The sequence below is a fragment of the Pseudalkalibacillus sp. R45 genome (assembly GCF_052246725.1).
Taxonomy (GTDB): domain Bacteria; phylum Bacillota; class Bacilli; order Bacillales; family Fictibacillaceae; genus Pseudalkalibacillus.
Genome location: NZ_JBQQCL010000001.1, coordinates 402,463 through 633,148, shown reverse-complemented (window position 1 = coordinate 633,148; position 230,686 = coordinate 402,463). Strand labels below are relative to the sequence as shown.

The following is a 230,686-nucleotide window of genomic DNA, read 5'->3' as shown; positions in this document are numbered from 1 at the left end:
TATCATGACGGCATCTGCGGTCAAGGTAGCGGAAGAGTTGGCGAAGAATCGGCTCGTCCAGAATGCGTAGGAAAGGAGAAGTGCGATGACAAAACGGGATGTAACGATAGTGGAAGTGGCTTTGAGGGATGGAAGTCATGCGATCGGCCATCAGTTTACGGTTGATCAAGTGACAGCAGTCGCCAGAAAGCTTGACGAGGCGAATGTTCCGTATATCGAGGTTTCACACGGGGATGGCATTGGAGGTTCCTCGCTGCAATACGGCCGATCTGCAACGAATGAGATGGAGTTGATCGAAGCGGCTGTCTCTGTTTGCAATCAGGCGAAAATCGGAGTTCTTCTTTTACCAGGGATTGGAACCGTCACTGAACTGAAAGAAGCGGCGAACTTAGGTGCGCGAATGGTACGGGTTGCGACACATGTGACCGAAGCGGATGTATCACGCCAGCATATCAAGCTTGCAAAAGAGCTCGGGTTGGAGACTGTAGGGTTTCTGATGATGGCGCATATGGTTCCGGTCGAAAAACTCGTCGAGCAAGCACAACTGATGGAAAGCTATGGTGCGGACACGGTGTATGTCGTCGATTCAGCAGGGGCGTTGCTTCCACACCAGGTCAAGGAGCGGATTCGTGCGTTGAAGGACCGATTATCCATCAACATCGGGTTCCATGGGCACAACAATCTTTCCTTAGCGATGGCGAATTCGATCGTCGCGATTGAAGAAGGCGCAACCTGGATCGACGGCAGTGTCCGATGTCTTGGGGCAGGCGCTGGAAACACGCAGACGGAAGTGCTCGCGGCTGTGCTCAATCGACTTGGAATTGAAACCGGGATCCATTTATATAAAATGATGGACCTAGCAGAAGATACAGTGGCTCCGATTTTACCGCAACCACAGGAAATTACGAAAGGCAGCCTCGTCCTAGGCTATGCAGGTGTCTATTCGAGTTTCCTTTTACATGCGAACCGGGCTGCAGAAAAGTTCGGAATCGATGCGCGTGATATCCTCATCGAACTCGGGAATCGCCGTGTTGTTGGCGGGCAAGAGGATATGATCATTGATGTAGCGAGTGAACTAGCGAAGAAACGAGCACCTGTCTTATAAGGAGGAGATTCAAATGGAAGTGAAACAAGTAGATTTGAAACATCTGGCTGAAAAAATCGAGTCTCATCAGACGACTGGTCAGGATATGGATAAGGTGACGATCGACAACCCATCTCTGACTGTAGAAGAGGCGTATGAAATCCAAAAAATGTGCATCGATTACAAGGAAGAGCGCGGGGATCAGATGGTCGGCTGGAAAATGGGGCTTACAAGCAAGGCGAAGCAGGTTTCAGTCGGTGTGGATGAACCGATTTATGGTCGATTGACGCAATCGATGGAGTTAGCCGATCCGGTGCTGCCTCTTGAAAACTTGATCCACCCCCGTGTTGAACCGGAAATTGCGTTCGTTTTGAAAAAAGAATTAAGCGGCGAAGACGTTACTCCGAGAGATGTATGGATGGCGACGGAATGCATCTTTCCAGCAATCGAAGTGATCGACAGCCGCTATAAGAACTTTTCGTTCACGCTAGTGGATGTGATTGCGGATAACGCATCGTCGACGAAGTTCATTCTTGGTGACCAGGCTTTTTCACCGTATCACACAGCCTGGGATGAAATGGGGGTCGCGATGTTCCGGAATGGCGAATTGCTCCACTCGGGAACGGGTGCAGCGGTACTCGGGCATCCAGTTAGGTCTGTCGCGATGCTAGCGAAAATGCTCAGCCGCGAAGGCCAGACGATCAAACCTGGTCAGGTCATCCTTGTGGGAGGTTTTACAGAAGCGGTTGATGTCAGTGATGGCGACCATATCGAAGTACGTTACGATCAGCTCGGGTCATTGAATCTGCGTGTCGAAGGATGAGGTGGAGGAGGAAAGGTACATGCCGATCGCACAAATACACATCATTGAAGGGCGCACCAAGGAACAGAAACGTTCGCTGATAAAAGAAGTGACAGATGCGATCCACCGCAGCACCGGGGCGGATCATGACCGCATCCGGGTTCTCCTTTACGAAATCCCGGATGAAAACTGGGCTGCCGGCGGTATATCGAAAGCGGATGAAAGGCTCAAAAACAGATGACTGCTCCTTAGATATACATAAGTTGTGTTGGTAATGGCTTTTGACTTTTAAAAATGGAGGGGTATCAATGAGGAAGTTTATGAAAGGTATCTCGTTTTTTGCAATGGCGGTATTGCTGATTTTCACAGCTGCATGTAATAAGGGGAGCGACGGGACTGCAAACTCGGCTAGCGGAGAATCCGACGAAACGTACCAGTTCAAGCTGGCACACATTACACCGCCAAGTCACATGTGGCACAAAGCTGCTGAAAAGTTCGCGGAAGAATTGGACAAGCGGTCTGATGGCAGGATGCAACTTGAAATCTATCCATCCAGTCAGTTAGGGACGGAAGCGGATATGGTCGAACAAATCTCTGCAGGGTCGGTTGATTTCGGATTCATTACAGCTGCTTATATGAGTTCGCGCTCTCCATCGTTTGCAGCATGGTTCACTCCGTATGCGTTTGAAGATCTGCACGAAGCGAATGATGCACGTGAAAGTGAAGTCGCCAAGAAAATCCTCGGGACATTAGATGAGCAAGGAATGGTCGGACTGGATTATTTCTTTGCGGGACAACGCGTTATGTTGTTCAAAGACAAAAAGGTAGAAAAGCCTGAGGACATGAAGGGTCTCAAGCTTCGAGTGACACCAAGTCCTCCGATGCAGGATTTCTATACGTCAACTGGGGCTTCAACCGAAGGTCTTCCTCTTCCTGAAGTTTATTCTGCGGCGCAAACGGGTGTCATCGATGGAATGGACATGGACCTCGATGCAACAATCACAAACAAATACTATGAAGTCGTCGACTATGGCCTCGTATCGAATCACATGGTCTGGCCTGCGGTTGCTATCGTAAACAAGAAGACGTTAGAAGGAATGCCTGAAGCGGACCAGAAAATCATCCGTGAAGCGATTGCTGCAGCTGCTGAATATTCTGCGATGACAAGAGCGGATCAGGAAGAAGAGTTCAAACAGACCCTTAAAGATGAAGGCATGGATATATATGAAATCGATCCGGCGCTCTTTGATCCGTATAAACAACAATTTGATGAAAAGTACGGAAATCAAGACCCTCTCATTCAAGAATTCATCGACACCTTCCGTGACTGATTAATCTAAAGGGGGTTTCACACATGAAAGCTTTGAGCAATGGCATCTCGACGATTGAAAAATATATATCCATTGTTCTGATGTTTTCGATGGCAGTGATCGTCACGCTGGCTGTCGCATTCAGATATCTATTCAATTCACCATTATCATGGGCTGGTGAAGTCTCTATCTTTCTATTGATCTGGGTAAGTTTCATTGGCGGCAGTCTGGGGCTGAAGTATCGGTCCCAGGCCGCTGTTTCGATTGTGCTTGAGTATTTGCCTCCTAAGGTGAAAAAAGTAGTCCTCGTGATCGGGCACGTGTTCATGCTCATCTTTTTAGGGCTCATCCTTTTTTACAGTTATCAATGGATTCTTTCACCGAGTGTCGCGTTTCAAAAATCAACGTCGCTTTTACTGCCGATGTGGATCCCTTATTTGGCTGTACCCCTGGGACTGACGTTCGCGGCCATCCATCTGATTGCTAACATGCTTGAGGAGATAAGAGAGGATGTTGCGCAATGACGGTTCTTGTTATCCTGATGTTTTTCCTGTTTCTTTTCATGGGGATTCCGATTTCACTGGTCCTTGGTATGACAACGATCCTTTACTTTTTCACGGTTGGGAACACGATGCTTCTGGAATCCACCCCGATGCGGCTTTTTTCCGGGCTCGATAATTTCGGTTTGCTGGCAATTCCGTTGTTCATGTTCGCAGGTGAGCTGATGAACGGCGGTGGAATTACCTCGCGTCTCGTTCGGTTTGCAAAAGTGCTGTTCGGACATGTCAGAGGCGGCCTCGCTTACGTAACCGTCGTCGCGAACATGTTTTTGGCGTCAATACTCGGTTCTGCAAACGCCCAGGCTGCAATGATGAGCAAGGTCATGGTTCCGGAAATGGAGCGAGAGGGGTATAAGAAGGAGTTTTCTTCTGCCTTAACCTTGGCTTCTTCAATCGTAGCGCCGATCATTCCGCCGAGTATGATCTTCATCATCTACGGTACCTTGTCGGGGACGTCGATCGGTGGATTGTTCATGGCCGGCATCATCCCAGGAATTTTATATGGAATTGGGTTCATCTCACTTATTGCGTTCCTTGGCTTTAAATACAATTTTCCAAAGCACGAAAGAGCGTCCGGTGCAGATATTTTAAAAAATACGTTGAACGTTCTGCCTGCATTGCTCGTTCCGTTCATCATCATTTTCGGGATATTGAGCGGGGCGTTCACGGCAACAGAATCAGCTGCGGTCGCTTGCTTGATTGCCTACCTTGTCGGGGCATTTTTCTACAAGGAGCTGAAGGTGAAAAAGCTACCGAAAATCCTTTTGAACACGGTGATCAGTACTGCGACAGTTACGTTCTTGATTGCGATGGCGAACATCTTCGGCTGGATGATCGCATTCGAGCAGATCCCGCAGCTGCTATTGAATTCGATGCTCTCATTGTCTGATAGCCCAATCGTGTTCTTGCTCCTCGTCAATCTTTTCCTGTTATTGTTGGGGGCAGTGCTGGATGGAATTGCAGCATTGATCATACTGGTGCCGGTTTTCATGCCGCTCTTGACCGCGTTTCAAATCGATCCGATCCATTTCGGGGTGATCATCTGTATCAACCTGACGATCGGCTTGTTGACACCGCCGGTAGGCACTGGGCTATTCATCGTATCCTCGATTGCTGAAGTGAAATTCGAGCGATTAGTAAAATCGACCATGCCGTTCCTCGTGATGGGGATTCTGATTTTATTCGTGATTACCTTTTGGGAAGACGCGGTGTTGTGGATTCCGAACCTGTTCGACTTATAAAGGTAGATGGAAAAACTCATTTTTAGAATGAGTTTTTTCTTTTTGAGCGGAAGACTTTTATGTTGTTAGCAGGGGATGGAGTTTTGATAGCGAAATAGGTAAAGGAGATTTTAAAGGGGGCGGTTTTTATGATGATGATTAAAAATGAACGTTTATATAGTAGGAATAGTGCTGGATTTTAATTAAAAAGGAGTGCTGTGATTGAAGCAAGCTTTGCTGGTAATTGATGCGCAACAAGAACTGATTGATGGTAATGAAAAAGAGGACAGTGTTTTTAAAAAGGAAGAATTGTTAGCGAATATCAATATTGTGATCAACAAAGCAAAAGAGTCCGATTCGTTGATCGTTTTTGTGAGAGACCTTGATGTCGCTGAAGGTAAAGGAACTGGTTTTCAAATCCATGATAAAATCAATGTTCCAACTGATACGGAAATCTTTGATAAGGCTGCAACTAATTCCTTTCATGGAACACCACTACTGAGTTATTTGAAGGAAAAGAAAGTTGGACACCTAGTCATAATGGGATGTAAAACGGAACACTGTATCGACACAGCTGTTCGAATGGCGACTGTCAACGATTTTGATGTGACATTGGTACAGGATGGGCATTCAACAACCGATTCGGATGTCTTATCTGCAGAACAAATAATAAACCATCATAACGTAATCCTTGATGGTCATTACAATGTAGAAAATTTTTCAGATGTAAGGAATACGGAGGAAGATTTGTTTCAACCGAGGCACAACAATTATCGATGAACGATACAAAAAATTTACAAGGAGGCTGCCGAGTTGGCAGTCTTTTTGTATGAGTTAGGAAAACTATTAGGAACGTTAAAAAAGCTGATCCTTTGGGACCAGCTTTTCTCACGATACCGATTCTTTATGTCTTCGTTGCATCAAGTCTTTGGTGAACTTTCCGAGCAGGACGATCATATAGAGTCCTAATACGGAAATTCCGGCGATATCGAGATTGAACAGTTCGAACAGGATGCTGACGAGTGTCGTGATGTAGAGAAGCCCGAAGTATTTCTTGATCTGATCGTTCGAGTAAAACGAAGTCAGTTTTGCTCCGACCTGGCTACCGAATAATGCTCCAGCAACCAATATTAATCCGAGTATATAGTCGATTTCAATTGTGACCGCATATGAGATGAACCCTGCGGTGACGATCATCAAGACGCTGACAAGACTTGTGCCGACTGCTTTCCTTGATTCGAATTTCATGATGGAGATCATAAGCGGTACCATGACAAATCCGCCGCCTACTCCTAAGGTTGCCGACATCAATCCGCCGATGAAACCGATGATCAAAGTCATGATGAGACCAGGTTTCTCTATTTTGACCGCTTTTGCCTTGTTTGTCTTCTTCAAAAGTGAATACGCAAAATAACCGATGATCACTGCGTATAGGATCGGAATGACTGTTACGTCGTATCCGTTCTTGTCCAACCAGAGTACGAAAGGCTTGGCGAATTGGGTCGCAGCGACACCGCTCATCCCAAGTAATAGAGCGGTCTTCCAAATGACGTTATTCATTTTAAAGTGTGCCCAGACGCCTGAGATCGAAGAGCCGATCGCGTATAAGAGACTGGTTGTGATCGCGACAACCGGGGCATAACCGATCAACATCAGGACAGGGGTCAAGATGAAGCCGCCGCCAATTCCGAAATAACCTGACAAGATGCCAATCGTAAAACCAAGTATGATATATAGTAATTCCATAAGTTCTCCTTCTTAATAAAACAATTTCCACTCTGTCTATGTTACAGTATACCACTTAAGAGTTCCACCTCATTTGAGGAATATGAAAATAACGGACATACAGGACGCTATTTATGTAAAAAAGCGGGGTTTCTAAAAATTAGAGGACAGGAGAGACTTTATCTGTGACAAATTCAGTTGATTTCAAATAAAATCCGGTAAATAACGTCTCTGGTGTCCGTTAAAAATGTAAGGCTGTATCGCAAACTTTGTTGCTCTTGAAAGTCGTTGATTTCCGCTCCAGGATGCTCGCTTTCCGCGGGGCGTGCGGTGAGCCCACTCGTCGCCTTGCGACATTGAATGGTCTCACCTGTCCCGCTGATCCCGCAGGAGTCTCGCACCTTGCTCTCCAATCAACTTGCACAAGGTGATTTTTTAAAAATAACACAAAAGCAACACTGTTTTTCACCATAATAAGGTCTCTCATGTCCGCTAAATTTATTTCAATAAAGTAAACTTGGCAAATCCAAGCCTTAGCGCAGGCTGAGCTTGGTTGCATATTGAAGAAAGTATTTATACTTTCTTTAAAGCAATGAAAAAAAACGGCACTAGGCCGTTTTTCTGTTCAGGATTGACTTTGCTGCATATAGATTTCTTCGTAGGGTTGTACGACAACTAATCCGCTGCCTTCGAACCGCATCTGGATGGATTCTCCGCTTCCTCTTCCGAAGAAGGTTTTTAAAGATACATCAGTCTGGAAGTCTGGCGAGAGCGAGCCTGACCAGGCGACGGTCGCATTCGGATCTGTGAACACTGGACGGCCCGGCGTTACCTGAATTGTCAATGGTTCATAGTGGGAGGTGATCGCAATCATCCCAGTTCCCTGACAATGGACGTTGAATAGTCCGCCAGCCATCATTCCGGTGATCCGCTTCATCAATTTTATGTCCCAGTCAATGGTCGGTTCGAATGCGAGCAGGTCATTCCCGTTCACATAGATCGAATCGTTCTGTAGCTGGAGTATCGTGATTTTCTTACCTTGATCTGCAAGGTAGAGCTTCCCTGATCCGTTTGCCTTCATAAGGGCTGCACCTTCACCGGTCAACGCTTTTTTGAACATTTTACCGATGCCGTGTTCGAGGATCCCTTCACGGACAAATTTGATGTTCCCATGGTAAGTAACCATCGCCCCCATCTTCGCCCAGACGTTTCCGTCCAAGTTGATTTCAAGAATCCGCGGCGTTTCAAGCTCGAACAGCCCTTCGCCTTTATCCTCCTGGGATGTTTGTCTGACAAACTCTTCAATTGAATATTTCGACATTCCTATCACCTGCATTTTTCATAGTCTATCAGTTCAATTCGCCATCCCGGTCCCGAGTTCCTTTTAATCTGTATCTTCTAAAATATTGATTTTTCCAGCCGTTCCTTGAGCAGGGTACGATTCAGCGATTGCGCCTTTGGGCCAGACCTCGACCTTTTGCCCAATTTTATAAGTATCGACAGAATCAACCTTGAACCAGTAAGCACCGCTGCTCGGGTACTCATGGATATTTTTCGGGTCGAAGCCCTCGAGTTCTTCTTTTTCAATTCCTTCTAAAACAAGAATGCGTTCATTTTCTTTATCAACAATATATCCAGTGATCGATTGCTCCCATAGATCTTCTTCAGGCATGGCGCCGTTCCCGGATTGATCAGGGATACTGCTGGCGTTGCCTGGCAGGTTCGGGATGATGACAAGATATGCAAAAAGAAACATGCAGACAATCGATATAGCTCCATAGAACCATCTTTTCATCGTGTTAACCTCCAAAACATCAAAACAAGAATTCAAGTTTCCTTAAATGTATAGACGGGAAAAGCATGTCTACTGTTTCATTATTTATGAAAATAGATGAGAAAAAATTACCAGTGACAAAAAAGGCGAATGTAAGTTCGTTTTTCTTGTTATTTTTTCCTAATCCTGTGCTATAATGTTTGATAGTGAGATTTAAGAAACGGAGGGGTTCGTCGCATGAGTGAGAAGCAGTTCGAATTAGTGTCGAAATACCAGCCTGAAGGGGATCAGCCCAACGCGGTCAAGAAATTGGTCGAAGGCATCAACGCTGGTAAAAGACATCAGACTTTGCTCGGAGCTACAGGTACCGGGAAGACATTTACGATGTCGAATGTCATCCAGCAGGTCAATAAACCCACGCTTGTAATTGCCCACAACAAGACGCTGGCTGGTCAGCTGTACAGTGAATTCAAGGAACTCTTCCCGAATAATGCGGTTGAGTATTTCGTCAGCTACTACGACTATTATCAACCTGAGGCGTACATACCTCAATCCGATACTTTCATAGAAAAAGATGCGAGCATCAATGATGAAATCGATAAGCTGCGCCACTCAGCGACATCCGCTCTATTTGAACGGAATGATGTCATCATCGTCGCCAGCGTATCGTGCATATATGGTTTGGGTAATCCTGAAGAATATCGGGAACTCGTCGTTTCGTTGCGAACAGATATGGAAAAGGATCGCGATCAATTGCTTCGTGACCTTGTCGATATCCAATACGCGCGGAATGATATGAACTTCACACGTGGTACGTTCCGTGTCCGCGGAGATGTTGTCGAGATTTTCCCGGCATCACGTGATGAACACTGTATCCGGGTGGAATTTTTTGGGGATGAGATCGATCGGATCACCGAGGTGGATGCGCTCACAGGTGAGATTCTTGGGGAACGCAGTCATGTTGCGATTTTCCCGGCTTCCCACTTCGTAACCCGTGAAGAGAAGATGAAGGTCGCGATCGAACGGATCCAGGTTGAACTTGAGGAACGACTCAAAGAGCTGAAGGAACAAGACAAGCTTCTAGAAGCGCAGCGGATTGAACAGCGAACGCGCTATGATATCGAAATGATGCAGGAAATGGGTTTCTGTTCAGGGATCGAGAACTACTCGCGTCATCTGACGTTGAGACCAGCGGGTTCAACGCCTTATACGTTGATGGATTACTTCCCGAAGGATTTTCTCTTGATGGTCGATGAGTCGCATGTATCGCTTCCACAGGTCCGTGGCATGTATAACGGGGATCAGGCGAGGAAACAAGTCCTTGTCGAGCATGGTTTCCGTCTGCCGTCAGCGAAAGACAACCGGCCGCTCATGTTCGAGGAGTTCGAAAAGAAAGTAAGTCAGGCTGTCTATGTATCCGCGACACCTGGACCATATGAACTTGAGCACTCGCCAGAAATGGTCGAACAGATCATCCGTCCAACAGGTCTTCTTGATCCTACAATTGGGGTAAAACCGATCGAAGGGCAGATCGATGACTTGATGGATCAGATCCAGGAAAGGGTGAAAAAGAAAGAGCGTGTGCTCGTCACGACATTGACGAAGAAGATGTCAGAAGACCTGACCGATTACTTACATGAAAACGGCGTGAAAGTCCGCTATCTGCACTCTGAAATCAAGACGCTTGAGCGGATCGAAATCATCCGGGATCTTCGAAGAGGTGTATTCGATGTTCTTGTCGGGATCAACCTGCTTCGTGAAGGACTTGATATTCCTGAAGTATCGCTCGTTGCGATTCTGGATGCGGATAAGGAAGGCTTCTTGAGAGCCGAACGTTCCTTGATCCAGACGATTGGACGTGCGGCTCGTAATTCGAATGGACACGTCATCATGTATGCGGATAAAATTACAAACTCGATGCGGATTGCGATCGATGAGACAGACCGTCGTCGTACGAAGCAGATTGCCTATAATGAGGAACACGGTATAACACCGCAGACGATCCAAAAGGCGATTCCAAACTTGATCCGTGCGACTGTCTCTTCTGAGGATGAAGCGTCAGCTGGACAAGCGAAAGCTGTTCGGAAGATGGATAAGAAGGAACGTGAGAAAGTGGTCGAGCGGATGGAAAAAGAAATGAAGCAAGCTGCAAAAGATCTCGATTTCGAGCGTGCAGCAGAGCTTCGTGACATGGTATTAGAGCTTAAAGCGGAAGGATGACTCCAATGGCAAATGAACATATAACGATAAAAGGAGCGAGGGAACATAACCTGAAAGGGATCGACGTCACGATTCCAAGAAATAAGCTAGTCGTGATGACTGGCTTATCCGGTTCAGGTAAGTCCTCCTTAGCTTTCGATACGATTTATGCAGAAGGTCAGCGCCGTTACGTAGAGTCACTTTCTGCGTATGCGCGCCAATTTTTAGGACAGATGGACAAGCCGGATGTCGATTCGATCGAGGGGCTTTCACCAGCGATTTCGATTGATCAGAAGACGACGAGTAAAAACCCGCGTTCGACGGTGGGGACTGTGACGGAAATCTATGACTACTTACGACTTTTGTTTGCGCGGATCGGAGTACCGATCTGTCCAAATCACGACGTGCCGATCACTTCACAAACGATTCAGCAGATGGTCGACCGGATCATCGAATATCCAGAACGGACGAAGCTGCAAATCCTTGCTCCAGTCGTATCAGGACGTAAAGGGGAGCACGTGAAGGTCCTTGAGGACATCAAAAAGGAAGGTTACGTACGTGTCCGGGTAGATGGCGAGATTACTGACGTAAGTGAAGAAATCAAGCTTGAAAAGAACAAGAAGCATTCGATTGAAATCGTCGTTGACCGGATCGTCGTCAAAGACGGGGTGGAAACACGTCTGGCAGATTCACTTGAAACGGCTCTGAACATCGCAGATGGTAAGGTGATCGTCGAGGTCATTGGTGAGGAAGAGCTGTTGTTCAGTCAGCATCATGCGTGTCCATACTGCGGTTTTTCAATCGGCGAATTAGAACCCCGGCTTTTCTCGTTCAACAGTCCATTTGGGGCTTGCTCCTCATGTGATGGTCTGGGTACGAAACTTGAAGTCGATCTTGACCTGATCATTCCAGATTGGGACCGGACATTGCGGGACAACGCGATCGCACCATGGGAACCTCAGAGCTCCCAATACTACCCGCAGCTTTTAAAGAGTATATGTGACCATTACGGTATCGATATGGATGTGCCGGTTAAGAAACTAAACAAGGCGCAACTGGACAAAGTCTTGTACGGCAGCGGCAGGGATAAAATCTATTTCCGCTATGAAAATGATTTCGGCCAGGTGAGAGAAAACAAGATTCTCTTCGAAGGTGTCGTGAACAACATTAAGCGCCGTTATCATGAAACAAGTTCCGATTATATCCGGGAACAGATGGAAGGCTATATGGCGCAAAAACCTTGTCCAAGCTGTGATGGTCACCGGTTGAAGCCGGAGGCACGTGCGGTCCAGATCCGGGATCGCCACATCGGAAACATCACCGATATGTCAGTAAAGGATGCGGATAAGTTTTTCCGTGAACTTGAACTGACGAAAAAAGAAGAACAGATCGGGCGCTTGATTTTACGCGAAATCAATGACCGGTTAGGGTTCCTTGTCAATGTTGGCCTCGATTACCTGACGCTGAGCCGTTCTGCCGGAACCTTATCAGGTGGGGAAGCACAGCGGATCCGTCTCGCAACTCAGGTTGGTTCTCGTTTGACGGGTGTCCTATATATCCTGGATGAACCGTCGATCGGGTTGCATCAACGTGATAACGACAGGTTGATCAATACGCTTGAAGAGATGCGTGCTCTTGGGAATACGTTGATTGTCGTCGAGCATGATGAGGATACGATGCTTGCAGCCGATTACATCATCGATATCGGACCTGGCGCAGGGGCGCATGGCGGAAAGATCACCGCTCAAGGCTCGCCACAGGAAATCATGGATGATGCGAGTTCATTGACTGGTAACTACTTGTCTGGTAAAAAATTCATTCCTCTTCCAAAGAAGAGAAGGAAGTCGAACGGGCGGAAGCTGACGATCAAAGAGGCAACCGAAAACAATCTGCAGAAGGTGAACGTAGATATTCCTCTGGGCGTATTCACTGGTGTGACAGGTGTGTCTGGATCCGGTAAAAGTACGCTGATCAATGAGATCCTTTATAAATCCTTAGCGCAAAAGCTCCATCGTGCAAAACAGAAGCCGGGTGAACACAAGAAGATCGATGGGCTTGATCATATCGATAAAGTCATCGATATCGACCAGTCACCAATCGGACGTACGCCACGCTCGAACCCAGCGACATACATCGGGGTTTTTGATGATATCCGTGACGTATTCGCACAGACAAATGAAGCGAAGGTGAGAGGATACAAAAAAGGCAGGTTCTCGTTCAACGTCAAAGGAGGTCGTTGTGAAGCATGCCGCGGCGACGGAATCATCAAAATCGAAATGCATTTCCTTCCGGATGTGTATGTACCGTGTGAGGTGTGCCACGGGAAGCGTTATAACCGGGAAACGCTCGAAGTGAAATACAAAGGGAAGAATATTGCAGACATTCTTGACATGACGGTTGAGGAAGCTGTCGAGTTTTTCGCAAACATCCCTAAGATCAAACGGAAGGTGCAGACGATGATGGATGTCGGTCTCGGCTACATCAGGCTTGGTCAGTCCTCAACGACGATTTCCGGAGGGGAAGCGCAGCGTGTGAAGCTGGCATCCCAGCTGCATAAGCGTTCGACTGGGAAGACGCTTTATATTTTAGATGAGCCGACGACAGGGCTTCATGTCCATGATATTTCGCGCCTGTTAACAGTGCTCCAACGTCTCGTCGATAACGGGGATTCGGTTCTGGTGATCGAGCACAACCTCGATGTCATCAAGACGGTCGACCATATCATCGACCTTGGACCTGAAGGCGGAGACAAAGGCGGTATGATTGTCGGCACGGGGACACCTGAGGAAATTGCTGAAAACGAGGCATCCTATACAGGTAAGTACCTGGCGCCGATTTTGAAGCGGGACCGGAAACGGATGGATTCAAAAATCAAGAAAACTGAAACCTTAGCAAAATAGAACACGTAAAGTCTTCTAAGATGGTTCATCTTAGGAGGCTTTTTCTTTTTTGTGTCGAATCATATAGAGTGCCGCATGAGACCTGGGCGGGTCACATACATATAATAAGTGCTCGAAAAATTTTATAGTCTTATTGAATGGAGGAGAACGGGGTTGTCTTCATCGGGTAAGTTGATCAAATCATTAAGCTACATGAGTGTGTTTTTCGCACCTTTTATCGTACCAGCAGTCATTTTTCTACTCATTGACGATCGGGATGTCAGGCAGCATGCACGTCTTGCCTACATTTCTCATTTAATTCCTGTCCTCGCCCTGGCAATCTTATCAATCTTATTTTTCGAATCAGGGCAGATCGTAAACTATTTCACGGTCATCAGCATGATTTTTTTCGGGGGTGCTGCAGTGACCGCTGCTATATGGAACATCATGAAGGGTATACATGTATTACAGGAGAAATAGGTTTCGAACAATCGGCGTAGCCTGCTTTATGTTTAAAAAACTGAAGGGGGATTTTTAGAATGGAAGAGCGGAAGATGATTTTGAAAATGCTAGATGAGGGGAAAATTTCATCGGCAGAAGCGGTTGAACTTTTAAAAGCAGTTGGAGAAAACGATCTTGACGAAGAAAAGCAGCCTGTCAGAACAGCGACAGTTAATTATTCGGGGCAAAAGCAACAATCGAATGAACAGAAAACCGGAAGCGCAAATCAGCAGCACAAAACCCACAACACCCATACGTATGAGAAAAAGTCAGAACAATCGACGATCAGTAAGTTTTCGAGCTTGATCGACCGGGTAGTGACGAAATTGAAGGATACTGATTTTGATTTCAACTTCGGTCAGGCAATTGAAATCGATCATGTTTTTCAGGAAAACGATGTTGATTTTAACCGTCTGAAGATCCATGTAACCAATGGGGGAATCCAGTTGCATCCGTGGGAGGAGCAGAGTGTTCGGGTCGAGTGCCATGTTTCGGTGTACCGGACCCAGTCGACTGAAGAAGCGAAAGCGTACTTTTTGAAAAATGCACATTTTGCGACGGAATCAGGTGAGCTCCAATTCCTAGTCGATGAAAACCGCCTGAAAGTGCAAGCGCACATGTACGTGCCGACGAAAATGTACGAGGAGATCCAGCTTCGCACAGCGAACGGTGCCATCACCCTCGATGAATTGAAGACGAACCGGATGATCGTTCGTACATCGAACGGAGCAGTAACGTTGAACCGTGTAGATGGTGGTTCATTGAATGCCTCGACCTCGAATGGGAAGATCAGATTGGATCAGAGTAACTGGAAAAAACTTGACCTTGAGACGCTGAACGGGGCGATCCGTTTGAATGGCAAGTATGAAGACGTCGAGGCAGAAACTTTGAATGGCTCGATCAACTTCACATTAGAAGATGCCATGCCTGGAAAAGCTTCTTTTAAAACGGTCGCTGGAAAAATTGAAATCCTAGTGCCTGACAGTTTGCGGGTTGATGGAAACATGAAAGCTACGATTGGCAGTCTGAATTGTTTTCTTGATAAAGTTGATATTAAGAAAGAGACAAAAGATGTGGTGCTAAAACGGATGGAATTCATCGCGAATGAAGATGCACCGACGACCTATGAAATTGAGGCGGTGGCGAAGACCGGTTCGATTTCAATTGCAAAGCGGTAAGGAGGAAGTGTTTTGAGAGGATGGATTGTTTCTTTAATTGTCAATACGATCGTGTTGATGGTCGTCTCCGGATTTTTCAGTGAATCCTTCTATTTGTCTGGAATCGGAGCAGCGATCATCGCGAGTATTTTGTTAGCAATCATGAATGTAATTGTCAAACCGATTTTGGTGATTTTGACCTTGCCTGTCACGATTTTGAGCCTTGGACTGTTCTTGTTCGTGATCAATGCAATCACCCTGATGCTCACACAAGCATTGATGGGGGACTCATTCATGATTTCGGGATTTGGCATGGCGCTGGTCGCGGCGATCATCATCTCGGTTTTGAACCTGTTGATCAACAACCTGATCGTCAAACCGTTTAAAGATCGATAAAAATTGAAGGACTGACCTGGAGAAAGATGAAATCCAGGTCAGTTTTTTTTTGGTGGGTTTTCTGTCCAGTGCTGATTTGGGAGGTAATCCGGCAGGTTCATAGGATAATCCGGCGGCTTTGCAACTTATTCCGGCGGGTTTATGTAGGAATCCGGCCAAATTGAACCGGAATTCGGCCAAAATCTCACTTAATCCGGCCACTCGGTACTTTTTTACTATACTAAACTGTAGGGCTGATCTTCATTGAGCTGTTGCAGAGTTGGTTACCTTCGCACATGTAAGCGATTACCTGTCAAGTTATTCTCCCAACTAATATCCGTTGAAGGTTTCTCCACAATTTTTGAGCGTTTGGATGGATTCTTTTAAAGGCGGAATGTCGTAAAATTGAATGAGTTACGCTTTAGAAATCACCCTCGGACCTATATCGGTGCAAACACAAATTTTATCGGAGCAAACTTCAAATTTACCGGTGCAAAACCGAAATATATCGTTGATTTACCCGATAGTCACTCATAATTTACAACCTTTTTCTGGAAAACTAGGTGTAGAGTCGGCATGATATGAAAAAGAATGCTAAAATATAGGGTGGTAGAAACGCTAGAAAGTGGGAGTGACCTTCAAAATGGCGAACATACATATAAAAGATCTGATCGATGAGTTCCAGCTGGAGCTTGTACATGGCGAGAGCGGCATCGATCGGACGATTACGACAAGTGATATTTCACGTCCTGGCCTTGAAATGGCGGGTTATTTTGCGTATTACCCGGCAGAGCGCCTGCAACTGTTGGGTAAGACGGAGCTTTCGTTTGTCAACGGACTGGATGACCGGATCCGCAGGGAACGTCTCCGCAAGCTTTGCAGGGACGAGACTCCAGGCATTGTGATCTCGAGAGGATGGGACGTGCCCCCGGAATTAGGTGAGGCTGCAGAAGAAAAGGGCATCCCGATTTTACGGTCACAATTGACGACGACACGTCTCAGCAGCCGGCTGACGAACTTTTTAGAGAGTAAATTGGCACCGACGACAGCGGTACACGGTGTGCTCGTTGATATTTACGGAATCGGTGTCCTTATTACAGGGTCTAGTGGCGTCGGGAAAAGTGAAAGTGCACTCGAGCTTGTAAAAAGGGGCCACAGATTGGTTGCCGATGATTCGGTGGAAATCCGTCAGGAAGACGAAAAAACACTTGTCGGAAGTTCACCTGAGCTGATTCAGCATCTGTTGGAAATCCGTGGGCTCGGGATCATCAATGTCATGACCCTGTTCGGTGCAGGTGCGATCCGTAATTTTAAGAAGATCGCTTTGGTGATCAACCTCGAAACATGGGATCAGAAAAAAAACTATGACAGGCTCGGTCTTGATGAAGAATCGATGAAAATCATCGATGTCGAACTGCCGAGGTTGACGGTACCGGTCCGTCCTGGACGAAACCTTGCTGTCATTATCGAGGTCGCTGCTATGAACTTCCGTCTGAAGAGGATGGGGGTCAATGCGGCACAACAGTTTTCGGAGAAGCTGAACAATGTCATCGATACACCAGATTACGATGACTTTTAGGAGGTAAGAGGATATGGTTGCAAACATCCAGCCATTGGACCGGGTTGCACTTGAAATCGGTCCATTGACCATATACTGGTATGGCATTATCATAGGATTTGGAGCTTTGCTCGGACTCTATATCGCGGTCCGTGAGTCAAAGCGTTTAGGCATCAATTCGGAAACGTTCGTCGATCTCGTCATGATCGCTGTTCCGGTAGCGATCATTTGCGCACGGATCTATTATGTCGCGTTCGAGTGGCATTATTATAAAGATAACGTGGGTGAAATCATCAAGATCTGGGAAGGCGGCATCGCGATCCATGGTGCGCTGATCGGTTCGTTTTTGACAGCTTACGTGTTTTCAAAAGTGAAAGATTTGTCCTTCTGGAAGCTTGTAGATATTGCGGCGCCAAGCATCATCCTCGGGCAAGCGATCGGCCGCTGGGGCAACTTCATGAATCAGGAGGCCCATGGCGGCGAGGTTACGCGTGAATTTTTAGAAGGCTTATATCTTCCGGATTGGATCATCAATCAGATGTACATAGAAGGGGCGTACTATCATCCGACGTTCCTGTATGAATCGATTTGGAATCTCATCGGATTCGCACTGTTGATCGGTTTGCGGCGTGTCAACTTACGGCGCGGTGAGCTGTTCTTGACCTATGTCATCTATTACTCAATCGGCCGGTTCTTTGTCGAGGGGTTACGGACGGACAGCCTGATGCTGACGGACTCATTGCGGATCGCCCAGGTGATTTCGATTGTGCTGATCGTCATTAGTATCGGTATCATCATCTATCGCAGGAAAACTGGGTTAGCAGATAAACGGTATAACGAATTGTAGCAGCGAGAGAAAGGGGAAGCAGAAAATGATGAACACATTGAAAAACGGCCTGAAGGTTGGCCTGAATACAACATGGGCACTAGGTAAAATCATCTTCCCAATTACTCTGATCGTTACAATTCTTGGACAAACACCTCTGATGGATTGGCTCGTCAAGCTTGCGGAGCCTTTGATGAAATGGATCGGTCTTTCAGGCGAAGCTGCTCTGCCGCTCGTCATCGGTAACTTTTTAAACTTGTATGCGGGTATCGGCGCAATCCTCAGCCTTGATCTGACGGTGAAGGAAGTGTTCATCCTTGCTGTCATGCTCTCGTTTTCACACAATCTACTGATCGAATCGTCGGTTGCGACAAAGGTCGGAATCAAGATGTGGATCGTGATGGTTGTGCGGATCGGGCTTGCGTTGATTTCTGCATTCTTCATCTCGCTCGTGTGGAAAGGCGGTTCAGAACAAGCCGTCTATGGGTTCATTTCAGGCACAGAAGAACAGGTCAACGGTTTTTGGAACATTTTATGGCACGGGTTGGAAAAAGGGTTCGTCGGTATTCTCCAGCTGGCGGCGATCGTCATCCCGCTTATGATCTTCATCCAGGTGATGAAAGACTTGAATTGGTTGACGGTGTTTTCGCGTTGGATGGCGCCGATTACAAGATCGCTAGGCATGAAAGCGAACACGTCTACGACTCTAGCAGCAGGTATCTTTTTCGGCCTCGCATACGGTGCTGGCGTAATGATGCAGGCTGTCAAAGAGGATGGCGTGGAAAAGAAAGACCTTTATCTAGCATTCATTTTTCTCGTATCCTGTCATGCTGTCATTGAAGATACCTTGATTTTCATCCCGCTCGGAATACCGGTGTGGCCATTGCTCATCATCCGGCTTGTTGTCGCGATCATTTTAACGATGGTAGTAGCATTCGTCTGGAACCGGGTGGAAGCAAAAAACGTATACAGACATCGAAAGGAAGCCAACTATGAAAATTGATACGATTCTGTTTGATTTAGATGGTACGTTGATCAATACGAACGATTTGATCATCTCTTCTTTTACACATACATTGGAGCAGTTCAAGCCGCAGCAATACTCTCGTGATGACATCATTTCCTTCATCGGGGAGCCTTTGGTGGATTCTTTTAAGAGAGTTGATGAAACGTCCGTTGCCGATATGGTGTGTACGTATAAAGAACATAATCTTGCCCATCATGAAGAGTATGTGCATGCTTTCGAAGGGGTTGCCTATACGGTAAAAACCCTGCATGAGAAAGGGTTCAAGCTTGGCATCGTAACGACGAAGATGCGGGATGCGGTTGAGCTTGGTCTTGAAATCACGGGCTTAGGCGAGTATTTCACGACGATTGTCACGCTGGATGACGTTGAGCGTGCGAAACCTGACCCGCAGCCTGTGATCCGTGCGTTGGACAAGCTTCAATCCGATATAACCTCTGCGATCATGGTCGGGGACAGCCGTTATGATATCGAAGCAGGTAAAAATGCCGGTACGTTGACGGCCGCTGTCTCCTGGACAATCAAGGGGAGAGAAAACCTCGAACGATCTGAACCGGATTACATGCTTGAAGAAATGCCGGATCTATTAAAAGTCTTAGAGGTGAATGTATAATGCGGAAGACTGAGCGTCATCCTGTTAAGGGAAGCAATGCGCTCTGGCAGATCTACAAGACAGTGCCATTCTTCAAGGTGCTGAAAAACTTCGTAGTCATCCAGCTTGCGAGATATACCCCGATCATTCCAGTGAAAAACTGGCTGTACCGCACATTTCTACGTATGAAAGTAGGCGAACAGACAGCCTTTGCTTTGATGGTCATGGTCGATATCATGTTTCCTGAACGGATTTCGGTCGGTCGAAACACCATAATCGGATATAATACGACAATTTTGACGCATGAATATTTGATAAAAGAGTATCGTCTTGGTAATGTAAATATTGGAGATGAAGTGATGATCGGGGCCAACAGTACGATTCTGCCCGGTGTGACGATCGGTGACGGAGCTGTCGTTTCAGCAGGCACATTGGTACATAGGGATGTTGAACCCGGTTCATTCGTAGGCGGAAATCCGATGCGGCTCATCTATACGGAAGAAGAGATGGCCAAACATAAACAAATGTCGGATATTGACGATATATAGATTAAAGGTGGGTGTCACATGGAGCAAAAGAAGAGAATGTCGTTGATCTACATGAATGGTGAGTTCCAAATAAGCGATGCTTGGGTTCGCCCGGCAGTTGAGAAGAAACCGAAAAAAGAAACAGAGCAACAGGACCGGTTCTTCTTTTTGTCAGCCGTATCCCGACTAAGAGGCAGCGATTATATCCGTGATGCTTATTGGAATGGGAACGAAGCAGTCATCCGTTTTGAAAACAGCGATCACGTGAGTCCTGAATATCTGGATGATTATGATCATTATTTTTCCACTAAATTAAAGATAGGAAAACTGCTTCTTGATAACCTTGTTTATCTGTTCAAGGAGCTTCCATATATATCGATGTTGAAAATTGCGGTACCTTTCCAGTCAAGTGAGCTGGTGGTCCATATTCATCGAAAACAATTGGAAAAGTATCTGCAGACCGACTTCAGTTATTTCAAGAATGCACATAGATGCCAGTTCCATTTTCAAGTACAGGAACGGGATGTACGCCGTTTCGTCCATCGTTATGTGAACCACGTCTATAAGTAAGCTGAAATTGGATCGTGCGAGCCTCATTCTGAGTGAATCCCGAACCCGACATGGTGTTTGGAGAGATTCCTTCAGAATGGGGCTCTTTTTGTGTTGTTAATGGTAAGGGGGGGCCGAAATCGTTAGCCGTGGGAGCTAACGGACAGGAGAGCCGTTATTTGTGTCGAAAAGGGGTGTTTCAGAAATTTAGCGGACACCAGGGCCGTTATTTGAGGTAAAACCAGCTGATTACGATCGGATTTCTTGAAATAAGGTCTCTGGTGTCCGTTAGGTTCGAAAAACGAAGGGGTTTTGTGCAAATAAGGTCTCCTGTGTCCGTTAAGGTCCTACCGTCTTTTTCAAAAGGAAAAACCACTGGTGAACCAGTGGTTTCATTATTTTAACATTTAAAGAAAGTATAAATACTTTCTTCAATATAAGGGCAACTAACAGCCTGCGCTAAAGCTTGGCTTTGCCAAGTTTACTTTGTTTTTTCGAAATGTGCTCCGTTTATTAAAGAAGGTAGAAGCCGACGCCCATGATGAAGTAGGCAGCTAGCAGGGTGGCGCCTTCGAACCAATTCGTGTCTCCGTCGTTTGCGATTGTATTCGTCAACAGGACGGCAAGAACCATGGCGACGAGTTCTGGAACCGTAAAGACGAGAGCCATCGGTGTCGGGAAAATCAGTGAGAGCAGCACGAGTACCGGTGCGACGAACATCGCGATTTGAAGCGTTGAACCAACCGCGATTTCGACCGCTATGTCCATCTTGTCCTTGTAAGCCATGATAATGGCTGACGCGTGTTCGGCGGCATTACCGACAATCGCTACGATGATGACCCCGATGAATACTTCGCTCCATCCGAATTGCTCTCCGACCGTTTCGAACGTGTGGACGAGTGCTTCACTCACATACGCGACAGCAGCAGTCGCCAACGCCAGGATGATCAAAGCTTTCTTTCCGGTCCATTCTGCTTCTTCCTCATGCGCTTCCTCATCTCCGCCCTCACTGCTGTACACACCGCGGTGTGTCACCAATTTAAAGAAGAGCGCGGCCAGGTATAGGCCGATCAATATGCATGAAACCCAAATGCTTAACGTCAGTGCTTCGCCTTCATTCAAATCCATCGCAAAAATTTCAGGGAAAACGAATGCGACGACCACCCCGAACATGAGCAGGGCTGAATTATGCCTTGCATCATGGACGTTGAATTTTTGCCTTTTAAAACGTAAGCCACCGATGAAAAACGAAAGTCCTCCGACAAGCAGCAGGTTTCCAAGGACAGAACCTGTCAAAGAGGCAAGCACGATTGAAACGTAACCAGCTTTCAAGGCGAAAATCGAAATGATGAGCTCGACAGCATTCCCGAAGGTGGCGTTCAACAGCCCGCCTATCCTCGGACCTGAGTGGATCGCAAGACTTTCAGTCGCACGCCCCATGTAGGCCGCAAGAGCAACGATGGTGAGACAGTAGACGATGAACATGATCGCTTCCGGCCAGTGAAGCAAGTTACCGGCCACAGATAAAGGAACACCAATTATGATTGCAAGGAAAAAGAGTTTGTTGAACATAAGAAACCTTCTTTCATTATCGTATTTTCGTTGTGGGCTAGCAGGGTGCCTTCGGTAAGTGAGTATTTTTCCAAAGGGGTAGAATTCAACAATCGGTTTGAAAACAACCTTATGTAATTTGTGAGAAGTTGGGGTATAGCTAAAGTAACTTTTAAGCTATATTGTATTCATTTTATCTTATGTTACTCCCGAATATAAGAAGCACTTTAAGTAAGAGTCAAGTTATTGGACTACGACTATTTAAGAAGGAATAAATAGGGTAAAGATAAAACGTCAGAAGATAAAATTTTCGGTTGACGAGTTTTTGTAAGAAAGTTAGACTACTTACTATACCTTTATCTTGTTAGTTAATTAGCGAACTAAAGGATTTGAATGAAACCACATTTGCCCCCTTTACGCTGTCTCATTGAAAAAGAGTCTTGTTTGCGTGGCAGAACGCCTTCGTGGATAACCTGTTGAAATTAGAGGACATCTGTTCCGTTATCTGTGACAAAAAGGGTTGATTTCAAAAATTAGAGGACAACTGTTCCGCTATTTGCGGAAATCGATCGTGATTTCCTCTGGTTTTAGGCGAATAAGGTCCCTGGTGTCCACTAATATGAGTAGGTGAGTTATTTAATTTCAACCTCAGTACTATTGGTGCAACAAAGGTTGAACCATCCGTAAAGACGTTGCAAGAAAAACATAGCCTAATTAAAAAATCCATTTTAATTAAAATAGATCGATTCGGAGAGTGAGTGTTGTGACGAAACCATTAGTGTTTGAAAAACCTTTAGGCATGCGGGATACGTTGCCAAACCTGTATGAGATCAAATCAGCGAGCCGGGCAGCAATGGAACAGGCTGTCCAGAAATGGGGATACCGATTCATGCAGACGCCGACCGTCGAATATTACGATACCGTAGGGGAAGCTTCTGCAACTTTGGAGCAGCAGCTTTTCAAATTGCTCGATCAAGAAGGGAAGACCCTTGTGTTGAGGCCGGATATGACGGCACCGATCGCACGGGTGGCATCGTCAACGCTTCAAAATGAATCGCAACCGATGCGTATCGCTTATTCGGCAAATGTATTCCGTGCCCAGCAGCAGGAGGGAGGACGTCCTGCAGAGTTTGAGCAATTCGGTATTGAATTGATCGGGGATGGCTCAACAAGTGCCGATGGAGAAGTGATTGCGTTGATGATCGAGACGCTCGAACATGTCGGTCTTGAAAACTTTCAGGTCGCTGTCGGTCACCTTGGTTATGTGGATGCGTTATTCAAGGAGATTCTTGGAACGGACGAGCGTGTCGAAACGCTGAAACGTTTTTTATATGAGAAAAATTACGTAGGATACAAACAGCATGTGAAGAAGCTTCCGTTGTCATCAATCGATCAGAAGCGTCTTCTCGACTTCCTTCATCTGAGAGGGGAAAACAAGCTGGAAGATGCGGAAAAGCTGATCACATCCACACGAGGCTATGAGGCAATTGAAGAACTCCATGCATTGCGTGATTGTCTGAAAGCTTATGGAGTCAATGACATTGCCACGCTTGATCTTACTTTGGTCAGCCACATGACTTACTACACGGGTGTGGTTTTTGAAGGATATGCCCCTGAACTTGGTTCTCCGATCAGTAACGGGGGACGTTATGATGCGCTCCTCGCGAAATTCGAGAAAGAAGCGAAAGCGACCGGGTTCGGAATCCATCTTGATTACTTGATGGAAGCGATTCGATTGGTAGAAACGAAAGCTTTCACGCATTGCGTCGTATTTTCAGAGGGCCAGCGGAAGGAAGCGTATGCGTTCGGAAAGAAGCTGAGAGACAAGGGTGAAACCGTCGTGGTCCAGGACATCAAAGGCATCGAGAGTCTTGATGCGTTTACCGGACAATTTTCAAATGTCACCTATTATCTCGGAAAAGAAGAGGGGGGAGAGCAGTGAGTTCATCTACATTGACGATTGCGATGCCAAAAGGGCGGATCTTTGAAGAAGCTGTCCAGTTGCTTCGGGAAGCCGACTACACTCTTCCACCTGAGTTCGAAGATTCACGCAAACTTATTCTTGAGATCGAAGAGGCTGATTTGCGTTTTATTTTGGCGAAACCGATGGATGTTCCAACCTATGTGGAGCATGGTGTCGCAGATGTCGGGATCGCAGGGAAGGACGTCATGCTTGAAGAAAAGCGGGACGTTTATGAAGTGCTGGATTTAGGGATTTCCCGTTGTCATATGGCGGTAGCAGGACTTCCGGGTACAGAACTGGATACCGTCGCCCCAAAAATTGCAACGAAATATCCGAATGTCGCTTCGAATTTTTTCAGAAGCCAGGGGAAGCAGGTCGAGATCATCAAGCTGAACGGGTCGATTGAATTGGCTCCGTTGATCGGGCTGGCAGATCGGATTGTCGATATCGTCTCGACCGGCCGGACATTGATAGAGAATGGACTTGTTGAAACAGAATGGATCCTCGATATAACATCGCGGTTCATCGTTAACCCAGTCAGTTACCGAATCAAAGCAGATGCGATCGATGAGATGGTAAGTCGGTTGGAGAAGGTCATTGAAGGGGAGGAGATCACGCGATGAAAATCCAGCAATTGAAGGGGACTGTGCCTCGAAAGCAGCTGAATCAAGGGACTGAAGAACAAAGGAAGGCTGTACTTGGGATCCTTGAACAGGTGCAAGCAGAAGGGGACCAGGCTCTTTTCGAATTGACGAAGAAATTTGATGGAGCTGACCTTGAATCGTTGAAGGTGACGAAGGTCGAAATCGAAAAAGCGTACGAATCCCTGGATGAAGAAGTGATCGAAATCATCCAGGAGGCTGCGCGGAACATTAAGGTCTATCATAAAAAACAGGTCCGTGAATCGTGGATGATGACGAACGATGACGGCTCGGTTCTTGGACAGAAGATCACACCGCTGGATTCTGTTGGTGTCTATGTTCCAGGTGGTACGGCCGAATATCCTTCATCCGTCCTTATGGGTGCGATTCCGGCGAAGGTAGCAGGTGTCGAGAGAATTGCGATGACGACACCTCCTCGACCGGATGGGACGTTACCAGCAAGTGTATTGGTAGCTGCAAATGAGAGTGGCGTCAACGAGATTTATAAAGTAGGAGGCGCCCAGGCGATCGGAGCGTTGGCGTTCGGAACAGAAGTGGTTGTCCCTGTTGATAAAATCGTCGGGCCAGGGAATATTTATGTTGCTTTGGCGAAGCGGGAAGTATTCGGCCACGTCGGCATCGATATGATTGCAGGACCGAGTGAAATCCTCATCTACGCGGATGATACGGCGAACCCGATCCATCTGGCGGCGGATCTTCTGTCCCAGGCAGAGCATGATCAGATGGCGTCTGCGATTCTTGTGACGACGTCGGTCGAAGTGGCGGAAGAGACGTCGAGGGAAGTGATCCGCCAACTTGAAAGCCTTCCGCGTAAAGCGATTGCAGAAGCGTCTGTGATCAGCAATGGCGTCATTTATGTGGCGAATACAGAGGAAGAAGCGATCGCGGCGGTCAACGAGCTCGCCCCAGAACATCTTGAGATTGTCGCCCATGACCCGTTCGAGCTGCTCGGTCAGATCAGGCATGCGGGAGCGATTTTTCTTGGTAAAAACAGTGCGGAGCCGATCGGGGACTATTTCGCAGGACCGAATCACGTGCTCCCGACAAGCGGAACAGCACGTTTTTCAAGCCCGTTGAGTGTTGATGATTTTACGAAAAAATCAAGCATCATTTCGTATGGGACCGACGCTTTATTCGAAAACGGCCGAAAGATTAGTAAACTAGCTCGTATTGAGGGGTTGGAAGCCCATGCGCGAGCGATCGATTACCGATTGGAGGAAGAGTGAGAAATGACTGAACGGAAAGCGGAAATTTCACGGAAGACGAATGAAACGAACATCAGGCTGAGCCTCCAGATCGATGGAGACGGGCAATCGGACATCCAGTCTCCGGTCCCGTTTTTGAATCATATGCTCGATCTTTGGACCCGTCATGGGTTATTTGATCTGAAGGTCGAGGCGGAAGGCGATACGGAGATTGACGATCATCACACGACAGAGGACATCGGCATCTGTTTAGGACAGGCACTGATCGAAGCGCTTGGCGATAAAAAAGGGATCCGCAGGTACGGAAATGCAATTATACCAATGGATGAAGCGTTAGCGCAGGTTGTCATCGACTTGAGCAACAGGCCTCATCTGGAGTTGAAAGCGGACCTTCCATCTGCAAAACTTGGCACCTTCGATACGGAGCTTGTACACGAGTTTTTATCGAAGCTTGCGATTGAAGCGCGAATGAACCTGCATGTAATCGTCCATCACGGAAAGAACACGCACCATATCGTCGAAGCGATCTTCAAGGCACTGGGACGGGCGCTGGATGAAGCGACTCAGATCGATCCAAGGGTAAAAGGCGTGCCCTCAACGAAAGGAATGCTGTAAATGATCGGGATTGTCGATTACGGAATGGGAAACCTCCACTCGGTACAAAATGCGCTCAAACGGCTGGAAATCGATCATTTCATCTCAGAGTGTAAAGAAGAGCTGGCTAAGGCGGATGCGTTGCTGCTGCCGGGCGTCGGCGCTTTTAAAGACGCGATGCTTGCGTTGAAAAAAGACGGGATGGCACAGTTCATCGTTGACGAGGTGGAAGCCGGGAAGCCGCTTTTCGGAATTTGTCTCGGCATGCAGCTTTTGTTCGAGGAAAGTGAAGAGAACGGATTGACGGATGGGCTCGGTCTTTTACCTGGCCGTGTTGTTCGATTTCCGGGGATTACGGCAGATGGGACTACATATAAAGTGCCGCACATGGGCTGGAATCGGATGATAATTCAACAGCAGGACACGCCTTTATTGCAGAATCTCAGCACGGACTTCGTTTATTTCGTGCATTCGTTTCTGGTGCAGACGGAGGACAGGGACGTGTTGCTTGCGACGGCTGATTATTTTGAAGAAGTTCCAGCAGTTGTCGGCCGCGATCATATTTTCGGAGCGCAATTCCACCCGGAAAAGAGCAGCGATGCTGGCATGGAAATCCTGAAAAACTTCGGTGACTATGTGGAGAGGAGGCAGAAGGATGAAGCGATTTGAACTGTATCCGGCAATCGATATGCGCGGAGGTAAATGCGTACGGCTTTTTCAAGGGGATTATGATCAGGAGACCGTCTATGGCGATTCTCCCTTCGAAATGGCGAAGCATTTTGCAGAGCAGGGTGCAAGCTGGATCCATATGGTTGATCTGGACGGTGCGAAGACTGCAGAAAAAGTGAATCACAAACATGTCCTTCAGGTGGCCTCCGATCTTGATGTAAAGGTACAGGTCGGCGGAGGGATCCGGTCAGAAGAGGATATTGATTTTTACTTGAAAAACGGTGCGGACCGGGTCATTTTAGGGAGTGTTGCGGTTAAAAATCCAGCATTTACGAAGGCGATGCTGCAGAAATACGGGGAGCGGATCGCGATCGGACTCGATGCCCGCGATGGTTATGTGGCCACTGAAGGCTGGCTCGACAACTCCGAAGTGAAGGCTGTCGAACTAGCGAAGGAGCTTACTGCGGCTGGAGCGCGGCACTTCATTTTTACCGATATTTCACGTGATGGAACGCTCGAAGGCCCGAATGTCGAAGCGATTGCCGAGCTTGCAAAGGAATCAGGCGCTGAGGTAATTGCTTCGGGAGGCGTCAGTTCTCTGGACGACCTTCAGATTTTGGCTGGACGGCAGAAGGATGGAATCGAAGGTGCGATTGTAGGTAAGGCGCTGTATACGGAGCGTTTCACTCTATCGGAAGCACTAGAAAAGGTAGGTCAATAGATGTTAACGAAACGGATTGTACCCTGTCTGGACGTGAAGGATGGACGGGTCGTAAAAGGCATACAGTTTGTCAATATCATAGATGCGGGGGACCCCGTAGAACTTGCAAAGGCGTACGATGAGCAAGGCGCGGATGAGCTGGTGTTCCTCGATATTTCAGCTTCCAACGAACGCCGGAACGTGATCATCGACCTGGTCGAACAGGTTGCGGCGACACTTGCGATCCCTTTTACAGTGGGAGGCGGCATCAATTCTTTGGAAGATATCAAGAGTGTGCTTCGGGCTGGAGCTGACAAGGTTTCTTTGAATACTGCAGCTGTCAAAAATCCAGACCTGATCACGCTCGGATCGGAGTACTTCGGCTCGCAATGCATCGTCGTCGCGATCGATGCTCGTTATGATGAAGAGCTCGGTTCATGGCGTGTGTACACGAATGGAGGCCAACGCTCAACGGATTGGGAAGTCATCGACTGGGCGAAGGAAGCTGTGAAACGAGGCGCCGGGGAGTTGCTGCTCACAAGTATGGACCGTGATGGTGAAAAATCCGGCTTCCATATCGAGTTGACGAAGGCTGTCCGGGATGCGGTGACAGTTCCCGTGATCGCGTCAGGTGGAGCGGGATCTGCTGAGCATTTTCATGAGGTTTTTATTGAAGCTGATGCGGACGCAGCTTTAGCGGCTTCGATTTTCCACTATAAAGAAACATCAATCGCAGCAGTAAAAGATCATTTGAGACAGCAAGGGGTGAATGTCCGATGAAGATCAGTGAATTACGTTTTGATGAAAAAGGCTTGATTCCGGCAGTCGTCCAGGATGTCGTGAGCAAGGAAGTACTTACGCTCGCTTATATGAACGAGGAATCGTTGAAAAAATCGCTTGAAACGAAGGGAACCTGGTTCTTTAGCCGTTCAAGGCAGGAGCTGTGGCATAAAGGGGAGACTTCGGGGAACACACAGACGATCACCGATATCCGTTACGATTGTGATCAGGATGCACTCGTCGTGCTGGTGAATCCGAAAGGCCCTGCCTGTCACAAAGGGACGTTCAGTTGCTTTGACGACTCGCTTTTTGAAGGAGATGCGGGGCGAGGTGATTCGTCAGCAAATTCTTTGGATTTTGCTGGTACTGAAAAGCTTGCGATTCTTTCAGATCTTGAGAAGTTGATCGCTGAACGGGAGCGCACTCGTCCGGAAGGTTCCTACACCACATACCTGTTTGAAGAAGGCGTCGATAAAATCCTTAAAAAAGTCGGAGAGGAAGCGTCAGAAGTGATCATCGCGGCGAAAAACCGTGACAAGGAAGAGCTTTCCTGGGAGTCGGCGGATTTGCTTTATCATCTGATGGTGCTGCTCCGTGAGCAGGAATTGCCTTTCGATGAGGTTTTATCGGTTCTCGAACAACGGCATACGAAGAAGAACGACGAAAAGGAATAACCTCCTTTTCGTTTTTTGTGCACTGTAAACGTGGGTTTTGGATAGATCGATACATTTAGCGGACATGAGAGACCTTATTTAGCTGAAACGCCTATGTTTCATAAAATTAGCGGACACCAGAGACCTTATTGGGTGAAAATCAATAAAAATCAGCCGTGTTTTAGCGATAGCGGAACAGTTGTCCTCTAATTTTTATTGATAGCGATTTTCCATATTTATGATCGAATTACCGAGAAGTTAAAGCTATTCATCTATATGTTGGGGTTTATTGCTGGAAAGTGTGGAATCGTAAGTAAAACACAAGCGATTCCTGTAATTTTCCGTTTATTGAAAACTCTTGATTTGCTGTGTTCGACAGAGTAAGGGTGTGTTATACTTTCGATGGAAAGTTTCAGAGAACGGGTGATTGAATTAAATGAAGGTTAACCAGAACACTCCACAAAAGGCGAGGGGTAATGTCATTCCTTTTGCTAGAAGTGGAGAGTATTATTTCCAACGTGGTCTAAAGGCATATCAGAAGAAAGACTTGATCAAAGCGAAACAGCTATTTGAGAAAGCAGTCGAGGTCGAGCCGGAGGAACCGACTTACTTGTGTCAGCTTGCAGCAACATTAGCTGAACTTGGCGATTTCATCGAATCAAACGACTTGCTTGAATATATCGTGAGCGAAATCGACGCAGACATATCGGAATGCTACTACTTCATGGCGAATAACTACGCACATCTCGGCATGTTCCGGGAGGCTGAAAGTGAAGCGGTACGCTATATGGAGAATGATCCGAACGGTGAATTCTACGAGGATTCTGAGGAATTACTTGATCTGATACATACCGAGTTTGGGGAAGATTTAGAAAAGCATTCGTCCGAAGAAAAGCTGATCGTAAAACATGAAAAAGCACGTCGAAGCCTTGAAAAAGGTGATTTTTCTGGTGCGCGGAATCTGTTGAAAGAGATGGTCGATGCACACCAGGAATTTTGGGCGGCCTATAACAACCTGGCCCTCGCTCATTTTTATCTTGGTGAATATGACGAAGCGTTTTCGGTGCTTGATGATGTTCTCGGTAAAAATCCCGGGAATCTTCATGCACTTTGTAATGCTGCTCTTTTTTACAAACAACTATACCAGCAGAAAGAACTTGACCGGTTCCTCGGTTGCTTGAAGGTAATCCATCCGATCATTCCGGAACATCGTTATAAGCTTGGTAGCACGTTCGCGCTTTTAGAAGAGGACGAGCTTGCTTTCGCATGGCTGAATTCAGTTCGGTCCCATGGTTACGCATGGAATGTGACTTTTTTCCATTGGCTTGCTGTCGCTTCATTCAAAACAGGACGGGTTCAATCGGCTGATAAAGCGTGGGAGAAAGTTCTTGATCTGGATGCGGACAGTACAGTCGCCACATATTATTTAGAAAAGTTGCGGGATAACACTCTCGATTCTGAGGAAGCTGAATACCAATATACTATACCCTTGAATAATTTACAGGATCCAAATGAGCTGTCAGAACGGATTAAGAAGCTCAGAAGTACGATCCATAAAAATAAGCTGTCTCATTTGTTGTTGATCCGTAATTGGGACGATGAAGACACGACGGCGACGCTGGAGGCATTCTGTGCGGAAGAGAATGAGCCAGCGATTATGAAAGAGCTTGCTGCGACAATCTTGTTTGAACGTGGATATGAATCTGTGCAAATTCATAAGGATAGCGGCATCGAGCAGCTCGATCAACCATCGGAGGATATGGAAAAAGGCTTAGCGATTCTTGAAAATGTTTTGGGAATACGAGAGGAACTTGACCCGGATACGGCATTTCTGTGGCATCTCTTGATCAATGAAGCTAGGGATGGCTCCCTGTCGATCGCCAATCCGACAGCCTGGGCAGCAGCAGTGACATATTTGGTTGATCAGCTTCAAGAGAAGCCCACAACGCAGAAAAGTCTCGCTGAGAAATTCGGGATATCAGCTTCCACCCTTCAAAAATACGTCAAAACACTGAAAATCCTCCACCACCGCCAAACCATGAAACCATAATGATGACCGACATTTGAGGCGGTGCCGATGGCGGTGCCAGGCACCATCTGGGATCCCCTTGGGAGAGTAGGACTCAATTTCGGTGCCAGGCACCATCTGAGATCCCTTGGGAGAGTAGGACTCAATTTCGGTGCCAGGCACCATCTGAGACTCCTTGGGAGAGTAGGACTCAATTTCGGTGCCAGGCACCATCTGGGACCCCTTGAGGGAGTAGTGCTCAATTTCGGTGCCAGGCACCATCTGAGACCCCTTGAGAGAGTAATGCTCAATTTCGGTGCCAGGCACGGTCTCCGGAACGGTCTCCCTTTCTGAGCATTATATTAGACGTAGAGGCGTTGCTTTAATACGATAACTAATAAGAAGGCGAATATTCGTTTAAACTAACTGCAAATTGGTTTTCGGAAAAGGAGTGGAGAGCATGTCTGAGGAAAAAATTTATGACGTAATCATTGCAGGTGCAGGTCCTGCTGGACTTACAGCTGCTGTATATACTTCACGTGCGAATTTGAGCACATTGATGATTGAACGCGGAATTCCAGGCGGTCAAATGGCTAACACAGAAGATGTTGAGAACTATCCTGGATACGATCATATTCTAGGACCGGATCTATCGAATAAGATGTTCGAGCACGCAAAAAAATTCGGTGCTGAATATGCATATGGCGATGTAAAGGAAATCATCGACGGAGAAGAATACAAGACGGTCAAGGCCGGCGGCGGTAAGGAATATAAAGCCCGTTCGATTATCATCGGTACAGGTGCAGAATATAAAAAATTAGGCATCCCTGGTGAAAAAGAACTGAGCGGACGCGGTGTATCATACTGTGCAGTCTGTGACGGTGCATTCTTCAAAAACAAAGAACTTGTCGTCGTAGGTGGCGGGGACTCCGCGGTTGAAGAGGGTGTCTATCTGACGCGTTTTGCTTCAAAAGTTACCATCGTACACCGTCGCGATAAGTTGCGTGCACAGAAAATTTTACAAGACCGTGCGTTCGATAATGAGAAAATCGATTTCATCTGGAACCATACTGTAAAAGAGATAAACGCTGATAATAACAAAGTCGGCAGTGTCACACTAGTGAACACTGAAGACGGTGAAGAGCGCGAATTCAAAACGGATGGCGTCTTCATCTATATCGGAATGATTCCATTGAATGTAGCAGTCAAAGACCTTGGAATTACGAACGAAAATGGTTATGTTGAAACGAATTCAGAAATGGAAACGAAAATTCCAGGAATCTTTGCAGCTGGAGACATCCGTGAAAAAACGCTGCGTCAGATCGTTACAGCAACTGGCGACGGTAGTATTGCTGCACAAAGTGCCCAGCATTATGTTGAAGAACTCATGGAAAAATTGAGTGTAAGTTCGTAAAAAACAAGCTGAATTTTTCTTTATCCAGAAAAAGTAATTCGGTTTTAACCATTTTGTAACAACCGTGAAATATTGGTAGGTTATTATACAATTAAGAAATTGACCCCCTTTTAATAAATTTCTTATTTTTGTGCACGGGACTTTTGGTTCCGTGCTCTTTTTTTGTTTTCAACAGCTTGAAGGTGATCAGGAGAAAACGTTATTTTAAAAGGGATTCGGATGGCTCTCATCGAAAAACTAAAGAGGTCAAGCAATTTAAGCTATTCCTGCCTGATCCAATCAATTGTTTAATAAACCTGAGTGATTACATAAACTAGAATTGTTGGCTTGCTTGAAAACGTAGTATAATTGAGGAAAGAGGTGAATCATGTGCAACGAGTGACGAATTGTGTACTCGAAAAAGATAATCAAATCTTAGTGCTTCAAAAACCTCGTCGCGGATGGTGGGTAGCCCCCGGTGGAAAAATGGAGTCTGAAGAGACCATCAAGGATGCGGTTATCCGAGAGTACCGTGAAGAAACAGGTCTTTATCTATTGAATCCTAAGTTAAAAGGTGTTTTCAACTTTATCATTAAAGAAGATGAGCAGATTGTAGAAGAGTGGATGATGTTCACTTTCTATGCGACTGATTATGAAGGTGAAGTGCTCTCTGAATCGGAGGAAGGGAAATTAGCCTGGAAACCGAAAGAAGAGATATCAGACTTACCGATGGCTCCCGGCGATCATCATATCCATGATTACATGATGACAGGCAACGGGATGATCATCGGAACGTTTACGTATACACCAGATTTCAAACTGCTCAGTTATCGATTAGATCCATCTTAAAAAGGTTGTCCACGACATACAAGGCATTGATCAGCACACAGGGCTGGATCATACCTTTGGGCACAGATTAATGGAAAGGCGGGGTATAGATGGAACAACAAGAATTTAAAATGGTCATCATCACAGGTATGTCTGGTGCTGGAAAAACTGTAGCGATGCAAAGCTTCGAGGACCTTGGCTATTTCTGTGTCGATAACCTGCCTCCTGCGCTGCTGCCAAAATTCGTCGAGCTGATGGAAGATTCCACAGGAAAGCTGACGAAAGTAGCGCTCGTCATGGATTTACGAGGACGGGAATTTTTCGATCAATTATTTGAGACAATCGATGAGATGTCCGATTCCTCAGTCATAAAGCCGCATATTCTGTTTTTGGATGCAGCAGATGCGACACTAGTCCAGCGATATAAAGAGACAAGACGCTCACATCCGCTTGCGCCGGACGGATTGCCGCTCGACGGAATCAAAAACGAAAGAGAATTGCTAGAAGAGCTTAAAGGCAGAGCTCAGAAGATTTTAGATACGACTGATATGAAGCCGAAACAGCTTCGGGAAAATATCATTGAACGATACAAAACAAATGAATCACATCCGTTCACGATCAATGTTTTGTCGTTCGGTTTCAAATACGGAATGCCTATCGATGCGGACCTTGTGTTCGATGTGCGTTTTTTGCCGAACCCTCATTATATTGAGCATATGCGACCAAAAACAGGATTGGAAGAAGAGGTATCTTCCTATGTACTGAAATGGTCCGAAACTCAGAAATTCATCGAAAAGCTGACAGGATTGCTGGACTTCATCATTCCGCATTACAAACGGGAAGGGAAAAGCCAGCTTGTGATCGCAGTCGGATGTACTGGCGGAAAGCATCGTTCAGTCACCCTTGCTGAACACCTGAAGGATTATTTGAGCAAAGAATATCACGTCCATAGCAGCCATCGTGATATCAAGAAAGATAAAAAGGTACCTGAAGTTGAATCAAAGGCCTAAAATAGTCGTTTTCGGCGGGGGAACGGGATTGTCAGTCCTGTTGAGAGGGTTAAAGAAGTTCCCCGTCGATATAACAGCGATCGTAACGGTTGCTGACGATGGCGGGAGTTCAGGGAGATTAAGGGAAGAGCTTGATATCATACCTCCAGGGGACATCCGGAATGTGCTAGCCGCGCTTTCGGAAGTGGAGCCTCTTGTCGAGCAATTGTTCCAGCATCGGTTCACAAACGGAAATGGCTTGTCTGGACACTCGTTAGGAAATCTTTTGTTGGCTGCAATGTCAGATATCACCGGAAACTTCGTAACAGGGATCCGGGAGTTATCCAAGGTTTTGAACGTACGAGGAAAGGTACTGCCGGCATCCGATCATCGTGTCATTTTAAATGCAGAGATGAACGATGGAACGATCGTGTCAGGTGAGTCGAAAATACCGCATACAGGGAAAAAGATTGTGCGTGTCTTTTTGACGCCAGATACAGTGAAACCGCTGGATGAGAGTTTACGAGCGATTCATGATGCGGACCTCATCTTGATCGGTCCGGGAAGCCTCTACACGAGCATCCTGCCGAGCTTGCTCGTACCAGGGATTACAGAAGAGATCAAGAAATCGAAAGCGAAAAGTGTCTATATATGCAACGTGATGACGCAGCCAGGCGAGACAGATCACTTTACCGCCTCTGATCACGTGAATATTCTCGTTGCCCACATCGGTCAGCAGATAATTGATACGATAATTGTCAATAATGATAATGTACCGGCTGATGTGTTGACGAAATATGAAGAAGAAGGTGGAGAGCCTGTCGAATATGATGAGGCGAGGTTGAAATCCTTTGGCTTTGATGTGATCAGTGATAAAATAGTGCAATACAATGATTCGCTGATCAGGCATGATGCAAAACGCGTTTCAGAAATCATTTTAGATGTCGTTTCAAAATAGAACCCCAAAACAGGAAAACTAGAGGGGGTGTACATGGTGTCCTTTGCGTCAGATACAAAGAAAGAATTGACGAAGCTAGAACTGAAAAAGTGCTGTTCGAAAGCTGAGCTCTCGGCATTGATCCGGATGAACGGGTCGCTCTCGTTAGCGAATAAAGAAATCATCCTGGATATACCGACTGAAAATGCAGCGATAGCACGTAGGATTTATACATTGATTAAACAGTTATATGGCTATCCAGCCGAGTTGCTTGTCCGTAAAAAAATGAGATTGAAGAAAAATAACGTCTACATCGTTCGGATCAAACAAGATTCGAGAGCGTTATTGAATGAACTGGATATCATGGGAGAAGGGTTTTCCTTCAAGCGGGACGTTTCGAAAGATATCACGAAAAAAAGCTGCTGCAAGCGGTCTTATTTAAGAGGTACTTTCCTTGCAGGGGGATCCTTGAACCACCCAGAGACCTCCTACCATTTAGAAATTTTCTCAATGTATGAAGAACATACACAATCTTTACTTGAATTGATGAATTCTTTCGAATTGAATGCTAAAATGTTAGAACGGAAAAAAGGATTCATCATCTACTTGAAAGAAGGAGAAAAGATCTCCGAATTCCTCACCTTGATCGGCGCTCATAATGCATTGTTGTATTTTGAAGATGTCCGGATCATGAAAGATATGCGGAATTCAGTCAACCGTCTTGTGAACTGTGAAACAGCGAATCTGAATAAAACCGTCGGGGCATCAATGCGTCAAGTGGAGAATATCCGTTTGATCGAGCGGGAAGTCGGGTTGGAGAAACTGCCGGACAAACTTCGCGAAATCGCTGAGCTTCGGGTAAAATATCAGGATGTGACGTTACAAGAGCTTGGAGATCTCGTCACCTCTGGTCCAATCAGTAAATCGGGAATCAATCACCGTTTACGGAAGCTGGATGAAATGGCCAATAAAATACGCCAGGGACAATTGTAAGTCCGGCGTTTTTCTTTTAGAGTCTTAAGAGAACGCTTTCAAAAATTTCTTACATTTATTCTTGGGTGTGGATATATAAATCTATATAGGGAATGTACAAGGAGGAATGATCCATTGTTAGAAAAAGAATTGACGGTTGAATTGAAAACCGGCTTGCAGGCCCGTCCTGCCGCATTGTTTGTCCAAGAAGCAAATCGTTTTGCCTCAGATGTATTTTTAGAAAAAGACGGGAAGAAAGTGAATGCGAAAAGCATCATGGGCATCATGAGCTTAGCTGTCGGATCAGGTTCTAAGGTGACGATCGTTACAGACGGAAGAGATGAAGAAGAAGCACTGAATGCATTAGGAAGATACATCACAACATCTGAATAGGTTCTACATAAAAACACTGTCTCAACAAAAGGGATGGTGTTTTTTTTTGTGTGATTGAACTAAATTTACTTATTGTAAGTTGTAAAAAAGTCTGATATAGTATAGTTAATAACTTACAAAAAGTAAGTGAAATGTACTAAAGGAGGAAGCTGTTATGGAATTTCATCGCAATTCAAACATTTACGTCGGGCTTGTCCATTTGGCTGTTTCAGATTTACAGCAGTCAATCGACTTTTATACAGATCTCATAGGATTTTCAGTTTTAGAGGAAAAGGACGGATTCGTCTCATTGACAGCTGATGGTAAACTTCCGCTCGTTACACTTGAAGAGAAAAAGGACGCCGAGCCGAAGCAGAGAAGGACGACAGGGCTTTACCATTTTGCAATCCTGGTGCCAACAAGAGAAGATCTCGGTGCATCCTTAAAAAGACTCGTGGACAAACAGTATCCATTGCACGGTGGTTCCGATCACCTGTTCAGCGAAGCCCTTTATTTGGCTGATCCAGATGGAAATGGGATTGAAATCTATACAGACCGTCCTGCCGATCAATGGATATGGAATGATGGGGAACTGCCGTTTGTCAGTGATCCTCTAGATATGGAAGACCTGCTAAAGTCGGCTGATACAAAATCGTGGGATGGATTGCCTGCTGACACTGTTATCGGACATATCCACCTCCATGTCAACGATCTCGAACAAGCGAAGCGATTTTATGTGACTGGTCTCGGTTTCGATATCACCGTCCCATTCCGTCATCAGGCTTTATTTGTTGCTTCAGGTGGATATCATCACCATGTGGGCCTTAACACATGGAATGGAACAAGTGCACCGCGGCCCCAAGAAAAAGAAGCAGGATTGAAATGGTACACGATCGTTTTTCCAAATGAACGACAACTGATGGAGACCGCTGCACGATTACACGCTTTAGGTTACAAGGCTGACAAAGAGGAGCAGCACGTTTTTACAGAAGATCCTTCTGGAAACTGTATAAAGCTTGTCGTATCATGAACATCAGCTATCGGGCTGATGTTTTTTATTCGTGTAGTTCGATGCAATTATTCGGACAGTAGGAGAGGCGTGATACTGTTAGGAAACAGGGCGATACGGGACAGGGACAGGGACAGGTAAAAAACACGAGCAGATGTCCCGAAACAGGGCGATACGGGACAGGAGTAGGTAAAAAACACGAGCAGCTGTCCCGAACAAGGCGATACGGGACAGGAGCAGGTAAAAAACACGAACAGCTGTCCCGAATCAACTTTTATTACTCTTTTTATAGACGCATCATCTAGCAAGCTGTCAGATTTTCCCGATCATGGCTGGATTCCGTTTTATACCTGGCTGGCCGGGCAACCAGTTGGCTGGGACTCCTTCTCCTGTACTTCTCCCGTATTGGATCCCTTGAAGCAATCTTAAAATTTCATAGACATTTCGTCCCACTTCAAGTGGATTGATGAGCCTTGAAACGATCACGCTGTCTGGATCAACGAACACGGTAGCCCGAAGCGCGGCGCCTGTCTTTTCATTCAACACACGATAAGCGCGACTGATCACCTGTGTCCGATCACTGACAAGCGGGAAATTGACTTTTGCAGCTGAAGGAGATGTTTCTGTAAATACTTTGTGAGCGTACACACTGTCCGTGCTGATTGCCAAAACCTCAGCATTCAACGTACGGAGCTTAGGATAAATGGCAGCGACCGCCGCCAGTTCCGTCGGTCAAACAAACGTGAAGTCACTTCCATAGAAAAAAAGAATCACCCATTTCCCTTTATAATTTTCAAGCGAAACCTCGGTTATTTTTTTCTCCGTGTTACTGTATGCTTCAGCGGTGAAAAGGGGTGCTTCGTTGTTTGTTTGTGCACAAAAGGGCAGTTCACATGTTTCCAACTCTTCGACAGTGATTCGAGTTTCAAAGCCTTCCAAGTCCTCACCTCGATAGTTATGTCTTCGCTTTATTCCTATTTCTGGTATCCTTGAAATATACATGTGTGCGAGTCAAGATAAAAAACGAGGAGGGGTTTAGGTTGGTTACGTTTGCATGGGTGATTTTCTTTTTGATTCTTGGGCTGTTGTTCTATTTTCGGATCCGGATGGGGCGTGCTTATCATGGTCGCTTGTATTGCCAGGTACGTGGCAAAGCTTCGAGACCGTCTGGATTTAAACTTAGTCGTTCACCGAAGCATTGTCCTCATTGCCAGTCCATGCTTCGGTAAACATCACTCGGTTTTCAAAGGAATTTCTAAAACGTTAATTTCTGACCCGTCCTTTGCGCTAGATACGAAGATTTTTAAAATCAATTTCGAATCGATAGTGTCAGGAACGGTGATGACTCGTTCGAACTCGCCCCAGCCAGGTGCCCCTTCAGAAGCTGTTATGAAATCATTCTCGAGAACCGTTTCACCATCCTTCAGTTCATATTGGAAATTGGCCTCGAAAACTCTAGCTTTGCCTTTGAACACGAACTCTTCATTCACCGTTTGATCCGGAAGAGGTGAGGCGATTTTAAAAACCTTATTTTCGATAAGATCCTCTGAATTATTTTCATCTGATGCGTCAGTCGAGCCATCTGAGTGATCAGGGTTCCGAATAACATCATCATTGACTGCGTAGCTTCCTAGTCCTAACATCGCTATGAAAAACAGGATAAGGAACACCTTCATTTGTCTTCCTCCTTTTTCTTCGTACGTTACCAAATCTTCTATATCAGTTTATGAGCATGATAGGAGAAAGCCTACTGTTGGAAATAAAAAAACTGACCCCGAAATGATTCGGAGCCAGTCTCATAAAATACTTATTTGTTATCCACATTCACTGGTTTTTCAATAACGTCGTCGATCAGACCGTATTCTTTTGCACGGTGTGCGCTCATGAAGTTATCACGATCCGTATCGCGTTCTACAACTTCAACCGGTTGACCAGAGCGGTCTGCAATAATCTTGTTGATCTTCTCGCGCATTTCAATGATGCGGCGAGCATGGATTTCAATGTCAGCAGCCTGACCTTGTGTACCGCCAAGCGGCTGGTGGATCATGACTTCACTGTTCGGCAGTGCGAAACGTTTTCCAGGTTCCCCTGCTGTAAGTAAGAATGCACCCATAGATGCTGCCATACCGATACAGATTGTGCTGACTTTCGGCTTGATGAATTGCATCGTATCATAGATCGCCATACCTGCTGTGATGGATCCTCCAGGACTGTTGATGTAAAGCGAAATGTCTTTTTCAGGATCTTCTGCAGCTAAGAATAATAATTGTGCGACGATCGAGTTAGCAACATTGTCATCAATTGCGCTCCCTAGCATGATGATGCGATCTTTTAGAAGGCGGGAGTAGATATCATAGGCACGTTCCCCGCGGTTCGTTTGTTCAATAACTGTTGGGATTAAGTTCATATTCAGAAATCCTCCTCTTTCCATAAGTATCTTTATGGCTTTAATTTCATCTTACTCAATAGGTCAATATAGGTCAAACTATTAGGCTCTTACTAGCGGATTTTTCGTTCGACGTTTTTTTCTCTTTTCAAAAAGCTTTGTTTTCCGAGGACGATCCGTAAGCCTGGGTCTCGCCTGGCTCGCTGTTCCCGCAGGAGTGTTGTGGCTTTTGTTTGAAACAACATTCGTATATTACAAAGCTTTAGAAAAGAACTTATGACCGTTATGTAAGAAGCTATGTATACATCATATCATTTTTCCCTTTCTTAACCGATTTAAACGTCCAATTCTTCAAAAGAAATCGCGAAGGACCCTGATTCCGTTGATGGGTGAGGTGTTTTCGTATTAATGAAAGGTGGTTTATACCAAGTTTGAAAGGGAAACAATGTACTAGATAGGGAACTTTTCAAATTCATATAAGGGAGCAGTGGATTTCTATGAAGCTTGCTCCTTTCCATTATGGGAGTAAAAGAGGAGGTTCAATCGTGTCTGATGAAATGATTCGAGTCAATGTCAATGGTGAGGAGTACCAGACGTCGGCAGGTCAGAATGTACTTCAATTCCTGAAAGCGGAAGATGTCGATGTACCGGCAATCTGTTTTCACGAAAGCCTTGGCCCGATCGAGAGCTGTGATACGTGTATCGTTGAGGTAAATGGGGAGCTGCAGCGTGCTTGTGGGATGAAGCTTGAAGCGGATATGGAAATCAATACGCAGCATGAAGATGTACATAAAGCACAGGATTACGCGATGGATAAGATTCTGCACAAGCATGAATTGTATTGTACGGTGTGTGACTATAATAACGGTCGCTGCGATATCCATAACACAGTGGCTGAGATGCAGAAGGAACATCAGAATATTCCTTTCCAATCGAAGGGGTATGACATCGATGATTCAGGGTCCTTTTATCGATATGATCCGAACCAATGTATATTGTGCGGCCGGTGCGTGGAGGTTTGTCAGGATATCGAAGTCAATGAAACCCTTACGATTGATTGGGAGCGTGAACAGCCACGTGTCCTCTGGGATAATGATGTTCCGATTGATGAATCCTCCTGTGTCAACTGCGGACAGTGTGTAACCGTGTGTCCGTGTAATGCTTTGATGGAAAAATCAATGATCAAGGAAGCGGGCTACCTTTCGAACGTCGAACAGGGAACGCTGCGGTCGATGATCGATTTTACGAAAAATGTTGAATCCGGTTTCGGTCCATTGTTCGCGATATCGGATACCGAAGCGGAAATGCGTGAGGATCGCATCCGGAAAACAAAAACGGTCTGTACGTATTGCGGAGTCGGCTGCAGTTTCGATGTGTGGACGAAAGACCGGCATATTTTAAAAATCCAGCCGCAGCCTGAAGCGCCAGCCAATGGAATCTCGACTTGTGTGAAAGGAAAGTTCGGCTGGGATTATGTGAATAGTGAAGAGAGACTGACGAAGCCTCTTATCCGAGAAGGGGATACATTCAAGGAAGTGGAATGGGCCGAGGCAATCTCGTATGTCGCAAAAAGATTGAAAGAAATCCACGCGGAAAGCGGCCCTGAAGCACTCGGTTTCATTGCTTCTTCCAAAGCGACGAATGAAGAATCCTATTTGATGCAGAAGCTAGCGCGTCAAATCTTCGGGACCAACAACGTGGATAACTGTTCGAGGTATTGCCAGTCTCCTGCTACAAAAGGATTGTTCCGGACAGTAGGTTATGGCGGGGACGCTGGTTCACTCAAGGATATTGAAACAGCCAGTCTTGTCATCACGATCGGCTCGAACACGGCAGAGTCCCACCCGGTTTTGGCTTCTAAAATCAAGCGGTCTCAAAAGCTGTTCGGCCAGAAAATGATCGTCGCAGATATCCGTGAGCATGAGATGGCTGAACGTGCGGATATGTTCATCCAGCCGAAACCAGGTTCGGATCTCGTCTGGCTTTCTGCAGTAACGAACTACATTGTTGAACAAGGTTGGCATGACAAGGAATTTTTGAAGAACCGTGTTATAAATGTCGAGGAGTACCTTGAAAAGATCCAGAAATTCACACTGGATTATGCTGAAAAAGAGACGGGACTTTCGAAAGACACGATGATTAAAATTGCTGAAGCGATTCATGAGTCAGATTCAACTGTTATCTGCTGGGCAATGGGCGTTACGCAACAAAAGGGCGGAAGCGACACCAGTACGGCGATCTCCAATTTGCTGATCGTAACCGGGAACTATGGTCGTCATGGAACGGGTGCCTATCCGCTCAGAGGGCACAACAACGTCCAGGGGTGCAGTGATTTCGGAAGCATGCCAAACACTTTTTCAGGCTATCAAGATGTCCAGAATGATGAGATCCGTAAAAAGTTTGAAGAGGCATGGGGCGTGAATTTGAACGGCGAACCAGGGTTGACGAATCATGGTATGGTCGATGCGATCCATGATGGAACGTTACGCGCCCTTTATCTCCAGGGTGAGGATATGGGGATCGTGGATGCAAATGCGAATTACGTCCAGCGCGGTTTTGAAAAGCTTGATTTCTTTGTGGTCCAGGATCTGTTTTTATCACGAACGTCCGAATTTGCGGATGTGATTTTACCGGCTGTACCTAGCCTTGAAAAAGAGGGGACATTTACGAATACGGAAAGACGGATCCAGCGCATCTATCCCGCTCTTCCGACGTTGGGTGATGCTAAGCCAGACTGGGAAATCACGCAGATGCTCGCAAATGAACTTGGAGCCGGATGGAAGTACGAGGGACCTGCCCAGGTCATGGATGAAATCGCGAAGCTGACCCCAATGTTCGCAGGTGTTTCTTATGAACGGATGGAAGGATATAAAAGTCTGATTTGGCCAGTCGATGAAGAGGGAATTGATATGCCGATGCTTTATGAAGAAAAATTCCATTTCGATGATGGTCGGGCAAGGTTGTTTTTCGTCGATTGGACAGAACCGACAGGAACAGACGAGGAGTACGACTTGCACGTCAATAGCGGCCGTTTGCTTGAACATTTCCATGAAGGGAATATGACATACAAGTCACACGGAATTACCCGAAAAACGCCACATGCGTTCATCGAAGTATCCCATGAACTTGCGAAAGATCGAGGATTGAAAGACGGCTCGATGGTACGGCTGACGTCACGGACGGGGTCAGTTAAAGGCAGGGTTGTGGTCACAGAGCGAGTGAAAGGGAAAGAGCTCTATATTCCGTTGAATGACAATGGTGATCTCGCTGTCAACAAGTTGACCTCAAGTGAAGTCGACAAGGATACGGATACACCGGCTTACAAAGATACAGCGGTGAAGATGGAATTGCTTGATTTCGAAGGAGAGAGACCGCTACCGCATAACAACCATCGATTCGGTAACCGTCAGCCTCAAATCGGTATCAAAGTCGAGGAAAAATGGGAGAGAGATGATTATGTGTTTCCTGGCAATGTCGTGCGTAAGAAGGAAGTGAAAAAGTAATGGCAAAACCTACTCGGAAAGTCGAACCACTTGTTCCTTCCAAAGAAGAGGTCCGTGAAAAAGGCATGGAGGAGATCGAACAAGCGCTGGCAGAACGAAAGGATGCGATACTGGATCTGATCGTGCTGGTTGACAGACTTCATGAAAGCGACATGCTGCCGTTGCTAAGTGCAATGGTGAATCATCGGGAGCAAGCAACGTCCGCATTCTTCAGGGAGATCAATCGTCCGCATAACGCGAAGTTCGCTCGGAATGTCGTCGATTTCATCGGATTCTTAGGAACGATCGAATTCTCGAAAATGCAGCCATTCATGGAAAAGATCAACCATGGCGTACTGGAAGCCACCGAAGAGGAAGAAAAAGATGAAATGATCAGCATGTTTCAGCTGATCAAAACCTTGAAGGATCCCGAAGTCAACCGCTCCATCCGCATGATCCTCGCCTTCCTCAAAGGCATGGGCAAAGAAGAATAAACCCGGTGCTTTTGCCTCGGTGCCAGGCACCCTTTCAGAACCCTTGCCGCGCAAGGGTTCTTTCTGCGTGCCAGGTACACTTTGAAAAGCGTTGGGGGACAAGGGATTGCAAAATGTACCTGGCACCGATTAAGAATGCAGTGATACCAAGGGGTTTCAATCGGTGCCTGGTACACCCCGAAGTGCTTGGTACCGCAGTCAATAAGAAAAGCTGCCCATTGTGACATCTTTTTGATGTCAGTGGGCAGCTTTTTTGCATTTAAAGAAAGGATAAAACTTTTTTCAATATAAGCGCAACTTTAGCTCAGCCTGCGCCAAAGGCTTGGCTTTGCTAAGTTTTCTTTAAACTTTTCATTATTACGATTCGGGTTCTTCGTCTTCGTTTTTGGTTGTCATGTTGGTTGAATTTTCATCCATTCCAAGGAACTCTTTCAAGGCCTGTCTGTTTTGTTCTATATCCATTTCAAGCACTTGGCCGACACCCTGGTAAGTCGGATCATTCCAAGAGTTATCGATCGGAATTTTCATCGTTTCGATCTGACTTTTGTTTAACATGACATCTTTCGCAAGGCCCATGGCTGTAAACATTTTCATATTCGTGTCAATGTAAGGCTGGATTGTTCCCATTACCTTAGGAAGCTTGGAAATGCCGTAAAGGCTTGTGAACTCGTCTTTCACTTTCGAAATCACTTTTTGCTGACGTTTAACACGTCCGAAATCTCCTTCAGCATCATGACGGAATCTTGCATACCCGAGTAATTGTTTACCGTTCAAATTTTGGACACCGGGTTCAAGTGTGACCCCGATATTTTGAGACATCCGTTTTTCGACATCCATCTCGATACCCTCTGGCGCGATCGTATCGACCACCTGTTCAAAGCCTTTGAAATCAACCAGGGCATAGTAATGGATATCTATATCGAAGTTGTGTTTGATCGTTTTCCGCAAGAGTTCCGGTCCGCCATGGAAGAAGGCAGTATTGATTTTATTCTTGCTATAGCCGGGAATTTCAACATAAGAGTCCCGCATCAATGAGACTAGTTTCGTTTCATCGGTCTTCGTGTCATATTGTGCAATCATGATCGTATCCGTTCTAGAGTCTTCCTCACCTCTACGATCGACTCCTAGTAACAGCACATTGTATTTGCCTTCTATTTTTTCATCTGGCGCATTGAATTCATAGTCACTTTCCATCTCTTCAGAAGGTGTTGCTTGCTGAAGCCCTTGATAGTATTGGATCGCAGCATAAGCTGCAACCGCGATAAAAAGAATCGCCAAGACCATTAACGTCTTCTTCAGAAAGCTTCCCTTCTTGCGCTTTTGTTTTTTTCGTTCTATTCGTGAGGGCATTTCTATGGTCACCACCGTAAGTAGTTGGTTATTTCTAATCCTATATCCTGATGAATTATATCATACTTTTCGAATGACTACACAGTATTATCAGTATAGCCGCCAAAAGATCTCCTTATAGATAGACGATTAAAATACTCCAGAGTTTCAAAAAATCGGAAGATAAATACAAATAAATTGTCGAATTAGATTATATCCCGATACAAAAGAGAATGTACAGATAACTCTATATAAAAGACTAGTTCTCCAGCCCCTCCTTTTGTAAAAGATTGTCTGTATTTGTCGAAACTTTAGACGTTCTTGCCTGATTATTTTCATATTGAAGGTAAATTGTCGTTTTTAAAAGAAGAATGTACATATATTTCGATTCACGAAAGGAAGGGAAAAAGAATGAAGAAAACGATGACGGTCTTGTCTAGTGTGACACTTTGTGCTGGAATGTTTTTCAGTTTTCCTGTGGGAAACGTCAGTGCTGTTGGAGAAGGTCCTAATTACAATGGCAATGAAACAATCAAAAATGAAAGGCTTCACAACTATGAGGAAATGGTGGCTTTCTTAGAAAAACAAGACAAAAAATCTGAAGCGTTGACCGTAGAATCATATGGTAAATCCGTTAAAGATCGAGACCTTTATCTTGCAAAATTCATCAGCAATCCTGAAAACCCTACGATTCTGTTTTTAACCCAGCAACATGGAAATGAAACCTTGACGACAGAAGGTGCCTTGAAGATGATCCAGCACCTTACATCGAATGGGAAAGAGGTACAAGACATTTTAGAAAAAGTGAATGTACTTATTGCTCCTCGTTTGAATGTGGATGGTGCAGAAGGAGATGTCAATTTCTCACTTGAAGATTATGTCTCAGGAACCCATACACGCTATAACGCAAATGAGGTGGATCTAAATCGCGATCATGTTGCAAAAGAACAGCCGGAAACCCAAGCGTTCCATGAGTTCGTGCTGCAAAAGTATCAACCAGATTATATGATCGACCTACACCATCAAGGAACGCAAACAACGTTAGGGGATAGTGATGAGCTTGTGTCAGGATCGATTCTTTATCCAACGAATGAGAATGTGTCAGCTGATGTTGTCGAAAAGTCTAAAAAGCTTGGTTCAGTTGTTTATGAAGCGGTCGAAGCGAAAGGCTACGGAACACTCTCCAAGTACGTTGGTGGAACAGCTCCTACAATCGGACGTAACGGAATTGCGCTCGAATACGGAATCTCAACACTGTTGATGGAAATGAGAGGAATGGCTGACCATTATTACGAACCTTATGTATTAGGCCAAAAGAGTAACGGTTACTTGATCCAGCAAGCTGTTGTGGCAATGGACGCTGCTTTAAAAGCAATTGCCGACGGATCGATAGAAACAGCGGATACGTCATTCTGGGATACACTTCCGGAAAGTGGCTGGAAAGGCGAATAACAACATAGCAAGATAAAAAAATGATATACGGATTTTTACAACACAGGAGGTTTTCGAGCGTGGATAAATTGTTGAAATTCATCACTTTACTGTCAATTGCCGGATTGGTTTTAGGTTCCACTGGCGTCTATGCTGCCGGTAGTACGAAACCAGGAGGACCCTCAACGAATGGGAATGATAACATCAGCAGTATCATGACATATGAAGAAATGGTCGATCAATTACATCATCTTGAACAAAAAAGTGATGGAAAAATTGAAGTGTCGACGCTTGATGATTACGGAACAACTGAACAAGGACGAAGCATCTATACTGCTAAAGTCGGAAACGGTGATACGAAGGTCTGGATCCAAGCACAGATTCATGGCGATGAGAAGCTGACGACAGAAGCTGTCATGCAACTTTTAAAAACGTTGGGGAGTTCGGGTAATCCTGATGTTAAAACACTCTTAGATGAACTTACTCTATACGTCATCCCTATGTACAATCCGGATGGAAGCATCATGAACAAGCGCGAAACATTGTTGATGGATGAAAACGGTGAACCTGTGAATGATTCCGCCTATGTCGACCTAAACAGAGATTGGACGTTAGATGGTTTCGAAGCAAAGGAATCGGAAGTCGTCTATGCTTATTGGGCAGATATTAAGCCGGATTTTGCAATCGACCTTCATCATCAAGGCTTTAAGACGGTTTATGGAACAAATGAAGCCACCAGCTTCTCACTCGGTATTTCGTTGGCACCAGACGGACCAACACTTCCTGGGTTGAAGGATGGTTACTATAATACAGTGACCAAACAGATGCAAGCTTATGTTTATGATAAGCTTACCAACTATGGGTATACACACATCGATCAATATCAAGTCGGTGGGGATGATGCCAAGTATTATATTGACATCAAAGGCGGAGTGGTTTCAGCTATGATGCTCGGGTTGAATTACAATAATCTGAATCCTGATGGCCATAGCAACCCTGCAATCTTTTTCGAAACGAAAGGGAATACAAGGGAAGGGAATTTAGGGCAGAAATCGAATGGTTATTTAACCAAGCAAAACTACCTGGCCTTAAAAGAATTGTTGAGTGGGATCGCAACGCAGGAAATCGAGAATGTAGATCCGGATCGCTGGAATGACATCCCGGCTTATCCTGCTGCCGGATACTTGACTGATTACGCAGGGATTTTACAGATTCAATAAGGCTTACAAATAGGGACCTGAAGGCTGAACGCGGCCTATGGGTCTTTTTTTTGAAAAGATAAGAAAGAATGGAATTTGGCTCTACCACAGTACATTTTGTACGGCTTGTTCACGATTGCTGTAAGAATTGAAAGCTGTCCGGAGCAGGGTCTAATTGGGACAGGAAGTCGAGAAAAAGTGGAAGCCTGTCAGAATTCGGATCTGATCGGGACAGTGGAAGGAGAAAAGAGAGTGGTGAGTCCCAAAACAGGCGTAATTGGGACAGGGGGGAGGAGAAAAAGGCGGTGGTGAGTCTCAAAACAGGCGTAATGGGGACAGTGGAAGGATCAAAAGCGTGGTCCCTGTCCCAAGATAGACGTAATTGGAAATTTATTAGATATCGTGCCAGTTTTCACCCCAAAAAAAAGGAACAGCCCTAAGTGTATTAGGACAGTCCCTTTCTCTTAAGCGCGCTCGGAGGGATTCGAACCCCCGACACATGGTACCGGAAACCATTGCTCTATCCCCTGAGCTACGAGCGCATGATGGTAATTGTAAAATAAGGACTCTATAATGGGAAATAGAAAAAAACGATGCATTGGATATTATAATGTAGACTGGTCTTTGATGCAATTAATAATTTCAAACAGCGCAAAAATTCATGACTGGGAGGATGAGCAGGATGAAACTGAAAATACCTAACATCCGGTTACAAACAACAATCATCTTGCTTGTATGCAGCGTCGTCATCCTGGCACTGCTCGTCACTTATCTCCTCATAGGTGAAGAGGTTTCTGAGCGTACACAAGTGCATTTAGAAGAAAAAGCAACGAATATATCGAGAATGGTCGCCAATTCTCCAGTCGTCATCAATAGTATGGAAGGCGAACTGCCGGAAGAGGAGATCCAAACGTTTGCTGAAGATATCCGGGAAGTGACGAATGTGGACTACGTCGTCGTTTTTGATATGAACAGTGTCCGGAAGTCCCATCCTGATGAAGAAAAGATCGGCAAAACGTTTGTTGGCGGTGATGAGGGTGAAGTTTTAAAAGGGAATGAGCATGTATCGATTGCAAAAGGGACACTAGGTATGTCCCTCAGATCATTTACACCGATCTACAACTCTGAAGGCACTAACCAAATCGGTGCAGTTGCGGTCGGAATTTCATTGAGCAGTATTGAACAAGCCGTCAGCAAGAGCAGATACATCATCTATATCGGTATCCTGTTCGGAGCGGTGATCGGTGTTATCGGAGCTATCTTCCTCGGCAGACGTGTCCGGAAAATCCTCTTTGGTCTCGAACCTTCGCAAATCGCGAAAGTACTGGAAGAGCGGAATAAAATGCTACAGTCGACTGTGGAAGGGATCTTGACCATCGATGAAGATGGGAAAGTGACACTTGCGAACGATACAGCTAAAAAAATCTTTCGTGAGGCTGGACTGAAGGACGAATTGATCGGCAAGCAAATCGATTCCTTCATGCCTGATTCGAACCTTATCAAGGTCATTAGGACCGGGGTCCCATTGCTCGATCAAGAGACCAACTTGAATGGTATCACTTTGCTGGCGAACATCGTCCCAATCAAAGTGGATAATCGAGTGGTGGGGGCTATATCGACCTTCCGTGATCTGACCGAAATCAAACGTCTTGCAGAGGAACTGACAGGAGTGAAAATGTATGCGGAAGCACTCCGAGCCCAGGCGCACGAGTTCAAAAACAAGCTTCATGTCATCCTTGGAATGGTCCATATGAAATCCTACGATCAACTGCCCGAATACATTAATCAGATTACGAACCATTACCAGGAAGAAATCGGTTTTATCGCAAAACGGATCAAGGACCCGATTTTAGCTGGATTTGTTCTTGCCAAGATGAGTTATGCCCGTGAACAGAACAAGAATGTTTTATTATCAGAAGACACATTAGTGCCCGTGCCTCGCAATCAGGAAATCACTCATGAAATCATCACCATCGTCGGAAATCTGATCGATAATGCATTGGAGGCTGTCAAGAATGCGAAAGACAAAAAAGTATTGGTCAGTTTTGTCTTTGATGAAGAGGAAGAGTGTCTTACACTTGAAGTGAAAGACAAAGGTATAGGGATGAACGAGGAAAAGTTAAATCAAGTCTTCGAAAAAGGATATTCTACAAAAGATTCAGAGAGGGGCTATGGTCTGCATCTTGTGAATGAAAGTATTCAAAAATTAGATGGTGATGTGAGTGTCACCTCTCAACCAGGAAAAGGTACTATTTTTGAAGTACGTATCCCTTATAAAAGTAAGGATGAAAGTGATGATTAATGTATTGATTGTAGAAGATGACCCAATGGTAGCGGAATTCAATAAACGATACTTAGAACAAATGGAAGGTTTCAATCTTGTCTCTGTTTCAAGCGATGGGGCTGCAGCCTTCAAAGTGCTGGAACAAGAAAAAGTCGACTTGATTTTGCTTGATATTTTCATGCCGGGGATCAACGGGTTGGAATTTTTATCTGAGGTACGTGCGAAAGATGCAGCCTTGGATGTGATCGTCATATCAGCGGCGAATGATAAGATGAATATCAACAAAGCATTGCGACTGGGTGCGGTGGATTATTTGATCAAACCATTCGAGTTTTATAGGTTTCGGTCATCGTTGGAGAGATATAAAAGCAAGAAAGCTTACTTTGACTTGAATCGTGAACCGAGTCAAAAGGAGCTTGATGAGTTCATGTTCCATAATGATCAAGATGAGTCGGCAGGAAATGAGTTGCCGAAAGGGTTGACAAAAGATACGCTACGCATGGTCTGGATTGAAATAAAAGGCTTGGATCACAACGGTTTTTCAACAGAAGATCTCACCTTCAACGTTGGTATTTCACGCGTTTCGACTCGTAAATATTTAGCTTTTCTAACGGATATCGGTGCTCTAGACGCCCAAACGATATATGGATCCGTCGGTAGGCCACAGACACGGTACCAAAGAGTTCCACAAAGTGAAACCATCATCAAGACCTATTTGTAAACGGTAGCATTGCCGTTTGCTTTTTTTATTTACAAAATACTTTCAATAGTAATAAAACCTTATTTGTGTACGCTTAATCTCCTACAATGCAAAATAAGACTATTTTTGACATGAAAGAGGTGCGGAGATAATTGAAACCGTTTCCAACCTCTAAAATTCAATTGTGAGGAGATGATGATGTGAGTAATCTAGCTTACAAGAACGAAGAGAAGAGCAGTGAGCAACCCCAGGTTCAAGAAGAATCGACGAAAGGACTGACATTATTCAGTACCCCTATCGTATGGTTTGCTATCTTTGGCGTTATCATGTTGGTGGCACTTTACACAAATACATTACCAGGCGGAATGATCGGCAGCTTGATCGTCATGATCATTTTAGGAGAATTGTTCGGTTGGTTAGGCGATCACACTCCTATTGTTAAAACCTATTTAGGTGGGGGAGCGATTGTTGCCATCTTTGGAGCCTCTTTCCTCGTATATGGAAACATACTCCCCGAACAAAGCGTTACAATGATCACCGAATTCATGAAGGATGGCCAGTTTCTGAACTTTTATATCGCAGCCCTAATCACCGGTAGTATACTTGGGATGAACTCGAAGATACTGATCAAGGCTGGCGCGCGGTTTGCTTTACCCCTTCTTTCAGCGGTCTTTGGCGCAATCGTCCTAGCAGGGTTGATTGGTTTTATCGTTGGTTTTGATGTGATGGACGCTATCCTAGTGATTACACTTCCAATCATGGGAGGCGGAATGGGTGCTGGCGCAGTTCCAATGTCCCAAATCTATTCTGAGCTGTTGGGAAATGATCCAAGCTATTATATTTCTATCCTTGTTCCGGCACTAGCTTTAGGGAACGTTTTCGCGATCGTCATCGCAAGTATCCTTAACTTAATCGGTGAGAAGAAGCCTTCGCTGACCGGTAATGGCCAGTTGATGAAAGGTTTTAAATATGAAAAAGAAGAATCTAAACTCGATATCGGCAAAATGGGAGCCGGATTACTTGCGGCACTAGCATTTTTCGTTTTTGGACAAGTATTAGCTGGCTTTATCCCACTCCACGCATACGCACTCATGATCATTGCAGTAGCCGTTTGTAAAATCTTCAACTTCTTGCCGAAGATCGTGGAAGAAGGCGCGAGCCAGTGGTACCAATTTGTTGCAAAGAACTGGACATTCGCATTGCTGATCGGAATCGGAATCGCTTATACCGATCTGAATGCGGTAATCGATGCATTAAGCCTTCAATATATCGCGATTGTCCTGGCTGTCGTTCTAGGTGCAACGATTGGTTCCGCACTGGTTGGTCGAATTGTCGGTTTCTATCCGATTGAATCAGCAATCACAGCTGGATTGTGCATGGCGAATATGGGTGGAACAGGAGACGTTGCAGTTCTATCAGCATCAAGAAGAATGGAACTAATGCCATTCGCGCAAATTTCCTCAAGGCTTGGTGGAGCACTCATTCTACTCTTGGCCGGTGTATTAATCCCGATATTATTTTAAATAAGACAAATGGGGAGGGGACTCCTCATTTGTTTTTCCTTTGGCTGTTATTGCAAACTTTGTTGCTCTTTAAAGTTGTTGCTTTCCGCTCCAAGATGCTCGCTTTCCGCGGGGCGTGCGTGCGGTGAGCCCACTCGTCGCCTTGCGACATTGAAGGGTCTCACCTGTCCCACTGATCCCGCAGGACAAGGAAAGCTTCAGCAGCGTTACATCGCACGAAGAAAATGCGATTTTCATTTTCGAGGAGTCTCGCACCTTGCTCTCCAATCAACTTGCACAAGGTGACTTTTTAAAAATGACTCAAAAGCACCAATCTTTTAGAAAAGAGCCTTTCCTTTTAAAGATCGTATAAAAAATGCTTTCTTCAGCATAAGAGGAACAATAACTCAACCTGCGCCAAAGGCTTGGGTTTTCCAAGTTTCTTTAAGTTAACGGACACCAGAGCCGTTATTTGTGACAAAACCGCTGTTTCTTAAACTTTAACGGACACCACAGACGTTATTTGTGAACAAAGCAGCTGATTATATCGGATATTTCCAAAATAAGGTCCCTGGTGTCCGTTAAGTTTGTGAAATTCCATTATTTTGGTAAAATAAGGTCTTCTGTGTCCGTTAGCGGTAAGTGCAATCTGTAGAGGTAAAACATTGGTTGAAATCATTATGATTTGGCACATGCAGAAGCAGGTCTTTTTGGTTTGAGCCTCCTCTTCAGTTTTCCAGTGACCTATGTGACTCAACGGGTTGCTTCAGCGTTTCATTCGCCCGCGGAAAGCGAGTATATTTCCGCACCATCCACCGGAATTGTGAAAACAACAATCTTTAAAAAAGCTTAAAATAGATTAGTCAGGTGAAAGTCATGTTCTTATTCGATTTGCTTAATATTGTTTTTCCCGTATTTTTCATTATATTGATCGGCTTTATCGTCGGAAGGTATCTAGGGGTGGACCCAAAACCAGTCTCTGATCTATGTATCTATGTTTTTAGTCCTGCCCTGTTCTTTTATTCGGTGACAACTTCATCTCTGGATTTTTCTGATTTAGGGAAAATCGCCCTGTTCGGGGTCACTCTGTTTGCTTTGTTTGCAGGTTTGATGAATGTCATCAGTTATTTCTTCAAGTGGGCTCCTTCTTATAAAAATGCGATGATGCTTGCAAGTGCTTTCCCAAATGCAGGGAACTATGGACTTCCGATCCTCATGTTCACTTTCGGGGAAAAGGGGGTCACGATCGGGATCATCTTTGCGGTCATCCAATCTCTTCTCATGAACTCTGCAGGGATTTACTACGCTTCCAGAAGTGAAGAAACCGGTTTTGGACAAGCCTTTTCAACTATTTTTAAAATGCCTGCATTTGTTGCAATCCTGCTGGCTATTTTTTTGAAATTAGCGGGTATCCAGGTCCCGGTGGCTTTAGCTAACCCGGTTGAACTGTTAGGGAACGCAGCCATACCGGCACTATTGACCTTGCTAGGAATCAACCTTTCCAACATCAATGTGAAGAGTGCGATGTCATTCATCAGCATTGCAACTACTTTCAAACTGATCGTTTATCCGGCGATTGCTTTTCTGATCATCGGATTTTTTTATCCGTTAGATTCACTTTGGGCGAAAGTACTCATCCTTTCGTCTGCCACCCCGACAGCGGCGACGACAACTTTGCTGGCGACAAAATTCGAACTGAAATCGGAGTATGTCTCAAGTGCGATGTTTGTCAGTACAGTGACCAGCTTAGCTACGATTTCCTTTTTATTATTCATGATTTAACGTTCCAGGCTCCCGCTTCCAACCATTTTGAAAATATTTCAAGGTGCTAAAGCGCATACATTTTTGATAAGATGGTGGTAGGAGGGATTGTTATGGAGTTAGGTTTATATCAAACACAATCGATGAAACTTGTCATGACGCAAGAGTTACGACAAGCGATAACGATTTTACAATATCCTACACTCGAACTTTCTCAATTTTTACATCAACAGGCAATGGAAAATCCTTTGATCGATCTGCAAGAAAAACCAGTGGATGTCCAAAGTGAACGGACTTCTACGACTGAAAGCGATCAGGATTCCTGGTTTTATGATGAAGATAATGACTTCAATCCGGTCAATTTCATCAAATCAGAAGATGATTCATTACAATTGCACCTTCTTGAGCAATTGGCCTGGGTTGAATCGACTGATGAAGATAAAGCGATCGCAGAATATATGATTTATTGTTTAGATGAAAACGGGTATCTGGACTGCAGTTTAGAGTGTCTGCAGGAAGAGCTCGAGGTACCGATTGAAAAAATCGAAACCATCCTGGAGCGGATTCAACAGCTTGAACCCATCGGCGTTGGTGCTAGATCGCTGTCAGAATGTCTGTTGCTGCAGTTGAAAGCGACAGATTATGACATGCCTGTAGTAGAAGAAATCATCCAGCACCACCTTGATGCTTTTGCGGATAAGAAGTTTTCCTATCTATCCAAAACGTTGAACATCACGATGAAAGAATTGAAGGAAGCGGATGATCTCATTCGTTCGTTGAATCCGAGACCGTGTTCTGGATTTGAAAAAAAACGGCCTGAATGGGTCGAACCTGAATTCTTTATTGAACAGAATAAGAAGGGGGATCTTTTTGTAAGGATGAACGAAGATCTGGTTCCTGAAGTTTCGTTGAATGAGCGGTATTTCCGGATCTTGAAGCAGCACGGTGATGCAAAGTCCTATCTTGAAAACCAACTGCAAAAATTCGAATGGCTGAAGCGAAGTCTTGACCAGCGGAGGCAAACCCTTCATAATCTTGGGGAATATTTGCTGCAAGCACAACGGGCATTCTTCGAGCATGGATATGAGGCACTTCGACCGATGACATTGAAGGAAGTCGCAATGCAAATCGATGTTCATGAATCGACGATCAGCAGAGCTGTGAAAAACAAGACGATCCAAACGCCAAGAGGAACAATACCTTTAAAATCTTTGTTCACTTCAAAGTTGGATAAAACGAATCAAATGGAAGATACTTCTTCAGCGCAAGTGAAAATACAAATTCAGCGGATGGTGGAAGCTGAACCGAAACACAAGCCGCTTTCGGACCAGAAAATCGTTAACTCCCTTAAAGAAGAAGGGATCGACATATCAAGGCGGACGGTAGCGAAATACCGTGAAGAACTGAGGATCCCATCATCATCGAAACGAAAAAGCATCGTCGTATAACGGTGGAACTGTCATAGTTCCATCGTTTCCAATTAAAATTTATTAATAGCTGTTTTTTAAAGGCTGTTTTCGTAAACTTTGTAGCTCTTGAAAGTCGTTGATTTCCGCTCCAGGATGCTCGCTTTCCGCGGGGCGTGCGGTGAGCCCACTCATCGCCTTGCGACATTGAATGGTCTCACCTGTCCCGCTGATCCCGCAGGAGTCTCGCACCTTGCTCTCCAATCAACTTGCACAAGATGGTTCTTTACAAAAATGACCCAAAAGCAACAATCTTTAAGAAAAGAGCCTTTTTTAATATGAAAAAAATATTGGTGTCTGCCAGTTTGTGAAATATCTCGCTTTCCGCGGGCGATCTGCAAGCCTCCTCAGCTCGTTCCTCACTTGCGGGGTCTTGCTTAGTGTGCTTTTCCCGCTGGAGTCTCGTATATTTCCACTACTAGCCCAACATTCATTTTCTTATCTACTTTCATCTAGCAACAAACATAAACCCATTCAAAGGAACCAAACTCATGTTGACCGTTCATTTTTATACAAAAACAAATTGTCCATTGTGCGATAAAGCACTTTTAATTCTTGAAGAATTGCAGGAAGAAATCGATTTTACCATTGAAGAACGGGACATTTATACAAATGACGAATGGTTGGAGGCCTATGGAGTGATGATCCCTGTCGTGCAAGTCAATGGAGAAGATCTTCAATACGGTATCATCGATCAAAATGATTTAAGAAAACGCTTACTTACATTTTTCAAGTGATTTTTGTTGAAACCTTATGAAGTACTTGCTAATATAATAAGTGTATTAGCAAGTCGTATTTTTTTTACACTTATTGGGACATAATACGACTTACCGGGACCGAAACAGTCCCAACCCTGATTAAAGGGGAGTTGCGATGGAACCGTTAATTGATTTACAAAGAAAATTATTACCTGACTTACTCGATGTTATGCAGAACCGTTACAGGATTCTTCAAAATGTACGGTATATGCAACCGATCGGCAGAAGAAGTCTAGCAGCGAATTTACAACAGACCGAGCGAGTACTTCGGGCAGAAGTAGAGTTTTTGAATAAGCAAGGACTTCTGAAGATTTCTACATCAGGTATGACTTTGACCGATGAAGGTAATCATATTCTTCTAGAACTTGAAACCATCATGAAGCAAGTTTCAGGGCTTCATGTTTTAGAAGGACAATTACGGGAAAAATTAAAGTTGGCAGAAGTCATCATCGTTCCAGGGGACAGCGATCGGGAATCCTGGGTGAAAAAGGAGATGGGGAAAGCAGCGATCAAGCGGCTTTTACCGCTTCTGAAAAACCAGAAGACGATTGCAGTGACTGGAGGAACGACACTGGCAGCAGTTGCGGACATGATGACGCCGCTCACAAAGAAGCGGCAGCCATTGATTGTACCCGCGCGAGGCGGACTTGGTGAACAAGTTGAAAATCAAGCGAACACGATTTGCGCTACGATGGCTAAAAAAGCAAATGGTGAATACCGATTGCTGCATGTCCCCGATCAATTAAGCAATGAATCCTATCAAAGTTTAATTGGAGAACCGGGCGTGAAAGATGTACTGGAGGAGATTCGGTCAGCAGAAATTGTCATCCATGGGATCGGAGAGGCGAAAACGATGGCTGAACGAAGGAATTCTTCCTCTGAAGTTTATCAGCAGATCGAAGAACACCAGGCTGTTGCTGAAGCGTTCGGATACTATTTCGACAAAGACGGCAACATCGTCCACAAAGTGAAAACAGTCGGCCTTCAGCTCGACGATCTTACAAACGACAAGACGATATTTGCTGTAGCAGGCGGCAGCAGTAAAGCCAGCGCAATCGCAGCTTATATGAAACGCGGCCCGAACCAGATCCTCATCACAGATGAAGGCGCGGCAAAACAGCTTATCGGCTTCAATTAAGTGCTATAAGTGCTTCCGTGCCAGGCACCGAAGCAAAACCCTTTCATAGCAAGGCTTTCAAAATGGTGCCTGGCACCGTTCAGGAAGCTAGAATTACCAAGGGGTTTGAAACGGTGCCAGGCACTTATCAAATATATACATTCAATTTATTTATTAAATCCAAGGAGGAGTTTTATAATGGCTACAAAGATTGGTATCAATGGTTTTGGACGTATTGGACGTAACGTATTCCGTGCAGCATTGAAGAACAATGACGTTGAGGTAGTAGCAGTCAATGACCTTACAGACGCTGAGATGCTTGCTCATCTATTACAATATGACACTGTTCATGGAACACTAGATGCAAAAGTAGAAGTTAACGGTGAAAACCTTGTCGTAGATGGAAAAGAGGTAAAAGTTCTTTCAGAGCGCGATCCTGCTCAACTAGGTTGGGGAGACCTTGGCGTAGAAATCGTTGTTGAATCAACTGGTCGTTTCACGCAACGTGACGATGCAGCAAAACACCTTGAAGCAGGAGCAAAGAAAGTCATTATTTCTGCTCCAGCGAAAAACGAAGACATTACAGTTGTTCTTGGTGTTAACGAAGACAAGTACGATGCAGCAAGTCATAATGTTATCTCAAACGCATCATGTACGACAAACTGTCTTGCACCACTTGCAAAAGTATTGAACGACAAGTTCGGCATCAAGCGTGGAATGATGACAACAGTCCACTCTTACACGAACGACCAGCAAATCCTTGATCTTCCGCACAAAGACTATCGTCGTGCGCGTGCTGCAAGTGAAAACATCATTCCGACTACAACAGGTGCAGCAAAAGCGGTCTCTCTTGTACTTCCAGAGCTTGAAGGCAAGCTGAATGGTATGGCAATGCGTGTACCTACACCAAACGTATCACTAGTCGACCTTGTAGCTGAGCTTGATAAGGATGTAACAGTCGAAGAAGTGAATGCAGTATTTAAAGAAGCTGCTGAGTCTAACTTGAAAGGCATTCTTGGATACAGCGAAGAGCCTCTAGTATCTCGTGACTATAACGGAAGCCCTGATTCTTCTACAATCGATGCGCTTTCTACAATGGTCATGGAAGGCAACATGGTAAAAGCAATTTCTTGGTACGACAATGAGAGCGGATATTCTCACCGTGTTGTTGATCTTGCAGCGTTTATCGCTTCTAAAGGACTTTAAGATACGACCGAATGATAAACGTCGAATTTCAGCGTTACTCGATTTTACCGGTCCTCACGTATAATTATATACGCTCCGGTCCTCAAAACCGTCGTGCCTTGAACTTCTCGTTTCTAATTCGTCGTTACTTTAAATACTCATTGTATGGTTTTGAAAGGAAAAAACTGTACCATTTTCATAAGTTTATATAGAATGTGGGGGAGGGGTAATTTTACTCCTCTTTTCACATGTACTTAGGGGAAGTTAACAATTAAGCAGAAGTTAAAAGAAGTTCAACAATTAAATTAATGATTTATTAAAACGAAGGAGGCTTTTCCGTATATGCAAAAACAGTCTTTGCGTGATGTGAATGTTGAAGGGAAGAGAGTTTTCTGTCGCGTTGACTTCAACGTGCCGATGAAGGATGGAGAAGTGAATGACGAGACTCGAATCCGTGCGGCATTACCGACAATCCAACACTTAGTAGAAAACGGAGCAAAAGTCATTCTAGCAAGTCACCTTGGACGTCCGAAGGGACAAGTCGTTGAAGAATTACGTCTTGATCCTGTCGCAAAACGTCTAAGTGATCTCTTGAACCAGACCGTTACAAAAACCGATCAAGTTTATGGTGAAGAAGTCGACCAAGCAATCTCAAACCTGAACAATGGAGAAGTCTTACTGATTGAAAACGTTCGTTTTGAACCTGGTGAAGAAAAGAACGACCCTGAGTTAGCGAAAGCTTTCGCTGCTATGGCTGACGTGTATGTAAATGATGCATTTGGAGCAGCTCACCGCGCACACGCATCAACCGAAGGTGTCGCTCATCATCTTCCAGGGGTTTCAGGACTTTTAATGGAAAAAGAACTTGATGTTCTCGGAAAAGCACTTTCAACTCCAGAACGTCCATTTACAGCCGTAATTGGCGGTGCGAAAGTCAAAGATAAGATCGGGGTTATCGATAATCTTTTAGATAAAGTGGACAACCTGATCATCGGCGGAGGACTTGCTTATACGTTTGTAAAAGCGCTTGGGTATGACGTCGGGAAGTCTCTTTTAGAAGAAGATAAAATCGACCTGGCAAAATCATTCATGGAAAAGGCGGAGCAAAAAGGCGTAAAAATGTATCTTCCGAAAGATGTCGTTGTTGCAGATGATTTTTCAAGGGATGCCAATACGAAAGTCGTCTCGATTGATGAAATCCCATCAGATTGGGAAGCACTAGATATTGGACCAGGTACTCGTGATGAGTACAGAACCGTGATCGAAAGCTCGAAGCTTGTAATATGGAATGGACCTATGGGTGTATTCGAATTTGATGCTTTCGCCAACGGTACGATGACGATCGCGAAAGCATTAGCCGACGCGAAAGATACGTACAGTGTCATCGGCGGTGGTGATTCAGCGGCAGCAGTCGAAAAATTCGACCTCGCAGATGCGATGGATCACATCTCTACTGGTGGAGGTGCCTCTCTAGAGTTTATGGAGGGGAAGGTTTTACCTGGTGTCGCTGCGTTAAAAGATAAGTAAGAGGAAGTTACGATACTTCGAAGAATAAACATTGTGCACCTGCGTCTGCATGGTAATCCTACCGAAGAAAGCTTCCTCGGTGCAAGGCAGCAATGATGTTTATCAAGTTAGTAGCCTTCCTTGAAACCTTCGTGCCTCGAACTTCTTGATACTAATTTGTCTATGAAGTTTAATGACAGGTCTTCGAAACCTTCGCCAATTTCGCGAAAATCAACAATGTAGAACAACATACTTAAATCAATGAAAGGTGGTCCTTAAAGGATGCGTAAACCGATCATCGCAGGAAACTGGAAAATGCATAAAACATTAGAGGAATCCAAGAGTTTTGTAAAAGAGATCTCAGGTCTTGTGCCAGATGAATCGAAAATTGATTCAGTCATTTGTGCCCCTGCACTCTTTTTGAACGCTCTAGTGAATGAAACTGCTGAAACGAAGCTGTATATCGGAGCACAAAACATGCATTTTGAAGAAAGCGGAGCATTTACAGGTGAAATCAGCCCGGCAGCATTGAAAGATTTGAATGTCGAGTATGTCATTCTTGGACACTCTGAGCGTCGTGAAATGTTCGCCGAAACGAATAGCTCTGTTAACAAGAAAGTACACGCTGCCTTTAAGCATGACCTTGTACCGATCGTTTGTGTCGGTGAAACATTAGAACAACGTGAGAACAATGAAACGAAACCTCATGTAAAAACACAAGTTGAGCAAGCTTTAAGCGGTCTTTCTGAAGAACAAGTCGCTAAGACGGTCATCGCTTATGAACCGATCTGGGCGATTGGTACAGGAAAATCAGCGACAGCTGAGGATGCAAATGAGGTATGTGCTTATATCCGCAGTGTGATTGCTGATAAATTTTCAAAAGAGATCGCGGAACAGGTGCGCATCCAATACGGCGGGAGTGTGAAGCCGGAAACGATTGATGAATTGATGAACCAATCAGACATCGATGGTGCGCTTGTCGGTGGGGCTAGCTTGAAGCCTCAGTCTTTCTTACAGTTGTTGGAGGTTGTAAATAATGGCTAAAAAACCAGTCGCACTCATCATTCTTGATGGGTTTGCGTTACGGGATGAAACAAAAGGGAATGCGGTCGCCCAGGCGAAAAAGCCGAACTTCGACCGCTATTGGGACGCGTTTCCTCACTCCCAGCTGCAGGCTTGTGGTGAAGCGGTTGGCCTTCCTGAAGGTCAGATGGGGAACTCTGAGGTCGGTCACTTGAACATCGGAGCTGGCCGGATCGTCTACCAAAGCTTGACGCGGGTCAATCTCTCGATTAAAGAAGGCGAGTTCTATGAAAAACAAACCTTCCTCGATGCGATGGATCATGTGAAAAAGAAAGATTCTGCCCTTCATATTTTCGGATTGCTTTCGGATGGCGGAATCCACAGCCACATCGATCATCTCTATGCGCTATTGAAGCTGGCAGCGAAAGAGAATGTCGAGAAAGTATATGTCCATGGATTCCTTGATGGCCGTGATGTTGGACCGCAAACTGCGAAGACCTACATCAAGGCGCTTCAGGAAAAAATGACTGAATATGGCGTCGGAGAAATTGCGACGTTATCTGGACGTTATTATTCGATGGACCGTGATAAGCGCTGGGATCGTGTAGAACGTTCTTATCGCGCGATGACCTACGGTGATGGCCCATCGTATAACGATCCGATCGAAGTCGTCGATGACTCTTATGCCAACGATATCCATGATGAATTCGTCCTGCCGTCAGTGATAACGAAGGAAGACGGTTCTCCGGTTGCGACGATCGAAGATGATGACGCGATCATCTTCTTCAACTTCCGTCCTGACCGGGCGATCCAGATTTCACAAGTCTTTACGAACGAAGACTTTCGTGGATTTGATCGTGGTGAAAAACTGCCGAAAGATCTCCACTTCGTCTGCCTGACTCATTTCAGTGAAACAGTAGATGGGGAGGTCGCCTTCAAACCGTCGAACCTCGACAACACGCTGGGAGAAGTTTTAGCACAGCAGGATTATAAACAGCTGCGGATTGCAGAAACCGAGAAGTATCCGCATGTCACGTTCTTTTTCAGTGGCGGACGGGAGAATGAATTCCCTGGCGAAGAGCGGATTCTTATCGATTCACCAAAAGTGGCGACGTATGACTTGAAACCGGAAATGAGCGCTTATGAAGTGACAGATGCGTTGCTTGACGAACTGAATGCGGACAAACACGATGTAATCATTTTGAACTTCGCGAACCCGGATATGGTCGGGCACTCAGGTAAGCTTGAACCTACCATCAAAGCGATCGAGACAGTGGATGAATGTCTCGGTAAAATCGTTGACTTGATTTTAGAAAAAGATGGAGCGGCAATCATAACGGCTGACCACGGAAACTCGGATGAGGTCATCACGGTTGATGGTAACCCGATGACAGCGCATACGACAAACCCTGTACCAGTCATCGTCACGAAAAAAGGTGCAAACCTTCGAGATGACGGAATTCTGGCGGACTTATCGCCGACGGTGTTGGACCTGCTTGGCGGGAAGCAGCCGAAAGAGATGACAGGGAAAACCCTTATTAAAGAATAATCCGGATTTTAAAATAGTGTTATTAAATCTAAGGAGATGAAACGTTATGACATCAAATATCGTTAATATTTTTGCGCGTGAAGTATTAGACTCCCGCGGTAATCCAACTGTAGAAGTTGAAGTTTGGTTAGAGTCAGGTGCACGTGGACGCGCGCTTGTACCAAGTGGGGCTTCAACTGGTGAATACGAAGCAGTCGAGCTTCGTGACGGTGACAAAGACCGTTATCTTGGAAAAGGTGTTCTGAACGCAGTGAACAACGTCAACGAAATGATTGCACCAGAACTCGTATTTTTCGATGCGCTTGACCAAGTGGCGATCGACAAGCAATTGCTTGAGCTTGACGGAACAGAAAACAAAGGGAAGATCGGTGCAAACGCGATTCTAGGTGTATCTATGGCCGTTGCGCATGCTGCAGCTGATCACCTTGATGTTTCTCTTTACAACTACCTTGGTGGATTTAACGCTAAAACTCTTCCAACACCAATGATGAACATCTTGAACGGTGGCGAGCACGCTGACAACAACGTAGATATCCAGGAATTCATGATCATGCCAGTCGGAGCTGAATCGTTCCGCGAAGCACTTCGTGTCGGAGCAGAAATTTTCCACACGTTGAAGAAAGTATTGAAGGAAAAAGGCTTGAACACTGCAGTTGGTGATGAAGGTGGATTCGCTCCTAACCTCGCTTCAAACGAAGAAGCGATCTCTACGATCATCGAAGCAATCGAAAAAGCTGGTTACAAGCCGGATGAAGAAGTGAAGCTTGCATTGGACGTTGCATCTTCTGAACTTTATAAAGATGGCAAGTACCACTTAGCTGGTGAAGGTGTAACGAAGACTTCTGAAGAAATGGTCGCATGGTACGAAGAGCTGACTGCGAAGTACCCGATCGTCTCAATTGAAGACGGACTTGACGAAAACGACTGGGATGGTTGGGAGAAGCTAACCGCTGCAATCGGCGACAAAGTCCAGCTCGTAGGTGACGACCTGTTCGTTACGAATACAGCGAAGCTTTCAGAAGGAATCACACGTAAAGTCGGTAACTCGATCTTGATCAAAGTGAACCAAATCGGTACATTGACTGAAACATTCGACGCGATTGAAATGGCGAAGCGCGCAGGATATACTGCAGTCATTTCCCATCGTTCTGGTGAAACAGAAGACAGCACGATTGCTGACCTCGCTGTTGCAACGAACGCTGGACAAATCAAGACAGGTGCGCCATCCCGTACAGACCGTGTAGCGAAGTACAATCAACTTCTACGCATCGAAGACGAACTCGATTACACATCCATCTACGCAGGAAAAGACGCATTCTACAACATAAAAAAATAAGTATTGAGTAAAAAGAAATACTCTTCTTATAATGCAAGAACCCCGAACGCCGCATCAAAAGCGGCATTCGGGGTTCTTTTTATTGCAATGTGTACCAGGCACGACAATTTCGCCTTACTCTCCCAAGGGTTCACGGAAGGTGCCAGGCACCAAAATGGAACCCTTGTGCCGTGACGGGTTTGAAATGGTGCCTGGCACCCGAGCAGCATCGAAGCGTCACTACATGTCTTCGTTGTCTGCGTGAACATCACTACGCTCTAGTTCCATCCCATTGTCGGCTTGGTCAATGAGGAGGTCTAGTGGCTGGAAGGCATCACTTTGAACCGTGAATCCTGGGTTCATATTCGTTGCAGTTGGAAGCTCTTTCTCGCGATTTCGTTCTTTTCTTCGCATCGCATAAACACCTCCATGATTTTAATATGCTTGTCGCAAAGTGAAAATATGTTATTCATCATTTTCCAAGCCTTTTGACATACTACATGTTAACTGATTGAACGGAGGAATTTTCAGATGACAGTTGTTCGACTAGGTTATGTTGCGATGAGTCTCAATGTCAAGAATGCCTCACCATCTCAGACCATGACCATAAAAAATTTCTCGCAAATCGAAAACCGCAATGCTGCGATGTTGAAGCTGGAACGAATTACGCGTTCCAATATCCAGAATACGTTAAGGATCCTCAGGCATAATGCTGTCCATGATATCAAGTTTTACCGAATGACCTCGAGGTTGGTACCGCTGGCTACATTCGAGGAACTTCCTGATTGGGATTACATGACGGCAATTGAAGAAGATCTTGAAGAAGTCGGGAAATTTGTAGCGGAAAAAGAAATGCGAGTCGATTTTCATCCTGATCATTTCGTATTGATCAATTCACCGAAAAAAGAAGTCCTAAAAATGACGGTCAAAACTTTGATGCTGCACAAGAGACTTCTAGAGGGGATGGGAATCCTTCCGAGACATCGATGTGTTCTTCATGTCGGAGGTGTATATGGGGATCGAGAGCTTGCCCTTGAACGATTCATTCAAAACTGGATGCTCGTACCGAACGCCATCCAGGAGATGATCATATTAGAAAATGACGATAAATCATTTCATTTGAACGATACCCTATACTTGTGCGAAAAGTTAGGTGTTCCGCTGGTATTCGATTATCATCATCACCTGGCACATCATGAAAACAAAAATTGGGAGGAAGAGTGGGAAAGAATCGTAAACACTTGGTCAAATTCACACATACCCATCAAAATGCACATTTCCAGTCCAAAGAACGAAAAACAATTCAGAGCTCATAATGATTATGTTGATGTCGAGATGTTCATGGATTTCCTCAACGAGATCAAAGGCAGCGTCGATCAGATCGACTGCATGATCGAAGCGAAGAAAAAAGACGAAGCCCTCTTTAAACTCATGGAAGATCTCAAACACTACAACAACATTGAAATCATTGACGGCGCAAGCTTTAGGATCAAATAGGCGTGCCTGGCACCAAATGAAAGTCCATGCGTCCGAAGGGATCTGAAACCGTGCCAGGCACCAAACGAAAGTCCATGCGCCTCAAGGGATCTGAAACGGTGCCAGGCACCAATCCGAAGTCCTTGCGCCTCAAGGGATCCCAAACGGTACCTGGCACCAATCCAAAGTCCTTGTGCTGGAAGGGGTTCAAAATGGTGCCTGGCACGACCTAGGCACCGTTCGAATCTTCCTGTGCGATTTTTGTTGAATTTTCCATCTTCGTTGTGATACATTTATAGTACTGGATTGTGTCGTTGGAGGTGGATGAATTGGAAACATTCTTAATGGTATTATTGATTATTGATGCGCTTGCAATTATAACTGTCGTATTACTTCAGTCTGGTAAGAGTGCTGGATTATCCGGTGCGATCACTGGTGGAGCAGAGCAGCTTTTCGGTAAGCAAAAAGCTCGCGGTATCGATGCTGTGTTCCAAAAGTTGACGATCGTACTCGCGGTATTATTCTTTGTTCTTACGATCTTGTTAGCATACGTATATTAATTTGTCGCTAGAACAGCAAGTGTAAAAGCTTGCTGTTTTATTTTTTATATGAGAAAAATAAGGCTGTGAAAAATAAATTCATAAGACCAGTTTAGTCCCAAAACACAGCTGAATTGTCCGTATGAAGGGTTCATAAGACAAGTCCGGCCTAAAAACACGTCCAAAATGTCCGTATAAATGAAATCTTTGGGATATTTCCTCCATCGGATTACGTTACATACGTTTTAATGATTCTTTCAAGGGGCAAACTATAAGAAAGAAATGAAGGAGCACAAGCATGATTGGTTGTCTTTGTCTGCATGGTTTTACCGGAAGTCCTTATGAGGTTGAGCCGCTCGTCCATTTTTTAAAAGAAAATACCGATTGGCTTGTCGTTTCACCGACTTTTCCGGGACATGATACGGATGATGGAAGGATGGAACGCGTCACGTATCAAGACTGGATCCATACAGCAGAAAAAGAACTCCGTGAACTGCAAAAGACATGCGACAAAATCTACGTGGTCGGTTTTTCAATGGGGGGAATCATCGCTGGATACCTGGCCGCATCAAATAAAATCGATCGGCTGGTCTTATTAAGTGCAGCTGCTCATTACGTCAGCCTCTTACGCTTAGCTCAGGACATCAAGCATATGCTCAAGGATCTTTTCAAAGGCAATATCAAGGAAAACGAAATGTTTCAGCGATATGTGCGAAAGTTCAAAGGGACTCCGTTATCGATGACCTTCCAATTTCGAAGTCTGATCCGTTCCTTGCGTCCGTACCTGAAAAAAGTGAACACTCCTACACTCATCATTCAGGGGGAGTGTGACGGTGTGGTCCCGAAAAAGAGTGCGCAATATATCTACAACACCATTCGCAGTAAAAATAAAGAAATCATATACTTACCGCAATCAAAACATATCATCTGCCATGATATTGAACAGGAAGACGTCATTCGTCACGTCTATCGATTTCTTACAGACACAGAAAGAGATGAAGCAAAAGGAGAGGTAACATCATGAAAATCGTTTCACCAAAACCATTTTTCTTTGAAGGGGGAGACCGTGGAGTCTTGCTGCTGCATGGTTTTACAGGAAATTCAGCAGATGTGCGTATGCTCGGACGTTATCTGCAAAAAGAAGGTTATTCCTGCCTGGCCCCGCAATACAAAGGACACGGCGTCCCACCGGAGGAACTCGTCCACACCGGTCCGGATGATTGGTGGGAAGACGTCATGGAAGCCTACAACGAACTGAAGGAAAAAGGATTTGAAGAGATTGCAGTGGCAGGTCTTTCGCTTGGCGGAGTCTTTTCACTGAAACTCGGCTACACATCTACGGTTAAAGGAATCGTACCCATGTGTGCGCCCATGTATATAAAAAGCGAAGAAACCATGTATCAAGGCGTTCTTGATTACGCAAAAGAGTACAAAAAATATGAGGGGAAGTCGGATGATCAGATTGAAAAAGAAATGGAAGAGTTCAAAAAGACACCGATGAACACCCTCAAAACACTCCAAGAATTGATTGCCGATGTCCGCGATAACATCGATATGATTTACACACCGACATACGTGGTACAGGCGAGGCATGATGAGATGATCAATACGGATAGTGCCAATATCATCTATGATTCCATTGAATCTGATCAAAAAGACTTGAAATGGTACGAGGAATCCGGCCATGTCATTACACTCGACAAGGAAAAAGAACAACTCCATGAAGATGTTCTCAATTTCCTCAACAGCCTTGAATGGTCAAAATAAATTTATAAAATGGTCCTATAACGTTAAAACACACAGCTCACAATGAAGGAGGGAAAGAAGCAAATGGATCGAGAAAGAATTTTAGCATTTATGAAAGAAGAAGCTTATAAACCGCTGACTGTCCAAGAACTTGAGGAAGAGCTCAACCTGGATGATGCGGAGGAATTCAAAGAACTTGTGATTACATTGAACGAGATGGAGGAAAAAGGAGAGATCGTCCGTACCCGAAGCAACCGTTATGGTGTGCCTGAGCGGATGAACCTGATCAAGGGAAAGCTGCAGGGCCACGCGAAAGGGTTCGCTTTCCTGCTTCCTGAACAAAAGGGTGAAAAGGATGTCTATATTTCGCCTTCTGACCTGAATGGTGCAATGAGTGGGGATATAGTCCTCGTGAGGATTTCTAGCCGTCCAGGAGATTCAAAACCTGAAGGGACTGTCATCCGTATCATCGAACGCGGCGTGACCGAGGTGGTCGGGACGTTCATCGATAGTAAAAGTTTTGGATTTGTCGAAGCGGATGACAAGCGGATTCCGAATGACATCTTCATTCCGAAAGAGGCAATCAACAATGCAGTCGATGGCCATAAGGTCCTTGTAAAAATAACAAGCTATCCTGAGGAACGGTCAAGTGCGACAGGTGAAATCATCGAGATTTTAGGGCACAAGAATGATCCTGGTGTCGATATCCTGTCGATCATCTATAAACACGGTCTTCCAAGGGATTTCCCTAACGAGGCATTGGAACACGCAAACTCAGTCCCTGATGAAATCGATGTGGCCGATCTCACTGACCGCCGGGATTTACGGGATGAAACAATCGTTACGATTGACGGTGCAGATGCGAAAGATCTGGATGATGCCGTCAATGTCGTCAAGCTCGACAACGGAAACTACAAGCTCGGGGTGCATATTGCGGATGTCAGTCATTATGTGACAGAAGGTTCGCCAATTGATCAGGAAGCAATTGAGCGTGGAACATCCGTCTATCTGGTTGACCGTGTCATCCCAATGATTCCACATCGTCTATCAAACGGAATCTGCAGTTTGAATCCGAAGGTCGATCGCCTCACCTTATCGTGTGAAATGGAAATCACACCGAACGGGGAAGTCGTCAATCATGAAATCTTCCAGAGTGTGATTCGCACGAATGAACGAATGACCTATACGGATGTTCGTAAAATCCTATTGCGTGAAGACGATAAAGTTCTAGAACGCTACAAAGACCTTGTGCCGTTTTTCGATCTGATGGGCGAGCTTGCGGAAATATTACGCAAAAAACGTTTCGACCGCGGTGCCATCGACTTCGATTTCAGTGAAGCGCGAGTGCTCGTCGATGAAGAGTCGAAGCCTGTCGATGTTGTCCTTCGTGACCGGACCGTCGCTGAAAAACTGATCGAGGAATTCATGTTGGCGGCTAACGAAACGGTAGCGGAACACTTCCATTGGATGAACGTTCCTTTCATGTATCGGATCCACGAAGATCCAGACGAAGAAAAGCTGACGAACTTCCTTGAGTTCATCACAAACTTTGGCTACGTCGTCCGTGGTTCTGCGAATTCCATCCACCCGCGTGCGCTTCAGCAGATTTTAGAAGAAGTACAAGGTGAACCGGAAGAAGCCGTAATCAGCAAGGTCATGCTTCGTTCGATGAAACAAGCACGATATGAACCGGAAAACCACGGACACTATGGATTGTCCACTGAGTTCTATACACACTTTACATCGCCGATCCGTCGTTATCCTGACTTGATCGTCCATCGTTTGATCCGGACTTATTTGATTGAAGGAAAGACAGACGGAAAAACGGTCAGTCACTGGAAAGAGCAGCTGCCAGAAATCGCACAGCATGCTTCTGAACGTGAACGTCGGGCGGTCGATGCGGAACGTGAAACCGATGATCTGAAAAAAGCAGAATTCATGCAAGATAAAATCGGCGAGGAATTCGAAGGTGTCATCAGCGGGGTAACGAACTTCGGCTTGTTCATCGAATTGCCGAACACAATCGAAGGTTTGGTGCATGTCAGCTATCTGACAGATGACTACTATCATTTCAACGAACAGCAATATGCGATGATCGGTGAACGGACAGGCAAAGTGTTCCGTATCGGTGATGAGCTTCAAATACGTGTGTTGGCTGTCAACGTTGAAGAGCGTGCGATCGACTTCGAAATCGTCGGCATGAAAGCACCGGCCCAAAGGAAACGCCGGGATCGTGCTCGTGTGATATCGAGCGGCGGCAAGAGCCCTACAAAAGAGAAAAAGCGGAATGACAAAGGGCAAAACGGCGGCGGATCTCGTAAAAAGAAAGGCAACAAACCTTTTTATAAAGATGTCTCGAAAAAGAAAAAAGGGAAAAAGAAGAAGCGCCGATAATCAAGTCGAAAGGGCTGTCCTAAAAGAAAAGTGTCAGACACCTCCAACACACCATTTTGGATCAAAACCACTATTTTTTCTCAAAATGTTGTTAAGTTCGGAGAGACTCAGACACCTGGACAGTCCCTTCTGTTTTTAAAAGGCTCTTTTCCAAAAGATTGTTGCTTTTGAGTCATTTTAAAAAACTTACCTTGTGCAAGTTGATTGGAGAGCAAGGTGCGAGACTCCTGCGGGATCAGCGGGACAGGTGAGACCATTCAATGTCGCAAGGCGACGAGTGGGCTCACCGCACGCCCCGCGGAAAGCGAGCATCCTGGAGCGGAAATCAACGACTTTCAAGAGCAACAACGTTTGTGAAAACAGCCTTTTATAAAGGCCGTCATTCTTGACTTTCCTTGACCAAAGTTGTTAAAATGTATCATGCAGTTTGAAAGGGGAAAACGAAGTTATGGCACGGCACGAAGGAAATCTGATCGCACAAAATAAAAAAGCAAGGCACGATTATACCATTGAAGATACGTTTGAAGCTGGTCTCGTTCTTCAGGGTACGGAGATCAAGGCGATCCGTGGAAGAAGAGTGAACCTGAAAGATTCTTTCGCACGCGTCCAAAATGGTGAGGTTTTCCTGCACAACATGCACATCAGCCATTATGAACAAGGAAACCGCTATAACCATGATCCTTTACGGACACGCAAACTGCTTTTACACAAAAAAGAAATCAGCAAACTGATCGGTGTTTCGAAAGAATCCGGGTATGCGCTTGTACCGTTGAAGCTTTACATTAAAAACGGTTTTGCGAAGCTTTTGCTCGGAATCGGAAAAGGGAAGAAGAAGTACGATAAGCGTGAAGACTTGAAACGTAAGACGGCAAAACGCGAAATCGAAAAAGCTTTCCGTGAACGTCAGAAGATGTAAGTTTTTGTAAGTGCATTAACAAGACACAATTCCTGTGTTATAATAAAGGTTGTCGCCAGTTAAAGATTCACTTTTTAGAAGCAACTTTCAGTAACTCTCATTTATATGGGGACGTTACGGATTCGACAGGGATAGGTCGAGCTTAAGTTGCGAGCCGAGGGGGTCGGCCTCGTAAAAACGCCAACGCCTATAACTGGCAAAGAAAACAACAACTTCGCAGTAGCTGCGTAACAGTAGCTTTGCGGTTCCTCCCTGCATCGCCCATGTGCTAGGGTAAGGGACTCAACTTAAGTGGGCTACGCCGGATTCCACCGCCTGAGGATGAAGGAAGAGACCAACCAGGCTAGCCACACGGATGCCTGTCGATAGGCTGAAGTGCTGGCGAAATGCCAATATATCGACTACGCTCGTAGAAGCTTAAGTGCCGATATTTCTGGACGTGGGTTCGATTAGTAAATAGTCGCCTTTTGTGGCAACACAAAAGTGATAATCCGGCTTAATCGATGAAACCTAAGTCGCATATTAAACTTTGAACATCGATAAATGCGATAGGGCAATATCGAGCGGTATGTGGAGCAATCCAACAGCCGTGTATCGACTCATAGGCTGCCTTCAAGGTAGTACTAGGATGCGGAATCCTGCTTGTGGATCACAAGCAAAAATCACATTTCGTATAATACGCCGGAGGACCTGAATAACAGGTTCAAGATATAGTCAGTGCCATGACGAAAGCATGGAACAGCATGTCCCACCGTCTCCACCATACATAACTATGGTGGTTTTTTATTTGCTTAATTTAAGTGTAATTTTCCGATTATGATTAGGAATTAAAAGTTACTATAAAAACTATCCGAAGTCGAGTCATGTTCGGACAGGAGGACACTGAAAAAGCGAAACTCTGTCGAAGTTGTCGCCCAATCAATCTTTTTACAGTTTAATTAACCCCCGGAATAGGACCTTTTGAAAGTCCATGATCCGGGGGTTTTTGTGCGTTTAATATACTTTCTTCAATATAAGCGCAACTAAAGCACAGCCTGCGCCAACGGCTTGCCTTTGCTAAGCTTTCTTTATTAATCAGTAATTGACTGCTTCTCCTTCTTTTTGTTCCTGGTGTACGGTTTTTTCGATCTTCCTGATGTCCTTTTTCATCAAGAGCGAGAAGACCAGGGCGATGAGAATCAGCCCGAGGAATACGTAAAACACAGGGGTATAGCTATCCGTTCTTTCCCTGATCTGCGTCACGAGCATGGGACCGAATACCCCGCCTAGAGACCATGTCGTCAACAAGTACCCATGGATTGCGCCAAGTTGTTTTGTTCCAAATAGATCGCCGATGAAGGCGGGCAAATTAGAGAAACCTCCGCCATAACAACTGACCACCAGTAAAATGAACAGTTGGAATAAGAGGACATTTGTCGTGAATGGAAGCGTGAAGAACGCAACAGTCTGAATTAAGAAAAAGATCAAGAACACATTCGGACGGCCGATATAGTCAGAGGCTGTGGCCCAGACAAGTCTGCCTCCGCCATTGAAAATTCCCATGATTCCTACCATCATCGCTGCTGCGCCTGCTGATAATCCAACCACTTCCTGAGCCATAGGCGAAGCGACAGAGATCATCATGATGCCGGCTGTCGTATTGATCAGCATCATTGTCCAAAGCAGCCAAAAACGCTTTGTTTTGACAGCTTCTTTTGAAGTCAATTGCTGCAAGTCTTTTTTGAAGACTTTTTTCCCTGAAGCTATATCTTTTTTCATAGAAGAAGGCATCCAACCTTCAGGAGGAGGGGCAATATATAATGCACCTAACAAAATCATGACAAAATAAGCAGCACCTATGATATAAAACGTATTCGTAACGCCAACGTTGTTCATCAAATTTGCGGCAATAGGTGCGGTGATGAGCGCACCAGTTCCGAAGCCGAGTACAGCTAGCCCAGTTGCTAAACCTCTTCGGTCAGGGAACCATTTGACGAGCGTCGAGACAGGTGAGATATAACCGATTCCAAGTCCAAGGCCGCTTGCCACTCCATATGTAAATAAGAAAAATGGCAACGAATCAATGACCAGTGCGAGTCCGGAACCTGCTTGTCCTAATCCGAATAGGATACCAGCTAATATTGCTGATTTCCTCGGTCCATTCCGTTCAACAAATTTTCCGAAAAGAGCTGCTGACGATCCGGCAAGTGCCATCATGATTGTAAATGCAACTGTCACCTCTGTTGCTGACCAACCCATTTTCTCACTGATAGGCGTCGTATATACGCTGTAAGCATATGCACCCCCAATAGAAAGATGGATGGAAATGGCTGATAAAGCGATCAACCATCTGTTTTTCGATGTGTTCATGTTGTTCTTCCTCCTCTACTATGTCTTGATCTTGTAAGCGTTTAACACACACAATACATGGGACAGAATAAAAAATCAAACAATTTAAAATAGTTAAAAAACACAAAAAAATTACATATGGCTTAAATGCTGAAAAGGTCTTGGGCATTTATTCACCATAACCTTCCAGTCGTTTCTTATACGTGTGATATACCTCACTAACAAACCTCAGGACAAAGGTTAGAATTTGGGTAGTGAGGAGGTAGTTGAAATGGTGCGTGATTATGATCAAAACCCATTTATCGTGATTTGGGAGGTGACGAGGGCGTGTGCTCTCAAATGTTTACATTGCCGTGCAGAAGCCCAATACAGACGCGATCCAAGAGAATTGACACTGGAAGAAGGGAAAAACCTGATCGACCAGATCTATGAAATGGATAACCCGATGCTGGTTTTTACAGGTGGAGACCCACTGATGAGAACGGATTTATATGATCTCATTGAATATGCCGTTAAAAAGGGGGTTCGTGTCTCAATGACGCCAAGCGCTACGCCGAAGGTCACGAAAAAGGCGATGGAAAAAGCGAAGCGGGCAGGCCTATCAAGGTGGGCGTTCAGCGTTGATGGACCCAACAAAGAAATCCATGATCACTTCAGAGGTACGAGGGGCTCGTTTGATTTGACGATGAACGCCATCCAGTATCTCCATGAATTAGAGCTGCCGCTTCAAATCAATACCGTGGTTTCTAAGTATAATATTGATTATTTGGAAGAAATGGTGGAGCTCGTCAAATCGTTAGGCACGGTTCTTTGGAGTGTATTTTTCCTTGTACCGACTGGCCGTGGAAAGAATCTCGATCTTGTATCGCCTGAGCAGCACGAGGAAGTTTTGCACTGGTTATATGAGTTAAAAGACCGGGTCCCTTTTGATATAAAAACGACAGAAGCCCCACACTACCGTCGGGTTGTTTTACAACGTCAAAAGATTGAAGCACTTGATGGCAACAATGGAAAAGTTACTAAGAAGCCGGATTTCCTCGGCAGAGCGCCAAAGGGTGTCAATGACGGGAATGGGTTCTTATTCATCTCGCATATCGGCGATGTATATCCGAGTGGATTTTTACCGATCAATTGTGGAAACATCCGGAAAAAGCCGTTATCTGATATTTACCGGTTCCATCCTGTGTTCCAGGATTTAAGGAGTCCGGATCAATATAAAGGGAAATGCGGAGTTTGTGAATTTAGACATGTTTGCGGTGGTTCAAGAGCCAGAGCTTACGGGGTAACCGGGGATCATATGGAGAGTGAACCATACTGCACTTACATTCCTGAACGATATAAACAACTTCAAGAAGTCCATGGACGAAAGGTTGACTGACATGACGCTTACAATGCATCATATCGCGATTATCGGCGGAGGCATCACTGGTCTTTCGGCAGCGTTTTATCTGCAAAAAGCGATTAAAGAGCATGCTCTTCCTATTACGTATACCTTGATCGAGCCTTCATCAACCCTTGGCGGGAAAATCCAGACACTTCATCATGAAGGTTTCGTCATTGAACGAGGACCAGACTGCTTTTTAAAAAGAAAAAAGGACGCTGTCGAACTTATTAAAGAGGTGGGGTTGGAAAGTGAACTCGTAAGCAATCGCACAGGTCAAGCCTATATCTTGAAAAAAAACAGCCTTTACCCAATTCCTGAGGATGCTGTGATGGGAGTGCCGACACGGATCGCTCCCTTTGCTAAATCTGGGCTTTTTTCACCTGTCGGAAAAGTAAGAGCCGCATTCGATCTCATCCAGCCAAAATCCAAACATGAAGGTGACCAATCTGTAGGTCGATTTTTCCGTAGAAGGTTAGGCAATGAAGTCGTCGATTATTTGATCGAGCCATTGTTATCAGGCATCTATGCTAGTGATATTGATTCGTTAAGTTTAAAAGCCACGTTCCCCAACTTTCTGCAAATGGAGCAGAAGTACGGCAGTTTGGTGCTTGGTATGCGGAACCTCCGTTCACCAGGTGTTGCTGATAAAGGTCAATTTTACACGTTGAAGCGTGGACTGTCCTCATTGGTTGAAGCCGTCCAAAACGAACTGCCGCGGGAAGCACTCCTTTTAAATACAACGGTTCAACATCTTCATAAAACAGAAGAGGGTTATCACCTAGAGTTTGAGAATGGACAGTCCATAAAAGCGGATACCGTACTAATGGCCCTTCCGTATAAAGCCTCAAAGGAGATCCTGGGCGAAGAAGCTGCCTTACATGATCATAGGATGATGGCGTATACCACCGTAGCAAATGTGGCATTGGGTTTCTCCAAGGATCAATTATCGATTGAGCAAGAGGGAACAGGGTTTGTTGTTTCCCGGAAGGATGAGTATTTCTTAACAGCATGTACTTGGACTGATAAAAAATGGCCGCACACGACGCCGGAAGGGAAGGTTTTATTAAGATGTTATGTCGGTAGACCAGGTGAACGTGATGTCACAGCATTCAGTGATGAAGAGCTGACTAGCCTTGTTATGAAGGATTTGAAAAGAGTGATGAAGATAAAAGGGAACCCAGCGTTCAGTGTCGTTTCACGGTGGAAAGAGGCGATGCCGCAATATAAGGTAGGGCATAAAGAGTGGGTCAGTGAAGTGAAAAAGACCATGGAACGCAATTACCCGAATGTCTATTTAACCGGATCCAGTTATGATGGGGCAGGGATTGGAGACTGTATCAGACAAGGGAAGGAAACAATACAGAGAGTCATTGAGAATAGCTTCTACAATATAAAAGTCTGATATATGGCCATTTGGAAAGTCGAGAATGAAAGGCAAAAAGTCCTGAATTGATTTAGCTTAGTTCTATGGTATCGATAAGCCTATATCAATCTTCCTGATTATTGAAAATGAACATATTAATACCTTTCTTTATGGTAAAGTTTATTTGTTGAAAAATTTTGTAAATTAAAGGAGGGTATTATTATGTTACGCATGAAAATGTTCATTTTTATCGTTTTAGCAAGTTTGCTTCTCGGTATTACGACAGTATTTGCGAATCCTACTAATTCTTCCTTAGCTCATGATGACGACACGACTACAATTAACAAAACCCTAAATCACCAAAGTTGGAAAGGAGCCTGGGCAGCGAGTCCACAGCCCCCTTATGAAAATGGTATTTCTCAAGAGGGGTTTGAAAATCAAACGGTCAGGATGATCATCCATCCACATGCTTCTGGAGAGGAAGTTCGTCTTCGGTTTTCGAATGTATTTGGTTCAGAAGCTTTGATATTTGGAAATGTAAGCATTGCGCTTTCAGAAAATGATGCTGTCACAGTTCCCGGATCAAATGCACATGTTACCTTCTCAGGGGAGAGAAGTATTACGATTCCCCCTGGTGCGGAAGTGATCAGTGACCCATTGGATTTTGAAGTGAAAGATGACCAAAATCTCGCAGTCAGTGTGTACATACCAGAGGCGAGTGGTCCTACGACTTGGCATAATCTTTCGAGACAAACATCCTATATCTCTGAGAGCGGTGATTATACAGAGGCAGAAGAGGGAGCTGCTTTTACTGATACAGATGTCTCCTGGTTTTGGCTCTCAGGGGTAGATGTCCTGACGAAAAAGAATGATGGTCGAGTTATTGTCACATTGGGAGATTCCATTACCGATGGCCATAGTTCGACGATTGATGCTAACCTACGCTGGCCGGATGTTCTGGATGATCGTCTCGATGAGAAATATCATAATAAGAACCACTCAGTACTGAATGCGGGCATTTCCGGCAATAAGATTTTAAGAGATTCACCGGTTTATGGTGTAAATGCCCTGGCGCGGCTTAATCGTGATGTATTGTCCCAAACAAGAGCAACCGATGTGATTTTACTTGAAGGAATCAATGATATCGGTCATGTCCCTCATACCCTTGATTCTGAAAAAATCATCGCTGGTATGGAACAAATTGCAGCACAAGCACACGCGAAGGGGTTACGGATTTATGCAGGGACTCTATTGCCATTTAGAGATACAACGATTAAAAATTACTTTACTGAAGAGGGCGAAATCGTAAGGCAAGAAGTGAATGAATGGATTCGTACAAGTGGCGTTTTTGACGGTGTCATCGACTTTGACATGGTGATGCAGGATCCTGAAAATCCTCAAAAGCTTCGGCCGGAATATGATGCTGGAGATCATTTGCATCCAAATGATGCAGGCTACCAGGCGATGGCTGATGCGATCGATCTAGCCTTATTCCGCCATTAAAGTATACTAAGAGGCTGGACCATAATTCTCTGAATCTCTCCATACTTAAAAGGGCTGTCTCAAAAGTGTCATAGTCACTCTGACCTTTTAGGACAGTCCCTTTTTGATTCAAAATGTTGTGTTGGGGGGACTGCGGTCAGCCTCATTTTTTGCAAGAAGGTCATTTCGCTACAAGTACAGAGCAGTCTGCCTCAGATACGACCTTCTGACTGACGCTTCCAAGCACCCATTTTTTCAGCCCGCTTAAACCACGGCTTCCAATCACAATCAAATCAACCTGCTTGTCTGATGCATACTCACAGATTGCTCTCGCTGGTTCTCCTGCAAGCAATTCAATTTTTACATGATTATAAAAAGGCTCCGCATAATCTTTGGCTTCTCTTAATACTTTTTCGTTCCGTTCCACACTTGTGTCGACTTCTCTCAGGCTATCGCGTAAGATCGCCGTATTATCTCCGCTTAGTGTATGGCCAACACCATATGGGGCAAGGGCTAAATCTTCATCAACATAAACCAGAGTCAAGTCACCGTCTGCCATTTTTGCAATCTCGGCACCGGTTTTTATTGCTTTCTTACTGCCATCAGAACCATCAATCGGAATCAGGATATTTTTGTAGTTCATGTTCATCCTCCTTTCATTCCTGTTTAGCTTTTTTCAATGACATAATCCAGGAATTGCGGGACTCGGGTACGGTTTGCAAACATGAGGTCTTTTAGCTTACATCCTGTCATCTTTATAAACTACATGATGATTCTCCTCCTTTAGTATTATTATAGTACCCTTTCTATCTTCTTTCAAACTTTACCTAAAAAATGGAAAAGGATGAAAATCAATAAACCCCCACTCGATGGTGGAGGTTAATGCTTATTGCTCCATTAAGCTGTCAACAGGAACACTTTCTTTGCTGTTTGGATTATCAAGAGGATGGATCGTAGCTGTTCCATTCGATTGGTCCACGTGTTCGATGTACACATTCTGTCCATTGTAGGTTACCTCAACCATCTCAGGGGATGAAGTGATTTCTTGTGCGCGGCGAGCGTCCATTGTGCCACCTCCTTTAGATATCAACAGTACTACTATGTGTTTTGATCCATCGGGATATACGTCGACGTCATCCTTTTGAGATCAGTGATAAAACCCATTCTTTCAAGTCCACCGTCCGTAAATAGCTTGGACAGGAACTCGTCCCAGTAACAATCATCGGAATGTAGGAGTCCTGTGCATGCAAACCGCCATGGCTAGCTCCTCCCACATGGGTCGGTGAGCTTTCCCCTTTGAATTCATAACCTGGTTTCACGCTTGTAATAAGGTAATCGCCTTCGTGAGAATTCAGACTGCTATGGATACGAGCGAATACGTCAGGATAGTCGCCGTACTCAAGGTCGTTTTCCCTTTTGGAAATGTCCAATAATGCGAAATCACCTTCGACTGACCATGTTTGCCCGTATTCATCTGTGTAATCCCCTTCAGGCTGGAATTTCAGCTGTCCTTTTTGAACACCCGATCTCACCTCGACCCAGTTTTCAGCTTTCCAGGCAATCATGTCGATTCGTTCATCTTTTTCAAGAAGAGGGACAAGGTCGGAGATTGGAAGTTTATTTGGATCAAGCGTGTAAATGAAGGTCATCCTTTCATTCACACCAAGTACGAGTTGATCATCCGCCAAGACACCTTTTTTCAACTTCATCACTTTATAATCTTGAAAAGTCTGCTGCAAATCAACCAGAGCTTTTTGTTTATCATCATCAATCCATGCTTGGCCATTATCACCCAGTATGACCCAACTGTATTTTTCTAAGGCATCTTCCCATGAGTCAAACGAGTTCAAAACTTTCTGCAATTGTCGATCCACTTTTTCGATTCCTTTTGTATACATTCGTCCATGCTTATGAATCCATTTGTCCAAATCAGGTAAATATACGATTGTATACGGTGGAAGCTTGTCCTTTTTAATCAAGCGGATCAGTTCCTGGGAAGAAAACGTGTTATTGAAACCGAACCTTTGCCAAAAGTGCTGATGCTGTGTTAATGGTGTGTATTTCGAGAACCTTCCATACGTAAATCCATCGGGTGCTTTCACTGCCATTTCTGTCTTCATACCTGTCAGCCATTTCATAAGCGTTGGGAACGTATAATAATGGTCCTTTTTCCCTCTGAAAATTAGTGCATTGATTGACGTTGACAACTGTTCTTGATCTCCCAGTTCCTCATGGATGGTGCGGACCTGTTGACTAATGTGTTTGTTGTTCATATTGAAAAATAGATCTTCAAGGGACTGATGAAGACCGAGCTTAAGGTATTCCTGAAATGAACTTCCATAGTTGATAAGCCGGTTTTCTTGTTTGTTGAACCATACTAACCCTGGAAGTTGATGCTTGTCCGGATAAGTTCCGGTCAGCAAGGTGGTATCTACGGTGACGGACATTGTTGGAAAGGGACAGACAAGCTTAGGAAAGTACTGGCCTTTATCCATGAAAAATTTGAATGCAGGTGCCTGATTGTTTTCAAGAGCTTTTTGTAACGTTTCATCCATTAATGTATCAACCATGATCATGATCACAGGTTTTCCTTGGGATTTTTCACTTGGTGTATTCGACATTGAGTACCATCCTTTATCGTTTTAGCTATAGTTTGATTGAAGAGAAATTCACGACACTCCTGCTTGAAAAGTGACAGAGGCAAGAGCGAGCACCCGTAACGGACACCAGAGCCGTTATTTGTGTGTAAAATTGGTGTTTCTGAATTTTAACGGACATCAGAGCCGTTATTTGTCTCAAAATCCTATGGTTATGACCAGGTTCTCTGAAATAAGGTCCCTGGTGTCCGTTAGGTTTGTGAAACTCCATTATTTAGGTCAAATAAGGTCTCCTGTGTCCGTTAACGGGTTTACGCAACTTGGTTTTAGCCAGGATAGGGGCGAAGCTTGCGGTTCACCCGCGGAAAGGGAGTGAATTCCACAAAATTGACCAAGCTATTATGTACATCGTTCTTATTCTCTCTAAATAAATGGATTTAATAAGCTGAACGGGGGATTTTCTGTGGAATTGAAAATAATGACCTTTAATATCCGCCATGGTAAAGGAACTGATAAGAAACTTGATTTACAACGAATCATTAAAGTGTTGATGGATTCTGATGCAGACATAATCGGCCTTAATGAAGTAGATAAGCAGTTTTCGAAAAGAAGCGAATTCATGGATCAGTCAGAAACGATTGCCGGTGCGCTTGAAATGGAATATGTATTTGGGCCTGCAATTACAATGAAATCGGAACGGGAAGATAAATGCCGACAATATGGTAGCGCGATTCTGACACGTTTTCCTATTTTGAAATCGACAAACCATCCATTCGACTTCTTGCCAGGTATCGTTGAAGATCGCGCCTTATTGGAAGTTCTGATTGAGGTTGGGTCCAAAGCTGTGGCTGTATATACGACTCATTTAAGTCTTGCACCTTTTCTGCATGGAAGACAAACTGAATTCATCGTAGCCCATGTAACGAAAAAGAATAGACCTGCGATTCTCATGGGTGATTGGAACATGAAGCCCTATTCAAGCAGCTGGCGATCGGTGACAGAGCAGTTGAATGATACGTGGTTCGAACAGCATGGCGATAAAAAGGATGGTCACACCTACCCTTCTAAAAGGCCACGGATGAAACTGGATTATATTTTTACGAATGGATTTTTTGAGGTAATAGATGCGAAGGTGATCAAAGAAAATAAGAAAGCCTCCGATCATCTACCATTGTTTACAACATTGAAATTCAACGATTGATTTGTCAGTTTTTCGACAAAATAACGGACTTTTCTATAAATTTTTACTTTTTTACTTACTCCCACTTTCATCCATATCATTTCGAAAAACTTATAGAATCATAAAGTTGATTGGAAAAATTAGCTAGATCGAACAGCTTAGGAGGGACATCATGGAAAATACAATCAACGAAAATTCGGAAGCTGCAACGAAAAAGAAGCAAAAGCATCCGAAAGGTCTATTTTTATTATTCATTACTGAGATGTGGGAGCGTTACAGTTTTTATGGGATGCGTTCGATTCTCGTACTTTACTTAACCGCTGAATTATTCAGTGGCGGATTAGGGATGGACAATGAGTCTGCCCTGATGCTATACGGACTTTATACTGGATTAGTTTATTTCACACCTCTTATTGGAGGGTATCTTACAGATAAACTGATGGGTCTCAGGACAGCAATCACCATTGGTGGGATCACAATGGCGCTTGGGGATTTTTCCTTGTTCGCCATCCAGTCTGAATGGGGCTTATATTTAGGTTTAATATTATTGATTATCGGTAACGGATTTTTCAAGCCGAATATTTCTACCCTGGTAGGTGAATTGTATTCTAAAAATGATCCAAGGAAGGATTCAGCATTCACCATCTTCTATATGGGAATCAACCTTGGTGCATTCATTTCGCCACTAGTTGCAGGTTTTATCTATGCAAACTGGTTCTACTCGAATACAGGCGGAGTTGAAGTATTCGGATTCAAATATGCGTTCCTGGCATCTTCAATCGGGATGATCATCGGACAAGTAACGTTCAATTCGTTATCGAAAAAATACCTCGGTGATATCGGAACGAAGCCGGCAGCTGCAAAAGCGAAACCTTCACTTGATGAAACGGTAAAACCAAAGCCTTTATCTCGACAGGAGAAACAACGTACAGCAGTCATCTTGATTTTGGCATGTTTCACTGTCATGTTCTGGGCAGGCTTTGAACAAGCAGGTGCATCGTTCACGCTTTATACACGTGACTTTGTTGACCGTACGATTTTTGGATATGAAGTACCAGTATCCTTCTTCCAATCATTGAATCCATTATTCATCCTGTTGTTGGCACCTATCGTTTCGGCTATTTGGCTTAAGCTATCGAGAACGAAACGCGGTGACTTTGCAATTCCGACTAAAATGGCATTTGGTCTGATTTTACTTGGAGCAGGTTTCATGGTTATGGTACCGGCAGTCATGATGTCTGGAAGCAATGAAGCGGATCCGATCAAGGTATCAATGATGTTCATGATCGTGACTTACTTGCTTCATACGCTTGGTGAATTAGCCTTATCACCAATTGGATTGTCACTTGTAAGTAAGATGGCACCGATCAAAATCGCATCTTTATTAATGGGTGTTTGGTTCTTGAGTAATGCTGCAGCAAACTATGTCGCAGGTTATATCGCATCACTTACAACGAAATTCGGTTATCTTGAGATTTTCATGTATCTCGGACTTTCAGCAGTCGTACTAGGTGTAGTTCTACTCCTGATTTCCAAACCACTGCAAAAACTTATGCATCTTGATGAAATCGAGAATGCAACCAAACCTTATTAATTTCAGTTAAGAGGGCTGTCCTAATTGAAAAGTGTCAGACACCTCCAACACAACATTTTGGATCATTACCATGATTTATCTCAAAATGTTGTTCAGTTCGGAGAGACTCAGACACTTTTGGGACAGCTCTTTTCTTTATATTTAAACATATCTCAGCGCAACCCTCATTAGAAGCGGGAGAGAAAGAGCCGTAAGAGGGATATCGGTGCAATCTCGAGATATATCAGTGCTTCAGAAAGGTTAAGACGATCAAAACGTCCAGTAGGGCGTTTTTTCCTATTTAATCTAATACTTTGAACAGCTCTGCTAAACATGTTTAACTAGAAGAGTCAGGTGAAGGATTGTGAGAAAGGAGGATGCTTATGGCATGCAATATTGACCATACATTAGAGGATGTAGAAAAGAAATTGAAATCTCAATCTGATTATGTACCGGTTGAATTATACAGGAGCAGCTTGAATTTTCTCCAAGGCAACCCTACTCAAGAAGAACTCAACGAGATGTTTCATTTACTGAAAAAATATGATTTGGTTTCTGAAGATGAAAAACTGGAGCGAGACAAAAAAATTTCAGCATTGACAAGATAGCATAAGAAGGGTAAGGCTTCGGCATTAAGCTGAGGTCTTTTTTGTTTGACTTTTTTCCTTCTGCGATGATTTACCGGACACAGGAGCCCTTATTTAGAGGATAACCCCGCGTTTTATTACCGTAACGGACATCAGAGACCTTATTTTGGGAAATTCGCTCATAATCAAAGGATTTTGAGACGAATAACGGCGCTGATGTCCGCTAATTATTTGAAACATCCCTTTTTGTCACAAATAACGGCGCTGGTGTCCGTTAAATTAGAAACCACGGCATTCCTACCTTTTCGAGTCATAAAATCCCACTTCTTTAGATATGATTGTATGAGAACGAAAGGGAGGGTACTCCATGGCTGATTATACAAATACAGCGAGGTTTGAACATGGATTCTGGTTACAGATCCTTGGTGATCACGCCCGTTTCATCCATGACTCGCTTGCACCGGGACAGACGAAGGAAATTGCTCAGGCGAATCAATTCATTAGAACCTTCGATCAACTATTAAGCCAAGTAAAAAACGGGGATATGGTTGAACTCAGCAAAAAAGCGGAAGAGGAAGGCAAAAAGCTTAGACAATTCAAACTGGATCTCATCAAACGCCATCTGGTCGGAAAAATCAAAATTGGTTTAGGGCCGACGTTCCTGAACCATATGGTCAATGAATTGGAAGAGTATTTGCGAATTTTACCTTATTTGAAAAAAGGAGAAATGCCACCTACACTGCATGAAGTCCATCACCATTTAATCTGGCTGTTGGATGCGGCAGGCCATGCGGGTGCTATCTCTGATAACATGGATCGGATTGAAAAGAAAATCAAAGAGAAAAGTGATGACTTCACGAAAGACTTTGAATCGTTCTATCTGAAGGCTGTTGAACTGGCAGGATTCCTTCGTACCAATCTGTCTACGTTTCCTGCATTGGAGAAATTCAACGATGATATTTCACTTGAAATGAAGCTATTCATGAATTTCCTTAAAGAAATCGAGGAAATGGGATTGAGCAAAAAAGCGTTAGGTACCTTTGCGCCATTGATGGCTGATCATATGATGAGGGAAGAGTGCTATTATCTGACGAAACTGGCTGAGGTATCACAGCTTTCCCAGCCCAAATGCGATCCGACAAAACCACGATTGAAAACCTGATGAATCAAAACCATCCTCACAAAAAGGGTGGTTTTATAGCATTTAAAGAAAGTATAAATACTTTCTTCAATATAAGGGTAACTAAGCTCAGCCAGCGCTAAGGCTGGCTAAGCCAAGTTTTCTTTATGGAAAGCTTTTGGGTTGATTTCTGCGAAATTCACTCCCTTTCCGCAGGCGACCCGAAAGCCTCTTCACGAACTTACACAGGATGTGTTGACTTCGACGTTCACCACAAGACCACGGAGTTAAAATCCAACTTTGCAGTTTTGCGCTGAGTGACCGTTGGCGCAGGACGTGGTGGTTGTTAGTCGAAGATCCTTTTAAAAGTGGGGTATTGCCTGGCTCGCTTTCCGGCAGGAGTGTCGTGAATTTCTCTTTAAAATCAATCATAGTTTGCAAAGCCAATTTAACGGGCTGTAGTTATCCATCCTATTTTCTTCACGGACAATGAAAATACGCCATTCATATGGAAAATGAAAGGTTGAAATGGAATTAAGTGGGGTAATGCACCTGTAAGAAGGGTCAATGTTCTGTGAAATGAATAATTTACGCAAAAACAACAGAACTTAACGTTTAGGTACATATGGAACAGTTGACCTTAAAACTTCGATCGGGGGGAGAAAAATTGGCTTTGAATGTTTCCCAAAAATTAATCAAGGACCATTTGATTTCAGGTGAAATGACGCCTGGTAACGAAATCGGTTTGAAAATCGACCAGACCCTTACCCAGGATGCGACCGGTACGATGGTAATGCTGGAACTGGAAGCTATGAAACTTGATCGGGCAAAAACAGAAGTTTCTGCGCAATATGTCGATCATAATATCATCCAGGAGGATAGCAAAAATCCGGATGACCATTTGTTTTTACAAAGTGCCACTAAGCGTTTCGGTTTGTATTACAGCCGTCCAGGAAACGGTGTCAGTCATCCGGTTCATATGCAACGGCTCGCTATCCCTGGTAAAACGTTATTAGGCTCGGACTCTCATACGTGTGCCAATGGCTGTATGGGTATGCTTGCCATGGGTGCTGGTGGAATTGATGTCGCGATGGCGATTGCTGGAGAACCGATCTATATCAAAATGCCTCAAATCTGGGGCATCAAATTGACTGGAAAACTCCCAGAATGGGTGAGTGCTAAGGATGTCATTCTCGAATTGCTGCGCCGTTATGATGTAAAAGGCGGTGTTGGTAAAATCATCGAGTATTATGGTCCGGGGCTAGAAGACTTGAGCTCAATGGATCGTCATGTCATCGCTAACATGGGTGCAGAACTCGGGGCAACCACGACCGTTTTTCCATCCGATGATGAAGTGAAGCGTTTTTTAAAAAGCCAAAACCGAGAGAATGACTGGGTAGAAATCGTCGCCGATAAAGATGCAACATATGATCTGCATGAAGAAATCGATCTATCAGAGCTTGAGCCGATGATCGCCAAACCATCAAGCCCTGGTAACGTCGTCCCTGTTCGGGAAGTGGCTGGAGAACCGATTTATCAATCCTATATCGGATCTTCTGCAAATCCAGGGTATCGAGATTTTGCGATAGTTGCTGAAATGATGAAAGGCAGGAGGGTTGCAGATGGCGTTTCCTTCGATATCAACCCGACGTCCAGACAAATGTTGACTGACCTTGTCGATGATGGACATATCGGTAGCCTTCTTACTGCAGGGGGACGATTGCATCAAGCGGGTTGTAACGGATGTATCGGAATGGGGCAGGCACCTGCAACAGGGCGGAACAGTTTACGGACGACACCTCGTAATTTCCCTGGGCGTTCCGGAACGAGAGAAGACAGTGTGTTCTTATGTAGTCCAGAAACAGCAGCAGCTTCAGCATTGACAGGAAAAATCACCGATCCAAGGACATTGGATATAACGTATCCGAAAGTGAAGGACCCTGACCATCCAACGGTTGATGATGCATTACTGAATAAGCCGCTTGCACCAGAGGAAGCTAAGAAGATTGAGCTTGTAAAAGGACCGAATATCGCTTCGATCCCTGAAATGGATGAATTGCCAAATGAATTGGAATTACCGATCTTGTTGAAAATGAAAGATAACATCTCGACGGATGAAATTTTAGCCGGAGGCGCCCGTGTCCTTCCATACCGAAGCAACCTGCCGGAAATCAGTAAGTTCACCTTCGAGATCATTGATGAAACCTATTATGATCGTGCGATGGAAATCCAAAAGGTAGGCGGCCATGCGATTGTCGGCGGCTTCAACTATGGTCAGGGATCAAGCAGGGAGCACGCTGCTCTTGCACCAAGGTTCCTCGGATTACGTGTCGCGTTGGTCAAGGACTTTGCGAGGATCCACTGGCAAAACCTCGTGAACTTTGGCGTCTTACCGCTAACGTTCAAGAATGAAGCAGATTATGAGCTGTTGGAAGAAGACGATATCATCCAACTGAAGAACTTGAGGGTACAGCTTAAACAGGGGAAAGAATTGACAGTGATTTTAAAAGAAAAACAGAAAGAAATCCAAGTTGTCCATACCTTATCAGATCGTCAAGTAGACATCATGTTGAAAGGCGGACTGATCAACTGGGAGAGGGATCGACAACACTAATCGAATGCACCTAAGGAAGGAATGAGATCCATGGTTGATCGGAACCAAGTTTGTAAAGCGTGTGATGGCAGCGGACTTTTGGCTGATGATGAAAACTGGCAATATAGCTGCACGGTTTGTGGTGGAGACGGTATTTTCGTCTCTGGAGACAGACCAGAACCGGATCACCTTTTTAAAGTAGATGAAAACAACCGGACAATGGAATAGAAATGAATGATGGCTGTCCCCTAAATAGGACAGCCAATTTTATTAGTATAAGTTATAAATGCAATTTCTAAAGAAGACTATCGATGGTTCGTCAAAATTTCAAGGACATTCGAGACGAAAACCTCTTCATTGATTCTGAGCGCGATGCGTGAACAGCCTGGACCGAAACAGTTTCTCGTTCCTGGACGGAAATCTGCAACACTTTCACCGCTCGTATATTCACCTGCATCTTCAACACTGACTTCCCGTCTCCTGTATTGGAACAACCCCTCGATTTCAAGGGCAGCCATCAAGGCAGCCAAATCATGCTGCGGTGTACCCTCAATACCTGGTTCAAGTTGCTGATATACCTCGTAATAGAAGTCTAAGATCGGTTTGATGAGTTCTTCTAAAGCGGAATCTGCACGGGAATCGATGAAATTGACTTCTTCTGGAGTGAGAATCGCGTCCCTCGTCACATTTAACGGAATGATCGTAAGGTTCTTGACGTTCTGGGTAATGAAATCCGCCGCGATGGGGTCACCAAAGAAGTTGGCTTCCGCTACCTCGGTTGCGTTGCCTGGAACGTGGAATGCTCCGCCCATCAAATAGGTTTCCTTAACATCCTCCATCACTTCAGGACTTAAATAATGGGCGATAGCTAGTGAAGTGCATCGTCCCACATTCACAATCGTAACCTCTTTCGGATTTTCTTTGATCAAACGGAACAGCTTGCTGAAATTTGTCCGATTCGCATATCGTTCTTCAGGAATCGGGGGATCAATCGGGCCAAGACCTTCTGAACCATGGATATCGGGAAAAAAGACGGGATCTTCACCGCTCAGGGGACGTGTCACACCGGCAATGACTGGGAGATCAGTACGACCGGCAAGCTCGAGCAAATACTCGATATTCCGATATGCTTTTTCACGATCGATGTTCCCGTAACCACTGACGACTCCGATCAAATCTACTTCTGGATTTTTCACCGCATAAATCAATGCAATTGCATCATCTATACCTGTATCTGCAAATAAGATTATTTTCTTCATTTCTTCACCTCATCCTATCCTATGAAAAAAGGACAAGCATGGCTTGGATGCTTGTCCGAGATGGCTTTAACAAAGCTTTTCTATAAGGAGAAGGTGTTAGAGGCCCTTATTCATAGGTTGCGATTGCTCTTTCAGGATCAGCAGGTCCGTCGTGTTCGAGTGCATCAAAGACAAAGTTGAAGGCCAGGGGATCTTGAGCAATAAATTGATGCTCGACCTGGTCGTATGGGTAATGATCCTGGATGGTGATGTTGCTTACCTGATCAGCCGTGCCCTTTAAGAATGCTGAAGAATATGGCACGACCACTTCGTCATTTCTCGTTGTAACTACCGTGTAAGAGGCAACTCCAGGGGTTTCGTCATCCATGTTCAGATTCGTTAAAAAATTCGATCCTTGCAGCTGTTGTTGGCAAGCGGTACAAGAACTGAGATCTGACCCAGTTTCCGTCAGTTCCCTGAAGCCGGCAACACCATCCGTACCATGGTTGGATGGAACAAGACCAATCAGATCCTCGACTTTTTCAGCCCCGCCAAGGAACTTCATAAAATAACGCGGCATCATTCCGCCCTGACTATGCCCGACAATCGATACTTTTTCAGCTCCAGTCAGATCGAGTACTTTTTCAACTAAGGTTTTGAGCTCTTCAGCTGACTCTTCGATCGGACCGGTTGAAGGACCCGCAGTACTGAACCCATAGTTCAAAGCGAATACGCAATAGCCTTTTTCTTTTAACGCCGGGGAAAGATTGATGAAGTTCCGTTCCATTGTTTCAAAGGTTCCAGGAACGAGTACGACTGGTTTTGGATGCGCTGCGCTAGGTCGGCAGTTTGGATCATTCGCTCCAGGTGGAGGCGGTCCTTCTTCAAGCAAAAATCCCGAATCACTTATTGCTTTGGCTGGGCGGTTGTCAAGTGCGGCAAGGGCAGCGATCAGCAGTATAGAGAAGACGATACTGTACGTTTTTTTCACAAATTCACCCTCATTTCAGATAGATTGGTTAGTCATTATTAAATAGCAAGGGAATAACCAGGTCAATCAAGTTAAGGAGAAAATCGGATAAATGTGCACTAAGACTCATTTTATGGAAAATGGAGGTTAATTTTGTTGCGATGATTTAAAATGAAGGTAATCCAGTGAAAGAGGGTGAGTTGATTGACAAGTAATCTTGAAGTGAGAATTGCTGATTTGACCAGAAATGACAAAGGCGATTTGAAAGGACAAGATGTCACTGTCAAAGGATACCTTGCCGGAAAACCCGATGAGCCGCTTGATGATGGGTACAACTATCCTTTTATTGATGAGGACATGAATGGAATCCTCGTGAAGTCGAAAAAGAAACTTGATGATCTCGAGCCAGGTAAATGGTTTGACGTACACGGAAAACTGGATGAAGATCACCAGCAAGAAATGCATGTCACCTCTGAAACAGACATCTCAAAATCCGACGCTCAGCAAGAATCTCCTTCCCACTCACGCCAATTTTCATCCACAGTAAAAAAAGTAGTCGATGGCGACACCATTCACTTAGGAAAAGCTGTATTAGGTACGACGAAAGTCCGCTTTGTTTCAATCGACACCCCAGAAACGAATTATCAGGGAGATTCGCAAGGATATTATGCAGAAGAAGCGACGAGGCAGCTTCAAAATCTTTTGCCTGAGGGAGAGGACATATCGATTCGTGTCGGGGATGAAGCCTTCGATCAATATGGACGCCTGCTTGCAATTGTCTTGAAAAAAGAACAGAACATCAATAAAGAAATGATTGAGATCGGAATGGCAGTGCCTTATTTCATCTATCCGAATTTGGACAACTTCGAAGAATATGGGGATGCTGTCGTTCGAGCGAAAGAAGCGGGCAGGGGACTGTGGAATCCTGACCGGCCGATCGATGAACTTCCTTACGAGTTCCGTTTCAACAAGCGTGGCGGTCCGAATAAACATGTCGGGCATTTCGAAACGAAGCAATACGTTGACCCGGAAAAATGGGAAAGCATCCCGATCGAATACCGTGTCTTCTTTTTAAAAGAAAAAGACGCAATTGACGCAGGATATAAAAAGAATTCAGAAACGCCAGGATGTTGAATAGATAAAAGGTTGAATCCCGCCTCTGATGGCGGGATTTTTCTATATTGATGAAGTGAACAGATTGTTGTTGAAAGTGAACAGATTGAATCCCACCTGAAAGGGGTACATTGATTGATAGATTGTCTAGAGAGGAGCATCTATCGTGTCATTCCAGAACAAGGTGGTTATCGTAACGGGTGCAGCGAATGGAATCGGAAGAACGATCGCAAAGGAATATGCGAGGAACGGGGCAAAGGTGGTTCTCGCGGATCTTGATGAAACGGAAGGAAAAGACGTGATCGATGAAATCACCATGCAAGGTAGCGAAGCTTATTTCCTCAAAACAGATGTACGGAACGAAACCGATATCATCAGCCTTATCAACCAGACGAAGAGCGAGGTTGGTCCGATCGATATTCTCATCAATAATGCGGGCATTTCAGAATTCAAATCACCATATGAACTTACAGTAGCCGAGTGGGACGATATCCTCAATACCAATTTGAGAAGCGTATTCCTCTGTTCTCGTGAGGCAGCTAAACATATGCGTGAAAATGAAGAAGGTGGAGCGATCGTCAATATCGCATCCACCAGAGCAAGTATGTCAGAGCCGAACTCGGAAGCTTATGCAGCTTCTAAAGGGGGAATCCTCTCGATCACCCACGCGCTTTCGGCATCTTTTTCAGCAGACAAGATTACCGTCAATGCGATATCTCCAGGCTGGATTGAAACCGGAAAGTATGAAGAGCTCAGAGAAATCGATCATGAACAGCATCTGTCCAAGCGTGTCGGAAAACCGGAGGATATTGCGCGTGCCTGTCTCTATTTAACTGATGAAAAGAACGACTTCGTGACCGGTGCCAACCTCGTCATCGATGGCGGTATGACAAGAAAAATGATCTATGAACACTGAATCATTAATAGACTCAGCTAAAGAAAACTGAGCAAAGTCAATTCTTAGCGCAAGCTGAACCTTAGTTACTCTTATATTGAAGAAAGTATTTATACTTTCTTTAAGTAAAAAGGCTCTTTTCTAAAAGATTGTTGCTTTTGGGTCATTTTTAAAAACTCACCTTGTGCAAGTTGATTGGAGAGCAAGGTGCGAGACTCCTGCGGGATCAGCGGGACAGGTGAGACCATTCAATGTCGCAAGGCGACGAGTGGGCTCACCGCACGCCCCGCGGAAAGCGAGCATCCTGGAGCGGAAATCAACGACTTTCAAGAGCAACAACGTTTCCGAAAACAGCCATTAAAAAGAAGATGATCCCAACCAAATGCTGCGGCTGGGATCATCTTTTACTATACAATCAATCACCATTCATGACGTTGAAATAGCGTGCTTCTGGATGTGCGAATACGATCGCGGACACGGAAGCTTCGGGCTCCATCATATAGCCATCGGTCAATTCGATGCCGATTTCTTCTGGTTCGATGAGCTTGAACAACTTCTCCTGATCTTCCAATTCCGGACAGGCAGGATAGCCGAAGGAGAAGCGTTGTCCCTGGTAGCGGGCGGAAAAGCGTTCTCTCATCGTAAAATCAACTGAATCCGGGAAGCCCCACTGGTCGCGGATCTGCTGATGGGTGAGTTCCGCGAATCCTTCCGCCGTTTCGAGTGCAAGGGCTTGGAGCGCGTGGCTTTCCAGGTATCGTCCTTCTTCTTTCATCTGGGTGGCAAGCTGACGGATCCCTCTTCCTGCAGTCACCGAAAAGAAGCAAACATAGTCCATAAGTCCGCTGTCTTTCGTTTTCAAATAATCAGCCAGACATAAATGCGGTTCTTTTGGCTGCCTAGGAAACTCGAATTGTTCAATGACTCTCGTATGATCGTCCGGGTCATAGATCAAGACCTTTTCATCATCCGCCTGAGCAGGAAAAAATTGATAGACAGCAGCTGGTTGGATCAGGCCTTCTACTTTTGCCTTGAGAAGGAGTTGATCGACCACCGATTTGACATTGAGCGCTTTTTCATCCTTTTCTTCTAGCAGTCTCGAAACCTTGCCTTTGACTCCAAGATGGTGTCCCAATAGCATCTGCCAGTTGATATAAGGTTCGATATGCGAGATTGAATGATTCTTCAAAACGTGTCGTTTCGTATCCCTTGGAATGAAAACCTGGACATCCCGTGAGACCTTGGAACGGACTTTGACGGCGACTCCGGCGCCCCCTCCTGAATCTGATTGAAGAACTGGTTCAGCGGAGCTCCTTTTCTTTTCTTCATGGGCACCGATAAGCTCCTGGAATCCGGCTGGTGTTTGGATTTGATTCGCTAGTGAGAGACCGGTCATTGCGTCTTTTGCATACAAAACAAGGCCTTCGTATCCGTTCGAAATTTTCGTATCGGTGAATTTCCTTGATAACGCAGCGCCGCCAACCATAATCGGTGTTGAAATGTCGGCTTGTTGCATGTCGCTAGCGGTGATGACCATCTGCTGTGCGGATTTAACCAAGAGACCCGAAAGACCGATAATATCAGGCTTTTCCTTTCTTACAGCTTCGATCAAATCCGCAGGAGTCACTTTGATTCCTAAATCGACGACATCAAAGCCGTTGTTACTGAGGATGATGTCTACCAGGTTTTTACCGATATCGTGCACATCGCCCTTGACTGTCGCCAAAATGATCTTCCCTTTTGACGACCTGGTATCGTTCTTTTCCATATAGGGCTCTAAAAAAGCGACGGAGGCTTTCATCACTTCCGCGCTTTGAAGAACCTCGGCTACGATGAGTTGATTGTTGTTGAACAGCCGGCCGACTTCCTTCATCCCATCCATCAAGGGACCATTAATGATGTCTAAAGGCTTATCGTATTTTTTCAGCGCTTTTTCGAGATCCGGGATCAGACCTTCTTTCGTACCTTCGACGACATAATACGCAATCCGTTCTTCGAGCGTCATTTTCGGAAGCAGTGATTTGACTTCTTTCTTTTTCCCTCTATAAAATTCAGTGAATTTAGCAAGCACGTCATCTGTCGTTCGGAAAATCAGATCTTCCGCCATCTGGATCTCTTCCTGCGGGATCGAGGCGAAACGTTCGAGCTTTTCTGTATTGACGATCGCATAATCCAGTCCAGCCTGGGTGCAATGATAGAGATACACTGCATTCAATACTTCCCGGCCGACAGGGGGAAGGCCGAATGAGACATTACTTACTCCTAGAATCGTCAGACTTTCAGGGAATCGTTCCTTGATGAGGCGGATTCCCTCAACGGTCTCGTTAGCTGAACCAATATATTGTTCGTCACCTGTACCGACCGGAAATACCAGCGGATCAAAGATGATGTCGGTTGGAGAAAGTCCATACTTGTTGACAAGAAGGTCATAAGAGCGTTTGGCAATCTCCAGTTTTCGTTCGACCGTCACACCCATGCCTTCTTCATCTATCGTACCGACGACGACCGCACCGCCGTATTGATGAAGGAGGGGGACGATCACTTCGAATCGCTCTTCACCATCTTCCAGGTTGATCGAATTGATGATGGATTTACCCTGGGAATACTTCAGAGCGGTTTCGATGACATCTTCGTCTGTGGAATCAATGACAAGAGGGACCTTGATCTTTTTGACGACTTCTTGGATGAAGGCCTCCATATCCGCCTGTTCATCGCTGTCCGGATCCGCGAGACAGATATCGATGACATGCGCGCCTCGTTTTACTTGAGCTCTGGCAATCTCTGCAGCCTCTTCAAACTTCTTTTCAGCAATCAACCGTTTGAATTTCCTTGAACCGATTACGTTCGTCCTTTCACCGACCATGATCGGACGTAGATCAGGACTATCATATAAAAACGGCTCGATTCCGGAGACCATGTGAAGTTCTTTTTCAGGAAGTTCACGCGGTTTGTAACCAGCAAGTTTTTTGGCGATCGCTTTGATATGTTCCGGTGTCGTTCCGCAACATCCACCTACGATATTCAGCCATCCTTTTTCAGCAAATCCGGCAAGCTTCGTCGCCAGGGATTCTGGTGTTTCATGATATTGTCCTTCTTCATCAGGCAATCCGGCGTTCGGATAACAGCTGATTGCTGACGTCGATAGATCGGCGAGAGCACGTACATGATCCTGCATGAATTCTGGTCCGGTGGCGCAGTTCAAGCCGACAGCGATCGGGTTCATATGTTTCAGCGAGATATAGAACGATTCGATCGTCTGGCCAGCAAGGGTAGTCCCCATCGGCTCGATCGTACCGGAAACGATCAATGGAACGGTTCGGCCCGTTTCCTCAAAAGCTTTCCGGATGCCTGAAAAACCAGCTTTTACGTTAAGCATATCCTGACTCGTCTCGAGAAGAAGCAGGTCAACATCTCCATCTAAAAGTCCTCTCGCTTGTTCAGCGTATGAATCCGTCAGTTCGTCAAAGGTCGTTCCACCTGTGACACTTAGCGTTTTCGTAGTCGGTCCAAGAGCTCCAGCTACGAACCTCGGCCGTTCTGGAGTTGACACTTTCCGGGCAGCCTTTTTGGCGATTTCAGCTCCTGTTTTATTGATTTCATAGGCCCTGTATCCGAGTTCGTATTCATCCAACACGAGACGTGTGCCTCCGAATGTATTTGTTTCGATGATATCTGCACCGGCTTCGAGATAGGTCGTGTGGATGGATTCGATCAGGTCTGGCGCAGTGATGTTCAAGTATTCATTGCATCCATCATAAAATTCCCCGCCAAAATCGTCAGGGGTCAACTGGGCTTGTTGCAGCATCGTCCCCATCGCACCATCCATGATCAGGATTCTTTTATTCAATTGTTGTTCAAATTGTTGATTAGACATTTTGTAGCCTCCTAGATGACTGGTTAAGATGATGGTCACGTGCGTAACGGGCAAGCTCTACTGTCATTGAGTATCGCATGAACGGCGTGACAAGGTAAATGCCGTTGAATAATCCGATTGCGGTATCGAGAAGGGATTTGGCGATGTCGACGCCCTCCTGACTTGCGCGTTTACGATCATCCTTGTATTTCGCCATACGTTCTCGAACCTCTGATGATAGCTTGATACCAGGCACTTCATGATGGAGGAAATCCGCGTTCTTACTGCTTGTAAGCGGCATGATTCCGATATATATTGGAACATCCAAATGTTTGACAGCTTCGTGGATCTCCAGCAGTTTTTCCTTAGAAAAGACGGGCTGGCTGATGAAATAATCTGCTCCGCACTCTACTTTCTTTTCCAATCGCTCGACAGCTTTATCGATGTAACGGACATTTGGGTTAAACGCAGCCCCGACAGAAAAATTCGTTCTTTGATCAAGTTCTTTTCCTGATAACGAAATCCCCTGGTTGAACTGTTTAATGATTTTGATCAGCTCGAACGAGGTTACATCATACACAGAAGAAGCACCGGGAAAATCGCCTACCTTCGTTGGATCCCCGGTAACCGCAAGTACGTCTCGGATTCCGAGCGTGTGAAGTCCCATGATGTGAGATTGCAGGCCGATCAAGTTCCGATCCCGACAAGTGATGTGGATGAGGGGACGGAGACCGATCTGTTCCTTGACGATGGAACCGACGGCAGTGTTGCAGATCCTCGGGGATGCCAGCGAGTTATCAGCAAGAGTTATCGCGTCGATACCTGCATCTTTAAGCGCTTTGGCACCTTCCATATAGCGGGTGGTATCGAGTTTTCTGGGTGGATCCAATTCAACAATGATCGATTGTTCTTTTTTTATTTTTTCATGAAGGGGAGGAGGTCCTGGGTCTACAGATTGAACAGCAGCCTGGGGTGTCTGCCGTTTTTTGACCTCTTTTTCTTTTATAGGCGGTACAGATTCAAGTTCATTCGAGAACGCCTCTATATGGGCAGGCGTCGTACCGCAGCATCCGCCCAACAATCGAATCCCTTGTTCTCTGAAAGAACGGGCACACTCTTTAAAATAGTCAGCATCACTCTCATAGTGCAGCTTTCCATCCACATACGACGGAAGACTTGCGTTCGGATAGGCGGACAAATATGCCTGCTTTGGGAGCGGTACTTCTTCCAATGTTGAAAGCATGTGATAAGGACCGAGCCGGCAATTGATGCCGATGATATCTGCACCTTGTGATTCAAGCCTGGTAAACGCTTCTGTAATGTTTGTACGATTTTGCATATAACCGGTCTCTTCCAATGACACTTGTGCAATGATCGGAAGTGCCGTCTCTTTTCGGGCGATTGACAGGACTGTTTCCAATTCTTCTAAATCATAGAACGTTTCTAGTAAAATACCATCAAGGTCCTCTGAAAGGAGACAGTACAATTGCTCACGGAACGTTCGCTTGATTTCATCCATGGTGATCGTGTGGGGCTTGATACCACGGATTCCCCCGATTGTACCGACCACATATGCGTGATCTCCGGCAGCTTTTTTGGCCAACCGGACAGCGGCTGTATTGATTTCCTTTACTTGATCCTGTAGACCATAGCGTTCGAGTTTAATATAATTGGCCGCGTATGTATTCGTTTGGATGATATTTGCTCCTGCTTCGATATATGCCCGGTGGATATTAAAGATTTGATCTGAATGTGATAAGTTCAATTCTTCAAAACACCAGTCAGAGCCGTACGAATGGAGGAGCGTCCCCATCGCGCCATCACCAATCAAGATTTTATCTTGCTTCAAGTCATCTAAAATTCCCATTTGAATCCCTCGCTGACATTGTTGTTTTTTTCGAGTCCTGCTGATCCAGATAAAGAAAACTAGGCGAGGCCAAGCCTTAGGCGTAGGCTGAAGCCAATAGTTGCACTTATAAAAAGAAAAAAGCCTTCTTATAAGAAGAAGACTTTAAAATGCACGGTCGTTCTTCTTATCTTTACAAGTGAATCCACTTGTATGGAATTAGCACCTTTTCAATGTTTGCACATTGAAGGTTGCTGAGGTGTCATCGGGCCATTCCCTCTACCTCTCTGGATAAGAAACAGAATTTTTAAATTTTATTAACTGTACAACAAATCGTTGTAGAGTTCAACCCTTTTTAAAGAAAGTATGTTAGTTTTGTTGATTTCTACAAAATTCAGTCCCTTTCGGCTGGCGATCCGTAAGCTTCCTATTCATTACTGATGAGGTTTACTTGGATTCGCTGTTGAGGGGAAGGTGTGATTTTTATTTCGATCATGCTGAAATGGGACAGGAGAGCATGAAAAATCCCTTTGCCTGTCCCAAAAAGTGCTGAAATGGGACAGGAGAGAGGTGTAAAAGTTCTTTGGCTGCCCCAATAAAGGCTGTATTCAGACAAGAACTCTCGATATCCTCCATGTGCTTTCCGAATAAGGTCCGACTTTCATTCAACCCTTAGTTTTTCATTTCTTTAAAAACTGTAAAAGCCCTATATTGTCTATAAAAGACAGGACATTACAAAAATTGTCGAATTAATAATTTAGAAAATTTTCAAAAAACTCTTGAACTGAAAAGGCTTTCATGGTAATTTTTTATATAAGATTATCGAAACGTTTCGACGACGAGGCGAAATAGTGATGTAGAAAATTGGCGATTTTTGGATTGGGACATCAGAAGCAACAATCCAAAACTAAGTCGTTTCGTTTGATAGAATACTAACATTTTCACCTTGTCGTTTGTTCTGGAGAAAGTATGCCGATATCTCAATCGGACAAGGCATTTACATACTGCGATGAACCTACATATAAGCCTGGTTTTTCTCTGGAATGAAACGAATAATATGCATTGTTATTTTTCCCTTTTAGAAAGTGTTTTCCAGCACGAATATGAAAGGGTAAAAATATACGTTTTTATCGATACGTTTCAATGTATGTAGCAGTCAAGTTTATAGCCAAATCATTCACAGGTTGAAAGGGGGAGCGACCGTTTTTAATATTTTCAAAGTTGGATCGCACTAGTTTAGTCATGAAAGGCTCTTATTATTGCGGAACGCCATCGGAAAGGTGGATTTCGCTGAAACAACATATAGAATCACAGAGCCTAATGAAAAAAACACAAAGTGAGGGATTAGATTGAAGGTAAAACCGTTATTTCAATGTTTACTAGTCGTTTTGCTAATTCTTACTGCAGGTCTGGCAGGTTGCTCGAACAATGAAGGAGCAAGTTCAGAATCGAAAAACAAAGATTCCGAATCTGAAGAAAAGGCATCTGATTCTGGTGAGAAGGTAACAATCACTTACGGTACTTGGCAAGACAGTAAGGAAGTCGATCAAGTCATCAAAGCATTCGAGAAAGCACATCCGAATATTGATTTGAAACAAGATAAGTCGCTCGGATGGCCTTGGAACGAAAAGCTCTCAGCTGCAGCTGCAGCAGGAAAACTTCCGGATGTTTTATGGACATTCGGCGTACCGACCGCTATAACAAATGGGTGGTTGGAAGACTTAACCCCTTACTTAGAAAAAGATGAAGACTACAATCCTGAGAATACCTTTGAAAGTGTTCTCAAAACCGCAAATTATGATGGTCATCAATACGCAATGCCTCATTCAATGCATGCTATCGTAATGCTCCTTAATACAGACTTGTTTGAAAAAGAAAATGTTCCTGTACCTGACAGCAGCTGGACACTAGATGATTTGAGGAAGGCGTCAGTACAGTTGACCAACTACAATGAACATCAATTCGGCTTTTTAAATCCTAGAGGATTCCGTGAAGTACTGCCTGTTCAATTTGATAATTCACTAGAATGGGGCACCTGGGATGGCGAGCAATACAACTTCAGTTCTGCGGCATATGTAGATTCCCAGAATTATATCCAAACGCTGTGGAATGAGGATAAAGTCAGTCCTACTGTTTATAAACAAGAGGAAAGAGATAAGTGGTACGGGAAGGACAAGGACCCGTGGACACTTGGAAAAGTCGGAATCCGTTATGACGGGACATGGGGATTGAAAGGCAATACAGATAACAACAAATTCAATTGGACAGTCCTCCCGGTTCCAGGCGTTGATGGTCACAGAGTACCATTGGTTGCGGATTATGTCGGCATTTCAAAGAGTTCGAAACATAAGGAAGCTTCCTATGAATTTTTAAAATGGCTGACTTTCTCTAAAGAAGGATGGTTCGACCGGAAAGATGCAGGAGTCCCTGTAGCAAGAAGTATTCCACTCATCAATGATGAAGAAATCTGGGATGCGTACTTAAGCGACGAAGCTGTACCTGAAGAGATGAAAGAGATCATCAAGCTGATCCCTGATGGTACCGTAGATCCTCTTAAAGCTCATCCTGGATATACGGAAGCACTCAATATGATAGCCGAAATGAATGTAAAGTTCGATAAAGGTGAAGCAAACCCTAGTGATGTAGGAGCTGAAATGGATCAAAAGGCCAATGCAACCTATGAAAAAGCTTCAGAAGAATTGGATAAAGCAATAAAAGAATAATAGACCACACAGAACGAATGGATGGGGCCAGCATCTCCCCATCCAATTCTATTTCACTATGACCCCGCTTCGAAAAGGAGAAATCCTATGCGCAGAAAAACAATAACTATCCTGTTGATCGGATTGTTGATCCTATCTACTGGATCATTTCTGAATCAATCATCGCATGTCAGTTATGCGAACACGGACAAAAAATCAGATACTGGGGACTTATTAGACGATCTATTTGACAAAGACAAGAAGGATTCCGATAAGTCCAAGGATGATAACAAGAAAAAAGATAAGAAAGAGAACTTTGAAACAAGAGTTATTGAAGCTGATTACAAAGATAAATTAATAGAATGGGACAAAAAAGGCATTAAAGCTACCAAAGGGTTTGAGAAAGTCATTGAGCCAGAAGAGTTTACTAGTTCCAATAAAGAAGCGGAATTGACCAGCCATGACGAATACGACGGGAATGCTTTCCGCTGGGAAGAACAAACGAAGGAATTGCAATTATCCATCAACGTACCTAAGGAAGGTCTTTATGAAATTGAAGTAGATTACTTCGCCTTACCAGGTAAAATCATACCAATTGAACGCGGAATCAAAATAAATGGTGATTTCCAATACTATGAATCGAGAAGAATTGTACTTCCAAGATTATGGAAGGACACCGTCAATAAATTTGAAGAAGATAAGCTCGGGAACCAGGTGTACCCGAAACAGGAAGAAATCCATACCTGGCAGTCTCGGCCCTTCATGGATGCGAGTTACTTATTTGATAGTCCTTTAAAGTTTCATCTTAAAAAAGGTGAAAACACGATTTCACTGTTGAATATCCGTGAGCCGATGCTATTGGGCGACATAACCGTCAAGTCTCCTGAAAAGCACCCTTCTTATAAAGAGTACCTTCAAAAACATGACGGGAAAGAAACAAAGGGACTGCTCGAAATTGAAGCTGAGCATCCCTACTCTAAATCCGATTCATCCATAAGGGCTCTATCCAACGGTGAACCGAATGTGACACCAAACCGTGGCAGCAAGCTTTCTCTCAATGCTTTTGGAGGCGACACGTGGAAAGCTGGAGGACAAGCTGTCACATGGAAGATAAAAGTCGATGAAACAGGATTCTATCAGCTAGGTTTCAAGTACAATCAATATTTCAATGTGAATGTCCCTGTTTATCGGACAATTAAAATCGATGGCGAAATACCTTTCGACGACATGCTGAAGTATCCATTCGAATATACAACGGAATGGAAAAACGAAACCCTTTCAGATGCGAACGGGAAGCCGTATCAATTTTTCCTTGAGAAAGGGGAGCACGAACTAACGCTTGTATCCAACCCGTCCCCTTATCAACCGGTCATCAGCACGATAAAAGATGTCATGAAAGAAGTGAACGATCTTTCCTTGGAAATCCAGATGGCAACCGGAAAATCCAAGGACCTGTATCGGGATTGGGACATCGAAGAACAGATTCCTGACATTGTTCCTCGACTGAATGAGCTTGCTGGAAAGCTAAGGGACAGATATGAATACCTTGAAAAATTGAGTGACAGTAAACCCGATCAAGCAAGGAACCTGATTATCAGTGCAAAGCAAATGGAGGATATCGCCAGGGAACCTGGTGAAATACCAGTACGTTTCAAAGAACTTTCTCAAAGCTCAGGATCGGTGACACAGAAACTTGGAGACCTTCTTTTGTTACTGCCTAATCAACCTTTACAGTTCGATAAGTTTTATGTTTATTCGGATAAGAATTTGCCTGGTGCGAAAGCGAATCTTTTGCAGAAAGCCGGTTCCATGGCTGCTAATTTCTTCTCTTCGTTTACAAAAGACTACAACCAGGTAAGTTCGAGTGATGAAGAGTCAATCGAGATCTGGGTGAACAGGCCGCGTCAATATGTGATGTTGATGCAGCAAATGGCCAATGAGGATTTTACGAAAGAAACCGGAATCAAGGTGAATTTAAGCTTGATGCCTTCAGAGGAAAAACTGATCCTTGCAAATGCATCTAATGAATCACCTGATCTGGCACTCGGTGTGAACCAAAAGTTCCCGTTTGAACTTTCCGTACGTGGCGCGTTGGCAGATCTTAGCCAGTTTCCGGATTATGACCAGGTGGCGAAACGTTTTTCACCTGGTGCACTTCTCCCGTTCATGTACGATGATGGGACCTATGCGCTACCGGAAACCCAAGAATTTTATGTCCTTTTCTATAGGAAAGATATTCTGCAGGCTCTCGACATGTCTGTTCCTGACACCTGGGATGATGTCCGGAAAATGCTTCCGAAACTGCAGCGGTTCGGAATGAATTTCTATGTACCGATCGCTGGTTTAGGAGGGCTTAAAGAAGCGAAAGTGACGGTCCCTTATATCTACCAGAATGGCGGTGAGCTTTTTAATGAAGATGGCATGAGTACCGCGATTGGCAGTGATGCCGCTCTAAAAGGCTTTAAGCAGATGACGGATCTGTTCACGATCTACAGTATGCCTCTTCAAGTACCGAATTTTTACAGTCATTTCCGTCAAGGTGACTTGCCGATCGGTATCGCTGATTTTGATAATTATGTCAAAATCACAGCCGCAGCCCCTGAGCTTCAAGGCTGGTGGGGCATCGCGCCTTATCCTGGCGTAAAAAATGAAGATGGAGAAGTCGTACGTTGGGCACCCGGAACAGGGAAAGGCGTCATCATGTTCGACAGCAGTGATAAGAAAAAAGAAACGTGGGAGTTCATCAAATGGTGGACTTCAAAAGAGACCCAATCCGAATTCGGCAATTTGATCGAGACCATCTACGGCACAGAGTTTCGCTGGAACACGTCCAATGTGGAGGCACTTAGCGAGCTGCCTTGGCCGGATGAAGATTTAGATGTGATCAAAGACCAATGGAAATGGTTGAGAGATATTCCGCATGTGCCTGGTGATTACATGCTTGAGCGTGAAATCAGCAATGCATGGAATGAGGTTGTCTTCGAAGGTGAAAATGAGCGAAAAGCCGTAGAAGATGCCGTCATCACAACTAATAGAGAAATGCGAAAGAAACTGGAAGAATTCGGTTTCATTAAAGATGGAAAAGTTGTTGAAGAACTTAAAGTGCCATCGATAGAAAAAATCCAGTCAAAGGGGGAGGCCGGTGAAACCAGCTACGAATACAGAACAAAACGTCAGAATTAGAACAAAGACGAACACCCGGAAAGCGGTTTGGTTGGATGGACTCAAAAAGGAGTTGAGCGCTCTTGGGTTCGTCGCTCCCTTCCTGATCGTATTTTCACTATTCATTGTCATACCCGTCATTGTTGCTGCATATTTTGCGTTCACTTATTTCAATACCATCCAACCACCGACGTTCATCGGACTTAAGAACTTCGTCAATTTGATCACCCAGGACAATGTATTTATGATGCATGTGCTTCCGAATACATTTCAATTTGCGTTGATTGTCGGTGTAGGTGGATATGTCCTGGCGTTCTTTTTGGCCTGGTTGTTGGCTCAGATTCCGAAAAAACCGAGAACGATCCTGACATTGGCGATCTATTCACCATCAATGACCGCGGGGGTCGCCATGTCGGTCGTGTGGCTCATTTTGTTCAGTGGAGACAGGGCAGGATATTTGAACAGCATCCTGATCCAGATCGGTTTCATCAATGAACCGATCCAGTGGCTGCAATCTCCGGCACACTTGATGACGATCATGATCCTCGTATCGCTTTGGAACAGCATGGGTGTAGGATTTCTGGCCATGCTTGCAGGAATCTTGAATGTTGATCGCGAGCTTTATGAAGCGGCCTATATTGATGGGTTGAAAAACAGGTTCCAAGAAATCTGGTATATCACCATCCCATCTATGAAACCGCAAATGCTGTTCGGAGCGGTCATGGCGGTTGTACAGACGTTCCAGGCTGGAGATATCGCCGTCCAGCTATCAGGCTCGAATCCGACGCCTCAGTATTCAGGGCAACTGATCCTGACACATATTGCGGACCATGGATTCATTCGTTTTGATATGGGGTATGCTTCCGCCATTTCACTTGTCCTTCTCATATTTGTGTATGGTGTTTCCAGGTTCTGCTGGCGCCTGTTCGGTGAGAGATGATTAAAACGGAATATATTGAAAGCCACACTTTTTAGGGAAAAGCGACTCATTCGGGATTCTGGTGTGAGGGAGGTTTCAAGCTAACGGACACCAGAGCCGTTATTTGTGACAAAATCGGTGTTTTGAGATTTTTAACGGACACCAGAGCCGCTATTTATGAAAAAACCTGCTGATTTCCTATAACAGTGGAGTTGTGGATCGTCCGCTGAAATTCCAAGAAATCAACAATGAAAAATGAACAGAGGTAAATACATGATACATGCATAGATAACATCACCAACGAAGAAAAGGGGAAAATTTCATGGCTTCTTTTCAAGGGTCCAAGATCGATCCAAGCAAATTAAGTTTTAGTCAGACGAAGTTTTTTGCATTTCTGATACCGCTATCGATTTTTATGGCGTTGCCGATCATTTTCATATTTTCACAGGCACTGAAACCGATCGATGAACTCTTTCTCTATCCACCAAGGTTTTTTGTTGAAAAACCGACCTTACAAAACTTTGGTGATTTATTCAAAGAGACAAGTGTCACCGTCATTCCAATGACACGATACCTCTTTAACAGCATCATTATTTCATCCGGAATCGTGTTTGCCAGTGTCTTCATCAGTGCAATGGCTGGCTTCGCCTTATCGAAGTTGGATTTCAAACTGAAAAAAGTGATCTTCGAGGCGAATATCATTGCTTTGATGTTCGTTCCTGCAGCTGTTGCGATCCCAAGATATTTCATCATCGACAGGATCGGTCTGACAGATAACATGTTCGGACATATTTTACCGGTACTGGCTATGCCAGTGGGGCTGTTCCTGATTAAACAGTTCATCGACCAGATTCCGGATGCGCTGATTGAAGCAGCTCGAGTAGATGGAGCGAGCAATTTCTATATCTTCCGGAAGATCATCATTCCGATGGTAACACCAGCAATCGCTACTGTTGCTATTCTTGCCTTCCAAATGGCATGGAACAATACAGAAACATCAGAGATTTACATGAATAATGAGAGCTTGAAAACATTCGCTTTCTATATGAGTACGTTAGCAGGAAATATGGGGAACGACAATCAGGTAGCCGGCCAGGGAATGGCGGCAGCCGCTGCTGCACTTATGTTCTTGCCGAACCTCATCATTTTCTTGATTATGCAAAGTAAAGTGATTGATACGATGGCTCATTCAGGATTGAAGTAAGAGAGGAGGTAAAAAATGGCGCGGCTTAAGATCATATTGCTTTTGACCGTTGCTGTTGTTCTTTTTGGTACATCAACGGCATCCGCAGAAGCACCTTTCATCACCTATACATTTGATAAAGATGACTACCCGATCTACACACAGACAGCATACCAGCCGATCGGGACCATCGATGGATTCGACATTCCTTCCGACGAATCGGACCCTCTTGCCGGAGAGAGTGATCCATTGTTTCAACCAGAGGATATCTTCATCGATAAAAACGACACGATTTATGTTGCGGATACGGGCAACTCAAGGGTTGTCGTATTTGATTCGTTCGGAAATTTCCAGCGAATTGTCGGGGAAGATGTCCTGTCAAAACCTACAGGCGTTTTCGTTGATGATGAGGGCTTCATTTATGTAGCGGATTATCAAAAAAAGAAGGTTTTCAAATTCAAAAAAGATGGATCACTCACTTTTGAATATGAAAAACCGGATTCAGTCATCTATGGAAAGAAGAGCCCCTTCAATCCAACTAAAGTCATCATCGATAAACAGAAGAATGTGTACATAGTCGGTGATGGATCGACGCAAGGATTGATCCAGCTTGGTCCGGAAGGAGATTTCCTCGGTTATTACGGGGGAAATCGTACAAGCTTCGATTTCGTCCATCAGATGCAAAAGATGCTTTATACCGAGAAACAGTACAGTCAATTGATGAAAAAATACCCTCCCTCAGCTACGAATGTCGCAGTTGATGACGAAGGGCTGATCTATACGAGTACAGCAGGGTTGAAAACAGAAACGATCAAGAAACTGAATGTAGCAGGTGAAAATCTTCTGCCAGATGTATCTGCATCAAATAACATCGCGGATATAACTGTAGATCAGGATAAAAATATTTTTGCTGTTGATTCAAAGTATGGATATATCTTCGAATACGATCCTGATGGAAATCTATTGTTTGTTTTTGGGGGATTGAACACGGGAAACCAGAGACTTGGATTATTTAAAACACCTTCTGGAATTGCCGTTTCTTCCGACCATAAATTGTTCATTCTGGATAAGAAACAAAGCAATATTCAAATCTTGAAGCCTACTGAGTTCACCAGTTTGATCCATAACGCAATTGCCCTAAATTCAGATGGAAAGTATCTGGAAAGTGAACAGTATTGGAACGAAGTACTGAAGCGGAACAGCATGTTTTCCCTTGCTCATAACGGAATCGGAAAGGCAGCCTTCAAAAAAGGCAATTATGAAAAAGCCCTTGAAGAATTCAGGCTTGCCGGAAACGATGAGAGCTTTTCAGAAGCTTATTGGGAAATCAGAAGGAACTGGTTGATGAAGTATGTCTCCTGGGTTTTGATCGGAATCGTTCTTTTGGGAATCTCGATTTTCCTGGTAAAGAGGCTGTACAGAAAATATGGATATGGAAGCAAAGTGGTGGACCTGTGGAGCAAGCTCAAAAATATCGAGATCGTCTCACACTTGTTGCATGTCTTCCGAATGTTAAGGCATCCAGTCGACGGTTTTTATGAATTGAGAACGAATCAAAGAACTTCTGTTTTCTCAGCCACGTTATTACTGCTGTTCCTTTTCATTGTGCATATCTTCACGATTTTTGAAACGAATGCATTATTCAGCGACGTCGATACGAATCGGGTCAACATAATGACCGAACTGTATAAAGTCTATCTCCCATTGTTTGCATGGGTCATTTGCAACTACTTGATCAGTACCATCAACGATGGAATAGGAAAATTCAAGAGTGTTTATATTGGTACGGTCTACGCCTTAAGCCCGTATCTCATCTTTTCAATCCCTGTCACGTTAATGTCAAAAGGGCTGACGAATATGGAAGTTGTCCTTTATGACTTCTCTAAAAAAGCGATCATCCTGTGGAGCGCCTTTCTCCTCTTCATGATGGTGAAAGAGATCCATTCTTATGAAATCGGGCAGACGGTCAAAAACATGGTTCTCAGTGTCGCAAGCATGCTTGTATTAGGAATCATTTCGTTCATCCTATTCGGTCTCTCCAATCAGGTGATTGATTTCATGTACTCTATCTTTCAAGAGGTGAAGCTTCGTGTCTAATAAAAAGAAAATGGTCATCATGCTCGGAAGCATCCTCCTAATGATTTTTATAACGTATCAAATTGGATACAGTGAAGAAAACAAAAAGGTGAAGCGGGATAAGCAAGAGGAGGAAGTCACTCATAGTACCTTTCAATTCAAAGGGAATGACTTCACCCAGCCTGAAAAAGAAAGGCAAATCGACCTACCGATCAAGGAAATTCCAGAGGACTACGACCTGGCCGCTGAAAATGAGAAACTCGAACTTCATGTTTCTCCACAAACTTTGAACATCATGATTAAAAACAAACAAACAGGTTACGTCTGGAGTTCTGTACCTGATGAATCAGTATTGAAAGATACCAGGTTAAATGACGAATGGGCTGCTACCGTAACCTCATCGGTAGTTGTCCAATATTTCAATAAAGATGAAATGCTCAAATCAGGAAGCTATGTATCTCTTAAAGGTACGGTTGAACATCTCGAAAAGAAGAAAGATGGTTTCAGTGCTGATTTTAAATTGGAAGAACTAGAAGTGGACATGTCCATTGAAGTCGTTTTGGAAGAGGATTCATTGGTCGTTCGTATGCCTGATGAGGCTTTCAAAGAAAATGGAGAGCAAAAGATCGCTTCTGTCCAGCTGTTCCCTTTTCTGGGAGCAGTGAAAAAAGAAGATATACCAGGCTATATGTTCATACCTGACGGAAGCGGAGCCCTTATCCGCTATCAAGCCGATCACCCACAATATGATCAACCGTACATCGGGAAAATCTATGGAAAAGATGAAGCAGTAGAGTCAAAAGGGGATATGGAGGTACAACCAGAGTCTATATCGATTCCTGTCTTTGGCATGGTACATGGTGTAAAGAAAAATGGATTCATCGGCATAGTTGAAAAGGGGCAATTCAATTCAGAAATCGTCGCCTACCCAAGTGGCGTCAATACCGATTTCAACTGGCTTTCTCCTAGATTCATTGTCAGGTATCCCTATTTCCAGCCTACGAGTAAGAGTATGGGTGGAATCAACACCTTTCAAAAAAAGAGGCTGCATGAAGATAAGGAAATCCGATATGTTTTCTTATCTGAAAAGAATTCCGACTATGTAGGCATGGCAAAAACATATCGGGAATATCTGGAGAAAAATGGGCAGATCAACCCGGAAAATAAGAATTCAGAGGAGGATGTTCCTGTCAGAGTCGAATTCCTTGGCGGCGAAATGGAACCTGGACTGATCGGGAATAAGCTTGTCTCGATGACCACATTCGATCAAGCCAAAATGATCATCGATGACTTGATGAAGTCCGGAGTCGATCAAATGACAGCTGTTTACCGAGGATGGAACGAGGGAGGTTTGACTGGTGGAAATCCAGCGAAATTCCCCGTCGAAGATAAGTTAGGCGGTGGAGAAGGACTCGAAGAATTGAAGGAAAACCTGGAGAAGAAAGGAATCCCGCTCTATCTTTATACGAATTATACAAAGGCATATGGAGATCAGGATAACTTTGATGTGCAAGTGGATGGTGTAAGAAGGATCAGCAACCGGATCCTTGAATATTCGTTTTCTAACAATCTAGTAGATGAAAAGTTCTCTGATCTGAAAATCAATTATATGAACCCAGTTAAAGCTTTGGAAATTGCAAGTGAAGATATGAAGCAATTTGAGAGATTGGGAATTGATGGGATATCCATTGAGGATACAGGGTCGATTCTGTATTCAGACCACCATTCTAAAAACAGGCTTTCCAGGGAAGAATCGGCTTCGAAATATGAAGAATTGGCTAACACTTTATCAGAAGGTTTGGAAAAAGTCTCGTTCTATCAACCGAATGACTATATGTTCAAGTATAGTGATGAAATTTTCAGTATCCCTATGAGCTCATCACGGTTCGTGTATGAAACAGATTCTGTTCCTTTCCTTCAAATCGTGATGCATGGGTCAATCGATTATTATACGACTTTTTCAAACTATCATGCCGATCCAAAAAAACAATTGTTAAGGATGATTGAATACGGTGCTTATCCATCCTTCTACCTGACTCATGAACCATCATGGAAGCTGCAAAACACACCGTCCAAGGATCTTTTCACATCTTCCTATGAAGACTGGAGCGAAGATGTTGTCAGTCAGTACAAGCTGGTTAATAAAGCACTGAAAAAGGTCCAGAACGCTTCGATTGAAGATAGAAAGGTCATTGAGCTCGGTGTTGTGGAAGTCACTTATTCCAATGACGTAAAAATCATCGTCAATTACAACACGAAAGAGATGGAAGTCAATGATCACAAGATCGGAGCGCTTGATTTCAAACTAATCGAGGGAGGGGATTAAGCTGAAAGTGCCATCGTTCAATCGGAGAACAAGAGAATACTTCACAGGATACATGTTCATCCTGCCATGGTTGATTGGATTCGTGCTCTTCATGGCGTATCCTCTCTTCTACTCTCTTTTTATGAGTTTCAATAAGGTGTATGTGACAGCGTCCGGTATTAAGACGACGTTTTTGAAATGGGAAAACTATAAATTCGCTTTTTTATCAGATCCTCATTTTTTAGAAGAGTTGATCATGTTTTTGAAGTCTGTCGTGTTATTGATTCCGATCGTCATCGTCTTTTCGCTGATAGTCGCGTTGATGATCAACCAACCGATCCGGGGGAAAGGTTTATTCAGGGCGATCTTCTTCCTTCCTGTCATCATCACAAGTGGTGAGGTTGTGAATGAACTGTTCGCGCAGGGGGCTGCAACGATTCCGATCATCGAACGATATGGGATCATCGACTTTTTGGATGCCAATTTAAGTCCATCCTGGGCGGCACCGATCATCAATGTCATCGAACAGCTGATCATCATCCTCTGGTATTCCGGGGTTCAGATATTGATTTTCCTGGCTGGATTGCAAAAAGTGAATAAACAGATTTACGAGGCAGCCGCCATCGATGGTGCATCTCCTTGGGAAATCTTTTGGAAAATCACGTTGCCGAGCATCAAGCCTTTTATCCTTGTCAATATCATCTATACCACAGTCGATCTTTCTACAAATTCCTTGAATAACGTGATCGTATTGATCAAGGAAAACATGTTCAAGGTGGAGACGGGTTTCGGCTATGCAACGGCCCTGTCGTGGATCTATTTCCTGATCATCTTCATCATTTTGCTTATCTCGATTTTCCTGTTCACAAGGAAGGAAAGATTGGAATTCAAAAAATCTTAACCAAGTAGGATGTGGGCACCTAATGAAACTGGACTATGCCACAAATAAAACGATAATAAAAAAAGTGAATACAGTCGGAACAAGGATGAAGAAACTATTACTAGGAATGCAGGGGAACGATGGTCTTGTTTTCAAGACGTTCATTTATGCCCTCTTGATCAGTGTAGGTTTCATCTATCTGTATCCGATTCTTTATATGGTTTCAGAGAGCTTCAAGAGTTTAAGAGATTTGTTGGATCCGACAGTTCTCTGGATTCCGAAAGAGTTGTATTTTGATAACTTTGTAAAGGCCTGGAATGTTCTCGAGTTTCCAAAGACATTCATGACATCGTTGTTGAATTCTGTCTTACCTGCTGTCGCCCAGATGGTTTCATGCGCGATTGTAGGGTTCGGGTTTGCGAGATTCAAATTTCCTGGTAAGAATATTCTCTTTGGCCTGATGCTTCTGACCTTTATCATCCCGACACAGATCGTGATGATTCCTATGTTCCTCATGTTCGAGCAATATGGAATGCTGGGGACACCGCTGCCATTCATCTTACCAGCGATTTTTGCAGGCGGGATCAAGAGCGCGTTGTTCATCTTGATTTACACACAATTTTTCAAATCGATTCCGCAAGTTCTTGATGAATCAGCACAATTGGATGGAGCAAATTATCTTACCATCTTTTTCAGGGTCATTTTACCGATCTCGATTCCGGCATTGGTCGTTGTCTTCTTGTTTTCATTGGTATGGCACTGGAATGAGACGTATACGGCTTCCCTCTATTTAGGGGACAGCATGTCGACACTCCCATTGAAGTTGAAAGAGTTCAATGATTCGTTCAAAGCTCTCTACTCATCAGCCGAGGCGGGAGGAAAGGGTGCAGACATCAATGAATCGATCAAATTTGCTGGAACAGTTCTGGTCATTCTCCCGCTCCTGGTCCTTTATATGTTTGCACAAAAGTGGTTTGTCGAAGTGCTTGATAAAACAGGGATCACTGGCGAATAGGAATCAGGAAAAAATTTTGCGGGTTATTGAAACGTTTCAAGTGATAATCAGAGGTAAGAACAAGTTTAGTTTGGAGGCGATATGATGGACAAAGTTCGTGTAGGGATCATCGGTGTCGGAAATATGGGGACTGCCCATTCCGCTATGATTTTGAATAATCAGATCAAAGGGGCAGAGCTGACTGCTGTTTGTGATGTTCGGGAGGAAAGGCGGAATTGGGCTCGGGAAAACCTCGGGGATGATGTAGAGGTATATCGAACGCCGGATGAGTTGATTTCTTCTGATCGAGTTGATGGAGTAATCATTGCAACACCTCATTACCAACATTCAGAAATCGCTATGAAGGCCTTTGAAAATGATCTTCATGTACTCTGTGAAAAACCGGCTGGCGTATACACCAAGCAAGTCAGGGCAATGAATGAGGCCGCAGCACAAGCTGATAAGGTTTTTGCCATCATGTATAACCAGCGGACGAATCCGGCATTTCAAAAAGTCCGGGACCTTGTCGTGTCTGGAGAACTTGGGGAAATCAGGAGGACGATCTGGGTCATAGATTGGTATCGTTCCCAAAGCTATTATGACTCCGGTTCCTGGCGGGCGACCTGGGCAGGTGAAGGAGGCGGGGTGTTGATCAATCAATGTCCTCATCAGTTGGATTTGTGGCAGTGGACGATCAATATGATGCCGAAACGGGTTCAAGCCTTTTGTAATTTTGGAAAGTATCGGGATGTTGAAGTGGAAGATGATGTAACGGCTTATGTGGAATATGAAAATGGAGCAACTGGTTTGTTTATCACTTCGACTGGAATGGCGCCAGAAACGAATCGGTTTGAAATTTATGGGGATCGAGGAAAACTGATCGTCGAAGATAATACAATCACTTTTTGGCGTAACCGGATTCCAGAAACCCAATTCAACCAGGAATGGAAAGGCGGATTCGGTCTCCCGGAAAATTGGAAATGTGAGATTCCAGTGCACGGGATTGAAACAGGGCATGGAGGGATCATGACGAATTGGGTCGATGCGATTCTTCATGGCAGTCCGTTGATCGCCCCAGGTGAGGAAGGGATCAAAGGCTTGACGCTGTCCAATGCGATGCATTTATCCACTTGGACGGATGCATGGGTTGAACTGCCGATCGATGAGGATCAATTCTTTGAAAAGCTGCAGGGTAGGATTGCTCAGTCCTCGTATGATGAGGGAAAAGCCGAAGACAAAACACTTGATGTGAAGGGGACATATTAAAAGCGGTAGGTTGTATTTTAATAAAGACTGTTTTTGAAAGTTAATGGCTAATGGAAGTGAAGATGCTGAAACCTTTTGCAGATTGCCGGCCGAAAGCGAGTATATTTCCAAAAACAGCCTTTTAAAAAAATTAACGGACACAGGAGACCTTATTTTGCCAAAACAAGGTGATTTTACAAAGCTAACGGACACCAGGGACCTTATTTCGTGCAAAATCATAAAAATCAGCTGTAAAAGACACAAATAGCGTCTCTGGTGTCCGTTAACTAGCCTCATTGAGTGGCATTTCCCGCCAGAGTCTTACTTGTTATATTGCTTAGGTCATTATTTTTTAAAAAACCTTTCTAAAAATCTGATACTACAATTCAGGGAGGAGTTTTGATATGAAGCATAAATTTGCAGCACAATTGTTTACTGTGAGAGATCTGCTCAAGGATGATTTTCCAGGAGTGTTACGAGAATTGAAAGAGATGGGGTGGGCTGGCGTCCAAATCAGCGGACTCTTCGGTTATTCGAAAGAGGAGATTGCCGCTGTTTTACAAGAAACCGGATTAAAGGCTGCCGGCCTCCATGTGGGGATCGATCGATTGCGGGAGGACCTGCAGGCAGTAGTCGAAGAAGCTGAGGCCTTCAATACGAAAGACATTGTTTGTCCATTCGTTCCTGATGAGCTACGAACGGTTGAAGGCTATCAAGCACTAAAACGGGACTTGAATGAAATTGCAAACAAGCTGAAAGGTGACGGTTACAGGATCAGCTACCATAACCACGATTTTGAATTCGAGACTATGATAAACGGTACACCAGCGCTGGAATATATTCTTGACCCTGCTGGACAGAACCAGGTATTAGCGGAAATCGATACGTATTGGGTCAAAAAAGCAGGCTATGATCCATTAGACTTCATCCGAAAATATGCTCATCGGATGCCGATCATCCATCTAAAGGATATGACGCTTGACGATAACCAGACCTTTGCTGAGGTAGGAACAGGATCCATTGATTTCAATCCGATTTTGGCATGGGGTGAAGAAAATGGGGTCGAGTGGTTTGCCGTCGAGCAGGATGAATGCCCAGGAGATCCGATGGACAGCTTGCAAATCAGTCTGGACAATTTGAATGGAATGGTGGAAAAACTGACGACCAAAACCAATTAACAGTAGAGGAATCCAAGGAGGAAACAATTCATGACGGTTGGAATGAATCGCAAGAAATTTATCATCAACGGCAAAGAAGAATTCCTATATGGTGGAGAATTACACTACTATCGCGTGCCAAAAAGTGAATGGAAAGATCGACTGACAAAGTTGAAGGAATCAGGCTGCAATCTCGTCAGTTCATACGTTCCATGGGTCTGGCATGAAATCGAAGAAGGTGTTTATGACTTTACCGGTGAAACTAGAGGGGAACGGGATTTGAAATCCTTTTTGGAGCTTGTAAAGGAGTTCGGACTTTATTGCATTGTACGGCCAGGTCCATATGTAATGGCAGAAGTCCGTTTTCATGGCGTTCCCGATTGGCTGTTGGAAACGTATCCCGAAGTCCTTTCCCGCACACGTGATGGGAACGAACATGGGACCCGGGTTGTTTCATACAGGCATCCGGTGTTTTTGGAAAAGACCAAAAAATGGTATGACGCAGTGAATGAACTGATTGCCCCTCAGCAAATCGGACAAGGCGGACCGATCATCATGTATCAGTTATGTAATGAAATCGGGATGTTCCATTGGGTCAGTAATACATCTGATTATAATTCGGATACACTTGAAAAATTCAAGGACTACCTCGAAGACAAATACAGTACGATTGAACAGTTCAACGCACAGTATCAAATCAAAGAGAAATCCTTCTCTAGTTTTCTAGAAGCTTATAAGAAGGGGCTGCCTGAAGAATATCCTTCTTTCCATTATGAGTGGGGGGAATTCAGAAGAGAATACATCAAGGATTATACGGGTGACCTGCGTCAATTTGCGAAAGAATCAGGGATTACCGTTCCGTTTATCATCAATGTACATGGGTTCACGGATTTTTCGATCTACAGCAGAGGGATCCATTATCCAATCGGGTTATCCCAGCTTTACCATACAGCCGAATTTGATGATGTTGTCATCGCAGGAGACTTTTACCCAGGCAGGATCGGCTATGACAATTACCATGATCTTGTGATGTCCACCACTTTCACTAGAGCGATTTCACAGGCGGATCAACCGATCTTTTCGGCAGAATTCCAGTCTGGCCGATTAGCGGACCGGCCAAGGCTTTACCCGCAAGACTTGGATTTGAATACGCGTACGTGTGTCGCTCACGGGATGAATGCATTGAATTATTACATGTTCGTCGCCGGAGTAAACTATGAAAATATCGGTCTGTTCGGCAGACGACATGAATGGCAAGCGCCGATCGATTCAAAAGGCGAATTACGCCCTAACTACGAAAAAGCCCGACACCTAGGTGCCCTTTTCAAAACAGTCGGTAAGAGATTGATAAATTCTGAGAAAAAAATACATACCTACGTCGGCTTCAATCCAGATGATTATATGACAGAAGTGGTGGAGGAACGAGATCGGGGGCTGCTAGCTGATTCGACCGGAAAACGCGATCATTTTGCCTATGATGGGATCCTCCGTTTGTTGGTCAGCGCAAATATCCAGTTCGAAGCTATTGATCTTTTAAAAGAGATTTCCGTTGAAGACGTCCCTTCCTTATGGGTATTCTCAGCCAAAAGAATGGATGAAAAACTCCAAAGCCGTCTTGCTGATTATGTAAAACAAGGTGGGAAGCTCATCATTTATCCGGAACTCCCGTCAATGGATCTATCAGGGAATCCTTGTCGTATCCTTGTCGATGAGCTAGACCTGGGTAAATGGGAAGTTGTCGGCGGTACGGACTATGTGGATGTGCTCAATACGGACTCCGTCAATATCAAACAGCGTCTACGATTCACTCGATTCGATGGAGAGCCGATCGCCACATTTACCCGTACCGGAGAAAATGAAGTTGCAGCATATAAGAAGCCTTGTGGAAGAGGAGAAATCCTTGTGTTAGGAATTGCCATGGGTCATGATTACAACTATCAATTGGATGTTATCAAGGATCTTGCGGACAAGATGGGGATCACGGGTCATTTGCAGGCGACGAATCCTGACCTGTCACTCGTCGAACGCAAGAATGGAGAAGAATCATTCCTGTTTGTCAGCAACTATGATGAAATCGAACAAAAGGCTGCCGTCTATGAAAAGGGGCAACCCCTGTTTGATGGTGAAGAGGTTGTTTTACCGCCAAGATCCTCAGCGATCTATATCCGAAATTTTGACATTACCGAGGGATTGTCAATCGAGTTTTCGACAGTCGAATTGACTGGTTTAGCTGTAGAGGACGATCACGTGGAGATGACACTACATCCAATCGGTGCAATAGGCTCGCTTAAGTTAAGGAGTAAGAGTGGATGGGTTGCCGAAAAGGATGCTTCAGCTGATGATGAGTCGATTGTATTCAAGGATATCAGTGAAACGAAGACAGTCGTGATAAAAAGAATGAAAGAATCGATTACGGGTTGATGCGGATGCCGGGCATCAGCGAATTTCGCAAAAATCACAGAGCTAGCTAAAAACAATAATGGAGCGGATTGACTTATGAAAGGTACAGGTTTCAAGGGGAAGTTATTTGTCTTATTTGAATGGATCACCAGAATCGCTTATGTGAACGTATTGTGGATCGGTTTTTCCTTACTTGGTGTGATGTTGTTCGGTCTTTTCCCGGCAACATCTGCCATGTTTACGGTAATTCGGCGCTGGGTGCGCGGAGAAGATGACTTTTCCGTATTCCGATTGTTTTGGAGTACGTATAAAAGTGACTTCGGCAAGTCCAATGCGTTCGGATGGATTATGGCTGGGCTGGGGATTGTATTGTATTTGGATTACCTGTTCTTCTCATCTTCAGGCTCTACACTCTTTTTTCTTTTGAAATCATTCACAATCATGCTTTTATTCGTGTATGTCCTGATTCTTGCGTTGATTTTCCCTGTATTCGTCCATTACAAATTAACCCTTTTCCACCTGTTCCGAAATACGATATTCATCGCCATGCTACATCCTTTTAAGAGTTTAGTAGCAATTTTGGGGGTATTATTCATTAGTTTCATCATGTTCCTTATACCGACCCTGATTCCCTTTTTCGGTGGAAGTGTGGTTGCGCTATATGTGACATGGATTGCCCAAAAGATGCTTTTGAAAATTGATGAAAAGCAACAGGAAGGTTTGAAAAATGGATAGCAAGTAAGCAGTTTTCTGAAAGCAAATAGCTAATAAAATCAAGTGAAAACAGGAGGGAAGCAATATGATCGAAATCAAAAACAAGCAAATTCTTATAGATGGTGAACCTCAAATCCTGATGTGCGGTGAAATTCATTATTACCGCTTGAATCCAGAGGAATGGCAGGATCGACTTGATAAGTTGAAAACGTCTGGCTGTAATGCGGTTGCTTCGTATGTCCCCTGGCTTTGTCATGAACCAGTCGAAGGCGAGGTTGATCTCGAAGGGAAATCACGCCCTGAACTTGACCTGACAGGGTTCATCGATTTATGCGCAGAGAATGATCTTTACTTTTTTGTCCGACCGGGGCCGTTTATCATGGCGGAAATGAAAAATGAAGGAATTCCTTACTGGGTAATAGAGAAACACCCTGAAATCGTTCCGATCACCTGGGATGGAAAAATGGTATCGGCCAAGACACTTGATTATCTTGCGCCATCCTTTTTAGAAGAAACCCGCAAATGGTATGGAGCGGTTATGGACGTCATTGCACCTCGGTTGCATACAAATGGCGGAAACATCATCGGGGTCCAGCTCGACAATGAAATCGGAATGCTTTCATGGGTCAGCAACAGTCCGGACCTCACCGATCATGTGCTAGATGACTTTTCAAACTGGCTGCATGAACGGTATCAGCCTGAAGAGTTGAAAAACCGATATCCGTTTGAAATGGATAATGAGGTGATCCGGAATGATTCGATCCGTTCACCGAAGGAAGACTATACGCCTTCTCTTCATCATGATCTTGGCTATTATATGAGATACCGTTTTGCCAAATATGTTGCAATACTTCGCACTTATGCAGAAGAATTCGGTGTAAAAGATGTGCCGTTTGTCATCAATATCCATGGTACAGGCGGCGGACGTGCTTTGACCTACCCGATCGGAATCAGCCAACTCTATGAATCTTATACACAAGCACCAGGTTACATTTCTGGTTCAGATATCTATTTCGGGGATTTGGATATGAGTACGTTCCAGGACCTTTATCTGATCAATGGTTTCATGGATGCTGTCCACAATCCGGACCAACCTTTGACATCGGTGGAGTTCAATTGCGGAGATGGGAACTTCGGAGAGACGCTGAGCAGCAGGTACGATCCATCATCAGCAGATTTCAAGGTGCGGATGTGCATCGCGCAAGGGAACCGTATGATCAACTATTATCTGTTCACGGGTGGACGGAACTACCGTCTTGACCAGAAATATGATGATGGTAATGATAGGATCGCTCATACTGGAGAAAGACATGGTTTCGCGGCCCCTGTCAGTCCTGAAGGGGAGTTGAATTATACGTTTCCAAGGATGGCTCGAGCAACAAAGACCATGATGGCAGTCGCGGATAAGCTTGCGGTTATGGAAGAGGAACATGATGATGTTTCTTTTGCCTTCATTCCGGATTATTTCATGACAGAATCACGTTATCCTGAGAGCGAAAAGATGAAGGAGATGTACCAGAGCATTGAAGCCAATCGTGCTCCTGCCGCATGGGAGAACATGGCGCGTGCAATGCTTCTGACCGGTTATCGGTTCGGTTCTGTCGACGTTCAAAATAAACCGATTGATCCAGAAACAACACCAGTTTTAGTCCTTGCATCTGCCCTTTATATGGATGAGGGAGTCCAGCAAAAACTTGCAGATTATCTGAACAACGGTGGGAGCCTTCTTCTTTACGGACAAGTACCAACGTATGATTTAGAAGCAGAACCGTGTACAATCCTTGCTGATGCCCTTGGTGTGCAACCGACTGGTGTTCGACGGGCGTCGCAACACTATGCACTCTCTATCTATGGTGATGATTGGGCTGGTTCCCGACCTGAAATCAGAACACACATCGCACAAGTATTTGATACTGGCGAAGCTGTCCCACTGATCCGTGTGTATGGATCGGATGAAGTGTGTGGTTTTGAAACCAGTGTTGGAGAGGGTCGGGCAATTGTGATCGGTACAGTGTACAACTGTAACCTCGGTTTTTATAAAGAAGCGTTGGAAAGATTGGGTGTGAAGGCTGCCCTTCAACATGACTGCAAGTATCATGGAATATTCATGACCTCCACGGCAACGAAGGAAGGTGAGCGGTTCATCCATATTTTGAACCTGGATGGTTTTGAAAAAGAACTGCACATTTATGAGAACGGTACCAAGCTATTTGATGGCCGTCTGTTGGAGCTGCAAAGTAAAGACGGAGTGATGCTGCCGGTAAATGTTTCCTTCGGCGATGTGAAAGTCCTCTACGCAACAGCAGAAATTAAAAATGTGGCTGAGGATCAAATCGACTTCCGTCTTACACAAAGTGAAGATATCATCGCTTTTGAAACGGATCGAAAAATTGCAGAAAGTAATGATTACGTTGTGGAGATGAATGGAAATGTAACGTATGTTGTTTCAAAAAAACATGCAAAAGTCGATGATCACCTAACAGTACGCTTCACATAAAAAATTTATTATTGTGTAAAAAAACTCCACATTAAATCAACGAGAAGCAGAGACATCAGAAAGGCTTATTGGTGTGCTCTGCTTTTTTTTGTACTAAAAAATATGAAATACATTTTTAAGCAAGGCTGTATCGTAAACTTTGTTGCTCTTGAAAGTCGTTGATTTCCGCTTCAGGTGCTCGCTTTCCGCGGGGCGTGCGGTGAGCCCATTCGTCACCTTGCGACCTCAGGAGTCTCCTTTTCAAGGAAGCATTTGTGCTCCTGCGTCTACAAGAAAGTCCTGTCGAAGCGACTTCCTCGTCGCATGCCTTGCGAGGAGATTATTCAGGTAGTAGGCATGCTGATCCCGCAGGACAAGGAAAGCTCCGGCAGCGTTACATCGCACGAAGAAAATGAGATTTTCATTTTCGAGGAGTCTCGCACCTTGCTCTCCAATCAACTTGCACAAGGTGGTTCATTACCAAAATGACCCAAAAGCAACAATCCTTAAGAAAAGAGCCATAAGTATAAACAGCTGGAGTTCAGCCGTTTTGAAAAGTTTGGATTTCTCCCAGGTTTTCTTTAAGGAGGTGTTGGAAGCGTGTAGGAATAGGAATCATAAAGGGATATACCACGTCGTTTTTTAGAAGAGTTAAATGAATAAGAGAATCGGAGGATATGTGAATGAATATCTCAATTGCATCGTTCGCTTTTCATGGACTGTTACAAGAAGGGAAAATGGATGTGTTCGGCTATTTGGAAAGTGTAAAGTACCGCTATCACTTGAATAAAGCTGATATTTGGAATGGCATGCTGTTCAACACTGAAGAAGATTACTTGAAGAAAGTGCGGGAAGCGATGGATGAAAAAGGGCTGACCCTTGCCAACTTATGTGTGGATGGCGCCCATCTATGGGAGGAAGACCCGGGAAAAAGAGAGCACAACTATCAAAACGCCTTGAAGAATCTGCGTGCAGCTGAAATCCTTGGGGCGGAAACGGTACGAATTGATATGGGTGGACACGACATCGACATGAGTGAGGAACAATTCGAGTATACAGTCGATCGCTATAAAGAATATGCTTCAAGAGCAAAAGAAGGAGGTTATAAAGTCGGTCCTGAAAACCATTGGGGCACCTCAAGAGTTCCATCCAATATCAAGAAAGTGTATGACGCTGTGAATGACCCGGCATTCGGCATCCTGCTCCATTTTGACAATTGGGATGTGGATAAAGAAAATGGCGATCGGCTGTGTGCACCTTATGCGTTCCATACACATATGGCGGCGTGGACGATCCCTCAGTGTGATGAGAAGATCGATATTTTGTTTGATTCAGGGTATGAAGGTTGTCTTGGCGTGGAACACCATTCCGGCGCAAATGAGTATATAGAAGTGGAGTGGCAGCTAGCTACTGTCAGACGAGCACTGAAACATAGATCGCCAGTCCTATCACTTTAAAGGGTTTAGAGAGGAGAATCCATATGGAAACGATCAAAGTCGGTATTATCGGAGTTGGAATCATAGGAAAACAACATTTGGAGTTTTATTCGAAAATCCCTGGAGCTGAGGTCATTGCTGCTGCAGATATCAATGAGAGTGAGCTGGATCGCGTCGCTGATAAATACAACATCGTGCACAAGTATACTGATTTTCATAAAATGCTTGAGCGGGATGATCTGGATGCGGTGGATGTATGTCTTCATAATAACTATCATGCCCCTGTCACGATGGAAGCGTTACAGGCGGGCAAACATGTCTATTGTGAAAAGCCGATCGCCGGAACATATCTTGATGGAAGTGATATGATCCAAATGGCTCAACAATACGGGAAAAAGCTTCATATCCAACTGAGTAATCTTTATATGAGAGAAACGAAAGCAGCCAAAGTGCTCATTGAAGAGGGGAAGCTCGGTAAAATCTTCCATGCACGTTCAGCTGGCTATAGAAGGAGAGGCAGACCATTCGTAGATGGCTTTGGAACAGAGTTCTTTACGAGAAAAGAAACCGCAGGCGGCGGGGCATTGTTTGATATGGGAGTTTATCATATATCCGAGCTCCTGTACTTGATGGATATGCCAGAGGTGTCTACAATTACCGGGAAAATTTATCAGGAGATGGATATGGATCCAAAGAGAAAAGAAATCAGTAGATTCGATACTGAGGAAGTGGCAACAGGCTATGTCAGGTTTAAGGATGGGGCTTCACTTGATATTCTGGAGAGCTGGGCGATCCATCTGAATGAATTCGATGGAAGCAGCATTGTCGGTTCTAAGGGAGGAATCAGAATACGCGGGGTTCATAATGGAAAAAGGACGCCGTTAAGTTACCACACTACGATGTGTGATTTAGATGTGGACACTGTTTTTCCAGGAGACCAATCTGATTACCGATGGCATCAATTAAGGGAAAACACAGACGCTTATGATTCTTCACAACATCACTGGATTGCAGCCCTTCAAGGCCGTGTGGATCTTCTTCCAACAGCACAGATTGCCCTGGATACTATGTTGATCAGTGAGGGCATCTATTTATCGGACCATCTTGGAAGAGAAGTGACGGCTGATGAAGTGCGTAACCTATCAAAGTCGAGTGTAGTAACTGTTTGATAGCAGGTGAACATTATTACGGACAATGACCACTCATTTTCGTGCTCAAGTTGTCGTATAACGTATCGAGTGGTCGTATGACACCCATTTACCTCCATCATCGTTTCATTCTTGATGGTGCGGTTCCCATCCATTTTTTAAACATCCGATTGAAATAAGATTGGTCGCAGTATCCGAGATATTCAGCGACCTCTCTTATTGTCATATTGGTATCTGTCATCAAATTCCATGCTGTGTTGATGCGGATCTGATGTAAATACTGAATGGGTGTTACACCGATGACTTCTTTGAACAATATGGTGACGTAATTTGGTGTGACATCCACAATTGACGCCAACTCTTCGATTGTAATGTTCCGACGGAAGTTATACAGGATGTGATCCTGCATTTTCCTTACGATCTGTTCTTTGACTGGTGAAGCATTCCGTTCTGATTTTTCTTGCGAAACCAGTAATAAAAGTTCAGCTATGACATGATAGGATAGCTGCTCGTAAAAGTTCTTCTGCCCGAGCCATTGTACGAACAGAAAGGCAAATCTCTGTTCATAATAGGCTGAATTTCTCGGTTTAAACCTTAGCAATTGATTTCGTTCAGTAAAAATCGCTTGAAAAGAATCCTGCCATGAAAAAACAGCAGTATATTTTTTATGGGATTCGTCCGGATGGTTCATCCAAGCACGATACTGTTTGGATGGAACATACAGAAACTCGCCCTTTTCCAAGTCCAACTGCTTATTGTCGATAAAGTAACGGACTTTGCCTTCCGTTACATAAACCAGAGTATTCAACCCCCGTGATTTTTTGGTTGTCCAAGTCGGTTCCATATCATGATAAACACCATAGATCTTCATCATCTACACTCCTGATAAATAAATTTATGAATTATACAACTATTTAAATTTTGTTTATGTTCAGTCAGAAACTTATCCCTTATTATATACAAAAGGGAGAGGCTATGAAACATCAAAGGCTATATAGGTTAGAGTTGGTATGTTTTATTCCAGGTCTCTTCAATTAAAAAAACTATATTCTATGAAATGTACAAATCTTACCATTAAAGTAAAGAAAGGAAGATTCATCATGCGTATACTCTACATTGATATCGATTCACTGCGTCCTGACCATTTGGGGTGCTACGGTTACCATCGGAACACGTCACCAAATATTGATAGCATTGCTGAAAGAGGTACAAGTTTCACCAACTATTATGCATCGGATGCTCCATGTGCCCCTTGCCGAAATGCTATGTTCAAATCCCGGTTCGGCATCCATACAGGTGCGGTGAACCATGGCGGGCTTGAAGCAGATAACCGTCCAATCGGTGCAGGTCGTGAATTCAACTACCATCGTTCTCCTTATCAGGCATGGGTTGATGTCATGCGATTCCAGGGACATCATACCGCTATGATCAGTCCTTTTCCTAGCCGACATGCAAACTGGGATGTTGTCGAAGGATTCCTTGAAATGATCGATACTGGAAAACATGCTGGAGAAACGGCAGGGGAAGTTTCAGATGAAGCATTGAGATGGATCAAGGGAAGAGGCACGGAAAAAGAAGACTGGTTGTTGTATCTCAATTTCTGGGATCCGCATACGCCATACCGAACTCCGGAATCTTATGGAAACCCTTTCAAAAATGATCCAGCTCCAGAATGGTTGACAGACGAAATCATTGCCCAGCATCAGGAGAGTTTTGGACCGATGAGTGCACGTAATGTGCCAGCAGGAAATCAATGGCCAGATCTCCCGCACGAAATCCATAACCGGGAAGACTTCAAGAGGTGGATTGACGGATATGACACAGCAATCCGCTATGTTGACGACCATGTCGGCATGATACTCAATACGCTGGAAGAGGAAGGCTTACTTGAAGATACGATGATCATCATTTCGGCTGACCATGGTGAAAATCAAGGGGAATTGAACATATATGGTGATCACCAGACAGCCGATCATATTACAAGTCGGATTCCATTGATCATGGCAGGTCCGCAAATACGTCAAGGAAAAGTTGATGAAGATTTCCACTATCAAGTCGATTTAGGGCCGACATTAGTGGAGATGGCTGGTGGTGAGCCTCGCGGAAAATGGGATGGGACAAGCTTTCTTCCCGCAGTTACGGAAGGACGCTCGGCTGGGAGACCTTATCTTGTCGTCAGTCAGGCCGCTTGGAGCTGTCAGCGTTCCGTCCGTTTCGATAACTGGATGTTGATCCGTACGTATCATGACGGGTTGAAGGATTTCCCTGATTTGATGCTTTTCGATATTGAAAATGACCCCCACGAAACCACGAACCTAGTAGATGAACGCCCTGAAATCGTTGGACAAGGATTGAGACTGCTGGATGAGTGGGTGGCAGAGCAAATGGTTACTGCTGATTATCCGACCGATCCGATGTGGAATGTCATTCATGAGGGTGGACCGTACCATACCAGAGGTGAATTGCCGAAACACGTGAATAAGCTTCGGGAAGAGGAACGCCATGAAGCAGCGGATCGACTGGAAAGCCGTCATGAAAAATTTCAAAGCATTTACAATAAAGCTTAGGAAGGGGTAATGAACGTGAGCAATGTAACGGATTATTATAAGGACTTACCCGAAAATGTGAAAAGCTTTTTCGATCGCCAATATAAAGATTCTTATGCTTTGCTGGACGCTTCCCGGAATCCTCGTACCGGCCTGTATGCCGATGCGTATATGACGTTTGGCGAAAATCCTGACTTCAGATGTTCGATTGCTGCAACTGGCGTTGGCCTGATTGGTCTCTGTGTTGCAGATCTGGAGGGCTGGGATTTAGAAGCTGCTGAAAAGGTTCTTGTCACATTGCGGTGTGTGATGGGAGAAATCGAGGGATGTCAACCTGCACGTGATGACCAAACAGGGTTTTACGCCCACTTTGTCGATATGGAAACAGGTGAAAACCTCAATTCCGAAATATCAACGATTGATACGTCCTTATTGGTAGCAGGGGCCCTTTTTGCGGGGCATCACTTTAAGGAAACTGCACCGGAAATCAATGAAATGGCGACACGTCTGTTGAAACAGATTGACTGGCGTGTTGTTGTTGCGGATAAAGAAAACGGAGTCATCAACATGATTGTAAAGGACGCCGAAGGAATCGCTCCATTACCTGCCTTTAACGAGTATGCGCTGGTTGCGTATCTCGCCTTGTTGGGGCAGCCGGAAAATGAAGAGATCCAAACGTTGTGGCATGGAAATTTTTCAGAGCCGAAATTAAATGACCTCCCACAAGTCCAATATCGGGATATTCCTGTCTTGACGGATAACGATAAAAACGCCTTCTTATCCTCATTCGTCCATCAATTTCCGTATTACCTCGTTCCGGAATACGGAAAGAGCAAGGTATATCAAAACTTCTTCACAAATGCGTGCCAGGCGGATCGATTTAAATGGAAAGAGCATGAGGATGTACCGTCCTATGTTTGGGGATATGGCGCTGGACCGAATGATGGCCTGCATGGCGGGTATCATGCGGATAAAATCAACAACGCACCAGGTGACATCGCTTCGGCTTATATTGTAGCAGGATTCTTGCCGGTTTATCCTGCAGGAATCCATGACCTTTACGCGTTGTATCGCCTCCATATTCCTTACGATGTGTATACGAATCCAGAGGATCAAGAGGATGAAGAAAAGTTCCGCCAGTCTTATCATTTCGGATTACATCGCTATTCCTGGTGGCATCTTGAACAAAAAGATCGGTGGTACCCGACCAAAATCACCTTGATCGATTGGAGTTCGATGTTATATGGATTGACTGCATTCAAACGCGGGATGCCATTCTTCACCGAAAGACTGCCGGAAACGAACGCAGTGCTCAAGTAAAGGAAACAGTATGGATAAAAGGATCAGCTATTCAGTTGATCCTTTTATCCCTTTGTTCAATAATTGTAAAAATCACTCCTTTCCGCTAATTCTGGGTTGATTTTGAGCAATCCGGGGTGATCTTGAGCAATTCTGGTGTGATCTTGAGCAATTTCAGTGTGAACTTGTTCGAGATGATCTTGAACAATCCTGGTGTGAACTTGAGCAAAACCGAGGTGATCTTGAACAATTCCGATGTAACCTTAACACATCAGGCTCTTATTAAGAAAGGATGAACCAACGTGAACGTAATGACATTCAATTTAAGGGTTGATATTCCGGAAGATGGAAAGAATTCGTGGGCTCATCGAAGTAAGAAAGCTGCTGCGATGATCAACAAGCATCGACCGCTAGTAGTGGGTACCCAGGAAGGTCTCCTCCGAATGATTGAAGATATAGAAGCTGAGCTGGCCGACTATCGATGGATCGGACAGGGAAGACGCGGGGGCATGTCCGATGAATTTTGTGCGATCCTTTATGACCACAATGAATTGGAAGTCCTTGAATCAGGCCAATTCTGGTTGTCAGAGAAACCGGATGTCCCGAACAGTATCAGCTGGGAAAGTGATTTTCCAAGGGTTTGCACCTGGGGACATTTCAGGTCCAAAAAAGAACCTTACAACGAATTCATCCATTACAACACGCATCTCGATCATATTAGCCAGCCGGCGAGAGAACATGGCATCCAGTTGATCTCGAAAAGACTGGACGAACATTATCGAAAAAAGAAACTGCCTGTGATATTGACTGGCGATTTTAACAGCGAGCCACATGATCCTGTCATCCGGTTTTTACGAGGGGATTTCTCGCTTTTAGGAACTACGGCAAATTTGAACGACGCTTTTTCGCAAATGGACGTCAATCCTGGTTGTACATTCCACAATTTTAAAGGTGGCAGGGAAGGGGCACCGATCGATTATATTTTTACTACACCTGAAGTCCAGGTTTTGAATACAGAAATCGACCGGAGTCGAGTAGACGGTGCTTACCCTTCAGATCACTATCCTGTCATCTCCACATTAAAATGGTAAAATTCAGTAACAAGCATTGGGATTGGGAGGAGAAAAAATGAAGAATTGTTGTGCACCACGAAGAAACCAAGACCAACAAAACATGGAAACCACTACTGGAACAGTAGAAAAGAACCAGTCACACACCAAGGAAGGAATGGTTTTGCTTGACGGTGGAACTTTCATCATGGGAACAGACAGCCTCAAGGGATTTCCGAAAGATGGAGAAGGGCCGGTAAGAAATGTTGAGTTAAAACCTTTTTATATCGACCAATATTCGGTAACGAACAGACAATTCAAAGCGTTCATAGAGCAGACAGGTTATGTGACAGAAGCGGAAAAATTCGGATGGTCTTTCGTCTTCCATCATTTCGTATCTGAGAAAGTGTGGGCGCAAAAGCCGCAAAGAGTCCCGAACATCCCCTGGTGGGTTGCCGTTGAAGGAGCTTATTGGAATCAACCGGAAGGTCCAGGCTCGACGATCGAATATCGTATGGATCACCCGGTCATTCATGTCTCCTGGAATGATGCCCATGCGTTTTGTGAATGGGCTGGAAAGAGACTACCTACAGAAGCGGAATGGGAATATGCAGCACGTGGCAGTCTTGAACAAAAACTCTATGCCTGGGGCGATGAATTGATTGTTGACGGAAAGCATCAGTGCAACATATGGCAAGGCGATTTTCCAAATAAAAATACAGCAAGGGACGGGTATATAGGAACGGCACCAGTCGATGCGTATAACCCGAATGGATTCGGTCTTTACAACGTATGTGGAAATGTATGGGAGTGGTGTGCCGACTGGTTCAGTCCGCGCTACCACTGGGAAAGTTCAAACACAAATCCAACCGGACCTCATGCAGGGCAAGTGAAATCGATGAGAGGCGGTTCCTATCTTTGTCACAAATCGTATTGCAATCGTTATCGAGTTGCCGCGAGAAGTTCGAACTCTCCAGATAGCTCAACAGGGAATATCGGCTTTCGATGTGTTGCTGATGTGGATCACTAAGGAGGTTTTATCATGCAAAAAAGTGATGGAATGAATTACGCACCTGAAGGGAAAAGCAAGCCTGTCGTCAGTGAAGGTGAGTTCAATATTGCAGCCATGGCTCTAGATCATGGACACGTTTATGGCATGTGTAATGGATTGTCAGAAGCGGGCGCAACGTTGAAGTGGGTGTATGACCCCGATCCTGAAAAAGTAAAAGACTTCTGTAACGCATTTCCTCAAGTCAAAGTGGCAGCATCTGAGGATGAGATCTTGAATGACTCGTCTATTAAACTGGTCGCAGGAGCTGCTATACCTTCACGAAGATGTGAATTGGGCTTGAAGGTGATGGACCATGGAAAGCATTATTTTACGGATAAAACGCCATTCACGACCCTGGAACAATTGGAAGCAGCGAAGAAAAAAACAGAAGAGACAGGGCTCATCTGGGCGGTCTATTACAGCGAACGGCTCCATGTTGAAAGTGCTGTTTTTGCGGGTCAGCTCATTGACCAGGGTGCGATCGGTAAAGTAGTGCAAGTTCAGGGGGCAGGTCCGCATAGGATCAGTGTAGATAGCAGGCCGGACTGGTTTTTCAAAAAAGAGATGTACGGTGGAATCTTATGTGATATCGGCAGTCACCAAATTGAACAATTCCTGTACTATGCTGGCGCAAAGGATGCAAAAGTCGTTCACAGTAAAGTAGGGAACTACAAACATGAGGAATATCCTGAACTTGAGGATTTTGGTGATGCTTCCCTGATCGCTGATACTGGCGCGACCAACTATTTTAGGGTCGACTGGCTGACACCTGATGGCCTCCGTACATGGGGAGACGGTCGTACGCTCATCCTTGGAACTGATGGGTATATCGAGCTCCGGAAATATATCGATATCGCTCGTGATGAGCAAGGGGATCACCTTTATTTAGTAAACCATGAAGGGGAGAAGCATTTCTCCTTGAGCGGTCAGGTCGGATTTCCGTACTTCGGTGAACTGATTTTGGATTGCATAAATGGGACAGAAAACGCGATGGAACAATCCCATACATTCAAGGCAGCGGAATTATGCCTGATTGCACAACGGGATGCAATCCGAATCGGGAATGAAGGCACGAAGGCTGCTTTGAAATGATACTGATAGTAGAGTCCAAGGAAAAGAGCATCCTCTTTTAAAAAGAATGCTCTTTTTTTCGTACTTAAAGAAAGTATAAAATACTTTCTTCAGTATAAGCGCAACCAAGGCTCACCCTGCGCTAAAGCTTGGGTTTGCCCAAGTTTTCTTTATTGGATCAATCTTTGTTTTTGTCGGCATAGACGGCCATGGCATCGCACATGAATTGTGCCAATCCGTCACCGAATTGATCGATGTTTTTTGTGAACCGTTCATCATCGACATACATTTGCCCTAAGCCTTTGAAAGCGTCGAGTGAGTAGTGATGACCGAAATTTCTGTTCAAGAAAACATACCATTCTTTGATTGCTGCTTGTGCTTCATCTGATTCGGGTGGAGTGTCTCGAAGATCAGCAAGGTTACGGTAGATGGCGTTCGTTTTTTCACCCAGCGCCTTCTGTTCCTCTTCCGTCATGTTCCCCAATTTAGCGTTCGATTTGTCGACTGCCTCATCTCCCCAGCGTTCGCGAGCTTCTTTTTCATACGGATTCTTGCTGAAGTCGAATCCTTCGAATTTCTCTTTATTCGTCATCGAAATCGCTCCTTTCGTGTGTTCAATCGTTTTATCGATCGTCGAAATCATCGTGTCGATCCTGTTTCGTTTCTCTACTAACATTTTACGGTGGAGTTCTAACGCTTCTTTCTGATCGAAGGAAGGACTGTTGATGATTTCCTTGATTTTTTTCAAAGGGAAGCTGAGCTCTTTAAAAAACAAAATCTGTTGCAAGGTGGCAAGGTTATCATCGGAGTAAAGACGATACCCTGATTGGGATGTCTTTTCAGGTTTCAATAATCCGATTTCATCATAATGATGCAGTGTGCGCACACTGATGCCGACTAAGTCAGCTACTTCTTTTACCTTCATTGCTTCATGTAACCTCCCTTCAATGACTACTTTAAAGTATAACGTAACGTGAGAGTCAATAAGAAAATGGAAAAATATTTAAACTTATTTTGTTATGTCCTAAATAGACCAAATTCTCTCTGATGGGGCATGGTTTTTGAAATTAGAGGACATCTGTTCCGCTATGCGGGTAAAAATGAGCTGTTTTTCCATGGTTTCTGCAAAATAAAGTCTCTGGTGTCCACTAATTTTATTTATAAGAAAAACCTGAGAGGAGAAAAAGCATCTCCACTCAGGTCCTTTTTTAATCCGCGGGAACCGACAAATGGAAAACGAGGCCACCGTTTAAAAACGGCAGCCTCGAAACTTACAAACTTATTTGATTGTGATTTTCGCTTTGTTATAGTTGTTTCCGTTACCGTCTGGGTTATAATGTTTCTCCACGTTTCCAGCGGCATCCATCGCAAACCAGTGGATGGTCGTCGTTTCTTCGATCATCAGTGTTTCAGCGCCTTCCCGTGTGTCTTTGATCTGGATTTTATCAGATTCAAATGTAGGCTTTGAGCCGTCCAGTGTGTAGTAGATGGTCGCTGGTTCACTTGAATCGAAGGAAACTTCTACAGGTTCATCATAGGTTCCTTTACCAGGCGTCGCTTTGGATTTTGGCGGCTTCTTATCTTTTGCATATTGGTAGGCGACATCAAACAGTCCGTTCATCCCGTTTGCGAATTCCATCGCTTCAGCATGCCCTTCTTCAAAAGGAGGTTGGAAGCCGACAGATTGCCAGCGGCCTTGTTCTTCGTTCCAGATATCAGCCCCGACTTCGAAGTCCCACGCATAGATGCCATAATCGTACCAAAGGGCATCTGCAGAGTTACCTGCTGCCGAGTATAGGACATCCGGAATCGGACCGGTGCGGCTTGGGAGGATGACCGTACCTCTGTAATCCCTAATTTCATCAAGGATGGTTTCAGATGCCTGCCAGAAATAGGCTTCCTCGCCGGCGGTCGGACGCGGTAATGTTTCGCGGTTTTCCGTATAAGCGCCGGGTGGCCACATGAAATAACCACCATAACTATGGATGTTCATCGCAAATTTGATATTTGGATTTTGCTCGGCCAGCCAAATGAGATTTTGCGCTTCCGGCTCTGAGACTTCTTCAGGTCCCGCATAGACAGCACTTGTACAATTGGTTGAGGCACCGATATAGCCGTCATGAACAGAACCTACAGAATGGTTCCGATTCAGGTCGACACCCCAGTAGTCCTGCGCTAGAGGATCGGAAAAATCCGTGTCCACACAATGGTTGGTCATATTCTTCCGCTGCCAGTTGTAGTCGTACATGCTAAAATGTGCGCCATCCGGATTGACGGTCGGCACAATGAAAATATCGAGATTATCAACATATTTACGTGTTTCTGGATCATGCGCGTAGTTTCGTAATAGACGTTCTGCGGTTTCAATGGATACAAGAGGCGTGACCCATTCACGGGCGTGTTCCTGTGAATAAGCGAAGACGCCGGTTTTCGATCCGTCACGATGTTTTCCGATCCGGAGGGCTTTTACGGTAAATGGATCTCGAGAAATCGAATCTGGCGCATCGAGATTGTCATCCAGTTGGACGGATGATTCAGGTGTGACGATTCCATCACCTTCAGCACCTCGGAACGTATCAGCACTAACGAGTTCATTCGCCTCCTGGTTCAAGAGGGTGATGACATCTGAAGCGGTGCTCGATACATTTCCATTTTCATCGGTTGCTAATGAGACAACAATTTCCTGTCCGTCTATGTGAAGCGATAACTCCGCTTGTTCTTCCTCAGGTTTTTCCAGGGAGATGCTTATGTCATTTCCGCCTTCATGCCCCCAGTCATTCGAGGTTACGACGACAGAGTCATTCGTATTATCCCCAAGGAGTGCTTGTGCTTTTCTGCGATATCCGTTTGACTGGTTCGGCAGCTCGATCACTTCAGCCAGTTCCGGGAACTCTTCTGCCAGGCTTTCGATCCGTTCAGTAATTTCAGTCGAGTCCATGTAGTGGTCGACGAAATCGCTGACATAGTGAGGCTTATCCGGGTCTGGTTTATCTTCTCCCAACCATTCGCTGATAGTTGCGGTGGAAGTCCCGCCTTGATTGCTTTCAATTTTGATTTGATGAGGGATTTCTTCAATCGGGAGCAGCAACTGGTGATAAAGGTATTCACCATAGTCCTCGACACGTCGAAGAGTTGCCTCTCCGCCAGAGCCGATTTCTGTCCCTTTACCAGCATCCCATGTGGCAGTAAGTGCGACGTTACTTGCCGCACCAGCACTTGTTTTTGCTTCAACATATAAGAATGTACCTGAGTAATTTTCAAAGAAATTGGCACGTAAAATAGTGATGGAATCCTCTGAGGAAGTTGCTTGATCAAGCTTCTTCACCTGGGATTTTCTTTCTGCAATCCGTTGTTCAGCCTCGGCTTTTGTATAGACGGTTTCGAACTCGAAGCCTTGATTACGGATTTTTTTCAATTCGGATGGCGTTACAATCGCATCGACGTCATAAGTACCGTCCTCATGCTGATGGACATGTTCAGTAAGATCAAACCCAGCTTCTACGAGTTTGTCCAGTTCCGTCCGATCTTTGACATGGATGGATACAAGTGCAGCCTTTTCTTCAAAACTCTTTAGTGGCTGGGAAGTAGTGGCGATCGTCGTGTTGGAGTTGAAAAATGGGGTCGCGATCAACAAAATGGACAGGGTGACGAGTACAACGATTAAAGAACGCTTTTTCATAGTCATTCGTATGATAGACACCTCCAAATAGTTTAGAAGTTTACGATTTGCACTCCTTTCTTTCGTGTTACGAAATAGTTTAAATGGAATGCACTGAAATCTTTGTCAAAAAATGCGTATGGCTGAAGGGCTGATGATAGGAAAATTTGAAGTTAAGTGGGTATTGCGGAGGAAATAAATCGGTTGATAGGATGAAAAGGTTGAAAATAATGTCGAAAAGAAAAGGGTTACCTCGAAGTTTGAAGTAATTTTAGGAGAATGGTAGTGGGCGGTTAAAGGTTTTTGAATGAAGGTAAACTTCGGATCATGGCCAACTTCGGACAGGATAAGGTGCAAAAAGCGAGAGACTGTCCGAATCCGATCTAACTTCTGATTCCTCCTTGTCGATTTTTTGCTGTCCTATTCTGGAAGTGTTATCAGGAGCGAGCGGGTGGTTTATAATTAAGTAAGAAAGGGAGGGAGTATGGATGGACTCAGAAACAATCTTCAAATCGGTTTATGAAACAATCTTAAAGCGTGATACCCGATATGACGGCCGATATTATGTCGGCATCGTCACGACTGGAATCTTTTGCAGACCGTCTTGTCGTTCAAGGACACCGAAACCGGAAAACGTCAGGGTTTTTAAAAGTATAGAAGAAGCACAAGAGGCAGGGTTCCGCGCTTGTAAACGATGCCGCCCTGAAAACCCGGGTAAACATGGTCCTGATGCTGAAATCGTCCAAAGGGTGAATACGATGATTGAGAAAAATTTTGCCCAAAACCTGACGCTGGAACGTATGGCCTCAGAGCTTTTGATGAGTCCATACCATCTCCAACGGGTTTTCAAACGGATGACAGGAAACACTCCTTCAAAGATGCTCCTCCAGAAAAGGATGGAGAAAGCAAAAAGCTTACTGACAGATCAAAACAGCTCTATCTCAGAGATTGCAAAACATGTAGGGTACAGCAGCGTTTCGCACTTCTCATCAGCTTTTAAAAAGATGACAGGTTGTACACCGATTCAATATAGATCTGGAAATCAACAATCTAATAGGAGGGGATAAGGATGACTACTGTTTATTGGAGTGCTTTTGAACATCCGACGTTCCAAAACGAGCAGCTTTTTCTTGCTGCTACCGATAAAGGACTGTGTAAAATCACCTGGCCGTCAGAGAATTTTGAAACGATGACAACATGGGTGGAAAGACAGGTTCCTTATGCCGTAATCATTGAGGATGAGGACGTCATTTCACCATTTGCCAACCAATTAAACGAATATCTGGATGGAGAACGAAAAGAATTCGATATACCGCTCGATTTCAGAGGGACAGCTTTTCAAACCTCTGTATGGCACCAATTGACACAGATCCCGTATGGCCAAATTCGCAGCTATTCAGAGATTGCCGAGGCTTTGGAAAATCCAAAGGCAGTCCGGGCGGTTGGTACAGCAAACGGCGCGAATCCGATTCCGATCATCGCTCCTTGTCACCGGGTGATCGGAAAAAATGCAGCTTTGACAGGTTTCAGAGGCGGCCTGCAGATCAAAGAAAGATTGCTTCGACTGGAGAGGTTTCATGACTACACGCAACAAGGACATGCGCGCTTCCAATTTTGATCAAGAGTTGGAGCAAATTACGATTCAGCCTCCACGCGAATTCAGTTTTGCAGAAACATTGCATTATCTGAGAAGATCACCTGCGGAATGCATGCATCTGGTTGAGGATGAGAAAGTGTATAAGCTGCTTCAATTCGAAGGAAAAACAATGATCATTGAAATCAGTGAAAACGAAGACGGTACCATTCGGGTTGATTTTGTGAAGGATGCACCTGACTCAGCAATAGCCTATCAGCATGTTGCAGATTATATAGAAGAATGGTTCGACCTTAGAACGAATCTGAAACCCTATTATGAAATGGCTGAAAGGGATCGGTTATTAAGAGACCTGGCACATGCGTTTCATGGTCTCCGGGTGATCGGTGTCCCTGATTTATTCGAAGCGCTTTGCTGGTCAGTGATTGGGCAACAGGTCAACCTTCCGTTTGCTTATACGGTAAAAAGACGGTTTGTTGAAGCTTACGGAAAGAGCGTGGAGTGGAATGGGCGTTTGTTTTGGCAATTTCCTGATCCAAAAACAATTACTTCTGTTTCAGTTGAAGAGTTGAAAAAACTGCAGTTCACTGGAAGAAAAGCGGAATACATCATTGGAATCGCAGAGCTAATTGCCAATGGTTATTTTAGCAAGCAATCGCTTTTAGAGGATTTTCAACAAGCAGAAAAGACCTTGATGGCTATTCGCGGTATCGGTCCCTGGTCGGCTCATTACGTCATGATGCGCTGTCTGCGTGATCCATCTGCTTTTCCGATTGGAGATGCCGGATTGCAGAATGCTTTGAAAAAACGTCTTGGAAGACAAACGAAGCCTGCACCTGAAGAAATCCGGGAACTTTTTTCACGTTGGGAAAACTGGGAAGCATATGCCGTTTTTTATCTATGGAGAAGTTTATCCAATTAGAAATTGACCATTGCCAAAGCCTGTGTTGTTAAGTAGCATAGGGTTAATGGAAAAAAACAGCAAATGGGGGATAGGCGGATGGTCGATTTCATTTCGGAATATAAATGGCTATTTTTCATAGTTGGTGAGATCATATTTTGGAGTAGTGTCATCGGATTCTTACTCGTCCGATACATATTCAATTTGGAGAAGCTGAGCAAATACTTGATTGTGATCTGGTTAGTCAGTGATTTATGGCTATTGACGATCGGTATCATCGATTATAGGAATACTGGCGAGTTCGATACATTCCAGGTTGTCATTACGGCTTTCCTGATCTATGCGTTGACATTCGGAAAGAGTGATTTCAAAAAGCTGGATCGTTTTATTAAGAGGACAATCAAAAAACTGAAAGGCGAACCGCTGGAGCCAGAAGATTTCAGTGAGAAACGGTACGGGATGAAGCATGCGTTCCATCAGTTGAAAGGCATTGTTATACATGTCTTATTATATGCATCTGTCATTTTCATTCTTTCTTTGACTATGCCGTTCAGGGATTTCAGTACATTATTCAATTCTGAGGGAACAGGAGATATAATTGAGGAACTTGTGAAAAATGGATTATTCGAACATCCCGCTGCCGCACAAGTGACCGGGATCTGGACATTGGTTGTTCTTATCGATATCCTCATTACATTATCTTATTTCATATTCCCGAAAACCGAAAAGAAAAAGCAGAAGAGCAGCTGGTTCTAACAGAAAGCATGGTGGTAATTTGAAAGACTTCACAGCACTAGGTTTATCAACCAACTATATAAAAAAGCTGGAACAACAAGGGATCACAAAGCCGACACGAATACAGACAGAGTCGATCCCTTTATTGAAAAGCGGCGATGATATCGTCGCCCAGGCTCAGACTGGTTCAGGAAAAACCCTGGCATTCCTTCTACCGATGCTTGAAAAAATCAATCAAGAGGAAGCGGTCATACAGGGCTTGGTCATCATGCCGACAAGAGAGTTGGCTTTGCAAGTCACGCAAGAGCTGTACAACTTGACGGAAGATGAAAACATCAATGTTTTAGCAGTGTATGGTGGGCAGGATGTGATTCAACAGATCCATAAGCTTGAGAGAAGTGTCCATATCGTGATTGGTACACCAGGACGAATCCTAGATCATTTACGACGCGGGACGATTGATTTTTCACACGTATCTACGCTAATTCTTGATGAAGCGGACCAGATGCTGCATATCGGGTTCTTAGAGGATGTCACAACGATCATTGATCAGACTTCCGAATCAAGACAGACAGCCCTTTTTTCAGCCACAATGCCTGATGATATACGTCAGCTTGCGAATCGTTATATGCGATCACCAAAACAGATCAAGGTAAAGACGAAAGGGAAGACGGTTGAAGAAATCCAACAATATGTTGTGGAGACCACTGACCGGCAAAAACAAAATGCACTATTGAAGGTTGTAAAGGAAACGCAGCCGATTTTGGCGATCATTTTTTGCAGGACCCAGCGGCGGGTTGCTAAACTTTACAATGCTTTATCGGAGAAAGGCTACCTGACAGATGAGCTGCATGGTGGATTGTCACAAGCAAAGCGTGAAGATGTCATGAAACGGTTCCGTAATGGGGAAGTCCATCTATTGATTGCAACTGATGTGGCAGCTCGAGGTCTTGATGTCGAAGGCGTTTCCCACATCTATAATTATGATGTACCACAGGACGTAGAGAGCTATATCCATCGGATCGGCAGAACGGGGCGTGCAGGGGAGAAAGGAATGGCAATCACCTTCATCGCACCAAAGGATGAGAAGGCTTTAGTAATGATTGAAAATGCGATTGATAAAAGAATTGAGCGGATGGAAGTGGTTGTTAATTTCGGTATGACCCAAAAAAGTGCGGGCAAAAGACACACAAACGAAGAACGGTTCAAAAAACAACATAATAAAAGAAAGAGAAAATGATTTGTATAGGGTATGCAGGTCATTTTTAATCTTATTATCAAACTTTAATTATACTTTATGTTGCAGGAAACTTTGGGCTTAAAAAGAAGTATATTCATATACTCGAAGTATTAAGGAGAGTAACTATGAAAATATATGATAGCAAATTATTTAACATTGGCTCAAAGATAGCTGATTATATCATTTTGAATTTCTTATGGATCATGATGTGCGCCCCAATTATTACAATTTTTCCAGCCACTGCTGCAATGTGTGGGGTAGTAAGAAGATGGAATCGAAATGAAGAACCTCCGATTTTCAAATCGTTCTTCACGTTTTTTAAAGAAAATTTTAAGCAAAGTTTTATTCTTGGTGTGTTATGGTCGATTTTTATAATAGGTTTATATTTAAACAATTTACTTTTTAAAGATGACGTTTTGGTTAATATCATTCTTTTATTTGCTGCTTTAATTATTGGAATGATTACCATTTATTTATTCCCTGTAATGGTCAATTTCAATGTTGGTATTGGTAAACTTATTCGTAATTCCTTCTTTCTAGCCCTATTAAGTCCTTTAAATTTAATACTCTCTTTTCTGGTGGTCATTAGTTCAATGCTAATCTATTATTATTTACCCATTACCTTAATCTTTACTGGAAGCTTTACGATGTATTTAATTTATTCTATTTGCCAAAGAACCTTTGATAAGGCACTTCTTATTAGAGAACAATCCAATATTATTTCATGAAAATGGGATTGACCAAAAATGTCTGTACTTAGACATTGGATATGGATCAATCCCATTCTTTAAGTATTATTGTTTCTTATAACGTTCTAATGCAGACTGTTTAGCTTTTTGAATTTCTTGAATGCCCATGGATTCGAGTGTTTTTACGTACTGATCCCATTCTGCATCAATATCTCTCTGACCAGTGATAAATGCATCCCTCATTTCATCTTTAAAGGTTTTGATATCAGTTGAAGTACTTTGGACAACGTCATTTTCTTCATCAGTCATCCATAAGAGGGGCTCGATAGCCATAGAAATATCAACATCTGCCCAAGTTTCTCTTGCCTTTACACCTAAATCGTTTAATGTAGCCTTCGCAGTTTGTACATCTGTAACGGTTAACCACCATGGATTTGTATACTTTGTCATTGCTAAACCTGGTACAGTATCTTCATCCTTCATTATTTTATCTGTAAATACCTTTTTACCATCTTTTACTTCAAATGTTTCGCCTTCAATACCCCAGTTAAAGAATTCTTGGCCTTCTTCAGAATACCCATAATCAAGATATTCAACCAATTTTTCAGGATTTTCTGTAGTTGAAGTGATTGCTAATCCATATGGTTGAGCTATACGTTTTGCTGTAGAATTCAGTGAAGTTGGCTTTCCATTGTATTCAAGATATGGTATTGGTTCAAATTCAAAAGGATTTCCTGCTTCTTCAGCTAGTTTCATAACATTAGCCATGGAGTCTGAATTATCGATAAAACCTGCACTTTGACCATCAACCAAATGCTTATTGTAAATGTCTAATTCATTTGTAAGGTAATCCTTATCAATTAAACCTTCTTCATACATTTTATTGAACCATTTCAACGCATCTTTATATTTATCAGTTATCGGTCCATATGTCACTTCATTATCTTCTTCTACGTACCAATCATCTGCTACTCCAAATCCATAAAACATTTTATACATTTGAGATGGATAACCTGTTAAACCGACGAAATCTTTGCCACCACTGACCCCCTGATCTTTCATTGCTTTTAATACCTCATATAATTCTTCATTGGTAGTTGGTATATCCTTTCCGGCTTCATCCAACCAATCTTTTCGAAGCATCAATCCTTCGCTTAAATTCAAAAATTTATCAAGCGTAATCCAAGGCATATAGTACATTCTACCTTCAGGGTCTACAAGTTGTTTCTTTAAATCTGGATTCTCTTCTAAAAGTTTCATTAAATTAGGGGCGTGCTCTTTCACCAACGGGTAAATATCAAGGATTCTCCCAGCTTCGTAATATTGGCTTACCCGCTCAGGGCTCCAGTGATACCAGATAGCATCTTCCATATTTCCAGAAGTCATCATAAGATTGAATGATTCAGTTGCATCTCCAGTAGGGTGGACATAGTCAATTTCCACACCCGTTTTTTCTTCCATCTTGTCATACACCATTACTTCGTCATAGCTTTTTCCACCCCAAACCTCAACTGCCCCCAACCATGTCCAAATACTAAAGTCTGCATCGCTATTTTCCTTTTTATCTTCTTCAGAGGCAGTTTCATCCATACACCCGACAAGTGAAATAGACAGAATCAATGTTAATAATACGTTCAACCATTTTCTAAAGGATTTCATTATCATACCCCTCCCTGAATTTGTTGGAACATTTTTGGAACAACCTTTCTATTCCTTTAAAGAACCAAGCATGACCCCCTTTACGAAATACTTTTGTATAAATGGATAGACCAACAAGATTGGTATCGTACTAACTATGATCGTTGCATACTTCAAATTCTTGGCTACTTGGTGAGAAGCATTCGAAAGATCTCCACCAAAATCTGAGATACGCCCTTGGATCAAAATCTCCCGTAATATTAATTGAAGAGGATATAATTCCCGATCTTGCAAATAGATAGAAGCTGGGAACCAAGAGTTCCAATGGCCTACTGCGTAAAAAAGCACCATTACAGCAAGTATAGGTTTTGAGAGGGGGATAACGATTCTTAGAAGTATTTGGAAGTCGTTTGCTCCCTCTATTTTGGCTGATTCTTCAAGACTTTGTGGTAGACCGAGGAAATAAGTTCTCATTAAAATCAAATTCCATGCCGACATAGCACCGGGTAGCATGAGTGCCCAAATGGTATTGTACATTCCCAGGTTTTGGACAACCATATAGTTCGGTATTAACCCACCAGTAAAAAACATGGTGAAAACGATGCCGAACATGATGATCTTTCTGCCTTTCAGCCATTTCCGAGAAAGTGCATAGGCTCCTAAAGTCGTTAAAATGATGTTGATGGATGTACCAAGTACCACATAAAAAACCGAATTTCGGAACCCTCTAAGAATCAACTCGTTTTGGAATACGGAAATGTAGGATTGTACTGTAAACCCCTTCGGGAAAAACATTAAGGTCCCACTTTTCGCAATTTCAGAAACAGAGCTAAGAGAAGCTACAAAAATATAATAAAGCGGGTATATACTGAGAATCATCAAAATAGTCAATACCACATAAACGAACGCGTCAAATGTGCGGTCACTTAATGAAGTTTGATATTTCATCACATAACATCCTTTACCATAGACTGTTGTCTGATATTTTTCGACTTATTGCATTGGCAATGATCAATAAGGTGAAGTTGATAATCGTGTTAAACAAGCCGACGGCTGTTGCAAAGCTGAAAGCAGAATTTTCAATCCCTTTACGGTAAACATAAGTCGATATGACATCTGCTGTTTCATAAGTCAGTGGTTGATATAGTAAGAGAATTTTTTCAAAACTAGTGTTCAACAAACTTCCGATTGTCAAAATTAAAATGATGACAATCGTTGGCCGAATTGCAGGAAGGGTGATATGCCACATTTTTCTGAAGCGCCCTGCACCATCAATATCCGCTGCTTCATATAAATTAGGGTCAACATTCGATAATGCCGCAAAATAAATAATTGAACTCCAACCGATTGTTTGCCATATCTCACTTGTCACAAAAATAGTTCTGAAATACTCCGGATATTGCAGAAAGGGTATGGATTCTTTTCCCATTAGATCACGGAACTGATTGATCATCCCATCGGTTGCTGTAAAATCCTTAATGATTCCTACAACGACTACTAATGAAATGAAATGCGGGATATATGTGATGGTTTGTACACTTCGCTTGAAAAATCTGTTTCTAATTTCATTGAGTAGTAATGCTAGAATAATAGGGGCTGGAAAGCCAAAGACAAGCAACCAGAAATTCAATAGGAAAGTATTTTTAATCAGTCGCCAAAAGTAATAGCTATTAAAGAATTCTGTAAAATGTTTTAAACCTACCCAGGGGCTTTCAAAAAAACCCACCCCTGGAATATAGTCTTGAAAACCGATTACAATACCGATCATAGGCCAGTAGTGGAAGATAAGATAATAAACAATGACCGGCACTAGCATCAAATAAATATATTTGCCGTGATTGAAATCTTTTAAAAATCTTCTTAGCACCGGTGATTTTTCCTTCGAAAGCACAACCGGGTTATGTTGTTTTTTGGTTATGATAGGTTCGTTTTTCATGTAATCAAAAGCCTCCTGTCACACTCGGTCATACTTGGGAGAAAGTCATTCCTTGAACTAGTAGAAATTAATGAATTGAAAATCCATCTATCCAGAAAGAGTAATACCCACCTTTTGAGTGAATGGAAAATTCGATAGATTGAATGTTTTCCAGATTCATTCTTCCGTTTTCATGGATGATCCATTCTGAATTGCCTCCTGCTGGTATGGTGATCAATGTCCATCCATTTCTTGATTCAGAACGCATCTTACTCCAATCAAATGTAAACGATTGTGGTAGATACTCATATGCATTCTGGTTACCATCCACAAGTCTTATAATCGGTGATTGCTGAGGAATGAAACCATCTCGTGTTTCATGATGGAACTTGACCCAGAAGGATACTGATTCCTTGCAATGAATGGGTTTTTCAGCTGAGAACTTAAATGTTGCCAGCTTTGAAGTAGACTTAAAATGAATAGAAGATTCATCACTCAATCTATTTAGTTTGTCTTCTTTCACAGATACGAATTGATCTGGCTCATGAGTAACAGTACTCCATTTCCTAAGGTCATTTATTGCAAAGGTTTCATCTGATAGGACATATACATCAAACCATTCCAAAGCAGCTTTAGCTTGATTATGAACCGTTACCCCGACACGGTAGAAACCAGGTTCCTTGTATTGGTGATTGAAAGTCGGCGTTGTATGGATGGTGCCATCTCCTAAATCCCATCGATATTGAAGAGGTAGAGGAGAAGAGGAGTTACTTTGTGAGCTATCAAACTTTATCCACTCACCGACTTTGGCGACTTCAGTCGATAATGAGACTCGTATTTTGGGTTCTTCAGTGTCTATATCGCACTCTCTTTGGAATAAGTTGGTTACGTTTTCATCTATTTTGATATTGCCCTTTTGGTTATCGGCGAATTCATTCCCAGCGATGTCTATCCAATTAACATTTTTCAAGTAAATGCCGTAGGTTTCATTATTGGTGAATCTATTACCCTGGATGATCCAATGATACGACTCATAACCCTCTTTAAACCGAATCGCTACACCACAGCTTTTATTATCATGTATGTAATTGTCTTTCATGATGAAATGGCTGCTGCTTCCATTTACGACTGCCACACCTGCATTTCCAAATGCTTCAGGTGCATTGCTCTTCTCAAGTCCGTTATAAGCAGCCTCATTTTCAATGAAAATAGTGTGATCCGAGCCGCCTAACCAAAAACCGTAGCTTGAATGGTTCCCTTTGTTACGGATGAAGGTATTTCCCGTATCCCAAACTTCCCAAGCGTTATTATGGGCATAGGATGCATCATTGCCTTCAAAATAGTTCCCTGTAGAAATAGCTCCATTGAGGGATCGGATAAATACACCATCACCTCCATAGGTGAAATCATTATTATAAAATTGGTTATCATTTGAGGCAGTTTCGATTAAAACAGAGGTCGAATCTCTAGCATGAACTTCGCCTGGAGAAATACGAATTCCATGGCTCATCGTATTGTTTGAAATTTTGTTTTTTGAAGCATTCCATAGTTTCAGGCATACATTTGTACAATGTGAAAATTGGTTATTTTCTACTACATTGTTATTGCTATAGTGGAGATTCAGCCCATTCCAAACGTTATTGCCTGTATTGCCTTTGATGATGCTGTTATTGACGTGTTCTAGCATGAGAGCACCATCAGGATCGCCATCACCCCATCCATGTTCTGGGTCAGTGAAGTTATAAGAAAAATCATTGTCTTTAATTACAATGTTTTCTGCAAACATGAATTTACATCCTAGTTTAAATCCTTTTATGGTCAGATTGTTCAGTATGATATTACTGTGACCACTAGAGAAAATTCCTGTACCTCGATAACTGTATTTCCTGCCTTTTACTCCAGGACCGACAATTACCGCTCCATTACCATTGATCTCTATATTGTCATTAGCCAGGATAATACCTTTTCCGTTTTTGAATTCATATGTACCTGGCTTAAAGGTGGTATTTTCAGTTATGATCATTCCTTCGGTTGGAGTCACTAAATTCAATGAATCAATTCCTCCTTTATTTTTAAGGTTCTGTTCCTTCAAGACTGGAAATTCCGCTATCCTCAAATTTGTACAGCCATATGGGATTAATGTGATTTGGTCGCTAGCAGCATATTCAACATCTGATGAACTTGGGATTGGTCCTGCGGAATTTTGCTTTAAAGTCCAATGAAGTATCTGCACCCCCGGAACTTCTAGCTTTACTGGTGCATGTAAAGGTTCAAAAGGTTGATCATGTATAGCGTCGAACTTAAGGTGATAGGAAGGTAAAGCGATATTTGTGTCCGTTTTATTTATCACAAGTCCATAATTCCATGGGGTAGTAGGGTAGACCTCCCAATCAGCATAAGGGTTCTTCCCCTTCAGCTTTTTCCAATCTTCTCCTATCTTCAACCCGTATAAAAGAGGTCCTCTTTCAATTGAAACGCCTCCTGATGGTCTTTTCTTTACTTTCACTCCCATAGGCAGCTCCAAAAGCAGAGAATCTTTATCCGACCATTCTCTGGAAATTACAGCAAAGCCGTCTGTGACTTCATAATGAGCGACGTTACCATTTATAAAAATTCTTGGCTCTTCACACCAATAGGGGATCCTAAGCCTGAGAGTGAATTCTGCTTTCTTATCCAGTTGAATTCCGAAATGAATCTGATCACGGAATGGATAATCTGTCTTTTGTTTAATGGCAACCATTTCCCCATTTTCAAGGTTAGTCTTAAGCTGATTAGGGCCATAAACTATTGCAACGAACCCATCATCCGTTTTCATCCACATATTTGCTGCGAACTTCGGCCAGCCTTGATGCATATTGGCTAAACAACAACCAAAGTTTGGTTCAAAACCAAAAAGGTTTGATTCATCTCCGTTTTGAGTCCAATTTCTTTGATCACAGGAGACTAGTACTTGATTGACTTGCTGATCGTATTGATGGCCCCAATGATCAGGCTTTAATGTTGCAGGGAGGGCATTATAAGCTGTTGCTTCAAGCCTATCTCCCCATTCTGAATCACCTAGAATCCTTGCCAAATGCTGAAGGGTGTACATATACTCAACGACTGCACATAGTTCTGTGCCCTGGCTTGGGTCGGTCCCAGCTAGCCATTCATCACCAGAGAACATGCCTTGTGATTGACCGTGGTACTGCATTAAACTGTCAATGCCTTTTTTGGGTGCGGTTTTATGTAAGTGATTTCTTGATTGGAGGTAGTAAACGGCAGGTAACTTCAATCCCATAGCGACATTAACAACATGTGTCCGATGGTTGAAGGTAGTGACACGTTCTTTATAAGGGAAGTCTAAGAAGATTTCTGACCACTCAATGGATTGTTGATAAATAATCTCAGCTAGTTCAAGAAGCCATTCGCTTGGTGAAATATCATAAAACCAATAAATACTCAATAAGTTTTCTGCACCTCTTGCTGCTGCCCATTCTTTAAGAGGTTTTTCCTCAATGTGAGCACGTTGGTATTTGAAATAGTTTTTCATGAAGGGGATGACTCTTTCGTCTTCACTTACCTCATAGTACATGATCAACACTTTTAGGATGACCATACGCGGCCACCAGTCATCATTGGTTCCTGGCCCGAATTGACCGTTATGTTTTTGACTGGATAAGATACTTTCCACCCACGTTTTTGTTTTTTTCAATAGCTTATCGTCTTCCAATAAATAAGATAAGGGAAGTAACCCATCAAGGTAGTAGGGACCTCTTTCCCAGCTTTCCCCATCTCCTCCTAACCAGCCACTTTCAGAGCCAACATCTTCCCAGATCTCATCTAGATGTCCAGTTAACCCGTTTGCTTGAATTTCAAGTTGTTTTTTTAACCATCCAGTAGGCTTAACCGAACCAAATGGAAGAGAAGAAAAAGCCGTTTTCAATAATTGAGACTTTTGACTTATACCCATCTTTTCACCTCTTTTTAGATTTGTATGCTAATATGTAACCGGTTACAGTTCAGCTTTTAAAAAACAGCTTCGTATTCGTTAATTCACTATTATATTTACAAATCTTACATATTTCAACAAAGAATTAAGAATTTTTAAAAAATTAGTAATATTTTATTAGATAATCCTTTTCGAATAACAGATCCAGTATGCAGAAAATTCTTGCAATTTATTACAACTGTATTTATAATGTTTTCAAAATGATTAAACTGACCATATGCAGCATTGATTGTAACCGGTTTCATATATGAAGGAGTTGAATGGATTGCCAACGATCCGTGATGTTGCGAAAGCTGCAGGGGTGTCTGTGGCCACTGTATCTCGAGTGATCAATAAAAATGAATATGTAAATAAAGATACAGAACAGAAGGTTTTAAAAGTTATGAAAGAATTAGACTTCAAGCCAAGCTTGGTTGCAAGAGGACTGGCAGGGAAAAAAATGAATACGATCGCTCTCATGCTACCTGATATTTCAAATCCTTTTTTCCCTGAAGTAGCCAGAGCTGTAGAGGATGTTGCACAACAATATGATCATAATCTTTTTCTTTGTAATTCTGATAATTTAGAACATAAAGAAAAGTCCTATTTAGAAATAATGAAGAAGAAAAATATTGATGGTGTCATTATCATTTCCAATAATATCAGCAGTAAGGACTTGGAACATCTAAGAGAGACAAAGATTCCTGTCGTACTCCTGGATCGTCCAGCCAGTCACGAGAATTATAGTGTAGTCCGAGCGAATAACTATAAGGGTGCACAATTAGCGACGATGCATTTACTTGAAATCGGCTGTAGGAAAATTGCCCATATCGCCGGTCCCAAAAATTTAATAACTGCAAAAGAGAGATTAAAAGGCTATAACTCTATCACAAATGAGTATCCATGGTTTGAACAGACTTTAATCGCAGAGGGCAATTTTGATGTGCAGGGTGGAAAGACTGCTTTGAAAAAATTACTAGCTGATCATCCCGATATTGATGGCATATTTGCCAGTAATGATTTAATGGCGTTAGGTGCATTGAAGGAGCTGAAAAAAATGGGGAAGGAGGTACCTCAAGAGGTTGCAATATGTGGTTTCGATGGTATTTACTTGACTGAGCTTTCAGAACCAGAACTTACTACTATTCAACAGCCAATTTATGAACTGGGTGCAAAGGCAGCAGAAATTCTAATCAAGAAATTAAGAGGTGAATTAACAGAAACCAAGATATACGAACTTGATGTTCAGTTGATCAAGCGTGAATCAACGAACGGATTTCAAAATAGTCGCCAGGATAATACAATTATTAAAGGGGTGTTTAGATGACGTCATTGGATACTCAGCTGATAGATAATGATCAATGCATTTCGTTATCAGGCGAGTGGGAAGTTTATGTGGATTTTGACCAACCTATTGATGATGTGAGAGAAATCACGGAACAAAACGGATGGAAGATTATCACAGTTCCAAGTTGTTGGGAACAACATGAATCGAATAAATTAGCCGAAGGACCAGTATGGTATAGAAAATCATTTGAGGTGCCTACTGATTGGAGAAATGCGCCTATTGTAATAGAATTTAAAGCTGTTAATTATTACTGTGAGTTATGGGTGAATGGTAAAAAAGCAGGTTCTCATGAGGGTGGTTGGAACGGCTTTGAAATGGATGTAACGGAGTACATATTGTATGGGAACAAAAACGAGGTTTTACTTAAAGTGTACAAACAAGGAGGAAAGTTTCCCATAAGGGAATGCTTAGCAGGATTCTTTCCAGATGTAGGAGTAATTTTCGGAGGAATATGGAAGCCTGTTTATGTGAAAAAGCTTACACCTATAAGAATGAAAGATATCTTCATCAAACCAAGGATTGATGAAAGAAAGATTACTGTAGATTATCTACTCGAACAACAAGAACCTGCTGTCAGTACTTACATGATACGTTCGGTGATCATAGATGAGAAAAACAATGAAGTCGGTGGATGGGAACAACATCTGAAGCCGGACATAGGAACAATGGAAAGGACAGCTTCCATTAATATTTTCATAAAAGAACCTCTTCAATTGTGGGAACCTGAATCACCACATCTTTATACACTTAAATTTAGCATTACACAAGAAAATAAGCTCCTTTTTACCGCGGAAGAAAAATTCGGCATGAGAGAAGTAACAGTTGAACATGATCGAATTTTACTGAATGGGAAACCTGTTTATTTACGTGGTGTCCTGCATTGGGGATGGTATGGTGACCATATAGCTCCAACTCCGACGAAAGAAGAAATTATTGAAGAACTAACACGTGTCAAAGAAAATGGATTCAACCTTATTAAACATTGCCTCTATGTACCTACTAAAGAATACCTTCAAACGGCAGATGAAATGGGTGTATTGATATGGCAGGAACTCCCGATGTGGCTACCGGAAGTTTCGGAAACATTTGAACAAAGAGTCAATTATCAGTACGAACAAATCATCTCAGAAATACGCAATCATCCCTCGATTATCCTTTGGACTTTAGGATGTGAATTAAACCACCAAGTGAATGCCTCTTTTTTGGAACAACTTTTTCATAAGACAAAGAAATTAACAGATTATGCGATCATACGTGATAACAGTGGTTCAGGAGAATGTTACGGTGGCTTACTAAAGGAATTTGCCGATTTTTATGATTACCATTTCTATAATGATTTTCATTTCTATCGGGATCTTATCAATCAGTTTGCAGGGTCCTGGCGTGAACAGAAGCCATGGTTATTTGGAGAGTTTTGCGATTATGATACCTATAGGAACCTGGATGAAGTACGAGAAAAATATAATGGTGAGTTGCCGTGGTGGTTAATGGATGACCCTATAAAAAACCCCGGTTCTCGTGAGACAAGGTGGCATTGGTATCGACAGGAAGAAAAGATGAAGAAATTGGATATCCCATTCTCCAATCAAGAACTCGATGAAAACTCCAAAAAGAGTGCGTTTGTCTATCGAAAAGCCGTATTAGAGCTTGTCCGCACTTATCAAAAAATAAATGGATATGTCCTTACCTCGATTAAAGGGAATCCGGTTGCAACCAGTGCTATATTTAATGATTTTGGTCTGCCGAATCATGAGCCTGATAAACTTCGGTCATTCAATGATGAGACTATCTTGAGCCTGACATGGGACAACCGCCGCGACTGGATTAACGGAGGCGACAGGCTTATAAACTGGGATCCATACAACTATTTGACTGGCAATCAGGTACGCCCTCATCTTTTTGTTTCTCATTATAGTTCCCAGCCTGTGGAAAATTGTGTGATTGATTGGGAGTATACTTTGGAGAATGGTGAAGCCTTAGATGACGGAACCTTCATAAAATCAGAATTACCTGTAGGGGAGGCACAGGAAATTGGAGTTATGGAGGTCACCGCACCAAAAGTAATGAAGCCTACAAAACTAATTTTAACAGCAACATTAAGTTGCGATACTAAGTCAATTAAGAATGAATGGCCTTTATGGATCTATCCAGAAAGTAAATTAGGGAAGGACCAACAATTTAATGATATTTGGTTTGAAGATCCTATGCATTTATACCAGGGTATAAAAAACCTCTTTCCATTGATGAGATATGAGCGTTACCTGAAGTCCATCCAACCGCATGTAAAGTGTCTCGTTACAACCATGTTGAGATCAGAACACATTGAATATGTAAGAAATGGGGGTAAAGTACTTTACATTCAACGTGGCGAAGGAGAATTTCCAATTGAAAAACTGCCTTTTTGGAGAGAATCCATCCAGTTATTTCACAAAAACCAGTATATGGACGATTTTCCCCATGAAGACCATACAGGGTTAGCATTCTACGGGCTGGCGTCAGATACAGCTTTTATAGCTGCAGACGATCCAAAACGAACTCCAATAATGGGGAGGTTGGATGCAAGGACATTCGATTTACATGACTATATGTTCGAAAAAACAATCGGCAAAGGCTATCTTGTAGCAACAACTCTACGCTTTGAAGGGGGACTGGGTTCACAGCCAAGCGGTATTGAACACAATCCAGCAGGTCGATATTGGTTAGAGTCTATTATTCAGAATCTACTTATTAAATAGAAAGGGCGGCGAATGATATGTCTATGGGGTACAGCAGCCTGGCAGATTTAGCAAGAATTAGAGATTGTAAAAGAAAGCGGATATCGAGCTATGATCCTGAAGGTGGGAATTACGACTGGATAGAGCTAGCGGGAAGTGAACAACGGACGATCGCAAATCTATCAGGTGCAGGTTGTATCCGTCATATATGGTGCACAATGTTCCCCCCTTCTGGAGAAGAAAATTCTCTCCGAAAAGTTTTGATTAGGATGTATTGGGATGGTGAAGACCACCCTAGTGTAGAAGTGCCGATCGGTGATTTTTTCGGGATGGGACATGGTATCTCAAAAAATTTCTGGTCATTGCCTTTATCCATGTCACCAGATCAAGGACGGGGGTTCAATTGTTATTTTGCAATGCCCTACAGTGACGGGGGGAAAATAGAAATCGTCAATGAAGGCGACACTCAGTTAAACTATTATTTTTATATTGATTATGAAGAATATGAGCAGCTCGGTGATGATATTGGAAGGTTTCATGCACAATGGCGTCGTGAAGAGGCGACAGATACTTGGGGTGCCGAAATGCCTTTGAATGAACCTTTAGGCGCTACGGCGGAGGGACAGAGGTATTTAATGGATGTTCTTTGGAAGAAGCCAAATTTTGATGGAAAAGATAATTATGTGATTTTAGAGGCGGAGGGCAAAGGTCATTATATTGGATGCAATCTCAATATTGACTGTTTTGTCCAGGAAAAAAATAATTGGTATGGGGAAGGTGACGATATGATCTTTATTGATGGTGAAACCATACCTTCGATCCATGGTACAGGTACTGAGGATTATTTCAATACAGCATTCTGTCCGAAGGATGAATTCTGCACACCTTATCATGGGATTCATTTGAATTCGGGGGATGGAGATAACCCTTGGCGCGGCAAGAATTCAATGTACAGGTTTCATATCGAAGATCCGATTCATTTTAAAAAATCCATAAGAGTGACGATTGAGCATGGCCATGCAAATAAATTGCAAGCGGATTATTCCAGTACGGCTTACTGGTATCAATTAGAACCCCATAAGAAATTTCCCCCAATGCTTTCTGTTGAAAAACGGCTGCCAAGAAAGTATGAAAAACGTACTTACCTCGAGCCATTAGACTTGGAGAATACGTGATATGGAAGGACACGGTCGTCATACGAAGGTTGGGAAAAAGTTCGGAATAGGGGTAGTCGGACTTGGGGAAGGAAAGGGATTGATCAAAGGGCTATACGGCCATCCGGAATTAACCATACAGGCAATTTGTGACGTGGATGATTCATTAGTCAGGAAGGTTAAGCAACAATTTGATATCCCTTTTGGATGCTGCGAGCTTGACAGTCTGTTGACACGTGAGGATATCGATATCGTTGCAATCTACACTCCAGACCAGCTACATATTGATCATATCCGTAAGTCTTTTCAAGCCGGCAAACATGTCCTTTGTACAAAGCCGCTGGTCAATTCTTTAGAGGAAGCTGAAGAAGTTATTACATTGACCAGAAATCATCCGGACTTACAATTGATGGTCGGGCAAAGTTCTCGCTTTTTTGGCCCGATGCAGCATCAACGTAGAGCTTTTGAGAGGGGGAAGATCGGTGAGCTGGGTTATGCAGAAGCCTCCTATGTCCATGATATGCGGTGGTTCTATGGAAATCGATCGTGGGCAAAAGAAGGTGGATTTGATCTTTTGTTTGGAGGATGTTCCCATCCAGTAGATCTGATTCGCTGGTATATGGGCGATGTTGAGGAGGTTTTTGCTTATGCCAATCGTTCGCTTATTGGGGAAGAAGCGGGTTTTCAAGGAAATGATACTTTTGTCATCAGTTTGAAATTTGAATCTGGCAAGATTGGAAGGGTTCTTGGATGTTATGGTCTTGAACATCCTCACCATACAAAACCGTGGATTGAAGTAGGAGTTTACGGAACAAAAGGGACTTTCATATCCAAGTATCCTCAGCTTGAATCGATTATAAAATATGAAGGAGAACCAGAAAAAATAGAATCCTATTTTGAAGATAATTATCATTACTTCCAATTTGAAGGAATCAATCATCATGCAGGAGAGTTTGTCAATTATACGGAATATTTCGCACGCTGCCTCGCAGATGGAGAACAGGCAATGCCTGACGTTTATGATGGTTACAAGACCATTGCTGTCTTAGAGGCTATTCGGGATTCCATCGAGACGGGTTATCCTGTAAAAGTGAAAAAACTAATGCCAGAAACGTCGAAATCAGGAGGATATGAGTGAAAAATCATCATTTGCTTATCGTGGGGAGTATCAATATGGATATTGTCACCTATGTGAAAAATCATCCACAAATAGGAGAAACCATTAAAAGCCAGGGTGTGTCCTACCACCCTGGAGGTAAAGGAGCGAATCAGGCGGTTTCAGCATCATTGTCAGGTTCAAAGATCACTTTCATAGGAGCAATCGGAAGTGACCATTTCCAAGTAGCACTGATCAATAGCTTAGAGCAATATGGAATTTCAGCAGATCATATATTGAAGATGGAAGGAAGCTCTGGATTAGCTTTCATCATCGTAAATGAGAAAGGTGAAAACACGATTACAATTTGTGAGGGGGCTAACGGGAAGCTTATACCGGAGGAGGTTTCTTCGGTTTTAGGGAAGATTGAAGAGGAACCAAAAGCTATTTTGCTCCAAAATGAGATCCCTATAAAAACAAATATGTATCTCCTGGAGTATGCAAGGTTACATGGAATGAAGACATATTATAATCCAGCTCCAGCGACGAAGATGCCCCGGGAATATCTCTCTTTAATTGATGTGCTGATGGTAAATGAATCAGAAGCCAGCCATTTGACCGGACAAAAGGTTGACGACGCCGGCTCAGCAGGATTAGCAAGCAAGTCATTGATCCGTGCAGGAGTGAACGAAGTGATCATCACTCTTGGTGAAAAAGGCTCAGTTTATAGGTCGGCTGATGGGGAGAAATATCATATTCCCGCTTATCCTGTACAACCTTTGGATAGTACTGCTGCAGGGGATACGTTCATAGGGGCTTTTATTACGAAACAACTTCAAGGAAACTCAGCAGAATCAGCCATTAAATATGCTTCTGCAGCTGCAGCCATGGCATGTGTCAAATACGGTGCCCAGGAATCCATACCAAACGAAACAGAAGTGGAAGCGTTCATAGCCAACCAAAACCGACTTGCAGAATAATAGATTCATGTCTTTTATGTAACCGGTTTCACAAAAAATGTAACCGGTACCACTTGACTGGCGATGGCTTTATGAGGGGGGATATGTAAAATGAAGCTTGCCTACTTGAAGAAAAACCGATATTTATACTTGATGCTGGTTCCAGTGCTGCTTTGGTATCTTATTTTCATGTACGTACCGATGTATGGGTTGGTCCTCGCATTTCAGGATTATAACTTCAGTGCTGGTTATTTTGGAAGTGAGTTTGTCGGATTGACGAACTTTAAAATATTGTTCGATGACCCTAGTTTCTTAAATGCTTTCGAAAATACCTTCATTATCAATTTTTATCGAATTGTGTTCGGTTTCCCACTTCCTATTATCTTTGCCGTGCTTATTAATGAAGTCTACCATATGAAACTCAAGAAAATTGTGCAGACGATTACATATTTACCTCACTTCATTTCTTGGATCGTACTTGCAGGAATTTTAAACTCTGTCCTTTCTTTGGACTCCGGGTTGATTAATATCATCCTTAGTAGTTTTGGCTTTGAGCAAATCGATTTCTTTCTGGAGAATGAATATTTCAGGCCGATGCTCATCATCACTGAAATTTGGAAGGAAATAGGGTGGAATACGATTATTTATCTGGCGGCAATTGCTGGTATAAATCCCACCTTGTACGAGGCGGCGGTTATGGATGGTGCAAATCGTCTTCAAAGAATCATCCATGTCACAATACCGTGTATCAGGAATGTTATTGCGATAATGTTGATTCTGCAAATTGGAAACATCCTTCAAATGGGCTTTGATCAAATTTATAACTTATATAATCCTGCAGTCTTTGAATCCGCTGACATCATCGATACCTACATCGTCCGGAATCTGACCAATTCTACGAATTTGAGCATACCTGCAGCAGCAGGACTTATCAAAGCTATCATTTGTTTTGGACTATTGGTAATGGCGAATTGGCTCGCAAAACGGATGGGGAATCAAGGAATCTATTAAAGGTGGTGAAAAAAGATGGAGCCTGTACCGAATCTCAAGAACGTTGAAAAAACACCTATTCAAAATCCGAAGAAAGCAGGACGTGTAACGAAAGTCCGCAAAAAGAAAATGCACCTCTTTGATTACCTCAACTATGCCTTTCTGATCTTCATCACTCTTGTTACTGTCTATCCATTTTGGTATGTCCTAGTTATTTCCTTTTCATCTCAAGAAGGATATTATCAGAGTCTATATCACATCATCCCCAATAGCTTCTCGCTGGAAACATACAAATATGCTTTAACAAATGAACAAATCTTCCGTTCTTTGGGGGTCAGTATTTCAGTGACCGTCTTAGGTGTATTCGTTAGTTTGGTGTTGACTGCGATGGGAGCCTATGTCCTCTCAAAACAAAGATTGAAAGGTAGAAAGTTCTTCTTTCTATTTATGATCTTCACGATGTTTTTCAATGGAGGGATCGTCCCCCTCTATATTCTCGTAAACTCACTGGAACTGAGAGATACGATTTTAGCTTTGGTGCTGCCGATGGCAGTCAATACTTTCAACTTGATTCTGATGATGAACTATTTTTCCTCGCTCCCTGACAGCTTAGAAGAAGCTGCAAAAATTGATGGATGTAATGATTTCCAGATTCTCTTCAAAATCGTCTTGCCTTCATCCAAGCCGATTGTCATGACCATCATCTTGTTTTATGCCGTTTTTTATTGGAACGATTGGTTTCTAGCTATGCTTTTTATATCAGATCAGGATTTGTATCCTTTATCACTGTTTTTACGAAACATGATCATCAGCTCACAAAACTTCATGTCAACTGGGTTGGCCCTACAAGTCCCTGAGATGCTGAAATCTGCTGTTATTGTGATCAGTGTCGTGCCGGTTCTGTTGTTCTATCCGTTTGTCCAAAAGTATTTTGTTCAAGGCATCATGCTTGGATCCGTAAAGGAGTAGGCGATCAAATTATTCCAAAAACGAAAAGGAGAGTGTTTTCTGATGAGGGTGAAATGGGGTATTCCAGTAATTTCTCTGTTGCTTGTAGTGTCGACGCTGACTGCATGTTTCGGGAAAAGTGAAGAGGTGGATCAGGATGCAAAAGCAGTTGAGAATGGTAAACCTACTTTAAAAATTTATCGTCCAGCCAATGTTGTGGATCCTGAAAAAGACCCGATTCTCCAAGAAGCCGGAAAGAGGGTAGGGGTGAATATTGAAATTGTGACAGCTCCTTGGGATCAATCGAACAACAAAGTTAATCTTATGATGCAATCTCAAGAAGAAATAGACATCATCCAGGCAGAATTCCAAGCAAGTCCCTGGAAAAAGTGGGCTCAGGATGGATTAATGCACAACCTAGATGATTTGATGAAAGATGGTGATTATCCTTTTGTTACCTCAATTACAGAATCTGAAAGTTTCAAAGGATTGAAGGTGGACGGTGAACGCTTTTTTGTCCCAGGTTCACATCACGGTCAAGATACTGCTTTATTTATACGGCAGGATTGGTTGGACAACCTCGATCTGGAAATGCCGGAGACAATGGATGATTTCTACAACGTGTTAAAAGCATTTAAAGACGAAGATCCAGATGGAAACGGTAAAGACGACACCATCGGTCTCCAAGTGACGATGCCGGCACCAGATAATTTTGCTGAGTTAGATGCAGTCATGCATGGTTTTGGGGGCAGTTTCGGGGGATTCTTTGAAGATTATGTCGTCCGTGGTGGAGAAGTGGTACCACTTGAAACGACAAATGACACGAAAGATGGTTTCAAATTCATCAATAGATTATATCGAGAGGGCCTCATGAATCGTGATTTCCCTAACTTGAAGAATGTAGATGAAGGAAATGCCAAATATCTGTATGCCAACAAAGCAGGTGCAATTTGGACTTCAAGAGCTTCAGAGTTTGAAACAAATATCCAAAAGGTCGCTCCTGATGCAAAACTTGCATTTGTTCCACCGATAGTTGCGGAGGGACATGAATTCATTCCATTACAAGGGGCAGCCTGGTGGATGATGCTAGGGATTCCGAAAACATCAAAACACCCAGAAAAAGCACTTGAATTCATAGAGTTTGTTAATAGTAAAGAAGGAAGAGAACTCTTTGTCGCTGGAATTGAAGGTGTCCATTATACAGAACTCAATGAAGAGGGTATCTACGATCGAAATAAAGAGAACTGGGAAAAGGATTATGATGTAAAAGCAAACGGATATGAATATCCCCTATGGTGGGGCTTTTTGACTACTGTTCATGGGTATATCCCAGTGGACGAATATGACACGTATGAGGAAGCATTAGAGAATGTCAATATGTTTGTGAGTAATGAGGATTCGAAAAAAGAATTCAATTGGAAAACGGCTGTAGAATTCGGAAGTTACTATAATGAACCGAATCCCTTTCATGCTGTCTATTTAGAAGAAATCCAAAATAAACGAAATGCGATACAGAACAATGTCAAATCTGTTTTCTTCTTGAAAATGATTACTGCAGATAGTGAAAAGAAAGTTGACCAATTATGGGATCAATATAAGAATGCCTGGTCAGGGGCAGGTGGTGATCAGGTCATTGAAGCGTATCAAAGCTTCTATGATAAAAATTTAAAATGATGTTCAAGTATAGGAGGTGTGATTAAAAGATTAGTAGTTATATAAGCGGGTGTGGAAATTGTGAATGGCTATTTGAAACCGAGGAGGAGAACCATTGATTAAAATGAAGAAATTACGGGTGATACTGCTTGCCTTTGTACTTGCTTTTCCATCGGTCACCACCAGTTACGCCGCAGAATCTACAGATGGAATTATTCCTGTACCAGGAATGACGATAAATGAGGATACTACGTTTAAACCAGGAGTATATGATTTTTCTTCAGGCGATGGAATCACTATTACAGCAGATGATATTACAATTGACGGGAATGGAGCTGTTTTATCCGGACCTGGTGATGTGGAACAAGGACCTGATAGTTATGAAGGAATTGCCATCCAAAGTGACGGCCACTCTGGAATAACGCTCAAGAACATCTCTACTGAAGGATTTAAAATTGGATTGTATGCAAAAAATGGTACAAATTGGAACATTACTGAGAATGATTTTTCCGATAATTTCACAGATCCTGACTATGGATGGGGTGATGGACCAGAATTCGGTGCTGTTTTCCTGGAACGCATCTCACAAAGCACCATAACGAATAATAAGGGGAATCAGGTTTGGAACGGCTTGTATCTAAAGCATAGTGATGGAAACATCGTCGAACATAATGATTTTTCACATACTTCAAATGTCAGTCTTAAGATGTGGCATGCTTCAGAGAATATCATCAGTGACAATGATTTCAGCTATGGTATCAGGATTGCTCCTGGGGAGGTCCACGCTCGTGATTCAACCAGCATGCTCATGGAATCAGGATCAAATGACAATAAACTTTATCGTAATGATTTCCGGCATGGTGGCGATGGAATTTTCATTCGTGTCTTGAATGGTTGGGTAAGTACAGGAAATTATTTCGAAGAAAATGATACCTCGTATGCAAATAATAATGCGATCGAAAGCTGGTCCCCGGGCAACACCTATGTACGTAACAAAGCGAATCATTCTAGCTATGGCTTCTGGCTTGGAGGTTCAGATGATACTGTACTGATTGAAAACGAGGTGGCCTTTAATGGAATCGATCCTCAAAATGCCCCGGAGGCATTCGGGAATGCCGGAATAGCTGTAGTGAATGGAGCGAGCAGTCATTTTAAAATGGTAGGAAACAATATCCATGATAACAATGGTCCTGGAGTAGCAATTCGTTATAATGCTGATTATCCTGCCTATCATTGGGTCATCCAGCAAAACATCATTAAAAATAATAAAGATGATGAAAGAGGTTATGAAGGCCATGGCATTTACCTGAAAAACGCAAAATGGCTGGATATCGCAGGGAATGATATTAGTGGGAATGAAGGAGAAGCGATTTTTAAAGATGACAATGTATCGGATGTCTACATGCGAGAAGCGACATTAGAAGACGAAGCGCCGGTGGCAAAAGCGAAAATCTCTACAAAAACCGTCCAGGTAGGGGAGACAGTTACATTTGATGCCTCTGAGAGCGAAGATCCTCATGGTGAGGAACTTGGTTACAGATGGGATCTCGGAGACAATACCATTTCTGCCGAAAAAACAGTTGACCATAAGTACAAGGAACCAGGTTTTTACCGCGTCGGGTTGACAGTCAATAATGGTAAACTGGCTGATTTAGGATTCGTGAATGTCTATGTAACCGACGATGGAGAAGAAGTGGGTACAGATGAAAAAGCATCCAGATGGTCATTAAACTCGGATCATGGGCAATTGTCCGAGGATGAAGGTCGATATATTCAAGGGGAAAGATCAATAAAAGTGTCTGCAGATGCGGGGACGAATCACAGGTTACTTTACCCGAAGGATAAAAATTTGAACCTTGATGCTAGCGGGAAAGATATTATGACTTTTTGGATCAAGTACCACTCGGAATTCGGCAGGGATCAGGGGAACTTCAAACCGGTGGTACGATTATATGAGGATGATGGTAACTATTTTGAATACAAACCTTCCCAGGCTTTCTTAGATCAATTATTCGCTCCGATCAGTGAACAAAGATATGGATGGAGACAGCTGGAGATTCCTTTGAGAGAAGCGAACGATGCTTGGAATGTAAGCAAGGTCGGTGAACCATCCTTGCAATCGATTCAATATTTGACAGTAGATGAAGGTCCAAGTACAAGCGGGCTGTCCGCTTTTTGGATGGATGGGTTGAGTTTTGTAAAGAAGAACACGGATGTGGACCGATTTGTAAACGTAGCATTGAATCAGAATAAGGAAGAATATCCTAAACCTATTTATTCACACCAGTCTGCTGAAAATTCCGATGAATGGGCTCCTCTTGATGGTGGTCATGAATTCAATGGGACAAGCACAGCTTTATGGAGTTCCTATCGGGAAGAAGGAGAAAGTGAACAAGATTGGTATGGTACTGATTTTGGGACCCCAAGGGAGATTAATAGACTGGATGTCTATTTTTATCATAATCCAAGTGGGTCGACTTCAGAAGATAAGTTATGGAAGCCTGATGATTATTCAATAGAATATTGGAATGGAAAGAAATGGGCGAAAGTGAAGAGACAAAAGAGAATGGAGAAGGAAGCCCAAGCAAATTTAAATAGAGTGACCTTTAATAAAGTGAAAACCTCAAAACTCAGAGTAGTTATAGACCATCATCCTGGAAAGTACTCAGCTGTTTATGGATTTGAAGCTTATAATACACACAATGTTGCAGCCAATCGTTTTGGAGAAAGTTTACCAATTGTCAAAGCTTCCTCTTCTGTTTCACAAAATATCGTTTTGAACGACGTCGGTTTCCTTCTTAATGAGAAAGGAACAGACTTGAGTGATGTCCTCCTTGAATTGTATGAGGTAAGAGATGATAAACCTTTCGGGGAAGCTCTTCAAATTGTGGAAGTGGAAAGGGACCAACTGCAAGCTGGATCCGAAACGAAAGCGGCATTCGATTATGAAGGACTAGAGCCCGGAAAACAATACGCAATCGCCATCACACAGGAGGTCATTGCACCGAATGGTCTAGGCGACCATTACCGTTGGCCGACTAAAGCTGGAACTTATGATGAAAACTTCGGGAAATACGTCAATGGGAATTGGATCGATGAATCAGGATTAGGAAGAGCATGGCTTAAATTGTATACTTCCCAAGGTTTGATCGACTACTCCTTCGATAATCCTGGTACTACAGGTTGGGGAGTCGGTCATCGGGACGAGGAAAAACGCTGGCAAACCTTTACGGTTCCATCTGACAGCGTATGGGAAACGATTGATGGATCGATTCAAGAATCGAATGGCTGGCACACTGCCAATTCATCCTCTGATGAAGATTGGGTTGAAATGACCTTTGATAAGAAAAAGCATGTGTATAAAGCAAACTTGTTCTTAAGTAAGGATGCAGTAAATGACATCGTCCTCCCTGAATCGTATAAGCTTCAATATTGGAAAGAGGGGAATTGGAAGGATATTAGGAAGATAATTAAAACCCCTCTCCGTGAAGGGTTGAACACCGTCGTTTATGCTCCGGTCAAAACTGAAAAAATCCGTGTCCTTTTCCAACATGGCTTGAATGAGAAGATTGAAATGAAGGAATTTGAAGTGTTGAAACTCCCGTCTCTCGGTAAAAAGGAATGATGGAGAGTCAGCAGTTGAAAGCATTAGTCCATTAGTTCAAGAAATCTCTTTACTTGGTCGGGCTCCTTTTAGTAGGGCCTGACCATTTATGAATCTGCATCAAAGTACATAGAGGATGGTGATAGGAGTGAAAAGGAAAGGTGTATTGAATAGTGAAATAGCTACCGTTCTTGCACGGATGGGTCATACTGACAGTATTGCAATCGGTGACTGCGGTTTACCTATCCCTGAACGTATAAAACGAATCGACCTAGTAGTGAAATTAGGATCTCCAAGTTTCATGGAGGTACTAAGTATGATTCTGGATGATTTTGAAATGGAAAAGGCAACTTTAGCTTCAGAAATAAAACATTCCAATAAAACAATTTATGATGAAATCCAGGAATTTATCAAAATCGAACGAATTGACTTTATAGAGCACAACGACTTCAAAGAACTTATGAAAAATGTCAAGGCAGTCATCAGAACAGGTGAAGATACTCCTTACGCCAATATAATACTTCACTCAGGAGTGATTTTCCGAGGAGTATAGGGTTACAAAGCAATTTTAAGAAGAGAAGATCCTATAAAATTTTTAAGGAGAATAAAAAATGACCAAACCGTCTTTCTATTATTTTTTCTGTAATCATTGGACCCAGGGAGGGATCGGATTTGCTTTTCCATCAGGATGGTATGAGGGAAAAAAGTATGAACGTACCTTTTCAAGCGTCTATACAATCCACAAAATGCTTGATGCAGCAGACGATTATCCTGGATTAAAAGTTTCCATGGAATTAGACGCATATGCATATGAACAAGTGGAGAAGGAAGACCCTGAATGTATTACTAGACTCAAAGAATATATAGATTCTGGTAAAGCTGCTGTTGATGGGGGAACATACGGTCAGCCATTTGGACAAGATTATGGCTGGGAGCCGAATATACGACAATTAACCTATGGGAAGAAGACCATTAAAGAAGTGCTCGATTACGATATCAGGGCATTCCTTGTAGAAGAGCAATGGTTCCATCCACAGATGCCTCAGCTTTTGAAGAAAAGTGGATTTGAATATGCCTCTTTACAAAACCAGAACTCTGGACAAGTAAGACCTTTGAATGAATCAATGATTTTATGGAGTGGAGTAGATGGGACAGATATACCTTCTATACCTGCAAATGATTTGATGGTGTCATGTGTAAGGCAATACACGGGTTATAAAGATTATAAAGATAGATTAAGAGACTACGACAATCCTTTGCTCTTTCAATGGGTGGAAATATGGCCGCCAGGCATGGATTGGGGTGCGAGTGCAGATCCATTTGAAAAAGCCATCCATCATGTTAAGGAGTGGGAAGGCAAGTCAGTTACCTTACAGGAATATTTTGATTTAGAGTACCCTGAGAGGAATTTAGAGAAAATTTATATTTCATTAGATGAATCCAACTATAAAAACAACTGGTACCAGGGAGGTGGTTGGGGATATGACGGCGATAAGGTCATCCTATGGGATCAGAAAGCTGAACAATCACTGCTAGCCTATGAAACATATTCGGCATTCAATAGATTAAAGGGAAGCCAAGTATATCCGCCTGTCACCTATTTACAGAATCTATGGAAGCAATTATTGATTTTACAAAATCATGATTTTTCTGTGGCCAGGAGTTATAGGGCTATAACAAAGGATGGGCTTACGACAGAGGCGGGGTCTTATGGTGTGAAAAAATATCAGGATTTGATCGAAGACTGTGAGAAAGGAATTCATGCCATCTATGATACTAAGGAAATCGAATCTGACATTACGATTGCAAACTATAACGGTGTTGCTGGAAAACAGACCATTCCATTCGATATACGAGTAAATGGGAAGGAATTTTCCCTCGTTCAAAAAAGCGAAGAGATTCCTTTTCATATTGAGAAGAAAGAAAACAACAGGATACAGGGGCTGATGGTCGCTGATATTCCAGCATTAGGTGAAGAGCAAATTCAGATTAAGAACCAAATTTCAAGATCAAGGGACACTGATTCTATACTTTCAGGAGAAGACTGGTTGGAGGATGAAAACATACGGGTGAGTTGGAAGAAGGGTTCGTGGAGTATTGAAATCCTAGATAAAACAACAAATCAAACAGTAGATTTTACGGCTTTCACCGGACCGATAGGGAAACAAAATGAACATGATGGTGCATCATTCCATGCTCTGAGTCCAGCACACGAAATTTTTACGTTTGCTTTTGATGGAACTACACATTGTCCTGATCAGCTTTCAATTTCGAGAATACATGCGAGAGTACATGAATCCAATGAATTGAAAAGCACTTTAAAGCTCCATTGCGATTTATTGACTCTACATACCACAGATACACCAGTCGCGTTCGCTGAAGCCTTTGTAACTGTTTATCATAAGACAGGAAAAGTTGATTGCAAGTCCTATTTATATACCGGAGTATATTTGTCTGTGCAATGTGAGGCTGTATTCAGTCATTCTTTAGCAAATCCAAAATACTATCGCAATTATCCTTTCGGGGAGGAAGAAACTCATATAGATGACATTTACACGAATTCCTATTTACGAATCAATGATGGGAAATATGGTTTTACTTTAATTCACCCTGGGGTCCAAAAGGTAACACTGAACAGAGGTCCAGCCGGTGGAGATATTAAACATTTATTAGCTAGAGACCGTATATTTGGAGAATATGAATGGACTTTTTCCTTATATCTTGGTAATCATGAGCCTCATGAAAGTGCACAATTGTCCAAACAAAGCCGTGGATCTGTACTTGTCAAACAAACGTCGACTAAACCACACGGTGAATTTCTAGACATTGGTGCTGATCAGGTATTACTAAGTTCTTTCTATAAAAATGACTCAGGTTATACTATGAGATTGATCAATTATTCGAATGACGAAGTTACTCAAGTGAAACTAAGGTTTCAACATCTGTTTTCAGAAGTAGTCTTAACAGATTTTAACGGTAATGAGATGAAAACTTATGAATCATCTCATATTGGTGACGAAACTGAAACTATCTTAACTTATATGGGTCCATGGGAAATTGTCACCCTCTTCTTAAAAAGATAAGGAAAATGGAAGAGTTTTTGTTCTGCAAACCTGTATCAGCCTCCATCCAAAACATCTATCAGTAAGAGGTCGAACCCCAACAATAAAAGTACTCGTAAAAAAAGATGACGATTTTAATGCCAAAATTACCATTAATTTTTATAAAGGAATGTCCCACTGCATCAGCAATGAGACATTTTTGTTTTACCACCCATATCCATAAGGTGGGTATGGGTAAGGGTAAGGGTATGGTGGTCTAAAAAGGGATACTCCGGCGATAGCTCCAAGACCCAAACCAATTAGTCCAGCCCCTAGTAATGGAAAGAAGCGACCATCTCTCTCTTCGAATGGTTGTAAGTAGACCTTTTCAGAATCCACTTTTTTGATGACCCCGATATAAGCCTTTTTATCATAAGTCGTGATCATAACTGGCTTTTCAACATGGTGTAAACATTGGTGATAGATATACTCCTTCAAAAGGTTACCTCCCCAACTCTGATGAAGTTTCCCTTCTATAGTATGAAGAGGATAGGTTTATGACAGAAAGAATTATTTTGAAAGAGGACGAAGTGTCAATTTTACGTGTCCGTTTAGTAGGTCTAACTTCAGCCTTCTGGAAAAGGAAAAGGGCGGCTTCTGAATTGTATGTGTAAAAGGAATTTTCAAACTTTATTTTTTTGGAAATTGTGTGTTTTTTGTCACATCTTTTTTATCTAAAAGGGAGTAAAATATTGGTGAAATAGATGAACGAAGGGGATGTTTTGTATGGGAAAAATCATACTTAATGTACCGTTCTTTTGGTTTATCTTGAGTAATGCAGCATTTGCACAAACGACAGTGGATCAAACAGAACACACACTTACGTTATACTTGATTGCAAGTATACCAATCTTATTTTTTGCGACTTTAATATATATTTTCGGAGATTATCGGGAGTTTTTCTGGAGAAAACGAGCTTTATTTCTAGTATCACGCTCATCTGCAGATAAAGTCATCTCAATAAAAGAGTGCCGAAAAATTTCGAAGGCGAAAAAACATCTATCAAGAGGAGCTGACATTTTTTAATGTCAGTTCCTTTTTCTCTTCTTAGGCTACACTTGCTCAAGGTCCTCCCGAAATTGCTCAAGATCCCCCTCGGTTTTGCTCAAGATCCCCGCGGAATTACTCAAAATCATCACAGAACTAACTGGAATTTTATTTCATACTTTTATCCCATTTATGAAATTTTGTAACTATTGGAAGCATTTTTTTGATATATCTATTTATGAAAAGGTTTCAGAAAATTTTAAAAAATACAAGGAGGATTGTATATGTTAGGATTTTTGCAAAGAATCGGTAGGGCATTAATGCTGCCGATTGCGATCATGCCGGCAGCCGCATTGCTTTTACGTGTGGGACAAGATGATTTATTAGGGATCCCGTTCATTGCAGCTTCTGGTAATGCTATTTTTGCCCATCTGCCGCTTCTTTTCGCGATTGGGGTAGCCATCGGATTATCCAAAGACTCGAATGGCGCTGCCGGATTAGCGGGTGCGGTCGCTTTTTTTGTGTTGACAGAAGGGACGAAAGCCATTAATGAAGAAATCAATATGGCATTCCTTGGGGGGATTTTATCTGGGGTAATAGCTGGACTGCTTTACAACCGCTTTCATGAAATAAAATTACCAGATTACCTCGCCTTCTTTGGAGGAAGACGCTTTGTTCCTATCATCACGGCTGGGGTGATGGTTGTACTGGCAGGTCTTTTCGGATTCGTGTGGCCACCAATCCAGGATGGCATCAATGCAATTGGGCAATGGATCATTGATGCAGGAGCTGCAGGAGTTGGAATTTATGGGTTCATGAATCGTTTGCTTATCCCGATCGGTCTGCATCATGTACTTAATAGTCTTGTCTGGTTCGTATTTGGAGAATATAACGGAGCGACTGGTGATCTGCATCGTTTCTTTGCGGGTGATCCGGAAGCTGGAATATTCATGGCCGGCTTCTTCCCAATCATGATGTTCGGTCTCCCTGCAGCATGTTTCGCAATGATTGCTGCTGCTAAAAAGGAAAAGAAAAAAGCGGTCACCGGGTTACTGGTCGGGATTGCCTTCACTTCCTTCCTGACAGGTATTACAGAACCGATCGAGTTCTCTTTCATGTTCTTATCACCTATTTTATATGGCGTACATGCGTTATTGACTGGTAGTGCGATGGTGGTTACTTATGCGTTGGACATCCATCATGGATTCGGGTTTTCCGCAGGGGCAATCGACTACATTTTGAATTTCGGTCTTGCCCAACGGCCGTGGCTATTGTTCATCGTTGGTCTGATCTATGCAGCCATTTATTTTGTCGTTTTCTATTTCCTTATCAAAGCATTGGATCTGAAAACACCAGGTCGTGAAGATGATGAGGAAATGGTTGAGGATAATCTTTCCACTTCGGCTGGCACTGGTAACCAATATGAAGATATGGCACATCATTTCATTAAAGGGCTTGGTGGTAAAGCAAATATCCAATCGATTGACAGCTGTGCAACCCGTCTTCGATTAAATATTGCAGATATGAATGCGATTGATGAACAGGCGTTGAAAAGGCACGGAGCAAAAGGGATTATGAAAATTGACCGGAGAAATCTTCAAGTGGTTGTTGGTACGAATGTTGAGTTCGTGGCCACCGCCATGCAGCGTAAAATGGCAAATGAAGATAATTCTCCTCAAGAATCAGTCCCTGTTGATGACGGAAAAACAACTGCTAGATCGGCGCTTGGTGAAAATGATTTTGCCTCGCCAATTGAAGGTCGTATCATTCCAATTACTAATGTTGATGACCCGACATTTTCTGAACGGATGATGGGTGACGGTTTTGCGGTTGAACCGACTGGAAAAACGATCGCCTCACCAGTTGACGGAAAAGTCATCAATCTGTTCCCGACGAAACATGCAATCGGGATTGAATCGAAAAATGGCTATGAAATCTTGATCCATGTTGGATTGGATACAGTGGAATTGAATGGTGAAGGGTTCCAGGCTTATGTCAAAGCTGGTGATGAAGTCAAGCAAGGGCAAAAATTACTGGGGCTCGACCTGGACTATTTACAAAAGAATGCGAAATCTACCGTTACACCGATCATCTTCACCAATCTAGATGAGGGTGAAAGAGTCGAATTGAAGAAATCTGGAACGATCAATCAGGGTGAAACAAACGTCATTGAAATTAGAAAATGATCGATGTAAAAAGAGCGGAGCTGCCTCTATTGGCCAGCTCCGTTTTTTAACTTGTTGCTCGTTCGGACAGTAGAGAGAGAAAACAGCGATGAAGTGTCCAAGGTTGGTGTTTTATGGGACAGGAAGAGGAGAAATCCCCGAGAGTCTGTCCCAAAAGTATGTGTAATGGGACAGGAAGAGAAGAAATCATGAAGGATCTGTACCAAATATCGCCCTCAAAACTTTTTCAGGTGAAAGAGCTCTACAACAGTGGATCATCATCAATTTTAAAAAGCCCCTTGAAATAAAACTTCATAATCCAGCGTTATAATTGTCATAATATTTCAAAAATAATTAATTAGGACTGAATCAATGGTCTCGATTAACGTCTCGATATCGGTTGTTAGGGACTTAAGTGGTATAGACAACTTGTTTTACCCTTAGGTAACCTGAAGATAGATTTTGGAAGCACTTACATTTTCAAGAACGGAAGGAGGCTACTGCAGCTACATAGCTCTTTAATGATCAACTATGTAAAAGGGAGGCACTATGAAAACCAAAACATTGAGTGCTACATTAGCGGCTTTGTTGGCTTGTTCAAGTTCAGTAGCAGGTAGTAATTTTGTAAATGCGAATGACAATCATCCTGTAACTCCTAGCATTGAACAAAATGAAACCAAGAGCAATAACAGTAATGCTCATCCAGCTTTTTCATGGGGAAATCCTGGTCCTGTTTTACCCATTCTCAAACCAGGATCGATAAGGGGGGCCGGGATGAGAAGTGAACCGTTACAAGAAATCGATGGTGTGATGGACACGATGATTCAAGACAATGTGATGCCAGGTGCAGTAGCGTTGGTGGCAAGACGCGGCCATATTGTCAAACATGAATCTTATGGGTATGCAGCTCGTTATACGGATGATAGCCAAAATGAAATGGAAAATCCGATCGAGATGCAAGACGATACGATATTCGATCTTGCGTCCATCAGTAAGATCTTCACCACAACTGCCGCAATGAAGCTTTACGAAGAGGGCTATTTTGAATTGGATGACCCAGTAGCAGATCACATTCCGGAATTTGCAGAGAACGGAAAGGAAAACGTGACAATCAGGCAATTGATGACCCACACCTCAGGTTTTACAGCATGGATTCCTCTCTACACGCAAGGCGATAGCCGTGAGGAACGGCTTCAGATCGTATTTGCACACCCTCTTAACAATGAACCGGGTACGACGTATACATACAGCGATTTGAACATGATTACACTCGGTGCATTGGTTGAACGTCTTTCTGGCAAGCGGCTCGATCAATTTGTAAAAGAGAATATCACCGATCCGTTAGGCATGGACGATACGATGTACAACCCGCCTGCATCCCTCAAAGAACGGATTGCTGCCACAGAATACCAGCCATGGACCAATCGTGGTCTTGTCTGGGGAGACGTGCATGATGAAAATGCCTGGTCCCTTGATGGAGTGGCTGGACATGCTGGTGTCTTTTCCACAGCTGAGGACCTTGGCAAACTTGCACACATGTATGTAAATGACGGCCGGTATGGGAACAAGCAGATTCTCAAGCCTGAAACGATCAAGCTACTCGTAGAAAACCAAATTCCAGAGTTTCCTGGAGATGACCATGGTTTAGGGTGGGAGATTCAGCAAGGCTGGTTCATGGATGCCCTTTCTTCCAGCTCGACAGTCGGTCACACCGGTTACACAGGGACATCGATCGTAGTCGATTTGAATAACGCAACAATCGCCATTCTTTTAACAAATCGTGTCCACCCGACGCGAAACACAGTTTCAACGAATGTTGCAAGACGCGCGTTTGCTAGACAGGTAGCTGACGCCATTCCGGTTGAGATGATTGATAAAAGTCCGGCCTGGTTCTCTGGCTATGGCGATGCGATGGAGCGTTCGCTTACTGCTGAAGTCGATTTGAGTGGATCTGCTACGCTGACCTTCGATACCTGGTACAGGCTCGAGTCTGGTTACGATACAGGAAAAATCGAAGTTTCAGAGGATGGGGAAAGCTGGTCTCAAATCCATGATTCGTTTACTGGAAGCAGTGAATGGAATCAAGTTCAAGTAGAAGTGCCGGCCAATGCAAAATATGTGAGATTCCGTTATGAAACAGATAGCTACACGAATGGACGGGGCTGGTACATCGACAATCTGAAATTGGAACTGGAAGATAGGACGGAAATGGCCCCAGAATTTTCTGGTGAAGGCTGGGAGCTTCGAGACTTTTAATCTCTAAAACTAAGTAGGAGGGATTACAGTGAAAAAATGGTTCGTCATGGTCATAACGACTGTTCTTGTATTGTCTTCGTTGACAGCGGCACTCACCACCAACGCTGATGGAAAAGGGAAAGGAAAACAAGGCAAGCAAGTAAAACTTGGAGTTGAAGTCTTGTTGGATGAGCAGAAGGATCTGATTGAAGGGCAGAAGGTAGGACTGATCACGAATCCAACAGGCGTGGATCAGGAGCTTAATAGCATCGTAGATCTGCTTCATAACGATCCGGACGTGAATCTGACAGCCTTATACGGACCAGAGCATGGCGTGCGCGGGAGTGCGCAGGCTGGGGAATATGTGGAGTTCTACATTGATGAAGAGACAGGACTTCCAGTGTACAGCCTCTATGGTCAAACAAGAAAACCGACTCCTGAAATGCTTGAAAACGTAGATGTCCTTCTTTTTGATATCCAGGATGTCGGCACTCGCTTCTATACGTATATCTACACGATGGCATACGCAATGGAAGCAGCTGCCGAAAACGATATCCCGTTCATCGTCTTGGACCGTCCAAATCCGATCAGCGGAACAAAAGTGGAAGGACCAGTACTTGATCCGGAATACAGTTCATTTGTCGGAATGTATCCGATTCCGCTTCGTCATGGCATGACAGTGGGTGAGCTGGCACGCTTGTTCAATGAAGAGTTCGAAATCGGAGCAGACCTGACAGTTGTTGAAATGGATGGTTGGAAACGGAATATGTATTACGATGATACTTCGCTTGAATTTGTACTGCCATCACCGAATATGCCGACAGTCGATACAGCCCTCGTCTACCCAGGCGCAGCTTTGATTGAAGGAACGAACGTATCGGAAGGAAGAGGGACGACAAAACCGTTCGAATTGATTGGGGCACCGTTCATCAACAGTACAGAACTGGCTGCGGAATTGAATGATTTGAAATTACGCGGGGTTACATTCCGTGCAGCGTCGTTTACACCTGTGTTTTCAAAACATAGTGGTCAGTTGAGTCATGGCGTCCAGCTGCATGTAACGGATCAAAAAGCCTTCTCGCCAGTCGAAACCGGTCTTCACCTCGTGAAAACCATTCATGACAACTACCCGGAGGATTTTGAATTCCGTGCTGAAAACAGTGCTGGAGTGTCATTCTTCGATTTATTGATCGGAAACGGATGGGTGCGTGATGCGATTGAGGAGGGACAATCTGTAAAAGAAATCAAAGCTCAATGGCAGGACGATCTCGAACAATTCAAAAATACACGCGAGCAATATCTGCTTTATTGATTTAGGAGATCGGTTTGATGTTAAATGGTGGATTAATCAGCATCCAAGAATGTATGCCTTCCTTGAAGCCCTCTGAACGGAAAGTGGCTGAATACATTTTGACCAACCCTGGTGAAGTGGTGAACTTATCCGTCCAGAAGCTTGCGAAAAGGACACAAGTCAGTGAAGCGACGATCATCCGCCTTTCAAGAGCCCTCAGCTATAAAGGATTTCAGGAATTGAAACTGAGGATTGCAGGTGATCTTGCCCAATTCAATAACAATAACCATTCCTATCAGGAAATACCGACGAATGGTTCGATCGCTTCTATGATCGGGACGATTTCACATAACAACATCCAATCTATCAATGATACCCTTTCAGTTCTTACTCCTGAACAGGTTGAAGTGGCGGTGGACGTATTGAGCAAAGCCAGGAAAATTGCTATATACGGCATCGGGGCTTCGGCAGTCATTGCACAGGATTTCAAGCAGAAACTGACAAGGATCAATCGTTGGTGTGAAGCGGCGTTCGACTTTGATACACAGGGGACGATCAGTGCAAATTTGACAGAAGCAGATGTTGCATTCGGCATTTCTTATTCTGGAAGGACAAAAGATGTGATTGAATCCTTGAAGATCGCAAAAGAAAAGGGAGCTAAAACGATTTCACTGACGAAATTCGGGAGCAATCCTGTAGCGGACTTGACGGATATCAATCTGTTCACAAGTTCATTGGAGCAGAGTATCCGAAGTGGAGCAATGAGTTCCCGGATCTCACAGTTGAATGTGATCGATATTTTATATATCGGGATGACGAGCAGGAAATATGATGAAAGCATTGATGCACTCGAAAGGACAAGAAAAGCGGTGCAAGTATCAAAGCAAATGGATCGATGAGTCGTAGTCATTCACTTGGTGGGGTATGTAAAAATTTTGCTGATTAGCAAAAATAAACATTTTAACAGGAGGGGTTCAATGTGATGAAACGGTGGTTCAGTTTGTTTCTTGGGGTGCTCTTACTTTTGTCCCTTGCACTTGCAGGGTGCAATAGTACAGGCGGAAGCGACTCCGATAGCAATGGGGATGACTCCGGTGGCGACATCCTGACAATAGGAAGCTGGAGAACGGAAGATAAGGCTGCCTATGACAAAATCATCGAGGCGTTTAATGAAGAACATCCAGACATCAAGATCGAATTCAAGCCTTCAAAAAATACGGAATACGATACGATTCTCAACACGGCCTTACAAAGTGGTGAAGGGCCGGATATCATCCAGCTCCGTCCTTACGCACCTGGAATGGAACTTGCGAAAGCAGGATACCTTGAGCCGCTTGATGATCTAGAGGGCATCGATACATTTACAGATGATACGATTTCTGCTGCGACATCTGAAGACGGCAAAATCTATGGTGTCCCTCTGTCACTGAATTCTGCGCAAATGTTCTACAACAAGAAAATTTTCAAGGAGCATGGCCTAGAAGAGCCGAAAACATGGGATGAGTTCATCGATCTGAACGAAAAGCTGAAATCAGAAGGTGTCACACCGATCGCACTCGGAACGAAAGAGGGCTGGCTATTGTCGTTAGCTCATGCGATTGTCGGTCCAGCACATTATGGAGCTGGCGAATTCGTTGAACAAATCACCTCAGGGGATAAAACCTTCACGAGCGATGAATTTGTTTCTTCACTTGATGCAATGGATGAGTTGAAGAAATACTTCCCGGATAATTACGAAGGTCTCGGGATGGAAGATATCCGTACGCTTTTCTTTACGGAAGAAGCTGCCATGTTCCCATTAGGAAGCTGGGAAATCGAGGTGCTTCGTGAAATGAATCCTGAGTTGGAGCTTGGCTTCTTCCCGATGCCATCTGCTGAAGGAAATGAACCTACCATGACAACCTGGGTGGATGGATCCTATGGAATCAATGCCAATTCGAAAAATAAAGAAGATGCGAAGAAATTTCTGGAGTTCATGACAACAGAAAAATTTGCAAAACTATTTTCGGATGAGTTGGCGCGGATCCCTGCAGTTCCAGGAGTCCAAACAGAAGATGAACTGGTCACTGCGATGGCAGAAGCATCCAATACGAATTCTACCCCTTACATGATGCTCGTTCATTTTAACAAAGGAAATCCGACAACAAAGGCGACACTTGAGACTGAACTTCAAGGGATGTATCTCGGAAAACAATCACCTGAAGATGTTGCTGAAAAGCTGCAAGGAAACGCTGAAACGTATTTCGACCCATTTCAATAAATGATGACTGAATAACATTTAAAGAAAGTATAAATACTTTCTTCAATTAAGGGCAAATAAGACTCAGCCTACGCTAAGGCTTTGCTTTGCCAATATTTCTTTAAGGGGGCGAGGATCGATGGAGCTCGAAACGAAAACGAATATACCGACAAAACCTAAGAGTAAGAAGGATTGGAGAAAGATGATCATCCATCTTTTTCCGATCCCCGCCCTCGCTATATATGTTACTTTCATCATTTATCCGTTGTTCGCTGCCTTTTCGTATAGCCTTTTTGATTGGCAGGGGATCAGAAGGGGAGCATTCATCGGGATCGAGAATTTCATCGCTCTCTTTACTAGAGAACCTTTCAACAGTATGTTCTGGAATGCATTTGAAAATAACATCATCTACTTTCTATTAGAGATGGTCGTACAAAATGGGATCGCCTTCATGCTCGCCTATATCATTTATAAAAAAATCAGATTCGCGGAGTTTTTCAAGGCTGCTTATTTTTTACCCCGCTTACTATCGGTCATTATCGTAGGCTTTTTATGGAAGCTGATTCTAAACCCGAACTTCGGTGCCCTGAATGTCTTTTTGGAAAAGATAGGGCTGGAAAGCTGGGCCAAGGCTTGGCTCGGTGACCCTGACACTGCTCTCATCGCAATCATTCTCGTAAACTCGTGGTTTGGTCTCGGGTTTGCAGTGTTGATTTTCCTAGCAGGTTTACAGGGAATTCCGAATGATCTGATCGAGGCTGCTCGGCTGGATGGAGCGACTGGATTCAAGTTGATCCGAAAAATCATTCTGCCATTGATGATCCCATCGATCACTATCATGACCGTACTGACTTTCATCCATGCATTTGAAGCATTCGAGCTCGTCTATGCGATGCAAGGCTCAATGGGTGAACCGTATTATTCCACGGATACATTAGCCGTCTATTTCTATAGACTAGCATTCGGTTCAGGAGGAGCAAATTCAGCAGCAATCGGTTTAGGTTCAGCATTGGCAGTCGTCCTGTTCATGATCATTGCGACAATTTCGGCGTTGTTTTTGTTTGTGTTGCGGAGGCGTGAGGTCCAAATGTAAGTTGTAGATTTGTGATAACCGTCGAGCTTCGTTGTCAGCTGTGTTCGCTCTGGATTCTATAAATCTACTGTTCTAGGAGGGGAGAATATGAAAAACCATATCGCATCCAGATCCATCTATTATTTAATCGCATTCGTCTTTGCGGTGATCAGTGTGTACCCCATCCTGTTGATGGTTTATTCTTCCTTCAAGACGAATGCTGAACTTTTCAAAAATCCGTTGTCGATTCCGAAATCTTTCAGTCTCGAACCCTATCAAAAGCTCCTTGAACAAATACCGTTCTTCACCTTCTTCTGGAACAGTGTTTTTGTCAGTACGGTATCGGTGCTCTTCATTTTATTGTTCGGGTCGCTCGCAGCTTTTTACATTGCCAGATATTCATTCTGGTGGAATAACTATTTGTTCTTTTTTTTCTTGATCGGTATGATGATTCCGATCAAATTGGGGATCGTCCCTTTGTTCATGCTGATGAAGGATTTGAGTCTCATCAATTCCCTTTGGTCGCTCGTGTTCCTTTATACAGCAACTGGCATACCGTTATCCATCTTGATTTTGACCGGTTTTTTCCGAACCATGCCTAAAGAGTTGGAAGAAGCAGCCCGTATGGATGGGGCGACAGATATCAAGGTTTTCTGGCATGTGTTGCTCCCGATCATGAGACCTGCGCTTGGTACTGTGATGATCATCAATTTCATCCAATCGTGGAATGATTTCTTTTTCCCATTAGTATTTATTACTGATGAAATGAAGAAGACGATTCCGGTCGGGATGCTTTCGCTATTCGGTGAATATTCTGCGGATTGGGGAGCGTTATTCGCAGGATTGACGCTCTCTTCTTTACCGATGATCGTCCTGTTTTTTATCGCTTCCAAACAATTCATGGAAGGCTTGACAGCAGGAGCGGTCAAATAAAAACGTTCACTATTAAAGTCTTTTTTAATAGTTCTTTTCTTAAAAATTGTTGCTTTAGGGGCATTTTGGTAATGAACTACCTTGGACAAGTTGATTGGAGAGCAAGGTGCGAGACTCCTGCGGGATCAGCGGGACAGGTGAGACCATTCCATGTCGCCAGGCGACGAGTGGGCTCACCGCACGCCCCGCGGAAAGCGAGTATCCTGGAGCGGAAATCAACTACTTTCAAGAGCAACAAGATTTCCGAAAACAGCCTTTTTAATAAAGAAAAACATGATCTGCAAGGGCGGTAAGTATGGATAGGGCGACAGGAGGACAGTTATGATCAACAAAAACATGATAACAGAACAACGGAATAAGGAATCAGAAAAACTGGATACCTTTTCTGTCCAAGAAATAATCCAGGTCATGAATCGTGAAGATAAAACTGTTGCCGATTCTGTGGAGAGAAGCATACCTCAAATCACAAAAGCCATTGAAAAAATAGTTGAAGTGATGGATAGAGGAGGTAGATTATACTATATCGGAGCCGGGACAAGTGGTCGACTGGGAATACTGGATGCTTCGGAATGTCCGCCTACCTTTGGCGTTGCTGATGATTTAGTCAATGGGATCATTGCTGGCGGAGACCAAGCCCTCAGGACAGCGATTGAGAATGCAGAAGATAATGAAATGGCAGGCAGGAATGATGTAGAGGCTGTCGTTACAGAAAAGGATGCTGTTGTTGGGATCACTTCCAGCGGCAGAACCCCGTATGTGATTGGGGGCGTCAGAAAAGCTGCACAAATCGGTGCGTTGACCGTAGGGTTGTCTTGCAATCCAAATGCGGAATTAAGTCGGAGCGTTCGGTATCCGATCGAGATTTTGGTTGGTCCGGAAGTGGTGACGGGATCGACCAGATTAAAGGCCGGTACTGCGCAAAAAATGGTCTTGAATATGTTTTCCACGACTGTCATGATCAAACTCGGAAAAGTGTATGGAAACCTGATGGTGAATGTGCAGGCGACCAATGAAAAACTGAGGCATCGAGTCGTCCACATCATCCAAGAGGTGACTGGGGTGGATAAAAAAACTGCACAGAAATATAGCAACGCGGCAAAAGGAGATGCACGGGCGGCGATTCTCATGATCATGTTCCAAATTCCCTATGAAAAAGCGAGAGAAGCACTTCGGAAAAATAAAGAAAACTTTCCAAAAGCCATGGATAATTTGAGAGCTTAGTAAGATTGGAAGGCAGTGTCTCAACGGATTCTCTTTTGAAGTACACATAGTACAATTTACACATAAAAAGCGCAGGTGGCGTACGAAATCACCTGTGTTTTTCATGTTTTACAGAGTGAATTAACTTATGTAGTGGATGTGTTTCTTCCCTGAATTGCTTTGTGTTATTAGGAGTGAACAAATTAACAGAAAAAATATGTTAAAATATGGGTCTGAAACATTGATGAGCGTTATTCAAGATAAGGGCAGTTATCGGGAATAAGAGGTTCTTATATGTAATTCACAAAAGGACTAGTTTGTAGAATAAGAAATTTGTTTAACAGAGCATTCAAGTTAGTTGTAATTATACCTTTTTTAAATCAACTGGTTTTTGTTACTCAAGGCCACAACAAACGATGTCCCCAACTTTCTCCATTACGCTGATATTGTACCCTGATGTGTTTTCGGTCTGGATCCCCTTGCCAGAATTCAACTTCGTCTGGATCGACTGTGTACAACTTCCAAGTAGGGCTTACAGTATCGGGTACTTCTTTTACCAATTCCTTCGCTTTCAATAAAGCATCTTCTAACATCTGACGTTGCATCATTTCTTTACTTTGGTAACCAACTAAAGCTAGTGCCCTGGCCCCACTCGACCTTTCCAAGAAATCTTTTGAGCATGCTTCTGGTGGCATTACAGAAGCCACTCCACGTACCCGAACTTGTCTGCCAATTTCCGACCAATAGAACGTTAATGCGACTTTTGGGTTTAATTTCAATTGTTCTCCTTTTCTGCTTGTGGCCGATGTTGCAAAATACCATCTATTACAGGTTACATTTTTTAAAATTAAAACTCTTGCATCAGGTGCACCTATCTCGTCAACAGTGGATAAAGTCATCGCATGAGGTTCAGGAACACCTTTCTCAATCGCAATGTATAGCCATTCCAGGAATAATTCGGACGGGTTGTTAGGTATATTATTGAATTGAAAATCCGGAAAAGGACCGGTTAAAGCTTTCAAGTTCCTTAATAAGTCCTTTGTTTGTTTCATGTCTTGCTCCTTTCTTTACGAATAGTAGGTTCTTACTCTAAAATAAAGGAAATTATTTAATAAATCCAATATATATTTATTGCTTAATCATCAATATTATTTATGATTGGAGAGTCACTTTATGCGTTACGTATATTCACGCAAGTAGCTAAAATTGGCAGCGTTACACGCACAGCAGAAAGCCTCTTAATTAGCCAGCCTGCTGTAACAGCCCAACTCCGTAAATTAGAACAAGAAATGGGAATGAAGTTAATTACCTCTAAAGGACGGTCCATTCAATTAACTGAGGCGGGTGAATTACTTGCTACTCATTCAAAACGTCTCTTCGCCCTTGAAGCTGAGATTGAATCAATAATGGATGATTTTTCAACTGGAAAACGAGGAAGTTTGCGTATATGTTCAACCCAATTACCTGCGAGTACAGTCCTACCACATTGGATTGTGAAGTTTAAGCAAAAATACCCTTCAGTAGATGTTCAGCTGTATAAAGGAAACTCTGATTTGACCTTTGAACGGCTACTAGACTATTCCGTACATGTAGCTTTCGTTTATAGTGAACAGCTGGGAGAAGGTGTTGAATCACACACACTGCTTGACGATGAGCTTATTTTTATTGTGCCGGGCGAACATCGATTGGCAGGAAAAGAAGTTTCACTCGAGGAGCTTATGAGGGAACCGTTTATTTTACGTGAAAAGGGAAGTGCTACAAGAAGAAATGTCATGAATTTATGTGAAGCAGCTAACCTTGATAAGCCGAAATCAGTCATTCAAATCGAGGGGTTGAGAGAATCTATTGAAGCTGTAAAAGCTGGCTATGGTGCTGCACTCGTTTCTGCACTTGCAGTGAAAAATGACCTGTTTAGCGGTAAGCTTGGAAGGGTTTTTGTAAAAGATGTTGTTATTAAGCATCCGATAAGACTTTGTACGAGGAGTAATGAAAAACATTCAACAACCACAGCCAACTTTATTTCACTGATAAAAGATGAGTTAGCAAACACCTTATAATATTGCTGAAACAGTTTTTGTTAAAATCATCAATATTATTGATAAATCTATTAAAAATATATATTATTTTTAAACCGAAGTAGCCTATATACTTATTCTAACCCATATTATTGAGGTGAATAGTTAATGAAGGCTCTAATCATGTCTGATTTACATTTGGATATTAATGAACAATTATTAGGAAGAAGTGTAACTTTGGAATTCATCAACTGGTTGAACAAAAAGTCCTGCGATGTAGTTTTCATTGCCGGTGATTTGGCAGGAGATGCGTTAGACGGTATCCAACTTGTTGAAAGAATTCAAAGTGAAACCAACAAGGAAGTATACTTTGTAGCTGGAAATCACGATGTGTGGGTACCTAAGGATCATAAGGAGAACTCTTGGAGCAGCTATGATTTGATGTATAAACACCCCTGTTATCTTAATAAACCTATACAAATTGGTAGGCATACTGTGATTGGCGATATGGGGTGGTACGATTATTCATTTGGGTTACAACATGTGCCACACATCAAATTTAAAGAAGAGAAAAAACACGTTTGGAAGGATGGGCTCTATGCTCGGTGGGAAACGGACGATGAAGAGATTTTAAACAAAATGATAAAAAATTGGCGACTTCAACTGGAAGAACATAAAGATAACCCTGTAATGTTTATCAATCATTTCATTCCGTATAAAGAATTCCTCACGTGGTACGCTGATGACGAAAAAATGAATTTTTGTCAAGCATATATGGGCAGCAATCAGGTTGGCGAATTGGTAGATAGATATCAAAATGTTGACTATGTTGTATTTGGGCACACACATAAACGCCACGGTGTTGTTGAGCATCATGGCAAGAAGGTTATATGTCAACCATTTGGGTATGTCTACGATTGGTTAGGAAACAACTTCGTTGAAGAATTGGATAAAGCATCTGTCGTGATCGATCTATAATGAGAACAGATGCGGAAAAGCCAGTTATCGTAATCGCCCTGATTACTGCTGTTTGTTTGCTCGGTGATACTATGCTTTATATTGTTCTCCCGATCTACTGGGAAAGTTTCGGACTAACTTCTCTCTGGCAAGTTGGCGTCTTATTATCTATCAATCGGTTTGTAAGACTGCCACTCAATCCATTCGTAGGCTGGCTTTACCACCGCATCAGTAAACGAACAGGCGTACTTATTGCAGTTGGTCTGGCTGGGATCACAACATGTTCTTATGGTTATTTAAGTGGTTTTTGGCTATTGTGTTTTTCGAGGTGCTTATGGGGCGTAGCATGGGCTTTCTTACGTCTTGGCGGGTTTCTCACAGTCTTGCAAGTTGCCGATCAACATAACCGAGGATTCCTAATTGGAAAGTACAACGGATTGTGGGGGTTGGGTGGACTAACCGGTATGCTTGCAGGGGGAATTTTAGCCGATGTAATCGGGATTGGAGCAATGACACTTATTTTTGGTGCGGCTGCACTTCTCAGCATACCTTTTGTAATTCGCTATATTCCTAATAATTTCAGTGATAATAAGAGAGTTACATCCAGTATTGGCGCTTATAAGCAAGTTTGGAAACAGAAAAATATGATTCCAGTTATGATCTCCGGACTGCTTATGTCTATGGTGTTTTTTGGAATATATATGTCAACATTGAGTCGGTTAATTGAACTCAATTATTCTGAATCCTTCAGTCTATTCGGGATCGTATTCGGTTCTGCAACACTTGCAGGAATAATACAAGCTATACGTTGGAGTTGGGATCCTATTCTTGCACCACGTATTGGTCAACTATCGGATCAACATTCTGGAAGAACGTCCTTTCTTATCACTGCTCTTTTTCTTGGAGCAGTATGGTTTGTGATCCTTCCATTCAGGTTACCGTTGATCGTATGGTTTGTGGTATTACTTTTTCTTCAGCTTACCTGGACGATGATTGCAACGATTACAGATTCATTTGCTACTGACGTTGCATCCAAATCCTACAAAGTTGCAATAATGACCACTTATACTGTAGTGGTTGATGTGGGTGCCGCCATTGGACCTGCCCTTGGTTATATGTTAAGTGAAATCTTCAATATATCTGTATTGTATTGGATAACAGGTAGTTTGTTATTTAGTCTTGGTGTGTTTTTGAGCTTCAATAATATCTATGAAATAAGAAAGACAAAACAAAATTATTTTGCATGAGCTTGACCATCTTTGAGGAAAGGGATGCTTAGTAAATAATCGAAGCAGCATTTTTAATCTTCCGTTAACGGTCGTAAATCTAAAGCATTGGAATGCGCTTGTTATTCTATTATAGAGGGCATGTCTTTAAGACGGATAATCCTCTTTTGTTATTAAGTAAAGTAGAAGGTTAGTGAAATAAAATAATAAGTATTGAGGTGAGAATAGGATGTCAAATATAACATTACAAATTATTACCTCTGACAATTGGAGAGAAGCACTTGAATTATCCGTACACGAAGTACAACAGAAATTTGTTGCTTCAGTTAATCCTCCAGTTGCTATTGCACTTGCTAAAGCATACATAAGACCTGGTGGAAAAAAGGTTGAACCATACGGGGTTTATTATCAAAAAAAGATGGTAGGATTTTTTAATTTGCATTATACACCTAATAGTACAGACGATTATTGGATTTTTCATTTTTTCATAGATAAAAAATTTCAAAGAAACGGATTAGGTTTAAAAGCATTTCAAGAATTGATGAGACAGATCAAACAAAATAATCCTGCTTGTAACCGTATACGTTTAACTGTTCATCCAGAAAATGAAGCTGGGAGGAAATTTTATTTAAAAGTAGGCTTTACGGAAGATAATATTTTGACATTTGATGAGCCCACTTATTCCATACTCTTATAATAAATTTTCGAAGAACATTTCTTATATTCTTCTAACGGGGGCATTTCTTTAATAAGAAAGTGCCCCTAATGCAAAAAATTGAGATGAAGCACATTAGTATTATTACAGGACATAAATAAAAATATATGGAGGTTAGTAATGTTATTTATAATATTTGGGGTTATTGCAATAGTAGCTACTTTTATAAATCTTTATATGTATAAAGCAGGAAAGGATTATAAGCTTGCTATGGCGATGGGATTATCATTTACAGCATTAACACTTTGTGCAGAATACAGTCTTGTATCTCGGTGGGTAAAAGTGGAAGATTGGGCAGCTTTATCGGATGTAGTACCTGGTATGGTAAGGGCATTATGGTTTTTGACAATTGTTTCTATCTTACTAAATATAGCACCTATACTTTTAGAACTTAAAGGTAAGAAATAATCACTTATTGTATATGCAATTATTGTGTAGATCTTTATGTATAACTAACGGGTGCGTTAGTTTAAAATATGCTTCAATTATCTCGAAATCAAGTCTTATAGAAAAGGGGGCTTTAATGGAGTAAGACCTCGCCATAAAAACGTAAAAAGAGCTCAAAATCGAGCTCTTTTTCTTGTGAATTTATATGGAATCTGTCAGTGAAAAATGTGCAAATTTGTCTTGCAATACAGTCTGTGAATGCCGTTTTTGAACCTTTCTGTTAAATCGAGACTTTTATCAGATTTCCATCACGGTCAAGGAGTTTTTCAAGATCGTCTAGCTTGATTGAAAAGCCACCTTCACGATAACGGTTTGTACAAGGGATATATTCAACTTTTTCTCCATTAACCTCAACAAACTTGTGGTTATCAGAAAGAGAATACACGAAGGTGACCGGCAACCCGATCATTCGGAATTCGAACCTCAGTCCGTCCAGGTCATCCGATAGAACAGGGTCAATGATCAAACGGCCATCTTCAATACGGATCCCGAGAGCATTCGAGATTAATTGATTCATATAGATTCCAGGACCGCTTGAATAGATGCGCCATCCACCTTTTACTGGAACGGTGCCTTTACGAAGTTCATCAAAGCGGTCCTGAGCTTCATAGCGGGTATTGAATTTACCGTCCGAACTGCTGAAGTACGTATTGCTCTGACGCATTTCCGCATTCGGTACGACATCCTTCAATCCGATCGGGTTGATGATTTCAAGCCCTTTCCAAACCTCATCCCCGCGACCGAGCTTCGCCATCGCCTCTACAAAACGGATATGCGCATGGACGTATTGCAAACCGATTTCACGTCCAAAGTTCGCGGCTTGTTCTGCACGTTTGAAATGAGTGCTGACTCCACCTGCATAGTTGGCTGGACGGTTCATCAAGCGGACACCGTCAGGGCAATAGAGGTGCTCTTTGATCAATTCATAATGGGACTGCGCTTGCTCTGGTGTGAAAAGCTCGCTGATGATGCTTCGATTCATCGGAATCAACCGATAGTCGATTCCGGTTTTCGTGTCTGTCGGGTGGATCATCAATTCAGGCTGATTTTTATTCTCCATGTAAAGGAAACCTGGCAGGACGTCTGTCTTAAACATGAATCGGTTATAGTCTTCTTTAATGCCGAATGCTAGTGTCTTAAGTTCAATCGCTTCCTGATGATCGACCTTTTCCAGCACTTTTGATAGCTGGTGGATTACTTGATAAGTAAGGGCGACTGTCCAGCTGCTAGCCATGTATTTTTTCAATTGCTGGTTCGCTGGCTGCAGGGTGTCATCCCAATCCCCATCGTCATAAGACGACAAGAACGTATCGTGCAGAAAGTGGCTTTTGATATAATCGATCTGCTTTTTAATATGTTCGAGCAGCGTTTCTTTTTCAATGCTGAAATCGAAGCCATCACTTACTGTATATGGGATCTCTTCTTTTAAAATTTCAAAATCCCCTGTAGCACGGACGTAATCGCTCACAACCTTCAACGGCCAGACAATGACATCACCATGGCTTTCATTCGCCTGGATCTTGAAGTACTTATCGAACATGAACCATTGCGGCCAGCTGCCATCATCTTCGTATTGATGCGCATAAACCGTCTGGATGATTTCACGGACTGATTCATAATTTTGTGTGGCCAGGAAGTATTCGATCGGACCCTGGCAAACATCCCTTGTTCCCCATGCTGCTCCGCCATATTGTTCAAGTCCATGCGGAACGGAAAAGTGGACGAGCATGTTATGGGTATACCACCATGATAGGGTGTTCAGCTTTTCAATCTGATTGGAGGAAGACGTAGTCGACGATAGCTTGAAACCGTTCATCACGTCAGCATAATAGCTGCGATATTTCTCAATCTCTTCTGTCACATCTTTTTGAATGAAATCCATCTCTTCGCCATGAAGCAAGCCCTGGATCGTTATGGTCCAATCGCTAGAAGGACTAAGATCGAACACGTTTAGAGAAACGGATTTCGGCTCAAGAGCTGGAGAGAAGACCTGCTCATCTGTGAGCTCGATTTCTGCTCCCTCCACCTTCAGACGATAAGAAAGCTCCGGAAATACCTTTGCACTGTCCGCATTGGCAGCTGCACTGTAAACAATCGTTTCCCCTTGTTGTTCAACAGAGAACGGGACTTCGTATTCATTGTTGTTCATCGTAACCTGGTTGGACAACAAGAAACGATAGGCGTTCCCTTTTTCAGAGCGGACGTTCAATCGAACTTCAGGTGTGTCAACGGTCGTATGGTTCGTCACGATAATCAGATCATCTTCCGTTTTATAAAACCAACGGGTGTAATTGAAGCCGATTTCGAAAAGGGACGGCATGCCGAGCAGATGATACGCACCATCGATTTCGATATAAAGTCGTTGTCCGGATGTTTTAAAGATGTTCAATGCATTGCGCGTATTTGTCAACATTTTATTGAACGATGTGTTGCCGACGACGAGCTGGGAATTGAACACACCTGTCATATAAGAAGTGGTCGTCATGACATTTTCAGTCAATCGGTCATTATGGCCGCTCATCAAAATGTGCCCATGCGGACGTTCCACGAGTTGTTCTTTTTCTTTTAAAACGACATGCTCATGGGTGTCCGTAAAGAATGAGAGCAACTTGCCATCCTGATGTTCCTCATGCTTTCGGTCGGGGTATAGGCCTTGGATCTCTTCTTCACCCAGTTCTACGGTCTTTAAAGGGTTACCGAACTTTGAGGATAACGAAATTTTTTCCACAGCGTGGAATTCCGTTTCTCCTGTTTCTTCAACCTTTTTCCAGGCATCAAGGACTTCCTCTTCAAATTCCAGGGATGTGACGGCTTCCGGGTGGTCTTCCTTAAAGAGTCCGTAAAAGATGACTCGGTCCTTTCCCTCAAGAGAATTGCGCTCGGATTGCAGAGCGATATAGGCAAATTCATATTGATAAATTTCATTTGCGAGTGATTCTTTGGACAAGGCTTGGGGTACATTCGTTTCGCGATAAGAGGTGCCGAAAAATTGGAATCCGTCTGTTGAGAACCCGGTCACTTTATTCAATGATCCTTGTTGGATATATGGGAAACCGGATTGCATCGGCTGGTTTTGACGGGAGCAGACGACATAGCCTCGATTTTCGTCCTCATAAACGGTGTGATCCGTATATTGGGAGATGTAAGCTTCATTGGAACGCACTGCTCCTTTATCAGCCAATCCGAGATCCTGTGCATAAATCAGATCGTATTCGACATCTGCTCCTTCCAATACAACGTCCCAGAACCATATCCCTGAATCGGTCAAAATGAAGGAGACCTCATAGCGGACATTTTCAAAGGTACCTGACCATTTGAGAGCGGAATCTGCTACTGCCAGATCGCTGTCCGAATGGATGCCGATAAGTGGAATGACTTTAATTTCGTCAGATTGAAAAAGCCGAAGGTAAAGGTTGTTAAGGGAACCGTCGATTGGGTTCCCCTGAACTTGATTGATCAGTGTAGATTGATGGGAGATCTCGAAAACATCCCCTGTATTTAAGAAAGAAAATTGCAGGTTTCCTGAACGGATTTTGAATCTATGATCAGTTTGCAAATTAGTAGACAATGATAGCACCTCTATTTCTCTAGTTTAAAAGGATGTGCAGTTACATCTCTGCTGTTCGGTCCGATATAAGCAGTAAACTCTCCCGGATCACTTTCAAAACTCAAATCCGGATGATAGTAACGAAGTTGTTGCTCGGAGATTGTAAAAGAGATCGTCTTCGTTTCCCCTGGTTCGAGCGATACTTTCTCAAAGCCTTTCAATTCTTTCAAAGGTCGTACGACTTCCCCGGTGATATCACGTACATAGAGCTGTACGACTTCTTCACCTTTAACGTCTCCGGTATTCGTAACATCTACAGTCAACTGGATCGGTCGATCTGTCTTCAACACGTCACTTGATAAAGACGCATCACTGTACGAAAACGTGGTGTAACTTAATCCGAAACCAAATGGGAAGAGAGGCTCATTCGGTATGTCCAGATATTGGGATACATATTCGCCTTTCGCATCTGGTGTTGTCTGCGGTCGTCCAGTATTGTAGCAATTATAGTAGACGGGAACCTGTCCGACCGAATAAGGGAAGGACATTGTCAGACGCCCAGATGGCACAGCATCTCCATAGAGCAGGTCAGCCACTGCTGATCCAGCTTCTGATCCTGGGTACCATGCTTCCAGGACGGCATCTGCTTGATCGACAACGCCATGCAAATCAAGTGGGCGCCCATTGAATAGTACAGCTGCCATCGGTTTGCCGAGAGGCTTCAATGCTTTGATCAACTCAAGTTGTGCCTGCGGCAATCGGATGTCTGCACGGCTTTTGGCTTCACCGCTCATCGCTGAATCTTCTCCCAATGCAAGGACAACGACATCAGCGTTAGCCGCAGCCTCCAGTGTCTTTTCGATCTGGCTCTGGGTGATGGTTTCGACATCGCTGCCTTTTTCAATGGAAAGGAGCGATGGATCGATTTTCGATTGAATCCCTTCACTTAAGGTCACCGCATCCTCTTTCGATCCGATCCAAGACCATGGACCGAGCAGATCATTGTTTTCACTAAATGGACCGATCAAAGCGATTTTCTGATCTTTCTGGAGAGGGAGAACACCATCATTTTTCAAAAGGACAGATGACTTTGATGCGAGTTCTCTTGCTGCTTGGCGGTGTGAAACAGAAAAGACAATTTCTTTTTCAAGTTCTTCATCCGCAGCACGGGTGGGATTTTCAAACAATCCTAATTTATCTTTCAGCTCTAAAATTCTTATAACGGCTTCGTCAACCACTGCTTCGTCTAGTAGCCCTTCATCAATAAGTTCTTTTGCATGATGGACATAACACGTCGTCATCATTTCAATGTCTACACCAGCAGTAAGTGCCTTCTGAGCAGCATCTTTCTTGTCTGCGGCGAAACCATGAGCGATCTGCTCTTTAACAGCACCCCAATCCGAAATCATGACACCATCAAAATTCCATTCACCACGAAGGATGTTCCGCATCAGCTTCTTATTGCCTGTTGCAGGGATTCCGTCTAAAATATTGAAGGCTGTCATGACCATCTCACAACCTTCATCAAGTGCAGCTTTGTATGCTGGCAAATAATATTCCCGAAGCTGTCTTTCGGACATGTCGACAGTATTATAGTCACGACCGCCTTCCGGAGCTCCGTACGCTGCAAAGTGTTTTACACAAGCTGCAACACGATTCTTGTCATTCGTCAAATCCTCACCCTGGTATCCTCTGACAAACGCTTTCGCATATTCACTATTAAGAAATGGATCTTCTCCAGTCGATTCCATGACTCTGCCCCAGCGAGGATCTCGAACTAAATCGACCATAGGTGAGAATGTGACATGAACACCTGATACAGCTGCTTCTTTAGCAGCGATTTCTGCGCTTCGTTCTGCTAGTTTCAAGTCCCACGAACACCCGATAGCCAATGGAACTGGAAAAATAGTTTTATAGCCATGGATGATATCGGCCATGAATAATAGCGGAATTCCTAAGCGATTCTCCTTCAAATGGGTTTTCTGAATGTTTTTAGTGGTTTTGGCTCCGGAAGCTCCTAATACGGAACCACTATTAATAATGACATCCTTTGTGATACCCATTTCAGCCATTGGACCGGTGATTTGCCCTTCATTTGAAGCACCTTTATAAAATGGGGTAGCCAACTGGATCAATTGCGCAATCTTTTCGTCTAACGTCATCTTGTTTACAAGTGAAGTAAGCTGTTCGCTCATATTCATCCTCCCGAGAGTTCTTTGATATTTAAAGCATTCGAAACGTTTCAATATATGTTATCAAGGATTATAAGCGCTTTCTTTTTTGGAGTCAATGAAGATATCCGCCTCATTTGGCTTGAAAACGATTGATATGAAAGAATAAACGTTGATACTAAAGCAATTTTTTAAAAATTTTTAATGTTTTTTAAAATAAATGTTGAAAGCGGATTCACATTTGATTATAATCAAGTTGTCGAAACGTTTCAACGAAAAGAGAAAGATTCGTGCTCAAAAGTGTTGAATATCACTATTGCTGCCATGAAATTTTCTTTTCATGCATTTGTTTATTCCTATTTATAAAGACTAGCATTAACGAATAATTAGAGTAGAAGGGAGAATGTTCGAAATGAACAAGAAGATTGTTTCGCTTTTCTTTGTTTTTCTTTTAGCCATTTCTGCTTTACTTGGAGGCTGTTCAAATGGATCTGGTGAAGATGACAACACTATTTCAGTCTGGGCAATGGGTGAAGAAGGTAAAAAATTAGATGAGATTGCAAAGAAATTTGAAGAAGAAAATCCAGAGATCAAAGTAAAGGTACAAGCAATTCCATGGGAAAACGCACACGATAAGCTTTTGACGGCAGTTGCATCTCAAAAAGGTCCGGATGTTGTCCAATTAGGAACGACATGGGTATCTGAATTCGCTGATGCAGGGGCACTCCTTGATCTATCGGAACATATGAAAGATTATCCTGAATTCAAGCCTGAAAATTACTTTGATGGTGCAGCGAAAACGATGAAATATGAGGATCAGATCGTCGGTATTCCTTGGTATGTTGAAACACGTGTACTCTTCTATCGTACCGATCTACTAAAAGAAGCAGGTTATGATGAAGCGCCAGCAACGTGGGATGAGTTGAAAGATGCTGCGGGGAAACTTGCTGATCGCGGGGACAAGTATTATGGATTGGATATCGATCGTAACGACCAGATCATGCCATTCATCTTCGCATGGCAAAATGGATTCGAATTTGACACGGATAAAAAGAACCTTAACCTCGATAGTCCAAAATTCGATGAGGCAATCAACTATTACACAAGTTATTTTGATGAAGGAATCAGTACCACTAAAGAAGGAATGGATATCGTCCAATCCTTTAAAGATGGTGTAAAACCGATGTTTTTCAGTGGTCCTTGGATGGTGAACATCCTGAATGATCAAGCTCCTGATCTAGAAGGGAAATGGGCTATCGCCACAATGCCTGAAAAAGAGCAGGTAGCATCCAGTATCGGTGGATCGAACTTCTCCATTTTCAGCAGCTCGGATAAAGTGGAAGAATCTCTAAAGTTCATTTCTTACATGAACGAAGTAGATACGCAAATCGAGTGGTTTAAAACTTCTAACACGTTACCTTCAAGGGTAGAAGCTTGGGAAGATCCGACCCTTAAGGAAGACGAAATGCTTTCCGTTTTCGGTGAGCAATTGAAAACAGCAAAAGCTTCTCCGCAAATTCAGAACTGGGAAGTTGTCGGACAAGAATTGCTCAATGCAATCGAGAAAGTCACTGTCGGTGATGCAGACGTCGATAAGGAACTAGACAAGTATCGTCAAAAAGTCATCGAGTCCAATGAAGATTGATTTGATGATCATACTTGATTAGAGAAAATAGTGGAGTTACAGGCATTCCTTTATGCCTGAACTCCATTTTTACGAAGTAGAGGGGTAAAACTGGAAGGAATGAAACAGTTGTATTCAACCTCTACTCAAGCTCAAACATCTCATTGTAGTCTAAGTCAGTCGTCATGAGTATAGTTCAGTTAGGTGGGTTATTATGGGCAATGGTTTCAAACGATTATATCAGGATCGACACCCCTTCATGTTCATCGGGCCAGCTGTCCTGATTCTATTGGTCTTCAGCATCGTTCCGATTTTCGTGGCTTTTTTCATCAGTTTTACAGACCTTGATCTCAAGGGGCTTGCAAACTGGTCGAATATCAATTATATCGGACTAGAAAATTATAAAGAACTCTTCACAGACGAAGTCTTTCATAAATCAATTTATAACACATTATTCTATGCAATCATCGGAGTGCCTCTTGTTATTGTTTGTTCATTAGGAATCGCATTGCTCCTAAACTATGGATCCAACCTATTGTTCAGGTTTTTCCGAGGAGTCTACTACATGCCTTCCATCACGAATATCATTGCGGTAGCAGTCATCTGGGGTTACTTATACAATACCGAATATGGTCTTTTCAACTACATCTTGTCCCTGTTGGAGGCAGATAAAATCCCTTGGCTCGAGGAACCGACGATCGCAAAGCTTTCGTTGATCGTGCTTGCTGTCTGGAAAGGAATCGGGATCAATATGATCATTTTCCTTGCAGCATTACAAGGGATTCCGCAATCGTATTATGAAGCGGCAAAAATTGACGGTGCGAACCGTTTTCAAATGCTTTTCCAAATTACGATCCCGCTCTTGCGTTATGCAACGTTCTTCGTAACGATCACGACCTTGATTGGTTGGCTGCAATTCTTCGAAGAGCCGTTCGTCATGACCCAGGGGGGGCCATTGAACGGAACGATTTCCATGGCCTTGTTTATTTATCAGGAAGGCTTCCAATTCAGTGAATTCGGTTACGCGGCAGCTGGATCATTCATCTTGTTCGTTTTCATCATCGTCGTGACACTTGTCCAGTTCAAAATCCGAAAATCTGACACAGAGTATTAGATCGGGGTGGCTCATATGGAATCAAATACAATCAATCGGAAAATTGAAAAGACAATCGTCAGTATCCTTCTTATCGTAGGTGGTGTTCTCGTATCCATCCCGTTTTTCTGGATGATCATGAGTTCATTCAAACCGAACGGAGAAGTGCTGCTGTTTCCGCCAACACTGTTCCCTGAGAACCCGACTCTTGAAAACTACATCAATTTGTTCGAACGGCTTAATTTCGGAGTCTATCTGAAAAATACGATCATCATTGTCGTGATGTCCTTTGTGGGTCTCTTGTTCAATGCGATGGCGGGTTATGGGTTTGCAAAATACAAATTCAAAGGTCGTGAGCCTGTCTTTTACCTTGTGCTTGCGACAATGATGATTCCAGCACAGGTAACGATGATTCCCGTTTATTTGATCCTGAATGAAATGGGACTGACGAATACGATGACTGGGATCGTGCTGCCAGGATTGGCGGCTGCATTCAGTATCTTCTTGTTCAGGCAGTTCATGACGACGATTCCGACGGATCTGATTGAAGCAGCTCGTTTGGACGGAGCAGGAGAGTTTTATATCTTCTTTAAGCTGATCATTCCGATCGCGAAACCGATTTTCGCTGTACAGGGGATTCTTACGTTCATCGGTGCCTGGAACAGTTTCTTATGGCCGTTGATCATTGCAAATGATGAAAGCCTTTATACGTTATCCGTAGGGTTGTCGCTGCTGCAAGGGCAGTACGCGAGCAACTATGGATTGCAGATGGCCGGTGCTGCGTTCATGGTTGTACCGATCATCATCATCTTTTCTTTCTTCCAAAAATATATTGTGGAAGGATTTACGATGTCAGGGCTTAAATAAGTACAAATGGAAAAGCAGGCTGTCCAAAGAAAAGTGTCAGACACCTCCAAACAACATTTTGTATCACAACCACGATTTTTCTCAAAATGATGTTAAGTACGGAGAGACTCAGTCACTTATGGACAGCCACTTTTTCGGTGACGAGAATATTCGAGTGGTTGGAGGATGTTATGGATAAAAAGTGGTGGCATACAGCAACGGTCTATCAAATTTACCCACGTAGTTTCTATGATTCAGACGGGGATGGAATCGGAGACATCCCCGGGATCATTGAAAAACTGGATTATTTAGCTGAACTCGGGATCGATGTCATTTGGCTCAGTCCGGTCTACAAATCTCCGAATGATGATAATGGCTATGATATCAGTGACTATTACGGGATCATGGATGAGTTCGGGACGATGGAAGATATGGAGAGGCTGATTGAAGAAGCGAAAGCCCGGAATATACGAATCATCATGGACCTTGTGATCAATCATACGTCTGATGAACACCAGTGGTTCGAGGAGTCCCGGAAATCGAAGGATAATCCATACCGTGATTTCTACATTTGGCGGGATGGAGAGGACGGACCCCCGAGTGATATCCACTCCGTTTTCAGCGGTCCAGCCTGGGAGTATGATGACGAAACGGGCCAGTATTATTTCCATCTATTCAGTAAAAAACAGCCGGATTTGAATCTTCATAACGATGAGGTCCGTAAAGAGCTGCATAAGATGATGAACTTTTGGCTGGAAAAAGGGATCAGCGGGTTCAGGATGGATGTCATTGATTTGATTGGGAAAGAAGTCGACAAGGGGATCTTGACTGACGGACCGCTGCTGCACCCTTATTTGAAGGAAATAAATGAGAAGGTATTGTCGAAGTATGATGTAATGACGGTCGGGGAAACCCCTTCAGCTACGACAGATTCAGCAAAGTTGTATACAGCCCCGGAACAGAATGAACTTGATATGGTGTTCACTTTCGAGCATATGTCGTTAGATGAGGTTCAAGGTCAGGGGAAATGGGCGTTGAAACCGTTGGAGCTCAAAGAGTTGAAGGCGGTCTTAAGCAAGTGGCAGACTGAACTTCACGGGCAGGGCTGGAACAGTTTGTACTGGAACAACCATGATCAGCCGCGTATCGTCTCCTGCTGGGGGAATGATGATGAATATCGCGTCAGGTCTGCTAAAATGCTTGCGACGGTTTTACACATGATGCAAGGCACACCTTACATCTATCAGGGTGAAGAAATCGGAATGACCAATATCCGCTTTGATGACCTTGACGATTACCGCGACATCGAGACATTGAACATATATAAGGAAAAAACAGAACAGGGCACTCCGCATGAGGAAATCATGAAGTCGATCTATACGAAAGGACGCGACAATGCCCGGACTCCGATTCAGTGGAATGGCTCGGAGAATGCCGGTTTTACGACTGGTGAGCCATGGATCAAGGTGAACCCGAATTACAACGAGATCAATGTGGAGAAGGCTTTAGCTGATGAGCAATCGATTTTCCATTATTATAAAAAGTTGGTTCAATTACGGAAAGTACATGAGATCATCGTCTATGGAGAGTATGGACTGATTGAAGCGGATCATGACGAGATTTTTGTGTATGTACGCCGGCTTGGCGAGGAAACGTTACTGGTAGTTGCGAATTTTTATGGCGGCACACCAAAATTTACCTTACGAGAAGGTTTTTCTGCTAACAATGCGGAAATAGTAATTAGTAACTATGACGATTCACCAAAATCACCAGAACAGATCGATTTACGACCATATGAAGCTGTCGTTTATCGGTTAGGACGAGGGTGATCAGCATGGCACGGATTACTTGCGATTTTTATTCAGAAGCGCTGCAATGTTCAACTTCGATTACCGTGATTTTGCCCCAGCAAGTCGGGGTGCTGGAGTCAGAGGAAGTTCCGGACTTCGGGAAAACGTATCCGACGCTCTATTTATTGCATGGACTTTCGGATGACCATACAATCTGGAGCAGGCGGACATCGATCGAGCGATTTGCAGATTCCTATGGGATTGCGGTTGTCATGCCTGCTGTCGGGAGAAGCTGGTATACGGATATGGAATATGGCCATGACTATTTCACCTATGTGAGTCGTGAGCTTCCGAAAGTGGTCCAATCCATGTTTCCTCTTTCTTCAAAACGAGAAGATAATTATATCGCCGGGCTTTCGATGGGTGGATATGGCGCATTGAAAACCGCATTTCATTTTCCAGAAAACTATCGTGCAGCGGCCAGTCTTTCAGGAGCTGTCGATGTAGTGGAACGGATTCCTGATTTTAATAAGGATTTCCCTGCTATATTCGGGAATCGTCAAGTTGAAGCTAGTGGCGATGATCTTTTTCATATGGCAAAAGTGTTGGTGGAGAGTGATTCTCCAAAACCTTTTCTCTATGTGAATTGCGGAACAGAGGATCACCTTTATGAAGCGAATCTCCGTTTTCGAGATCATTGCGGGGAGATCGGGCTGGATGTGAAATATGAAGAATTCCCAGGCACTCATGAATGGGGCTACTGGGACCAGCACATTCAGAAAGTGTTGGCGTTGTTTTTTAAAGGCTCTTTTCTAAAAGATGGTTGCGTTTGAGTCATTTTTAAAAATCACCTTGTGCAAGTTGATTGGAGAGCAAGGTGCGAGACTCCTGCGGGATCAGCGGGACAGGTGAGACCATTCAATGTCGCAAGGCGACGAGTGGGCTCACCGCACGCCCCGCGGAAAGCGAGCATCCTGGAGCGGAAATCAACGACTTTCAAGAGCAACAAAGTTTTGCGAAAACAGCCTTTTTAAAAGATAGATAATTAGCAAGCAGTAGGATGTGAAGGTTATGGCAACGATCAAAGACGTAGCAAAACGTGCAGGAGTGGCGGTATCGACAGCTTCTTATGCACTGAACAATATTGATAAAATCAGTCCAGACACGAAGAGAAAAGTGATTGAAGCAGCCAAAGAGCTGAACTATCAGAAAAACGGGATCGCCTCAGACTTGAAGAGGACGAAGACAAACACGATTGCGTTAATCCTGAGTGATTTGTCTGGTCCTTATTATTCGGAACTGATCAATGGCGTCCAGACCGTCGCGATGACGAACGGTTACGACCTGATTGCGTGTAACTCGATGGGGGATACACAATCGACTGCGGTCAAGTTTTTAAAAGAAAAACGTGTCGACGGTGTCATCATTTTAGCGCATAATATCAGTGATGAAACGATTCTTGAGTCTGCACGTGAAGGGTTTCCGATTGTCGTCCTGGACCGGCATCTGGTTCATGATCATGTGCTCCAGGTAGAAGTCGATAACTGGCAAGGCGGATTCCTTGCTACAGAACATTTGATTAAAAAAGGACACCGTAAGATCGCGTTCATCAGCGGTCCGAGCAACTCCCATGACAATTCGCTTAGATTCCGCGGATATGAAGCGGCTTTGGAGAAGCATGGGCTGCCTTATACTTCGAAATGGAAAATCTCCGGGGATTTCACACGTGAGAGCGGATATCGAGCGACGAAAATGCTGATTGTGCAGAATGATCTTCCTGAGGGGATCTTTTACGCGAATGATGAAATGGCGATCGGCGGACTGCAAGCATTCAAGGAAAAAGGTGTGCGTGTCCCAGAGGACGTGTCGATCGTCGGCTTTGATGATATCCAGCTTGCTGAGTTCGTAGAGCCGCCATTAAGCACGATCCGCCAGCCGAAGTACGAAGCAGGTGCACTCGCCGTGCACTTGATCTTCCAACAACTATCCAATGAAAAAGTCGAGCCATACTATAAGCTATCAACCGAGCTGATAGAGAGACAATCTGTAGTGGCTCGGGATTAGATAAGTGGGATGAGGACCTATCGCTGAAGCGGCGATAGGTTTTTTCGTTTTTCGCTCGGGATGTGGTGTAAATTTACACCTTTGGTCGGATTCCGTTGAAAATCGACCGGATTATGTTGCAAACCCGCCGGATTAGTACTCAAACCCGCCGGATTAGCTCCCAAACCCGCTGGATTACCGCTTAAACTTGCCGGATTAAATCATCCAAAAAGGATTTTTACAGTTTATCAGGAATATATTCTTATCCAACATAAGGAAAGGAATGATTTTTTGACGCAAAAAATCCACTTTATTAATCAGAAACACGAAAAGCTAGAAGCAATGGAGAGAAGAACACCATTCACTCACCCTGCCCGGTTAAAAGTTGAAAGCTGGGTGGACATCAGCAGATCTGGGGAATGGGGAGAGCGTCGACTTGATTACTATATAAGCTTTTTCCACAAAAACAACTACCTCATTTTCGAAGGACTTCGGTTATCCAGTGGAACATACCATTTCCAAATTGATACCCTCCTGGTCTATCGAAAGTTCATCCTTATCTTTGAAGTAAAAAACCTCACTGAAACGTTAATTTTTGATACCGATTTTAATCAACTGATCCAGCAATTCAAGGATAGGGAAGTCATCCATAAAGACCCGATACAACAGGTAAACCTTCAGCATTTCCAACTTTCCGAATGGCTCAAACACAATCATTTTCCGAAAAATATCCCTATTCTTTCATTTGTTGTCATAGTAAATGATAATGCCAGGATTGTACCAAAGAATAATCATGACCTGCTTGTGAAAAAGGTGATTCGTAATACGAAAATCCGAGATGTTTTGAATGATCTTCACGCTACATATGATAAAGACATCCTCTCACAAAAAAACCTTCACACTTTAAAACACCTCTTCCTTAAGCTCCATACCCCAAATAATCCCGACCTTCTATCCAAACTCAATATAAAAAAGGAAGAACTTATCACCGGTGTTCAATGTCCTAGTTGTTCAAGGTTTCCAATGAGAAGACATTATGGGAAGTGGCATTGTCTGGAATGCAGTGTTATTTCCAAAGACGCTTACATACAAGCATTACGTGATTATTTTTTATTGTTCTATCCTACAATCACGAACAGGCAATTAAGAAAATTTCTTCATGTTTCTTCTGATTCTATAGCAAAGAAAATTGCCCATTCCCTCAACCTCACCCACACAGGAACCACCAAAAACCGCATTTACCACCTGAATTCACTTTAGCCTAAGAACTATAAACTTTAAATGAATATTGGCGATTGCCAATAGTTCCGATTAATCATTGCCTCTCTTTTACCTCTATAAGTCCACAGCCTTCCCATCTACTAAGTCTCAAGCCGTATTGCAATACCCTTCTTGAGCCAGTTACTGTTTCCGTTTTCAGTCGTTACAATTAACGGTGCAGCTTAACCAAAACAAGAAAGGGGAGAGGACATGAATTCATTAATCCGATTCAGTCTCAAAAATGTTGCCGCTATTTTCATTATTACTTTTTTAATCATTCTCGGAGGATTTTACGCAATCACCAATCTCCGTATCGAAATGTTCCCGGATATTGAAGATCCGACATTGACGGTTGAAGCCGTCTATCCTGGAGCTTCACCTGACGATGTAAACAAAAATGTTACAACCAAACTCGAAGAACAGTTCAATTCGCTTGAAGGATTGAAGACACTAAATAGTTCATCCTACGAAAGCTTCGCATTGCTCTCACTGAATTTTCCACACAACACGGATCTTGATAAAAAAGAACAGCAAGTGAACAAATTGATTGAGGAAGCGAATCTTGAAGATTCTGTCCAAACGGATGTCAAACGCTTTTCAATGGATATGATCCCGATTTATGATATCTCCATCTTTGCAAAAGGGGATACAGAGCTCGATGCGTATCTCGAAAAAAACGTCATCCCGGACATCAAAAAAATATCTGGAATTAATGAGGTCCAGGTTTCGGGGCAAAAAGAGAATCTTGTCCAGATTTCGGTTGATCAGGAAAAAGCGCTTCAAAACGGGCTAACGCTACAATCCATAAATAATCAAATCAGCGAGAAATACTTCTCCTATCCAGCTGGTCAAGTGGAAGCGGATGAATTTCAGATCCCGGTCCGTGTTGAACAGGATTTAGAAACGATGGAAGAACTGGAAAACCTCCAACTTACAACCCAAAACAATCAACAAGACCCAACATCCATTGCATTAAAAGAGATCGCACAGATTGAAGAAGTGACCGAGAGAGCAGAGCTGACACGCTACAACTTGAAGGATTCACTTTCTATGATGATTACGAAAAAGCAGGATGCGAATACGGTCGAAGTGGCTGATCAAGTGACAGAGGTTTTGAAAAAGCATGAAGACCAAATCGATTATTATGTAAGTTTCGACACAGCGCAGGGCGTGAAGGAGTCTGTTCATACTCTTGTCCGCGAGGGCTTACTCGGGGCGTTATTTGCTTCACTCGCCGTATTACTTTTCTTACGTAATATCCGCGCAACGATCATTGCGATCATCTCGATTCCGTTTTCTTTACTCTTTTCATCAATTTTCTTATTACAGCTCGGAATTTCATTAAACATGATGACCCTGGGCGGAATGGCCGTTGCGGTCGGGCGGGTGGTTGATGACAGCATCGTGGTCATTGAAAACATCTTCAGGCGTGTGAGGAAATCACCTGATAAAAAAATCACCAATGAGATTATCACAGATTCAACGAAAGAAATTTTCAAAGCCATCGTCTCTTCAACTCTGACAACGATCGTGGTCTTTTTACCTCTCGGCTTAGTCGAAGGGGATACGGGAGGATTTTTCCTGCCATTCGCACTTGCGATCACGTTCGCACTTTTTGCGTCGCTTCTGATTTCGGTCACGCTGGTACCAATTTTAGCGAAATATTCGTTTAAAAAAGCACCGAAAGAAGAGAAAGAAGGGGCGTTGCAAAAATTTTATGGAAAGTTGATTGAACGTTCTCTAAATCATAAAGTAACTGCGATCCTACTCTCACTGGTGCTATTGGGTGGTTCCTTTGCACTTGTACCGACACTCGGGTTCACGTTCATGCCGAATGAAGAGCAGAAGATCTTCAATGCGACGATTGAATTGCCTGCAACAACATCAATGGAACGGACGAATGAGGTCTCGCTCCAGATGGAAGGGATGTTTGTCGATAAAAACGAAATTGAAAATGTGACCGCTGGTGTCGGAAGTAAGGATTTCTTTACCGGTTTGAAAAAGGAAAACAAAGCAAGCTACTACTTGACGCTGAAAGAAGACACTGACGTATCCGAGTTTTTAAAAGAACTTAGAGGCGATATGGAAACAATCATGGATGCTGAAGCGGAAGAAGGAGAATTCAACGTCATGGAATTTGCTGCCGCCGGTCCCCCGACGAACAACAGTGTCTCGATCGATCTCTATTCAACGGATCTTGAAAAATTGCAGTCGGCTGCGCTTGAAGTTGAAGAATACATGAAAGACAACGATGATCTAAAAGATATTTCGAATAATTTTTCCGAAAAACAAAAACAGTACCTTGTTGACATCGATTCAGATAAAGCTGGGGAAAAAGGGATTCCAGGCATGCAAATCCTTGGGATGATTTCAGATCAAACAAAACCTGTGCAGGTTGGCGAATTGAATTTGAATGATGAGAACAAAACCGTTCAATTATCCTATGAAGATCCTTTAAGTGTTGAAGCCCTTGAAGAAATGGAAATCTACGGTCCTCAAGGTCCAGTGAAATTGAAAGAGATTGCAGATATTAAAGAAACGGATAGCTTCACAGCGATTCAAAAGCTTGATGGTAAAGTCTTCGCGCGTGTGACAGGTCATGTGAAAGGAAACGATGTGCAAGCTGTTACGAACGAAGTGGTTAACGGTGTTAAATCAGATATTAAACTTCCTGCAGGTGTTGCTTTTGAGAGTGGCGGCGGAAGTGAGGAGACGACAGCTGAATTCCAACAGATGGGGATTGCGATGATTTCGGCAATGGGTCTTGTCTATTTGACGATGCTCATTACATTTGGAAAAGCGCGAATACCAATCATCATCTTATCTTCACTCATTTTCGTTCCGATCGGTTCATTCACGGCTCTGTATTTAGCAAAAGAACCACTTTCCATTAGTGTCATGATTGGATTCTTGATGCTGATCGGAATCGTTGTGACCAATGCGATCGTCTTGACTGACAGGATTACTAGGAACAGGGATGAAAAAGGAATGACTGTACGTGAAGCGTTGATCGAAGCTGGGAAAACACGATTGAGACCGATTTTAATGACAGCTTTGGCAACGATTGCGGCGTTGACCCCGCTTGCATTTACAACATCGACAGGAACGTTCATTTCAAAAGGATTGGCATTGACGGTTATCGGTGGTTTGACTTCCTCCACATTGCTGACATTGGTTTTGATTCCGGTCCTTTATGAAGTATTCTTTTTCAGACAAAAGAAAAAAGAGCGAGACAAGACGACCGATCTTTCCATGTAAACCGGATAATTCTGTTTTGGTTTACATTTAAAGAAAGTATAAATACTTTCTTCAATATCTACGCCTAAGGCTTGACTTTGCCCGAGTTTTCTTTATTATGGCTCATTTGAGGAGTTTCCATTTTACCGTTATTTTCCCTCTGCACCAAGTGTTACTCAGGGTTAAATACGATCTACATGCAAACATTAAGAAGGCATAAAACCTTCGAAAAGGAGATAGATGCATGATAAAACGTATCGCAACCCTGGGTCTCACTGCACTCCTTTCAGCAGGAATGCTGGCTGGATGTAACATAGATGACACAGGCCAAAAGAACGAAGAAGGTATGCAATATAACACGGTAAGATATGACCGCCAGAATGATCGTACGAGGATCAACCAGAATAATCGATTCACACCGATTTGGGGAAATGGCGGAAGTTTTCAAAACCGATATAATGCACCTAATGCTCAAGGTCCATATGGTCAGCAATATGGAGGAGGTTTCCAGAACACTCAGCCGAACATGCAACAGCCAGGTGATACAACCCAACAACCTGGTGACACAGCCCAACAGCCTGGCGGCAATGCAGCGATGAGTGAGATGGAGAAGCAGGTCGTCGAATTGACGAACCAGGAAAGAACGAAAAATGGGTTGCCTGCCTTAAAAGCTGACGCAGAACTTGCTCAAGTTGCACAGAAAAAAGCAGATGATTTGGTCCAAAACAATTACTTCTCCCATAATTCACCGACGTATGGATCACCGTTCCAAATGATGCAGCAAAATGGTGTCGACTACACGTCAGCGGCTGAAAACATTGCAGCAGGACAACAATCAGCTGAACAAGTTGTCCAACAATGGATGAACAGCCCAAGTCACCGCGAGAACATCATGGATGCCCAACTTACACATATCGGGGTTGGACGTTCAAAAGGCGGTCAACAAGGCAACTGTTGGTCACAAATGTTCATTCAAAAGTAATGACCAAGTGTCAAGCCTCTCTAATGAGAGTGCTTGGCATTTTTTCTTTTCTAGAGAGGTGGTTAATTTCTGATTAAACAAAAGAGACTTTCTTAAAGATTGCTAAAGGACACAGGAGACCTTATTTTCCCAAAAACCGTTCATTTTTAAAAATAACGGACACCAGGGCTCTTATTTCGTTAAAATGAAATTTTCACAAATAAGGGCTCTGGTGTCCGCTAAATTCTGAATAACCTCATTTTTGTCCAAAATAACGTCTCTGGTGTCCGTTACTCAGGAGAAGCTATGTAAACCAAAAAGGCTGGTCCTAAACATTGGTTTGATGTTTGGGATCAGCCCAGCCATTGGCTCTAAATATATCCTAAAATCATACCGCCGAGTGCTCCTGTTACCACTACAATCCATGGTGGGAGCTTGTAATAGACCAACATGCTGAACAATACAGCTGCAAAAGCGAAATCAATGGCGCTTGTCACAGAACTTGTCCAGATCGGCTGATAGAATGCGGCAACCAGAATCCCTACGACAGCAGCGTTTACTCCGAGTAGAGCCCCTTTCATTTTCTGATTCTTTCTCAAAGTATCCCAGAATGGTAAAGCTCCGAATATCAAAAGAAATGCAGGTAGGAATATCGCGACAGTTGCAAGTAATCCGCCTTTCCAACCATTGATGACGGCACCTAAATAAGCTGCAAACGTGAATAGCGGTCCAGGAACAGCCTGTGCAGCGCCATATCCGGCGAGGAATTCTTGTTCAGTCAGCCAGCCGGTCGGTACAAATTCTCGTTCTAACAACGGCAGGACAACATGCCCGCCGCCAAAAACAAGCGCACCTGCTCTATAAAAGCTGTCGAACATCGCGATCCAATTGGCACCGGTCAACTCTCGTAAAAAAGGGAGAAGAGCTAACAGACCGAAAAACAGGATGATACAAACAGTCGCAAAACGTTTTGACAACGGAATCCGGAAGTCTTCTGCGTCTTGATCGCTTTTGTTTTTGAAAAGAAACAGACCAATGATGGCAGCTCCGATAATGATACCAACCTGAGTGAATGTCGTCTGCCAAATGAGTGTAATGACGACGGCGAGCAAAGCAAACGTCTTCCGACTTTTGTCAGGGGTAAGTTTAGATGCCATTCCAAGGATCGCATGGGCGACTACGGCGACTGCCACCAGCTTAAGCCCCTGGATCCAGCCTGCGTCTGCAATGTCCAATTCTTTTAAAAGGAGCGCAAATAAGATAAGCGCAATGACAGAAGGTATGGTGAACCCTAAAAAGGCAATGAAACCGCCAATCGCCCCTCCACGAGCAACACCGATTCCAATCCCGACCTGGCTGCTTGCGGGTCCCGGTAAGAACTGGCATAAAGCGACAAGGTCAGCATAGGTCCGTTCATCAATCCATTTTCGTCTCCGTACATATTCTTCATGAAAATAGCCTAGATGTGCAATGGGTCCTCCAAATGAAGATACACCTAGACGCAAGGATATCAGTAAAATCTCCAAGAATCTTTTCATTGGTTGATTGCTCCTTTCTTAGTCGTTGATTTCTTTGAAAAGTTCATAAGCCTGTTTTCGTGCTTCCTTCAGAACCGTTTCCCCAGCCACAGTAGTGGTGTAATACTTTCTGATTTTACCTTCAACGTTGCGGTCTTCTTTCAGCAAAAGCCCATCTTTCTCCATCGAGTGTAAAATCGGATACAAAGTTCCTGCGCTGATATCATAGCCATGCTCCTGCAACTCCTCAACCATCCACGATCCATAGATGGGATCCTCTTTTGCGTGGTGTAAAATATGGATCTGAATAAAGCCTAAAAACAGCTTACGTAATACTTTATCGGTCATATTATAGCCGCACCTCCAAATATCGGAAACCAATATCGATTTTCGAAATCGAAATTCGATATCATCATAACATTATGTTTAACACCTGTAAATGATTATGTTATTGGTATACTTAAACCTGGAGGGATCGTTGTGACTGTCACCCTAGGTCCCTACGCTCCTCCTCGGCAAAGCGCTTATGAAAGGTTATATGGTAAAAAGGTGGTCCATAATATGTTGATGCCATGGGAGTTACATCAGTTGTTAGGTGAACATGGATTCAACATCAAGACGATGCAAGGGGCATTTTCAGGAAAATATACACCGAATTCGAATATCATCGATTTATTGGACAATAATTGGGTAGCCAAATCAGCTTTGTCTTTCTTGTGGGCGTTCGCAGCTGTGAAAGTATCAACGTAAAAATTAAGCATATAAGCTTCTCGTTGCAAGCCTTCTCGCTTACTTGCACATAGATATGGTGGCTTCATCTTTCACCACAAAAAACAAAGTTACAAAAACAAAAGGTGCCGGACTGTCCAGCACCTTTTTCATCAGGGCAACTAAGGCTCAGCCTGCGCAAAGGCTTGGCTGATCTAAGTTTTACTTAGTGGTTTGCTATTTTTGCACCGTTTTTATCGTAAACAGCCAACTGATCGATCAGCTTATGGCTATCTGCATTCAATCCGATGATTTTTACATTCACATCATTTTGTTTATATTTCAAGACGATTTTATCAACAGCTCCGACTGCTGAATCGTCCCAGCAATGGGCATGTGTGAAATCGACGATCACGGTTTCTACTTCATCTTTAAAGTCGAATTTCGCTACGAAGTCAGTTACCGAAGCAAAGAACAATTGCCCTCTTACCTCGTATGTTTTCGTATTCAAGTGTTGTTCGATTTTCGTATCGACATGTATTTTCGAAATTTTAGCAGCAAAGAAGATCGCGCTTAGGATGACCCCGGCAATGACTCCTTTTGAGAGATCGTGTGTCACTACGACTGTCACAACGGTCACGATCATGACTGCTGCATCTGTTTTCGGCATGACATGCAATTTTGTTAATGAAGACCAATCGAATGTTCCGATTGAAACCATGATCATGACACCAACCAGGGCGGCCATTGGGATTTGAACCAATACATTGTTGAAGACTAGGATCAACAGCATGAGCACGATACCAGCAACGAGGGTAGAAAGTCTTCCTCTACCGCCTGATTTTACGTTGATGACAGATTGTCCAATCATGGCACATCCTGCCATTCCACCGAAAAATCCAGCTACGATGTTTGCTGTCCCTTGACCTTTTGCTTCCTTGTTCTTGTCACTTTCCGTATCTGTCATATCATCAACGATCTGAGCTGTAAGAAGCGATTCCAACAAACCTACAATCGCTAATGCAAAAGAATATGGAAAAATGATTTTTAATGTTTCAAAGTTAAGCGGAATTTCTGGGATCAAGAACATCGGTAAAGCTTGCGTCAATTGTCCCATATCCCCGACTGTCCGCACACCAACACCAGATGTTACCGCAATCACTGTCATAACGATGATGGCGATCAACGGTGATGGAACAGCCTTTGTAAATCTCGGGAAAATATAAATGATAGCTAAAGCACCAGCGACCATTGCATACATGATCCACGTTTCACCGACAAAGTGTGGCAGTTGGGCCATGAAGATCAAAATCGCCAAAGCATTGACGAATCCGACCATGACCGACTTAGGGATGAATTTCATCACTTTTCCAAGCTTTAATACTCCCATCAAAACCTGGATGATACCTGTCAATATCGTTGCAGCCAGTAAATATTGCAATCCATGATCTGCGACGAGTGTGGTCATTAGAAGTGCCATCGCACCTGTTGCTGCAGAAATCATCCCTGGTCTGCCGCCTATAAAAGCAATGACAACTGCGATACAAAACGATGCATAAAGACCAACCATCGGATCTACCCCAGCTATGATTGAAAAGGCGATCGCTTCAGGAATCAATGCTAGTGCAACGACGATACCGGCGAGAACATCACCCCGGACGTTGCTAAACCATTCTTGTTGTAATTTTTGTACGTTCAAAGACTTAAAGCACCTCTCTCTTTCTATATATTAAAATGAATGACTTTCAACTCTCATGAAAGTCGGGGCCGTTGTGAACATACGGATTATAACACCGTTTGTAAACGAAAGGTAATACCAGGAAAGCGGATTCTTCTGCTGAAATCTCCAATTTTCACCTGAATTCTCTGTCTCATAGAACAATCTTAGAAATTCGTCAATATGATAAAGTTTGAAAATTGTAAAATCAATGAAAAAGTGAGAAAATCAGATTACCATAACACACAATTTACTGTAACGTATTGGGGAGGAAAACATGTTTACACGGATCCTATTAGCATCAGATGGTTCAGAGCACGCTATGCGAGCAGCAGAGAAAGCAAGCTTCATTGCAAAAGGCGACGAAAAAGCGAAAGTGACGATCGTTTATGTAATTGATGGCGCTACGTCAAAAACAGATGTTTTATCAGAAGGGAGCAAAGAAGCGATTGAAGAAAAACGTAAAAGAAGACTGCAGAATACGGAGGAAGTTCTCGTGAAAAATGAGATTCCATATGAAATAAAGGTCCTGAGGGGCGAACCTGGCCCAACAATCGTGAAGTATGCAAATGAAAATACCTATGACCTGGTTGTCATCGGCAGCAGAGGACTGAATACATTTCAGGAGATGGTATTGGGGAGTGTCAGCCACAAGGTTGCTAAGCGAGTCCATTGCCCGGTCATGATTGTGAAATAGAACTTATCCTTTTTTATGTATAATAAACCTCATTTTGAATAGTTCTGTATAAATAAAGAAAACCTGGCAAAGACAAGCCTTGGCGCAGGCTGAGCCTTAGTTCCTTAAAAAAGCAATTGCTTTTCCTTCGTGCGGTGTTTTTCTTCCGAAGCCGCCAGCTTGTACTCATTTACTGAAGAAAGTATTTTATCCTTTCTTTAAGTACAATAAAAAGGGGTAGGTAAAACCCCTTTCTATTACCAGCCCCAGCCGAATCCACCACCACCGCAAAAGCCGCGACGACGTCTTGGTCTAGAAGCTGCTGCTCCGACGATTACAAGAAGTATGAACAGGATCAGAATCAATACTGCTACTTTTCCTGTATTTACACCACCTACTGCATCACTCATGAAATAACCTCCTTATTCACCATAAGATAGTATTATCCTATGCTTGTACTACAAGGCTTGTTTGGGTAATTGGACAAGACTTTCATAAATTGGTTAAGTGCCTTTAATACTACTTCTCACAATAAATAGTCCTAAAATACCAAATGGAGACGAATTCTATTTCAAGATCATTAGAACGATAAAAAGTAGAGAGAGGTCTTGCTATGCAAATTACACCTCCAAATCCAGCGGGTCAGATTATCATTCAATCCGATCAAGTGGTTCAAAAGCCATCTGAGTATACATTGGTCGGAAAAGGCAGAAGTGCGTTTGTATTTAAGGATGAAAGATATAACACTGCAGTGAAAGTGTTTTTTACTCAATTTGCTGATCTTGCAAAGCAGGAAGGCGAAATATACAAGAGACTTAGCGGTTCACCATTCTTTCCAGAAATCTATGATGTTGGACCGGATTTTATTGTAATGGAGTATATTGAAGGTCATACCTTTTATGAATGTTTACAAAAAGGGATTCCGATCACAGATGACATGATCGACAAAGTGGATGAAGCATTGGATTTTGCCAGATCAAAAGGTCTTAATCCATCGGACATCCACCTGCGAAATCTCATTTTTACAACGGATGGGGCAGTCAAGGTGATCGATGTAGTACGTTTCACGCAAGATAAAAAGTGTCGTCAATGGGATGATCTGAAACGTGGCTATCACCGTTTTTATAAGAGGTTATCTTTAAAGAAAATTCCGAGGGGGCTCATTGAACTCATTGCGCTCTATTATAAAAAAGTTATTGTGCCACTCCGTTCAAAAGAACTTACCGATTGATCGAAAGTCGTTGATACACATCAGCGGCTTTTTTTACTTAGGCTGTTTTCGCAAACTTTGTTGCTCTTGCACTTAAAGAAAGTATAAAATACTTTCTTCAGTATAAGGGCAACTAAGGCTCGACCTACAAAAGGCATGGTCTCGGCAAGTTTTCTTTAAAAGTCGTTGATTTCCGCTCCAGGATGCTCGCTTTCCGCGGGGCTTGCGGTGAGCCCACTATGCCAAGTTTTCTTTACGCCTCATGGCATAAGTGCAACTAAGGCATAATCTACGCTTAAGCTTGATTATGCCAAGTTTTCTTTATGTGCATAACTCCTCTTACCGTTACAAAACCTAAGGACACGAAACATTTTAGAGGAGTTGTTCTGATGAAGAAATTAATGATGATCTTATTTTCACTATCTCTTGTTTTGACGGCTTGTGGCGGCAATAACAACCCTGGCTCTAATGCCAGTCCTGAAAATACAGAAGCAAATCCACATCCGTCACCTGAATCCAATGAGACGAAGATTCAAGAGGTCAATCCGCAAGACACTAAGCATGGTAAAATGCAGATTGAAACGATCGGATTCTTAGAACCCATCGACCCGAATACAGCAGTCAATGAAGTGAAAAAGGTTGGCAAACACTTGTCCAACGTCGCTTTTTTCAGCTACCAGGTCAAGGCCGACGGAAGTTTAACCTCGATCAAGGATGATGCTGCAATTGCAGCGGCGAAAAAAGCTGGTGCTACACCGATGATGGTGCTTACGAATTTTACAGAAGGGAACTTTTCACCTGATATCGCCCACACCATTTTTACGGATAAGAAAGCGAACAAGACTCTGATCCAAAACGTATTAACAACGATGGAACAAAAAGGATATGAAGCATTAAACATCGATTTTGAGCATATCCGCGAAAAGGATCGTGAGCTGTATAATGGATTTCTTGACACAATCCTCCCGCAAGTAAAAAAGGCAGGTTACACCGTTTCTACTGCTCTGGCTCCTAAAAAGAGTGATGAAGAAGCAGGTCCCTGGCATGGTGCACATGATTATAAACGTCATGGAGAGCTAGCTGATTATGTGATCCTGATGACATACGAGTGGGGCTGGTCAGGCGGACCTCCAATGGCGGTTTCTCCGATTCCTCAGGTAAGAGAAGTAGTTGAATATGCTTTATCCAAAATTCCACCAGAGAAAATTGTTATGGGCGCACCACTTTATGGCTATGATTGGACCTTGCCATACGAAAAGGGTGGTAAGTTTGCAAAACGATTGTCTCCAAAAGAGGCTGCCGATCTTGCCATCAAAGAAAATGTAGAGGTTCAATTCGATAACAAATCCCAAGCACCGCATTTTAAATATAAAGACGATCAAGGAAAAGAACATGAAGTCTGGTTTGAAAATGAGCAAAGCATGCAAGCAAAATTCAATCTTGTAAAAGAATACAAACTTAGAGGACTTGCGTATTGGGTACTCGGAGAAGAGTTTCCTGAAAACTGGACGATGTTAGAGGATCAATTTACGACCAAAAAATAAAGAAAACTTGGCAAAGCTAGGTCCTAGCGCAGGCTAAGCCTTAGTTTCCTTTTAAACCTTCTTTAAATATTTAAAGAAAAAGCCCTGGACAACGAAATGTTCAGGGCTTCCTAATTCCATCAAGAAAACTTGGCAAAATCGGTTTTGATCGCGCTTCAAATGTAAAGACCAATAGCCGCTCCTATAAGACCGAGCAGGATTGATGAAAACAGATAAATGCTCACGGTCTTGAACCTCTTCGCTTTCAACAACTCCATCATTTCCATACTGAACGTTGAAAAGGTTGTGAAAGCACCGCAAAAACCGATTCCGAACATATGCCAAACCCATTGTGGGGATTGATTGGATATGTAAAGGCCAGCCAATACGCCAAGGATAATCGAACCCGATAGGTTGACGATCCATGTGGCAAAGGGAAAGGATGAATTGCTTTCTCTTGGGATCCATTTGCTGACTAAAAAGCGGAATAGTGCTCCGATCGAACCGCCAATCCCGACTAGTGCCATCATCCAGTTTCACCTCTTTCTTCGACTTTCCGGTAGGCGAGTCTAAAACCGAAGTTGGATAAGGCTAGTCCACCAGCCACGCTTGCCACTACATATACGATTGTACTTAAAATCTGTTCATGTTGCAGAAGCTGAATCGATTCAACCGAGAAGGTCGAAAAGGTGGTGAAGGATCCTGTAAAACCAGTGCCGATCAATAAAGATAGATTTGGTGACACCAATTTCTTTTGAGTGATGAAAGTCAAAAACCAGGCCAGAAAAAAGCACCCGACCAAATTGACAAATAAAGTCCCGATCGGAAAACCATTCTCCGTATACAACCACTCACCAAGCATGTATCTGCTGATCGAACCGAAAAAACCTCCGATCATGACGAGTAATAGATTCAATATCGTGCACCTCATTTATTTAGGCTGTTTTCGCAAATCTTTGTTGCTCTTGCACTTAAAGAAAGTATAAAATACTTTCTTCAGTATAAGGGCAACTAAGGCTCGACCTACAAAAGGCTTGGTCTCACCAAGTTTTCTTTAAAAGTTGTTGATTTCCGCTCCAGGATGCTCGCTTTCCGCGGGGCGTGCGGTGAGCCCATTCGTCGCCTTGCGACCTCAGGAGTCTCCTTTTCAAGGAAGCATTTGTGCTCCTGCGTCTACAAGAAAGTCCTGTCGAAGCGAGCTTCCTCGTCGCATGCCTTGCGAGGAGATTATTCAGGGAGTAGGCACGCTGATCCCGCAGGAGTCTCGCACCTTGCTCTCCAATCGACTTGCACAAGGGGGTTCATTACCAAAATGACTACCAAAGCAACAATCTTTTAAGAAATGAGCTTTTATTTAAAACGGACTATTGAAAATACTAAACATAATGTATCATAATTTACTGCGGGAAGTAATTATTGATTGCATATATAAGAATATACTTATATAATGATTTTGGGTTGGAGGTGAATCCTAATGGAAACGACAATAATCGAAACGGAAAAAGCGGCACAAGTTTTAAAACTGCTCGGGGATAAAACACGGCTTACGGTGATTTCACTCGTCAACGAGCAGGACTGTTGTGTTTGTGAATTCGTCGAGATTTTAAAAATGAGTCAACCAGCAATCAGTCAACACCTCAGAAAATTACGGGATGCTGGACTTGTAAAAGAACAACGAAAAGGACAATGGATCTTTTATTCCATTAATAAAGAGTTTGAAGGATACTCTATGATCAAAGAAATCCTGAAGCATGTCCCTGATGGGGCGCATCATTTCGAAGCACTCGAAAAAGCAGGGCTGCGAATCCGCTGCACTTGAAGAAAGTACATAGACTTTCTTCAGTATAAGTGCAACTAAGGCTTAATCTACGCTAAAGCTTGATTTCGCCAAGTTTTCTTTAGGATAACTGGAGGTTTTGAATTGTTATCAGTCATCTTAGCATTATTCATTTTTATTGTCACATTAGTTCTCGTCATCTGGCAGCCGAAAGGATTAGGAATCGGCTGGTCGGCATGTGGAGGTGCGATTTTAGCTTTACTTGTCGGTGTTGTCGATTTTGGCGATGTCATCGCGGTTACCGATATTGTTTGGAATGCGACACTTGCCTTCATCGCGATCATCATCATTTCCTTAATCCTCGATGAAATTGGCTTCTTCGAATGGTCTGCTTTGCACATGGCAAGGATTGCTGGAGGAAACGGCTTGAAAATGTTCGTGTATGTCACAATTCTCGGCTCGATTGTTGCAGCATTCTTCGCGAATGATGGGGCAGCCTTGATTTTGACACCGATTGTCCTTGCGATGGTTCGAGCTCTTGATTTTAAAGAACGGATGATCCTGCCATTCATCATGGCAAGTGGTTTTATTGCAGATACGACTTCCCTGCCATTAATCGTAAGTAACCTGGTGAATATCGTATCAGCGGATGTATTCGACATCGGTTTCGTCGAATATGCATCACGGATGATCGTCCCGAACTTTTTCGCAATCGGAGCGAGTATTCTTGTTTTGTATCTGTATTTTAGAAAAGACATTCCAGCTGATTATGATTTGAAGCAACTGAAAAAACCGGTCGATGCCATAAAGGATCACAAGATGTTTCGTCTTTCCTGGCTGGTATTGGCTGTACTGTTGGTTGGATACTTTGCGAGTGAATTTTTCGGCATTCCGGTATCGATCATAGCGGGAATCGTTGCCATCTTCTTCTTGATAATGGCACAGAAAAGTCCTGCAGTTGCGACCAAGAAAGTGGTAAAAGGGGCGCCCTGGGCGATCGTCTTTTTCTCAGTCGGTATGTATGTCGTCGTCTATGGTCTTCGGAACGAAGGTTTGACGGATGTGTTGGCATCGGTGATTGAGGCGTCAGCTGATCAAGGCTTGTTCATTGCAACGATATCAATGGGCTTCATTGCAGCGATTCTATCATCGATCATGAACAACATGCCGACCGTCATGATTGATGCACTTGCGATTCAAGATACAGCGACTTCCGGTACGATTCGTGAAGCATTGATTTACGCGAATGTCATTGGATCAGATCTCGGGCCTAAAATTACGCCGATTGGATCTCTAGCGACATTGTTATGGCTTCATGTCCTCTCATTAAAAGGGGTTAAAATCTCTTGGGGCTATTATTTTAAAATTGGTATCATCCTGACAATCCCAACATTGTTCATCACCCTAACCGGACTTTACATCTGGTTGTTGATCATATCTTAAAAATTAACTAAAAGGAGTTATGTGAAATGTCTAAACCAATTATCTATTTTCTATGTACAGGAAACTCTTGCCGTAGTCAGATGGCTGAAGGATTCGGGAAAAAATATCTTGGAGATAAGTATGAAGTTCATTCTGCTGGTATCGAAGCACACGGTCTTAACCCGAACGCGGTAAAAGCGATGAAAGAAGTCGAGATCGATATCACTGATCAAACATCGGACATTATCGATCCAGAAATCTTGAACAAAGCTGATTTTGTCGTTACGCTATGTGGAGATGCAAATGATAAGTGCCCAATGACTCCTCCCCACGTAAAACGTGACCACTGGGGATTCGATGACCCTGCAAAAGCTGAGGGGACTGAAGAAGAAAAGTGGGCATTCTTCCAACGTGTCCGTGATGAAATCAGTGAACGTATCCAGACGTTCGCGAAAGAAGGAAAATAATTATAAACGGTTTGGAATAAATGATAAAGGAGAGGTTTGCATGATCAATCGAATGCATGTCGCTGTAAACTGCAGTGATCTAGAAAAGTCTCTTGAATTCTATAAAAGCTTTTTTGGTGCTGAGCCTACGAAAGTGAAGGATAATTATGCGAAGTTCGAGCTTGAAGAACCTGCATTGCATTTTTCGTTGAATATCCGTGATTACAACAAGGAAGGTGTATTGAACCACTTAGGTTTTCAGGTGAACAATACAGAAGATGTATTGAAAATGGGTGAACGTCTTCGCGAATCCGGATTGCTTTTAATTGATGAAATGGATACGACATGTTGCTATGCTGTTCAGGATAAGGTTTGGGTTTACGATCCAGACGGGAATGCCTGGGAGATCTTTTACACGAAAGAAGATTCTGAGTTCGAATCCGCAGGGGATGCGCGTGATCTTTCCTTATGCTGTGCACCACCACAACCGCAGCCGATCAATATTGAATTGACATCACCTAAAAAGTAAGGTGTAACAGTTGAGTATGGTAAGCGAATACTCTAAACTAAGGTGAGAAATGCTTTAATTGGAAGGAAGAGATTGATGCAAATTACAGATACCGCAAAACAAGCGATCGAGGGCATCCTCCATCAGCATGATGCAAAAGGGATCCGCATCTATTTTGCAGGCATGGGCTGAGGCGGTCCCAAATTGGGAATGGCTCTGGATGAGCCTCAAGAGAATGATAAAGTTGAGGAATTGAATGGCATCCGTGTCTCGATTGATGAGCGGATTGTCTCAATGACTGAAGATATCACAGTAGATTTTCAGCAAACAACTCAAGGAGCAGGTTTGGTATTCCTTGGTCAAGATGAATGCTGTTAATGAAGATGAAAAAGGACCGATTTCCATTGTGTGGAGATCGGTCTTTTCTATTTTATAGGCAATTTCAAATTTGGGTGCTGTATTGGTAGTACTAAAGTAGTGTATTTCTCAAGGTTAAGCAAGAATTGCTCAAGCTAAGGCTGAAATTGCTCAAGATGAAAGCAGAATTGCTCAAGCTAAGGCTGTATTGCTCAAGCTTAGGGTACAATTGCTCAATTTATAGACAAAGTTGCTTGATCCAGAGGCAAAGTTACTCAATTCAGAGACAAATTGCTCCACCTGCACCCGGTTTTGCTCAATCCACCAACAAACCGCTCAACTAGTCCCTACCCTCATCAAATAAGATAAAACACAAATCCTGAAATCGTTGACATTGTAATGACGGAGAGTACGAAAGTGATGACAAGTTCTTTCTTGAAGATCGATTTAAGTAAAATCACTTCCGGAAGACTTGCGCCTGCAGAGCTGATCAGCATCGCCATGACTGGTCCCAGCGCCATTCCCTTCGCAATCAGGATCTGTGAAATTGGAATCATACTCGATAAGCGGATGTAGAGCGGAACCCCGACGATAGCTGCTATTGGGATGAGCCACCAGGCGTCTTTTCCAAAAGCATCTGAAATCCACTCGGTAGGAACGGTCCCATGAATGACTGCCCCAATCCCCGCACCAATAAGTAAATACGGATACACACTTTTCATCAAATCCCATGTTTCTTTAAATGCCAACTTAAAATTGAATTTCTGGTTTTTCTCATTATATCCTGACATAACAACGTTTTTGATTGCTCTTTCGAAACCGAGTGCCCCGAGGGTGAATCCGATCACCACAGAGAATACAGACGTTAATACTGTGTAGATGATTGTAACCTTCCACCCGAGAATCACACCCATGATCGTTAAAATTGTTGGATCAAGGACAGGTGAGGCGAATAGGAAAATCATGACGATGTTGAAGGGAAGTTTCTGTTTCAGCATATTGACAACAACAGGAATGGTTGAGCATGAGCAAAATGGTGTAATGAAAGCGAAGAACAAAGCGAAAAAAGCGGCTAGAAGTTTGTTTTTACCTACTAGCTTCTTTTCGATTTTTTCATAAGGGATATAGCCTTGGAGAAGGCTGATGACAAAAGAGATGACGACGAATAGAACGGTCAATTCTAACGCAATCCATAAAAAGCTTTTCAATGTTTCCATCCACATGGGGATCATCCTTTTCATTTTTATTTTTTATAGATCAAAAAATCTTGATTAATAAGGTGAAAAGAAAACCTTCTGTTAACAAGAAGGTCTGAATAAGCAGCAAAGTTCAGCAGAAAGCAAGTGGTTCACTTCATCTTGATTCAATTTATAGTAACTCCATGTACCGCGCGTTTCTCTTGTGATGATCCCGGCATCCAGCAAAATTTTTAGATGATAGGAGAGTTTCGATTGTGGCATCTCCATCATTTCAACAAGATCGCAGACACAGATTTCACCTTTTTGGGTAAGAAGGTACATCAACTGGAGCCTTTTCTTGTCAGCAATCGCTTTGAATTTGCCTTCATATCTTTCAAATGTGCGAGGAAGGGATTCATCTACGAGTTCGATTTGTTTCATATTCAATCACCTCGATCAAAAAAGTTTGATTAATCACAGTATATTATGGAGAAAGTAGAAATGCAATCATTAAATCAAAAAAAATTGATTTTATGGTTGCAAAATAGAAACCACGAGAATATAATCTAATTAATCAATAAAATTTGATTTAGGGAGGACTTAAAAATGTTCGATTTCTATTCAATCGAAACAGAAGTGAAGTATCGAAAGGAACAACTGAACAAAAGCTTGCCAAGGGTTGAAACATCCGAGAAAAAAACAGCGTGGTTCAAGTTGAAAGAACTGTATTCCAGATTCATTTCTCCAAAAACAACTTTGGAGTCTCGCTCAGAATGTAATTATGAATGTGCTTGTTGCTAATTTTTTGGCTTTAATATCAATAAAAATTGATTAAGGAGATGAATAGCATGATTCAATTTATCAAAAAGGTATCTGGTAGTGGAAAAGAGAAAGAAAACGACTGCTGTGGAGTTGAAATCAAGGAAGTATCAGTTGAGGAAAACGACTCTTGCTGTGGAAGTTCGGAAGAGGAAACATATTGCGGATCAGAGAAAGAAGCAGATACTTGTTGCTAATTAATGACGAAAAGGGTGCCTGGTGGGCATCCTTTTTTCTTTGGCTCTTTTGTAAAGATTGTGGTTTTTAATATACTCGCATTCCACAGGCGATCCGAAAGCCTCCTCGTTCGTTCCTCACTGCGGGGTCTCACCTGACTCGTTGTTCCCCGTAGGAGTCTCGTATATTCCCCGTTTCACTAAGACTTAGCCAGCGCCTAAGGATTGGCTTTACCAGGTATTCTTTATTTATGTAATTTGTCCCATATAAAGTATTTTCAACATTCTGTATAATAGAATGAAAACGGTTGCGCAAGTTGATAGCAACCATTCTTTTTACGAAATTGTGAAAACGTTTGCACAACTATTCGAAAAATCAATTGAAAGGGGTACGATTGTGAGAATAAGACGTTCAAAGACTTTTTTGTGGTGTATGGTGTTTCTTTTGACCATGCAGATCTTTTCAGGGTTACAGCCTTCTAACGCTGATGCCGAAGAACGGACAGTGCGGTTAGTAGGTAGCTTTGGGGAAGAGGGGGATGATACATATTGGAACCCAGCATCTGACGAGTTGAAGATGACGGATGCGGAAAACGGGAAGTATTATTTGAAAAAGACGTTATCTCCAGGCACCTATGAATATAAAGTTGCCATCAACGGAAGCTGGGATGAAAATTACGGAGCTGATGGCGAAGCTGGCGGTCAAAACATGTCTTTTACACTAGAAGATGAAAAAGAAGTTCTTTTTGTCTACAATGACGAGACGCATGTGACGACCATCATGACCGAGGGTCGATTACCACGTCTGGCAGGAACAATCCAATCAGCTATCGACGCTGGAAGTGACTGGTCACCTGAAACTTCGACTGCGATTTTAGAGGATGAAAACCACGATAATAGCTACGAATACACAGCTAATGTTCCAGCAGGAAGCTACGAGTTCAAAGTCGTGCTCGGAAATGAATGGGGAGAAGACTACCCCGGCGAAAACTTCAAATTGAATGTGACACATGATCAAGAGGTGACCTTCTTTTATAACCACGAAACGAAGGAAGTGACGACGAGCAACCAAACTTCCGGTCCGGATGGCATCATAAAAGCTGACAAGCTCTATCACGATACGTGGGATGAGCTGTACCGAAAGCCATTCGGAGCGATTGAAACCGGAAAAGAAGTGAAACTGCGATTTGAAGCTGAAAAAGGCGACTTGACAGAAGCCAACCTTCTTTTAAAAAATCAGACAGCTGGAAATTCAAAGCTGATCAAGATGGTGAAGATCGGCTGGACAGAAGTCGAGGGAAAAGGGGAGCGAGAATACTGGGAAGCGACGTTCACTCCTGAGGAAAAAGGCGTCTACGGGTATAAATTCATTGCTATAGATGGAAAAACCTCAAAAGAATACGGTGAAGATACAACTCAGGGACATACGGGCCGTGCTGGTGATAACGTACTCGATTTCTTCCAACTGACCGTCTATGAACCTGGGTATAAAACACCTGACTGGATGAAGGAAGCGGTTGTCTATCAGATTTTTCCTGACCGCTTTTATAACGGTAATTCAGAAAACGACGATGCAAAAGAACATGCACGTGGCGATGAGCCGATCGAGCATCAGGAATGGGAAGAGCTTCCTGATAATCCGAGGCTTGAAAATAATTCAGACTATGAGGGAGACGGGATCTGGAGTAACGATTTCTTTGGAGGAGACATCAAAGGAATTCATGAAAAGCTTGATTACATCCAGTCACTCGGTGTAAATACGATCTACCTCAATCCGGTTGCGCATGCGGCTTCGAACCATAAATATGATGCGACGGATTTTAAAGCGGTCGATCCGATGTTCGGTTCACCGAAGGAGTTCAAGAAGTTCACGCATGAATTGAAGAAACGGGATATGCACCTCATTCTAGATGGCGTGTTCAACCATGTGGGAGATGACTCGATTTATTTTGACCGTTATGGAAAATATGAGACGGTCGGCGCTTATGAGTATTGGGCACGAATCTATGATTATATGAATAACGATGGTTTGACGAAGGAAGAGGCAAAGACCAAAGCTGAGGAAGAATTTCTTGCTGAAGGACAGGGGTTCAGTGAGTATGGGTTCCATAATTGGTTCAATATCGAGAATAATAAAGTGGAAGAAGGGACCCCGAATGAACGCTATGACTACCAGGCCTGGTGGGGATTTGATAGTCTGCCAGAAATTGCATCAGTCCCTGGAGATGCCGTACCTTATGATTCTGAACTGAATAATGAACAGTTTGCGGATTATATCATGTACGATAAAGACTCCGTTTCAAAATCCTGGTTGAAGCGAGGCGGGTCCGGTTGGCGTTTGGATGTTGCCAATGAAGTAGATCCAGAGTTTTGGAGAGAGTTCCGTACCGAGATTAAAGATACGAAAACAAAAACAAAGGATGATCCGTTGATTCTCGGTGAAATCTGGGATGATGCGTCCAAGTACTTCCTTGGTGATCTCTACGATTCAGTGATGAACTACAGATTCCGTGGTGCGATGCTTGATTACTTACGGAACGGGAATGCTGGGGATGCAGCCGGACAGCTAAACGCTATCCAGGAAGACTACCCTAGAGAGGCATTTTACAACTTGATGAACTTAATGGGTTCACACGACACAGCTCGAGCAGTCTTTTTGCTCGGAAATGGATCTGAGAATGCTGAACGGGCGGAATTTGATGCAAATTATGACCATGAGCTGGGTGTTAAGCGTTTGAAGCTGGCGGCAATTTTCCAGTTCGGATACCCTGGTGCGCCGACGGTTTATTACGGTGATGAAGCAGGACTGACTGGCTCCAAGGATCCGGATGACAGGCGGACATACCCATGGGGTGGAGAGAATGAGGAGCTGATCAAGCATTATCAGAAACTCGGTGAAATCCGCGAGCAGCATCAGGACCTTTTTGCGCATGGTGATCTGCAGAACCTTCACACCGAAGGAGATGTATTTGTCTATGGTCGAAGTCTTGATGAAAAGGCTGGGCTTGTGGCGATCAACCGCGGAAATGAAGAGAAGACAGTCGAAGTGGATGTGAAAAACTTCGCTCTTAATGGGGTTGATTTTAAAGATCAGCTTTCGGAAAAGAATGTAGTAAAAGTTGAAAATGGAAAAGTGACATTGACGATTCCGGCGATGAGCGGTCAAATGCTTGTCTCTAAAAATGCGAAGGTTAAACCACCTGCGTCAGTCAATGATATGAAAGCTGAGGAGGGTGTAAGAGAGGCCATCCTTTCCTGGTCTGGAAAAGCAGGACAATACAATGTGTATATGACGAATATTGAAGGGGCTCTTTATCAGAAGGTTGAAACCACAACAGATACTTCGGTTAAAATCGACGGACTTGATAACGGGAGGAAGTACTATTTTGCGGTAACTGCTGTCGATCAACAAGGGAATGAATCGGTTAAAACTACGACTGAAGAGGTGATTCCACATATTCCATTAACTGAAGGTTCTTATACAATCAATGGGGTAACGGAGCTTGAATCTTCTGTGCTTAATTTAGCTGAACCGAAGAGGGTTGAATCGAACATTTCAGTAGGTGATTTTTCAGCTGATGATCTCGTTGAAGGACTGCAAGCTCAATTGCAAGTACGCTCTCCTGGTTCTGAAGAGTGGGAAATGATTGAGGCTCGTTATGCTGGGCAAGATGATGGGGCGAATACCTTTTCAGCAGAGTTTTTACCATTAGAAGTCGGTGACTATCAATACCGCTATGCCTTTACGACGGACCTTGGACGAAATTGGGTTTATTCTGAGGAACAATCGGTAACCATCACGAAATCAGAAGATGAAACGTCGCCGGTTGATTCGGTCAATTTGGAGCAACCGACACAGGAATCTGGTCAGGTCAATTTGAACTGGAGTTTAGCAAATCCTGATGATCCTTACATGATCGCGATTTTACGGGATGGTGCTGTGATTGATAAAATTTGGGATCCGGAAGCGGTCAGTTATCAAGATCTGAGTGTCGAAAATGGCAAGGAGTATTCCTATGTCGTTCGCGTCTATGATCAGCACGGGAATTTCAAGGAATCCAACGCTGTGGCGGTCACACCAGATATCGTCATGGTAGAAGTGACGTTCAAAGTGAACGCACCGGATTATACACCGCTTGATACGAAAATTACGATGCCAAACAGCTTGAATGGCTGGAATACAAGCGCGTGGGAAATGAGCCGTAATGGCGCGGTGACCCCCGATTGGGAATATACAGTTGACATGCAAGTCGGTGAAGTATTGACGTATAAATACGCGAAGGGCAATTCCTGGGACCAAGAAGGACTTGCTGACCATACCCCAGATGACTCGACAGACGATGATATCAGTTATTATGGCTATGGTGCACCAGGTACAGACATGAAAGTCATAGTCGAAAACCAGGGCAATAACAAAATGGTGGTGGAAGATACGATTCTGCGATGGATCGACCAGCCGCTTGTCATCACCTCACATGCAGATGGACAAATAGTAACGGATAATCGTGTCGTATTAAGCGGAAATGCGATTAAGGAAGGTATGCTCACCATCAATGGTGAACAGGTAACAGTTAATGAGGATATGAGTTGGAACCACGAAGTCGATCTTTCTGAAGGAGAGAATGTACTTGACATCCACATCGAACCGACAGAAGAGAATAAATCAGAAATCTTCAACAACGACGCCGGCGCAATCGACAAAAACACCAAAGACATCACCTTCACACTGATGAAAGAATAATTAATGGTGCCAGGTACACTTTGAGAACCCTTACGCAGCAACGGTTCTTTTTGGGTGCCTGGCACCGTTTTGAATTCGTTGGGGGAGTAAGCTTCTTTTTCGGTGCCAGGCACCACCTCCGCACCACCGCACTCTCTGTTTTGAAATTTTACGGTAGGGGAAGTATGATAAGAAAGTAAATGATGTTGAAGTTCGTTTTAAAGGAGCATGTAATGGAGAGTTGGTATACAGAGTTCATTGAGCAATATGGGTATTTTGGCATCTTCCTTATAATGGCTTTGGAAAATCTTTTTCCCCCGATTCCTTCTGAGGTGGTGCTGCCGTTCAGTGGGTTCGTCACGACTACCACAGATCTGCACATCATCGGTGTCATCTTGGCTTCGACAGCCGGCTCGGTATTTGGTGCGATCGTCCTGTATGGCGTTGGATTGCTATTGGATGTTGAAAACTTAGAAAAAATGATTGATCGCTGGGGACACATTCTCCGAGTGAAAAAGAAAGATGTAAGACGTGCAGATGACTGGTTCGATCGCCATGGAAAATGGACGGTTTTCTTTGGAAGGATGATGCCATTTTTACGAAGTGTCATATCCATCCCTGCGGGTATGTCGAACATGCCATTTCTCTTCTTCATCGTTCTCACCACACTTGGAACGATCATCTGGAATATCCTCCTTGTAAGCATTGGGGCTGCACTTGGTGAAAATTGGACAGGTATCATCCAATATGTGAAGCTCTATTCGAAAACAATCTACATCGTACTTGGCATTGTGGCGATCCTGTTTATTGCCTGGTACGTGCAACATAAAAGGAAAAAGAAGAATTCTCAGTAATTGGCGGCCGTTTTGGTCGTCTTTTTAACATTTAAAGAAAGAATAAATACTTACTTCAATATAAGGGCAACTAAGGCTCAGCTTGCGCTAAAGCTTATCTGTGCCAAGGTTTCTTTATTTCTTCGGATGGAATTTGTTTACATAAATCGATATCATTGGTACGATTATTTCAAAATATTCGCAAATTTACTAGAGTTATGAGAGAAACCCAATCAAATAGAAGGGGGATAAAAAGGTGTCACTGGGTGTTTATTTCAAACGATTGAAATCTATTATAATCGGTATCATTTTCATCGGTTTTTTACCGAGTCTTCTTTATGGATTCGACCAGACGATCAATCTGCAATCCTACACATTTAATGGAAAAACATATGATCTCTTTCCGGGTATTTTTGATAAGTACGCTTATTCGATGACGATTTTCTTCGGCGCGTTGATACTCGGTTTGATTTTTGCCATTTTGTTTACATTTTGCACCACTTTGTTGCCGCGTTTTCTAAAGAGGATGGTCTACGGGCTACTAACCCTATTCGAATCCATTCCTGATTTGTTCATTGTACTATCCTTGCAATTGTTGATCGTTTATATCTACCAAAAAACAGGTTGGCTCATCAGTAATGTGACGGTGGTGTATGATGATAAAATTTATCTGCTCCCGATTTTGGTCCTATCTGTCCTGCCTACCATCCAGTTGTTCAAAATCACGTTCCTTTTGCTTGAAGAAGAGAAGAATAAAGCCTACGTCAACGTGTCAAAATCAATGGGTCTTGGTGATTATTACATATTGTTCCGCCATGTGTTCAGAAACGTTTTATTCAATCTGTTCCTCTATTTCAAAACGATTTTCGTCTTCATGCTATCGAACCTATTTATCATGGAATACGTGTTCAACATCCACGGATTGATGAGAATCATGCTTAGTCCAAATATCTTTGTATTTATAATAAGCACGATCATGATCACAATTCCTTTCTTATTCTTATTCGAAGCAGCTCAAGCGATGATTGATCGAGCCACGGGTGATAAAGGGGATGCATACGTATGAGCAGGGTCTTATGGAAACAACCACAGTTTTGGATTGGCGCATTCATCGTATTGTCATTGCTAGTGTTGAGTCTTGGATATCCGTTATTTGCTGACCCTCCAGAGGAAGTCAAATATCTCTATAAAGATGGAAAGCTGGTTGATGTTGCTCCTTTTTCGCCCTCACAGGTCCCTCCGTTCGGAACGGATCGATTCGGCAGGAACTTGCTGAGCCTGGTAATCAGTGGTGCTAAGTATACCTTGCTGATCACGATTTCGATTGCTTTAATACGGGTTATCGCTGCTGGTGTGCTGGCGATTTTTTATCATCAATACAATGAAAAACTACGTCCTATGTTTGAAGATATCATCGAATCGACCCTTTTTGTACCAGCTTCAATTTTAGGGTATTTGCTGATGGCTCCATTAGCGGTAAAACAAGCGCAGGAAGGGACCAGTTTCTTTGAAATCGTATTGATCCAGAGCATCATATTGATCTTGATCGGAGTCCCGCCTCTCATATCGGTTTTTTCAAAGGATATGGCAATGATCACAAGGAAGGAATACATTGTCAGTACTTTATCTCTTGGGGCAAAGCATCGATATGTATATGTCAAGCACGTACTGCCAGAGATGACCAGCCGCTTCTTATTAGTGACAGCCCAACAAATCATCCAGGTAATGATCTTACTTGCTCATCTTGGTGTTTTATTGATTTTCCTTGGAGGGGTCAAAACGATCCTGGATGGGGATTTATTAAGCACACACGAGGTATTCGTCTCGCTGTCTGGAGAATGGTCCGGTCTTATCGGCAACAATTTTCAAGAAATCGTACATAGCCCGCATGTGGTCCTTATACCTTTAGCTTTCTTTTCATTGACGATTTTTTCGATGAACCTGATCATCAATGGCATGCAGAATGCTATGAAACACGGAGAGAGAGGGAGGGGAATATGAATTTGCTCGAAGTTCAAAATCTAAGTGTCGCTTTTGGCTCTGAAGAAGATGAATTCGTCGCAATCGATGATGTCAGCTTTTCAATCGCTAAAGGTGAAACGGTTGCGCTGATCGGAGAATCTGGATCTGGAAAAAGTGTGACCTCCCTCTCTATCCTCGGGCTTTTACCTGCTAACGGAGGTATTCGTAATGGACGTATTTTCTATAATGACAAGGACTTATTAGCACTTCCGGATAAAGAATTACAAAAAATACGGGGGAAGGAGATCTCGATGATTTTCCAGGATGCTTCTGTATCATTGAATCCGTCCATGAAAGTCGGAAAACAAATTACAGAAGGCCTCGTTTATCATCGGCTGATGAATCGTAAAGAACTTAGACGGGAGGCGCTGCGTCTATTGACGGAAGTAGGGTTCAACAACCCGACAGAAGTGTTTGATCAATACCCTGGTCAGCTTTCTGGCGGGATGAAACAACGTGCTCTCATTGCCATGGCGATTTCATGCAAACCACAGCTGATCATTGCCGATGAACCCACTACTGCATTAGATGTAACCATTCAAAAACAAATTCTTGACTTGATGAACGAATATAAGAAAACGACTGCTACATCTCTCCTCCTGATCACTCATGATTTCGGGCTAGTGGCAGAATATGCGGATCGAGTATTGGTGATGTTCGGGGGTAAAATCGTCGAATCCGCTGATGTGTTCACGCTTTTCAAAAATCCCATCCATCCCTATACGAAAGGGTTGATGGAGAGTATCCCGAAAATAGAAGAGCCTAAGGAGCATTTGCAGACGATAAGGGATGCCGTCAGTTTGCAACATGGCTTTGGAGGACGAAAATTTGCCCCGGAAACGTTTTCGGCAGATGAAAAGGTTTATCATTCATCTTCAACCTTGATCGAAGTTGAACCTGGTCATCATGTTAGGTTTTTTGACATTTAAAGAAAGTATAAAATACTTTCTTCAATATAAGCGCAACTAAAGCTCAGCCTGCGTCAAAGGCTTGGCTTTACCAAGTTTTCTTTATGAAAAAGGTGAGGTGTTGAAGGCATGAAACCATTAGTTGAAGTCCAAAACCTTTCTACTTCGTTTCAAGATGGCAGAAGCATCAAAAAGGCAATCGGAGGGGTTACCTTCAACGTATACGAAGGAGAAACCTTAGGAATCGTAGGTGAATCCGGATCTGGAAAAACGACGCTTGGACGAACGATCATACGGCTACTGGCACCTGATTATGGCTCTATCAAGTTTGCTGGAGTCGATTTGACCAGATTAGACGGTAAAAAATTGAGGGAGATGAGGAAGGATTTCCAGATGATCTTTCAAAATCCCTATGAATCTCTTAGTCCCCGGTTGAAAGTAGGGGAAATCATCGAAGAACCACTCGTCATACAGAAGGTGTTTTCACAAGAGGAAAGAACGCAGAGAGCTTTTCAGATGCTAGAAAATGTAGGACTTCCCAAAAGTTCCTATCAAAAAACAATCCATGAGTTCTCAGGAGGTCAAAGACAACGGATAGCAATCGCCCGTGCACTGATCTTGAATCCTAAACTGATCATTGCTGATGAACCGGTATCAGCACTAGACGTATCTGTGCAGGCACAAATATTGAACCTATTAAAGGATCTGCAGAAAGAATTCAATCTGACCTCCATTTTCATTTCACATGATTTAAGCGTTGTACATCATATGAGCGATCGGGTTGGTATACTGAATGGTGGTCATATGTTGGAGATTGCCGGTAAAGAGGAAATTTACAGGAATCCTGTCCATCCCTATACGAAGTCTCTACTCGCATCTATTCCAAGAAATGATCCGACTCAACGGGATGTGATCCAGGAGAAAATCATTGTTCCTCCTGCGTCACCGCATCCCCCGCATCTGATCAATATCGGCAATGAGCATTATGTTGCTTCAAATGTCATTGAAATCAAGAATTTTGAAGTCAGCACTATAAACTAGATGAGAATATCGATCAAAAAAAGGACTGACACACCAAAATATTGGTGAGACAGTCCTTCTTTCGTTTGTTTCTATCATCTTTTAGTTGGACTCTGTTCGTTTGTATTGTCGATTACTATCCTTTCCGCAGGTAAACTAAACGAAAAACGGAAACGACCCGTTTAAGTTCTTTAAATAAGCATCTACCTTCTACGTCGTTTCTTCCATTCTTTTTTTGCCATTGGAATGAGATGCCTTCTTGCCATGTTATACCCTTTTTTCAGGATAAAAGCTTTGATCAGCTTTTTGATCGCCATTTGTATTCATTCTCCTTCCATTGATTAGTAGACATAGTCTTGTTGGTAGATAAAGAGGAAGTATTAATACACATTCCTCTTATGATAAAAATAAAAACACTGTCCCAAAAAAGCATCAGAAACCTCCAAAACAACAGTTTGTATCAAAAACACTTTTTCTCTCAAAATGTTGTTAAGTACGAGAGACTCAGACACTTCTGGGACAGTATAGTTCATTTTAATATTTACTGTATTTTTCCAGCAAACCGTACAGCTTTTCGAGTGGATTGCTTTGCTCGCTCCGCTGCATGCTTCTTTTATATTGTTCACGTTCGTTGTATGTTTTCTCTATTAATTGATGAAGCGATTCATCAGTGACGTCTTCTTCTTGAATCACTTCAGCAAAGCCTTGCTTTTTAAAAGACTCCGCATTTTGTATTTGATCACCGCGGCTCTGGCTGAGAGGAAGCGGTACTAGAATCATCGGAATCTGCAGATCGAGAAATTCATAGATTGAGTTTGAACCTGCTCGGGTGACGACGAGATCCGTCATTGCGAGAATATCAGGCAACTCATCTTTTATATACTCAAACTGCTTATATCCATGAACATTGATCGTCTCATCGACTTTCCCTTTTCCGCAAAGGTGGACGATTTGATACTTTTCAGTCAATGTCGGTACAAGATTTCTTACAGCCTCATTAAGCCTCTTAGCTCCCTGACTTCCTCCCATTACGAGGATGACGGGCTTGGATTCAGTGAAATCACAAAAATGAAGCCCTTTTCGTTTTAGACCTGTACGCAATTCTTCACGAACAATCGACCCGAGTAAAATTCCTTTGTCTTCAGGGAGGTGTTTGAGTGTTTCCGGGAAGGTCACACATACCTTTGAAGCGAATGGCATTGAGATTTTATTCGCAAGTCCGGGACTCATATCAGACTCGTGAGAAATGACTGGCGTTTTCGTAAGCCGGGAGGCAAGGATTACAGGCACTGAAACGAAGCCCCCTTTAGAGAAAACGATACTCGGCTTCACCTTCCGGATGATCCTATACGCCTGACCGATACCTTTGATTACCCTGAACGGATCTTTAAAGTTATTGATATCGAAATATCTCCGCAGTTTTCCTGTAGAAATCGGATAATACGTAACATCAGGGAGATGTTTAATCAACTCACGTTCAATTCCATTGTGTGATCCAATATAATGGATTTCCCAATTATTACGTTTCAAGTGAGGGATCAAGGCAAGATTGACAGCGACGTGGCCAGTCGAACCGCCCCCCGTTAACAAAATACGCTTCATTTACATCATCCTTTTATTAAACTGCACTTTGCGTAAACTGCTTCAGTGCCAGGCACCAAAATGGAGTTTTACTCTCCCAAGGAGTTTCAAAGTGTGCCAGGCACCGATCAGGAATTCAATGGTACCAGGGCTTCTCTATCGGTGCCTGGCACCGATGAATAAAGCACTGCCTTTATTATATATGGATTGTGATGGTGTTTCATCCCACATATGTACATCAGTTTTGACAGGCTGTTGTTTTATTCGTTTGGGCAACAGCATAAATAGGGGTTGACCTGCTAAAAGACGGTCAACCCTTATGCGTACAACTGTCGCTTAGCCTTCATCAATGGCAGGTTCTAGCCCGATGTTACAGCTAAATCCAAACCATTTCAGCTTTGCGGGTTTTTGATATGTGCCAGGCCACCTAGATCACTGTAGACCTCGAGATCGCTCAATTCGCACCATATCTTACTGATCAGATTCCCTTCAAAAGCGAAAATCAATACACCAGTTTCTTTTACGGGTTCGTCACGAGCAGGTAACTCAAGCCAGCCCCCAGCATAGGTGCTTGTTCCAGTGTACCGGATGACGACTTTCTCATCTCCAATGATGATATCGTGCAACTCCCATTCACTGTTTGTGAACGTCGACCGGTACCAGTCCAGAAATTAGATGAACTCCGGTTTTCCGACTGAATGGCGCCCGGCAGTATTCACTGTCACATCATCCACTGCAATCTCATCCAACCGAGCCAAATCTCCTCTCCCAAAAACATCATGAAACCACGCTTTTGCATGCTCAACTCTCAAATCTCCCATTCCATGACCCCCATATCAATTTCTTCTGATTTTCGATAGCAGCCTCAACATTTCAATATACAACCAGACAAGTGTGACCAATAGCCCAAATCCAGCATACCACTCCATATATTTCGGTACCTGTTGTCTGGCACCTGCCTCAATGAAATCAAAATCCAATACCAGGTTCAGGGCAGCTACTCCAACAATTACTAATGAAATGATAATACCAATCATGCCTGTTTCATGAAGAAATGGAACATTCATTCCGAAAAACCTTAGAATGATATCAATCAAGTAAACAAAGAAAATTCCCATAGTCGCAGATATGACTCCTATTCTGAAATTCTTCGTAACTTTTATGATACCTGTCTTATATAAAAGCAGCATTGCTAATAACGTACTGATCGTAAGGAGAGCAGCCTGCAAAGTGATACCCCTGAATTGGGATTCATAGATTGCAGATAAGGCACCGATCGCCAGCCCTTCTAACAAAGCATAAGCAGGAGCGGTGAATGGGGAAATCCTCGGAACAAAAGCAGTGATCAATGCCATCACAAGTCCGCCTAACACACCGATCCATAATAAGTGTTGTACCATGTTGCCTGAAAAATACTCATTCCAGGAATAGAAGGCACTGCCCATCAACACGACAAGCAAAATGAAAGTCTTGTTTACTGCGCCCCCGATGGTCATCGCATTACCCGATGACGCACTTCCTCGAAATCTACTGAACGTTTTATCATTCAAACTCGGATTCGAACTGCGCATATCATCACCTCATTTAGGAATACAACTCATTGATACAAATTTTATCATACTCAACGAAATGGAACGTCATCCACAACCTGTAATCGAATACACAAAAACATTTTTTAACAAATATATGAAACTTTTTACAAAAGTAACCGTAATAAAGAGTGAGTATAATTGAGCGTTTCTGATCAAAATCAAGCAAATGGGGGGATTTAGATGTTTGAGCTTTTTAAACGGGTGAAGACAGTCGTCAATTCGGAATTGAACAGCCTGATCGACAAAGCAGAAGACCCTATCAAAATGGTCGAGCAGTATTTACGTGAGATGGCTTCTGACATCCAGGAAGCAGAGAAGGCGACTGCAAAGATCATGGCAGAAGAAAAACTGCTGAAGATGAAATGGGAAGAAGCCCAATCGATGGTCAAGAAACGTGAAGAGCAGGCAATCCATGCACTTCAAGAAGACAATGAAGATTTAGCGAAAAGAGCGCTCGAAGATAAATCGCGTCTTCAGAAAGAAGCGGAACAATTGGAGCACCTCTACATCGAGGCTTCCAAAACTGCAGCAGATCTCAAAGAAAAGCTGACTGAAATGAAATCAGAATTTCGTGATATGGAAATGAAGAAGGCTACATTGAAATCCCGCGCCCAGTCTGCTAAAGCACGCACAAACATCAACCGTTCTGTGGCGATGCATAATAGCGAAGGTTCAAAACACGGCTTCAAACGAATGGAAGAGAAAGTTCTCAGGTTTGAGGCTGAAGCAGAAACAAGTGAGGACCTTAACGTATCAAGCCGAACGTTGGACACCGAATTGAAGGAAGTAGAGATGAACAGCAGTGTGGACTATGAACTGCGTTTATTGAAAGAACGAATTGCAAACCAATTAAATGGAACAAGCGAATAGGGGAATCATATGGAGTTATTTGGATATCCGATAGAGACGCTCTATCTCTATGGACTCATCATCGGAGGATGTTTAACGCTCATTTATATAGTAATGAGCGATGTTTTGGAAGGGGTTTTCGAGGTCTTGTCTGAGACGTTCTTCAACCCGACATTGATTCTTTCTTTCCTTACCATTTTCAGTGCATCCGGATACTTGCTTGAAATCATGACTGGAATGAACAGCTGGATCATCCTGGTCGTTTCTGCACTTTTAGCATTCCTATTCGTTACTTTGTTGAACGTATTCGTGTTGATTCCACTCTCTTCCGCGGAAGAATCAAATACGTATGCGATAGAAGACTTACAAGGCCGGATAGGCAAAGTCATCATTTCCATTCCTGCTGATGGTTATGGTGAGGTATTGATCAGCGGGAACAGCGGAAATATCGCTAAGTCGGCGGTCAGTCTGGAAAACGAACCAATCGAGGCTGGCTCTGATATTTTGATCATCGACACCAAAGATGGGGTTCTGCACGTTACCCGATACGAACAAGAAACCTTCAACGTGTAACAATTCATATTTAAGGAGGATCATATGGGTCTAAGTCCACTTTTCATTGTCATTGGAATCGTAGCATTTTTATTGATTGCTTTAATCGGGGTATTCGTTTCGAAATACCGTACAGCGGGTCCTGATGAAGCATTGATTGTCACAGGTAGTTACCTCGGATCGAAGAATGTCAATATCGATGAAGCCGGTAACAGGATCAAAATCGTACGGGGCGGAGGTACATTTGTGCTCCCGGTGTTCCAACAAGCTGAATCGTTGAGTCTATTGTCGAGTAAAATTGATGTACAGACACCGGAAGTTTACACAGAGCAGGGTGTCCCTGTCATGGCTGACGGTACAGCGATCATCAAAATCGGCGGATCAATCGGCGAAATCGCTACGGCCGCTGAACAATTCTTAGGTAAAACCAAAAGTGACCGTGAGAATGAAGCACGCGAGGTCCTTGAAGGACATCTCCGTTCGATTCTCGGATCGATGACGGTCGAAGAGATTTACAAGAACCGTGAAAAATTCTCACAGGAAGTACAGCGTGTTGCATCTCAAGACCTTGCGAAAATGGGTCTGAACATCGTCTCGTTCACGATAAAAGATGTCCGTGATAAAAATGGATACTTAGAGTCACTCGGTAAGCCGCGGATCGCTCAAGTGAAACGGGATGCGGATATCGCCACCGCTGAAGCAGAAAAAGAAACACGGATCAAACGTGCGGAAGCAGATAAAGATGCGAAGAAATCCGAGCTGGAACGCGCTACTGAGGTAGCTGAAGCAGAAAAAATCAATCAGTTGAAAATTGCAGAATACCGCGAAGAGCAGGATCGGGCAAAGGCGCGTGCAGACCAGTCCTATCATCTTGAAGAGGCTCGTTCGATGCAAGAGGTAACAGAGCATCAGATGCAGATCAAGATCATCGAGCGTCAAAAGCAGATTGAACTCGAGGAAAAAGAAATTCTTCGTCGTGAGAAGCAATATGATTCTGAGGTCAAGAAGAAAGCGGATGCTGACCGTTATGCTGTCGAGCAGTCAGCAGAAGCGGATAAGCGGAAGCAGATCGCTTCAGCCGATGCTGAACAATATCGCATCGAGTCCATGGCGAGAGCAGAAGCGGAAAAAATCCGTATCGACGGTATCGCGAAGGCCGACGCAGAAAGAGCTCAAGGTGAATCGTCAGCTGAAGTCATCCGTCTGAAGGGACTTGCAGAAGCGGAAGCGAAACAGAAAATTGCAGAAGCTTTTGAACAATATGGTCAAGCAGCGATGCTTGATATGATCATCAACATGCTTCCTTCCTATGCAAAAGAAGTTGCAAGTCCATTGGGTAATATTGATAAAATTACAGTCGTCGACACTGGCAGCGGTGAAGGTGGAGGAGCGAACAAGGTAACGGGCTATGCCACAAACTTGATGTCAACGCTACAGGAATCATTGAAGGCTTCTTCTGGCTTAGACGTCAAGGAATTGATCGAAAACTTCTCTGGAAAAGGGAATGTCCGATCAAGCGTTGATGAATTGACAAGAGAAATCACCCGTAAAAGAGACGGTCTCCCTACAAACGATAACAAAGCAAAACAAGAAAATGAATATGTGAAAAGTGAGAAATAACAATAAGGGGATGGTCCGTATGGATCATCCCCCAAATTATGGGGTAAGGAGTATCAAATTTTCCGATTCTTTCCCTGCTCAGTCATCGCGAGCTTTTTATTCCGTGTCAACGTTTTAATATAGTCCACGTGTCGGAAACGTAGTGCGGACCAATCCTCATTGAGCGCAACCTGCCTGACACCTTCGAAACCGGCATCACCTAACGGCTGCCAACCTGTATCTCTCGTCAAGTCGGATGTGTACTTTTTAGACGATTTCTTCGGATAGGCGAACCAGACAACGGCATCCTCTTCCAGTTGGGGCAGGAGTTCTTTTACAAATGGACCTACATCTGTCTTTTCATACGTGAACACAAGAACAAAGTGAATTTTGCTTCCAGCTTTCAAATCTTCCATGATCGTAACTTCATCTGCTATTTCCTTCATGGTTTCTTCAAACTCTGCAGGTGCTTTGATCACCCATATCTCCGGCTGGTTTTTATAATTCATTTTTTTCAATAAGGGATGCATGACGGACCTCCTCAATACATATATGTAATGTCTTTAGTCTACCTAAAATTTTGAAAAAAACAAACGTATCGTATACATTTTAGATACGATACATTTTGTTTATGTATTGGAACTCGTAAACGGAGGCTGCTAACCATGCCAACAATTCAAGAAATCCTTCAGCTGCAACGTACCTATTTTTTCTCAGGAGAAACGAAGTCTGTCGATTTCCGCATCCAACAGCTTGAGAAATTAAGAAATGCGATCAACAAATACGAGACTGATATCTTAGGTGCATTAAAAAAAGACCTCAACAAATCTGAATTTGAAGCCTATTCATCAGAGATAGGGATGTTACTCAAAGAAATCAGTTTCACTCTTAAGCACCTGAAAAAATGGACAAAGCCGATACGGGTGAAAACGGCAGTCACACACTTCGGCTCAAAAAGTTATATTCAATCAGAGCCTTATGGAGTATGTTTAATCATCGCTCCTTGGAATTATCCTTTTCAGCTGCAAATTTCACCGTTAGTCGGAGCAATTGCGGCAGGCAATTGCGCGATCCTCAAACCTTCAGAGCTGACGCCGACTGTCTCTAAAGTCATCTCGAAACTGATAGGAGAAATATATGAAGAGCGTTATGTTGCAGTTGTAGAGGGTGGGGTGGAAGTAAGCCAGGTGCTGCTCGAACAAGATTTCGATAAAATTTTCTTTACTGGAAGCGTGAATGTCGGAAAAATCGTCATGGAAGCAGCCTCTAAAAAATTGATTCCTGTGACGTTGGAACTGGGTGGAAAAAGTCCCGCTATTGTCGATGAAAGTGCAAATCTTGAACTTGCAGCCAAAAGGATTGTATGGGGGAAATTCACAAATGCAGGTCAAACCTGTATTGCACCAGATTATTTATATATTCACCAACGAGTGAGGGTTGAATTGATAATGAAGATAAAAAAGTACATCGATGAATTCTATGGTGCAAACCCGCTTGAAAATCCTGAAATAACGCATATCGTGAATATGAATCATTTCCAAAGGCTCAGCAGATATCTTGAGGACGGACGGATCA

195 protein-coding genes, 1 tRNA gene, 1 other RNA gene and 1 riboswitch (2 of these 198 running past the window's edge) are annotated in these 230,686 nt (G+C 43.3%); of the genes, 153 read left to right on the top strand and 44 right to left on the bottom strand.

Annotation, left to right across the window (positions count from 1 at the left end; translation table 11 throughout):
* The 8 genes from ACTWQL_RS03115 to ACTWQL_RS03080 form a co-directional block, all read left to right on the top strand.
* On the top strand, positions 1 to 70 hold the final stretch of the coding sequence (locus ACTWQL_RS03115; protein WP_443140955.1) for an acetaldehyde dehydrogenase (acetylating). 812 nt of this gene lie to the left of the window's left edge; only the last 70 of its 882 coding nucleotides appear in the window; its start codon lies off the left edge, out of view; its stop codon occupies positions 68 to 70.
* A gap of 15 nt (positions 71 to 85) precedes the next feature.
* Positions 86 to 1,105: a 4-hydroxy-2-oxovalerate aldolase gene (dmpG, locus tag ACTWQL_RS03110; RefSeq protein WP_443140954.1), complete on the top strand. Its 1,020-nt coding sequence runs from the start codon at positions 86 to 88 to the stop codon at positions 1,103 to 1,105.
* Positions 1,106 to 1,118: 13 nt separating this feature from the next.
* The gene (locus ACTWQL_RS03105; protein ID WP_443140953.1) at positions 1,119 to 1,907 is read left to right on the top strand and encodes a 2-keto-4-pentenoate hydratase; all 789 of its coding nucleotides are present in this window, start codon (positions 1,119 to 1,121) and stop codon (positions 1,905 to 1,907) included.
* Positions 1,908 to 1,926: 19 nt separating this feature from the next.
* On the top strand, positions 1,927 to 2,127 hold the full coding sequence (locus tag ACTWQL_RS03100) for a 2-hydroxymuconate tautomerase (protein ID WP_443140952.1): 201 nt from the start codon (positions 1,927 to 1,929) through the stop codon (positions 2,125 to 2,127).
* A gap of 67 nt (positions 2,128 to 2,194) precedes the next feature.
* Positions 2,195 to 3,217 (top strand): TRAP transporter substrate-binding protein, encoded by a 1,023-nt coding sequence (locus ACTWQL_RS03095; protein ID WP_443140951.1) that lies wholly within the window; start codon positions 2,195 to 2,197, stop codon positions 3,215 to 3,217.
* Positions 3,218 to 3,240: 23 nt separating this feature from the next.
* On the top strand, positions 3,241 to 3,720 hold the full coding sequence (locus ACTWQL_RS03090) for a TRAP transporter small permease (protein ID WP_443140950.1): 480 nt from the start codon (positions 3,241 to 3,243) through the stop codon (positions 3,718 to 3,720).
* Complete coding sequence (locus ACTWQL_RS03085) at positions 3,717 to 4,997, top strand: TRAP transporter large permease (RefSeq protein WP_443140949.1); 1,281 nt, start codon at positions 3,717 to 3,719, stop codon at positions 4,995 to 4,997. Before ACTWQL_RS03090 ends, ACTWQL_RS03085 begins: the two co-directional genes overlap by 4 nt.
* A 201-nt stretch (positions 4,998 to 5,198) precedes the next feature.
* On the top strand, positions 5,199 to 5,756 hold the full coding sequence (locus ACTWQL_RS03080; RefSeq protein ID WP_443140948.1) for a cysteine hydrolase family protein: 558 nt from the start codon (positions 5,199 to 5,201) through the stop codon (positions 5,754 to 5,756).
* A gap of 108 nt (positions 5,757 to 5,864) precedes the next feature.
* Here the strand turns inward: ACTWQL_RS03080 and ACTWQL_RS03075 are convergent, their stop codons facing one another.
* The 3 genes from ACTWQL_RS03075 to ACTWQL_RS03065 form a co-directional block, all read right to left on the bottom strand.
* Positions 5,865 to 6,722, bottom strand: coding sequence for a sulfite exporter TauE/SafE family protein (locus ACTWQL_RS03075; protein ID WP_443140947.1), 858 nt, complete (start codon positions 6,720 to 6,722; stop codon positions 5,865 to 5,867).
* A gap of 604 nt (positions 6,723 to 7,326) precedes the next feature.
* Complete coding sequence (locus ACTWQL_RS03070) at positions 7,327 to 8,022, bottom strand: AIM24 family protein (protein WP_443140946.1); 696 nt, start codon at positions 8,020 to 8,022, stop codon at positions 7,327 to 7,329.
* A 63-nt stretch (positions 8,023 to 8,085) separates the two neighbouring features.
* Complete coding sequence (locus ACTWQL_RS03065; RefSeq protein ID WP_443140945.1) at positions 8,086 to 8,496, bottom strand: YobA family protein; 411 nt, start codon at positions 8,494 to 8,496, stop codon at positions 8,086 to 8,088.
* Positions 8,497 to 8,712: 216 nt separating this feature from the next.
* Here ACTWQL_RS03065 and uvrB point away from each other — a divergent pair, with 216 nt between their 5' ends.
* The 11 genes from uvrB to ACTWQL_RS03010 all read left to right on the top strand — a co-directional run bounded on the left by uvrB (position 8,713) and on the right by ACTWQL_RS03010 (position 20,683).
* Complete coding sequence (uvrB, locus tag ACTWQL_RS03060; protein ID WP_443140944.1) at positions 8,713 to 10,695, top strand: excinuclease ABC subunit UvrB; 1,983 nt, start codon at positions 8,713 to 8,715, stop codon at positions 10,693 to 10,695.
* A 5-nt stretch (positions 10,696 to 10,700) separates the two neighbouring features.
* Positions 10,701 to 13,574, top strand: coding sequence for an excinuclease ABC subunit UvrA (uvrA, locus tag ACTWQL_RS03055; protein WP_443140943.1), 2,874 nt, complete (start codon positions 10,701 to 10,703; stop codon positions 13,572 to 13,574).
* A gap of 153 nt (positions 13,575 to 13,727) precedes the next feature.
* Positions 13,728 to 14,033 (top strand): hypothetical protein, encoded by a 306-nt coding sequence (locus ACTWQL_RS03050; protein WP_443140942.1) that lies wholly within the window; start codon positions 13,728 to 13,730, stop codon positions 14,031 to 14,033.
* A 59-nt stretch (positions 14,034 to 14,092) separates the two neighbouring features.
* The gene (locus ACTWQL_RS03045; RefSeq protein WP_443140941.1) at positions 14,093 to 15,232 is read left to right on the top strand and encodes a DUF4097 family beta strand repeat-containing protein; all 1,140 of its coding nucleotides are present in this window, start codon (positions 14,093 to 14,095) and stop codon (positions 15,230 to 15,232) included.
* A 12-nt stretch (positions 15,233 to 15,244) separates the two neighbouring features.
* The gene (locus ACTWQL_RS03040) at positions 15,245 to 15,607 is read left to right on the top strand and encodes a phage holin family protein (RefSeq protein WP_443140940.1); all 363 of its coding nucleotides are present in this window, start codon (positions 15,245 to 15,247) and stop codon (positions 15,605 to 15,607) included.
* Between the two features lie 622 nt (positions 15,608 to 16,229).
* Positions 16,230 to 17,165 (top strand): HPr(Ser) kinase/phosphatase, encoded by a 936-nt coding sequence (hprK, locus tag ACTWQL_RS03035; protein ID WP_443140939.1) that lies wholly within the window; start codon positions 16,230 to 16,232, stop codon positions 17,163 to 17,165.
* Positions 17,166 to 17,178: 13 nt separating this feature from the next.
* Positions 17,179 to 17,991 carry a prolipoprotein diacylglyceryl transferase gene (lgt, locus tag ACTWQL_RS03030; protein WP_443140938.1) on the top strand — a complete coding sequence of 271 codons (813 nt, stop codon included), beginning with the start codon at positions 17,179 to 17,181 and terminating at the stop codon, positions 17,989 to 17,991.
* 28 nt (positions 17,992 to 18,019) lie between these two features.
* A complete protein-coding gene (locus ACTWQL_RS03025; RefSeq protein WP_443141459.1) occupies positions 18,020 to 18,973 on the top strand; it encodes a nucleoside recognition domain-containing protein in 954 nt (317 codons plus the stop codon).
* Positions 18,963 to 19,607: a pyrophosphatase PpaX gene (gene ppaX, locus ACTWQL_RS03020; RefSeq protein ID WP_443140937.1), complete on the top strand. Its 645-nt coding sequence runs from the start codon at positions 18,963 to 18,965 to the stop codon at positions 19,605 to 19,607. Before ACTWQL_RS03025 ends, ppaX begins: the two co-directional genes overlap by 11 nt.
* Complete coding sequence (locus ACTWQL_RS03015; protein ID WP_443140936.1) at positions 19,607 to 20,134, top strand: acyltransferase; 528 nt, start codon at positions 19,607 to 19,609, stop codon at positions 20,132 to 20,134. The genes ppaX and ACTWQL_RS03015 overlap by 1 nt, the downstream gene beginning before the upstream one ends.
* A gap of 18 nt (positions 20,135 to 20,152) precedes the next feature.
* Entirely contained in the window at positions 20,153 to 20,683 is a 531-nt protein-coding gene (locus ACTWQL_RS03010) for a hypothetical protein (protein ID WP_443140935.1), read from the top strand.
* A 492-nt stretch (positions 20,684 to 21,175) separates the two neighbouring features.
* Here the strand turns inward: ACTWQL_RS03010 and cax are convergent, their stop codons facing one another.
* Positions 21,176 to 22,234, bottom strand: a complete 1,059-nt coding sequence (cax, locus tag ACTWQL_RS03005; protein WP_443140934.1) for a calcium/proton exchanger — start codon at positions 22,232 to 22,234, stop codon at positions 21,176 to 21,178.
* A 742-nt stretch (positions 22,235 to 22,976) separates the two neighbouring features.
* On the opposite strand from cax, the gene ACTWQL_RS03000 reads away from it, so the two are divergent.
* The 16 genes from ACTWQL_RS03000 (at position 22,977) to ACTWQL_RS02925 (ending at position 37,968) form a co-directional block, all read left to right on the top strand.
* A complete protein-coding gene (locus ACTWQL_RS03000; protein ID WP_443140933.1) occupies positions 22,977 to 24,155 on the top strand; it encodes an ATP phosphoribosyltransferase regulatory subunit in 1,179 nt (392 codons plus the stop codon).
* 23 nt (positions 24,156 to 24,178) lie between these two features.
* On the top strand, positions 24,179 to 24,799 hold the full coding sequence (gene hisG / locus ACTWQL_RS02995; RefSeq protein WP_443141458.1) for an ATP phosphoribosyltransferase: 621 nt from the start codon (positions 24,179 to 24,181) through the stop codon (positions 24,797 to 24,799).
* A complete protein-coding gene (gene hisD, locus ACTWQL_RS02990; RefSeq protein WP_443140932.1) occupies positions 24,796 to 26,064 on the top strand; it encodes a histidinol dehydrogenase in 1,269 nt (422 codons plus the stop codon). The genes hisG and hisD overlap by 4 nt, the downstream gene beginning before the upstream one ends.
* A 3-nt stretch (positions 26,065 to 26,067) precedes the next feature.
* Positions 26,068 to 26,658: an imidazoleglycerol-phosphate dehydratase HisB gene (gene hisB / locus ACTWQL_RS02985; RefSeq protein ID WP_443140931.1), complete on the top strand. Its 591-nt coding sequence runs from the start codon at positions 26,068 to 26,070 to the stop codon at positions 26,656 to 26,658.
* On the top strand, positions 26,659 to 27,306 hold the full coding sequence (hisH, locus tag ACTWQL_RS02980) for an imidazole glycerol phosphate synthase subunit HisH (RefSeq protein ID WP_443140930.1): 648 nt from the start codon (positions 26,659 to 26,661) through the stop codon (positions 27,304 to 27,306). It begins immediately after the preceding gene.
* Positions 27,293 to 28,027, top strand: coding sequence for a 1-(5-phosphoribosyl)-5-[(5-phosphoribosylamino)methylideneamino]imidazole-4-carboxamide isomerase (gene hisA / locus ACTWQL_RS02975; protein WP_443140929.1), 735 nt, complete (start codon positions 27,293 to 27,295; stop codon positions 28,025 to 28,027). The genes hisH and hisA overlap by 14 nt, the downstream gene beginning before the upstream one ends.
* Positions 28,028 to 28,786, top strand: a complete 759-nt coding sequence (gene hisF / locus ACTWQL_RS02970; RefSeq protein WP_443140928.1) for an imidazole glycerol phosphate synthase subunit HisF — start codon at positions 28,028 to 28,030, stop codon at positions 28,784 to 28,786.
* The gene (hisIE, locus tag ACTWQL_RS02965; protein WP_443140927.1) at positions 28,783 to 29,460 is read left to right on the top strand and encodes a bifunctional phosphoribosyl-AMP cyclohydrolase/phosphoribosyl-ATP diphosphatase HisIE; all 678 of its coding nucleotides are present in this window, start codon (positions 28,783 to 28,785) and stop codon (positions 29,458 to 29,460) included. Before hisF ends, hisIE begins: the two co-directional genes overlap by 4 nt.
* 415 nt (positions 29,461 to 29,875) lie before the next feature.
* Positions 29,876 to 31,489, top strand: a complete 1,614-nt coding sequence (locus tag ACTWQL_RS02960; RefSeq protein WP_443140926.1) for a tetratricopeptide repeat protein — start codon at positions 29,876 to 29,878, stop codon at positions 31,487 to 31,489.
* A gap of 418 nt (positions 31,490 to 31,907) precedes the next feature.
* On the top strand, positions 31,908 to 32,861 hold the full coding sequence (gene trxB / locus ACTWQL_RS02955) for a thioredoxin-disulfide reductase (RefSeq protein ID WP_443140925.1): 954 nt from the start codon (positions 31,908 to 31,910) through the stop codon (positions 32,859 to 32,861).
* 369 nt (positions 32,862 to 33,230) lie between these two features.
* Positions 33,231 to 33,689, top strand: coding sequence for an 8-oxo-dGTP diphosphatase (locus ACTWQL_RS02950; protein WP_443140924.1), 459 nt, complete (start codon positions 33,231 to 33,233; stop codon positions 33,687 to 33,689).
* Between the two features lie 89 nt (positions 33,690 to 33,778).
* On the top strand, positions 33,779 to 34,678 hold the full coding sequence (gene rapZ, locus ACTWQL_RS02945; protein ID WP_443140923.1) for an RNase adapter RapZ: 900 nt from the start codon (positions 33,779 to 33,781) through the stop codon (positions 34,676 to 34,678).
* Entirely contained in the window at positions 34,662 to 35,615 is a 954-nt protein-coding gene (locus ACTWQL_RS02940; RefSeq protein WP_443140922.1) for a gluconeogenesis factor YvcK family protein, read from the top strand. The genes rapZ and ACTWQL_RS02940 overlap by 17 nt, the downstream gene beginning before the upstream one ends.
* A gap of 36 nt (positions 35,616 to 35,651) precedes the next feature.
* Positions 35,652 to 36,587 carry a DNA-binding protein WhiA gene (gene whiA, locus ACTWQL_RS02935; protein WP_443141457.1) on the top strand — a complete coding sequence of 312 codons (936 nt, stop codon included), beginning with the start codon at positions 35,652 to 35,654 and terminating at the stop codon, positions 36,585 to 36,587.
* Between the two features lie 114 nt (positions 36,588 to 36,701).
* Positions 36,702 to 36,959, top strand: a complete 258-nt coding sequence (locus ACTWQL_RS02930) for an HPr family phosphocarrier protein (RefSeq protein WP_443140921.1) — start codon at positions 36,702 to 36,704, stop codon at positions 36,957 to 36,959.
* A gap of 154 nt (positions 36,960 to 37,113) precedes the next feature.
* Positions 37,114 to 37,968, top strand: a complete 855-nt coding sequence (locus ACTWQL_RS02925; protein WP_443140920.1) for a VOC family protein — start codon at positions 37,114 to 37,116, stop codon at positions 37,966 to 37,968.
* Between the two features lie 291 nt (positions 37,969 to 38,259).
* Here the strand turns inward: ACTWQL_RS02925 and ACTWQL_RS02920 are convergent, their stop codons facing one another.
* Complete coding sequence (locus tag ACTWQL_RS02920; RefSeq protein ID WP_443141456.1) at positions 38,260 to 38,865, bottom strand: peroxiredoxin; 606 nt, start codon at positions 38,863 to 38,865, stop codon at positions 38,260 to 38,262.
* A gap of 122 nt (positions 38,866 to 38,987) precedes the next feature.
* Between ACTWQL_RS02920 and ACTWQL_RS02915 the strand changes: the two genes are divergently transcribed.
* Entirely contained in the window at positions 38,988 to 39,176 is a 189-nt protein-coding gene (locus ACTWQL_RS02915; protein WP_443140919.1) for a hypothetical protein, read from the top strand.
* 3 nt (positions 39,177 to 39,179) lie between these two features.
* Here ACTWQL_RS02915 and ACTWQL_RS02910 read toward each other — a convergent pair whose 3' ends face one another.
* Together ACTWQL_RS02910 and clpP are read right to left on the bottom strand one after the other, a co-directional pair.
* Entirely contained in the window at positions 39,180 to 39,623 is a 444-nt protein-coding gene (locus tag ACTWQL_RS02910; protein WP_443140918.1) for a Gmad2 immunoglobulin-like domain-containing protein, read from the bottom strand.
* A 131-nt stretch (positions 39,624 to 39,754) separates the two neighbouring features.
* Positions 39,755 to 40,354 carry an ATP-dependent Clp endopeptidase proteolytic subunit ClpP gene (gene clpP / locus ACTWQL_RS02905; RefSeq protein ID WP_221566861.1) on the bottom strand — a complete coding sequence of 200 codons (600 nt, stop codon included), beginning with the start codon at positions 40,352 to 40,354 and terminating at the stop codon, positions 39,755 to 39,757.
* A gap of 536 nt (positions 40,355 to 40,890) precedes the next feature.
* On the opposite strand from clpP, the gene fdhF reads away from it, so the two are divergent.
* Both fdhF and ACTWQL_RS02895 read left to right on the top strand, forming a co-directional pair.
* Positions 40,891 to 43,836, top strand: a complete 2,946-nt coding sequence (gene fdhF, locus ACTWQL_RS02900; RefSeq protein WP_443141455.1) for a formate dehydrogenase subunit alpha — start codon at positions 40,891 to 40,893, stop codon at positions 43,834 to 43,836.
* Entirely contained in the window at positions 43,836 to 44,309 is a 474-nt protein-coding gene (locus ACTWQL_RS02895; protein ID WP_443140917.1) for a DUF1641 domain-containing protein, read from the top strand. The genes fdhF and ACTWQL_RS02895 overlap by 1 nt, the downstream gene beginning before the upstream one ends.
* Before the next feature lie 357 nt (positions 44,310 to 44,666).
* Here ACTWQL_RS02895 and ACTWQL_RS02890 read toward each other — a convergent pair whose 3' ends face one another.
* A complete protein-coding gene (locus tag ACTWQL_RS02890) occupies positions 44,667 to 45,659 on the bottom strand; it encodes an LCP family protein (protein WP_443140916.1) in 993 nt (330 codons plus the stop codon).
* 390 nt (positions 45,660 to 46,049) lie between these two features.
* Here ACTWQL_RS02890 and ACTWQL_RS02885 point away from each other — a divergent pair, with 390 nt between their 5' ends.
* Together ACTWQL_RS02885 and ACTWQL_RS02880 are read left to right on the top strand one after the other, a co-directional pair.
* Positions 46,050 to 47,090, top strand: a complete 1,041-nt coding sequence (locus ACTWQL_RS02885; RefSeq protein ID WP_443140915.1) for a M14 family metallopeptidase — start codon at positions 46,050 to 46,052, stop codon at positions 47,088 to 47,090.
* A 59-nt stretch (positions 47,091 to 47,149) separates the two neighbouring features.
* Positions 47,150 to 48,289 (top strand): M14 family zinc carboxypeptidase, encoded by a 1,140-nt coding sequence (locus tag ACTWQL_RS02880; RefSeq protein WP_443140914.1) that lies wholly within the window; start codon positions 47,150 to 47,152, stop codon positions 48,287 to 48,289.
* 448 nt (positions 48,290 to 48,737) lie between these two features.
* On the opposite strand, the gene ACTWQL_RS02875 is transcribed toward ACTWQL_RS02880, so the two are convergent.
* Positions 48,738 to 48,810: transfer RNA gene (locus ACTWQL_RS02875), tRNA-Arg, on the bottom strand.
* Between the two features lie 140 nt (positions 48,811 to 48,950).
* Between ACTWQL_RS02875 and dcuS the strand changes: the two genes are divergently transcribed.
* The 12 genes from dcuS (at position 48,951) to eno (ending at position 64,455) form a co-directional block, all read left to right on the top strand.
* On the top strand, positions 48,951 to 50,570 hold the full coding sequence (gene dcuS, locus ACTWQL_RS02870) for a DcuS/MalK family sensor histidine kinase (RefSeq protein ID WP_443140913.1): 1,620 nt from the start codon (positions 48,951 to 48,953) through the stop codon (positions 50,568 to 50,570).
* A complete protein-coding gene (locus ACTWQL_RS02865) occupies positions 50,563 to 51,273 on the top strand; it encodes a response regulator (protein ID WP_443140912.1) in 711 nt (236 codons plus the stop codon). The genes dcuS and ACTWQL_RS02865 overlap by 8 nt, the downstream gene beginning before the upstream one ends.
* A gap of 179 nt (positions 51,274 to 51,452) precedes the next feature.
* Complete coding sequence (locus tag ACTWQL_RS02860) at positions 51,453 to 52,775, top strand: 2-hydroxycarboxylate transporter family protein (protein WP_443140911.1); 1,323 nt, start codon at positions 51,453 to 51,455, stop codon at positions 52,773 to 52,775.
* Between the two features lie 855 nt (positions 52,776 to 53,630).
* Positions 53,631 to 54,536, top strand: a complete 906-nt coding sequence (locus ACTWQL_RS02855) for an AEC family transporter (RefSeq protein ID WP_443140910.1) — start codon at positions 53,631 to 53,633, stop codon at positions 54,534 to 54,536.
* A gap of 92 nt (positions 54,537 to 54,628) precedes the next feature.
* Positions 54,629 to 55,963 (top strand): RNA polymerase factor sigma-54, encoded by a 1,335-nt coding sequence (gene rpoN, locus ACTWQL_RS02850; protein ID WP_443140909.1) that lies wholly within the window; start codon positions 54,629 to 54,631, stop codon positions 55,961 to 55,963.
* Between the two features lie 512 nt (positions 55,964 to 56,475).
* Entirely contained in the window at positions 56,476 to 56,718 is a 243-nt protein-coding gene (locus ACTWQL_RS02845) for a glutaredoxin family protein (protein ID WP_443141454.1), read from the top strand.
* Positions 56,719 to 56,854: 136 nt separating this feature from the next.
* On the top strand, positions 56,855 to 57,877 hold the full coding sequence (locus ACTWQL_RS02840; RefSeq protein ID WP_443140908.1) for a sugar-binding transcriptional regulator: 1,023 nt from the start codon (positions 56,855 to 56,857) through the stop codon (positions 57,875 to 57,877).
* A gap of 177 nt (positions 57,878 to 58,054) precedes the next feature.
* The gene (gap, locus tag ACTWQL_RS02835; RefSeq protein WP_443140907.1) at positions 58,055 to 59,062 is read left to right on the top strand and encodes a type I glyceraldehyde-3-phosphate dehydrogenase; all 1,008 of its coding nucleotides are present in this window, start codon (positions 58,055 to 58,057) and stop codon (positions 59,060 to 59,062) included.
* 321 nt (positions 59,063 to 59,383) lie between these two features.
* Entirely contained in the window at positions 59,384 to 60,568 is a 1,185-nt protein-coding gene (locus ACTWQL_RS02830; RefSeq protein WP_443140906.1) for a phosphoglycerate kinase, read from the top strand.
* 261 nt (positions 60,569 to 60,829) lie between these two features.
* The gene (gene tpiA, locus ACTWQL_RS02825) at positions 60,830 to 61,591 is read left to right on the top strand and encodes a triose-phosphate isomerase (protein ID WP_443140905.1); all 762 of its coding nucleotides are present in this window, start codon (positions 60,830 to 60,832) and stop codon (positions 61,589 to 61,591) included.
* Positions 61,584 to 63,119 (top strand): 2,3-bisphosphoglycerate-independent phosphoglycerate mutase, encoded by a 1,536-nt coding sequence (gene gpmI, locus ACTWQL_RS02820; RefSeq protein WP_443140904.1) that lies wholly within the window; start codon positions 61,584 to 61,586, stop codon positions 63,117 to 63,119. Before tpiA ends, gpmI begins: the two co-directional genes overlap by 8 nt.
* Before the next feature lie 46 nt (positions 63,120 to 63,165).
* Positions 63,166 to 64,455 (top strand): phosphopyruvate hydratase, encoded by a 1,290-nt coding sequence (gene eno / locus ACTWQL_RS02815; protein WP_443140903.1) that lies wholly within the window; start codon positions 63,166 to 63,168, stop codon positions 64,453 to 64,455.
* Positions 64,456 to 64,674: 219 nt separating this feature from the next.
* Here the strand turns inward: eno and ACTWQL_RS02810 are convergent, their stop codons facing one another.
* Positions 64,675 to 64,848, bottom strand: coding sequence for a hypothetical protein (locus ACTWQL_RS02810; RefSeq protein WP_443140902.1), 174 nt, complete (start codon positions 64,846 to 64,848; stop codon positions 64,675 to 64,677).
* A 117-nt stretch (positions 64,849 to 64,965) separates the two neighbouring features.
* On the opposite strand from ACTWQL_RS02810, the gene uvsE reads away from it, so the two are divergent.
* The 5 genes from uvsE to rnr all read left to right on the top strand — a co-directional run bounded on the left by uvsE (position 64,966) and on the right by rnr (position 70,589).
* The gene (gene uvsE, locus ACTWQL_RS02805) at positions 64,966 to 65,931 is read left to right on the top strand and encodes a UV DNA damage repair endonuclease UvsE (RefSeq protein WP_443140901.1); all 966 of its coding nucleotides are present in this window, start codon (positions 64,966 to 64,968) and stop codon (positions 65,929 to 65,931) included.
* A 323-nt stretch (positions 65,932 to 66,254) separates the two neighbouring features.
* Positions 66,255 to 66,470, top strand: coding sequence for a preprotein translocase subunit SecG (secG, locus tag ACTWQL_RS02800; RefSeq protein WP_396125734.1), 216 nt, complete (start codon positions 66,255 to 66,257; stop codon positions 66,468 to 66,470).
* A gap of 277 nt (positions 66,471 to 66,747) precedes the next feature.
* On the top strand, positions 66,748 to 67,473 hold the full coding sequence (locus ACTWQL_RS02795; protein WP_443140900.1) for an alpha/beta hydrolase: 726 nt from the start codon (positions 66,748 to 66,750) through the stop codon (positions 67,471 to 67,473).
* A complete protein-coding gene (locus ACTWQL_RS02790) occupies positions 67,470 to 68,216 on the top strand; it encodes an alpha/beta hydrolase (RefSeq protein WP_443140899.1) in 747 nt (248 codons plus the stop codon). The genes ACTWQL_RS02795 and ACTWQL_RS02790 overlap by 4 nt, the downstream gene beginning before the upstream one ends.
* Before the next feature lie 63 nt (positions 68,217 to 68,279).
* Positions 68,280 to 70,589, top strand: coding sequence for a ribonuclease R (rnr, locus tag ACTWQL_RS02785; RefSeq protein WP_443140898.1), 2,310 nt, complete (start codon positions 68,280 to 68,282; stop codon positions 70,587 to 70,589).
* Between the two features lie 107 nt (positions 70,590 to 70,696).
* Here the strand turns inward: rnr and ACTWQL_RS02780 are convergent, their stop codons facing one another.
* Complete coding sequence (locus ACTWQL_RS02780; protein ID WP_443140897.1) at positions 70,697 to 70,846, bottom strand: hypothetical protein; 150 nt, start codon at positions 70,844 to 70,846, stop codon at positions 70,697 to 70,699.
* Between the two features lie 191 nt (positions 70,847 to 71,037).
* Between ACTWQL_RS02780 and smpB the strand changes: the two genes are divergently transcribed.
* Positions 71,038 to 71,505, top strand: a complete 468-nt coding sequence (gene smpB, locus ACTWQL_RS02775) for an SsrA-binding protein SmpB (protein WP_443140896.1) — start codon at positions 71,038 to 71,040, stop codon at positions 71,503 to 71,505.
* 115 nt (positions 71,506 to 71,620) lie between these two features.
* Positions 71,621 to 71,957, top strand: a transfer-messenger RNA (tmRNA) gene (ssrA, locus tag ACTWQL_RS02770).
* Positions 71,958 to 72,579: 622 nt separating this feature from the next.
* On the opposite strand, the gene ACTWQL_RS02765 is transcribed toward ssrA, so the two are convergent.
* On the bottom strand, positions 72,580 to 73,854 hold the full coding sequence (locus ACTWQL_RS02765) for an L-lactate MFS transporter (protein WP_443140895.1): 1,275 nt from the start codon (positions 73,852 to 73,854) through the stop codon (positions 72,580 to 72,582).
* 253 nt (positions 73,855 to 74,107) lie between these two features.
* On the opposite strand from ACTWQL_RS02765, the gene ACTWQL_RS02760 reads away from it, so the two are divergent.
* The 3 genes from ACTWQL_RS02760 to ACTWQL_RS02750 all read left to right on the top strand — a co-directional run bounded on the left by ACTWQL_RS02760 (position 74,108) and on the right by ACTWQL_RS02750 (position 78,083).
* On the top strand, positions 74,108 to 75,211 hold the full coding sequence (locus ACTWQL_RS02760) for a TIGR04053 family radical SAM/SPASM domain-containing protein (protein ID WP_443141453.1): 1,104 nt from the start codon (positions 74,108 to 74,110) through the stop codon (positions 75,209 to 75,211).
* A 1-nt stretch (position 75,212) separates the two neighbouring features.
* Positions 75,213 to 76,619 (top strand): protoporphyrinogen oxidase, encoded by a 1,407-nt coding sequence (gene hemY, locus ACTWQL_RS02755; RefSeq protein ID WP_443140894.1) that lies wholly within the window; start codon positions 75,213 to 75,215, stop codon positions 76,617 to 76,619.
* 183 nt (positions 76,620 to 76,802) lie between these two features.
* Positions 76,803 to 78,083: an SGNH/GDSL hydrolase family protein gene (locus ACTWQL_RS02750; RefSeq protein WP_443140893.1), complete on the top strand. Its 1,281-nt coding sequence runs from the start codon at positions 76,803 to 76,805 to the stop codon at positions 78,081 to 78,083.
* 160 nt (positions 78,084 to 78,243) lie between these two features.
* Here the strand turns inward: ACTWQL_RS02750 and ACTWQL_RS02745 are convergent, their stop codons facing one another.
* The 3 genes from ACTWQL_RS02745 to ACTWQL_RS02735 form a co-directional block, all read right to left on the bottom strand.
* Positions 78,244 to 78,705, bottom strand: coding sequence for a universal stress protein (locus tag ACTWQL_RS02745; RefSeq protein ID WP_443140892.1), 462 nt, complete (start codon positions 78,703 to 78,705; stop codon positions 78,244 to 78,246).
* 243 nt (positions 78,706 to 78,948) lie between these two features.
* Positions 78,949 to 79,128 (bottom strand): small acid-soluble spore protein H, encoded by a 180-nt coding sequence (locus tag ACTWQL_RS02740; RefSeq protein WP_221566833.1) that lies wholly within the window; start codon positions 79,126 to 79,128, stop codon positions 78,949 to 78,951.
* Between the two features lie 67 nt (positions 79,129 to 79,195).
* Positions 79,196 to 80,683: an alkaline phosphatase family protein gene (locus ACTWQL_RS02735; RefSeq protein ID WP_443140891.1), complete on the bottom strand. Its 1,488-nt coding sequence runs from the start codon at positions 80,681 to 80,683 to the stop codon at positions 79,196 to 79,198.
* 439 nt (positions 80,684 to 81,122) lie between these two features.
* On the opposite strand from ACTWQL_RS02735, the gene ACTWQL_RS02730 reads away from it, so the two are divergent.
* The 6 genes from ACTWQL_RS02730 (at position 81,123) to ACTWQL_RS02705 (ending at position 87,940) form a co-directional block, all read left to right on the top strand.
* Positions 81,123 to 81,860, top strand: a complete 738-nt coding sequence (locus ACTWQL_RS02730; protein ID WP_443140890.1) for an endonuclease/exonuclease/phosphatase family protein — start codon at positions 81,123 to 81,125, stop codon at positions 81,858 to 81,860.
* Positions 81,861 to 82,011: 151 nt separating this feature from the next.
* Positions 82,012 to 83,433, top strand: coding sequence for a peptide MFS transporter (locus ACTWQL_RS02725; protein WP_443140889.1), 1,422 nt, complete (start codon positions 82,012 to 82,014; stop codon positions 83,431 to 83,433).
* Between the two features lie 362 nt (positions 83,434 to 83,795).
* Complete coding sequence (locus ACTWQL_RS02720) at positions 83,796 to 84,020, top strand: hypothetical protein (RefSeq protein WP_443140888.1); 225 nt, start codon at positions 83,796 to 83,798, stop codon at positions 84,018 to 84,020.
* Between the two features lie 346 nt (positions 84,021 to 84,366).
* Positions 84,367 to 85,161, top strand: coding sequence for a DUF2935 domain-containing protein (locus ACTWQL_RS02715; RefSeq protein ID WP_443140887.1), 795 nt, complete (start codon positions 84,367 to 84,369; stop codon positions 85,159 to 85,161).
* 625 nt (positions 85,162 to 85,786) lie between these two features.
* A complete protein-coding gene (locus ACTWQL_RS02710) occupies positions 85,787 to 87,733 on the top strand; it encodes an aconitate hydratase (protein WP_443140886.1) in 1,947 nt (648 codons plus the stop codon).
* 30 nt (positions 87,734 to 87,763) lie between these two features.
* Entirely contained in the window at positions 87,764 to 87,940 is a 177-nt protein-coding gene (locus ACTWQL_RS02705; RefSeq protein WP_443140885.1) for a hypothetical protein, read from the top strand.
* Between the two features lie 77 nt (positions 87,941 to 88,017).
* Here ACTWQL_RS02705 and ACTWQL_RS02700 read toward each other — a convergent pair whose 3' ends face one another.
* Positions 88,018 to 88,971, bottom strand: coding sequence for a nucleoside hydrolase (locus tag ACTWQL_RS02700; protein ID WP_443140884.1), 954 nt, complete (start codon positions 88,969 to 88,971; stop codon positions 88,018 to 88,020).
* Positions 88,972 to 89,077: 106 nt separating this feature from the next.
* The gene (locus ACTWQL_RS02695) at positions 89,078 to 89,941 is read right to left on the bottom strand and encodes an esterase/lipase family protein (RefSeq protein ID WP_443140883.1); all 864 of its coding nucleotides are present in this window, start codon (positions 89,939 to 89,941) and stop codon (positions 89,078 to 89,080) included.
* Between the two features lie 183 nt (positions 89,942 to 90,124).
* On the opposite strand from ACTWQL_RS02695, the gene ACTWQL_RS02690 reads away from it, so the two are divergent.
* The gene (locus ACTWQL_RS02690) at positions 90,125 to 91,054 is read left to right on the top strand and encodes a thermonuclease family protein (protein ID WP_443140882.1); all 930 of its coding nucleotides are present in this window, start codon (positions 90,125 to 90,127) and stop codon (positions 91,052 to 91,054) included.
* Between the two features lie 145 nt (positions 91,055 to 91,199).
* On the top strand, positions 91,200 to 91,949 hold the full coding sequence (locus tag ACTWQL_RS02685; protein WP_443140881.1) for an SDR family NAD(P)-dependent oxidoreductase: 750 nt from the start codon (positions 91,200 to 91,202) through the stop codon (positions 91,947 to 91,949).
* A gap of 89 nt (positions 91,950 to 92,038) precedes the next feature.
* Here the strand turns inward: ACTWQL_RS02685 and ACTWQL_RS02680 are convergent, their stop codons facing one another.
* Positions 92,039 to 92,176, bottom strand: coding sequence for a hypothetical protein (locus ACTWQL_RS02680; RefSeq protein WP_443140880.1), 138 nt, complete (start codon positions 92,174 to 92,176; stop codon positions 92,039 to 92,041).
* Between the two features lie 3 nt (positions 92,177 to 92,179).
* On the opposite strand from ACTWQL_RS02680, the gene ACTWQL_RS02675 reads away from it, so the two are divergent.
* Complete coding sequence (locus ACTWQL_RS02675) at positions 92,180 to 92,371, top strand: hypothetical protein (RefSeq protein ID WP_443140879.1); 192 nt, start codon at positions 92,180 to 92,182, stop codon at positions 92,369 to 92,371.
* On the opposite strand, the gene metH is transcribed toward ACTWQL_RS02675, so the two are convergent.
* Both metH and ACTWQL_RS02665 read right to left on the bottom strand, forming a co-directional pair.
* The gene (gene metH / locus ACTWQL_RS02670) at positions 92,344 to 95,802 is read right to left on the bottom strand and encodes a methionine synthase (protein ID WP_443140878.1); all 3,459 of its coding nucleotides are present in this window, start codon (positions 95,800 to 95,802) and stop codon (positions 92,344 to 92,346) included. The genes ACTWQL_RS02675 and metH overlap by 28 nt on opposite strands.
* Positions 95,795 to 97,648, bottom strand: coding sequence for a bifunctional homocysteine S-methyltransferase/methylenetetrahydrofolate reductase (locus ACTWQL_RS02665; protein WP_443140877.1), 1,854 nt, complete (start codon positions 97,646 to 97,648; stop codon positions 95,795 to 95,797). Before ACTWQL_RS02665 ends, metH begins: the two co-directional genes overlap by 8 nt.
* A gap of 163 nt (positions 97,649 to 97,811) precedes the next feature.
* Positions 97,812 to 97,925: riboswitch (SAM riboswitch) on the bottom strand.
* 1,090 nt (positions 97,926 to 99,015) lie between these two features.
* Between ACTWQL_RS02665 and ACTWQL_RS02660 the strand changes: the two genes are divergently transcribed.
* The 16 genes from ACTWQL_RS02660 (at position 99,016) to ACTWQL_RS02585 (ending at position 122,445) form a co-directional block, all read left to right on the top strand.
* Positions 99,016 to 100,350: an ABC transporter substrate-binding protein gene (locus tag ACTWQL_RS02660; protein ID WP_443140876.1), complete on the top strand. Its 1,335-nt coding sequence runs from the start codon at positions 99,016 to 99,018 to the stop codon at positions 100,348 to 100,350.
* Between the two features lie 87 nt (positions 100,351 to 100,437).
* Complete coding sequence (locus tag ACTWQL_RS02655) at positions 100,438 to 103,512, top strand: extracellular solute-binding protein (protein ID WP_443140875.1); 3,075 nt, start codon at positions 100,438 to 100,440, stop codon at positions 103,510 to 103,512.
* A 31-nt stretch (positions 103,513 to 103,543) separates the two neighbouring features.
* Positions 103,544 to 104,431: a carbohydrate ABC transporter permease gene (locus ACTWQL_RS02650; protein ID WP_443141452.1), complete on the top strand. Its 888-nt coding sequence runs from the start codon at positions 103,544 to 103,546 to the stop codon at positions 104,429 to 104,431.
* A gap of 301 nt (positions 104,432 to 104,732) precedes the next feature.
* On the top strand, positions 104,733 to 105,614 hold the full coding sequence (locus ACTWQL_RS02645) for a carbohydrate ABC transporter permease (protein WP_261134273.1): 882 nt from the start codon (positions 104,733 to 104,735) through the stop codon (positions 105,612 to 105,614).
* 15 nt (positions 105,615 to 105,629) lie between these two features.
* Positions 105,630 to 107,690, top strand: coding sequence for a YIP1 family protein (locus ACTWQL_RS02640; RefSeq protein ID WP_443140874.1), 2,061 nt, complete (start codon positions 105,630 to 105,632; stop codon positions 107,688 to 107,690).
* On the top strand, positions 107,683 to 109,995 hold the full coding sequence (locus tag ACTWQL_RS02635) for a DUF5696 domain-containing protein (protein WP_443140873.1): 2,313 nt from the start codon (positions 107,683 to 107,685) through the stop codon (positions 109,993 to 109,995). The genes ACTWQL_RS02640 and ACTWQL_RS02635 overlap by 8 nt, the downstream gene beginning before the upstream one ends.
* Positions 109,996 to 110,002: 7 nt before the next feature.
* Positions 110,003 to 110,875: a carbohydrate ABC transporter permease gene (locus ACTWQL_RS02630; RefSeq protein ID WP_261134277.1), complete on the top strand. Its 873-nt coding sequence runs from the start codon at positions 110,003 to 110,005 to the stop codon at positions 110,873 to 110,875.
* Positions 110,876 to 110,897: 22 nt separating this feature from the next.
* Positions 110,898 to 111,869 carry a carbohydrate ABC transporter permease gene (locus ACTWQL_RS02625; RefSeq protein WP_443140872.1) on the top strand — a complete coding sequence of 324 codons (972 nt, stop codon included), beginning with the start codon at positions 110,898 to 110,900 and terminating at the stop codon, positions 111,867 to 111,869.
* Positions 111,870 to 111,953: 84 nt separating this feature from the next.
* Entirely contained in the window at positions 111,954 to 113,114 is a 1,161-nt protein-coding gene (locus ACTWQL_RS02620; RefSeq protein ID WP_443140871.1) for a Gfo/Idh/MocA family protein, read from the top strand.
* A 383-nt stretch (positions 113,115 to 113,497) separates the two neighbouring features.
* On the top strand, positions 113,498 to 114,271 hold the full coding sequence (locus ACTWQL_RS02615) for a sugar phosphate isomerase/epimerase family protein (protein WP_443140870.1): 774 nt from the start codon (positions 113,498 to 113,500) through the stop codon (positions 114,269 to 114,271).
* Between the two features lie 30 nt (positions 114,272 to 114,301).
* On the top strand, positions 114,302 to 116,671 hold the full coding sequence (locus ACTWQL_RS02610; RefSeq protein ID WP_443140869.1) for a beta-galactosidase: 2,370 nt from the start codon (positions 114,302 to 114,304) through the stop codon (positions 116,669 to 116,671).
* 75 nt (positions 116,672 to 116,746) lie between these two features.
* Positions 116,747 to 117,385, top strand: coding sequence for a YesL family protein (locus ACTWQL_RS02605; protein WP_443140868.1), 639 nt, complete (start codon positions 116,747 to 116,749; stop codon positions 117,383 to 117,385).
* Positions 117,386 to 117,449: 64 nt separating this feature from the next.
* Positions 117,450 to 119,861: a beta-galactosidase gene (locus tag ACTWQL_RS02600; RefSeq protein ID WP_443140867.1), complete on the top strand. Its 2,412-nt coding sequence runs from the start codon at positions 117,450 to 117,452 to the stop codon at positions 119,859 to 119,861.
* 303 nt (positions 119,862 to 120,164) lie between these two features.
* Complete coding sequence (locus tag ACTWQL_RS02595; protein WP_443140866.1) at positions 120,165 to 120,329, top strand: hypothetical protein; 165 nt, start codon at positions 120,165 to 120,167, stop codon at positions 120,327 to 120,329.
* A 194-nt stretch (positions 120,330 to 120,523) separates the two neighbouring features.
* Complete coding sequence (locus ACTWQL_RS02590) at positions 120,524 to 121,297, top strand: sugar phosphate isomerase/epimerase family protein (RefSeq protein ID WP_443140865.1); 774 nt, start codon at positions 120,524 to 120,526, stop codon at positions 121,295 to 121,297.
* Between the two features lie 23 nt (positions 121,298 to 121,320).
* On the top strand, positions 121,321 to 122,445 hold the full coding sequence (locus ACTWQL_RS02585; RefSeq protein ID WP_443140864.1) for a Gfo/Idh/MocA family protein: 1,125 nt from the start codon (positions 121,321 to 121,323) through the stop codon (positions 122,443 to 122,445).
* A 97-nt stretch (positions 122,446 to 122,542) separates the two neighbouring features.
* Here the strand turns inward: ACTWQL_RS02585 and ACTWQL_RS02580 are convergent, their stop codons facing one another.
* Entirely contained in the window at positions 122,543 to 123,298 is a 756-nt protein-coding gene (locus ACTWQL_RS02580; protein ID WP_443140863.1) for a helix-turn-helix domain-containing protein, read from the bottom strand.
* A gap of 226 nt (positions 123,299 to 123,524) precedes the next feature.
* On the opposite strand from ACTWQL_RS02580, the gene ACTWQL_RS02575 reads away from it, so the two are divergent.
* The 5 genes from ACTWQL_RS02575 (at position 123,525) to ACTWQL_RS02555 (ending at position 129,461) form a co-directional block, all read left to right on the top strand.
* The gene (locus tag ACTWQL_RS02575) at positions 123,525 to 124,991 is read left to right on the top strand and encodes a sulfatase family protein (RefSeq protein ID WP_443140862.1); all 1,467 of its coding nucleotides are present in this window, start codon (positions 123,525 to 123,527) and stop codon (positions 124,989 to 124,991) included.
* A gap of 15 nt (positions 124,992 to 125,006) precedes the next feature.
* Positions 125,007 to 126,290 carry a hypothetical protein gene (locus ACTWQL_RS02570; protein ID WP_443140861.1) on the top strand — a complete coding sequence of 428 codons (1,284 nt, stop codon included), beginning with the start codon at positions 125,007 to 125,009 and terminating at the stop codon, positions 126,288 to 126,290.
* 290 nt (positions 126,291 to 126,580) lie between these two features.
* Entirely contained in the window at positions 126,581 to 127,360 is a 780-nt protein-coding gene (locus ACTWQL_RS02565; RefSeq protein ID WP_443141451.1) for an endonuclease/exonuclease/phosphatase family protein, read from the top strand.
* A gap of 82 nt (positions 127,361 to 127,442) precedes the next feature.
* Positions 127,443 to 128,348 (top strand): formylglycine-generating enzyme family protein, encoded by a 906-nt coding sequence (locus tag ACTWQL_RS02560; protein WP_443141450.1) that lies wholly within the window; start codon positions 127,443 to 127,445, stop codon positions 128,346 to 128,348.
* A 12-nt stretch (positions 128,349 to 128,360) separates the two neighbouring features.
* On the top strand, positions 128,361 to 129,461 hold the full coding sequence (locus ACTWQL_RS02555; protein WP_443140860.1) for a Gfo/Idh/MocA family protein: 1,101 nt from the start codon (positions 128,361 to 128,363) through the stop codon (positions 129,459 to 129,461).
* Between the two features lie 157 nt (positions 129,462 to 129,618).
* On the opposite strand, the gene ACTWQL_RS02550 is transcribed toward ACTWQL_RS02555, so the two are convergent.
* Both ACTWQL_RS02550 and ACTWQL_RS02545 read right to left on the bottom strand, forming a co-directional pair.
* Positions 129,619 to 130,365 carry a MerR family transcriptional regulator gene (locus ACTWQL_RS02550; protein WP_443140859.1) on the bottom strand — a complete coding sequence of 249 codons (747 nt, stop codon included), beginning with the start codon at positions 130,363 to 130,365 and terminating at the stop codon, positions 129,619 to 129,621.
* Positions 130,366 to 130,719: 354 nt separating this feature from the next.
* Positions 130,720 to 133,125 carry a M14 family metallopeptidase gene (locus ACTWQL_RS02545; RefSeq protein ID WP_443140858.1) on the bottom strand — a complete coding sequence of 802 codons (2,406 nt, stop codon included), beginning with the start codon at positions 133,123 to 133,125 and terminating at the stop codon, positions 130,720 to 130,722.
* Between the two features lie 461 nt (positions 133,126 to 133,586).
* On the opposite strand from ACTWQL_RS02545, the gene ACTWQL_RS02540 reads away from it, so the two are divergent.
* The 6 genes from ACTWQL_RS02540 to ACTWQL_RS02515 all read left to right on the top strand — a co-directional run bounded on the left by ACTWQL_RS02540 (position 133,587) and on the right by ACTWQL_RS02515 (position 138,296).
* Positions 133,587 to 134,165 (top strand): bifunctional transcriptional activator/DNA repair enzyme AdaA, encoded by a 579-nt coding sequence (locus ACTWQL_RS02540; RefSeq protein ID WP_443140857.1) that lies wholly within the window; start codon positions 133,587 to 133,589, stop codon positions 134,163 to 134,165.
* Positions 134,166 to 134,167: 2 nt separating this feature from the next.
* Positions 134,168 to 134,716 (top strand): methylated-DNA--[protein]-cysteine S-methyltransferase, encoded by a 549-nt coding sequence (locus ACTWQL_RS02535; RefSeq protein ID WP_443140856.1) that lies wholly within the window; start codon positions 134,168 to 134,170, stop codon positions 134,714 to 134,716.
* A complete protein-coding gene (locus tag ACTWQL_RS02530) occupies positions 134,697 to 135,614 on the top strand; it encodes a DNA-3-methyladenine glycosylase family protein (protein WP_443141449.1) in 918 nt (305 codons plus the stop codon). Before ACTWQL_RS02535 ends, ACTWQL_RS02530 begins: the two co-directional genes overlap by 20 nt.
* Before the next feature lie 78 nt (positions 135,615 to 135,692).
* Entirely contained in the window at positions 135,693 to 136,349 is a 657-nt protein-coding gene (locus tag ACTWQL_RS02525; protein WP_443140855.1) for a hypothetical protein, read from the top strand.
* A 19-nt stretch (positions 136,350 to 136,368) separates the two neighbouring features.
* Positions 136,369 to 137,568, top strand: coding sequence for a DEAD/DEAH box helicase (locus ACTWQL_RS02520; RefSeq protein WP_443140854.1), 1,200 nt, complete (start codon positions 136,369 to 136,371; stop codon positions 137,566 to 137,568).
* A 125-nt stretch (positions 137,569 to 137,693) separates the two neighbouring features.
* A complete protein-coding gene (locus tag ACTWQL_RS02515; protein WP_443140853.1) occupies positions 137,694 to 138,296 on the top strand; it encodes a YesL family protein in 603 nt (200 codons plus the stop codon).
* A 66-nt stretch (positions 138,297 to 138,362) separates the two neighbouring features.
* Here ACTWQL_RS02515 and ACTWQL_RS02510 read toward each other — a convergent pair whose 3' ends face one another.
* The 4 genes from ACTWQL_RS02510 to ACTWQL_RS02495 form a co-directional block, all read right to left on the bottom strand.
* Positions 138,363 to 139,916, bottom strand: coding sequence for an extracellular solute-binding protein (locus ACTWQL_RS02510; RefSeq protein WP_443140852.1), 1,554 nt, complete (start codon positions 139,914 to 139,916; stop codon positions 138,363 to 138,365).
* Between the two features lie 48 nt (positions 139,917 to 139,964).
* Positions 139,965 to 140,843, bottom strand: a complete 879-nt coding sequence (locus ACTWQL_RS02505) for a carbohydrate ABC transporter permease (RefSeq protein WP_443140851.1) — start codon at positions 140,841 to 140,843, stop codon at positions 139,965 to 139,967.
* A gap of 13 nt (positions 140,844 to 140,856) precedes the next feature.
* Positions 140,857 to 141,831, bottom strand: coding sequence for an ABC transporter permease (locus ACTWQL_RS02500; RefSeq protein ID WP_443140850.1), 975 nt, complete (start codon positions 141,829 to 141,831; stop codon positions 140,857 to 140,859).
* A gap of 67 nt (positions 141,832 to 141,898) precedes the next feature.
* On the bottom strand, positions 141,899 to 145,762 hold the full coding sequence (locus tag ACTWQL_RS02495) for a right-handed parallel beta-helix repeat-containing protein (protein ID WP_443140849.1): 3,864 nt from the start codon (positions 145,760 to 145,762) through the stop codon (positions 141,899 to 141,901).
* A 304-nt stretch (positions 145,763 to 146,066) separates the two neighbouring features.
* Between ACTWQL_RS02495 and ACTWQL_RS02490 the strand changes: the two genes are divergently transcribed.
* From ACTWQL_RS02490 to ACTWQL_RS02440, 11 genes are all read left to right on the top strand, one after another.
* Positions 146,067 to 147,107 (top strand): LacI family DNA-binding transcriptional regulator, encoded by a 1,041-nt coding sequence (locus ACTWQL_RS02490; RefSeq protein ID WP_443140848.1) that lies wholly within the window; start codon positions 146,067 to 146,069, stop codon positions 147,105 to 147,107.
* Complete coding sequence (locus ACTWQL_RS02485) at positions 147,104 to 149,863, top strand: glycoside hydrolase family 2 protein (protein WP_443140847.1); 2,760 nt, start codon at positions 147,104 to 147,106, stop codon at positions 149,861 to 149,863. The genes ACTWQL_RS02490 and ACTWQL_RS02485 overlap by 4 nt, the downstream gene beginning before the upstream one ends.
* A gap of 17 nt (positions 149,864 to 149,880) precedes the next feature.
* On the top strand, positions 149,881 to 151,017 hold the full coding sequence (locus ACTWQL_RS02480) for a glycoside hydrolase family 172 protein (RefSeq protein ID WP_443140846.1): 1,137 nt from the start codon (positions 149,881 to 149,883) through the stop codon (positions 151,015 to 151,017).
* Between the two features lies 1 nt (position 151,018).
* The gene (locus tag ACTWQL_RS02475; RefSeq protein ID WP_443140845.1) at positions 151,019 to 152,134 is read left to right on the top strand and encodes a Gfo/Idh/MocA family protein; all 1,116 of its coding nucleotides are present in this window, start codon (positions 151,019 to 151,021) and stop codon (positions 152,132 to 152,134) included.
* Positions 152,131 to 153,072 carry a ribokinase gene (gene rbsK / locus ACTWQL_RS02470; RefSeq protein WP_443140844.1) on the top strand — a complete coding sequence of 314 codons (942 nt, stop codon included), beginning with the start codon at positions 152,131 to 152,133 and terminating at the stop codon, positions 153,070 to 153,072. Before ACTWQL_RS02475 ends, rbsK begins: the two co-directional genes overlap by 4 nt.
* A gap of 90 nt (positions 153,073 to 153,162) precedes the next feature.
* Positions 153,163 to 154,062: an ABC transporter permease gene (locus tag ACTWQL_RS02465; RefSeq protein WP_443140843.1), complete on the top strand. Its 900-nt coding sequence runs from the start codon at positions 153,163 to 153,165 to the stop codon at positions 154,060 to 154,062.
* Between the two features lie 15 nt (positions 154,063 to 154,077).
* Entirely contained in the window at positions 154,078 to 155,010 is a 933-nt protein-coding gene (locus ACTWQL_RS02460; RefSeq protein ID WP_443140842.1) for a carbohydrate ABC transporter permease, read from the top strand.
* A gap of 42 nt (positions 155,011 to 155,052) precedes the next feature.
* Positions 155,053 to 156,663, top strand: a complete 1,611-nt coding sequence (locus ACTWQL_RS02455) for an extracellular solute-binding protein (RefSeq protein WP_443140841.1) — start codon at positions 155,053 to 155,055, stop codon at positions 156,661 to 156,663.
* A 103-nt stretch (positions 156,664 to 156,766) separates the two neighbouring features.
* Positions 156,767 to 160,267 (top strand): right-handed parallel beta-helix repeat-containing protein, encoded by a 3,501-nt coding sequence (locus ACTWQL_RS02450; protein WP_443141448.1) that lies wholly within the window; start codon positions 156,767 to 156,769, stop codon positions 160,265 to 160,267.
* A gap of 127 nt (positions 160,268 to 160,394) precedes the next feature.
* The gene (gene rbsD, locus ACTWQL_RS02445) at positions 160,395 to 160,799 is read left to right on the top strand and encodes a D-ribose pyranase (RefSeq protein ID WP_443140840.1); all 405 of its coding nucleotides are present in this window, start codon (positions 160,395 to 160,397) and stop codon (positions 160,797 to 160,799) included.
* 58 nt (positions 160,800 to 160,857) lie between these two features.
* Positions 160,858 to 163,329 carry a glycoside hydrolase family 38 N-terminal domain-containing protein gene (locus tag ACTWQL_RS02440; protein ID WP_443140839.1) on the top strand — a complete coding sequence of 824 codons (2,472 nt, stop codon included), beginning with the start codon at positions 160,858 to 160,860 and terminating at the stop codon, positions 163,327 to 163,329.
* Between the two features lie 183 nt (positions 163,330 to 163,512).
* On the opposite strand, the gene ACTWQL_RS02435 is transcribed toward ACTWQL_RS02440, so the two are convergent.
* Positions 163,513 to 163,785 carry a hypothetical protein gene (locus tag ACTWQL_RS02435; protein WP_443140838.1) on the bottom strand — a complete coding sequence of 91 codons (273 nt, stop codon included), beginning with the start codon at positions 163,783 to 163,785 and terminating at the stop codon, positions 163,513 to 163,515.
* 288 nt (positions 163,786 to 164,073) lie between these two features.
* Between ACTWQL_RS02435 and ACTWQL_RS02430 the strand changes: the two genes are divergently transcribed.
* The 9 genes from ACTWQL_RS02430 (at position 164,074) to murQ (ending at position 175,490) form a co-directional block, all read left to right on the top strand.
* Positions 164,074 to 164,373, top strand: coding sequence for a hypothetical protein (locus ACTWQL_RS02430; protein ID WP_443140837.1), 300 nt, complete (start codon positions 164,074 to 164,076; stop codon positions 164,371 to 164,373).
* Between the two features lie 245 nt (positions 164,374 to 164,618).
* On the top strand, positions 164,619 to 166,520 hold the full coding sequence (nagE, locus tag ACTWQL_RS02425; RefSeq protein WP_443140836.1) for an N-acetylglucosamine-specific PTS transporter subunit IIBC: 1,902 nt from the start codon (positions 164,619 to 164,621) through the stop codon (positions 166,518 to 166,520).
* A gap of 528 nt (positions 166,521 to 167,048) precedes the next feature.
* The gene (locus ACTWQL_RS02420) at positions 167,049 to 168,755 is read left to right on the top strand and encodes a serine hydrolase (RefSeq protein WP_443140835.1); all 1,707 of its coding nucleotides are present in this window, start codon (positions 167,049 to 167,051) and stop codon (positions 168,753 to 168,755) included.
* Between the two features lie 28 nt (positions 168,756 to 168,783).
* Positions 168,784 to 170,046 (top strand): exo-beta-N-acetylmuramidase NamZ family protein, encoded by a 1,263-nt coding sequence (locus ACTWQL_RS02415; RefSeq protein WP_443140834.1) that lies wholly within the window; start codon positions 168,784 to 168,786, stop codon positions 170,044 to 170,046.
* Between the two features lie 17 nt (positions 170,047 to 170,063).
* Positions 170,064 to 170,924, top strand: coding sequence for a MurR/RpiR family transcriptional regulator (locus ACTWQL_RS02410; protein ID WP_443140833.1), 861 nt, complete (start codon positions 170,064 to 170,066; stop codon positions 170,922 to 170,924).
* 83 nt (positions 170,925 to 171,007) lie between these two features.
* A complete protein-coding gene (locus tag ACTWQL_RS02405; RefSeq protein ID WP_443141447.1) occupies positions 171,008 to 172,285 on the top strand; it encodes an ABC transporter substrate-binding protein in 1,278 nt (425 codons plus the stop codon).
* Between the two features lie 118 nt (positions 172,286 to 172,403).
* Positions 172,404 to 173,357 (top strand): carbohydrate ABC transporter permease, encoded by a 954-nt coding sequence (locus ACTWQL_RS02400; RefSeq protein ID WP_443140832.1) that lies wholly within the window; start codon positions 172,404 to 172,406, stop codon positions 173,355 to 173,357.
* Positions 173,358 to 173,444: 87 nt separating this feature from the next.
* Complete coding sequence (locus ACTWQL_RS02395; protein WP_443140831.1) at positions 173,445 to 174,269, top strand: carbohydrate ABC transporter permease; 825 nt, start codon at positions 173,445 to 173,447, stop codon at positions 174,267 to 174,269.
* Positions 174,270 to 174,590: 321 nt separating this feature from the next.
* The gene (gene murQ, locus ACTWQL_RS02390; RefSeq protein ID WP_443140830.1) at positions 174,591 to 175,490 is read left to right on the top strand and encodes an N-acetylmuramic acid 6-phosphate etherase; all 900 of its coding nucleotides are present in this window, start codon (positions 174,591 to 174,593) and stop codon (positions 175,488 to 175,490) included.
* Positions 175,491 to 175,867: 377 nt separating this feature from the next.
* On the opposite strand, the gene ACTWQL_RS02385 is transcribed toward murQ, so the two are convergent.
* Positions 175,868 to 176,521 (bottom strand): pyridoxine/pyridoxamine 5'-phosphate oxidase, encoded by a 654-nt coding sequence (locus tag ACTWQL_RS02385; RefSeq protein ID WP_443140829.1) that lies wholly within the window; start codon positions 176,519 to 176,521, stop codon positions 175,868 to 175,870.
* Between the two features lie 102 nt (positions 176,522 to 176,623).
* On the opposite strand from ACTWQL_RS02385, the gene ACTWQL_RS02380 reads away from it, so the two are divergent.
* From ACTWQL_RS02380 to ACTWQL_RS02360, 5 genes are all read left to right on the top strand, one after another.
* Positions 176,624 to 177,526: a LysR substrate-binding domain-containing protein gene (locus ACTWQL_RS02380; protein ID WP_443140828.1), complete on the top strand. Its 903-nt coding sequence runs from the start codon at positions 176,624 to 176,626 to the stop codon at positions 177,524 to 177,526.
* A 126-nt stretch (positions 177,527 to 177,652) separates the two neighbouring features.
* Positions 177,653 to 178,462, top strand: coding sequence for a metallophosphoesterase (locus ACTWQL_RS02375; RefSeq protein WP_443140827.1), 810 nt, complete (start codon positions 177,653 to 177,655; stop codon positions 178,460 to 178,462).
* Positions 178,462 to 179,688, top strand: coding sequence for an MFS transporter (locus ACTWQL_RS02370; protein WP_443140826.1), 1,227 nt, complete (start codon positions 178,462 to 178,464; stop codon positions 179,686 to 179,688). The genes ACTWQL_RS02375 and ACTWQL_RS02370 overlap by 1 nt, the downstream gene beginning before the upstream one ends.
* Positions 179,689 to 179,896: 208 nt before the next feature.
* Complete coding sequence (locus tag ACTWQL_RS02365) at positions 179,897 to 180,364, top strand: GNAT family N-acetyltransferase (RefSeq protein WP_443140825.1); 468 nt, start codon at positions 179,897 to 179,899, stop codon at positions 180,362 to 180,364.
* A 138-nt stretch (positions 180,365 to 180,502) separates the two neighbouring features.
* Positions 180,503 to 180,790: a hypothetical protein gene (locus ACTWQL_RS02360; RefSeq protein ID WP_443140824.1), complete on the top strand. Its 288-nt coding sequence runs from the start codon at positions 180,503 to 180,505 to the stop codon at positions 180,788 to 180,790.
* A 259-nt stretch (positions 180,791 to 181,049) separates the two neighbouring features.
* Here ACTWQL_RS02360 and ACTWQL_RS02355 read toward each other — a convergent pair whose 3' ends face one another.
* Positions 181,050 to 184,397, bottom strand: coding sequence for a GH36-type glycosyl hydrolase domain-containing protein (locus tag ACTWQL_RS02355; protein WP_443140823.1), 3,348 nt, complete (start codon positions 184,395 to 184,397; stop codon positions 181,050 to 181,052).
* A gap of 11 nt (positions 184,398 to 184,408) precedes the next feature.
* Complete coding sequence (gene bglX / locus ACTWQL_RS02350; protein ID WP_443140822.1) at positions 184,409 to 186,571, bottom strand: beta-glucosidase BglX; 2,163 nt, start codon at positions 186,569 to 186,571, stop codon at positions 184,409 to 184,411.
* Positions 186,572 to 186,959: 388 nt separating this feature from the next.
* Between bglX and ACTWQL_RS02345 the strand changes: the two genes are divergently transcribed.
* The 9 genes from ACTWQL_RS02345 to ACTWQL_RS02305 all read left to right on the top strand — a co-directional run bounded on the left by ACTWQL_RS02345 (position 186,960) and on the right by ACTWQL_RS02305 (position 199,422).
* A complete protein-coding gene (locus tag ACTWQL_RS02345; protein WP_443140821.1) occupies positions 186,960 to 188,192 on the top strand; it encodes an extracellular solute-binding protein in 1,233 nt (410 codons plus the stop codon).
* A 193-nt stretch (positions 188,193 to 188,385) separates the two neighbouring features.
* Complete coding sequence (locus tag ACTWQL_RS02340; protein ID WP_443140820.1) at positions 188,386 to 189,285, top strand: carbohydrate ABC transporter permease; 900 nt, start codon at positions 188,386 to 188,388, stop codon at positions 189,283 to 189,285.
* Positions 189,286 to 189,300: 15 nt separating this feature from the next.
* Complete coding sequence (locus tag ACTWQL_RS02335; RefSeq protein ID WP_443140819.1) at positions 189,301 to 190,131, top strand: carbohydrate ABC transporter permease; 831 nt, start codon at positions 189,301 to 189,303, stop codon at positions 190,129 to 190,131.
* A gap of 170 nt (positions 190,132 to 190,301) precedes the next feature.
* On the top strand, positions 190,302 to 191,939 hold the full coding sequence (locus ACTWQL_RS02330) for a glycoside hydrolase family 13 protein (RefSeq protein WP_443140818.1): 1,638 nt from the start codon (positions 190,302 to 190,304) through the stop codon (positions 191,937 to 191,939).
* 5 nt (positions 191,940 to 191,944) lie between these two features.
* A complete protein-coding gene (locus ACTWQL_RS02325; protein ID WP_443140817.1) occupies positions 191,945 to 192,733 on the top strand; it encodes an alpha/beta hydrolase in 789 nt (262 codons plus the stop codon).
* A 238-nt stretch (positions 192,734 to 192,971) separates the two neighbouring features.
* A complete protein-coding gene (locus ACTWQL_RS02320; RefSeq protein ID WP_443140816.1) occupies positions 192,972 to 193,964 on the top strand; it encodes a LacI family DNA-binding transcriptional regulator in 993 nt (330 codons plus the stop codon).
* A 270-nt stretch (positions 193,965 to 194,234) separates the two neighbouring features.
* A complete protein-coding gene (locus ACTWQL_RS02315) occupies positions 194,235 to 195,203 on the top strand; it encodes a nuclease-related domain-containing protein (RefSeq protein ID WP_443140815.1) in 969 nt (322 codons plus the stop codon).
* Between the two features lie 210 nt (positions 195,204 to 195,413).
* Positions 195,414 to 198,461: an efflux RND transporter permease subunit gene (locus ACTWQL_RS02310; RefSeq protein ID WP_443140814.1), complete on the top strand. Its 3,048-nt coding sequence runs from the start codon at positions 195,414 to 195,416 to the stop codon at positions 198,459 to 198,461.
* A gap of 223 nt (positions 198,462 to 198,684) precedes the next feature.
* On the top strand, positions 198,685 to 199,422 hold the full coding sequence (locus tag ACTWQL_RS02305; RefSeq protein WP_443140813.1) for a CAP domain-containing protein: 738 nt from the start codon (positions 198,685 to 198,687) through the stop codon (positions 199,420 to 199,422).
* A gap of 350 nt (positions 199,423 to 199,772) precedes the next feature.
* Here ACTWQL_RS02305 and chrA read toward each other — a convergent pair whose 3' ends face one another.
* Together chrA and ACTWQL_RS02295 are read right to left on the bottom strand one after the other, a co-directional pair.
* A complete protein-coding gene (gene chrA, locus ACTWQL_RS02300) occupies positions 199,773 to 200,939 on the bottom strand; it encodes a chromate efflux transporter (protein ID WP_443140812.1) in 1,167 nt (388 codons plus the stop codon).
* A gap of 18 nt (positions 200,940 to 200,957) precedes the next feature.
* Complete coding sequence (locus ACTWQL_RS02295; RefSeq protein WP_443140811.1) at positions 200,958 to 201,266, bottom strand: PadR family transcriptional regulator; 309 nt, start codon at positions 201,264 to 201,266, stop codon at positions 200,958 to 200,960.
* 213 nt (positions 201,267 to 201,479) lie between these two features.
* On the opposite strand from ACTWQL_RS02295, the gene ACTWQL_RS02290 reads away from it, so the two are divergent.
* On the top strand, positions 201,480 to 201,668 hold the full coding sequence (locus ACTWQL_RS02290; RefSeq protein ID WP_443140810.1) for a hypothetical protein: 189 nt from the start codon (positions 201,480 to 201,482) through the stop codon (positions 201,666 to 201,668).
* A 184-nt stretch (positions 201,669 to 201,852) separates the two neighbouring features.
* Here the strand turns inward: ACTWQL_RS02290 and ACTWQL_RS02285 are convergent, their stop codons facing one another.
* Positions 201,853 to 203,325 carry a SulP family inorganic anion transporter gene (locus ACTWQL_RS02285; protein WP_443140809.1) on the bottom strand — a complete coding sequence of 491 codons (1,473 nt, stop codon included), beginning with the start codon at positions 203,323 to 203,325 and terminating at the stop codon, positions 201,853 to 201,855.
* Between the two features lie 295 nt (positions 203,326 to 203,620).
* Here ACTWQL_RS02285 and ACTWQL_RS02280 point away from each other — a divergent pair, with 295 nt between their 5' ends.
* On the top strand, positions 203,621 to 204,040 hold the full coding sequence (locus ACTWQL_RS02280; protein ID WP_443140808.1) for a universal stress protein: 420 nt from the start codon (positions 203,621 to 203,623) through the stop codon (positions 204,038 to 204,040).
* A gap of 236 nt (positions 204,041 to 204,276) precedes the next feature.
* Here the strand turns inward: ACTWQL_RS02280 and ACTWQL_RS02275 are convergent, their stop codons facing one another.
* Positions 204,277 to 204,429 carry a YjcZ family sporulation protein gene (locus tag ACTWQL_RS02275; protein WP_443140807.1) on the bottom strand — a complete coding sequence of 51 codons (153 nt, stop codon included), beginning with the start codon at positions 204,427 to 204,429 and terminating at the stop codon, positions 204,277 to 204,279.
* A 203-nt stretch (positions 204,430 to 204,632) separates the two neighbouring features.
* Between ACTWQL_RS02275 and ACTWQL_RS02270 the strand changes: the two genes are divergently transcribed.
* Together ACTWQL_RS02270 and ACTWQL_RS02265 are read left to right on the top strand one after the other, a co-directional pair.
* On the top strand, positions 204,633 to 205,250 hold the full coding sequence (locus ACTWQL_RS02270; protein ID WP_443140806.1) for a hypothetical protein: 618 nt from the start codon (positions 204,633 to 204,635) through the stop codon (positions 205,248 to 205,250).
* 368 nt (positions 205,251 to 205,618) lie between these two features.
* A complete protein-coding gene (locus ACTWQL_RS02265; protein ID WP_443140805.1) occupies positions 205,619 to 206,773 on the top strand; it encodes a glycosyl hydrolase family 18 protein in 1,155 nt (384 codons plus the stop codon).
* A 155-nt stretch (positions 206,774 to 206,928) separates the two neighbouring features.
* Here the strand turns inward: ACTWQL_RS02265 and crcB (ACTWQL_RS02260) are convergent, their stop codons facing one another.
* Entirely contained in the window at positions 206,929 to 207,282 is a 354-nt protein-coding gene (crcB, locus tag ACTWQL_RS02260; RefSeq protein ID WP_443140804.1) for a fluoride efflux transporter CrcB, read from the bottom strand.
* Positions 207,279 to 207,668: a fluoride efflux transporter CrcB gene (crcB, locus tag ACTWQL_RS02255; protein WP_443140803.1), complete on the bottom strand. Its 390-nt coding sequence runs from the start codon at positions 207,666 to 207,668 to the stop codon at positions 207,279 to 207,281. Before crcB (ACTWQL_RS02255) ends, crcB (ACTWQL_RS02260) begins: the two co-directional genes overlap by 4 nt.
* Positions 207,669 to 208,226: 558 nt before the next feature.
* Here crcB (ACTWQL_RS02255) and ACTWQL_RS02250 point away from each other — a divergent pair.
* From ACTWQL_RS02250 to ACTWQL_RS02230, 5 genes are all read left to right on the top strand, one after another.
* Positions 208,227 to 208,571, top strand: a complete 345-nt coding sequence (locus ACTWQL_RS02250; RefSeq protein ID WP_443140802.1) for an ArsR/SmtB family transcription factor — start codon at positions 208,227 to 208,229, stop codon at positions 208,569 to 208,571.
* A 102-nt stretch (positions 208,572 to 208,673) separates the two neighbouring features.
* Entirely contained in the window at positions 208,674 to 209,972 is a 1,299-nt protein-coding gene (locus ACTWQL_RS02245) for an arsenic transporter (RefSeq protein WP_443140801.1), read from the top strand.
* A 26-nt stretch (positions 209,973 to 209,998) separates the two neighbouring features.
* Positions 209,999 to 210,418, top strand: a complete 420-nt coding sequence (gene arsC, locus ACTWQL_RS02240) for an arsenate reductase (thioredoxin) (protein WP_443140800.1) — start codon at positions 209,999 to 210,001, stop codon at positions 210,416 to 210,418.
* Between the two features lie 43 nt (positions 210,419 to 210,461).
* Positions 210,462 to 210,926, top strand: a complete 465-nt coding sequence (locus tag ACTWQL_RS02235; protein WP_443141446.1) for an ArsI/CadI family heavy metal resistance metalloenzyme — start codon at positions 210,462 to 210,464, stop codon at positions 210,924 to 210,926.
* Between the two features lie 75 nt (positions 210,927 to 211,001).
* Entirely contained in the window at positions 211,002 to 211,283 is a 282-nt protein-coding gene (locus ACTWQL_RS02230) for a HesB/IscA family protein (RefSeq protein ID WP_443140799.1), read from the top strand.
* Positions 211,284 to 211,618: 335 nt separating this feature from the next.
* Here ACTWQL_RS02230 and ACTWQL_RS02225 read toward each other — a convergent pair whose 3' ends face one another.
* Together ACTWQL_RS02225 and ACTWQL_RS02220 are read right to left on the bottom strand one after the other, a co-directional pair.
* Positions 211,619 to 212,485 (bottom strand): permease, encoded by an 867-nt coding sequence (locus tag ACTWQL_RS02225; protein WP_443140798.1) that lies wholly within the window; start codon positions 212,483 to 212,485, stop codon positions 211,619 to 211,621.
* 75 nt (positions 212,486 to 212,560) lie between these two features.
* Positions 212,561 to 212,881: an ArsR/SmtB family transcription factor gene (locus tag ACTWQL_RS02220; protein ID WP_443140797.1), complete on the bottom strand. Its 321-nt coding sequence runs from the start codon at positions 212,879 to 212,881 to the stop codon at positions 212,561 to 212,563.
* 165 nt (positions 212,882 to 213,046) lie between these two features.
* On the opposite strand from ACTWQL_RS02220, the gene ACTWQL_RS02215 reads away from it, so the two are divergent.
* The 8 genes from ACTWQL_RS02215 (at position 213,047) to ACTWQL_RS02180 (ending at position 222,959) form a co-directional block, all read left to right on the top strand.
* Positions 213,047 to 213,241 (top strand): hypothetical protein, encoded by a 195-nt coding sequence (locus ACTWQL_RS02215; protein WP_443140796.1) that lies wholly within the window; start codon positions 213,047 to 213,049, stop codon positions 213,239 to 213,241.
* A 47-nt stretch (positions 213,242 to 213,288) separates the two neighbouring features.
* Complete coding sequence (locus tag ACTWQL_RS02210) at positions 213,289 to 213,456, top strand: hypothetical protein (protein ID WP_443140795.1); 168 nt, start codon at positions 213,289 to 213,291, stop codon at positions 213,454 to 213,456.
* A 430-nt stretch (positions 213,457 to 213,886) separates the two neighbouring features.
* Positions 213,887 to 218,176, top strand: coding sequence for an alpha-amylase family glycosyl hydrolase (locus ACTWQL_RS02205; RefSeq protein ID WP_443140794.1), 4,290 nt, complete (start codon positions 213,887 to 213,889; stop codon positions 218,174 to 218,176).
* A gap of 212 nt (positions 218,177 to 218,388) precedes the next feature.
* Positions 218,389 to 219,009 (top strand): DedA family protein, encoded by a 621-nt coding sequence (locus ACTWQL_RS02200; protein ID WP_443140793.1) that lies wholly within the window; start codon positions 218,389 to 218,391, stop codon positions 219,007 to 219,009.
* Positions 219,010 to 219,244: 235 nt separating this feature from the next.
* Positions 219,245 to 220,054: an ABC transporter permease subunit gene (locus ACTWQL_RS02195; protein ID WP_443140792.1), complete on the top strand. Its 810-nt coding sequence runs from the start codon at positions 219,245 to 219,247 to the stop codon at positions 220,052 to 220,054.
* Entirely contained in the window at positions 220,051 to 220,989 is a 939-nt protein-coding gene (locus tag ACTWQL_RS02190; protein WP_443140791.1) for a hypothetical protein, read from the top strand. The genes ACTWQL_RS02195 and ACTWQL_RS02190 overlap by 4 nt, the downstream gene beginning before the upstream one ends.
* Positions 220,986 to 221,939 carry an ABC transporter ATP-binding protein gene (locus ACTWQL_RS02185; RefSeq protein ID WP_443140790.1) on the top strand — a complete coding sequence of 318 codons (954 nt, stop codon included), beginning with the start codon at positions 220,986 to 220,988 and terminating at the stop codon, positions 221,937 to 221,939. Before ACTWQL_RS02190 ends, ACTWQL_RS02185 begins: the two co-directional genes overlap by 4 nt.
* A gap of 108 nt (positions 221,940 to 222,047) precedes the next feature.
* The gene (locus tag ACTWQL_RS02180; protein WP_443140789.1) at positions 222,048 to 222,959 is read left to right on the top strand and encodes an ABC transporter ATP-binding protein; all 912 of its coding nucleotides are present in this window, start codon (positions 222,048 to 222,050) and stop codon (positions 222,957 to 222,959) included.
* A 513-nt stretch (positions 222,960 to 223,472) separates the two neighbouring features.
* Here ACTWQL_RS02180 and ACTWQL_RS02175 read toward each other — a convergent pair.
* The 4 genes from ACTWQL_RS02175 to ACTWQL_RS02160 all read right to left on the bottom strand — a co-directional run bounded on the left by ACTWQL_RS02175 (position 223,473) and on the right by ACTWQL_RS02160 (position 226,090).
* On the bottom strand, positions 223,473 to 224,540 hold the full coding sequence (locus tag ACTWQL_RS02175) for an undecaprenyldiphospho-muramoylpentapeptide beta-N-acetylglucosaminyltransferase (RefSeq protein WP_443140788.1): 1,068 nt from the start codon (positions 224,538 to 224,540) through the stop codon (positions 223,473 to 223,475).
* A gap of 371 nt (positions 224,541 to 224,911) precedes the next feature.
* On the bottom strand, positions 224,912 to 225,145 hold the full coding sequence (locus tag ACTWQL_RS02170; RefSeq protein ID WP_443140787.1) for a hypothetical protein: 234 nt from the start codon (positions 225,143 to 225,145) through the stop codon (positions 224,912 to 224,914).
* A gap of 45 nt (positions 225,146 to 225,190) precedes the next feature.
* Positions 225,191 to 225,340 carry a hypothetical protein gene (locus ACTWQL_RS02165; protein ID WP_443140786.1) on the bottom strand — a complete coding sequence of 50 codons (150 nt, stop codon included), beginning with the start codon at positions 225,338 to 225,340 and terminating at the stop codon, positions 225,191 to 225,193.
* Between the two features lie 15 nt (positions 225,341 to 225,355).
* Complete coding sequence (locus ACTWQL_RS02160; RefSeq protein WP_443140785.1) at positions 225,356 to 226,090, bottom strand: Bax inhibitor-1/YccA family protein; 735 nt, start codon at positions 226,088 to 226,090, stop codon at positions 225,356 to 225,358.
* A gap of 201 nt (positions 226,091 to 226,291) precedes the next feature.
* Between ACTWQL_RS02160 and ACTWQL_RS02155 the strand changes: the two genes are divergently transcribed.
* Genes ACTWQL_RS02155 through ACTWQL_RS02145 form a run of 3 tightly spaced genes read left to right on the top strand, consistent with a single transcriptional unit; the run spans position 226,292 to position 229,132 of the window.
* Positions 226,292 to 226,981, top strand: coding sequence for a PspA/IM30 family protein (locus ACTWQL_RS02155; RefSeq protein ID WP_443140784.1), 690 nt, complete (start codon positions 226,292 to 226,294; stop codon positions 226,979 to 226,981).
* Positions 226,982 to 226,990: 9 nt separating this feature from the next.
* Positions 226,991 to 227,533 (top strand): NfeD family protein, encoded by a 543-nt coding sequence (locus tag ACTWQL_RS02150; RefSeq protein ID WP_443140783.1) that lies wholly within the window; start codon positions 226,991 to 226,993, stop codon positions 227,531 to 227,533.
* Between the two features lie 24 nt (positions 227,534 to 227,557).
* The gene (locus tag ACTWQL_RS02145; protein ID WP_443140782.1) at positions 227,558 to 229,132 is read left to right on the top strand and encodes an SPFH domain-containing protein; all 1,575 of its coding nucleotides are present in this window, start codon (positions 227,558 to 227,560) and stop codon (positions 229,130 to 229,132) included.
* Between the two features lie 53 nt (positions 229,133 to 229,185).
* On the opposite strand, the gene ACTWQL_RS02140 is transcribed toward ACTWQL_RS02145, so the two are convergent.
* Positions 229,186 to 229,641 (bottom strand): DUF3052 domain-containing protein, encoded by a 456-nt coding sequence (locus ACTWQL_RS02140; RefSeq protein WP_443140781.1) that lies wholly within the window; start codon positions 229,639 to 229,641, stop codon positions 229,186 to 229,188.
* Between the two features lie 135 nt (positions 229,642 to 229,776).
* Between ACTWQL_RS02140 and ACTWQL_RS02135 the strand changes: the two genes are divergently transcribed.
* Positions 229,777 to 230,686 carry the 5' portion of an aldehyde dehydrogenase gene (locus ACTWQL_RS02135; protein ID WP_443140780.1) on the top strand. The gene runs 461 nt beyond the window's last position, so the window shows 910 of its 1,371 coding nt (coding positions 1-910); it begins with the start codon at positions 229,777 to 229,779; its stop codon lies beyond the right edge, outside the window.

Bases quoted from the DNA above. Each gene is read 5' to 3' on its own strand.
- ACTWQL_RS02320 (WP_443140816.1), top strand. From the start codon at position 192,972: ATGGCAACGATCAAAGACGTAGCAAAACGTGCAGGAGTGGCGGTATCG.
- ACTWQL_RS02925 (WP_443140920.1), top strand. From the start codon at position 37,114: ATGGAATTTCATCGCAATTCAAACATTTACGTCGGGCTTGTCCATTTG.
- ACTWQL_RS02665 (WP_443140877.1), bottom strand. From the start codon at position 97,648: ATGGGAATTTTAGATGACTTGAAGCAAGATAAAATCTTGATTGGTGAT.
- ACTWQL_RS02530 (WP_443141449.1), top strand. From the start codon at position 134,697: ATGCGCGCTTCCAATTTTGATCAAGAGTTGGAGCAAATTACGATTCAG.
- ACTWQL_RS02250 (WP_443140802.1), top strand. From the start codon at position 208,227: ATGGAAACGACAATAATCGAAACGGAAAAAGCGGCACAAGTTTTAAAA.
- ACTWQL_RS02680 (WP_443140880.1), bottom strand. From the start codon at position 92,176: ATGGTCTCACCTGTCCCGCTGATCCCGCAGGAGTCTCGCACCTTGCTC.
- ACTWQL_RS02310 (WP_443140814.1), top strand. From the start codon at position 195,414: ATGAATTCATTAATCCGATTCAGTCTCAAAAATGTTGCCGCTATTTTC.
- ACTWQL_RS02290 (WP_443140810.1), top strand. From the start codon at position 201,480: ATGTTGATGCCATGGGAGTTACATCAGTTGTTAGGTGAACATGGATTC.
- rpoN (WP_443140909.1), top strand. From the start codon at position 54,629: ATGGAGTTAGGTTTATATCAAACACAATCGATGAAACTTGTCATGACG.
- hisB (WP_443140931.1), top strand. From the start codon at position 26,068: ATGACTGAACGGAAAGCGGAAATTTCACGGAAGACGAATGAAACGAAC.
- ACTWQL_RS02600 (WP_443140867.1), top strand. From the start codon at position 117,450: ATGATCGAAATCAAAAACAAGCAAATTCTTATAGATGGTGAACCTCAA.
- ACTWQL_RS02885 (WP_443140915.1), top strand. From the start codon at position 46,050: ATGAAGAAAACGATGACGGTCTTGTCTAGTGTGACACTTTGTGCTGGA.
- ACTWQL_RS02175 (WP_443140788.1), bottom strand. From the start codon at position 224,540: ATGAAGCGTATTTTGTTAACGGGGGGCGGTTCGACTGGCCACGTCGCT.
- gap (WP_443140907.1), top strand. From the start codon at position 58,055: ATGGCTACAAAGATTGGTATCAATGGTTTTGGACGTATTGGACGTAAC.
- ACTWQL_RS02655 (WP_443140875.1), top strand. From the start codon at position 100,438: ATGCGCAGAAAAACAATAACTATCCTGTTGATCGGATTGTTGATCCTA.
- metH (WP_443140878.1), bottom strand. From the start codon at position 95,802: ATGTCTAATCAACAATTTGAACAACAATTGAATAAAAGAATCCTGATC.
- ACTWQL_RS02645 (WP_261134273.1), top strand. From the start codon at position 104,733: ATGGCTTCTTTTCAAGGGTCCAAGATCGATCCAAGCAAATTAAGTTTT.
- hisA (WP_443140929.1), top strand. From the start codon at position 27,293: ATGAAGCGATTTGAACTGTATCCGGCAATCGATATGCGCGGAGGTAAA.
- ACTWQL_RS02540 (WP_443140857.1), top strand. From the start codon at position 133,587: ATGGACTCAGAAACAATCTTCAAATCGGTTTATGAAACAATCTTAAAG.
- ACTWQL_RS02165 (WP_443140786.1), bottom strand. From the start codon at position 225,340: ATGGGAGATTTGAGAGTTGAGCATGCAAAAGCGTGGTTTCATGATGTT.
- ACTWQL_RS02640 (WP_443140874.1), top strand. From the start codon at position 105,630: ATGGCGCGGCTTAAGATCATATTGCTTTTGACCGTTGCTGTTGTTCTT.
- ACTWQL_RS02460 (WP_443140842.1), top strand. From the start codon at position 154,078: ATGGAGCCTGTACCGAATCTCAAGAACGTTGAAAAAACACCTATTCAA.
- ACTWQL_RS02560 (WP_443141450.1), top strand. From the start codon at position 127,443: ATGGAAACCACTACTGGAACAGTAGAAAAGAACCAGTCACACACCAAG.
- hisD (WP_443140932.1), top strand. From the start codon at position 24,796: ATGAAAATCCAGCAATTGAAGGGGACTGTGCCTCGAAAGCAGCTGAAT.
- ACTWQL_RS02220 (WP_443140797.1), bottom strand. From the start codon at position 212,881: ATGAAACAAATCGAACTCGTAGATGAATCCCTTCCTCGCACATTTGAA.
- ACTWQL_RS03010 (WP_443140935.1), top strand. From the start codon at position 20,153: ATGGAGCAAAAGAAGAGAATGTCGTTGATCTACATGAATGGTGAGTTC.
- ACTWQL_RS02200 (WP_443140793.1), top strand. From the start codon at position 218,389: ATGGAGAGTTGGTATACAGAGTTCATTGAGCAATATGGGTATTTTGGC.
- ACTWQL_RS03070 (WP_443140946.1), bottom strand. From the start codon at position 8,022: ATGTCGAAATATTCAATTGAAGAGTTTGTCAGACAAACATCCCAGGAG.
- ACTWQL_RS02145 (WP_443140782.1), top strand. From the start codon at position 227,558: ATGGGTCTAAGTCCACTTTTCATTGTCATTGGAATCGTAGCATTTTTA.
- ACTWQL_RS02625 (WP_443140872.1), top strand. From the start codon at position 110,898: ATGAAACTGGACTATGCCACAAATAAAACGATAATAAAAAAAGTGAAT.
- ACTWQL_RS02500 (WP_443140850.1), bottom strand. From the start codon at position 141,831: ATGAAAAACGAACCTATCATAACCAAAAAACAACATAACCCGGTTGTG.
- ACTWQL_RS02715 (WP_443140887.1), top strand. From the start codon at position 84,367: ATGGCTGATTATACAAATACAGCGAGGTTTGAACATGGATTCTGGTTA.
- chrA (WP_443140812.1), bottom strand. From the start codon at position 200,939: ATGAAAAGATTCTTGGAGATTTTACTGATATCCTTGCGTCTAGGTGTA.
- ACTWQL_RS02340 (WP_443140820.1), top strand. From the start codon at position 188,386: ATGGGCAATGGTTTCAAACGATTATATCAGGATCGACACCCCTTCATG.
- ACTWQL_RS02510 (WP_443140852.1), bottom strand. From the start codon at position 139,916: ATGAAATCCTTTAGAAAATGGTTGAACGTATTATTAACATTGATTCTG.
- ACTWQL_RS02370 (WP_443140826.1), top strand. From the start codon at position 178,462: ATGAGAACAGATGCGGAAAAGCCAGTTATCGTAATCGCCCTGATTACT.
- ACTWQL_RS02740 (WP_221566833.1), bottom strand. From the start codon at position 79,128: ATGGACGCTCGCCGCGCACAAGAAATCACTTCATCCCCTGAGATGGTT.
- eno (WP_443140903.1), top strand. From the start codon at position 63,166: ATGACATCAAATATCGTTAATATTTTTGCGCGTGAAGTATTAGACTCC.
- ACTWQL_RS02155 (WP_443140784.1), top strand. From the start codon at position 226,292: ATGTTTGAGCTTTTTAAACGGGTGAAGACAGTCGTCAATTCGGAATTG.
- ACTWQL_RS02385 (WP_443140829.1), bottom strand. From the start codon at position 176,521: ATGAAACAAACAAAGGACTTATTAAGGAACTTGAAAGCTTTAACCGGT.
- ACTWQL_RS02375 (WP_443140827.1), top strand. From the start codon at position 177,653: ATGAAGGCTCTAATCATGTCTGATTTACATTTGGATATTAATGAACAA.
- ACTWQL_RS02400 (WP_443140832.1), top strand. From the start codon at position 172,404: ATGGAGCTCGAAACGAAAACGAATATACCGACAAAACCTAAGAGTAAG.
- ACTWQL_RS02185 (WP_443140790.1), top strand. From the start codon at position 220,986: ATGAATTTGCTCGAAGTTCAAAATCTAAGTGTCGCTTTTGGCTCTGAA.
- ACTWQL_RS03075 (WP_443140947.1), bottom strand. From the start codon at position 6,722: ATGGAATTACTATATATCATACTTGGTTTTACGATTGGCATCTTGTCA.
- ACTWQL_RS02765 (WP_443140895.1), bottom strand. From the start codon at position 73,854: ATGAACACATCGAAAAACAGATGGTTGATCGCTTTATCAGCCATTTCC.
- ACTWQL_RS02610 (WP_443140869.1), top strand. From the start codon at position 114,302: ATGACGGTTGGAATGAATCGCAAGAAATTTATCATCAACGGCAAAGAA.
- ACTWQL_RS02725 (WP_443140889.1), top strand. From the start codon at position 82,012: ATGGAAAATACAATCAACGAAAATTCGGAAGCTGCAACGAAAAAGAAG.
- ACTWQL_RS02565 (WP_443141451.1), top strand. From the start codon at position 126,581: ATGACATTCAATTTAAGGGTTGATATTCCGGAAGATGGAAAGAATTCG.
- ACTWQL_RS02595 (WP_443140866.1), top strand. From the start codon at position 120,165: ATGCCTTGCGAGGAGATTATTCAGGTAGTAGGCATGCTGATCCCGCAG.
- crcB (WP_443140804.1), bottom strand. From the start codon at position 207,282: ATGATGGCACTAGTCGGGATTGGCGGTTCGATCGGAGCACTATTCCGC.
- hisG (WP_443141458.1), top strand. From the start codon at position 24,179: ATGCCAAAAGGGCGGATCTTTGAAGAAGCTGTCCAGTTGCTTCGGGAA.
- ACTWQL_RS02190 (WP_443140791.1), top strand. From the start codon at position 220,051: ATGAGCAGGGTCTTATGGAAACAACCACAGTTTTGGATTGGCGCATTC.
- hprK (WP_443140939.1), top strand. From the start codon at position 16,230: ATGGCGAACATACATATAAAAGATCTGATCGATGAGTTCCAGCTGGAG.
- ACTWQL_RS02910 (WP_443140918.1), bottom strand. From the start codon at position 39,623: ATGAAGGTGTTCCTTATCCTGTTTTTCATAGCGATGTTAGGACTAGGA.
- ACTWQL_RS02345 (WP_443140821.1), top strand. From the start codon at position 186,960: ATGAACAAGAAGATTGTTTCGCTTTTCTTTGTTTTTCTTTTAGCCATT.
- ACTWQL_RS02480 (WP_443140846.1), top strand. From the start codon at position 149,881: ATGTCTATGGGGTACAGCAGCCTGGCAGATTTAGCAAGAATTAGAGAT.
- ACTWQL_RS03085 (WP_443140949.1), top strand. From the start codon at position 3,717: ATGACGGTTCTTGTTATCCTGATGTTTTTCCTGTTTCTTTTCATGGGG.
- ACTWQL_RS02210 (WP_443140795.1), top strand. From the start codon at position 213,289: ATGATTCAATTTATCAAAAAGGTATCTGGTAGTGGAAAAGAGAAAGAA.
- ACTWQL_RS02295 (WP_443140811.1), bottom strand. From the start codon at position 201,266: ATGACCGATAAAGTATTACGTAAGCTGTTTTTAGGCTTTATTCAGATC.
- ppaX (WP_443140937.1), top strand. From the start codon at position 18,963: ATGAAAATTGATACGATTCTGTTTGATTTAGATGGTACGTTGATCAAT.
- ACTWQL_RS02795 (WP_443140900.1), top strand. From the start codon at position 66,748: ATGATTGGTTGTCTTTGTCTGCATGGTTTTACCGGAAGTCCTTATGAG.
- ACTWQL_RS03095 (WP_443140951.1), top strand. From the start codon at position 2,195: ATGAGGAAGTTTATGAAAGGTATCTCGTTTTTTGCAATGGCGGTATTG.
- ACTWQL_RS02225 (WP_443140798.1), bottom strand. From the start codon at position 212,485: ATGTGGATGGAAACATTGAAAAGCTTTTTATGGATTGCGTTAGAATTG.
- uvsE (WP_443140901.1), top strand. From the start codon at position 64,966: ATGACAGTTGTTCGACTAGGTTATGTTGCGATGAGTCTCAATGTCAAG.
- ACTWQL_RS02890 (WP_443140916.1), bottom strand. From the start codon at position 45,659: ATGCCCTCACGAATAGAACGAAAAAAACAAAAGCGCAAGAAGGGAAGC.
- ACTWQL_RS02450 (WP_443141448.1), top strand. From the start codon at position 156,767: ATGAAGAAATTACGGGTGATACTGCTTGCCTTTGTACTTGCTTTTCCA.
- ACTWQL_RS02150 (WP_443140783.1), top strand. From the start codon at position 226,991: ATGGAGTTATTTGGATATCCGATAGAGACGCTCTATCTCTATGGACTC.
- rnr (WP_443140898.1), top strand. From the start codon at position 68,280: ATGGATCGAGAAAGAATTTTAGCATTTATGAAAGAAGAAGCTTATAAA.
- ACTWQL_RS03090 (WP_443140950.1), top strand. From the start codon at position 3,241: ATGAAAGCTTTGAGCAATGGCATCTCGACGATTGAAAAATATATATCC.
- ACTWQL_RS02205 (WP_443140794.1), top strand. From the start codon at position 213,887: ATGCAGATCTTTTCAGGGTTACAGCCTTCTAACGCTGATGCCGAAGAA.
- dcuS (WP_443140913.1), top strand. From the start codon at position 48,951: ATGAAACTGAAAATACCTAACATCCGGTTACAAACAACAATCATCTTG.
- ACTWQL_RS02270 (WP_443140806.1), top strand. From the start codon at position 204,633: ATGCAAATTACACCTCCAAATCCAGCGGGTCAGATTATCATTCAATCC.
- ACTWQL_RS02275 (WP_443140807.1), bottom strand. From the start codon at position 204,429: ATGAGTGATGCAGTAGGTGGTGTAAATACAGGAAAAGTAGCAGTATTG.
- ACTWQL_RS02855 (WP_443140910.1), top strand. From the start codon at position 53,631: ATGTTCTTATTCGATTTGCTTAATATTGTTTTTCCCGTATTTTTCATT.
- ACTWQL_RS02575 (WP_443140862.1), top strand. From the start codon at position 123,525: ATGCGTATACTCTACATTGATATCGATTCACTGCGTCCTGACCATTTG.
- ACTWQL_RS02790 (WP_443140899.1), top strand. From the start codon at position 67,470: ATGAAAATCGTTTCACCAAAACCATTTTTCTTTGAAGGGGGAGACCGT.
- tpiA (WP_443140905.1), top strand. From the start codon at position 60,830: ATGCGTAAACCGATCATCGCAGGAAACTGGAAAATGCATAAAACATTA.
- ACTWQL_RS02705 (WP_443140885.1), top strand. From the start codon at position 87,764: ATGGTTGATCGGAACCAAGTTTGTAAAGCGTGTGATGGCAGCGGACTT.
- cax (WP_443140934.1), bottom strand. From the start codon at position 22,234: ATGTTCAACAAACTCTTTTTCCTTGCAATCATAATTGGTGTTCCTTTA.
- ACTWQL_RS03100 (WP_443140952.1), top strand. From the start codon at position 1,927: ATGCCGATCGCACAAATACACATCATTGAAGGGCGCACCAAGGAACAG.
- lgt (WP_443140938.1), top strand. From the start codon at position 17,179: ATGGTTGCAAACATCCAGCCATTGGACCGGGTTGCACTTGAAATCGGT.
- secG (WP_396125734.1), top strand. From the start codon at position 66,255: ATGGTATTATTGATTATTGATGCGCTTGCAATTATAACTGTCGTATTA.
- ACTWQL_RS02830 (WP_443140906.1), top strand. From the start codon at position 59,384: ATGCAAAAACAGTCTTTGCGTGATGTGAATGTTGAAGGGAAGAGAGTT.
- ACTWQL_RS03105 (WP_443140953.1), top strand. From the start codon at position 1,119: ATGGAAGTGAAACAAGTAGATTTGAAACATCTGGCTGAAAAAATCGAG.
- ACTWQL_RS02780 (WP_443140897.1), bottom strand. From the start codon at position 70,846: ATGGTCTCACCTGTCCCGCTGATCCCGCAGGAGTCTCGCACCTTGCTC.
- ACTWQL_RS02840 (WP_443140908.1), top strand. From the start codon at position 56,855: ATGGAACCGTTAATTGATTTACAAAGAAAATTATTACCTGACTTACTC.
- ACTWQL_RS02865 (WP_443140912.1), top strand. From the start codon at position 50,563: ATGATTAATGTATTGATTGTAGAAGATGACCCAATGGTAGCGGAATTC.
- ACTWQL_RS02700 (WP_443140884.1), bottom strand. From the start codon at position 88,971: ATGAAGAAAATAATCTTATTTGCAGATACAGGTATAGATGATGCAATT.
- ACTWQL_RS02140 (WP_443140781.1), bottom strand. From the start codon at position 229,641: ATGCATCCCTTATTGAAAAAAATGAATTATAAAAACCAGCCGGAGATA.
- ACTWQL_RS02365 (WP_443140825.1), top strand. From the start codon at position 179,897: ATGTCAAATATAACATTACAAATTATTACCTCTGACAATTGGAGAGAA.
- ACTWQL_RS02895 (WP_443140917.1), top strand. From the start codon at position 43,836: ATGGCAAAACCTACTCGGAAAGTCGAACCACTTGTTCCTTCCAAAGAA.
- gpmI (WP_443140904.1), top strand. From the start codon at position 61,584: ATGGCTAAAAAACCAGTCGCACTCATCATTCTTGATGGGTTTGCGTTA.
- ACTWQL_RS02675 (WP_443140879.1), top strand. From the start codon at position 92,180: ATGTCGCAAGGCGACGAGTGGGCTCACCGCACGCCCCGCGGAAAGCGA.
- ACTWQL_RS02335 (WP_443140819.1), top strand. From the start codon at position 189,301: ATGGAATCAAATACAATCAATCGGAAAATTGAAAAGACAATCGTCAGT.
- ACTWQL_RS02485 (WP_443140847.1), top strand. From the start codon at position 147,104: ATGACGTCATTGGATACTCAGCTGATAGATAATGATCAATGCATTTCG.
- ACTWQL_RS02380 (WP_443140828.1), top strand. From the start codon at position 176,624: ATGATTGGAGAGTCACTTTATGCGTTACGTATATTCACGCAAGTAGCT.
- ACTWQL_RS02720 (WP_443140888.1), top strand. From the start codon at position 83,796: ATGGCATGCAATATTGACCATACATTAGAGGATGTAGAAAAGAAATTG.
- ACTWQL_RS02555 (WP_443140860.1), top strand. From the start codon at position 128,361: ATGCAAAAAAGTGATGGAATGAATTACGCACCTGAAGGGAAAAGCAAG.
- ACTWQL_RS02475 (WP_443140845.1), top strand. From the start codon at position 151,019: ATGGAAGGACACGGTCGTCATACGAAGGTTGGGAAAAAGTTCGGAATA.
- ACTWQL_RS03065 (WP_443140945.1), bottom strand. From the start codon at position 8,496: ATGAAAAGATGGTTCTATGGAGCTATATCGATTGTCTGCATGTTTCTT.
- ACTWQL_RS03015 (WP_443140936.1), top strand. From the start codon at position 19,607: ATGCGGAAGACTGAGCGTCATCCTGTTAAGGGAAGCAATGCGCTCTGG.
- ACTWQL_RS03045 (WP_443140941.1), top strand. From the start codon at position 14,093: ATGGAAGAGCGGAAGATGATTTTGAAAATGCTAGATGAGGGGAAAATT.
- nagE (WP_443140836.1), top strand. From the start codon at position 164,619: ATGTTAGGATTTTTGCAAAGAATCGGTAGGGCATTAATGCTGCCGATT.
- uvrA (WP_443140943.1), top strand. From the start codon at position 10,701: ATGGCAAATGAACATATAACGATAAAAGGAGCGAGGGAACATAACCTG.
- ACTWQL_RS02305 (WP_443140813.1), top strand. From the start codon at position 198,685: ATGATAAAACGTATCGCAACCCTGGGTCTCACTGCACTCCTTTCAGCA.
- ACTWQL_RS02550 (WP_443140859.1), bottom strand. From the start codon at position 130,365: ATGAAGGTAAAAGAAGTAGCTGACTTAGTCGGCATCAGTGTGCGCACA.
- rapZ (WP_443140923.1), top strand. From the start codon at position 33,779: ATGGAACAACAAGAATTTAAAATGGTCATCATCACAGGTATGTCTGGT.
- ACTWQL_RS02440 (WP_443140839.1), top strand. From the start codon at position 160,858: ATGACCAAACCGTCTTTCTATTATTTTTTCTGTAATCATTGGACCCAG.
- ACTWQL_RS03025 (WP_443141459.1), top strand. From the start codon at position 18,020: ATGAACACATTGAAAAACGGCCTGAAGGTTGGCCTGAATACAACATGG.
- ACTWQL_RS02525 (WP_443140855.1), top strand. From the start codon at position 135,693: ATGGTCGATTTCATTTCGGAATATAAATGGCTATTTTTCATAGTTGGT.
- trxB (WP_443140925.1), top strand. From the start codon at position 31,908: ATGTCTGAGGAAAAAATTTATGACGTAATCATTGCAGGTGCAGGTCCT.
- ACTWQL_RS02325 (WP_443140817.1), top strand. From the start codon at position 191,945: ATGGCACGGATTACTTGCGATTTTTATTCAGAAGCGCTGCAATGTTCA.
- hisF (WP_443140928.1), top strand. From the start codon at position 28,028: ATGTTAACGAAACGGATTGTACCCTGTCTGGACGTGAAGGATGGACGG.
- ACTWQL_RS02265 (WP_443140805.1), top strand. From the start codon at position 205,619: ATGAAGAAATTAATGATGATCTTATTTTCACTATCTCTTGTTTTGACG.
- ACTWQL_RS02215 (WP_443140796.1), top strand. From the start codon at position 213,047: ATGTTCGATTTCTATTCAATCGAAACAGAAGTGAAGTATCGAAAGGAA.
- ACTWQL_RS02465 (WP_443140843.1), top strand. From the start codon at position 153,163: ATGAAGCTTGCCTACTTGAAGAAAAACCGATATTTATACTTGATGCTG.
- arsC (WP_443140800.1), top strand. From the start codon at position 209,999: ATGTCTAAACCAATTATCTATTTTCTATGTACAGGAAACTCTTGCCGT.
- hisIE (WP_443140927.1), top strand. From the start codon at position 28,783: ATGAAGATCAGTGAATTACGTTTTGATGAAAAAGGCTTGATTCCGGCA.
- ACTWQL_RS02750 (WP_443140893.1), top strand. From the start codon at position 76,803: ATGTTACGCATGAAAATGTTCATTTTTATCGTTTTAGCAAGTTTGCTT.
- murQ (WP_443140830.1), top strand. From the start codon at position 174,591: ATGATCAACAAAAACATGATAACAGAACAACGGAATAAGGAATCAGAA.
- ACTWQL_RS02495 (WP_443140849.1), bottom strand. From the start codon at position 145,762: ATGGGTATAAGTCAAAAGTCTCAATTATTGAAAACGGCTTTTTCTTCT.
- hisH (WP_443140930.1), top strand. From the start codon at position 26,659: ATGATCGGGATTGTCGATTACGGAATGGGAAACCTCCACTCGGTACAA.
- ACTWQL_RS02395 (WP_443140831.1), top strand. From the start codon at position 173,445: ATGAAAAACCATATCGCATCCAGATCCATCTATTATTTAATCGCATTC.
- clpP (WP_221566861.1), bottom strand. From the start codon at position 40,354: ATGAACTTAATCCCAACAGTTATTGAACAAACGAACCGCGGGGAACGT.
- smpB (WP_443140896.1), top strand. From the start codon at position 71,038: ATGGCACGGCACGAAGGAAATCTGATCGCACAAAATAAAAAAGCAAGG.
- ACTWQL_RS02280 (WP_443140808.1), top strand. From the start codon at position 203,621: ATGTTTACACGGATCCTATTAGCATCAGATGGTTCAGAGCACGCTATG.
- uvrB (WP_443140944.1), top strand. From the start codon at position 8,713: ATGAGTGAGAAGCAGTTCGAATTAGTGTCGAAATACCAGCCTGAAGGG.
- ACTWQL_RS02330 (WP_443140818.1), top strand. From the start codon at position 190,302: ATGGATAAAAAGTGGTGGCATACAGCAACGGTCTATCAAATTTACCCA.
- hemY (WP_443140894.1), top strand. From the start codon at position 75,213: ATGACGCTTACAATGCATCATATCGCGATTATCGGCGGAGGCATCACT.
- dmpG (WP_443140954.1), top strand. From the start codon at position 86: ATGACAAAACGGGATGTAACGATAGTGGAAGTGGCTTTGAGGGATGGA.
- ACTWQL_RS02735 (WP_443140891.1), bottom strand. From the start codon at position 80,683: ATGTCGAATACACCAAGTGAAAAATCCCAAGGAAAACCTGTGATCATG.
- fdhF (WP_443141455.1), top strand. From the start codon at position 40,891: ATGATTCGAGTCAATGTCAATGGTGAGGAGTACCAGACGTCGGCAGGT.
- ACTWQL_RS02580 (WP_443140863.1), bottom strand. From the start codon at position 123,298: ATGATGAAGATCTATGGTGTTTATCATGATATGGAACCGACTTGGACA.
- ACTWQL_RS02515 (WP_443140853.1), top strand. From the start codon at position 137,694: ATGAAAATATATGATAGCAAATTATTTAACATTGGCTCAAAGATAGCT.
- ACTWQL_RS02605 (WP_443140868.1), top strand. From the start codon at position 116,747: ATGAAAGGTACAGGTTTCAAGGGGAAGTTATTTGTCTTATTTGAATGG.
- ACTWQL_RS02960 (WP_443140926.1), top strand. From the start codon at position 29,876: ATGAAGGTTAACCAGAACACTCCACAAAAGGCGAGGGGTAATGTCATT.
- ACTWQL_RS02545 (WP_443140858.1), bottom strand. From the start codon at position 133,125: ATGACTATGAAAAAGCGTTCTTTAATCGTTGTACTCGTCACCCTGTCC.
- ACTWQL_RS02505 (WP_443140851.1), bottom strand. From the start codon at position 140,843: ATGAAATATCAAACTTCATTAAGTGACCGCACATTTGACGCGTTCGTT.
- ACTWQL_RS02590 (WP_443140865.1), top strand. From the start codon at position 120,524: ATGAATATCTCAATTGCATCGTTCGCTTTTCATGGACTGTTACAAGAA.
- ACTWQL_RS02745 (WP_443140892.1), bottom strand. From the start codon at position 78,705: ATGAACTACAAAAATATCCTGATTCCGATTGATGGTTCTGATGGCAGT.
- ACTWQL_RS02615 (WP_443140870.1), top strand. From the start codon at position 113,498: ATGAAGCATAAATTTGCAGCACAATTGTTTACTGTGAGAGATCTGCTC.
- ACTWQL_RS02420 (WP_443140835.1), top strand. From the start codon at position 167,049: ATGAAAACCAAAACATTGAGTGCTACATTAGCGGCTTTGTTGGCTTGT.
- ACTWQL_RS02430 (WP_443140837.1), top strand. From the start codon at position 164,074: ATGGGAAAAATCATACTTAATGTACCGTTCTTTTGGTTTATCTTGAGT.
- ACTWQL_RS02620 (WP_443140871.1), top strand. From the start codon at position 111,954: ATGGACAAAGTTCGTGTAGGGATCATCGGTGTCGGAAATATGGGGACT.
- ACTWQL_RS02180 (WP_443140789.1), top strand. From the start codon at position 222,048: ATGAAACCATTAGTTGAAGTCCAAAACCTTTCTACTTCGTTTCAAGAT.
- ACTWQL_RS02810 (WP_443140902.1), bottom strand. From the start codon at position 64,848: ATGCGAAGAAAAGAACGAAATCGCGAGAAAGAGCTTCCAACTGCAACG.
- ACTWQL_RS02455 (WP_443140841.1), top strand. From the start codon at position 155,053: ATGAGGGTGAAATGGGGTATTCCAGTAATTTCTCTGTTGCTTGTAGTG.
- ACTWQL_RS02405 (WP_443141447.1), top strand. From the start codon at position 171,008: ATGAAACGGTGGTTCAGTTTGTTTCTTGGGGTGCTCTTACTTTTGTCC.
- ACTWQL_RS02360 (WP_443140824.1), top strand. From the start codon at position 180,503: ATGTTATTTATAATATTTGGGGTTATTGCAATAGTAGCTACTTTTATA.
- ACTWQL_RS02160 (WP_443140785.1), bottom strand. From the start codon at position 226,090: ATGCGCAGTTCGAATCCGAGTTTGAATGATAAAACGTTCAGTAGATTT.
- ACTWQL_RS02585 (WP_443140864.1), top strand. From the start codon at position 121,321: ATGGAAACGATCAAAGTCGGTATTATCGGAGTTGGAATCATAGGAAAA.
- ACTWQL_RS02410 (WP_443140833.1), top strand. From the start codon at position 170,064: ATGTTAAATGGTGGATTAATCAGCATCCAAGAATGTATGCCTTCCTTG.
- bglX (WP_443140822.1), bottom strand. From the start codon at position 186,571: ATGAGCGAACAGCTTACTTCACTTGTAAACAAGATGACGTTAGACGAA.
- ACTWQL_RS02535 (WP_443140856.1), top strand. From the start codon at position 134,168: ATGACTACTGTTTATTGGAGTGCTTTTGAACATCCGACGTTCCAAAAC.